We start from the raw sequence: 224518 nt of genomic DNA, 5'->3' as shown, positions 1-224518 counted from the left end.
ACCGCCGAAAGCGAGCCAGTCGAACCGCCGACAAAGGACCGAAGCGGCGTCCACCTCGTCAACGCCTCCGACCCCGCCGCCCCGGAAGTGGCGAGTCGTCTGAATATCTCCGGGCGACTGCTCTTGGCCAACGATAGCCTCGTCGTCTTCGAGGACGACCGACTCCTCGGCTACGACGTGGCCGACCGCGAGAACCCCGAGCGGACGTGGTCGAAGTCCCTCTCGGACCGCGTGGTCACCGCGCGACTCCACGCCGGCACCGTCTATCTCGTCACCGTCGACGGCGTCGACCGCCGAAGTCCCTGTCCGATTCGGCCGATGGACGACGTGGTGGTGCCCTGTACCTCGATTCACCATCCGACCGAACCGGCGCCGACCGACGCCACCTACACCGTGACGACGCTCGACCCGACCGACGGCGAGGCCGACGACAGCGCCTCCTTCGTCGGGTCGGGCGGCGACAGCGTCGTCTACGTCTCCGCCGATTCCGTGTACGTCACCTACCCGAAGCCGCTCAATCGGGCGGATATGGTCGCGGAGTTCCTCGTGACGAACCAGTCCGACCGCCTCGACGACGACACCGTCGAGCGAGTCGAGGAGATTCGCGGTTACGAATTGAGCCAGCGGTCGAAGCGATTCGAGATACAGCGGGCCATCGATGCGTGGCTGGCCGGGTTGAACGACTCCGAGCGCCGCGAGGCCGAGCAGGCCCTGCAGGAGGACCTGCAAGCGTGGGCCGCCGACAACAAACGCCGATTCCAGCGAACCGGCATCGTCGCCTTCGATGTCGAGGGCGCCGACACCGATACGCCGAGCGTCGAAGCGGGCGCGACCGGGTCGATTCCCGGCCGGCCGCTGAACCAGTTTTCGCTCGACGAACGCGACGGCGAGTTCCGCATCGCCACGACAGTCGATGGCGCCTTCGGCACCGACAGCGAGAACGACCTCTACGTCCTCGACGAGGACCTCGACGTGACCGGATCGGTACAGGGGATGGGCATCACCGAGCGCATCTACTCGGTCCGCTATACCGACGACGAGGCTTACGTCGTCACGTTCCGACGAATCGACCCCTTCCACGTCGTCGACCTCTCTGATTCCGAGAACCCCACCGTCGAAGGCGAGTTGAAACTCCCCGGCTTCTCGTCGTACCTCCATCCCATCTCCGAGGACCGCATCCTCGGTATCGGCGAAGAAGACGGGAGGGTGAAACTCGTCGTCTTCGACGTATCCGAGCCCTCCAACCCCACCGTCGAGACCGACCGTATCCTCGAACAGCGGTGGTCGGCGGTCGGCGAGAGCCACCACGCCTTCCTCATGGACCGCCGCCACGGTGTGTTCTTCCTGCCCGCCGGGGACACCGGCTACGTGTTCAACTACACCGACGGGCTAAGCGTCGAGACGACCGTCGACACCGACGGCAGCGCACGGCGGGCCGCTTACGTCGGCGATCACCTCTACGTCTTCGGCGAGTCGTCGCTGACCGTCGTCGACGAGCGCTCGTGGGAGCAGACGGCGACGATATCGCTCGCCGAGTGAGAGCGGCGGTTTATCCCAACCCGTCGTCTCGATTGGAGAGATGCTCAAAGTCGTCGTCGGACTCGTACGGACGCAGGGACTCGACCACGAGGCCTTCTGCGACCATTGGCTGACCGAACACGTCCCGCTGGCCGAGGCGATACCCGGACTGGAGCGATACACCACCTCGTTACCGCGAGCCCCCGAGGAAAGCCGTTACGACGGCTTCGCGGGGTTGTACTTCGCCGACGAGGCGGCGCTGGAAACCGCCCTCGCCTCCGAGGCCGTCGAGCGGACGGGCGCCGACCTTCCGAACTTCGCCGACACCGAGGCGGGGTTTCAGACCATCGTCGAGGAGACGGTTCACGTCGAATAGAGCGTTTTCGAGCGCTCGGTTCGGCACAAGACGTAACTGCGATACCGGCAAATCGAACCGCATGGTGTTCGACGACAGAGCGGCGAAGACGCCGCCACCCGAGGACGTAATCGAGGCGCTGGACGACGACCAGTGTCTCGAGTTGCTGTACGCTCTCGACGAACCGCTGAGCGTGAAGGCCCTCTCAGAGGCGGCCGACGTGCCGCTGTCGACGACGTATCGGAAAATCAGTAAACTCGAAGGTGCCTCACTGGTCGAAGAGCGGACGGAAATCCGGGCCGGCGGCCACCACCGCACCACGTACGCCCTCGATGTCGACCGCGTCGTCCTCGATTTGGTCGGCGGGCCGCCGCTGGGTATCGATATCGTCCGGCCACCCGAACCCGAAGGCAAGCTCGTCGAGATGTGGTCGGAGGTGCGGAGCGAAACGTGACCGACTACGTCACATTCGTCGTCGCGCTGAAGGCCGTCACGCTCGTTCTCGGCGGACTCATAACGTACTTCGCGGCGAACGCCTACCGCCGGACCGGCTCTCGACCCATCGGTTTTCTCGCTGTCGGCTTCGGCTTCGTCACGCTCGGGTCGCTTCTGGCCGGCGCCGCCCACCAAGCGTTCGGGCTGCCGGTCAATGCGGTGTTGCTCATCGAGAGCGCGCTCGTCGCCATCGGCTTCGGCGTCATCACCTACTCGTTGTACGAGTGATCAAGCCGTCGCGGTCGGCGGCGTCTTCGGTCCGCGGAGGTAGCCGATCGGAGCGGCGACCGCCCCGACGACGACCCCGACGAGTATCGAGAGGACGACGCCGACGCTGAGCAGGAACGCCCCGACGAGGAACGTCGCGAGAAAGGCGACGCCGAAGGCGCCGAAGGCGGCGGCGATACGCCGGTTGCCCGCCTCCTCGGAGCCGAGACCGAGGGCGACGACGGCGCCGGCGACCGCACCGGCGACGAGGCCGGCGGGGATGCCGACGAACAGCGAGAACTCCATGCTCTGGCCGGCGAGTTCGGTGACGGCGACGCCGACGATGACGAAGGCGGCGACGGCAGCTGCGAGGGCGATGGTGAGTGTTTTGAGGTTCATGGGTGGGGTGTCGACTCGAAATCGGGTGTCGACGGTACGGAACGTGCGTTCTGAAAACGGTTAGTTAGGTGGTCTTTGAACGTGGTCCACGAGGGTTACCCGAGGACGTAGTCGAGCTTCGGGTACTTCTCGATGAGCGCCTGCCCGTCGATTTTGTACTGCTCGATGTAGGCGTCCAGTCCGAGGATGCGCCCTGCGCCGAAGGCCGCGACGGCCAGGAACACGAGCATGTACGCGAAGTCGCCGTTGATGACGCCGTGGGCGACGTCCCAGTTGGCGAGGTAGAACATCACCATCATGAGCGCGCCGAAGAACGCCGCGAGGCGAACGAAGGCGCCGACGATGAGTCCGAGACCGATCGCGAGTTGCCCGAACGGGACGGCCACGTCGATGACGGCGAGTGCGGTCGGGTTCGAGGCAATCCACGTGAAGAACCCGACGGCGGGGCCGCCGTTGGCGGGCACCGCACCCATCAGATAGCCGGCGGCGCTGAACGGTTCGGCCGCCAGCAACTTCGAGAGGCCCGCGTTCAGGAACGCGATACCCATCATGAGCCGCAGCGACAGCACGAACCACGCGCTGAGGCTGTGGGCTTTCCCGGTGACGGTGAAGTTACCGATTCTGCTCTGGAAGACGTTCGGTCCGGTTTGAGTGGTGTTGGTTGCCATTAGTGTTCTCCTCGTTTATGCAAACGCTAGGAAGCAGTATATAGCGCGTAGCTGATTCCCGGAACCGGAGAAACGGCCGTTTGAGGACGCAAGAGATCCGATTTCGTGATTTCGTCTCCCAGAGGATCACGACCCGCCGTCGACGGCGTCGACCAGTGAGACGGCCTCCGCGATGTTGCCACCGTTGTGGGCGGTCCGGCGGATGCGCTCGACGAGACGACCGTATAGGTACGTCCCGTCGTCACCGTCGTCGTAGAGGGTTCGGTCGAACTCGTCGAGTGCGTCGACGACCGCGGTCCGACGGTCGAGAGCTTCGACCGGCTGGCCGTCGAGGGCGGTCGTGACGACGGCGCGAGCATCGGCCGCGAGGGATTCGATTCCGTCGGCGATTTTCCCGTCCGGCGGGGCCGACTGACGGTCAGCGATTTCGGCGATGCTTTCGGCGTGGTCGGCGACCCGCTCCAGCTGTCTGGCGATGCGGAACTGCGTGAACGCGGTCAGTCGGTCGGTCTCCAGTTGGTCGATTTCGCGCACGTCGACGAGGACGCGGTAGAACTGGCGACTGACGAGCGCGAACAAGCGGTCGACGTCGTCGTCGCGCAACGCGACCCGACGGGCGAACTCGGCGTCGCCCGCCGTGACGGCCTCGACGGCGTCGCGATGCATCGGCAGCGCCAGCTGTCGGAGTTGGCTAATCGTCTGTTGGAGCGATATTTCAGCCGGGTCGAGCAGGCTCCGAACGACAAGCGACCGGGTCGTCTCCTCTGCGACCTCCATGCCGACCAACTCGGTGACGGTTCTGGTCGCGGCCCGCCGTTGTTCGGACGAGAACCCCGTTGCTGCTTCGATTTCGATGGTGTCGGCGCCGGCGGCGTAGGCCGCCTGAATCTGCCGGACGAGCGTCCGGGTGTCGACTGCGTCGGCGTCGACGACCGCCCGCCGGTCGGCCCCGGCGTGTTCGGTCGGCGCGACCACGAGTCGGTCCTCGAAGGGGTAGATGAACAGCCCAGTTCCCGGCGTGATGCCGCGTTCCTGGGCCCAGCCTTTCGGAATCGAGACGGTGAACGTCGACCCGCCGGCGAGTTGGACCTTGCGTTCGGCCGGCCCGCCGTCGGTGGCAGTTCGTTTCATGTTAGTAGATCAGCTCGTCGTCGTGTTCGACCATGTAGACGATGCGTGCACAGACGTTGACCGCGTGGTCGGCGACGCGTTCGAGGTCCCGAATCGTCAACAGCAACCGCGAGGTGTCTTCGAGTATCGCCGCCGACTCGTCGCCGTAGTTCGTCCGCAAGAGGTCCGCAACGACCGTCTCGCTGGCAGTCTCACACAGTCGGTCGATGTCGTCGTCACGCAACGCGACCTCCCGGGCCGCCCCGACGTCGTCGCGGTCGTAGGCGTCGATGGCGTCGGCCACCATCGCCCGTACCCGCTCGCCGATGTGCCGGATATCGACCTCGGGGTACCGCTCCCGTTCGGCGTCCAACGCGTAGCCCGCGAGATTGGTCGCCAGGTCACCGATGCGTTCGAGGTCGGTGAGTATCTTGAAGGAGGCGGCGATGAACCGGAGGTCGCTCGCGACCGGCTGTTGGAGCGCGAAGAGGTCGATACAGTCGGCCTCCAGTTCGAGGTACCGCTCGTTGATCTCGTCGTCGCCCTCGATAATCTCCCGGGCGAGTTCCTCGTCTTTCGTCTCCAAGGCGCTCAACGCGCCGTCGTAGCGGCCGAGGACTATTTCGCCCATCTCGACGACATCGGCCCGAAGCACCCGTAATTTGCGCTGGTAGTCGACTCGTGGCATGGTTATCCGAACTTGCCGGTGATGTAGTCCTCGACGCGGTCGTCGGCTGGATTCTCGAAGATGGTCTGGGTGTCGTCGAACTCGACCAACTCGCCGCCGGTGAGGAAGACGGCCGTCTTATCGGAGATGCGGGCGGCTTGCTGCATGTTGTGGGTGACGATGACGACAGTGTACTCGGCGGCCAAATCGTCGATGAGGTCCTCGATCTTCGAGGTAGCGACGGGGTCCAGCGCCGATGCCGGCTCGTCCATGAGGACGACCTCGGGGTCCGGTGCGATGGCCCGGGCGATACAGAGTCGCTGCTGTTGGCCCCCCGAGAGGTCCAGCCCCGAGGAGTCCAACTGGTCTTTCACCTCGTCCCACAGCGCCGCCTGTTTGAGGGATTTTTCGACGCGGGCATCGATGTCGCCATCGTAGCCCTGTATCTTCAGGCCGTAGGCGACGTTCTCCCGAATCGTCTTTGGGAAGGGATTCGGCGTCTGGAACACCATACCGATTTTCCGTCGTAAGGCGACGGGGTCGACGTCCTCGTCGTAGACGTTCTTGCCGTTTAGATTGACTTCCCCCTCGACGCGGGCGGCGTCGATGAGGTCGTTCATCCGGTTGAGACACCGGAGGTACGTCGACTTCCCGCACCCCGACGGTCCGATGAGCGCGGTCACTTGCTTCGACGGAATCTCCATGTCCACCGACTGCAGTGCCTGTTCGGAGCCGTAGAACACGTCGAGGTCTTCGACATCGAATACGGGCGGCCCCGAGGTCGGCCGGGATTTCGAGGACACCACGTCGCTCGACGTTTCGATGATCGCCTCACCGGATTCCTCCGATTCGTCTGTCGTTGAGTCTTGTGTTGACATTGTCAGTCGCTCCGCTGGTATCTGTTCCGCAGGACAATCGCGGTCCCGTTCATCAGCAACAGTACGGCCAGCAGCGTCACCACGCCGGCCGCGAGAACGCCGAACCGAAACTCCGGTTGAATCTCCGAAGACCACGAGAAGATCTGTCGCGGCATCGCACCGGTCTTCGAGAAGAACCCGTCCGGAGTCGTCCGGACGCTCGAGGCGATACCGATCATCAAAAGCGGTGCCGTCTCGCCGATAGCTCGTCCCAACGCGAGGATGGTCCCGGTGAAGATACCGGGCATCGCCTCGGGGAGAACGACGTTCCGTGTCGTTTGCCACCGGCTTGCCCCCATCCCATAGGAGGCCTGTCGCATCGAATCCGGAACTGCACGTATCGACTCCTGTGCGGAGATGATAACGATAGGCAGGATGAGCAGGCCGATCGTGAGCCCGCCGACGACAACGATACCGGATTCGAGCCCGATACCACGGATGAACAGCGCGAGCCCCAATAGCCCATAGACGACCGAGGGAACGCCGGCGAGGTTCCCGATGTTGACCTCGATGATACCGACGACCCGTCCGAGTAACCCGGAACTGGGTGCGTACTCCTCGAGGTACACTGCCGCGCCGACGCCGACCGGGAAGGCGGTTACCGCGATGGTGACGATGATGAGAACCGAGCCGACCAGCGCCGGGTAGATGCCGGCGTCGGTCGGAGTCCGCGAGGTGGCGCTCGTGAGAAAGCCCCAATCGAGCCACGGGTCCGGGCCGGCGAAGCCGAGCGTGGTCGTTGCGACGCTCCCGGCGAGGATGCCGGCGACGACGACCACCGGAAAGAGGAACCCGCTGTAACCCTCGCCGCGTCGGACGACCCTCTCGACGTAGACGCCCATCGGAACGACCGTCGCGGTGGTCAGCAACACGCCGGTTCGGGGGCTGAAGCCCGCCGCGATGGCCGCGAACGCTCCGATGGTCGCGACAACGAGGGCCATCAGTGGGAGTTCGCGAAGACCACGGCCGTCCTCGCGTTGACGAGCGAGGAACGCCCCGAAGACCAGCGAAACCGGCAGCGTAACCGTCGCGAGGAGGAGCATCCATCCCAGCGGAAACACGGGAATCAGAAATACGAGGTCACGAACGCTCGGCAGGAGCTGTGGTGTCGCGAACGCAATCGTGAACAGTTCCGTCCCACTGAGCGGCAGTGCGACCGTGTAATCGACCGAAAGTGCCGGAATTCCGAACACCGAAAGCGCCGGCGCAGCGAGCAACACGCCGAGCCGTTCCATCGCCGCCTCCGGTCGCAGACGGCGGTGTGCGAGGACCGCTCCAGCACCGACGAGCAACGCGACCAGCAGTGCCAGCCACTCCTGCGGCGAGATAATCTCGATGAACAGGATGACCAATCCACCCCCGACGAGCAGCCCGACGAGCGGAATTCCGAAGGCCGAACTCGCGACGGTTCCGCCGGCACGGTCGCGGGCGAGGTAGTACACCGAAAGCCCCAGAGTCGGGACGACGAGCGTCACGAAGAACACGAGATGCCAGCCAGGGTCCGCGGTGAACGGCCTGAACGCGTCGTTGGCGACGTACAGCAACAACAGCGAGACGACCGCGATGCCGAACACCGTCGCGGCGCCACAGACGAGTTGAAAGACGAAGCCGCGAACCTGACTCACGGTCTCAGTGTCCGCCTCACCGCCAACGGATGTCTGCTCACTCGCCATTGGCGCTCCTCCGTGTCATTGGTACTCCTCTCGGTACCGCGCGGCGATTCGGTTGCTGAGGTAGTTCATCATGAACGTGATAGCGAACAGCGTCAGTCCGAGCGCGAACATGCTCTTGTAGGTCGGCGAGGCGGCGCTCACGTCGCTGGTGACCGCCTGCACCATCGCCGAGGTCATCGTCTGGCCGGACTGTGAGACGGTCCCGACGGGGTCGACGTACGGCAGCCCGAGGAATCCCTCCTTTACGGGTGGGAGACGGGGGCGAAGCCCCATCGCCATCACGACGACCATCGTCTCGCCGATGGCCCGGGAGAGCGCGAGGATGAACGACGCGAAGATGCCGGACGCTGCCGCCGGGACGACGACGCCAGTCGAAACGTCGAACTTCGTCGCGCCGAGCCCGTAGCCGGCCTCTCGCAGCGAGTCGGGAACCGCACTCATCGCGTCTTCGGACAGCGACGAGACCATCGGGATGATGAGGATGCCGACCATCACCGACGCGCTCAGGATGTTGAACGTTCCCAGATCGAAACCGAGTCGACGCAGGAACGGTGTGAGATACACCAACGCGAGGTAGCCGTAGACGACCGTCGGGATGCCGGCCAGTATCTCCAGTCCCGGCTTGAGAATCGACCGTGCCCGCGTGCTCGCGTACTCGCTGAGATAAATCGCGGCGGCAACGCCGACCGGGATGGCGACGAGGGCCGCGATGACCGTCACCATGAGCGTCCCGAAGATGAGCGGAATCGCGCCGAACTGATTTCTCGAGGTAATCCACGTCGTCCCGGTGAAGAACTCCCACGGCGAAACGAGCGCGAAGAACCGCACCGCGTCAGCCGAGAGCGCGAGGATGATACTGGCGGTCACGACGACCGACACGGCCGCACACAGGAACAGCACGCGGCGATACAGGCGCTCTCTGGCGCTGCGGCTCTTTGCACCACCGGTTAACTGCAGCGGGTTCGATTCGTTGCTCATAAAAATACGGGTATCCAGCAGTTAGTTTCCGGACACGTCGTCGAGCGTGGAGATGTTCTCGTCCCGGAGATCCGCACTCGAGGGGACGTATCCGATCTCGGAGACGAGGTCGGTCTCGGCGTTCTCGAAGTAGAACTTCAGGAACTCGTAGACCTCCTCACGCTGGGTGGCCTCCTCGTTGGCGTAGATGAACAGCGGACGCGCCATCGGGTAGGAGCCGTCCTTGGCGTTCTCGAGGCTCGGCGGCGAGCAACCGTCTCCCTCCTCAGCCTCGACCTCGATGGCTTTCACCTGGTCGGAGTTGGAGCTGTAATAGGCGTACCCGAAGTAGCCCATACCGTACTGGTTGTCGTTGATACCTTGGACGATGAGGTTGTCCTCCTCGGTCGGTTCGTGCTGGGCGGTGTGGTTGATGTCCTCACCGATGACGTTCTCGTTGAACCAGTCGTAGGTCCCCGAGGTCGACGCCGGCCCGAACAGCTCGAACGGCTCGTCGGGCCAGTCGGAGTTGACCTCTGCCCACGTCTCTGCGCCGTCCTCGCGCCAAATTTGGGACATCTCGTCGAAGGTCATGCAGTCGACCCAGTCGGCCTCGTTGTTGACCGCCATCGTGAGGGCGTCACCGGCGATCCGGAACTCGACGGGTTCGACACCGTTGCCGGTGCAGTTCTCGATCTCCTCGTCTTTGATCGGGCGGGACGCGCCGTTGATGACCGAATCACCGGGACAGAAGTGGTTCTCGAAGCCGCCGCCGCTCCCGGTCGAGTCGACAGTGACGTTCACGTCCGGGTGCTCCTCCATGAACATCTCGGCCATCGCGTCCGTCACTGGGAACACCGTACTGCTGCCGGTGATGACGATGTCACCGGAGAGTGAGTCGCTGCCACTTCCGTTTCCGTTGCCAGTACTGCCACCGTTGCCGTTACCGTTACCGCCGCCGTTTCCGTTGCCGTTTCCACCGGAGCTCTCGGTACACCCGGCGAGAGCGAGGATGCCAGCTCCACCGGCTGCTTTGATTGCGCTACGTCGCGTGATGCGGTCGAAGTGGCTTGGTGCCATCACCTGAGCGTATCCGGAGGCGGTTGAAGTACTATGCTAATATCAATATAGTCTACGTAGAATATACATAGAGCGGGAAGTAAGGATATAGAATGCTCGATAGCAGTACGTACTGCTCTGTGCCGGTCCGATCCCCTCCCTATCGACGAGGTCAGATGGTCTCCAGCGAGACTCCAACACCATATTCACTCAATTACTACTCGATTTCACGAGCCGCCTCGAGTAGCAAATTTCGCCATCTCGACCGGAAATACCGATTTGAATCCGTTCCACCGCCACCGCAATCGAAACAGTTACTTGAGCATCTATTCAACTAATTGCCGATGGCACAAGCTACGGAACGACTCCAGCGATACCTCGAAGACGAACTCGGGGCGTGTCGCAGCGAGGACGTCGAGCGCCGCCTCGACGAACTCGGGGCGCTCGAACGCGCACTCGGCGAGTCCCGCGTCGAGGCGGAACTCGACGTACTCTCGGCGCTGGCAAGCGAGACGCGCTACACGCTCGTCCGCGTGCTCGTCGCCGCGGGCGAGGAACTCTGCGTCTGTGAACTGACGCCGCTCGTCGACGTGAGTGAGAGCGGTCTCAGCCACGCGCTGTCGAAGCTCGTCGATTCGGGCCTCGTCGAGGGGCGCAAGGAGGGCCGCTGGAAGAAGTACCGGGCGACCAACCGCGCCGTCGCGCTCGTCACCGTCCTCGAGGGCAGTGTCGATGAGTAACGCCCACGAGCACGGCCCGGACTGTGAGTGTGAGAGCTGTGGGGACCCCCGGTCGATGGACTTCCTCGATAAGTACCTCACCGTCTGGATTTTCGGCGCGATGGCCCTCGGCGTCGGGTTGGGCTTCTTCGCCCCCTCAGTCACCCAGCCCATTCAGGAGTTCTACCTCGTCGAAATCGGCCTCGTCCTGATGATGTACCCGCCGCTCGCGAAGGCCGACTACTCGAAGCTCCCGACGGTGTTCTCGAACTGGCGGGTGTTGAGCCTCAGTCTCGTCCAGAACTGGCTCATCGGCCCGACGCTGATGTTCGGGTTGGCCGTCTTCTTCTTCAGCGGCCTCGTTCCCGGCCTGCCGGCCCGCCCCGAGTACTTCCTCGGATTGGTCTTCATCGGGATGGCTCGCTGTATCGCGATGGTGCTCGTCTGGAACGAACTCGCCGAAGGCTCCACCGAGTACGTCACCGGACTCGTCGCGTTCAACAGCCTCTTTCAGATACTCACCTACGGCGTCTACGTCTGGTTCTTCGCGCTCGTGTTGCCGCCGCTGTTGGGCATGGAGACGCTCGTCGCCGGCATCACGACCTTCGACATCACCGTCGGTCAGGTGTTCTGGGCCATCGCCGTCTTCCTCGGCATCCCCTTCGCGGGCGGCTTCCTGACCCGCACGGTCGGCACCCGAGTCAAGGGCGAACAGTGGTACGACGAGTCGTTCGTCCCGAAAATCGACCCGCTCACGCTCGTCGCTTTGCTGTTCACCGTCGTCGTGATGTTCGCCACCCAGGGCGGCGCCATCGTCGACCAGCCGACCGACGTGCTGTTGCTCGCCGTCCCGCTGACCATCTACTTCGTCGTGATGTTCCTCGTCAGTTTCGGGATGGGACGGGGCATCGGCGCCGACTACTCGACGACGACCGCCATCGGCTTCACCGCCGCCTCGAACAACTTCGAGTTGGCCATCGCCGTCGCAGTCGCCGTCTTCGGCGTCGGCTCCGGCGTCGCCTTCGCCACCGTCGTCGGCCCGCTCATCGAGGTGCCCGTCCTCTTGGCGCTGGTCAACGTCGCGCTGTACTTCCAGCGCCGCTTCGACTGGAGCGGATTCGAAACCGGCAGTCTCGACGACTCGACGACCGAACCCACGACGAACGACGATTGACATGTCCACAAACACCGACACCGACCCGATTCGCATCGCCTTCATGTGCGTCCAGAACGCCGGCCGTTCGCAGATGTCGACCGCCTTCGCCGAGCGCGAACGGCAACGGCGCGGCCTCGAAGACAGCGTCGAAATCCTCACCGGCGGCACCGACCCCGCCGACGCCGTCCACGAGGAAGTCGTCGAGGTGATGGACGAACTGGGATTCGACCTCTCGGAGCGCAAGCCACGGGAAATCACCATCGAGGAACTGAACTCGTGTGAGTACGTCGCAACGATGGGCTGTTCGACACTCGACGTGGGCGACGTAGCGGCCGGCGTCGACGTACGCGACTGGGCGCTCGCCGACCCCGACGGAAAAGCCTCCGACGATGTCCGTGAGATTCGAGACGAAATCGAGCGGAACGTGGCCGCGCTGTTCGACGAAATCGAGTCGTCGGTCTGACCAGTCGAAGGGCGACTGTGACCCTCCCCTGAGATACGGACACACGGGGAGAGAATCGTAATACCCCGAATTCCCCGGTAGCAGCACTGAGAGAGCTTTTATCGTAATTATTTGGACGCTTCTGCTAGTGGATTTTTATCACTCCTCTTGTCAATCAGCGGTGATGACAGCGGGACAGAGCGGACAGCGGGAACGACACGAACCGACGACATCGACGCGGCGGGCGGTCCTGGAGGCCGCCGGCGCCGGGTCGGCGATGGGCGCACTGGCGACCCTGTTTTCGAGTAGCGCGGCGGCCGACGACGCCGACCCACGAGGGGCGACAGCGACCGACGACTGCTTCGATGTCGACCGGACGAGCGAAGCGGTGTATCCCCAATCGGTCGCGAGCGGCGGGCCGACGCCGAGCGGCGCCATCGTCTGGACGCGAATCGACCCCGCCGCCTACGAGGGCGACCACCCGGTCGGCCTGCAGGTGACGCCCGCACCGGACCGCGAAACCGAAAACGCCGAGGCCGACTTCTCGACGGCCGAGACGCGACACTTCCGGGTACCGGCCGCGGCGTTCGGCCCCGACTCCGATTACACGCTGAACGTCGATTTGGACGGCGAACTCGATTCGGACACCTTCTACTTCTACCGATTCGTCTACGACGGCGACGCCTCGCCGGTCGGCCGCCTACGAACACTGCCGGAACCCGAGGCCGACCCCGACCGACTGAAGCTCGCGTGTGCGTCGTGTAACAACTACCTCCACGGCTACTTCGGTGGGTTCGCACACATCGCCCGCGAGGACGCCGATTACCTGCTCCACCTCGGCGACTTCATCTACGAGTACGGCGGCGCGGGCAACCAACCCGACCGGGACATCCGGTTGCCCTCGGGCAACGACGTGGCCCACACCCTCGCGGACTTCCGGACCATCCACCGCACCTACCGCGCCGACGAGCACATGCAGGCGGCGCTGGCCCGCCACACCCTCGTGATGACCTGGGACGACCACGAAATCGTCAACAACCGCTGGTGGAACTACGAGACGGGCGCGCCGAACACCGCCTCCCACCCCTACGGCGACGACCCCGAGAAGATGCGGCAGTTGTACGTCGAGGGAATCGAGGCGCTGGCCGAGTACGTCCCGTTCCGCGTCGAGTACGACCGCGATGCCGATGACCTTCACGAACGATTCCGACTGTACCGCTCCCTCGAATTCGGCCAACTCGCGGAGCTGTTCATGACCGACGAGCGCCTGTATCGGTCGCCGCCCCCCGAAGACGAGTTCGGCCAACGCGACATCGCCGCGCCGCCGGCCCGCAACGTCGACGACCCCGACCGGACGATGCTCGGCGGCGACCAGCGGGAGTGGTTCCTCGACGGCGTCACCGGGTCGGAGGCGACGTGGAAGGTGTGGGGTAACTCCGTGCTGAACGCGGCGCTGAAGGCCACCAACGCCGGCGAGCAGGGGAGTTTCTTCGTGAACTACGACGCCTGGGACGGCTACGAACACGAGCGGCAACTCATCATGGGCGAGTTCCGGCGGGCCGCCCGCGGCCGCGACGGCGCGCTCAACCTCATCACGCTGACCGGCGACATGCACGCCTACGTCGCCGCCTACGCGAAGACCGACTACCGCGACACCGAGCGCCAACAGCCGCTTCCGGGCGCCGAGGCCGACCGCGTCGGCGTCGAGTTCATGTCACCCGGCGTCACCAGCGATAACCTCGGGACACAGACCCCGACGCCACCGGACCTCGAAGAGGACGCCGCCGAACTGCTCGTCGAATCCCAGAACCCCCACGTCGAGTGGTTCAACTGGTCGCGGTACGGCTACACCACCGTCGAGTTCACCGACGACGCGGCCGTCTACACCGCCTACGGCGTCGACCGGACCGTCGATGCCGCCGACGCGCCCAAGCGCCTCCTGCGAAGCTATCGCGTCCCCGAAGGCGAGGTCCGACTGGAGGAACTCCGTGGCGGACCGCTGCCGACGCTTCCGGAGACGCTGCCCGGACTCGCCGGCGACCGCCCGGGAGGTGTCGACCGATGAGCGAGGACCTCTCGCGACGCGGGGTCCTGAAGGGCGTCGCCGCCGCCTCGGCGACGCCGTTTCTGGTTTCCTCGGCCGCCGGGCAAGCCGAGGTTCCCGACGGGCCGGCGGGCGTCCACGTCGCCTACGGCCGCGACCCGGCGACGACGCTCCGCGTGGGATGGACGGGCGCGCCGGCGGCCGACGCCCGCCTCGAAATCGGCGAACCGGACGCCCCGACGACGACCGTCAGCGCCACCCCACAGCCGGTGCCGGGGAAGGAAGCGGTCGCCTACAGCGCGACCGTGACAGGGCTGGACCCGGCGACGACCTACGAGTACGCGGCCGCCCTCGACGACCGTCGCTCGGAGTCGTTCACCGTCTCGACGGCCGACCCCGAGTCGGGGTTTTCGGTCACCGCGGTCGGCGACCACGGCATCGCCGACCCGAACAACCCCTTCCAGCGGGCCAACACCGACGACCCCCAACGCGTGATGGCGACCGCCGCCGAACGCGACCCCGACGTGCAGTTGCTCCCGGGCGACGTGGCCTACGCCAACGGCAAGCCCTCGACGTGGGAGTTGTACTTCGAGACCTTCGAGTCCTTCTACGCGGAGACGCCGTTCATGACCGTCCCCGGCAACCACGAGGCCGAACCCGGGACGGGACTGCTCCAGTACGACCGCCGCCTCAACGACCTGATGCCCGTCGACGACACCCTCGCTCTCGACGACCTCCAGCACGAACAGCGGTGGTATCACTTCGACTACGACAACACCCGCTTCATCGGCCTCTCGACGACGACCGACGGCTGTGGCGACGTGGGCCGCGGCGAGGAGTTCGTCCCCATCTACGACCCTCGCTGTGAGTTCGGCGGCCTCACCTACGGTGACGTACAGGAGCGGTTCCTCGAAGCGACGCTTTCCGACGCCGCCCAACACGACGACCTGAAATGGACGGTCGTCTACTTCCACGGCCCGCTGTGGACCGACTCGCCGGACCACGCCCCCCGTGACATCCTCCGGGACCGCTGGGGTAAACTGTTCGACGAGTACGGCGTCGACCTCGTGTTGTGCGGCGACAACCACGTCTACGAGCGAACCAAGCCAATCGAGGCCCGCCCCGACCGCGACGACTACGGTCCCGATTCGGCGTGGAACTGGGAGTCACCCTACGGGACGACGTTCGTCACCAACGGCACCGGCGGCACCTCCCACTACGGCTTCGGCAACACCGCCCCGAGCGACTATCTCGCCCGGCGGAGCAACCGCCACTTCGGCGTCACCGAACTCGACATCGACGACGAACGCATCCGCGTCGAGTACGTCACCAGCGAGACCGACGACGACGGCGAGCAATTGGTCGCCGACGCCTTCGAGATACGGAAATCCGACGAAGCCACCGAATCGGGCGTCCCCAAACCCGAGCAAATCGACCGCTACGACGGACCGGTGACCGAGGCACTCGTCGTCGAGGGAACCCGCAGCGACGACGGGTCCGTGTTCACCGCCGGCCAACCGAACCAAATCGACCTCGCCCTCGAGGCGACCGAAGCGGTCCGCATCCGCGACCGCATCCCGGCCGCCTGGGACGCCATCGCCGGCGACGCCGAGCGAACCGAACCCGCCCCCGGCGAGACGAAGTGGGTGTACTTCGAGATGGGTGCGACTGAATCTGGGTCGGTCACTTACTTCGCGGAGGCGCCCGAGGGCATCGATTCCAGCGACCGCTACACCTTCGGGCCGTTCGAGGCGTACGACCCGAGCGCCGAGGAGTGGCTGACCGTCCCGGGGACGACCAGCGAGGCAACCGTCGTCGGCATCGACACTGGCGCGCTGTAAGCGACCGCCGGGAACTTTGTCGGTGGCGAGTCCACCGGTCGGTATGGTCTCCGAAGCGGCCGACATCGCACTGTTCGGCGCCTACCTCGTCCTCCTCGCCGGGGTGGCCGTCCAGTACTATCGCGGCGCGATTCCGCGACGCCGACTGACGATGCTCGTCGGCCTCTGCTGTACGTGGCTGGCCTACGGCCTACTTCAGTTGACCGACGACGGGCCGCTCCCCGCCGATGGACCGATGAACCTCGCCCTCAACGGCCTCTCGGTGGTCTTCCTGGTCGTCGGGCTCTATCTGCTGTATCGGTGGTACCGGACCCGTGACCCCGGCGAAGACGCTCCCGAACCCGGCGACTGACTCGGCGCCGAACCGCCCACAAGCCATTCTACATCGTCACCGCAAAGCGCATCCCGGAGGACCGTTTCGAGTGAGTACCTTCATACGGCGGTGCCATCAAGCCCCGATGATGAACGGGGCGGTGGCGTATCTGGCGCGGTCGGGGACACGTATCGAACTACTGTCGACGTTGGTGGAGGGGCCGGCGGATGCCCGTGAACTCCGCGAGGAACTCGACGCTTCGCGGACCACCGTCTCACGGACGCTCGACGAACTCATCGAACGGCAGTGGGTCGCCGAGGAGAACAACGGCGGGCCGTACCGCCTCACCGCACTCGGCGCCTACGTCGAACGTGAGTTCTCCGACCTCTTGGATTCGTTCGACCTCGGTGAGGACCTCACACCGCTTTTGGGACGGGTGACCACCGACGAGTTCGACCTCGACCCGGCAGCGCTGGCCGACGCCGACATCGTCGAGGCGACGGCCGAACAGCCGCTGGCGCCGGTCGAGCGCGCAATGGCCGCCCGGCGGGACTCCGATAGCATCCGTGAATTCGCGACGGTCGTGATGCAGGACAGCGCCGACATGGCACACGAACGAATCGAGAACGCGACCGGCAGCGACACCGTCGAGTTCGTCGTCGATGCCGAAGTCGTTGCCGCGATGCGCGATGACCCGTCGTACGAGGGCTACCTCGACACGGTGGCGAACGCCGACGGCGCGAACTACTACGTCCACGATGACCTCCCGTACATGCTCGCGCTGCTCGACGACCGAGTCCTCTTCGGCGTCGTCGACGAGCGCGGCACGCCGCTCGCGCTCATCGAAAGCGAGTCAGAGGCGGTGTACGAGTGGGCCGAGACGACCTTCGAGCAGTACCGCGAGGAGGCCGACCCGCTCGATGCCTGAACTGTGCACGCCGTGCACATCGTGCAGGGAGTAGCGTGAATACCCCTCGGACCGTCGAGACGAACGGTGGGGATGCACCCGATGCCAGCCGTCGGGGCGTATCCTGTGGGGGATTCAGCGGAACCGAAGGCCGAACTCGGATTCGAGCGTGTCGCGATACGTCTCGGGAGCGACCGCTCGCTCGCGTTTTTCGCCGTCGGTGACCTCGGTTAACGTCTCCGGCGTTAGCCGCTTGTAGCCGCCTTCGGTGCCGACGTTGACCGTCGGGTCGCCGGTGAACGTCGACTCCGGAGCGGTCGCGAGGTGCTCACACGTCGCCGCGAAGTACGACAGCTGTCGGGGGTCGGTCGTGAAGATGTAGCGGTCGCTCCAGGTCTCGTCTGGTCGACGAGTCTGCATCACGTAGTCGGCGTCGGGGCGGTCGCTTTCGACGGTTCGCCACGCGACGCCCGCGGAATCGGGGTCAGTGGGGTCCTCGAGCGGCACCGGCCAGCGCATCTTCGGTAAGCCGAGACCGACATCGACGACGTACGGCCGCTCGAAGGTGACGAGAAGTGCGTGGTGGTTCGCTGGCGGCCGGGGGTCGCCGTCGTCGTCGAGAACGCAGGCGGCGACACGGTCGACATCGAAGCCGAGTTCCTCGAGGAGCCACCCGAACAGCCCGTTCAACTCGAAGCAGAAGCCGCCGCGTTCGCGCTCGACGAGTTTCTCGTAGAGCGCCGGTAGCAGGAGAGTGACGCCCTCGCCACCGCAGTCGCCGTCGGGGGTGCCGGTTATCGACAGCGTCTCGAAGGGCACCGTCCGGACGTGGGCCGACTGGAGGCGTTCGACCGTCTCGAACGTCGGCGGCCACACTTCGGCGGGGTCGACGCCGAGGCGAGCGAGATAGCGGTCGGGGTCCATGTTGGGGTGTGAGGGCGAGTGCCACAAAAGCGCTCGCTGAAGCCGATTGCTGTAGCGGTCGTGATAGGTTCCGGGAACACACTTGAGGCCGGCGCTCGAATGCGACACATGGCAGTCGAAGACCTCCCCCCACTCGGCATCGGCACCTACGAGAACACCGACTACGAAGTGTGTGCGAACAGCGTCGAGACGGCGCTGAACGCGGGCTATCGGCACGTCGACACCGCCGAAGGCTACGACAACGAGGCCGCCGTCGGCGACGGTATCGCGACCTCCGGCGTCGACCGCGAGGACGTGTTCCTCGCGACGAAGGTGAGTCCCGACAACCTCGCATACGACGACGTACTCGACCACGCCCGGGCGAGCATCGACCGGTTGGGCGTCGAGACGCTGGATTTGCTGTACGTCCACTGGCCGATTCGCGCCTACGACAGCGAGGCGACGCTCGCCGCCTTCGACGAGCTGTACGACGACGGCCTCGTCCGCAACGTCGGCCTCTCGAACTTTACGCCCGAACTGCTCGAAGACGCCATCGAGACACTCGACGCGCCGCTTTTCGCTCACCAGGTCGAGTGTCACCCCTTGTTCCAGCAGGAGGAACTCCGCGCGATGGCCCGCGAACACGGCCACCACCTGGTCGCCTACACGCCGCTCGCGAAGGGCGACGTGACCGAGGTTTCCGAACTAATCGACATCGCCGAGAAACACGACGCCACGCCGGCACAGGTGGCGCTGTCGTGGCTACTGTCGAAGGAGAGCGTCTCGGCCATCCCGAAATCCGCCACGCCCGAGCACATCCGCGAGAACTTCGGGGCACTCGAAGTGACGCTAGACGAGGAGGACGTAGCGCGAATCGACGACATCGACCGCGAGAAGCGCTACGTCGACTTCGAGGAAGCGCCCTGGAACTGAGCAGTCAGCGTAACTTCGGACGCCTCTCAGCAGAATCGAGCGAAAAGACGGTATGCAACGCGGCGGCCGCCTCAGAAGTAGCGGTCGCCGATGTGGTCGGCGATACGGAGCGCGTTGGCCTGCCCGGAGTTCGTGGGGTTCGGACCGCCGACGCCGTTGGCCAGCGCCGAGTGGTCGGCGACGAACAGGCGGTCGACGTTCTTCGCCTCGCCGGCGAAGTCGAGCACCTTGCCGATTCGCATCGACGACTGCATGTGGAGCAACAACGGCGGCCACTCCGCACGGTGGACGTGAGAGGCACCGGCGTTGCGGTGGATGTTCGCCGCGATGCGAGCGAGTTCGTCGCGCCGTTCGTCGTCCTCCTCTCCCGGTTCGTAGCGGACCTTCGGCACCGGGCCGTGCTCGTCGGAGAAGGTGTCGTCCAGCGAGACGCCGTTCTCCTGTCGCGGCATGTCGTCGGTCAACACGAGGATGGCCTTCGTCTGTCGGTAGTTGGCCATCCGGCGTTTGAGCTCCTTGCCGACGATGTAGCCGCGGGTGTCCCACGGCTCGTCGGGGTCGACCGGCGTGTCGAAGGAGTAGCCCGCCTCGGTGAAGAGGTAGTCGGCGAAAGAGACCAGACCGGGCGACATCCCGATGTCCTCGAGGCCGCCGACGCCGGGCTTGTCGAAGCGGACCGCGGAGTTCTGCCCGATGTAGGGGTCCATGTGCTGGCGGTCGGGGTTGATGTCGGCGACGGTGTCGTCGTCGTAGACGCCGACGACCCAGTCGAACCAGTGGGTCGTCAGCCCCTTGCCGACCCAGCCGTCGTCCGGCAGGCCCGAGTTGAGCCACAGTCTCGGCGTCTCGATACAGCCACCCGCGAGGACGACCGTGTCGGCCTCGACGGTCTGTGTCGCACCGGACCACGTGTCACGGATTTCGACGCCGGTCGCCTCGAGGTTGCCGGCGCCTTCTGCGGTGTGAATGTCGGTGACGTAGGTGTTCGGTCGGATGGCGACGTTGCCCACGTCGGGGTTGTCGTTGGTGTCCAGCGCGCGCGGCACGTAGCCGATGTTGCTGGATTTGCGGGCCTTCTCGCGGACGGGCGCGTCGACGGGCGTCGAGGAGCCCTGGAAGTGGTCGCCGACGAGGGTGTCGCCGCGGAAGCCGTCGTCGTAGCTGAACGACCCCTCGTAGTTTCTATCGAGCGGCTGGCCGTTGGAGGTCTCCTTGCCGGGGACCTCGACGGCGTTGGGCTGGGGTCGCCAGCCGGTTTCGGTGACGTTGAGTCCGTCGAGAAGCGGGTACTCGCCGCTTTTTTCCTGGCTCGCACCCTCGATGAACACCTCTTCGCGGGCGGTCATCGGCGCCTGCTGGGTGCTCGTGATTTCCTCGTTGAGCCGGTAGTACGGCACCATGTCGGCGTAGCTGACCTCGTCGGGCCAGTGCGGCTGGTCGTCGAAGGCCGTCGGATAGCCGCGCGGGTGATTCGAGAAGTAGTGAATCGACGTGCCGCCGACACAGGAGACCTGCCAGATGAACGCGTTCTGGTGGAGGTTACGGAACCACGGCGCACGCGCGCTGTTGGAGGGGCCGACCCGGAGGTAGCCGTAGGTCGGGTCGTTGGCCTCCGCCTCGCGGTGGGTGAACTGCTCGTCGAGCAGTTTGCCGTCGAGGTCGTCGGGGTCGGTGCTGACCGTCCCGCCCGAGTCGACGTGCGGTTCGGGCCACTGCTCGTTTCCGTGGAAGGCACCTGCCTCCAGTAGCAACACGTCCACATTGTGGTCGCGTGCGAGTTTCCACGCCGCGACCGGACCGTCCGCGCCCGCACCGACGACGACGACATCTGGGTCATTCATAGCAGGTCACCTCCGGTGGCCTCCTCGGCCTCATCCGCGGCCTCGTCGGGGAGTTCCGGGTCTGCTGGCCCGGGCGTCTCGTTGGTCTCCCAGTCGTCGTCGAAGCCGCCGGGGACGGCGTGACGCCAGTCGGCGGCGTAGCCGTCCGAGGGACCGGGGTAGTCGGTCTGGTTCCGGCTCTGGACGTTGCTCGGGTCGACCTGCATCTCCCGTTCGCTGGGCGTGTTCGTTTTGGTGTCGCCGAGGCCGGACCACTCCGTGTAGTAGCCGAAGCCGTGGAGCCCGTTGCAGGCCATCACGACGAACTTCAGGATGCCGACCGCGGGGAGCATCGGCGAGAGGACGCCGTCGAGGCGGTCGATGACGGCACCGTCGACGATGGTCCACAGACAGCGGAGGCGGTCCTCCCGGGAGAGACGGACGAACGTCCCGCCGCCAGCGAACTCGGGGTTCGGCGACGGCGTGTCCTCGTTTTTCCCCTGTGCGAGGAACTCCGCGGCGACGATGTCGAAGACGAACGGGAAGAGGTTCGCATACGGGTAGTTCTGGACGACCTGGTGGGTTCCCTCGTTGGCACCCTCGACGAGGAGGTCGAACTCCGCGATGCCCTCGGCGTCTTCGGGAATCGGCGCGTCCGCGAAGTCGATCGCGAGTCGGTCCGCAGCGCCGAAGTCGAGTTCTTCGCCCAGCGCGTCGAGGTCACCGACATCGAGGAGTTCGCCGAGGTCACCGACCGCGTCGAGTCCCGCGAGGTCGGCCAACGCGCCGAGTTCCGACCCCGAGGAGACGGTGTCGAGGTCGAGTTGGAACAGTTCGGGAGCCATCAGGCCGTCGACGAGTTCGGTGACGGAATCGAGCGACGTGCCGCCACCGAGGTCGCCGGTTTCGGTCAGGCCGCCGAGGGCGTCACCGAGCGGATTGCTGCCGCCGAGGTCACCGAGCGGTCCGCCGCCGGACTGGGCGGTTTTGACGGGAGTCTGGAGCGTCTCCAGTCGGACCTCCTGGAAGTGATTGAAGTCCCAGATGAGGAACTTCTCGAGTTCCACGTCGAGCCCGCCGGGGACGTGCTCTCCACCGAGTTCGTCTTCGAGTTCGGGCGTCCGGGGGACGATTGCATCGACAATCGAGCGATACGTGTCCCGCGTGTGGGGGTCCGCTGGAATCTCTTGGCCCATCACGTCCTGTGCTTCCGCGATGCTTACACCGGACATCGAGACGGCCGCGAGGCCGCCGACGCCCTTCATAACGCCTCGCCGCGTCATCGGTGCGCTGGAGTCTTCTGTCATGATAGTATCTGCCAACCGCTACCCGATACAACCGGTCATAGCCGTTAACCCTACTGCGGGAAATATGGGGCTCTTTATCCCAAATACTCAAATTTCATATATTAATTAGCACGGAGCTCGAGCCGTTGTGAACAGTCCAAATGAATTCACTCTATTAGATGCTTTTAACCAATATTACTGCATCTTAGACTCGAATACAATTCCCGTTCTACACCCAAATTCGACCCAAATTTAACCCATTAGATAAGATTTCTTATCTATTTGATTCCAGTAAATTCAGTATTACAGTTATTTTCTGCCGCATCCAATTGTCCGGCAATACCGGACACATAAGTCGGGCGAGAACGAAACCGAACCGATGACGAGGTACCCAGTCGCGGCGGTCAAACTCTCACACGACATCGTCGAGACGCTGGTAGAGCGGGGACCGACCGGCGTGACGGCCGTCGCCGAGGCGCTGGACGTTCCGAAGAGCACCGCCCACGACCACCTTCGGACCCTCGAAGCGGTCGGCTACGTCGTCAACGAGTCCGGGACCTACCGGCTGGGCACGAAGTTCCTCCATCTGGGAGAAACTGCTCGAAACAGCCACGAACTGTTCGTCAACGGCCGCGAGGAGGCCCACGCGCTGTTCGAAGATACCGAGGGGAAGTACGTCCAGTTAGTCACCGAGGAGAACGACCGCTGTGGCGTGCTGTTGGCGGCCGGGTGGCGACAGGGCGGCCACACCACCGGGACGCCGGGGGCGTACCCGTCGGACCTGCATCTCCACACGAACGCCCCCGGAAAGGCGATACTGGCGTACAAGGACGCCGACACGGTCGAACGGCTCGTCTCCGAGACGGGGTTACCGCCCCGGACGCCGAACACGATAACCGACGAAGAGCGGTTGCTTGCGGAGTTGGAGACGATTCGAGACGACGGTTACGCCGTCGACGAGGGCGAGCTCATCGCGGGGATGACCGGCGTCGCCGCGCCCGTCGTGGCAGACGAGCGAGTCCGCGGCGCCATCGCGGTGTACGGCCCGAGCGGCGCCTTCGAGGCTACTCCCGGGTCGTCGGGACTGGCCGAAACCGTCCGGCAGTCGGCCCGGACCATCGAGGCGAACCTCATCTTCACGCCGGAGTGACTGACGTCCGGTAATGTCGGACGAAATGTCTCGTCGGCCCGGCAGTGACGCGACCGGTCGCCACGCGAAAACTAGATAGAATTCATACAGGTCACCGCACAAATACGAACCTCGCACGCGCGGCAGAAACGACTTGGATTTCGACGGAGAATCCGAGAGTAGTGAACTTCGCCAACCACGTCGACATCGCCGCGCGGAATACCCCAGAGGCGACGGCCGTCGCCGACCGCACCCGTTCGCGGACCTTCGAGGGGTTGGCCGAAGACGCCGACCGCATCGCCGGCGGCCTCGATGCACTCGACGTTGGCGTCGACGACCACGTCGCCATCCACATGCCCAACGGCGTCCCGTTCGTCGCCACCTACCTCGGCGTGATGAAACGCGGCGCCATCCCGCTACCGGTCAACACCCGCTTTACCGACGAGCAAATCCGCTACGTCCTCCGGGACAGCGGCGCGAGCGCCGTCGTGACCGAAGGGCGAATCGACATCGACGCGGCTGGCGCCCGAACGGTGGCGTATCTCGACCTCTTGGAGGACGGCGACCCCACCTGTGACGTCGAACCCCGCCGCTCCGATGCGTTGGCCGAACTGCTGTACACGAGCGGAACCACCGGCGCGCCGAAAGGCGTCTACCACACCCACGGCAACCTCGCGGCCAACGCCCGCGGGTTCATCCGATACAAGGAGTGGACCCGCAACGCCGTCGCCCTGACGGCCTGTCAGTGCTTCCACGTCACCGGCCTCAACGTCACGACGACGCCGTTTCTCGCGTTGGGCGCCGAGAACCACCTGCTCGCGGAGTGGGACGCCGAGACCGCTCTCACCGAAATCGAGCGCCACGAAATCACCTACACCTTCCTGATTCCGACGATGGTGATGGACCTCCTCGAGTACGACGCTGTCGAGGACTACGACGTATCTAGTCTGGAGATGATCGGCGTCGGCGGGTCACCGATGCCGAAACGGCGGATCCGGGAAATCGAGGAGACCTTCGGCTGCCGGCTACTGGAGGGGTACGGCATGACGGAGACGACGCCGCTCGCGACGTTCAATCGACCGGTCCCCGGCGGGAGCAAACCCGGGAGCATCGGGCGGCCGGCGACGGAAGTCGTCGACATCCGCATCGAGGACCCCGCGACCGGCGAGCCCGTCGAGCGTGGCGAGCGCGGGGAGTTGCTGTGGCGTGGCGATACGGTCACCCCTCGGTACAACAACCCCAAGATTACCGACGAGAAGTTCGTCGAGCGCGCTGCCCCACAGGGACAGCGGGGCGAAAGCGGTGAAACCGCCGAAGCGAGTGAGCGGTGGCTGAAATCCGGCGACATCGGCTGGATGGACGACGACGGCTTCCTCTTCGTCGTCGACCGACTGGAGGACATGTTCACGACGGGGTGTGGCGACATCTACCCCCGCGAAATCGAGGAGGTAATCTACGAGGTCGACCCCGTCGAGAAAGTGGCCATCATCGACACCCGCGACGAGGTCCGGGGGGCGACGGTGACGGCCATCGTGAAACCGCGGCGCGGCGAGTCGGTGTCGGAAGCCGACATCCGAGGGGCCTGTGAGGACGAACTGGAGAGCCACGAGGTGCCCGACCGCATCGAGTTCGTCGAGACGTTCCCGCGAACTGCGACCGGGAAACTCGACCGCATCACGTTGCGGGACCGCTTCGGCTGACTACTCGTCGTCGGTGACGTCCCGCCGGACGAACGTCACCGGACACGGCGCGTTCATCAACACGTGATGGGAGGTGCTTCCGAACACCGCCTTGCCGGTCGGCGAGCGCTTCCGTCCCCCGACGAACAGCATGTCCGTGTTCGTCTCGTTTGCGACCGAAATGATGCGGTCGGCCACCTCGCCGATTTCCCCGCGGATGCGGTGTTCGATGCCCGCCTCATCGAGCGCCAGCGACAGTCGGTCGATGCTCTCGAGTCGCGAGGCCAGTGTGTGCGCCGGCGGCGGGTCGTCGGGGTCGTACCCCGCCTCGGAGACCCCTTCGTCGTACGCCGACTGGGAGAACACGTGCAGGAGAACCACCGTTGCCCCCGTAGCGCCTGCGATATCACAGACGAGGCCCGCCATCTCCTCGATTCGAGCCCCATCGTCGGGGCCGACAGCTAAAGTGAGTACCTCCAGAGACATATCGACTCCTTAGACCGGCACCAATAAAACTCGGCCGGGTTCCGGAGACGTGACCGGGGGAGTTTTGCCACCGCCGCCTGAACGGGAGGTTGAACGAATGGCTGACGAGGACACCGACCCGGAGGAATCGGTTCGAGAGGCAGTCGAACGGTCCCGAAGCGGTGCGCCGGCGGTCGGGGCGGTCGTCCGCGACCGCTTCGAGACCCACGAGGTGTTCCAGCGAATCATCGTCGCCGCCGACGAGGAGATCGATACGGGTACCCGGGAGCTGTTCTTCAGCGCGCTGGCGGCCGGCTTTTCCATCACAATCACGTTCCTCGCACTGGCGTCGATGACTGCCAAAACCGATGGCGACCCGCTTTTGAGCGCCGTCCTGTATCCACTGGGGTTCGTCTACATCATCCTGGGTGGCTACCAACTGTACACCGAGAACACCCTCCCGCCCGTCGCGCTCGTCCTCGAACGGTTGGCTAGCATCCCGACACTGTTACGGACGTGGGGAGTCGTCCTCCTCGGGAACTTCGCTGGCGGCGCCTTCGGCGCGCTCGTGCTCGCCTACACCGGCGTGTTCTCCCCCGAGACCACGGCCGTCGCCATCGATATCTCCCAGAAAGGCATCGAGACGCCGTGGTGGGACCTGTTCTTCAAGGCCGGCTTCGCCGGCCTCGTCGTCGCCGGCGTCGTCTGGCTCGATTACGCCTCCCGAGACACCATCTCGAGACTCGTCCTCGTCTACATCGCCTTCCTCGTCATTCCGCTTGCGGACCTCTTCCACGTCGTCGTCTCCTTCACCGAGTTGATGTACCTCGTCTACCTCGGAGAGGCGGCCCTGCTATCCGGACTGTTCGGCTTCGTTCTGCCGGTGTTGCTCGGCAACACCATCGGTGGCGTGTTGCTCGTCACCGTCGTCAACTACTTCCAGACGACCGAACGCCGACTGGAGAGCGCCCGCGAGGACGGCGTCGAACGCCAGCTATCGATTTCGGAGTGGCTCGGCGGCGGGAGCGTCGGCCGAACGTACGTCCCCGCGGACCGCGACGACACACGACGCCGGCGACGCCGACGAGACGACGACGATTGACCCGACCGGCTACTCGAAAATCCCGACCGACTCCCGGTGGGAGTCGAGAATCGACGGCTCGATATCGACGACGAGGTTCCGCTCGGCGCGGTCGAGTTCCGCCCGAATGCCCCCATCCGGACGGACACAGAGCGACCGACCCGCGTAATCGGTGACGGGAGCGTCACCGATATCTCGACGGCCGGTTCGGCCCGCCCCGAGGACCCACCGAACGCCGTCGAGCGCCCGGGACCGAAGCAGCAACCGCCAGTTGTCGCTGTGGGTCGCCGGCCACGCTCCCGTGACGAGCAGCGCGTCGACGCGCTTGTCGGTCATCGCGGCGCTCTCCTCAACGAAGTTCAAATCGTAGCAGGTCAACAGCCCCGTCTTCCCCAGCGCCGTCTTGACGGTGACCCGCGAATCGCCGGGTTCCAGCATCTCCCGCTCGCCGCCCCAGAGGTGCTGTTTCCGGTAGACCGCGACGACGCCGTCGCCGTCGAGATACGCCGCAGCGTTGTACGCCCCGTCGGCGTCGGTCTCGACGAACCCGACGACCACACCGCAGTCGGCGTCGTCCGCACTCTCGACGAGGCGCTCGATTGCCTCGCCATCCCGCGGAATTGCCGCTTCGGTGATGCGGTCGTCCGCGACGAACCCCGTCAGCGCATGCTCGGGGAAACAGGCGATGTCGACACGCTCCGGGAGGCCGCTGAGGCGTGATTCGACGGTTTCGAGGTTCGACTCGACATCGAGGTCGTCGACGGCCATCTGACACGCCGCGACGGTCGGAGGCATGTTCGGTCGATGCGACCGCGACGGCATAAGCACCGGTGGCAGTTCAGCGCTTACCCGTCACACCGAGCGTGAGTTCGGCGAAAAAGAACCGTCGAGGGTCGTCAGCGGGAATAAAAACGAGGTAGGTTATGCGTCGGTGTCGTCGGCATCGTCAGTGTCCTCTGTGTCCTCAGCGTCGATATCGTCCGCGTCTTCTTCGGACTCGTCAGCGTTCTCCGCGTTTTCCGCACCGTTCTCAGCGTTGTCACCGCGCACCTCTGCCGAGTCATCCGCGTTGGCCGCCGTATCGTCGTCTTCGGCCTCGTCAGCGCCACCAGCGTCGTCAGGCGCCTCCTCGGAGGCGACATCGGAGACGGCAGCGCCGAGGTTGTCGATGTCACCCGACAGGAACTCGTTGATGGTGCTGTGGATATCACTCACGAACGACGGCACCTGTTCGGGCATATCTTCGGGCGGGCCCGCTTCGCCCGGCCGCTCTTCGCTCGCGTTCTCGGCGGGTGTGGCCGTCGCGTTCTCGGCGGGCTGTGCAGCGGCAGCACCCGCAGCCCCGACGAGCAGGAAGCTCGCCGCGAGGACTGCGAGTACGATGTGTTTGGTGCGCATTGCATCCTGGCCTTCCCGATGGAGGGATAAGTAGGGGTGAGTCAGTTCGAAGCAGTTCGAACCGTTTACGCCTGAGAAGCCTGTTTTTCGGCGATTTAAACAGTCTAAACGGAACGGCCGATATCGACACGGGACCACGAATCGACGGCGCTGTGGTCCCTCGTATAACGTCACTGGCCGTCGGCGTGCCGTCGGTACCGGGGCGCGAGGAGGAAGAGCGTCCCCCGTTTCGGCTACACCGAGAGACTATCCGGTCGTCAACCAAGACCGCATCGCGAGCGTGACGCTACTGTGCGTCCACCACAGCGACGCTCGCCAGATTGACGATGTCCTTGACTTCGTCGCCGCGCTGGAGGACGTGGACCGGTTTGTCCATGCCGACGAGCATCGGGCCGATGGCTTCGGCGCCGCCGAGTCGCTGAAGGAGTTTATACGCGATGTTGCCGGCTTCGAGGTTCGGGAAGACCAGCACGTTCGCCGGTTCCTCCAACTCCGAGAAGGCGTAATCGCCCGTCAACATCTCCTCGACGACCGCCGTGTCAGCCTGCATCTCACCGTCGACCGGGAAGTCCACGTCGGGGGCCGCCCGGAGCGCGTCGGCGGCCGCCCGGGGCTTGCGGGTCCCTTCGTTGTCGACCGTTCCGAAATCGGAGTACGACAACAGGGCGACCCGGGGGTCGACGTTGAATTGTCTCGCGAGGTCGGCGGTGTGGCGAGCGACTTCGGCGAGTACGTCAGCGTCGGGCGCCTGATTGACGGTGGCGTCGGCGACGAAGACGACGCGATTTTTGAACGTCAGCATGTACACCCCCGCCGCGTAGTCGGCGTCCTCGGCCGTTCCGACGACCTGCAGCGGTGGCCGGAGCGCCGTCGGGTAGTGGTTGGTCAATCCCGTCAGCATCGCGTCGGCATCGCCCATCTCCACCATCACGCTTGCGAGGTAGTCGCCGTCGTGGACCAACGCGTCGGCCTCCCGACGGGTGACGCCGTTGCGCTTCCGGAGGTCGTACAGGCGGTCGGCGTAGGGGTCGAGTTCGTCCGTCGTCGGGTCGACGATTTCGGGGTCGAAGTCGAGGCCGAGTTCCGCCGACAGCTCCCAGATGGTGCGCTTGTCGCCGACGAGGACCGGGTCGGCGATGTCCTGTTCGATGAGTTGGTAGGCTGCTCGAATCATCTTCGGATCGTCGCCCTCCGCGAGGACCAGCCGCTTCGGGTCGCTTTTGGCCTTGTTCAGCACCACGCGCATCATCTCGCGGGACTTCCCGAGTCGCGCTTCGAGCGTCTCCCGATACTCCCCGAGGTCAAGCGTTTCGCGGGCGACACCGGACTCAATCGCGGCGTTCGCGACGGCCCCGGAAACCTCGAAGAGGACGCGAGGGTCCAGCGGTTTGGGGATAATGTAGTCGGGACCGAACTGCAGTGGCTGGTCGCCGTAGGCTTTGACGACGGCGTCGGGAACGTCCTGCCGGGCCAACTCGGCGAGCGCCTCGGCGGCGGCGACTTTCATCGCCTCGTTGATTTCGGTCGCGCGAACGTCCAAAGCCCCGCGGAAGATGAAGGGGAATCCGAGGACATTGTTGACCTGATTGGGGTAATCTGAGCGCCCCGTCGCCATGATGACCGTGTCCTCGCGGGCGCTTTTCGCGTCCTCGTAGCTGATTTCCGGGTCCGGGTTCGCCATCGCGAAGATGATGGGGTCCGCCGCCATCGACCGAACCATCTCCTCACTGACGATGCCGCCGACGGAGAGGCCGACGAAGGCGTCCGCACCCGCCATCGCATCCGCGAGACTGCCCCCCGTTTCGCTCGCGAACTGTTTGACGTAGGAGTGAGGGTCGGCGGCGGCGACGCGTTCCTCGGTGATGATGCCGTCGATGTCGCACATGGTGATGTTGTCGGCGGCAACGCCCAGCGACTCGTAGAAGCGAGCGGTCGCGGTGGCCGCCGCGCCCGCGCCCGCGAAGACGACTTCGAGGTCGCCGAGCGATTTGTCGGCGATGTCGCAGGCATTCAGCAGCGCCGCACCCGAGATGATGGCCGTCCCGTGTTGGTCGTCGTGGAACACGGGAATCGACATCTCCTCGCGGAGGAACGATTCGATTTCGAAACACGCCGGCGCGGAGATGTCCTCGATGTTGATGCCGCCGAACGTCGGTTCCATCATCGCGACCGCCTCGGCGAACGCCGCCGGGTCGTCCTCGTCCAACTCGATGTCGAAGACATCGATGTCGGCGAAGCGCTTGAACAGCACGCCTTTCCCCTCCATCACCGGCTTCGAGGCCTGCGCACCGATGTCGCCCAATCCGAGGACTGCGGTGCCGTTCGAGACGACGCCGACCATGTTCCCCTTCGTCGTGTAGGTGTAGGCGGCTTCGGGGTCGTCGGCGATGGCACGACACGGCGCGGCGACGCCCGGCGAGTACGCAAGCGAGAGATCCCGCTGGGTGTTCGTCGGTTTCGTCGTCGATATCTCCAGTTTGCCGGGGGGGTCGGTGCGGTGGTATTCGAGTGCGTCCTCGTCCAGTCCCATACCGGCCCTCCGAGCGCGGAACATATGTGCACAACTATTGCCAGAAGCACACACGGAACGCACTACGAGTGGACGGCCGGTCGGAACTGCTCAGGCTTCCAGGAGAACGCCGCCATCGCCGTCGGACACCGCGAGGTCGTAGCCGAACGCCTCGATGACCGCTCGGTTCGTCTCGACGTGGTCGGTCACCTCGGGTGCCAGCACCTGGCCGCCACCCAAGGCGAGAAAGACCATCGACTGGTCGGCGAGGTGCTGGTCGACGACGGCGGGTCCCTCGTGGAACCGATGGAACGCCTCGACGGCCTCGGCGGCGACCTCCTCGGAGGGCTTGCCGGCCTCCCCGAGTGCCGAAAAGCCGGCGCGACTGTTCTCGTAGACGGCGACGAGAAGTACCGACGACCCGGTCGAATCGGCTTCGACGGACACGGCCTCCGTCCCGACCGAGGCGTCGGCATCGAGTTCCTCGGCGACGGCAGCGGCCTGCCGTTCGGCCACCTCGGCGTCGGCAAACTCCTCGGTGGCCGTCGAGTACACCTCGAGGCGCCGGAGCGCGCCGCGGTCGGTCAGCGACAGTGGCGACAGCGACGAGGGTCGCAACGTCAGCGTCGCTCGGCCGCCGCCGGCCGGATAGAATCCACGGGAATCGACTGTGACCTCCGCATCGAGGCCGACCTCGGCCAGAAGCGGGAGTTTGACACGCTTGAGATACGACACGAGCGGTGCCCACTTCGTGTCGGTGCCGCCCGTGACCGTCACCGTCGCCGGGTCGTCGAGGGCGACGGCCAGCGGCAACAGCGTATCGAACACTAACGCGACGCTGCCGGCGGTGCCGACGTCGACCGACACGTCGGCGGCGGCCACCGCCTCGGGCCGGAAGACGAGCGTCTCGGACTCCCGTTCGGCGCCCTCGACTGTCGCCGAACACAGCGCCGCCGTCGCCTCGACGGCCGCGAGGTGCTGTGGTCGCAGTCCCGGCGTCGGGCGGTCGCCACGAACGTTCTCGATTCGAACCGCCGTCCCTGACAGCGCCGACAGCGACAGCGCCGTCCGGACGATTTGTCCCCCGCCCGCCGAGCCGTCGATTTCGAGCATGGGCGACGCTACCGCCCCGACGACGACAAACGTTCCGACTCCCCGCCGAATCAGCCCTCAGCGGGCCGATTCCCACGAGCCGGGAAACAGGTTCGCTTTTTATGCGAATTCGGAGCCTACATGGAGGTATGAGCCAGTTACCAACTCGACGGTCGGCGGACGAACCGCCCGTGCAACCGGAACGCGTGATGCCGTTCATCGCGGTCGTGCTGGGTATCCTCGTCGTCGGACTCGTTGGCGTGGGGCTGCTGACGCTGTGGCCGGTCATCACCGGTGCCTTGCCCGTCTCCGCCACCGCGATGGTCGCCAGCACGCTCCTCTTCGGGGCGTTGCTCCTCGTCGTCGCGGCGGCGACCCGGCGGTTCACCCCGCGCCGAACGCGATAGCTGACCAATCGATTTCTCTTGGAAAAATACGACGTGTAGCGCCTACGCCGTCCGCCGTGCCGACCAGTACAGCACGCCGGCGGTCGCGAGGAACACCACGGTCGAGAGGTCGTAGGCGACGCTCGGAACGGTACTCGCCAGCGGCGACCCGATGCCACCCAGTGCGGCGGCCAGCGCGGCCCCGAACGGCCACAGACAGCCGACGCAGGTGGCGACCCCGAGGACGCCGGCGAGCGCCGAGCGAGCCCCCGCGAGGACGACGGTGTACACCAACACGGCAAGTGCGGCGTAGCCGACTACCTCGAACGGAATGAGCGAGATGTCGACGACGGTGTTGGTGTACATGAACGCCGGGCCCCAACCGGGGGAGAGCCACGCGATGCGCGCGGGCATGTCCATCCCGCCCAGTCCGACGAGCCCGCCGGCGACCGACAGGACGGCGAAGTAGCCGACCGCGACCGCCCCGGCAGCGACGCGTCGACGCTGTGACGCCGCGACGGTCGGCCGACGCAACACCACCCACGCGCCGACGTTTATCCACACGAACGGGTACAGCGTGTACCGGGGAGCGAGGATGCTCGTCCCCGTCATCCGGAGGTAGACGAACACCGCGAGCAGTTCGAGCGCCAACAGCGTCCCGACTGCGCGGACCGCCGTCGACCGACCCACCGGGAGCGTCGACCGGTCGAGGCGTCGAGTCGACGTCGCCACGTTAGGCCCCCTCCGTTCCGCTCAGCAGCGCTCCCTCGGCGTGGAGGTTCCACAACGCCACCGCGAGCAGGACGACGACGACGAGCGCCGTCGCGAGGCCGACGTACGCAACCGGGGACAGCGAGATGCCCATGAACCCCGCGACCGTCCGCAACTCGACGATGAGCGGCGTCAGGAACGCCAGGATGACGAGCAGGCCGACCCGTGAGATTTTCTTGCTCACGGTATCACCCCTAACAGCCACGCCGGATACGTGCCCGTTCCGGGGCCGAACAGGCCGCCGTCGGAGACGATGGCCGCTATCGGCAGCGAGTACGCCAACACGACCAACACGATGGCGATAGCCGTCCACAGCCAGAGGTTGTCGAGTACCTTCGGGGAGTCCTCCGGACCCGACAGTGGGTCGTCGAGGGAGAAATCGACCGGGCCCTCCATCGGCCCCTCGAACAGCGAGACGATGACGTTACCGAGGAACAACACCAGCGAGATGAACAGCAGCGTCCCGCCGATGGCGACCTGGAAGTCGAGTTCCGCGACGGTGCTGAAGCCCGCATCGAAGGCGAAGCCCTCGTACTGCGGTTCGGCAGTCCGACGCGGCATGCCGATGAGGCCCGCACGGTGCATCGCGTTCGACATCAGCGTCATCCCGACGAACCACAGGATGACCTGGAACAGCGCGATGGTGCGACTGTACACACGTCTCCGGGTCAACTGTGGGAGAATCCAGTAGGTTCCCGCCATGAACGTCAGGGCGACGGCCGTCCCGACGGTGAGGTGGAAGTGTCCCGGCACCCACAGGGAATTGTGGATGAGGTAGTTGATGTTCATGCCGGCGTTGACCATCCCGGAGAAGCCGCCGGCGGCGAACATCAGGCCGGCGAGTGCCATCCCGGTGAAGGCAGGGTCACGCCACGGCAGCGCGCCGAGCCAGGAGAGATACCCCTCCCCGCCGCGCTGGCGAGCGCCGTGTTCCATGCTCGCGACGACGGTGAAGGCGGTCAACAGACTCGGCAACAGCAGGAACATCGTGTTGGTCATCGCGATGAACTTGAACCCCTCTGCGATGCCGGGGTCGAGGTACTGGTGGTGGATGCCGACCGGCGTCGACAACAGCAGGAACAGCACGAACACGACGCGTGCCAGTGGGTCGCTGAACAGTCGACCGCCGGATATCGACGGCATGACCGTGTACCACAGCAGGTACGCCGGCATCAACCAGAAGTACACGACCGGGTGGCCGAAGTACCAGAACAGCGTCCGCGTCAGAAGCGGGTTCACCTGCTCGATGAGACCCAGCGACCACGGCAGCAGGAACGCGAGCACGGAGATGGCGACGCCGATGGTGGAGATGTACCACATCAGCATCGTCATCAACACCATGAACGTCTGCAGCGGGATTCGCTCGTCGGGGTTTTCGGCCCGCCAGTTCCACCACGAGCGGAACCAGTCGAGTCCCGCCATCCACGTGCCGATGATGAACACCGCAAGCCCAGCGTAGAACAGCGGATGGGCCTGCAGCGGCGCGTAGAACGTGAACAACACGTCGGCGCTAATCGGAATCGAGTCGACGAAGCCGCCGAGAATCGCGATGCCCGCAAGCGCCGTCCCGGCGACCATCGTCAGATACCAGGCCCACGTGAATCGGATGTCCTCGACTGGCCTGTCGAGGCTCCGCGTCACCGCCCACGTGAACAGGCCGACGAGGAAGAAGATGGTAAAGGAGATGGCGAGCAACACCCCGTGAAGCGTGAGGACGGTGTAGTAATCCGCCGATTCGAGGATTCGGAGGTAGTTCGTCCGGTGGAGTGCCTGGATCAGACCGCCCAGTCCGCCGATACCGAGGGCGATGAAGGCGCTCCACAGCGAAGCCCGAACGATACGGGCTTCCTTGGGGAAGCGGTCGAGGAACAGTTCCTCACCTTCGAGTTCGTTGCTCATTCGCTCTCACCTTCGTATTCGTCTTCGGGCACCACGTTGAGTTTGCCCTCCATGTCGTGGTGACCCGAACCGCAGTACTCGTTACACAGGATACCGTACTCCTTCGGTTCGTCGAACTCGACGGTTATCTCGGCGACCTGTCCGGGGACCACCATCGTGTTGACGTTCGTCCCGACGACTTGGAAGCCGTGAATCACGTCGATTGAGGTGATATGGAACGTCACCGTGCTGTTGGCGGGCACGACAATCGTGTCGGGCCGGAAGATGAACTGCTGGGCGATGACGTACACATCGTACTCGTTTTCGCCCACCTGCTCGACGCGTGGTTCGCCGAAGTCTTCGTCGTCGGTGACGGCGTTGGCGTCGATGGTGCCGCCGGTTTCGTCGACCATCGCGACTCCTGCGCCGGCCGCCCCGTAGGTCACCGTCGCGATGAACCCGACGATGAGTGCCAGTGCCCCGATGAGCCAGATTTTCTCGTAGGTGTGGATGTTCATCCTATCACCGTCGGCCCGTTGCCGAGGAATTCGATGAAGTACGTGAATATCCACATCCCCACGAGGATGAGGAAGTAAATCCCGATGAGGACGAGCGTCCCTATCGGGTCGAACTCCTCGTGTCCGAGTTCTTTCGTGTCGTTGTCTGCAGACATACGCATTGTCCGTGTTGCGCGAATCCACAAAACACTACCCCCGGAATCCTACTCATCGGGAACCCGTAGGTGGGTTTTTAACTACTCGCCGCCGTAACCACCGCTATGGAACTGACCCCACGACTCGGTGCCGTCGTCACGCTGTTGGCACTCATCCCGGCAGCGGTGTTCACCGTCTACATCGGCAACCCGCTCGTCGCCATCACGCTCGTGAACGTGGTTCTCATCTTCGCGAGCCTCTATCTCGCGTTCACGCCGGTCGAGAACCACGACCACGACCACGACCACGACCACGGCCACGCCGCCTGAGCGGGATGGTAGTCGAAAGCGCCGCCGGGCTCGACCTCGCCGTCTTCGGTGTCGTCGGGGTGCTCGCCGGCGCTCACTGTCTCGGGATGTGCGGGCCGCTAGTGACGCTGTACGCCGACCGAATCGACGCGACGGCGGCCGACGGCGGCCGCCGAGCGGGCCAACTCACACCCAGAGCCGTTCGACAACACGGTCTGTTCAACCTCGGCCGTGCGAGCAGTTACGCCCTCATCGGTGCCCTCGCCGGCCTGCTCGGGTCGGTGGCGTTCGGGTCGGTGGCCGCAATCGAGGGGGTCGGCGACGGCCTCCGCGGCGGTGTCGGCGTTTTCGTCGGACTACTCATCGTCAGCGTCGGCGTCTCGTATCTGCTCGGTGGCGCCGGCGGCCTCCACCGGTTCGTTCCGGACGGCGCGCCGCTGGGTCGACTCGTCGCCGCCGCGACCGACCGCGTCGACCGACTCGCCGCCGGCCCCGGAATCGTCGGCCTCGGCGCGCTCCACGGCCTGTTTCCGTGCCCCATCATCTACCCCGCCTACCTGTATGCGTTCGCGCTGGGCGACCCCGTTCGAGGCGGCCTCTCGCTGCTCGTCTTGGGCCTCGGGACGATTCCGACGCTGTTCCTCTACGGCACCGTCCTCGACGCCGTCAGCGCGACCCGACGCCGGTGGCTCCACCGCGCGCTCGGCGCCGCGTTCGTCGCGTTGGGGTACGTCCTGTTGGCCCACGGCCTGATGCTGTTCGGTATCCACCTCCCACACCCACCGCTGCCACACCGCTCTCTCACCAATGTCGTGTAAACTCTGTGACCTGCCGACGCCGGACCCGCCGATAACCGCCCCGGACACCGATGGCGAGTTCTGCTGTCGGGGGTGTCTGGAGGTCCAGCGGCGTCTCGGCGAGGACGCCGAAGCCGCCCTCGAAGCCAACGACGACGATCTCGGAACGGAACCGGTTCCGGAGGGCTGTGAGCAGGCGTTTCTCGCAGTCGACGGGATGCACTGCTCGACGTGTGAGGTGTTCGTCGAATCCCTCGGCAGCGACATCGACGGCGTCGACGCCGCCGAGGCGAGTTACGCCAGCGAGTTGCTCCGGGTCGTCTACGACCCCGACCGCGTCGACAGCGAGGCCCTCCCCGAGCGGCTCTCGGGATACGGCTACGAGGCGCGACTGCCCGAGGAGCAAACCGAAGACGACGGCAGCGACGTGGTTCGATTCCTCATCGGCGGCGGCTTCTTCGGCATGATGGCAATGCTATGGTACGTCCTCTTCCTGTATCCGACGTACTTCGGCTACCCGCCGCTGGTCGATCTGGGCGGGTTCGCCTTCGCCTACATCGCCGCCAACATCTGGGTGTTCATCTCGGTCGTGCTGTTCTACACCGGCTACCCGCTGTTGCGCGGCGCCTACGTCAGCCTCCGGGCCGGCCGTCCGAACACCGACCTCCTGGTGTCGCTTGCGGCCGTCGGCGCCTACGTCTACAGCACCCTCGCGTTGGCCCTCGGTCGTACCGAGTTGTACTTCGACGTGACCATCGCAATCGTCCTCGTGGTGACCGCCGGAACGCAGTACGAATCCCGCATCAAGCGCCGAGCCAGCGACCTCCTCTCGGAGCTGACGGAACTCCGCGTCGAGGAGGTGACCCGCCACCCGAGCGGCGAAGTCGTCGCCGTCTCGGCGGTCGAACCCGGCGACGACCTGCTCGTCAAACCCGGCGACCGGATTCCCGTCGACGGAACCGTCGCCGAGGGGTCGGCCGCGGTCGACGAGGCGCTCGTAACCGGCGAGTCCCTCCCGCGGAGCAAGGCGCCGGGCGACGACGTTCGGGGCGGGACCGTCGTCACCGACGCCCCGCTCGTGGTCCGGGCCGGCGAGGAGGTGACGAGCACGCTCGACCGACTCGTGGAGTTGCTGTGGCGGATTCAGAGTTCCCGGCCGGGCGCCCAGCGACTCGCCGACCGACTGGCGACGGTGTTCGTTCCGCTCGTGGTCATCCTCGCGATGGTGACGACCGGGTGGCTGCTAGCGACCGGCGCGGCCCCCGCCGAGGCGCTTCTGACCGGCCTGACCGTCCTCATCGTCTCCTGTCCGTGTGCGCTCGGGCTGGCGACGCCGCTAGCGGTGGCAAGCGGCACCCGCGCGGCGGCGGCCCGGAACGTCGTCGTCGCCACGCCCGCGCTGTTCGAGGCCGCACCGGAGGCCGACACCGTCGTCTTCGACAAAACCGGGACGCTGACCACGGGCGCGATGACGCTGCGGGAAGTGAGTGCAGTCGACACCGACCGCGACGCCCTGCTCGCCCGGGCGGCGGCCCTGGAGCACTTCTCGGCGCATCCGATTGCGACCGCCATCACCGACGCGGTCGAGGACCTCCCCGAGGCCGTCGACGTCGAAACCCACGAACGCGGCGTCTCGGGGACCGTCGACGGCACGACGACGCTCGTCGGCCACCCCTCGCTGTTCGCCGACCGCGAGTGGACTATCCCGGAGTCGGTCGCCGACCGCGCCGAAGCGGTGCGCTCGGAAGGGTCGGTCCCGGTCGTCGTCGGCTGGGAAGAACGCGCCCGGGGGGTCGTCGCCGTCGGCGACGAACCGCGCCCGGAGTGGTCCGCAGTCGCGGAGACCTTCGCCGACCGCGAGGTGGTCGTGTTGACCGGTGACGAGGGCGCCTCCGCGGACCGCCTCCGGGCGGACCCGAACGTCGACCGCGTGTTCTCGGGCGTCAAGCCGGCGGCGAAAGCCGAGACGGTCCGGCGGCTCCGGGCGGACGGCACCGTCGCGATGGTCGGCGACGGGAGCAACGACGCCCCCGCCCTCGCGGCCGCCGACGTGGGGATCGCTCTAGCCGGTGGGACGCAGTTGGCGACGGAGGCCGCCGACGCCGTCGTCGTCGACGACGACCTCCGGTCGGTGCCCGATACCTTCGACATCGCGGCGGCGACGAACCGCCGAATCAAGAGCAACCTCGCGTGGGCGTTCGGCTACAACGCCGTCGCGATTCCGCTGGCCGTCTTCGGGCTTTTGAACCCGCTTTTCGCCGCCGTCGCGATGGCTTCGAGCAGTCTGTTGGTCGTCGTCAACTCCTCGCGGTCGCTCGGGCCGTGACGGCGAACCTCGACATCGCGGGCTACTCTTCGTCGTCGGCTTCGCCGGCCCGAACCGTCAGTACCGGGGCGTCGGCGCTCCGGACGACCTTCTCGGCGACGCTGCCGAGGAGGAACCGGTCGACGCCACGCCGGCCGTGGGTGCCCATCACGACGAGGTCGATGTCGTAGTCGTCGACGTATTCGAGGATGCCACGATACGGGGAGCCGCCAGCGACGGTGCCCCGAATCGAGTCGACGCCCTCGGCTTTCGCCCGGGCACGGGCGTCGTCGATGGCGCGTTCGCCTTCGGCTTCGAGCGCATTGAGGAGTTCCGCCTGTCCGGCCTCCAACACCGGCAGGTTCTCCTCGACGACGTAGAGGACGTGGAGTTCCGCGTCGTATCTCACCGCGTGGTCGATGGCGTGGTCGAGTGCGGCGTTCGCTCCGTCGCTGCCGTCCGTCGGAAACAGTATTCGGTCGTACATGGTGTGTCGTGGGGAGGACGCGGTCGAACCGACCATATCAGTCTCCCCCTTACTGGAAGTTCGTCTTCCATCGACTAATACACCGGGTCGAATCCCGAACAGCGGGAACTCCGTGGGTGGGTCGGTTGGGCAGTCGAAGCGGGACAAGGGATTGGGGTCGAATCCCGAAAATCGAGATTCGACCCGAGTTATTTCAACCACCGGCGCGATTCGTCAGATATGTACGACCGAATACTGCTTCCGACGGACATGAGCACGGGGGTCGACCGTGCCATCGAGCACGCTATCGACGCCGCGGAGCGCTACGATGCGGAACTGCACGTCCTCTACGTCGTCGACGCCGACGCCTACAGTTCCTACCCCGGTGACGAGTACGTCCACGAGTTCGAGGGGTTAGAGAGCGCACTCGAACAGGCAGGCGAGGAGGCGGTCGAAGAGGTCGTTGCCGCCGCCGAGGAGGCGGGCGTCGAAACCCACGCGGTCGTCCGTCACGGCGTGCCGCACGAGGAAATCCTCGCGTACATGGACGACGCCGACATCGACCTGACCGTCATCGGGTCGAAGAACCGCTCCGGGGAGTACCGCCGACTGCTCGGCAGCGTTGCCGACCGCGTCGCCAACATGGCCGAGCGACCGGTCACCATCGTGAAGACGCCGGTCGAGGAGTGACCGACCTCACAGTAACGCCAGAAGCGTCAGCACCCACCCGATGCCGACGCCTGCCGTCGCGGCGGCCTCGGCGGCGCCGGGGTCGACCGGTGGGTTCCTGAACAGCGCGTCGTACAGCAGCACCGACGAGAGGAGGCTGCCGCCGGCGAGGCCGTGGGAAAGCGCAACGCTGGGATGGAGGCTCACGACGGCACCGGCGAGGAGCGCTATCGGGATACCGACGAGAACCCACTCGTAGCGGTCGAGCATCACGTGAAAATAGCGTGTGCGAGCGGAAAAGCGGCCCGCCGAATCCCACCCATTGAGAGCGGCTGACAGGGCGTCACGCCGGACCGAGATACCCCCACGACAGCAGGCGGTCGCCGTCGCCGTCTATCCAGCGCTCGCCGATGTCGTCGCGGTAGTAGAGGTTCGGGATGACGATGTCGTCGATGCGGCCGTAGGCCTGTTCGCGGGCGGCACCCATCGTCTCGCCCTTCCCGGTGACGACCAGCGGCATCCCGGACTCGCCGGCGGCGCGCCACTGGCCGTCGACGTTCTTCGCGTCTTCGATGTGGATTCCCTCGCGACTGTCGGTGTCGAAGACGACCGCCGCGTTCCGTGAGTTCTCGTCGTAGGTTTTCTCGTCGTCGAACGGGAACGGCGGCAGGACGACCCGGACGGCGACCTGATACCCCTGGTGGACCTGCAGGTTCGGGTCCTCGCCGCGTGCGAGGTCGTAGAAGAACTGTCCGGTGGGAGATTCGAAGGACTCCTCCTGTAACGTGATGGTGGGATAGCCGAACCGGGGGGTGAACTCCAGCGGGTAGACGCCGTTGTCGTTGACGATACAGTTGAGGTCGATGCTGCCGACGTACCCCTCCTCGGCGAGGAAGTCGGCGAGTTTCCCGAGCGTCCGCTCGAAGAGGTCGTTCGGGTCCGCCCAGAACATCGAGGTCCCCATCTCGCCGGTCGAGGGGCCGATGTTGCCCGGAAACAGTTTCTTGTGCTCGAAGTTGAAGTTGATTGGTTCGACGAACTCGTTGCCGTTGAAGAATCCACAGACTGCGACCTCGACGCCCTCGACGCGGCGCTGGAGTTGGAACCCCTTCATCCGGTGGCCCCACGCCTTCTCGTAGGCCCGAAGCACGTCGACGACGTCGCTGCCGTCGTCCTCGCGGCCGACGTACACCAGCCGTTTGACGTTCTGGACCTCCCCGAGCGGTTTGATGACGTAAGGCGCGGGATTTTCGTTGACGTAGTCGATGGCGGCGCCGAAATCCGAGAACTCCCGATGGTCGAGGGTGGTGACGTCGTGGTCTTCGAGTACCTCCATCGCGTAGCCGCGGTCTTCCTCCAACCGGTCGGTGTTCGGCGTCCCGCCGACGACGGCGTGGCCATCCTCCCGAAGGTCCTCGGCGAGTTTCCCCGTCCCAACCTCGGAGCCGACCCAGATGTCGTCGAAGACGATTACGTCTGCCCACTCGAGTTCCGCCTCCCAGTCGTCGGTCTTCGGGACGAACCCGTCGGCTATCTCCTTGTCACTCTCCGCCTCGATGTAGTACTTCACGTCGTGGCCCTCCCGTGAGACCTGCCACGCCACGTCCCCGATGAGGGCGGCGTCCAGCGAGACGAAGAGGAACCGTTTGCTGTCCATGGACTACCCGACGATGTCCACGAGGTAAAGCGTGGGGGCGACGCTGGGTCGTTGCTCCGGCAGTAGCGCTACCCTCCCGGAACAATTCCCCGTGGAGGCCGAGGGGACGACGGGCACCGTCACTCGGGAACCGCGTCCTCGAAGCCCCACTCCTCGGCGCGGGCTCTGGCTTCCGTCCGGGCGTTCTCTCGGAGTTTCTCGATGGCCGCCTCGTCGTCGAGGAACGCCTCGAGAGCGTCGCGGTCGTCCTCGTGGTCGGTTCCGGCGAGGCGTCGGGTCCGCTCTGCGAGGGCGGCGTCGCCGGCCAGGCGCTCGGCGGCCATCCCCGGTGGCACGCGAAGGTCGTCGTTCTCGTGGGCAGCCCGGAGGTCGTCGGCGTCGAGGCCGTACAGCTCTAATCGGTAGGGGCCGGCCCCGATGGCGGCCAAGGCGGGCGGGCCGCCGCGGTCCGAGCCGGCGTGGTAGGCGAGGTTGGGGACGCCGTCCTCGAAGGTGATGATGCCGCCGTCGTCGGCGTCGGCGAGGAGTGCCTCCCGTGGTTCGACCACCGCGTAGCCGTCGAGACGGCGGTCGAGGGCGTCTTCGAGGACGGCGGCGAGGTCGGTGACGACCCGCGAGCGGAGCAACTCGCCGTCCGGAATCATGGCGGGTCGGGAATGACTGCCGTCCGGAACCGGTCGGCGACGGCCCCGGAGTCACCGTCGGCGGGGTCAAGCGACGCCGCCGCCTCCCGGAAAGCCGCGGCGGCCGCCGAGTCGGGGGCGTGGGCTAACAGCGGTTCGCCGGCGGCGCGGGCCTCACCGGCGGCGTCGGTCTCGGGAACCGACGCCAACAGCGGCCCCTCGAAGTAGCGGTCGGCCTTCGCGGCCACGTCGCCGATGTCGCCTTCGACGCGATTGAACAGCGTGCCCGCGATGTCCGACCCGTAGGACAGCGCGTACTCCTGGACCTTCAGACCGTCCGAGATTGCGGGGATGGTCGGGTTGAGAACGACGACGACCCGGTCGGCCAGCACGATGGGCAGGACGGCGCTCTTCGAAGCCAGCGTCGCCGGCGAGTCCAGTAGCAGCACGTCGGTGTCGGCCGCGAGGTCGGCGACGGCGTCCCGGAGCCGTTCGGGGTCGGCCGCCTCGAAGGCCGCAAGCGAGGTGCCACACGGAACGACGGACATCCCGAAGCGCTCGTAGGTTGCGTCCTCGACCGGCGCGCCGCCCTCGACGAGTACGTCGTGAAGTGTCGTCTCCACGTCTGCGAGGCCGGCGTGAAACAGCAGGTTCGCCATCCCCGTGTCGGCGTCGACGACGGTCACGTCGTAGGAGTCGGCCAGCGCCATCCCGAGTGCGAGCGTGCTCGTCGTCTTGCCCGTGCCGCCTTTGCCCGATGCGACGGCGAACGCCTCGACCATTTGCGTTCGACTGCCTCGGTTTCGAATATAAGGGTTGGGATGACGGCGCGGCAGTACTTGCCGCAATCTTGACTAACAATCATTAACGTTTAAGACCATGTAGGATGTGGGTGGTAGTAGATGACCCGAGACGAGATCGAGCCCATCGTTCCCGTTATGCCCACCGAGGAAACCACGGACGCCATCGTCGCCGACGGCGGCCGCGAGAAGCGCTACGACGCCGGTGAGGTAGACGCACCCCTCGTCCCGGACCTCCGTTGACATCCTCCCCGCCCTGAAGGGCGAGGATTCCCGACCGCGTTTGGGATATTATGGTTTACGACGGACCTGTTCTTGAGGTGCGAACGCACCAGTTTCCTTGTCAAACAGGAACGTCGATGGCTGTGCCAACCAGCCGTTACTCCTATCACCGCCATCCGTGGCAGGACTCGGAGATACTTTCTGTCGAATATTCTCAGCGCCGTTCACGTCTGCATTCGCCACCGTCCCACACTCATCGCAGACGTACAGTCCGCGCTCCACGCGGTTCCCCTTGCGCTTCCGACCACAACACGAACACGCCTTCGACGTATCACGCTCAGATACCCGTTCAACCATGATGCCTTCCATCTCGGCTTTGTACGTGAGGAGGTTTGTGAATCGGTCGAACGCCCACGAGTGCAGGTCAAGGTTGCCGTGCCTGCCCCAGTTCTTTGACTCGCCGTTCTCCTCGTCCTCACGGATGCCGGAGAGGTTGCCAACCACGATGGTTCCAACTCTCTCATCAACACATCGTTGAACGATGTGTTTGGAGAGTGTGTGGAAGTAGTGGGTGCGGCGAGCCGACTTCTTCTGGTTCAACCGTGTGGCTTGCTCAGAGTCCGAATCGTCACAGCGAGCAATCCGCTTGCTGAAGTAGTAGTCGTCCTGCTTCAGACAGTTCAACGGGTAGAGTTCGCTGTGACCATCTTCGTAGGCGAGCGCGGCGAAGTTGTTGACTCCGAGGTCAACACCCATCGTCTTTTCACCGGGTGATTCAGCAACCTCGATTTCGACTTTGCAGACGAAGTGCAACTCCCACTCGTCACCAGTCCAGACCGCCCGAACCTGTTGAACACTCTCTACGGTTGAGAGGTCAACGTCAGGTCTGGTCTGATACTCACAGAGAATGAAATCCGACCAGTAGTCTTTGAGGTTCGGCCCTTCGCTGAGTCGGACTCTCTCGTACTTGCTATCGAGTTTAAAGCCAGCGGCTTTGAACGTGACCGTGCTTCGCGGGTGTTCGTCGCCGTGTTTGCGGTACTTTGGCGGGTTCGCTCTCGTATCTCCGTTGCGTCGTTTGCCGTACCAGCCGTTGAACGCCTCAGCGAGTTCTTGAAGGACTCGCTGACTTGACTGCGAATGCAGGTCATCATAGCGTTCGTGCGACTTCAGGTACGCGGTGAGTTCGTTGTGACCGGGGATATGGCCTATCTCAGACCACACGCGGTCGCAGACCCACCGTCCGACGTTCCAAAGTTTCGATGCCGAGAACCCGAGCGAATCAAGGTCATCCTGCACCCGTGACTGATTCCGTATGGAAGCAGTATAGGTGCGTGTGACAACCTTGTTCACCATACGTAACCTATGTCGATGAAGTTACATGAAGGTGTGGGCTCGAGCGTGGAATATCCGGCACTACCATCGAGAAGTGGTTGGTGCCGGAATTGTCGGATTCATCCCCGTTCTAAAGCACGGGGCTTTCTCCTTGATTCTCCGTAAGTTCCGCACGAATCGCTTCTCCTTTACTGCTCGTCGCCGAGCGGCGGTGCCGTCTCAGACCACGTCGCCGCGAACCGTGACGCCCTCCTGGGACGCCTGATAGGCCCGGAGTTCCTCGGCCGCCGCCTCGGCCTCCGACTCCTCGAGGCCGAGCATTTCTAGGGATGCCGACAGCGTCGGGAAGACGAACTCCCCCGCTTCCAACTTCCGGAACGCCTCCTCGCTGACCTGCCCACCCTCGTCGTCGTCGACCCACAGACACGCCGCCCGCGGGTCGAGCAGTTGGGTGTAGTCCTCTCGCGCGCGGGCGCCCTTGAGCCGCTGGGTGACGTTGCGCTCGAAGCCGGTGTTGCAGACCTCGAGGTGGACTGGTTCGTCCTCGAGTAGGTGTGCAGCCAGACACTTCTCGGGGGCGACGTGGCCGTTGGCGTTCGCCCGGACGTACTCGGGGTGTTCGTCGGCCCACGCCGCCGACACCGTCTTGCCGACGCCGGAGACGCCGAGGCGTTTTTCGAATTCTTCCTCCCGGTCGGGCGCGTCCTTGAACAACAAATCCTTCGTCAGATACACGTCGAGGCGCTCGACGGGGTCCACCCCCAACACGACATCGCCGAACACCCACACCTCCCGAACGGGGACGGGCATGGGGTCGGACCGGACCGTCTCGACGATGTCGCGCAGGCGGGCGACGGCGGCCTCGCGGCTGAGACTCATCGGTCGGCCGTAGGCCCCCTGCGCCGAAAACGGTTACTGGTCGTCGCGACGAACGTACAGCGTCTTCTCGACGGTGGCGTGGACCGTTCCGTCCTCGTCGACGAGGTCGACCTCGTAGGTCCGGTTGGTCGACTCCTCGGGGTCGAGTGCCCGGAGCGTTTCGAGTTCCGAATCCGGAATCATCATCTCCGCCGACAGCGTCGATTCGCCCGGTTTCTGGAAGTCGATTTCTGCCTCGGTGTCCCAGACGGTAAACTCCTCGCCGAGCGTCTGAATCAGCATCATCATGTAGATGGGGTCGACGGCGGCATAGAGACTCCCGCCGAAAATCGTGCCGACGTAGTTGCGCGTCCGCCACGACAGCGGCACCTCGACGTGGATTTCCTGCCAGTCGCGGCGGACGTACGTTACCCGGCCGCCGCCGAATCGGTAGGCGGGAAACAGGTTGAACTTCAGACGAGCCAACCGCGTCCGGAGGGATTCGGTCATACGCGGCGGTGACCCGCGCTCGACTAAGCCGGTTCGGTTGTCGCGCCGAGGCGAAACCGGTATCCCGCCGAACCGGCAAGCCACCAGTAATGGAGTGCGACAAGTGCGGCGAGGACGCGGTGATGCACGCCGCCTACTCGGGGCTACACATGTGTGAGGCCCACTTCCGGCGGTCGGTCGACTCACGCGTCCGCAAGCGGATTCGGGAGGACAATCTGCTGTCCGACGACGCCACGCCGGAGGACCCCGAAACGTGGCTCATCGGCCTCTCCGGTGGGAAGGACAGCGTCGTCCTCACCCACATCCTCCACGACACCTTCGCCGCCGACCCCCGCGTCGAGTTGGTCGCACTCACCATCCACGAGGGCATCGAGGGCTACCGCGACGCCTCACTCGACGCCTGTCTCGAACTCACCGAGGACCTCGACATCGAACACGAGGTCGTCTCCTACGCCGACGAATACGGTCTGGAGATGGACGACGTGGCCGCCGAGGACCCCCTGAACATGGCACCCTGTGCGTACTGTGGGGTGTTCCGTCGGGACGCCCTCTCCCAGTACGCCGAGGAGTACGGCGCCGACAAACTCCTGACCGGCCACAACCTCGACGACGAGGCCCAGACGGCGATGATGAACTGGCTCTCCGGCGACGTGGCCCAGATGGCCCAACACTTCGACGCCTCGCTGGGGAGCTTCGACGACCGGGAGGTCGACGACGACCCCTTCGTCCCTCGCGCCAAACCGCTGCGAGACATCCCCGAGAAGGAGGTCGCGCTGTACGCCCACCTCGCGGACCTCCCGAGTCACATGGCGGAGTGTCCCCACGCCAGCGAGGCCTACCGCGGGGAAATCCAGCAGTACCTCTACGACCTCGAAGCCGACCACCCCGGGACGCGACACTCCATCATGTCCGGCTACGAGGAACTGGCTCGGCTCGCAGCGGAGGCCTACCGCGGCGGCGACGACGAGCCACGCGGAGAGTGTGACCGCTGTGGCGCGCCGACGAACAACGCGGTCTGCCGGAAGTGCGAGTTGGTCGACGCTGTCGGCGGCGAGTTACCCAGCGACGACTGACCCGATGTCCCGTTCGACCGTTTCGAGACACCGTCAGCCGAGCGTCATACATCGTGTTTTACGCAGAAATAGTCAGATGAAATACTACGACAGTTGGCACTCGAATCGCCGTACTGCAGCGAAAAATAACGTTTAAAATTTCAGACTTATCGGATTACGTCAAGTCCGTTGTTCTTCTCGACTTCCGAGCGGCCGCCGTCGGTTTCGCCCATGCCGAAGCCGCTTGAGCTGCCGGTGTTGGCCGACTGCTCGGGCGGCGAGGAGGCGAACTCGCCTTCCTCGTCGACGCCTTCGATGGCCTGCCGGGAGGCGTCGGCCTGTTTCTGGGTCGTCGGGCCGAGAATCTGGGCCGACTGGACGCCCGTCATGATGGCCATGACGCGGACCTTGCCTTTGTACTCGTCCTGAATGCGCGCGCCCCAGATGACGTTCGCGTTGGCCTCGAGACGTTCAGTGATGTTCTGGGCGATGCCCTCGGCCTCTTTCAGCGTGAGGTCGGGGCCACCAGTGATGTGGACCAGTCCGCCGGTCGCACCACGGTAGTCCACGTCCAGCAGTGGGTGATTCATCGCGTCGTTGACCACCTCCTTCGTCTTGTTCTTGTCCTGTGTCTCGCCGACCAACATGACCGCGACGCCGCCCTGACCCATTATCGAGGTCATGTCGGCGTAGTCGAGGTTGATGAGCGACGGCTGGGTGATGGTCTCGCTGATGCCCTTCACCGTCTCGGCGATAATCTGGTCCATCACCGAGAACGCCTTGCCGATCGGGAGATTGGGAACGTAGTCGAGCAGGCGGTTGTTGTCGAGGACGATGATGGAGTCCGCTTCGTTGCGGAGTTTCTCTAGGCCTTCCTCGGCTTTCACCGTCCGGGCTCGCTCGACGTTGAACGGCGTCGAGACCATGCCCACGACGATTGCGCCCTGCTCTTTGGCGATTTTCGAGACGACCGGCGCCGCACCGGTACCCGTCCCGCCACCCATGCCGGCGGTCACGAACACGAGGTCCGCCTCGCCGAGGACTTCCTTGATGGTGCCCTGGGCCATCTCCGTGGCGCGTTCGCCCATCGATGGGTCGCCACCGGCACCGAGCCCGTTGGTCAGGGACTTGCCGACGAGAATCTTCGTGTCGGCCTCAATCATCTGCAGGTGCTGTTTGTCCGTGTTGATGGCGATGGTGTCGGCGCCGTCGACGCCGATGTTGTACAGTCGGTTGACGGTGTTGTTACCGGCACCACCGGCACCGACGATGACGATGCGCGGGTCGCCGAACTCGTCGCCGTCCCCGTCCAGGTCGGCGTCCATGTCCCGCGACTCCTTCTCGGCGTTCTCCAACGCGGAGTTGACGATGTCCTGCATCGTCTACACCTTCGCCCACGGGCGGTTGCTGTCCCGGGGCTCGCCGTCTTGTTCGTTCAACATCTCCCGCACGGCCGAGCGAATCGCCTCGCTCCGGTTGGGGTACTCCCCCGTATCGACCATGCGTTCGACCTCTTCGATCTGCTGCTTCGGAATCCGTAGTGTCACACGCTCCATTGTTGTATTCCCCTTAGTCTGTGGGTAAGACGACATTGCACACGCGACCGTTACCGCGTTTACACCGGGAATCCGCACCGTAGCGGCCATCTGCGTACGTTGGCCGGCCCGGTGTAAGACGTGCCGTCTTACGCAGATGTATGCACAGAAGCAGATTACTTAAAGGTTAGGGTGGGCGTAAGACAGATTCGTAAGAAAGGCGTTTACAGCCAGCTATTGCCAGTATTCGGCGTTTACGTGTCGCCGAGAACGTCCGCTGCGGTGGTCCGTCGGCCACAGCTGGGACAGAACGCCCAGTCCGAGCGGACCTCGTCCCCGCACTCACAGAACACTCTGTGAGACGCCTTCTCCCCACAATTCGGACAGTACACGTCGGATTGCGTGAGCTCTTCCCCGCACTGTTTACACGCGTCGTGCGCCGCGTCGGACGCGTTTTCGGACTCCGCCTCGTCTGTCTTACGGGCCTCCCCCGCCTCGTGTGACACACCCGCAGAATCGCCATCAAGCGTGATGTTTACGTTCACGTCTTGGGGTTCTCGTGGCGTAAACGACCGGTCGAGTCGGTCGGCGATGAGGGCGTCGACGCGCTCCGCGATGAGGGCGTCGAGTGATTCCTCCGCGATAGAGTCGGTAGAGTCAGCGTTTACGCCGCCCGTAGCCGTGTTTACGGACGTTTCGCCTTCGTCGAGATACGCCCGGAGCGCCTCCCGCATGACCTCGCTCTTCGAAGCGTCGTACGCTTCGAGCTGACGAACGAGGTCGTCGTCCGCCCGGAACGTAATCTTGCTCATTGCTCGTCCGACGATTGTGTGTGACGGTATTTCAATCTTCCCGCGATGTCAGACACGCGTCCGTCCGGCGGCAGACGACGCCGGATGATAACCGTTAAGTCCGACAGGGCACTCGCTTCGAGTACGCCCGCCCTTAGCTCAGACTGGTAGAGCAGTCGACTGTAGATCGACTTGTCCCCCGTTCAAATCGGGGAGGGCGGACTAGGTTTTCAGTCGAATCGTGGCAGAGGGAGCGTCTGCCACCCCTCACGATTAGCGTCGGTGAGCGAGTCGTTTCCGATTTCGTCAGACAGCCTTCGAAACTGGAACACGACCCGCCAGAGACCGCGGACGTAGCGCGACAGTCCTATCCTGCGGGAAACTGGCGCGATTTTTAATATCTTGTAGAGATATGTTGTACTCATGGTGGGCGTGAGGTTCGACAACGGGGAGAGGGTGATAGAGCGGTGGGACGAGGCGTTCAAAGCCGTTTCGGCGGAGCCGCGGAGACAGTTGCTAGTCTCGTTGCTGGACGCCGAACCGACCGATTCGGTTCCGTTGCCCGAAGCGGCGATAAATCCGAACGTTCCCGTCGAACCCGAACGGCTCCGAACCGAGTTGTTTCACGCCCATTTGCCCATGTTAGCGAGGTTGGAGTTCGTCGAATGGGAGAGAGACCCCTTGCGGGCGTCTCGCGGACCGCGCTTCGAAGAGGTCGCCGTCGTCTTCGAAAGCCTACACGCTATGTCTGACCAGGTACCCGATTCGCTGGTAATCGGATGTCAGCGACTCGAAGCCGAGCGGCAGGACGTTCACTCCGACGGCTGAGCCGAGTTACGTCTCTCAATCGGTGATTACTCGGTGCCGTCGCGACGGTGGAGCCCCCGGAGCGGATGCGAGCGGCCCCAGCAGCTGTTTCCGCTTGATTGACAGATACCGTGTGCTAAACTATCGAAGGAGATTTGCGACGTGCACGGTACCACCGTGCTAATGAGTGTACTCGGTGAAATCGTCGAGGCCATCGCAGAGGCCAAAGGCGTCGATTCTGCAGAACTCGAGATTCAACTACAGGAGTACGTCGACACGGACGCAATCCGGTCGTTAGTTGCTCACCCAAGCGACTCGTGGAGCCTACAGTTCGAAACGCCGAACCATATCGTACGCGTTACTGGCCATAACGTCGTAATCGTAGACGGCTCGGAGAGACGACGACTCGCTTGAGGCACGTCTCGAAGGACGACGGGCGGAGTTTCTGAGCGGCTGTATCCCGTCGACCGTCGGCTTTCGCGCCGCGAGGCCACGAGCGCTTCAGTCGCCGCGTGGCAGAACGCCTACGGTCGGCCGCCGCGACTCACGAGTATGTCCGACAGCCACTCCATCCCCGTCGACGGCGAGTCCGTCGCCGCCGAACACCACCCTGCCGACGGCGACCGTTGGCTCGTCTTCTGTCACGGCTTTCTGAGCGACAAAAGCGGCAGCTACGAAGCCCGCTGTGAGCGCGCAGTCGAGGAGGGCTACGACGCGGTCCGGTTCGACTTCCGGGGGAGCGGCGACTCCGACCGGCCGTTCGTCGAGTCGACGTTGAGTACGCGACTGGCCGACCTTCGAGCGGTCGTCGACTACTTCGACCCCCCGTCGTACGCGCTGTTCGGCTCCAGTTTCGGCGGGAAGGTCGCACTCCACGCTGCGACCGACGACCGCGTCGAGGCCGTCGCCACGCGGGCGCCCGTGACGTACAACCGCGCGTTCGACGACTACCGCGCCGCCGTCGCCGAATCGGGCGAACTCCGTATCGACGACGACCACGCTATCGACGGCCGGTTCTTCGATGACTTCGAGCAGTACCCCTTCACCGACGCGTCCGACGCTATCGACGTGCCCGTGGCAATGTTTCACGGCGCGTCGGACACCTCGGTCCCGATAGCGGACACCTTCGAGGCGGCGGCGACGCTCAACACCGACGTGATGGTCTCGAAGTTCGACGGGGAGGGCCACCGCTTTTCGGCGGCGGCCGAACGGCGGCTGTTGGACCGGCTGTTCGCGTGGCTCTCCGAGCGATAGTCCTGTTCACGAACGTGCACAAAACCATCGCTGGCGGCCGGTTTGAAACGTCGTAGGTTATTATATGCAGGCCGTTGGAACCGTCGTGTGAGGTCACTACCGGAAGCCACGTCGGGGAACGTGGGACGCCGTACCGCTCGGTCTCGGGAGGAACCAGATATGCCACTGCTCACGCGCGTCAGGCGGCTGTTCGGAACGTCACACGTCATCCACGAGTGTCGACGCTGTGGAACGAAACTCGACGGCGAGTTCGACACCTGTTCGAACTGCGACTCCGACGACATCGCCCGCTACGACATCGGGTGAGAGGCGACCGTTCGAGCGTCGGAGCCACCACAAGACATATTCTGGCGGTCGAACACCAAAGCGACGATGCCCGCCCTCCATCGGTTGTGGGCACGCCGCCAGCGACAGCCACGGTTCCTCGCCGCGTCGCTGGCCGTGCTCGCCGTCCTGCTCGCGTATCCGGCGATACAGTGGTGGCTCCAGTCGGTCGGTATCGCCGGCGAGTTCCGCTTCTACGACCTCGGCGCCTACCGCAGCGCCGTCAGCGCGTGGCACGCCGGAGACCCCATGTACGTCCCGAACGACGACGGCGGCTACCACGGCAGTTACCTCTACCCGCCAGTGTACGTCCTGCTGTTCGCGCCGCTGTCGGAACTCCCGTTCCGACAGGCCGGCGTCGTCTGGAACGCCCTCTCGGTGGCGCTGCTGTGGGGTGGCTTGCAGGCCGTCGTCGCCGCCTACGGCCTCCGGGTGGCGTGGTACGAACGCGGCCTGCTCCTGTGGGTCATCCTCGGCTTTCACCCCGTCATCCTCTCGATGCGGCTCGCGCAGGTGTCGGTGTTCCTCGCCGGGGTCCTGTCGGTGGCGCTGGCGGCAGTCGTCTACGCCGACCGCGCCGGCGGGAACCAACGGTTCCAGTATCTCGCCGGCGCCGCGACGGCGGTCGCCGGTACGGTGAAACTCGTCTATGCCCCCACCGGCGCACACCTCCTCGCGAATCGCCGTCGGTTCGCCGCTGCCGTCCTCACGGGGTTGGCGCTGTTGGCCGTCTCGCTCGGCGTCTTCGGCGTCGAGACACACCGTGCGTACCTCGACGTGCTCGCGTGGGGGAAGGACTGGGGCGGTGGCCGCCCGCCGAGCCTGTGGCTGCCGGCGTACTTCCGGCCGCTGTACGTCCTCGGTGGGACGCTCTCACTTTTGGTCAAATTCGGGCTGTCGGCGGTCGTCGCCGCGCTCGCGTGGCTGGCGGCCGGCGAGGGAGTCGACGACACGGTGTTCGGCCTCGGCCTCGCCGCGACGCCGCTTCTCGCACCACGACTCTACACACAGGACCTCACGCTCGTGTTGCCGGCCGCAGCCGTCCTCCTGGCGACCGAACTCCGAGGTGACGGCGGCCACCCGACCGTGCCGGTCCTCGCGGTGGGGTTGGCCGCCACCCACGCCTACGGACTCTATCTTTTCGTCGAGGTGCTTCCCGACAGACTGCCCTTCGGAGCGGCCCTGCTCGACGCCGCTCCGGTGTTACAACCCGGACTCTGGGCGACGGTGCTGCTCGCCGGCTTGGCCGGGTGGCGAGTCGCCGAAGCGGCCGATTTCGGTCGGCTGAGCAACGGTTTGGGATCGGGGCAGTCACACGGCTGAGTCGCCCAATACGCTTAACATCGGCGCTGTCGCACAGTACGGGTGTGACGTCGGGGATTCGCGTCCTTCACGTGGACGACGACGACGCCTTCCGCGATTTGACACAGCGATATCTCGAACGGGAGGGGATAGATGTCGTCGCTGCCGAGGGAGCCACCGCCGCACTCGACCGGCTCGACGAATCGGTCGACTGCGTCGTCTCCGACTACGACATGCCGAAGACCAACGGGTTGGAGTTGCTCGAATCGGTTCGCGAGCGCGACCCCGACCTCCCGTACATCCTCTTTACCGGGAAGGGAAGCGAGGAGATCGCCAGCGACGCCATCAGCGCGGGTGTCACGGATTACCTCCAGAAGGAAGCCAGCGCCGAGCAGTTCACCGTCCTGTCGAACCGCATCGAACACGCCGTCGCCGAGCGCCGGACCGAAGTCGCACTCGAAGAGAGCGAGCGGATGCTGTCGACGCTCGTCTCGAACCTCCCCGGCATCGTGTATCGCTGCCGCAACGAACCGGAGTGGCCGATGGAGTACATGAGTGGCAACGTCGCCGAGTTGACCGGCTACGACCCCGAGTCGTTCCTCGAAAGGGACCTGAAGTGGGCGGACATTCTCAGGGACGACGAGGAACGACTCTGGAACACCGTCCAAGCCGCCCTCGACGACCGCGAACCCTTCGAGACGACGTACCGCATCGCCGACGCCGACGGGGAGACGCGGTGGATGTGGGAGCAGGGTCGCGGCGTCTTCGAGGACGGCGAGTTGGTCGCCCTGGAGGGGTTCATCACCGACGTGACCGAGCGGAAACGCCACGAGCGGGAACTCGCCAAATACGAGCGGTTGGTCGACGCGATGGGCGACCCGGTGTACACAACCGACGCCGACGGCTACGTCACGACGTTCAACGAGCGGGCGACGGCACTGACCGGCTACGACCCCGACGACATCGTCGGCGAGCACGTCGAGATGCTGCTCACGCCCGAGGACATCGAACGCGGACGGGCCGTCGTCCGCGAGTTACTCGCCTCCGAAGAGTCGGACACCGCGACCTACGACATCACGATTCGTGCGGCCGACGGCGAGCACCTCGAGTTGGAGAACCACGTCGCCCTGCTCACGGACGGCGACGAGTTCCGCGGCACCGTCGGCGTTCTCCGGAGCAGCGAGGACCGAACCGACAACCGACTCCGCAGACTCCACGAATCCGCCCGAGAGTTGATGAGTGAGGGCGACTGCGACCGCATCGCGTCGTTGACCACCGACGCGGCGAAGGAGATACTCGGCCAACCGATTACGACGGTCCGTCTCGAAGACGACGGCGCGCTCCTGGTGGCGTCGACGACGGCGGAAGCAAAACGGCTACTCCCCGAACGACCGCGGGACGTCTCCAGGGGCACCCCCGCCGGAGCGGCGTTCCGCGAGGGGGAACCGCGCGTCGAGAGCGACCTCTCGGAGCGCGACGACTTCGACCGCGGCAACGTCCGCTCGGCGGCGTACTTCCCGCTCGGCGACCACGGCGTGTTGATAATCGGCGCCACTCAATCCGACGCCTTCGATGCACACGACATCCAGTTGGCGACGATACTCGCCGCCAACGCCGAGGCCGCACTGGACCGCGCCGCAAAGGAGGAGGCGCTCCGGCGGGAGCGCGACGACCTCCAGGCGCTGTTCGAGAACATCCCCGACCCGACGGTCGAGACGGTCATTCGCGGCGGCGAGGCGGTCGTCGAGCGAGCGAACCCGGCCTTCGAGGACGTGTTCGGCTACGACGAGGCCGCGGTGACCGGCGAGAACCTCGATGCGTTCATCGTCCCCCCGGAATCCAGAGACGAAGCCATCCAGTACAACGAGCGAATACGCGAAGGCGAGGGGTTCCACGGCGAGGTCCGCCGACTCACCGACGACGGCCTCCGGGATTTCATCCTCCACGTGGTCCCACACGATGTCAGCGGCGAGTCGACGCGTGGCTACGCCATCTACACCGACATCACCGAACAGAAGCAACGCGAGCGGGAACTCGCCCGGCAGAACGAACGCCTCGACCAGTTCGCCAGCGTCGTCTCCCACGACCTCCGGAACCCCCTGTCGGTCGCCCGCGGCCGCCTCGACCTCGCGCGGATGACCGGCGAGGAGGAACACTTCGAGGCGTTGGAGCGCGCCCACGACCGAATGGAGGAACTCATCGAAGGGTTGCTCGCGCTGGCACGACAGGGGGAGTTGACCGGCGACCCCATCGCCGTGGAGTTGGGAAGCGCCGCCGAGACGGCGTGGGAGACCACGGACACGGACGACCTCACGCTCGAATTCGACGGAACCGCGACCCTCGAGGCCGACCCCGAGCGACTCCGACAACTGCTCGAGAACCTCTTTCGGAACGCGGTAGAACACGGCGAGGATGCCTCGACGCTCACAGTCGGCCCCCTGCCCGATGGCTTCTACGTCGAAGACGACGGCGTCGGCATCCCGGACGGCGAGCGTGAGGCGGTGCTCGAATCCGGCTACTCCACCGCCGGCGGTACCGGCTTCGGCCTCGCAATCGTCGACACCATCGCCGAGGCCCACGGCTGGGAGGTGTCGGTCACCGAAAGCGATTCCGGCGGTGCCCGCTTCGAGTTCCGTGGCGCCGTAGGGGAGTAATCAGTCCTCCTCGCCCGCCCGCCAGCGGCCGCCGTTGACCCGATAGCCATCGAACTCGCCGCTCTCGATTTCCGCCTGAATTTCCGCACACGTATCGTCGTCGACCGCCGCGAGGTGACACAGCGGATGCCCCGGCAGTGCGACCGGGTTCTCGAGGACGCCGACGAGCAGGCCGGTGAACGGCGCCGAGACGGCGTGTTCCTCCTCGCCGAAGTGGTCCGTGATGGTACAGATGGTATCGCCGGCCCGGACCAAGGGGTAGGGGCCCCACTGCATGTCGACGAGGCCGCCGGTGTCCGCCCGGAGCCACGACTTTTCGGTGTCGTCGCCGATGACCCGTCGCCACCCCGGATGCAACACCGGGCGTCCGGGCAGCATGTCGTACTCCGCGAGCACCGACTCGACGCCCGCCAGCGCCTTCTCGATGAGCGTCGGTTGAAACCGGTGGGCCTTCCCCATCTCGACGGCGACCGTCGGCGTTCCCGAGGCCGTCGCGACGGCCCGAAGCGACCCGCTATCGCCCGTCCCCGAGAGGACGAGGTTCGCGCCGAAGGCCCTCGTCAACCGCTCGACGGCCGGGTCCGAGACGTTCGCGCGGGCGTGATACATCGTCGTCCGATTGCGGGTCGAGGTGTGGAAGTCCAGACAGAGGTCACACGGTCGGACGAACCGCTCGAACACCTCGTGGGCCATCCGTGAGGCCGTGTTCCCCTGCTCTTGGCCCGGAAACGAGCGGTTGAGGTCCTGGTCGTAAATCGGGATGTAGCGCTGTTGGGCCTGATACCCCGGCACGTTGACGACGTGGACGACGACGAGCGTTCCGTGGATGTCGGCCGGCGAGTATCGCTTGGCAGCCTGTTGACACACCTTCACGCCGTTGAGTTCGTCGCCGTGAATCGCCGCGGTCAGACAGAGTCGCGGCCCCGGTTCGGACCCGTTGATGACCGTGACCGGCACCTCGACGGGGTCGCCGAGGTACGTCTCGCTGATTTCGTATCGGAAGTGTCGCTTCTCGCCGGGAGATACCTTCCCGTCGTACCGAAAGGGCCGGGACGACTCGGGGACGTCGATGGCCGTCGCGTCGGTCATGGGAGTGCCACACACGCGGCAACCAAGGTAGTTTCGTGGAACTCGCTGACCGACCCACCGCTCGAACGAACCCTTTTGCCCGAGAGCGACCCAGACTGAGCCATGAGCACGCGACTCCCGCAATCGGAGTTCGACGACCGCCTCGCAGCCGTCAGGGAACGTATCGACGATTCCGATGCCGACGCCGGCGTCTGGTTCGGCGCGACTTCGATAGAGTACCTCACCGGCTTCGCCCACATCCAGACGGAGCGCCCCGTCGTGTTGGCGGTGACAGACGACGCCGTCGCGCTGACCGTCCCCCGACTGGAGGTCGAACGCGCCGAGTCCGTCGACTCAATCGACCGCGTCGACTCGTACTTCGACTACCCCGGCGGCAATCCCATCGAGACGGCCGCCGGAACCCTGTCGGAGCTCGGCGTCGAGTCGGTCGCCGCCGACGGCGACGGCGCCCCCGGTGTGATGGGGTATCAGGGACCGCTGTTGAGCGAGTTCCTCGCCGTCGACACCCAGGACTGGGTGAGTCGGATGCGGTGGGCGAAAAGCGACGCCGAAATCGAATTGATACGGGAGTCCGCGAAGTGGGCGAACCTCGGCCACCGGTATCTCGCCGACTACACCGAAGTCGGCGCCCACCCGACGACGGTCAGCCAGCGGGCCTCAACGGACGCCTCCCGGGCGATGCTCGATACGCTTGGAGACCGCTACGTCGAACGCGCCCGCGGTGACGGCCCCGTCCACGCCGGCTACATCTCCGCCGAGGAGACCGCCCTCCCGCACGGCCACACGCCGAATCAGCGACTCCGCGAGGGCGACGTACTGATTACGGGTGCGACCGCCAACGTCGACGGCTACTTCTCGGAGCTCGAGCGGACGATGTTCGTCGGCGAACCCAGCGACCGACAGCGCGAGTACTTCGAGGTGATGCTCGAAGCCCAGACGATAGCCATCGAATCGCTCGGCCCCGGCGTCGCGCTGGAGTACGTCGACAGCGAGGTCACGGCCTATTTCGAAGAGCAAGGGGTCGCCGACCTCGCACAGCACCACGTCGGCCACAACATCGGGTTGGGCGCCCACGAACCACCCTACATCGACCGGGGATGGGGCGACCACTGCGAGGCCGACCACACGAGCTACGACGCCGCCGATGCGGCGATGGAGCCGGGCCACGTCTACACCATCGAACCCGGAATCTACACCGACACGGAGGGGTACCGCCACTCCGACACCATCGCCATCACCGACGACGGCATCGAGTGGCTCACTTATTACCCACGGGACCTAGAGGCGAACGTGATTCGGTGACGGCCGACGCGCCACCGATAGCGTTTTCGCGACCGCGGGAGAGGCCACGATTCCATGTCCGAGACGACTGAAACGGTCGCCGTCGAGGCCTGTCTCGCCGGCGGCCGATACCTCCGGAATGCGTTCGCGACCGGCGACACCGACGCGACGTATCTCGCATACGACGTGAAGTCCAGCGCCGATACCGAATCCGAACGCCGGATGCTCGCCGTCCTCGAGGAATCGGTCCCCGAGCATCGCATCGACGCCGAGGAATCGGGCACCCACGCCGGCGACGACGACCGCCGCTGGATAGTCGACCCCCTCGACGGGACGAACAACTTCGAGGCCGGCCTGCCGACGTTCGCGACGGCGGCGACGTACCTCGTCGACGACGAACCGGAGGTTGCGGTGAGTTACGCACCGGTCCCGGACGACCTCTACGTCGCGGTTCGTGGCGACGGAATGCGGTACAAGGGTCGGCCGGTGAACACCGCCGAAACCGCAGCGAGCGATGATGGCCCCCCTGCATCGGCGGCGACCGTGATGTCCGTCATCGGCCACGACGTAAAACGCGACCCCGAGACCGCGGCCGTCTCCGAGCGCATCAACCGCGACATCGAGACTCGCTGTAAGCGCCGACTCGAGAGCTGGAGCCCCGCCCTCCACTGGGGCCTCCTCGCCCGCGGCCGCATCGACGGCGCGGTGTCCTACCGACCCGACGCCGAAGAGCAGCGCCTCGGCGAGTTGTTCGTCCGCGAGGCTGGACTGGAGACTGCCTCGGGAGCGGAGTGGTTCGTCGCCGCCCGAACCGACTCACTTCGGGAGGAACTCCTCGCTGTCGTCGAGACGGCCGGCGTCGAGTAGACCGACCGGCGGGCGGACCCAACGCTTGAAGTCGTCTCCCACGATAACACCGGCCAGTGACAGTCTCTTTCGACCTCTTCGGGACGCTCGTCGACTGCGACACGCCCGCCGACCCAGCGGCGGCCGTCGCCACAGAACTCCGCGAACGCGGCGTTTCAGTGCCCGAGGACTTCGGCGACGCCTACCGAGAGGTCCACATCGACGCCCCCGACGGCGCGGAGGTCCCGCTGCCGGCACACGTCTCGGCGGCGCTTTCCTCCCGCGGCGTCGACGCGCCGAACAACGCCGCCAGGCGGTCGGTCGTCGCCGCCTTCGACCCCGACGTGACGCGACGCGATGGCGCTCGCGAGGCCATCGCCGCCGCCCGCGAGTTCGGCCCGGTCGGCGTCTGCTCGAACTGCAGCGTCCCGGAGTTGGCCCGTCGGACCCTGATTCGCGCCGACCTCCACGAGGCCTTCGACGCCGTCGTCACGAGCGTCGGCTGTGGCTGGCGAAAGCCCGACGGGCGGGCCTTCGAGACGGTCGCCCGCCGCCTCGATACGTCGGTCGAAGACCTCGTCCACGTCGGCGACGACCCCGCAACCGACGGCGGCATCGAGGAGTTGGGGGGCCGGTTCGTGAACGTCGGCGAGGTGCCGCTGTCGGCGCTCGAATCGCGACTGGAGGCCGGACCGTGATGGACGTTCTCCCCGGTGTCACCGTCGCCGTCCTGCTGGCGGCGGGGCTGGACTGGACGCTCCGGGAACCGCCGGCGAAGTACCACCCGGTGACGCTGTTCGGCCGCCTCGTCGATGCGGTCGACGGCGAGTACCGCCGGCCGAAATTCGCCGGAACCGCCGTCGCTGTCGGCCTCCCGCTGGCCGCCGCCGCGGCCGTCTATGCGGCTATATGGGCGACGACCCTGCTTTCGGGCATCGTCACGGCCGTTTTCGCCGGTCTCGTCCTGTGGTCGACGTCGAGTCTCCGACTGCTCGTCGACGCCGCCGAGCAGGCCATCGAGGGAAGCGAGGCCGACCCCGAAGCCACCCGCGAGGCGCTGCTCGCGTTGGTCGGCCGGGACACCGCCGACCTCTCGCCGGAACTCCTCCGGAGTGCGGCCGTCGAAAGCGCCGCGGAGAACTTCTCCGACGGCTTTCTCGCGCCGATTCTGGCGTTCGCGCTGTTTGCGCTCGTCTCGCTGCCCGCCGCGGCGGCCGCCGCGACGTACGTCAAATGCGTCAACACGCTCGATTCGATGCTCGGCTACCCCGGTGCGTTCGGCTGGGCGAGCGCCCGCCTCGATGATTTCGTGATGTTCGTCCCCGCCCGCCTCAGCGCCGTCGTTCTCGGGCTTGCGGCGGGCGACCCCGACGCTCCGGGGCGGGCCCGTCGGTACGCCTCGGTTCCGGAGTCGCCGAACGCCGGGTGGCCGATGGGGTCGGTCGCCGCCGCCCACAACCTCCGGCTGGAGAAACCGGGAACGTACGTCCTCAACGAGGTGGCGAATTTCCCGACGGTCGCCGAGGGGCACGACGCCATCCGGACGGTCACGAGAGCCGGCATCGCAATCTACGTGGTCGTCGCGCTCTTCGGGGTGATACTGTGGCTCTGAGCGAACTCCCCGGCGCCGTCCGCGGCGGCCTCGCCTTCTGCACCCGACTCCCGCTTTCGAGCTCCGAACGCGACTGGCTGCGGTTCCAGGAGATTCCCGCGGCCTTCCCCGCGGTCGGCTACCTCGTCGGCCTGCTGCTGGCAATCCCGTTCGTCCTCCTCGATGGCCAGGCGGCCGCAGTCGCCGCCGTCTACCTCCTCTGGGTCTACCTCCTGACGGGCGTCAACCACCTCGACGGCGTCGCCGACCTCGGCGATGCTGCCGCGATACACGACGGTGACGACCGCCGGGACGCCTTAAAGGACACGACCACGGGCGTCGGCGCCGTCGGGGCGGTCGCCGTCGTCGTCGTCACTCTCGGACTCGGCGCCGTGAGCGTGGCGGGCCTGCCGGTCGGGGCCGTCTTTCTCGTCACGCTCGTCGTCGCCGCGGAGGTGAGCGCGAAACTCGCGATGGCGACCGTCGCCTGTCTCGGCACCGCCGCCCACGAGGGACTCGGCTCGCAGTTCACGCGCAACGCCGACCCCGCGCTGTTGCTCGGGCCGGCCGTCGTCTCGGTGCCCGCCGCGCTCTTCGGCGGCGTGCCGACCGTCCTCGCCGTCGCCGCCGGACCGCTCGTCGCCTACGGCCTCGTCGGCTGGGCCGAGGCCGCGTTGGGCGGCGTCAACGGCGACGTGTTCGGTGCGGCCAACGAGCTCGCTCGGGTCGCCGCGCTGCTCGTGGGGGTGATAGCATGGACGCAGTTCTGATGTGCGGCGGCCGCGGAACCCGCCTCGACCGCGGCGAGAAGCCCCTGTTCGAAATCGCCGGCGAACCGATGGTCGACCGCGTTCTCGACGCCGTCACGGAGAGCCGAATCGACACCGTCCACGCCGTCACCTCCCCGCACGTCCCCGAGACGACCGCCCACCTCGGCGGTCGTGTTCCCCTGATAGAGGCCCCCGGCGACGGGTACGTCGAGGACCTCGGCGCGGCGCTGGAGACCGTCGAAGGGCCGGTTCTCACCGTCGTCGCCGACCTCCCGCTTCTGGCCAGCGAGGTCGTCGACCGGACACTGGAGGCCCACGAATCCGACTCCCTGACAGTCTGCGTCCCGACCGCGTTGAAGGAAGCCCTCGGTGTCAGCGCCGAGACGACCCGCGCCCACGGCGGACGCGAGTGCTCGCCGACGGGACTGAACGTCGTCGGCGGCGATGCGGAGACCATCCGCGTCAGCTACGACGCCCGACTTGCGGTCAACGTCAACCACCCCGGCGACGCCGAACTCGCGGAGGTGCTGGCGCGTGGACCCTGACAGCGTCGACGGCGCCGAACGCGTCCCCCACGGCTCCAGCGACGACCCCGACGCCCTCGATTTGAGCGCGAACATCAACCCGCGCGTCCCCGACGGGACACGCGCCGTCTACGATGACGCATTCGAGTCGGCCCGCTCGTATCCCAACGACGACTACCCGGATTTCAGGGCCGCGGCCGCCGACTACGTCGGCTGTTCGCCCGAATCGGTCGTCCCGACCGCCGGCGGACTGGCGGCCATCCGCCTCGCCATCGGCGTCACCGTCTCCCCCGGCGAAGACGTACTCGTTCCGTACCCCTCCTTCGGCGAGTACGCCCGCGAGGTCGAGTTGGCCGGCGGCCGCCCCGAGTTCGTCGCCCACGACGAACTGCTCGACTGTGACCCCTCGGAGTACGCGATGGCAGTCGTCTGTACGCCGAACAACCCCACAGGCGACTGCTACGGGAAAGACGACCTCGCCAATTTCGCCGACCGCTGTGCGGCGGCCGGCACCGTCCTGTTGGCCGACGAGGCGTTTCTCGGCTTTACCGACCGCGACTCGCTGGCCGGCCGGGAGGGATGTGTCGTCGCCCGCTCGCTCACCAAACTGTTCGGCCTGCCCGGCCTCCGGGCGGGCTTTGCGGTCGTCGACGGGGAGTCGCTCGCTCGACTCGAAACGGCCCGGCCGGCGTGGTCGCTTGGCGGTCCCGCCGCCGCCGTCGGTGCTCACGCCATGCGCGATGAAGCGTTTGTCGCCGAGACCCGCCGCCGCGTCGAGCGCGAACGCGAATACCTCCGGGCGGGACTGATCGACCGCGGCTTCGACGTTCGGCACTCCGAGGCGCCGTTCGTCCTCGTCGAGGTCGGCGAGGACCCCACCGACCTGCTGGACGCCTGCCGAAACCGCGGCGTCGTCCTCCGCGACGCGACGACGTTCCGGGGCCTCGCCTCTCACGTCCGCATCGCCGTCCGGACCCGCGAGGCGACCGACCGCCTGCTATCGGTTCTCGATGAGGTGCGATAGCGTGTTCGAGTTCGACCGCACCGACGACCGACTCACGCTCCGTCGACCGGGAACCCGCTGGCTCTCGAACGGCTTCGACGGCGGGTATCACGACGCCGACGCCGCCCACAACCTCACCGTCGAGGAGGGGTTCGACCGCACCGACCTCGCGGCCTACGCTGCCGAGCGGCTCGGCGACCGACCCGACGGCCCCACGCTTCTGACCGGCGTCTCACAGCGCCACGCCCGCGGCGCCCGCCGCGGCCCCGTCGAAGCCGTCGTCACCGCCGGCGTCTCGAACCCCGCCGAACTCCCGATGGGACCGGAGGGCGTTCGACCCGAAACAGGGGGCGACTCCGAAGGGGCGTGGCGACCCGGCACCGTCAACGTCTTCGTCGGAACGACGCGGGCACTCGACGACGGCTCCCTCGCTGGGTTGCTCGCCACCACCGTCGAGGCGAAGGCCGCGACGCTCCTGGATGCCGTCGACGTTCCGGGGACCACGAGCGACGCCGTCGTCGTCGGGACCGACCCGACGGGCGACCCCTCGACGTTCGCCGGCAGCGCGACCGAAGTCGGGGCGGCCGCCCGCGCCTGCGTCCGCGAGGCCGTCCGGGCGAGTCTCGATTCCCGATACGACGACGAGGACCCACCCACCACCGCGGAAGCCCGCTACGGCGTCTCGACCGACGACCGGGCGAGCGTGTTCGACCTCGAGTGACGCGCCAGTGGACGCCGGGGACGGCCCCGGGTCACCGACGCCGTCTTGCCCGACGAACCACAATCCCGACCAATGCGCGAAATCGTCTTCACCGTGGTCCACGAGCCCGGGATGAACCCGGTCGCGGACCTCCTTGCCCAGTACCCGAGCGCCCGCATTCGCTCGCTCGCCTGTCACGTCACCGAATCGGCGCTGTGGCGGGTCGACCGCGCGACCGGTCCCGGGGCGGCACTGGACGAACTCGAGGACCTCGCCGGGGCGCGGTACTTCACCGACTGTCTCGTCCGGGACGGTTGTGACGGCGCCTGGGAGACGACGGTTCTGGACCGCTCGGAGAGTTCGCTCGTCCTGTACTCCTACTGGGAGCGGACGCCGAGTTGTGACTCCGTGCCGCATCTCGCTCGCGAGCACTTCGGCGACGGCGTCGTCTTGGACGAGACGTGGCGCGGACGCCGCCAGCGCTGGCGAGCGCTGGCACCCGACGGCCCCGTCGGCGCCTTCGTCGAGGACGTCCGAGCGGTCGCCGACGCCGACATCGAGTTCGAACGCGTCTCCGACCCCGACCCCGACCCTGACGCCGAGTTGCCCCCGAAGCAGGCGGACGCGCTGGCCGCCGCCGTCGACGCCGGCTACTACGAGACGCCCCGGGAGATTGAGACGTACGAACTCGCCGAACAGTTGGGTATTCCGGGGTCGACACTGTCGTATCGCCTCCGGCGGGCGGAGGCGTGGCTGGCAAAACGATACGTCGAGTAGCCCGAAGAGTTGGTACACACCAACCGAGACGCTATCCGGGGTGGATGCGTAGGACGAATTAATGAGTACGGAACGCGTCGAGCTGTCGGCCCCCGAGATGGACTGCTCGTCCTGTGCCGGGAAGGTGCACTCGGCACTGGAGGGCGTCGACGGCGTCGTCGAAATCGAGACCCGACCGACCGCCGGCGTAGTCGTCGTCGAGTACGACGGTGACGCCGTCGACGTCGGGGCGCTCGTCTCGAGCATCGAAGCGGCCGGCTACGAGGTGACCGACACCGAGGGACGACTGACCGAGGGCACCGCCGTCTGGCGGAGCGACCGCGCCTACGCGACCTACGCCGGCGCCGTGGCGCTCCTCCTCGGCGCAATCGTCAGCGTCGGCCCGGTTCCGGACCCGCTCGTCGTCGACGTCCTCCGGGAGACGACGCTGTCGGACGTGCTGTATATCGCCGCCGCGGCCGTCGCCGGGGTGCCGGTCGTCCGGGCGGGCTATCGCTCCCTGAAACTCAGGGAACTCGACATCGACCTGCTGATGGGCGTCGCCATCCTCGCGGCGCTCGGCGTCGGCTACTACGTCGAGGCGGCGACGCTGGCGGTGCTTTTCAGCCTCGCGGAACTGCTGGAAGCCCACGCGATGGACCGCACCCGGGAGTCGATGCGGGAGTTGCTGGCGCTGTCGCCCGACACGGCGACGGTGAAACGCGACGACGGCGAGGAGACGATTCCCGCCGCCAACGTCGAGGCAGGCGACGTGGTCGTCGTCCGCCCCGGCGAGCGTATCCCGGTCGACGGCGAAGTCGTCGCTGGGGAGTCGGCCGTCGACGAATCACCAATCACGGGCGAGTCCGTCCCCGCCGACAAGCGAGACGGCGACGAGGTGTACGCCGGGTCGGTCGTCGAGGGGGGCTACCTCGAAGTGCTCGCGACCGCAGCCGGCGACGAGACGACCCTCGCACGCGTCATCGACCTCGTCGAGGAAGCCGAATCCCGACAGACTGACGCCGAGCAGTTTGTCGACCGGTTCTCGGGGTACTACACGCCGGTCATCGTCGCCGGCGCGCTGGCGACCGTCTTCATCCCGCCGCTGTTTTTCGCCGGTGAGTGGGGAACGTGGTTCGTCCGCGGACTGACGCTGCTGGTCATCGCCTGCCCCTGTGCGTTCGTCATCTCGACGCCCGTGACCGTCGTTTCGGGACTGACGAGCGCCGCCCGCAACGGCGTCCTCGTGAAGGGCGGCGACCACCTCGAACGGATGGGCGAGGTCGACACGGTCGCCTTCGACAAGACGGGGACACTGACGACCGGCGAACTCTCGGTGACCGACGTGGTGCCGGCGGCCGACAGGGACGCAGAGGAGGTGCTTCGAATCGCCGCCGCCCTCGAACGGTACAGCGAACACCCCATCGGCGAGGCCATCGTCGACCGCGCCGAAGACGACGGCGTCGAGATGCCGGACGCCACCGGCTTCGAGAACCTCACCGGCCGCGGGGTCCGCGGCGACATCGAAACCACCTACTACGTCGGCAAGCCCGCGCTGTTCGAGGAGTTGGGCCACGACCTCGGCCACGCCCACGTCCGGACCGACGGCGGCGCTTCGGTCGCCGAACGGGCCGACCCCGACTGCGACCGCCCGGGCTGTGTCGACCTCCGTGGGGACACCATCGCCGACCTCCAGTCCGACGGTAAGACGGTCGTCATCGTCGGGACTGCCGAGGAACTGCTCGGCGTCGTCGCCGTCGCGGACACGATTCGACCGGAAGCCGAGGGCGTCGTCACGGCGCTGGAGACCGCCGGCGTCCGGACGGTCATGCTCACCGGCGACAACGAGCGGACCGCCCGCGCCGTCGGCGAGTCGGTCGGCATCGACGAGGTCCACGCCGACCTGCTGCCGGAGGAGAAACTCGACCGCATTGAGCGGTTAACCGAGACCGACACCGTCGCGATGGTCGGCGACGGCGTCAACGACGCCCCCGCGCTCGCTCGCGCCGACGTGGGCATCGCGATGGGCGCCGCCGGCACCGACACCGCCCTCGAAACCGCCGACATCGCGCTGATGGCCGACGACCTCGACGGCGTCCCCTACTGTCTCCGATTAGCTCGGCAGGCCAACGGCGTCATCAAGCAGAACATCGCCGCCAGCCTCGCGGTGAAGGCCGTCCTCGCCGCCGGCGCACCGCTCGGCTACGTCACCGTCATCGTCGCCGTCGTCGTCGGCGACATGGGGATGAGCCTCGCGGTGACGGGCAACGCCCTCCGACTCGGCCGCGTCGAACCAGAGGAGTGACACGGGAACCGAAGCGACGGCGACCGTGGCACCGAGTACTAACGACGACCAGCCACGCCGGCGTCGAGAAACGAAGCGAGTGAGCGACCGCCCAACCCAGGTGTTACGTAATCTTTAACAGAATACACCCGCTGCTTTAATATATGACCGTCGTAAGCGTCTCGATGCCGGAGTCGTTGCTGGACTGCCTCGACGAGTTCGCCGACGAGCACGGCTACACCGGCCGCAGCGAAGTCGTTCGTGAAGCGTCGCGGAACCTCCTGGGCGAGTTCGAAGACCAGAAACTGGAGGGGCGTGACCTGATGGGCGTCGTCACCGTTGTCTTCGACCACGAGACCTCCAGCGCCGAACAGCGGATGATGGAGATTCGCCACGAACACGAACACACCGTGGTCTCGAACGTCCACAACCACGTCGGCGACCACTACTGTATGGAACTGTTCGTTCTCGAAGGCGAACTCGAGGAGATATCGACGTTCGTCGGGAAGATTCGCGCGACCAACGACGTGCTGTCGGTCGACTACTCCGTCATCCCCGTCGACGACTTCGAGATGGCGCTGACGGAGTAACTCCGGAACGCCTCTGAACCATCCGACGACGACAGGACCTTGTGCGGCCGAGACAACACTCGGCTATGACCGACCGGAACACGCCCGGGAAGGGACGGACCCCGGAGGCCCGCGACATCGAACCCGCCGCACCCGAAGAGTTCGGCCTCACGCAGGTGTGGTGGGGCGGCGGCAAGGGAAAGACCACCGCGACGCTGGGGATGGCGTTTCGCGCCGCCGGCCACGGCTTCCGCGTCCACGTCCTCCAGTTCATGAAGGGCGGCGCCGACAGCGTCGAGGACGTCCGTGGGGAGTACAACGCGATAGCCGCCATGCCCGGCCTCACCTACGAGAATTTGGGCCACTACGGCTGGCACGCGATGAACGACGGCACCGAAGAACGCGACCACGCGGCCGAGGCCCAAGCCGGATTCGAGCGCGCCCAGGAACTCCTCGACGGTGCGAGGTCCGCCGACCTCACGACGCCGTTTTCACCCGACTCAGAGCCCGACGAGGGGGTCCACATGCTCATCCTCGACGAACTGCTGTACGCCGCCGACCGCGGCCTCGTCGACCCCGAATCGGTCGTCGAGTTCGTCGAGACCAAACCCGACCGACTGGAGTTGGTGCTGTCGGGAAGCCACGAGCGACCCGAGTACCTCCTCGATTCGGCCGATCTCGTGACGAACGTCCGCAAGGAGAAACACCCCATCGACGCCGGCCAGCGGGCCCGAAAGGGCACCGAATACTGACCCCAGCGAAGCACCAAAACCGCAAGAGGGCGCGACAGACAGCCGTCAGACAGGCGACCGACGGGAGCACAAAGCCCATTAGGGGGCCACCCCCATCGACGCCTGGAGGATGGGTGGGCGCACGCTCCTTCCCCTTTGCGCTCTCCCCTTTCGTCACGCACCGAGCGACCGCCACGTCACTCCAGCAGGTCGGTGTCGTACTTGACGTAATTGCCGAGCCAGCCGCCGACGGCGCCCAATCCGACGGTGTAGATGGCTGCGACGACGAGACCGAACACCACGACGAACAGTAATAAGACGGTCCCGCCGACGGCACCGCTGCCAGCGCCGCCCGGACCGGCGGCGAAAATCCCGAACGCGCCGAAGACGACGACGGCGAAGACGAAGAACAGCGCCAGCGGAATCGCCGCGACGACCCCCGAGTACGCGCCGACCCGGAGCCCGTCGTTTCGGGAGCCGCCCTGCAGATAACCCGCTACCGCCCCGCCCAACACCGGCGACAGCGGGATGAACGAGAGGACTATCGAGGCGACGCCGCCGATTATCGCGTTGATGAGGGTGTCTCCTTCGGCCATACTCGTCACTCCGCGACGCGAGCGAATAAAAATGCCCCCGCGATGCGGGGAAAAGAGTCGAACCCGAGGTCAGTCGGCCGCGTTCGGACCGAGCGTCACTCCTCGTCTTCTCGCACGTCGACGACCAACACGGGGACGTGCGTCGAGCGCAACGTTCGCTCGGTGACACTTCCGAGCAGCGCGCGCTTGACGCCCGAGCGGCCGTGTGAGCCCATCACCACGAGGTCGATGTCGTGGTCCTCGGCGTACTCGGCGACCACGCCGTGGGGTTGGCCACCCGCGATGTGTTCGACCGCTTTGAGGCCGTGTGCGCGGGCGCGGTCGGCGACGTAGCCGGTCGCTTCCTCGGCTTTGGCCTTCACCTCCTCCATCTCGTCGAACTGCCCCTGCTGGAGTCGGTCGACCTGTTCGGCGCCGAGACTCAGGCTCATCGAGTCCACGTCGACGACGTACAGCGCGTGCACTTCGGCGCCGTACTTCTCGGCGATGTCGAGGGCGTGCTCGACAGCGTTTTCGGCCGTTTCGCTACCGTCCGTCGGAACGAGTATTTTCTCGTACATTGTTCAGTCGTCCGCGGGGGTCTCGCCCCCGTCGGTGCTGACGACGTCTTCTGCGGTCTGTTGCTGTCGCATCGGTTCGGGACTGTGACACTGCCGGACCAACCGCTTGGTCTCCAGCGGCGGTTCCGGCGTCGCAAGCGAGACGGCGATGGTCACGAGGAACACCACCGGCGTGCCGATGAGCGCCGCCCCGATGGGCGGGACGTACTGTGCGTAAATCGGCACGATGGCGCCACTCTCACCGGCGATAGCCGCCAGCGAGTCGATGTAGTTCGGCAGCACGCTGTTGATAATCGAGGTAATCCAGATGAGCAGGCCGAGAGTCATGCCGGCCAGCGCACCCTGCCGGTTGGTGTTCTCCCACCACAATCCGAGGAAGAACATCGGGAACAGCACGATGCCCGCAAGCGAGAACGCGTAGGCGACCAACTCGCCGATGAGCGCCGGCGGGTTGAACGCGGTGACGGTCACTAGCGCGCCGATGGCGACGATGGTCGCACGGCCGATGAGGACCTGCTGACGCTGGGTTGCGTCGGGGTTGATGAGTTCCGTGTAGATGTCGTGGGCGACGGCCGACGATGCCGTGATGAACAGGCCCGCCGTCGTCGCGATCGCCGCGGCCATCCCGCCGGCGGCGACCAGTCCGACGAACCACGCCGGCAGGTCCGCGAACTGTGCGGCGAGGACGACGATGACGTCACCTTCCGCACCGGTCATGGCGGCATCGCCGCTGAACACCGCTTCGGGGGAGATGCCGTTGACCTGCGCGAAGAGGTCGACCCCGAAGGCCGCCATCGCGGGGGCGGCCCAGTACAGCAGACAGATGAAGAACAGCCCCGAGACGGTCGACCAGCGGGCGGTCCGCTCGTTTTCGACCGTGTAGAACCGCACGAGCACGTGCGGGAGGCCACAAGTGCCGACGATAAGCGAGAACGCCGTCGCCACCCACAGGTAGTAGGAGTTGCCCCCGATGAACGGCTCGGAGAACTGCCGGCCCAGTTCGCTGAACAGCGCGCCGTATTCGACCTGCGGCAGTATCGTCGAGTACCCCTGTGAGAAGCCGACGACGTAGACGCCCGCGAGGAACGCCACGATGAGGATGACGTACTGGACGGCCATGTTCTTCGTCGCGCCCAGCATACCCGACAGCGCGAGATAGCCGACGGTAATCGTCATCATCACGACGATCATCGGGATGATGTCGAGGCCGAAGACGTACTGGCCGACCAGCCCCATCCCGCGGGCCTGTCCGACCGAGTAGACGTAGGCGATGAGCAGCGTCGTGAACGCGCCCAGGGCGCGTGCCGTCGAGGAGTTGAACCGGTCACCGACGAAGTCGGGTGCGGTGTACTTCCCGAAGCGGCGCATCTGTGCCGCCAGGAAGATGAGCAGGATGAAGTATCCCGTCGTCCAGCCGACGATGAACGCCAGCCCGTAGAAGCCCGAGAGGGCGACCAAGCCGGCCAATCCGAGATACGACGCGGCCGACATCCAGTTGGCACCGATGGCCATCCCGTTTTCGATGTTCCCGATTCCACGGCCGGCGACCCACATGCCCTCGGTGTCGGCCACCTTGAAGATGTAGCCGATGACGAGGAACGACGACATCATCAGGAAGACGATGATGGCGGGCAGCAGTTTGAACGAGATGTCGAGCGCCTCCGCCTGAAGCGGGAACATTACTCCTCAACACCTCCGTCGGCGGCGGTCGCTTCGCCGCTGGGTTCACTTTCGACCGTTCCGTGCTCGATGCCGTACTTCTCGTCGAGTCGGTCCCGCGAGCGGGCGTACACCGCCGCCAACACGAGGGCGCCGGTCGGCCCGCCGAGGGCGACGAGGAAGTAGTGCAGCGGGAACCCCAACACGGTGAGGGAAGTCATCGTCTCGGGGGCGAGTCGCGTCGCCGTCACCGGCCCCCACACGATGAGCGTCCAGGCGATGAACGTCCCCCAGACGAGTTTCAGATGGTCCCGCATGAACGGCGTACTCGGCTTCAGCAGGTTCACTTCCCTGTCGAGGTAGTCCGTCTCCCGATGCTTCTGTGCGTTCGTTACCGTACCACCGTCGGTCTCCACCGCAGAGCCGTCAGTGTGTGTGTCGTTTTCTGTCATAGTCTCCTGTCTGTTGTGTCGTGTCGCGTTCGTGCCGAAAACGGATGGTTGGTTAATCGCCGCTGACTTTCCGTTCGATGTCCTCGACGATCTCGGGGTTCCGAAGCGTGCTCGTGTTGCCCAGCTCCTCACCGTTCGCGATGTCCTCCAGTAGCCGCCGCATGATTTTCCCGGACCGAGTCTTCGGCAACTCGGGGGTGAAGATGACCTGTTCGGGCCGGGCGATGGGACCGATGGCGTCCTCGACACCCTCGATGATGCGGTCGGACATCTCCTCGCTCTCCTCGTAGCCATCTTCGAGGATGACGTAGGCGTAGACGGCCTCGCCTTTCAGGTCGTGGTCACCGCCGACGACGGCGGCTTCCGCGACGCCCTCCACGCCGACGATGGCGGATTCGACCTCCATCGTCCCCAGCCGGTGGCCGGAGACGTTGATGACGTCGTCGACGCGGCCGAGAATGGTGATGTAGCCGTCGTCGTCGATCTTCGCGCCGTCCTCCGGGAAGTACACCCACTCGTCTTCGCCTTCGTCCGAATACTCCTGCCAGTACTCCTCGAGGAACCGCTCGTCGTTCTTATAGAGAGTCCGAAGCATGCCGGGCCAGGGCTTGTTGACCGTCACGTAGCCGGCCTCCCCGGGCTCGACTTCGGCGCCCTCGGTGTCGACGACCTGTGCGTCGATACCCGGCAGCGGCGGCCCCGCCGTCCCCGGCTTCATCGTCCCGATTCCGGGTAACGTCGTAATCATCATCCCGCCGGTTTCGGTCTGCCACCACGTGTCCACGACCGGACAGGACTCATCGCCGATGTGCTTGTAGTACCACTTCCAAGCCTTCGGGTTGATTGGCTCTCCGACCGTCCCGAGCAGACGAAGCGACGAAAGGTCGTGCTGTTCGGGGTACTCGCTGCCCCACTTCATGAACGCTCGAATCGCCGTCGGCGCCGTGTACAGTTGGTTGACACCGTAGGATTCGACGATATCCCACATCCGGTCTTTGTCGGGGTAATCCGGCGTCCCCTCGTACATGACGCTGGTCGTCCCCAGCGCCAGCGGCCCGTAGACGATGTAGGAGTGGCCCGTAATCCAGCCGATGTCCGCCGAACACCAGTAGGTGTCCTCCGGCTTCACGTCGAGGACCGCATGCGAAGTCCACGAGACGTAGGAGAGATACCCACCCGTGGTGTGTTTGACGCCTTTCGGCTGTCCGGTCGTCCCCGACGTGTACATGAGGAACAGCATGTCCTCGGCGTCACGGGTGACCGGCTCGACTGCGGCGCCTTCGTGGTCGGCGACCAGTTCGTCGTAGTCGATTTGGTCGGCGCCGAGTTCGTGTTCGAGTTCGTCGCCGAGGCGGTCGACGACCACGGTCGTCGTCTCGTGGTCGACGCCACCCAGCCCTTCGTTGGCTTTCGAGAGGTGGTCGAGTCCGTCGCCACGGCGATAGTAGCCGTCACAGGTGACCAGATACTCCGACTCCGCCGAGTTCATCCGCGTGGCGAGGGCATCGGCCGAGAAGCCGGCGAAGACGACCGAGTGCGGTGCGCCGATGCGGGCACACGCCAACATCGCCACCGGCAACTCCGGAATCATCGGCATGTACATCGTCACCACGTCGTCCTCCTCGACACCGAGGTCGCGGAGTGCGGCCGCGAACTCGTTTACTTCGCGGTGGAGTTCCTCGTAGGTGTACGCGCGTGTCTCGCCCAACTCGCCTTCCCACTGGATGGCGAGTTCGTCGCCGCGGGAGTCGAGATGCCGGTCGAGACAGTTCGCCGATGCGTTGAGCTCGCCGCCGGTGAACCACTCGTAAAACGGCTCGTCGTCGTCGACCAGTACCTCGTCGTACTCCGTCTCCCAATCGAGTAAGTCGGCGGCGCGCTCCCAGCACGCCGGCCAGTCGTCCTCGAACTCCTCGTAGATGGCGGGGTCCGAGACGTTGGCCTGCTCGACGAACGATTCCGGTGGCTCGAACACCTCCTGTTCGGCGAGCCGTGCCTCCAGTTGTGAATCCTCCGAGTCTGACATTCCATCCGGTGAAATACTACCGGTACTAATAAGCGGGGATTCTAAGCATGACAACCCGCGTTGCACGCGAGACCGCGAAAACGGTCCGAATTAGGTTTTTACGATACATTTCTTACCTTGAATAAACACCCATTCGGGAGTTCGCCAGAGGAATCTGACCATCACGGGCAGTCAGAATAGGCGGTGGACGACAGCGATTTAAAATACTTAGCCGAGCGTCGGCGCTTCGGCACCGCGTCCGAGCGGTTACTCCTGTCCGACCATCCGGGACTCGTCGTCCCAGTACTCCGAGCGGAGTTCGTATTTCTGGACCTTGCCGGTCGCCGTCTCCGGGAAATCGTCGACGAACTCGACGCTCGTCGGGGCCTTGTACCCCGCCAGCCGCTCCTTGACGAAGTCGATGACGCCTTCCTCGCTGAGGTCAGCGTCCGGCTGTTCGACGACGAACGCCTTCGGCGTCTCGCCCCACTTCTCGCTCGGGACGGGGATGACCGCGGCCTTCAGGATTCCCTCGTGGGCGTAGAGGGCGTCCTCGACCTCTATCGAGGAGATGTTCTCGCCGCCGGAGATGATGATATCCTTCTTGCGGTCCTGGATGGAGACCATACCGTCCTCGTCGATAGTCGCGAGGTCGCCGGTGTGGAAGTAGCCCTCGATCCGCTCGTTGAACGCCTCGCGGGTAATCTCGGGTTTGTTGAGGTAGCGGTCCATGACCTGATTGCCCTGGACGACGATTTCGCCTATTGACATCCCGTCTCGGGGCACGTCGTTGCCGTCCTCGTCGACGACCCGCACGTCGGTACAGAGCGTCTCCGAGCCCTGCTTTACTTTCAGGTCCCGACCCCGTTCGGCCAGCCGTCGTGGCGAGTTACTGGTCGTGATGATGGGTGCCGTCTCGGTGAGCCCGTAGATATGGATGATGCGCCAGCCGAACTCGTCCTCGACGGTCTCGATGGTCGCGGTCGCCGGGGCGCTGCCAGCGGTCGCGATGCGGACGTCGCGGTCGCCGGTCGTCACCACGTCGTTCGTCTCGAAGTACTGGATGAGGTTGTTCAGCACCGTCGGCGCGCCGCAGAGGAAGCTGACGTCGTACTCGCGGACGCGCTCGAAGGTGTCCTCGGCGTCGAAGGTCCGCTGGCAGACGTGGGTTGCGCCGGTACCGGTGATCGCGTAGGTGTGTCCCCAGCCGTTGCAGTGGAACATCGGCAGCGTCCACAGGTAGGTGTCGTCGTCGCGAATCTCCATGTGCTGGTTGAGCACCAGCGCGTGCCAGTGTTCGGTGCGGTGGGTCCGGACGACGCCCTTCGGTTCGCCGGTCGTCCCCGAGGTGTAGTTGATGCTGGCGTCGTCGTCCTCCGCGATATCGGGCCGCTCGGGCGCCGCGGGGGAGCTGTCGGCCAGGATAGCCTCGTAGTCGTCCCAGTCACCCTCGATTCGGTCACTCTCGTAGCCGATGAAGTGCTCGGCGGGGACCGACTCGCGGATCTGCTCGACGTTTTCCGCGTAGTCGTAATCGGCGATAACCACGTCCGCATCGCAGTCGCGGAGGATGTACTCGAGTTCACCGGAGGTGAGACGGTAGTTCATCGGGACGAACACCGCGCCGAGTTTGTTCGTCGCATAGAGCGTCTCGATGAAGTAGTGGGTGTTCGGCGCCAACAGTGCGACCTTGTCGCCCTTGGCGATTCCACGCTCGGCGAGGACGTTCGCCAGCCGATTCACGCGGTCGTCGAGTTCAGCGTAGGTGTATTCCGTGCCGTCGTGGGCGACGACGCCAGTCACGTCGTCGTAGAGGTCGACCGCCCGATCCAGGAAGTCGAGCGTGAGCATTTCGCGCTTCATGTGCGTTCTGGATGTGAACAGTCGTCATACTTGAACGTACACCATAATTAGGATAAAATTCGAGGCTCGTCCGCGAGGGGGATGGCGCCCGACCCCGTCGCGCCGCCGGTCAGGCCCCTTCCACGGGGTCGCCTCGACGGGGCCGCGATGCCGTCGACGGTCCGGCCCCACAGCGACGCCGGGACCATTTTGTGCTGACCCGCCGTCGGTCCGAGTATGGCACAACCTGACAACGTACGCGATGATGCCGTCGTCGCGGTCGATACCGACGGCTACGTCGGCCGAATCACGCTCGACCGCCCGGCGTCGATGAACACGTTCAGCACCGAACTCGCCGCCGACCTCGACGCCGCGCTCCGCGCCCACGACGGCGACGACGGCGTGCGCGCGATCGTAATCGACGGCGCCGGGGACGCCTTCTCCGCCGGCATCGATCTCACCGAACACGCGGAGTACGACGACAGCGACGCCTACGAGGAGTGGGTCGCGGGGATGGAGGAACCGTTCGTGACGATCGCAGGGATGGAGACTCCGGTAATCGCTGCTGCCCACGGACACGCCGCCGCGAACGGCCTGGGCCTCGTTGCCGCCTGCGACCTGGCCGTCGCCGCCGAAGGGACGATGTTCGGCGCGACTGCGCCGAAGGTCGGCCTCTTCTGTATGGGTCCAGCCGTCCCGCTCATGGGCGCAGTCGTCCGGAAGCGGTGTCTCGAGTTGCTGTTGACCGGCGAGTTGATCGACGCCGACACCGCCCGCGAATGGGGGCTGATAAACGAGGTCGCGCCGGCCGGCGAGCACGTCGAGGCAGCCATGGAGTACGCCGAAACGATCGCTTCGAAGAGCCCGACCGCGATACAGCACGGCAAGCAGGCCTACTACGAGATGGCGGGGATGGGCTACACCGACGCCTTGGAGTACTCGAACGAACAGTTCGCAGGGCTGTGTACGACCGCCGACGCCGAGGCGGGCATCGAGGCGTTCCTCAAGGGGGAGCCGCTGGACGCCGACGAGTGGCCCGACGCCTGAGGAACAGCTAGACGCCGCCGCTCGCACCGAGGCCTCACACCGAAACCGCATGGCTGCGACGAGACGGGTGAGACAACCGAAAACCGCCGTCAGAACGGATTTATGTCGATACGACGTGGGGTTTAGGTATGCGGGCGCTCCTCGTCGCTCTGCTGGTCGTCCTCGCCGGCTGTAGCGGGCTACCGGTGGGCCAACCGGCGGAGTCCACCGAGACGGTGACGCCGGTACCGGAGCGCTCTTTGGCCCCGTCGTACCCGCCCGGCGTGACCGACAGGGGCGTCGAGGCGCCCGACGCGACGGCGTCGGCCCACGTCGACCGCCTAGCGGAGACTTCCTACACCCTGACCTCCAATCGGACGGTCCGGACCAACGGGACGCTGGACTCGTTCTTCTCCGTCCGGGTCGACCTCGACGACGAGCGTAACTACCACGCGAAAGCGCGGACCGACGGACCGGACGGCCCGGAGTTCCTCGGGCGGCCGCCCGCCACGGCGGAGTTCTGGTCCGGTGAGGAGACACACATCCGGAAGCTCACCCGCGACGGGGAGACCACCTACGACGAAATCGAATCCGGCCCGGGTCGCGTCTCGACGTGGCGCTACTGGACCAGGACGGCTCCCTTCGGCGACCGCCAGGGCAGCGTGTTCCGTACGGTCCGGGACGTGGTGGGGTCGTTCACCTGGCGGGTCGATTCCGAAGGGACCGGCGACATGACGCAGTACCGGCTGGAGGCAGACGAGTACGCGTCGACGGCGTTCGCCCCCTCGGAAGTGACCGCCGTCCGGAACGCGTCGGCGTCGGCGACAGTGTCGCAGTCGGGGCTCGTCCGGTCGATACACATGCGGTACGTCGGCACCATCGACGGTGAGACGGTCGTCGTCGAGCGGACCATCCGGTGGGAGAACGTCGGGAACACCTCGGTCGAACGCCCGCCGTGGTACGACCGCGCGCTGGAGTAGGGGTCTTCGAAACGCTCCGGGGAAAGCGACCGAAAAACGAGTGGGCCGAGCGACGCTAGTCGTCGGCGTAGACGTCCTCACAAGCCGCCTCGACCTTCGAGGGCGACTTGTAACCGCGGAGGAGGGTGAGGAGTTCGCCGTCGGCGAAGAGCAGCACCGACGGCGCGGCCTCGACGCCGAACGACCGGCAGAACTCCGGCGTCGCCTCGCCGTCGACGCCAGCGACCGCGACGTCGTCGGGGAGCGCCGAGAGCGTCTCGTCGAGTTCCTCTTTCATCTTCCGACACGGATCGCAGAACCGCTTCCAGACGATGACCGCGACGCGGTCGTGTTCCGAGAGGAACCCCTCGTAGGAGTCGTCGTCGAGTTCCACGACCGCGTCGGGAACGGGCGACGGCGGCACGAGGTCCGTTATCATCATCGCCATCTCGGTCCGCTCAGTGAGCGGGTACTCACCGTCGACGTGGGAGTTCAGCGCCAGGAGTGCGATGAACTGCTCGCGGGTGACGTCGAACGCCTCGATCCGCTCGGCCGCATCCTCGGGGCTGAACCCGAAGACATCCGCGACCGCCCGGTGGTACTCCGCTTCGTCGACGTCCGCGTAGGAGTCGTGGTAGATACCCCGGGTCGACTCGAACTCCATCGTGAGCGTGACGGTATCGTCCTCGTGGACGGCGACGACGCCCTCCGTTTCGAGGACTTCGAGCCGCTCCTCGGGGGAGAGCCCATCGCTACCGGCCCCTGACGTGTTCGTTCCGCTCATACGCCCAGGTACTCCTGTCTGACCTCGTCGTTGGCCCCGAGTTCCTCGGCGGTCCCCTGGTAGACGACGCTTCCCTGATCGAGCACGTAGCAGTAGTCGGCGAGTTTGATCGCCGCGGCCGCGTTCTGCTCGACGAGCAGGATCGTCTTGCCCTGGTCGGCGATTTCCTCGATGATATCGAGGACGTCCTGTACGATCTGTGGGGCGAGTCCCTCGGACGGTTCGTCCAACATGAGTAGATCAGTGTCCTGTTTGAGCGTTCGGGCGATGGCGAGCATCTGCTGTTCGCCGCCGCTGAGTGTGCCGGCTTTCTGCTCGCGGCGCTCGTCGAGGCGGGGGAACTGTTCGTAGACCGCCTCATCGGAGAGGCCGGTCTTGCCGGTCTCGACCGACCGGCCGATCCGGTTCAACAGGTTCCGGGAGATGTCCGGAACGTGGAGGTTCTCGGCGACGGTCAGATTCCCGAACATCCGCCGCTCCTCGGGCACGAGCGAGAGCCCGAGCGCCGAGATGTCTTCCGGCGACCAGCCGGTGATATCGGTGCCGTCGTAGCGGACAGTCCCGCTCCGTATCTCCGGCGGGGTCGTCCCCGTGATGCTCCGCAGCGTCGTGGTCTTGCCGGCGCCGTTCCGACCGAGCAGGGCGATGATCTGTCCCTCCTCGACCTCCATCGTCACGTCCCGGAGGATGTGGCTCTCGCCGTAGTAGGAGTTCACGTCCTCGAGTTCGAGCAGGCTCATATCTCGACACCTCCGAGGTAAGCCTCCTGGACGTCCGGTTGACCACGGATCTCGTCGGGCGTGCCGTCGGCGATCTTCGCGCCGCGGTTGAGTACCGCGATGCGATCGGAGACGCGGAAGATGATCTCCATGTCGTGTTCGATGAGGACGATCGTGACCCCGCGTTCCTCCTTGATTCGCTCGATGAGGTCGACGGTGGCGTCGGTCTCCTCGGGCGACATCCCGGCGGTCGGTTCGTCGAGAAAGAGCAGATCGGGATTGCTTGCCAGCGCCAGCGCCATCTCGAGGCGGCGCTTGTCACCGTACGGCAGCGACTCGGCCTTGATGTCACGTTGCTCGTACAGTCCCATGTCCTCGAGCGTCTGTCGGGCGCGCTCGGCGACGTCGTCGTAGCCGGTGAGGCGCTTGAGGAAGTTCAGGCTGAACGAGCCGTGTTCGGCGCCCAGAGAGGCGACAATCGCGTTCCGCTCGACGGTCAGGTCGGGGAAGATAGAGGCCGTCTGGAACGACCTGCTCAGGCCCCGCTGGACGATCTCGTGGGGTTCCTGGCCGGTAATGTCCTCACCGCGGTACCGTACCGTCCCCGCAGTGGGATTCAAAAGCCCCGTGATGAGGTTGACCGTCGTCGATTTTCCGGCGCCGTTCGGCCCGATGATGCTCAGGGATTCGCCCTCCTCGAGTTGGAGGTCGACCTCGTCGACCGCCGTGAGTTCACCGAAGTCTTTCGTGAGTCCTTCGATTTCCAGAAGCATCAGGAATCATCTCCCGAGAGCTGTTTTCGAATAGTCGAGCGGACGCCAGTGACGATTCCCCAGATGCCGGCAGGGAACAGCCAGACAACGGTCACGAAGAGTGTGCCGAGTACGAGCAGCCAGAAGGCTATCTCACCCGAGACGATGTTCTCGACGTACAGGAACGCGATCGTGCCGGCCACCGGACCGAAGACGGACCCGATCCCACCGAGGACCGTGATGATCACGATGTCGCCGCTCGTGATCCAGTACAGCGAGTCGACGGCGACGTACTGGGCGTGGATCGTGTGAAGCCCGCCGGCGACGCCGGCAAACGCCCCCGAAAGCACGAACGCGGTGAGTTTGTATCGCCAGACGTTCAGCCCGAGGAACCTGACGCGCTGTTCGTTCTCGTCGATCGCCTGAAAGATCGCTCCGTACGGCGACCTGACGATTCGGACGGCGACCGCGACGGCGAGCACGAAGAAGCCGGCGAACAGCACGTACGAGATGTCGTGGAAGAGCGTCCCGAGTATGCCCGCGAAGCCGGTCTCGAGATCGAGCGCCCCGAGCAACGGTTCGATGGTGACGCCGGTGAAGCCGTCCTCACCGCCGGTTATCCCACCCAGCGGACCGAGCGCGATGAAGTACATCATCTGCCCGAACGCGAGTGTCAGAATCGCGAAGTATATCCCGCCGCGGCGGAGCGAGAGGAACCCGAGGATCAACGCGAGGACGATCGCGGTGACCACCCCCACGAGCACCATGAGTAGCGGCTGTCCGGAGACGTTCGCACTGAACAGACCGGCCGCGTAGGCGCTGCCGCCCCAGAAGGCGGCGTGGCCGAACGACAGCAAGCCGGTGTAGCCCAGCAGGAGATCGAACCCGATGGCGAAGATCGCCCAGATGTAGATCAGTTCCACCAGCCCTAGGTACCCATTGTACACCGGCAGGTTAGTGAAGATTATCGGGAAGACGACGACGAACGCGATCGCCGCCCCGATCGAGAACGACTCACGCTCCCGGAGTGCGTCCCACCGGTCGAGAAGCCCGGTCGAATCCGTGCTCTCGGCCGGCGTTGCGGTTTCGGTCTGCTCGCTCATTGGTCCACCTCCACGACGCCCATCAGTCCCGCGGGACGAAGCAGGAGGACGACCGCAGCGAGGGCGTAAATCCCGACCGACGACCACGTCGGAGCGTTCATCTGTAATCCGACCTGAACGGCTCCGATCAGGAGGCCACCGACGACCGACCCGGGTATGCTACCCACGCCGCCGACGACGACGACGAGGAACGCCGGGACGAGGACGCCGACCCCGATCTCCGGGACGACGCTGAAAACGGGGCCGCCAATGACGCCCGCCGCGCCGGCCAGCCCCGATCCGACCCCGAAGATGACGAGGAACGGCCTGGTCGCGCGGATTCCGAGGAGGTTCACCATCTCGGCGTCCTCCGTGCCCGCCCGGACCGCGAGACCGACATCGGTGTACTCGATGTACAGATACACCGAGAGGACGAGAACGGCCGTGATCGCGATGATCGAGAGGCGCCAACTGGAGTACGTACCGAGCGGACCCAGGCTGATCGCTCCCGCAGCCCAGTCGGGCCGTGAGAACGTGATCGACCGACCGCCGACGAACGCTCTGATCAACTCCTGGACGATCAACAGGATCCCGAAGGTCACCAAGATCTGGTCGGTGTCCGGTCGGTCGTAGAACGGCCGAGCGATGAACCGCTCCATCAACAGCCCGAGTCCGAAGGCGATTATCGGGACGATGAGGAGGGCGGCCAGAAAGCCCAACTCGAAGCCGAAGCTCTCGAGCCCGAAGATTCCCGCGAGGTCCCCGGTGAACTGGAGTTCGAGCGCGATCGCGAGTCCGATGTAGACGCCGGCCAGATACATCGCCGCGTGGGCGAAGTTAACGAATTTCAGCGTGCCGAGCGTTATCGACAGCCCGATCGCGACCAGGATGTAAATCGATGAGACCGCGAGCGTCTGGATGAGGAAGCCGACGACTGATCCGGCTAGGCTCACGATAGCACCTCCATCGGTTGCGTGTTGGTGTACATATATTGGGTGAATGAGGAAGGTTGGTATGTCCGACTATACTACTCGTGGATTATTCATCGCCGTACTCGGGGAGCTCACACTCGGCGGCCGGACCGCTGTCGCAGTCGTAGCCGACGTCGTCCGGGTAGGACGACTGTTCGACGACCTCCCAGTATCGGCCGGCATCCGGGTCCTGTTCCTCCGCGGAGAGACCGCGGACCACCAGGATGTCACGCATCGTCTGGTGGTCGCACTCGCGCATGACCTCCTCGCCGATGCCGCCGTTGTCCCACTCGTAGCCTTCGAGTTCGCGGATGACCTCCGGCGGGTAGAACGTACCGGCGCGCTCGACGGCAGCCGCGTACAGCATCGTCGCCGAGTACGCCAGCCGAGCCGGGGAGCTCGGGGTCTTGTCGTACTCCTCCCTGAACGCCTCGGCGAACACCCGCGTGGCCTCGTTGTCGAGGTTCGCGTCCCAGCCGTCGGTCCCGAAGACGCCCTCGATGGAACCGCCGGCACCGGCCGCCATCGGAACGTTGTACAGCGGGACGACGATCTCCATGTCCTCGTCGATTCCCTGGTCGACGGCCTGCGAGACCGAGTTCGAACCGTCGAGACCGTAGTGGTTCAAGAAGAGCACGTCGGCGCCGGAGTCCCGCGCGTCTTGCAGGTACGTCGAGTAGTCGTCGGTCCCGAGCGGCGTCGGGACGGAGTCGACCTCGGTCCAGCCCGCCTCCTCGAAGAACTGCCGCATCGACGCTTGCTGGGTCTGCCCCCACGTGTAGTCGGCGTACAGCTGGTAGAACTCCAGGTCGTCGCCGAACTCCTCCGTGACGATCGGCGCGAGCGCCTGCCCGGTCATGTAGGCGTTGAACATCTCCCGGAAGCTGTACCGGACGCAGTCCTTGCCGGTCGTGTCGTTGGAGTGCGTCAGACAACACATGAACTGGACGTTCTCCTGTTGGGCGAGTTCCTGTTGGGCGATCGCCGTCGCACTCGAGGAGCCGCCGCTGAACATGATGACGTCGTCCCGACTGATCATCCGCGAGCCGGACTCGCGGGCGGTGTCGGCGTCCGTCGCCGTGTCGCCGGTCACGTAGTCGATCTCGTAGCCGTTGACCCCGTCGCCGGAGAGGTCGTCCCACAGGTCGACCCACCCGCCACCGTTGTTGAGGTGGTCCGCCGCGAGTTCGTACGCGCGAAGTTCGTCGGCGCCCTCCTCCTGATAGGGCCCGGTCTGAGGGACGTTGAACCCGAGCGTGGCGGTGTCGCCCTCGATCGGATAGTTGCCGAGTGAGGGGTACTCCGAATCCCCGTTACCGTTGCCGTTGCCGTCGCCGTTGCCGCTTTCGAGACAGCCCGCGAGTCCCGCGATGCCGGCCGCGCCGGCTCCTTTGAGTACTGTTCTACGGTCGAGTCGAGTTTCTTTGCTAGACATTTTCGTGGTCGTTGTTACCAAGTTACTTGTTCGTGTCGATACCTGCAAACCTCCGAAACCGGTTCGGAGGTGCGTGAACTGGACGGACGGTCGTCTTCGAGCACGGTTCAGTCCCCCCGGACCTTCTTCTCGATGTCCTCGACGACCTCGGGGTTCCGAAGCGTGCTCGTGTTCCCCAGTTCCTCACCGTTCGCGATTTCAACCAGCAGCCGCCGCATGATTTTCCCGGACCGAGTCTTCGGCAACTCGGGGGTGAAGATGACCTGTTCGGGCCGGGCGATGGGTCCGATGGCGTCCTCGACGCCTTCGATAATCCGCTGCTCCATCTCCTCGCCCTCCTCGTAGCCGTCCTCAAGGATGACGTAGGCGTACACCGCCTCGCCTTTCATCTCGTGGTCGCCACCGACCGCGGCGGCCTCCGCGACGCCCTCGACGCCGACAACCGCTGACTCGATCTCCATCGTCCCCAGTCGGTGCCCGGAGACGTTGATGACGTCGTCGACGCGCCCGAGAATGGTGATGTAGCCGTCGTCGTCGATCTTCGCGCCGTCCTCCGGGAAGTACACCCACTCGTCTTCGCCTTCGTCCGAATACTCCTGCCAGTACTCCTCGAGGAACCGTTCATCGTTTTTGTACAGCGTCCGCAGCATGCCGGGCCACGGCTTGTTGACCGTCACGTAGCCGGCCTCGCCGGGCTCGACCTCGGTGCCCTCGGCGTCGACGACCTGTGCGTCGATGCCGGGCAGCGGCGGCCCCGCCGTCCCCGGCTTCATCGTCCCGATTCCGGGTAACGTCGTGATCATCATCCCGCCGGTTTCGGTCTGCCACCACGTGTCCACGACCGGACAGGACTCATCGCCGATGTGCTTGTAGTACCACTTCCAGGCCTTCGGGTTGATGGGTTCCCCAACCGTCCCCAACAGCCGCAAACTGGAGAGGTCGTGCTGGTCGGGGTACTCGCTGCCCCACTTCATGAACGCGCGGATGGCCGTCGGCGCCGTGTACAGTTGGTTGACACCGTAGGATTCGACGATATCCCACATCCGATCTTTGTCGGGGTAATCCGGCGTCCCCTCGTACATGACGCTGGTCGTCCCCAGCGCCAGCGGCCCGTAGACGATGTAGGAGTGGCCCGTAATCCAGCCGATGTCGGCTGCACACCAGTAGGTGTCCTCCGGTTTTACGTCGAGGACTGCCTGACTCGTCCACGAGACGTAGGAGAGATACCCACCAGTGGTGTGTTTGACCCCCTTCGGCTGGCCGGTCGTCCCCGACGTGTACATGAGGAACAGCATGTCCTCGGCGTCGCGAGTGACCGGCGCGACCTCGGCGCCGGCGTGGTCGGCGACCAGTTCGTCGTAATCGACCTGATCGTCGTCGAGGTCGTGGTCGAGGTCGTCACCGAGACGGTCGACGACCACCGTCGTGGTGTCGTGGTCGACGCCACCCAGCCCTTCGTTGGCTTTCGAGAGGTGGTCGAGTCCGTCGCCGCGGCGATAGTAGCCGTCACACGTCACCAGATACTCCGACTCCGCGGAGTTCATCCGCGTGGCGAGGGCGTCCGCCGAGAACCCGGCGAACACCACCGAGTGCGGTGCGCCGATGCGAGCACACGCCAGCATCGCCACCGGCAACTCCGGAATCATCGGCATGTACATCGTCACCACGTCGTCCTCCTCGACACCGAGGTCGCGGAGTGCGGCCGCGAACTCGTTTACTTCGCGGTGGAGTTCCTCGTAGGTGTACGCGCGTGTCTCGCCCAACTCACCTTCCCACTGGATAGCGAGCTCGTCGCCGCGGGAATCGAGATGGCGGTCCAAGCAGTTGTACGACGCGTTCAGTTCGCCGCCGGTGAACCACTCGTAAAACGGCTCGTCGTCGTCGACCAGTACCTCGTCGTACTCCGTCTCCCAATCGAGTAAGTCGGCGGCGCGCTCCCAGCACGCCGGCCAGTTCTCCTCGAACTCCTCGTAGATCGAGGGATCCGAGACGTTGGCCTGCTCGACGAAGGAATCCGGTGGCTCGAAGGCCTCCTGTTCGGCAAGCCGTGCCTCCAGTTGTGTTTCCTCGGGTTCGGACATTCCGTCCGGTGAAATATCTCCGGTACTAATAAGCGGGGAATCTAAGCATGCTAAATGGCGGCACTATACACGGTGTGATTCGGCGCGCAGACGCCCCGAGAACACCCATTCTTCCAACCCGAATCATCAATAATAATAGATATTGATTATCTCGTTGTCACGACGGGCGAGGGTCGCCCCGAGATGAACGGTTCAACCGGAGCGTGGGACCTCGGCGCCGATGTGGTCGCGGGTGTGCTCGAAGAACGACGACAGCAGTTTCCGCTCCGCCTTCCGGAGGTGATTGTGCAGCGTCGGCGAGGAGACGCCCATCGAGTCGGCGACCTCCTCGGCGGTCGACCCCCTTGGCCAGTCGAAATAGCCCGCGAAGTACGCCGCCCGCAGGGCTGCCCGCTGTTTGTCGGTGAGTTTCTCCGCCAGCGAGTCTTGGAACTCCGCGACGGTCTCGACGGGTTGGTCGACGGCCTGTTTCGCCCGGAGGTCCGTCTCGGGGAACTCGGCTTGTAACCCCTCGACGACGCTTCGAACGTCGGTCTCGCGGGCGATTTCGGCACTGAGTGTCGCCTCGCCCGACTCGACGACCGCGGAGCGAATCGTCGCGCCGCGTTCGGTGAGCGTGAGTGCGGGGGAGTTCCCCTCGACGGTGAACTCCAAAAGCGAGCGGTCGTCGTACTCGCGGATGTAGCGGGCGTCGACGACGCCGTCGGCGGCCATCGCGGCGTCGAGGAACGGGTCCGGCGGCGCGTCCGTCAGCGTCACGTAGAACAGCAGTGCGGTCTCGGAGACGGGGACGACGGCCTCGAGCGTACACGCACAGTCGTGTTCGCGGGTCGCCGAGACGAGGAAGGCACCGTCGTCGGTGCAGCCGAACTCCAACTCGACGACCGTATCGGCCAGGAGTAGCGTCCGGCGCTCGATGGCCGTCACGGCGTGGCCGATGCGGTCGCCGAGGTCGTCGAGAAGCGTCCGCTCGCGGTCGCCGAACGCCGTCGGCCGGTCGGTGAAGACGACCAGCACGCCGTAGGTCGTCTCCCCATAGGCCAGCGGGACGATTCCGGCCGAGCGAACGTCCGCGAGGGCGCTCCGGTCGAACGGTCCGAGTACGTCGTCCGGGAACTCCCCGCCGACGACGCGGGGCGTCTCGCCGTCCATCGCCTCCTCGATGGCGGCGGTTTCGACGGTGACGGCCCCGCCCTCCCCCGAGAGGCCGGCCCACTCGGTTGGACGAATCCGTGGGTCACCGGGGTCGGTCGCGCCCGCCCACGCCCCGACGTAGGCGTCGCTGTCGGCCAGCGATTCGCAGACGGCGGCCTCGATTTCCTCCCGCGTCGAGGCGTCGATGAGTTCCCGGCCGGCGGCGTTGATGTCGGCGACGAGGGCTTCGAGGCCCTCCAGCGTCTCACACCGGCGCGCGAGCGCGCGCTCCCGACGGATACGTTCGGTGATGTCCGTCGAGACGCCGACGACGAACGACACCTCGCCGTCCTCATCCGTGACGGGCGCGATGGTCTGTCGGACGTGGACCCGTTCGCCGCTCTTCCGGCGGGTTGTCAACTGTCCGCGCCACAGCTGGCCGTCCAGCACCGTCTCGCGTAACTCCGCGTAGAAGGCGTCGGCGTTCTCACCCGAACTGAGCAGTTCGTCGGCGGTGCGGCCGAGGGCCTCCCCCTGGGTGTACCCGGTCAGTTCCTCGAAGGCGGCGTTGGCGTACTCGATCTCCCCGGTCACCGAGGCGAGACACATCGGCTGGCCGGCGGTTTCGATCGCTCGCTGGAACGCTCCGGCGGCCAACCTCCGATCGGCCTCGGCCGACCGAATAACGACGGAGAATCCCGACAGGCCACCGTTCTCCCGCCGCACACAGACGAGCGTCGGGAGTCGCCGCCCAGTGTCGTCGCCGCAGTCGAACCAACACTCCGCGACCGCGACGTCGTCCCGCCCCGCATCGGAGAGGAGTTCCCTCGGGCGCCCGCGCTCGCGGGCCGCCTCGGTGAACAGCGTCGCGAAGGAATCGCCGGCGACGGCCGCTGCGGGACGGTCAAGCAGGGTGTCGACGGCGCCGGAACACTCCACGACTCGGCCGTCAGCGTCGAGTTCGAGTGCGGCCGCACCGACAGCGTTCCGGAACGGTGACGCCGCCTCGGACGGCGACCGGTCGCCATCGGAGAACGCCGCCGCGACCGCCGTGTCGCCGACCGAATCGACGTAGGAGTCCAGCGCCGCCAGTCCCTCCCACCCGCCGACCGACTGGACGACCCGAGGGTCGACGCCCTCCTCGGTGAGCAGTCGCCGGGCGAAGTACCGCCGGAGGTCGCCGCTGGAGACATCCGCTAGGTGGTCGTCGCCGGTGCGGTCGGCGGCGGCTTCGGACACCTCGGCGACGAGCATCTGGACCCGCCGCGGCGAGAGGTCGACGAGCGGTTCGTCGGGGTCGGTGCCCGTCGTCGCGGCGTACTCGTCGATGGCGCCAGCGACATCTTCGGGGAGGTAGGCTCGTCGGTCGGGATCGCCGTCGGCCTCTCGAACCGACAGGAAGTGATGGACCCGTCCGTCGAAGCGCCGGCGGTCGACATCGGCCGGCCGAATCCGAACCACCTCGGCGGGGCGGACGCCGACCTCGGCGACCAACCGAACTACCAGTCGCTTTCTGGCCGTCGTCGCGGCGCCCCGAAGTCGCCGGTAGTCCTCGCGGGTCAGTTCCACCGCCATTTCGCGAGACTGAAGAGCTCCGAAATATTAGTTTTTTCGGACATCAAGCGGAACGCGAAACGGACCTGTCTCAACCGTCACCCGCTCTCTAAGAGCTGTATACTACAGTTCTATCGAAGACATCACGAAATCAGCCTATTTCGGAATCAAAATGATAGACGAAACGTCAGTCCTCCGGTTCGAGGTACGACCGCGTCTCGCCCGCGAGACGGGCGCGGAGTTCACCGACGATTTCGGGGTTCCGGAGCGCGCTGATGTCGCCCAACTCCGCGCCGGTGGCGATGTCCTCCAGCAGTCGGCGCATGATTTTTCCCGACCGTGTCTTCGGGAGTTCCGGCGTGAACACGATGTGGTCGGGAACCGCCACCTCGCCGATGTCGGCCTCGATACCCGAGACGACAGCCGACCGCAGGGCGGCGTCGCCGGTGTGGCCCTGTTCGGTGCTGACGTAGGCGAGGACCTCTCCGGCCGCGCCGACGATGGCGGCCTCCGCGACGCCCTCGCACCCGACGATGGCCGACTCCAGTTCCATCGTCCCGATGCGGTGGTCGCCGACGCTGATGACGTCGTCGACGCGACCCAACAGCGTGATGTAGCCGTCCTCGTCGATCTTCGCGCCGTCGCCGGCGGAGTAGGTCCACTCCTCAGCGTCGGGGGTGGAGTACTCCTGCCAGTACTCCTCGACGAAGCGGTCGTCGTCGCCGGCCAGTCCGCGCAACATTCCGGGCCACGGTTTCTCGACGACGAGATACCCCGCCTCACCGGGAGCGACCGCCTCGCCGTCGTGACCGACGACTTCGGCGTCGATGCCGGGCAGCGGCGGCCCCGCCGTCCCCGGCTTCATCGTCGAGACGCCGGGCAGGGTCGTCACCATCATCCCGCCAGTTTCGGCCTGCCACCAGGTGTCCACGACCGGACAGGACTCGTCGCCGATGTGTTTGTAGTACCACTTCCAGGCCCGCGGGTTGATTGGCTCTCCGACCGTCCCCAGCAGGCGGAGCGACGAGAGGTCGTGCGATTCGGGGTGTTCCGGACCCCACTTCATGAACGCTCGAACCGCCGTCGGCGCAGTGTAGAAGGTGTCGACGTCGTAGCGTTCGACCACCTCCCAGATGCGGTCCTTCTCCGGGTAGTCCGGCGTTCCCTCGTACATCATCGTCGTCGCGCCGAGCCCGAGCGGCCCGTAGACGATGTAGGAGTGCCCCGTAATCCAGCCGATGTCCGCCGAACACCAGTGGGTGTCGTCGGGTTCGAGGTCCAACACCGCATGCGAGGTCCACGCGACGTGGGAGAGATACCCCCCTGTGGTGTGTCGGACGGCCTTCGGTTCGCCCGTCGTTCCCGAGGTGTACATCACGAAGAGGTCGTCCTCGCTGTCGCGGACGACCGGGTCGACCTCGGCGTTCAGATGCCGTTCGGTCAGCTCGTCGTAGTCGTGTTGGCTCTCCCCCAGCGAGTGGGGCAGGCCGCCCCCGAGGCGGTCGACGATGACCGTCTCCACGTCGTGGTCCAGCCGACGGACCGCGCGGTCCGCCTTCCCCTTGTGGTTCAGGGCGTCACCGCGGCGGTAGTAGCCGTCGCAAGTGACCAGATACCCCGAATCGGCGTTGTCCATCCGGGTGGCCAGCGCGTCGGGCGAGAACCCGGCGAAGACGACGGAGTGTGGCGCACCGAGACGCGCACACGCCAACATCGCCACGGGCAGTTCGGGTATCATCGGCAGGTACAGCGTCACCACGTCGTCTTCGCCGACGCCCAACTCCCGCAGCGCTGCGGCGAAGGCCTCGGTCTCGCGCTTGAGGTCGCCGTAGGTGTAGGTCTCCGTCTCCCCGCGTTTGCCCACCCACCGGATGGCGGCGCGGTTCTTCCGGCCGGCCTCGACGTGGCGGTCGACGCAGTTGTAGGCGGCGTTGAGTTTCCCGTCGACGAACCAGCGGTACCGCGGCGCATCGCCCTCGTCCAACACCGCGTCCCAGCGGCGGTCCCACTCGAGTAAGTCGGCGGCACGCTCCCAACACGCCGGCCAGTTCTCTTCGAATTCCTCGTAAATCGCGGGGTCGGAGACGTTCGCCTGCTCGACGAACGCCTCTGGCGGCTCGAACGTCTCCCGGCTTTCGAGCCACGCTTCCAGTTCCACGTCGACCCCGTCGTTCATCGGTCGTGTGTCCGGGAGACGTTCTGATAAACGTTCCTCCTCTGTGGGGTTTCGATAGCCGCGCCAGCCGCCGACGCGAAAACGGTTTGCCCACGCCACCACCAACGTGAGTCGTGAGTTCCGCCCGCACCGTTCTCGTCGCCGGCACCGCCAGCCACGTCGGCAAGTCGACCGTCGCCGCCGGCCTCTGTCGACTGCTCTGTGACCGCGGCGTCGATGTCGCCCCGTTCAAGGCCCAGAACATGTCGAACAACGCGCGGGCGGTCCCGAAATCGACGGGGAGTGGCTTCGGCGAAATCGGCGTCTCACAGTACGTCCAGGCGCGGGCCGCCCGAACGCCGGCGACGACCGACCACAACCCCGTCCTGCTGAAGCCACGCGGCGGCGGCGAGTCACAGCTCGTCGTGGATGGCGAGGCGGTCGGCCATTTCCCAGCGGGCGAATACTACGAACGCCACTGGGAGACGGCACGGGAGGCCGCCGAAGCGGCCCACGCCCGCCTCGCCGCCGACCACGAAGTCGTCGTCGCCGAAGGCGCCGGCTCCATCGCCGAAATCAACCTCCATCACCGCGATTTGGCGAACCTCGAAACCGCCCGGTTCACCGGTGCCGACGTGCTGCTCGTCGCCGACATCGAACGGGGCGGCGTCTTCGCGTCGCTCGTCGGTACGCTCGAACTGCTGCCCGACGATGTCTGCGACCACGTCGCGGGCGCGGTCATCACGAAGTTCCGCGGCGACCGCTCGATTCTCGAACCCGGACTGAAATCCTTCGAAGAACGCACCGGCGTCCCCGTGGTCGGCGTCCTCCCCTACGACGACCCCGGCCTGCCCGAGGAGGACAGCCTCGCGCTCCCCGCAGACGGCGAGACGGCCGTCGTCGGCGATGACGACGCGCCCGACGACCGGACGGTCACCGTCGCCGTCCCCCGGCTGCCGCGGGCCTCGAACGTCACCGACGTGGAACCGCTGGCGAGGGTCCGCGGCGTCCGCGTCCGATTCCAGCCACTCGACGCTCCCCTCGACGCCGACAGCGTCGTCCTCACCGGCACGAAGAACACCGCCGACGACGCCGTCGCCGCCCGCGAGGCCGGCCTCTACGAGGAACTCCGGTCCTTCGAGGGGCCAGTCGTCGGACTGTGCGGCGGCTATCAACTGCTCGGCGAACGCCTCCTCGACGCCGACGTGGAGTCCACCGGCGAGATGGCGACCATCGAGTGTGCCGACCTGCTGCCCGTCGAGACGCGCTTTTCGCCCGAGAAAACCGTCGAAGCGGTCGAACGCCACCTCGACGGTTGTGGACCGCTGGCCGGCGTCTCCGGCACTGTCTCCGGCTACGAGATACACATGGGCGACAGCCGCCTCACCGCCGACGCTGACCGCCCCTTCGACGGCGACGGTGCCGCCCGAGGCGACGTTCTCGGAACCTACCTCCACGGACTCTTCGAGAACCGCCTCGCCCGCGAGGCATTCCTCAACCGCGTGTACGCGGCGGCGGGGCGAACTCGACCCGAAACAGAGGGCGAACGGGAGTCGCCGTACGACCGCGCCGCCGAACTGGTCGCCGAGTTGAACCTCGACCCGCTCGGCCTCTGAGCTGGGCGGCGCAAAGGACCGCAGTGAGGTGGAGCCGAGCGAGAACCACAGCGAGTCCCCGGCTCGAGAATGGGAGGGCTTTCGGCATCCGTCGTCACCGCGGCCGGCGACTTCCTACGTTGTTTGTCACTAGCGAGTCAAAAACAATCCCTTGTTTGTCAATTCCTAACCGGACTGCCTTCTCTGTGGGGTGTGATGTTCCGTCTCGCGATACCGTGTATCTCGTAGCCCTCTTCCCATTCCAGCCATTAGAGTGCGTAATGAGATACATAGTATTGAGAGGGTGGTGCTACTGACCTCGGTTTCCACATACCTGACACGTTTGCCCCGGCCGACGCTCCCGGCACACTATCGCGACCCGAGTTTGTTTCTGCTGCTCGCCGTCCTGTTTGGCGGTGGGTTCGTCGCTATCAAGACCGGCCTTCGCGAACTCCCGCCGGTCCTGTTCGCCAGCCTCCGCTTCGACATAGCTGCCGTCGTGCTGTTGGCCTACGTCGTGCTCACGCTGCCCGAGGAATCGTGGCTCCCGCACACGCTCGAGGACATCATCGGTATCGGAGTCGCAGGGCTGTTTCTGGTCGTCCTGAACAACGGCCTGCTGTTTCTGGGGCAGGGAACCACCACGCCCGCGATGGCATCGGTCATGTACGGCCTGAGCCCGGTGCTTGCGCCCGTGTTCGCCTGGTGGTTGCTCGGCGATCGGATTTCCCCAGTCGGCGCGCTCGGTATCGGAATCGCACTAAGCGGCGTCGTCGTTATCGTTCAACCGTCGCCGTCGGCTGTCACGGATGCGAGTTCGGTTGGCCAACTCCTCGTCTTGGGCGCTGCAGTAGCGATCGCGCTCGGAAGCGTCCTGCTCCAGCGACTCTCCCTCCAGATGAAGACCGTCCCCCTGACGGCGTGGGCGATGGCTGTTGGCGCGGTCACACTCCACGCGGTCAGCCTCGCGGCCGGAGAGTCACCAGCCAGCGTCGGTGGCATCGGGCCGTCGACGGTTGCGAGTCTCCTCCTGATCGCGATTCCGGGGACTGCGGTCGCGTACGCGATTCAGTTTGTCCTTCTCGAACGGGTTGGCCCGGTTCGGACGAATCTGGTGTCGTACGTGGTCCCCGTCTTCGCAGCGCTAATTGGATGGCTGTTACTCGGTGCGACGGTGTCGCGCTGGACGGCCATCGGCTTTCTCGTCGTCGTTGCGGGCTTCGCAGTGGTCGAGCGGACTGCCCTTCGTCGCGAGATACGACGCCTCCAGCCGCAGGAGCACGAATCGAAATCGACACCGTCCTCAGCACCCCCCTGTGACGACTGACGGCTGGTACTGACCGCAACTGAATCGAAACGTATCAGCTGCTGAGCGTTTCGACGGAGACGGCGCAATCGCTTTCACCGGCGACGAACACGACCCGGTATGGACTGGCGGCTCATCAAAGAGGAGATGCTCCCCGGGGCGAAGGCGATGGCCTACGACGAGGTCGCCGCCGAAACCGTCGCCTCGGGCGGCCCCGCGACCGTCCGGCTGTATCGGTGGCTCCCGAGTACGCTGTCGCTCGGGTATGCGACCGACCCCGACGCAATCGACTGGGAGTTCTGCGAGGAGTGGAACATCGACGTGACGCGCCGACCGACCGGCGGCGGCGCAATCTATCACGACACCGCCGGCGACGTGGCCTACTCCATCATCGCCCCCGCCGACGCCTTCCCCAGCGACGTGACCGAGTGTTATCGGGAGTTCCTCGAACCCATCGTCGACGCCTTCCACGAAATTGGCGTCGACGTGTCCTTCGCCGACGAGGAGCGCGAGGCGCTGTACGACCCCGCCTGCTACCTCCGGGCGCTCGACCCCGCCCACGACCTCGTCGGTCCCGACGGCCGGAAAATCGCCGGCAACGCCCAGTACCGCACCCGCGATGCGGTCGTCCAACACGGGTCGCTGACCTTCGACGTGAACACCGAACGCCACCTCGAGTGCTTCGCCGACCCGCCCGTGACCGCCGAGACCTTCGAGGAACGGGTCTGTGGCATCGAGGAGTTCATCGGCTACGACGACACCGTCGAAACCGGCCTCGGCGCCTTCGGCGGCTACGACCTCCATCGCTCGCAGTTCGTCGCCGCCGTCGAGGAGTCCCTCGCCGAGTGGGCCGACGCCGAGGAAGACGGGTGGACCGACGCCGAACGAGAACGCGTCTCGACCGTCGCCGCCGAAAAGTACGCCGCCGACGCGTGGGTTCGCGACCGAACCGACCCCCTGGAGTAGTCCGACGCGAACAACCCTCCACCGACCGCGACCGCCGATTCCGAAGCCCCTATTTTCCCGCTTCTCGGAGTACGCGTATGGTTAGAGTCGGCGCACACACCTCCATCGCGGGGGGCGTCTACAACGCGGTCGAGGAACAACTCGAATACGAAGGCAACTGCGGGCAGATTTTCACCCACTCCCCGCAGGTGTGGCAGGACCCCAATATCGGAGACGAGGAGGCCGAGCGGTTCCGCGACCTCACCCAAAACAACGGCGTCGCACCGTGGATGATTCACACCTCCTATCTCGTCAACCTCTGTACGCCGAAGGAGGACCTCCGCGAGAAGTCCCTGGACTCGATGCAGAAGGAGTGTGACGCCGCCGCGAAACTCGACGTTCCCTACGTCAACGTCCACTTGGGCGCCCACACCGGCGCCGGGGTCGATGGAGGACTGGACAACGCCGCCTCCGTCCTCGACGAACTCGACGTGCCCGACGACGTGACGATTCTCATCGAATCCGACGCCGGCAGCGGGACGAAACTCGGCGGCACCTTCGAGGAACTCGCCGGCGTCTTAGACCGCAGCGACCAGGACCTCGACATCTGTCTGGACACCGCGCACATGTTCGCGGCGGGGTATGACCTCTCGACGCCCGAAGGCGTCGCCGAAACCTTCGACGAGTTCGACGCACAGGTCGGCCTCGAACACCTGGAGTACGTCCACCTCAACGACTCGAAACACGAGTGCGGCACGAACAAGGACGAACACGCCCACATCGGCGAGGGACTCATCGGCGAGGAAGGCATGCGCGCGTTCGTCAACCACGAGGCCGTCGAAGACGTGCCGTTCGTCCTGGAGACCCCGACCGAGAACGGCAAGTCCTTCGCGTGGAACATCCAGCGCGTTCGGGAACTGCGCGAGGCGTAGCGCGGACCGACCACGTTTTAATCGACCATCCACTTTGAGCCACCAATGCGGCAGTTCTCCGCCGAGTACCTGCGCGAGACGCGGCGAGGGATGTGGGCAAAGAGCCGGGAAGCACTCGAACCGCTGGAACTCGGTTCCCGTGAGCGAATCCTCGATGTCGGCTGTGGCGAGGGCGCGCTGACCCGCGTCCTCCGCGAGGAGTCCGACGCCGAGGTCGTCGGCTGTGACCGCGACGCCGACCTGCTGGCCGAACTCGAAGGGCCGACGGTCCGAGGCGACGCCTACCGCCTGCCCTTCCCCGACGACGCCTTCGACCTCGTCGTCTGTCAGGCGCTGCTCATCAACCTTCCCGACCCCGAACGGGCGCTTCGGGAGTTCGCCCGCGTCGCCGACCAGCGTGTAGCGGCCATCGAACCCGACAACGGCGCCGTCTCGGTCGTCTCGACGGTCGACGCCGAAGGCGAGTTGGCACGGCAGGCACGACGGCGGTACCTCAGCGGGGTCGACACCGACGTGGCGTTGGGCGCCGACACCGCCGACCTCTTCGAATCGGTCGGCCTTTCGGGGATTACGACGAGGCGATACGACCAGACGCTCGTGGTCGAGCCACCGTACAGCGACCGCGACGTGCGCGAAGTCGGCCGGAAGGCCAGCGGCGCCGGTCTCCGGGAACGTCGGGAGACGATGGCCGGCACCGACGCCGAACTCGACGCGCTCAGAGCCGAATGGCGCGAGATGGGCCGGGAGGCCGTCCGGCAGGTCCAAAACGAGGAGTACCGACGCCGTGAAACCGTCCCGTTCTACGTCGTCGTCGGGACGGTGTGAGTCGCCGGCGGGTCAGCGGCCGGCGAACTCCGCGAGTCGACCGTCGAGGGCAGCGAGGTCGACGGCCGGAGCCGATACGTCCGCCGACGCTTCGGTGAGCCCGGTACCGGTGGCGACGACGGCCACGTCGTCGTCGTCCGTGATGACGCCGTCGGCGACCAACTGCTTCGCTCCGGCGAGGGCGACCGCCCCGGCGGTCTCGACGCTCACGCCGGCTTCGGTCGCCAGCTCCCGCTGGGCGCTCCGGATGGCGTCGTCGTCGACGGCGATTGCGGCGCCGCCGGTATCACGAACGGCACGCAACGCCCGCGTCCCGCTGGGCGGGTCGGCGTTGGCGATGGAGTAGGCGATGGTCTCGCCGCCCTCGACGGCCGACACCGTCTCCGCGCCCGCGGCGAAGGCCTCGGCGATGGGCGCACAGGCAGCGGCTTGGACGAGATACAGCGCCGGCAAGGCATCGATTGCGCCCGCGCCCCGGAGTTCTCGGAGGGCCTTCCAGACGCCGCTCGCGTGACCGCCGCTGCTGACCGGCAGGACGATTCCGTCGGGCGTCGACGGCGCAAATGCCTCACACAGCTCCAGCGCAGTCGTCTTCTGGCCCTCCACCCGGAGCGGCGAATCGGAGTTGACGAAGCGGATTCCGTACTCAACGCCGAGTTCCAGCGACCGCTCGTACAGTCGGCCGTAGTCGCCGCGAACCCGGAGTATCGTCGGGTCGAACTGACCGATGACACCGAGGCGTTCCGGTGGGATGTCGTCGGGGACGAGGACGACACAGGGCCGGTCGAAGGCGGCAGCGAAGGCGGCGGTGCTCATCGCCATGTTGCCGTGGGAGACCGTCCCGATAGCTGTGGTCTCGCCATCGCCGCCGACCAGCCCGGCCTCCATCGCCGCCAGCGCGAGGGCACTGCCGCGGTCCTTGAAACTCCCCGTCGGCTGTTGGCCCTCGAGTTTCAGGTGGACCGACGCGCCGACGAACGAATCGAGAGCGTCGTCGCGGAGTAGCGGCGTCCCGCCCGCGGCCGCGGCGAGACTCGGAGGGTTCGGAAGCGGGGCCGGCAATAGCGGTTCGTAGCGCCACAGCCCCGGCGCGTCGACGGTGTCGTCCCAGTCGAACGCGTCGGTCGATGTGTCGAGCCACAACGGTTCGCCGCAGTCACACCGGCCGCTGCCGTCGCTACCCCGAGGGCCACAGTCGTAACAGACGTATCGAAGCGGCATCGACTCCCGACGCCTCAGAGGTCGTCTTCGTGGCGCAGGGAGTTGCGGTTGACCTCCGACACCGAATCTCGGCCGGCCAGCCCCATCGTCAGGTCGAAGTCGGCGATGAGGTTCTCGAGGACGTGGTGGACGCCCGCCTGGCCGCCGAGCGCCAGTCCGTAGATGAACGGCCGGCCGATGAGACAGGCGTCGGCGCCGAGCGCCAGCGCCTTGTACATGTCCGACCCGCGGCGGATGCCCGAGTCGAAGGTGATGGTGGCCTCGTCGCCGACCTCGTCGACGATGTCCGGCAGCGCCTCGATGGCGGTGATAGAGCCGTCGACCTGTCGACCGCCGTGAGTGGAGACGCCGACGCCGTCGGCGCCGTGTTCGACCGCCAGTCGGGCGTCCTCCGGATGGAGGACGCCCTTGATGAGCACCGGCAGGTCGGTGTTCTCGAAGACGAATTCGAGGTCGTCCCACGTCAGCGAGGAGTCGCCGAAGATGTCGAGGAAGTGGTCGACGGCGGCCTGTGGGTCCTCCTCCGGCGGGTCGTCGAGTTGGCTGCGGAACTCGGGGTCCGAGAAGTAGTTCGCGACGCCCTCGCCGTCGAGGAAGGGGTAATAACCGCGCTCGATGAGGCGTTCGCGCCAGCCAAGCGTCGGCGCGTCGACGGTGACCACGATGGCGTCGTAGCCGGCGTCCTCGGCGCGGTTGAGGAACGAGCGGGCGATGTCCTCGTCCGAGGACCAGTAGAACTGGAACCACTTCGGCGTGTCACCCAACTCCTCGGAGACATCTTCCATCGACGTCGAGGACAACGACGAGAGGATGAATGGGACGTTCAGTTCGTCACAAGCCGCCGCCGTCGCGAGTTCGGCGTCGTCGTGGACGAGCGACTGGACGCCGAGCGGCGTCACCATCGCCGGATAGTCGATTTCCTGACCCAGCACTTCGGTCGTCAAATCCCGGTCGGCGACGCCCTGCAACATTCGCGGAACGATGCGCCACTCCGAGAAATCCTGCTCCTTGCGGAACGTCTCCTCGGCGCCGGCGCCGCCGTGGATGTACGCACGCGCGGTGTCGTCCATCGCCTCGTGGGCGGTCTCGCGTAAATCCTCGTAGCGGACGGGGAACTCAGATGATTTCCCCTCGTGCATTCCCTCGCGGTACACGCGGTTGACTTTCCGATTGCCGAACTGCTCGGTCATAGTAGGGCGGTTATCCCCCACCTGCAAAGAGTTGTGGGAGTCGGCGAAGCCGGTCAGTTCGGCTGACAGAATCAGGGCAGCGTCTTCCGGTCGAGTCGCTCGACGGTCCGGTCTGCGACCGTCTTGAGGTTCACCGCGTCCTCGCGGTTATACGAGACGAGCGTCTCCAGAGAGCCGTCGACGCCGCGTTCGTGTTCCCGCCACAGCCGAACCGCGTCCTTCCCGGAGATGTCGGGGCGGTCACGCTCGACACCGACCTCTGGTTCGATGGCCTTCAGCCCGCCCGATAGCCCCACGCGCTTGCAGGGGTACATCAAATCGAGATGCGGGATGTCGATAGAGAGGTCGAATGACTCCTCGAGGAACGGCACGTCGAAGCGCGCGCCGTTGAACGTGACGAGCAGTGGCGAGTCGAGCAGTGCCTGAAGGTTCTTCCGAGTGAGGTCGTCGCCGGAGACGAGCGTCTCGGTGTCACCACCCTGATGGAAACTGACACAGGTCACCTCGTTTCGGGAGTGGTCCAGTCCAGTCGTCTCGATGTCGAAGAAACACGCCTCATTGCGGAAGTCCTCGTACAGTCGCCACCGCTCGCTGGAGGGCAACTGCTGGGCGAAAAAGTCCGAATCACCAGAATCGAGGCGCGGACGGGCGGTGTCGATGAACGATTCGATGCGGTCGGCAGTCGTCGACCCACACAGCGAGGGGTCGAACTCCGACCAGGTCCGGGCGCCGCGCTCCCAGAGGTTTCGCTCGGTCGTCTCTCCCACCCCGTCGACGGCGATGTATGTATTCTCCAGTCGCACGGCAGTCTCTCCGTCGTCAGGGTTCCTAAATCGCTCGCTCGTACTCCAACTCGCGTGCGACCGACTCGGCGACCGACTCGCCACACTCCCGGGCGACGACGTGGAGTGCGAGGTCGAACCCCGAGGTGATGCCGCCGGCCGTGAGTACGTCGCCGTCGTCGACGACGCGGTCCTCGACGACATCGGCGCCCATCTCCCGGAGGTCCTCGAGTGCAGTGTGGTGTGTCGTCGCCGGACGACCGTCCAGCAGGCCGGCCTTCGCGAGCAGCAGCGCCCCGGTACAGACCGACGCGACGGCCGTCCTCTCGGCGTGAAACCGGGCGAGAACGTCGGGAATTTCGCCGCGGTCGTACTCGACGCGGACGCCGGGACCGTCGTCGTTCCAGCCGCCGCCGGGAACGACGACGAAGTCCGCCTCGGAACCTTCGAGCGCCCCGTGCGGTTCGATTCGCATGCCGCTACGGGCGACGACGCGGTCGGTCGGGGTCAGCGTCACCAACTCGGCCGACATATCACAGCCGTATCGCCCTGCCAGCTGGAACACCTCGTAGGGACCGACCGCGTCGAGTTCGTCGAACCCCTCGAACAACAGCAGTTTGACGTTCATACGTCGATTCTGAAGCGTGGAGACATGAGCGTACGGGTGAGCCGTAAATTTAGAATAAACCATATAGCGCTATAGCAAATCATTCGGTGGCGGTTAAGCAGCAGGCGAAAACGCAGCACTCACTCGGCGCAGTTCGTTGTCGGAGCCAAGAGTAGAAATCGGCAGGTGTAGCCCATCTTCCGAACATCGAGACGTGAGGAATTCGGGTGGGGAATCGTTCAATCCCCAAGCCGGAGGGAGACGGAGGTATCAGGTCGGAAGTGACGCTACAGCACCCTGCGACATCGGTCCCTGTGCAATGGTAGGCAACCGTCCGCAACAACGAAGGCCGTGTTCGAGAGCTTCGGCCGGATGAACAGCCGGCGATGGTATCGAACTATTGATTGAATTACAGTATGAGAGACTGGCCGGTGACCAACAGATGGCCCGTACTCGCGGCTGGAAACGCAGATTGGAGTATCGTGATTGATACACCGTCGATTGGGTACCCTGACGAGGAAATACCGAGTCGAATTGGTCGAGACTCTATGTTGGAGGTTCCGTCAATGGGACCCTGTCAATCAACTGGTCGTCTCCGCGGGCGTGCGCGCGAAGAGGTTCACGGGTCACCGGCGCAGTTCTGTGGAACGGCGCAGAGGGTTCGAAACGGCTACGGAGCCGCTGCTCACCGAGACCGGGAACGACGTGTTGGGGCCGTTCCGATGGGCCGAGCGTTCCCAGACAGGTTTCTATATCGCGATAATTGGTTTATTGCATTCGTCGGCCGCACGCGAGGCGCTTTTGGGTGTCCGGCCGCTACAGGAAGCGAGATGGTCCAGAACGTCGCTGCGCAGATGGCCGAGTTGGAGCCCGAGGACTTCCACCTGCTGTCGGGGCTCGAACACGGGATGCGCTTTTCGCGGTGGGTCGCAGTCGAGAAGCTCCCCGAGTTCTCACGGCTCGACGAGGAGGAGGTCACCTACCGCGTCGACCGCTGTATGGACCGGGGGCTGGTCGAGCGAAAGACCATCCAGTACACCGGTTACCGACTCACGTTCGAGGGGTACGACGCGCTGGCACTACGAACGTTTTCGGAGCGAGACACCATCGACGGCGTCGGCGCCCCCCTCGGCGTCGGCAAGGAAAGCGACGTGTACGAGGCACGGTCGTTCCAGCCGTTGGCGCTGAAGTACCACCGCGAGGGGTACACGAACTTCCGGGAGGTCCAGAAAGAGCGGGAGTACACCGCCGACAACGAACACCGGTCGTGGCTCTACACCGCGCGCAAGGCCGCAGAGCGAGAGTACGAAGCCCTAGAAACGCTGTATCCGGAGGTTCGCGTCCCCCGACCGGTCGACCAGAACCGCCACGCCATCGTCATGGAGAAACTCGGCGGCGTCGAACTCTCGCGTGCGAAACTCGACTCCGGCCAGGTCGTCGGCGTCATCGATTTGATTTGCGAGGAGATGGCGGCGGCCTACGGCGCCGGCTACGTCCACGCCGACATGAGCGAGTACAACGTCTTCGTCTCCAGTGAGGGCGTGACGATTTTCGATTGGCCCCAAGCGGTCCCGACCGAACACGAGAACAGCGAGGAACTCCTGGGACGGGACGTAGAGAACCTGCTGGGGTACTTCGAGCGGAAATACCCCAACGAGACGCCCGATGTCGACCGGGCGGCGCTGGCAGCGGCGATCGTCGCAGACAGTTTCGAGACCGTGCGCGAATTCGCCTGAATTCGAAGGTCTAAGCCGTTTTGAGCGGTGTCGTGTGTTCAGTAGTGTCCAGCCCACCGGCACAGATATAAACCACTATTTGCGATATCAAATCCGAAATTCCACAGAGGTTTCAACCGGCATCCCGAGTACAGAAACGATTCACGTCGAACGGAACGAGCGTCCGAAGCGGCATCGGTGAGCTGTCCGGTGGGGCGGCATCGGCCGACTGCTGCGCAAGGCGGTTTCGAAGCCCTTAACCACGCCGCTGTTGAAATTCGGCCAACTCGCTGGACGACGGGCACCAGCGGGCACCTGTCTACGCAGGTCGGGATGTGATTCCCCCCGCGGGTGGCCGCGGCGGGAATTGAACCACGCAACGCCCGTGGTGAACACATATGGCACGAAGCTTCTACTCCCACATTCGGGAGGCGTGGAAAACGCCGAAGGAAGGAAAGCTCGCGGAACTACAGTGGCAGCGCCAACAGGACTGGCGCGACCAGGGCGCAATCGAACGCGTCGAACGACCGACCCGCCTCGACCGAGCCCGCTCGCTCGGCTACAAGGCCAAACAGGGCGTCGTCGTCGCCCGGGTGTCGGTCCGGAAGGGCAGCGCCCGCAAACAGCGGTTCAAGGCCGGCCGTCGCTCGAAGCGACAGGGTGTCAACAAGATTACCCGCCGGAAGAACCTCCAGCGCATCGCCGAGGAGCGCTCGAGTCGACGCTACCGCAACCTGCGTGTGCTGAACTCCTACTGGGTCGGTGAGGATGGCTCCCAGAAGTGGTTCGAAGTCATCCTGCTGGACCCCGAACACGGCGCGATTCAGAACGACGACGACCTGAACTGGATCTGTGACGACAGCCACAAAGGTCGGGCCTACCGAGGCCGCACCTCCGCCGGCCAGCGCGGTCGCGGCCAGCAGAACCGTGGGACGGGTGCCGAGAAGGTGCGTCCGAGCATCCGCGCCAACGACAAACGCGGCAAGTAACGACCCCAGTTTCGCCCCGTTCTTTCGACCGCTCTCACCCGTCGAGCGGCGCCTCCGAGGACAGGCTCTCGGCGCCACTGGACGATAGCCGCCACACACCTCAACCCAGAGTATCCTTCGGAGGGCGAAGCACGGCTGGTGAGGTTTTATCATTCCAGCCGGTCGATGTCAATCCATGGCACTGAAGCAACTGACGGGCAACACGGAGGTCGAAAAACAGTGAGCGGCGCGACGTTCGAGCTATACGAGGACGAAGCGGGCCAGTACCGCTGGCGGCTCGTTCACGACAACGGGAACATCATCGCCGATTCCGGCGAGGGCTACGCCAGCCCACAGAAAGCCAAACAGGGCATCGAGAGCGTCAAACAGAACGCACCGGACGCGGACATCGAGCGGAAGTGAACCGATGAGCAAGGCACCCTCCGAACTCGACGGGACCGCCCAGAAACCACAGTAATCCGAATGGTCAGCGTCGACACGCTCGTCGTCTTCGGGCTGATAGCGGTGGCACTCGCCTTCTTCGTCACCGAAACGCTCCCGACCGACATCACCGCCATCGGCGTCCTCGTTTCCTTGGTCGTCCTCGAACCGTACACCGGCGTCGACACGGCCGCCGCACTACAGGGGTTCGCCAGCCCCGCGACGATTACCATCGTCGCGATGTACGTCCTCAGCGCCGGGGTCGAAAAGACGGGGCTCGTCGACCGCCTCGGTCTCGCGTTGGGACGGCTCACCCACGGAGACGAACGACAGTTGCTCGGTGCGACCATCGGCACGACCGGCCTCACCGCCGGGTTCATCAACAACACGCCGGTGGTCGCGGTGTTCATCCCGATGATATCGGGACTGGCCGAGCGGGCGGGGGTCTCGCCGTCGAAGTTGCTGTTGCCGCTGTCGTACGCCGCCATGCTGGGCGGGACGCTGACGCTCGTCGGAACCGCGACGAACCTGCTGGCGAGCGACGTGGCCAGACAGCGCCTCGGCGAGCCGCTTTCGATGTTCGAGTTCACGCCCGTCGGCATCATCGTCTTCCTCGTCGGCGCGGCGTATCTGCTGACCGTCGGCTACCGCCTGACCCCAGCACGGATACCCATCAGCGGCGACCTCACGGAAACGTACGACCTCGAAGACCACCTCTCGCGGCTCCGAGTGCGGTCGGCGTCCCCGCTGGTCGGCCGACCGGTCACCGAGGCATTCGCCGACGCCGAGGCCGACGTGACCGTCGTCCAGTTGATTCGGGACGACGAAACCGCTGGCGACGGCCGGACCATCGAACCCGACGACGAACTCGTCGTCCGGGGGACGCTGCAGGCGACCAACGCCGTCGCCGAGCGCCTCGAACTCCGGCAACTCCACCGCGAGTCGGTGACCGACGCGGACCTCTCGGCACCGACCGAAGCGATTATCGCCGAACTGGTCGTCCCCGCCGAGGCCCGCGCTCGGGGGAAGTCCCTCGCGGAGCTCCGGTTGGGCGACCGCTACGCCGCGACGGTGCTGGCGGTTCGTCGCGGAAGCGAGACGTTCCGGTCGGGACTCGACGAGGTGACGCTGTCGGCCGGCGACACCCTCTTCGTCCGGACGACCGAGGCGGGACTCGAACACCTCGAAGACGCAGAGGGACTGCTGGCGACCGACGTCGACGACGCCGAACCGGGGACGAAACAGCTGAAAACCCCGTCGCTGTCCGCGAAGACGCCCATCGTCGTGGCGACGCTGGCTGCCGTCGTCGCCGTCGCCGCCCTCGGCTACTACCCCATCGTCATCACGGCACTGGCCGGCATCGTCGCGTTGGTCGCGACGGGGTGTCTCCGGCCTTCGGAGGCCTACGACGCCGTCTCCTGGAACGTCGTCTTCCTGTTGGCGGGCGTCATCCCGCTGGGGGCGGCGCTGCGGAACACCGGCGGCGACGCACTCGTCGCAAGCGCCATCGTCGAGAGCGCGACGCTATTGCCGCTCTTCGCCGTCGTGGTCGTCGTCTACCTGCTGACGGGGCTGTTGGCGAACCTCATCACGCCAGTCGCGAGCGTCGTTCTGCTGTTGCCCGTCGCCGTCGACGCCGCCGCCCGCATCGGCGCGAGTCGCTACGCCTTCCTGCTTGCGACGATGTTCGCCGCCTCGACGGCCTTCATGACCCCCGTCGGCTACCAGACGAACCTGATGGTGTACGGTCCCGGTGGCTACCGCTTCACCGACTTCGTCCGCGTCGGCGCGCCGCTGCAGTTGTTGCTGTCGGTCGTCACCGCCGCCGCCATCGCGGTCGTCTTCGGCCTCCGGCCGGCCTGACACGACCGGACCCGACGATTCAAATCGGATGCCGCGGCCACGGCGCCCATGGGCCACCGAACGCTCGTCGCCTACGACCGCGACGGCTACGACCTCCACGAGGCACACTGGGGTGCCGACCCCGAGCGAATCACCCCGGAGACACCCTTCGGCGGGCCGCCGGACGACGACTGGGCGCAGGCCGCCGCGACGGACCTCATCGACCCCGGGCGAATCGAAGGCGGGGAGTTGACCGAGCGCCGCCGGACCGCCGTCGACTCCGACCCCATCGCGACGGGACTGTCCTTTGCGGACGTGTGTGACCGCATCGACCCGGTCGAACACGAGGCGCTGTACGTCGTATCGAGCGATTTCTCGGTTCGAACCTACCTCGTCTTCGCGCTCCGACGGCCGGACGACGAGGGGTGTCGGACGAGCGCCGCCCTCGTCGGCTACGACGGCGAGAGCGACGCCACCTATCTCCGCGGATGGCTCGCCGGGGCCCGCGCCGCCCGGGATACGGACGGCACCGTCGTGGGCGCGCTCCGGTGGCTCGACCCCGAGCGCGGGACGGTGGTGTATCTCGACGACGAGCGCGGCGTTTAAGCGCCAGAGGGCGCTACCTCGTGGCGTGAGAGACGACGAGGCCGTCGAAGCGACCCACCCGATCGACGGCGTTCGAACCCGCCTGAATCCGACGGCGGCGGAGGCCGCCGAACTCGCCAGCGACGGCGTCGACCACGGTGCGCTCGTCACGCTGTTCGGACGCTGTACCGTCGATTACGAGGGCCGTGCCGCCTCGGAGTTGGGGTTGGGCGACCGTCACGTCATGCTGAAACCCGACGGCGCCGCGTTGGTCCACACGGACGAGGGCCAACAGCCCGTCAACTGGCAACCGCCGGGCTGTGCGCACAGTTGTCGAACTGACGACGGCGACCTTGTCGTCGAGAGCCACCGCAGTTCGCCCGAGGAGTCGCTGGTCGTCCGCTTTTCGTCGGTCGCCCACGCCGCCGCCTTCGCCGTCTCCGACCCGGAATCCCTCGACGTGGTCGGCACCGAGGCAGACCTCAAAGAGCGAATTCTCGCCTCGCCGGAACTGGTCGAGTCGGGGTTCAGACCGCTGGTGACCGAACGCGAGACGCCGGCCGGCGCCGTCGACGTCTACGGCGAGGACCGCGACGGTCGAACCGTCGTCTTGGAGTTGAAACGGCGGCGTGTCGGCCCCGACGCGGTGGGACAACTCTCCCGCTACGTCGAGGCGCTGCAGCGGGACCTCCACGCCGACGCCGACATACGGGGGATTCTCGTCGCCCCCTCCGTCACCGAACGCGCCGAGGCGCTGCTCGCTGAGGAGGGGTTGGAGTTCGTCTCGCTGACACCGCAGGGCGAATAACACAGTGTGAATCACTCAACTCGCTTCTGCAACCGAGACAGCAGGTTGAGCGCCTCCAGCGGCGTCGTATCCGCGAGGTCGACCGCCCGGAGTTCCGCCAGCAGTTCTTCGGGGAGTTCGCCGCCGTCGGTCGAGGCATCCGCGGTGGAAGGCGTTCGACCCGAAATAAGGGTGTCTTCCTGGCCGACGACGGCGTTCGTTTCCTCGGCTAACAGCGCCGCGGCCCGCTCGACGACGGGGTCGGGAACGCCCGCAGTTTCGGCGACTTCGACGCCGTAGGATGCCGTCGCCGCACCCGCACGGAGGTCGTGTTCGAAGGCGACGCCGTCGGGCGTCCGGTCGGCCGAGAAGTGGTAGTTGCGCGCCCGCGGGAGGTCGGCGGCAACCCCGGTCAGTTCGTGGTGATGCGTCGCGAACAGGGTGTAAGCGCCCACCTCGTCGTGGAGGTACTCGGTTGCCGCCTGGGCGATGGCGTAGCCGTCGGTCGTCGAGGTGCCGCGGCCGACCTCGTCTAGAACGACCAGCGAATCCTCGTCGGCCTCTTCGAGGATGGCCGCCAATTCCGTCATCTCGACCATGAACGTCGAGCGGCCGCCGGCGATGTCGTCGGAGGCGCCGACGCGAGTGAACACCCGGTCGACTATCGGCACCTCGGCGCTGCGGGCGGGGACGAAACTGCCGACCTGTGCCAACACCGACAGTAGCGCCACCTGCCGCATGTAGGTCGATTTACCGGACATGTTCGGCCCGGTGATGACTGCCATCGGGCGCTCTCGGGGCAGTTCGGTCGGATTGGGGACGAACGCCTCCTCGGTCCGCTCGACGACGGGGTGGCGACCGCCCTCGATGAAGACGCCGTCGGCGCCGACCGTCGGCCGCGCGTAGTCGTACTGGGCGGCGACGGTCGACAGCGAACACAGCGCGTCGAGTTCCGCGACGGCGCTGGCAGTCTCCTGTATCCGTTCGGTCGCCTCCGCCACTTCGCTTCGAACCTCCCGGAAGAGGTCGTACTCTCGTTCGTCGGCGCGGGCCTCGGCGTGGACGATTTCGTCCTCCCGCTGTTTCAACTCGGGCGTGACGAACCGCTCGGAGTTCTTCAGCGTCTGTCGGCGCTGGTAGTCCTCCGGCACCCTATCGAGGTTCGGGTTCGTCACCTCGATGTAGTAGCCGTGGACGGAGTTGTGACCGACGCTGAGCGAGTCGATGCCCGTCCGCTCGCGCTCGTCGGCTTCGAGGTCGTCTATCCACGCCTTTCCCTCGCGTTCGGTCGCCCGGAGGTCGTCCAGCGTCTCGTCGTACCCCTCGTGGATGACGCCACCCTCGGTGATTTCGATGGGTGGCGACTCCGCGATGGCGCGGTCGATGAGGGTCCGAACGTCGGGGCAGTCGTCGAGACGCGCCTCGATGTCGGCGAGTTTCGCGCTGTCGGCGGTCGCCTCGGCGATGCACTCTTCGAGGTCGGGCACCTCCGACAGCGTCGCCTCCAGCGCCCGCAAATCGCGGGCGTCCGCCCGACCCCGAGAGACACGGGCGACCAGCCGTTCGAGGTCGTAGGTCTTGGCGAGTAACTCGCTTGCGCGTTCGCGCTCGCCGACACGGGCGAGAAGCGCCTCGACCGCGTCGAGGCGGTCGTCGATGCGCGCTTCGTCCAACAGCGGTCGGCGGAGCCAATCGCGGAGTTTTCGGCCGCCCAGCGCGCTCGCCGTCTCGTCGAGGGTCTCCACCAGTGCCGCCCCCTCTAGTCCGTGGACGTGCCTCGGTTCGAACACCTCCAGTGAGCGCAACGCGACGGCGTCCAACAGCATGTACTCACGGGGGTCGTAGCGCGTGAGGTGGTTGATGTAGTCCAGTTCTTCGAGGTCGCCGTCGGTACTCACGCCGCGGGCGTACTCGGCGTAGGCCAACAGCGCACCGCAGGCCCGAACTTCCGCCTCGGAGGCCAGCGAGGTCGACCCGAAGTACGACTCGACTTTTCCGCGGGCGGTCGCGAGGTCGAACGCCGAGCGCTCGTAGGGCGTCACCATACACCCCGAGTCGAAGGGGTCGGTCGGCGCCTCGGGGCCGACGACGGCCTCGGCGGGGTCGAACCGCTCGAGTTCGTCCTCGACGGCCTCGAGACGGTCGAGCTGCGTCGCGAAGAAATCGCCCGTCGACACGTCGAGTAGGGCGAGGCCGTACCCCTCGGTCAGGCAGGCGACGAAGTTGTTGTCGGCGTCGGCGAGCAGTTCGGTTTCCGTCAGCGTCCCGGGCGTCACCACCCGGGTCACGGCGCGGTCGACCAGTCCCGAGGTCTCCTCGGGTTCCTGTACCTGGTCGGCGACGGCGACGCGGTAGCCGGCCTCCAGCAGCGTCTCGATGTAGGACTCCGCCGAATCGATGGGGATTCCCGCCATCGGATACGTGCCCGTCGAGTCCTCGCGTTGAGTGAGCGTGATTTCGAGGATGCGGGCGGTCGCCTCGGCGGCTTCACAGAACGTCTCGTAGAAGTCCCCGACCTGAAACAGCACGAGCGCGTCGTCGTAGCGCTCACACAACTCCAGGTACTGCGACAGCATCGGCGTCAACTCCTCGGCCTTCTCGGCCATCGCGGGCGGCGGCCCCAGCGCCTCGTCCATATCTCGGGGTATCCCTCCGAACGCAAATACTCAACGGAGACCCGACAGCCACGAGTTATTTACCGCCGCCACGGAACGACCACGCATGGCCGACGACGACGACCAGCGACCGCTCATCGACCCAAAACTGTTCGCCCCCAGCGAGTTCATCGGCGAGGACATGGACCACAACGTCGACGTGACGGGCAACACCACCATCGACGTCGAACACGACATCGACCTCGACCTCCCCGTCCGACGCATCGAGTTGGGCGTCGTCGCCTTCGCCGTTCTGGTCGTCGGTCTCGGCACGCAGACGGCGGTCGGCCCGACGGTGCAGGTGGCCGGTGCCCTCGGTGTCGTGTTGGTCGTCGACTTCCTCCTCCGACTGCTCGGGCGGTAACCCGCAGGCGCCCCGAAAGTAGCTTTTATCCCCGAACCGCCACACAACCACGGTATGGACGCCCGCCGAGAGGTTTGGCGCATCTACCGAGAGTCCATCGGCATTCTCGGCGTCAGCCTCCTCGGCGGCCTCTTCGCCGGATTAGTGTTGGGTAGCGACGCGATGCGAGCCGGGTTCGCCGACTTTCCGGGGTTGCTGTTGCTGTTGCCCGCGTTTCTCGCCACCCGCGGCAACGTCTACGGCGCCTTCGGTGCCCGCATCTCCTCGGGGCTCCACCAGGGGCTCATCGACCCCGAATTCGAGTTCGACGAGCGCCTAGTGAACGCCGTCGCCGCATCCTTCGTCAACGGCATCGGCGTCTCGGTGCTCATCGGCTTCCTCTCGTGGGGGATTCTCCGGGCGCTAGGCCGGGAATCCGCTCGCCTCGCGGAGTTGGTCGGCATCACCTTCCTCGCCGGCGTGCTCACCTCGGTCGTTCTCGTCTTCGGTCTGCTTGTTTTGGTCTTCGGGAGTTACGAATCCGGCTACGACCCCGACAACCTCATCGGCCCCATCGTGACGATGCTCGGTGACGTCTTCGGCGTCGTGTTCCTCTACGTCGCCATCGTCGTCGTTGAGGTGGTGCTGTGAGCGACGACCTCGGGACGTGGCGGTTCCGAACCATCGTCGCCACGATGTTTCCGATTTTAATCGCGCTGTCGGTACTGGAGATGGGGTCGGGATACGTACTGGAATCGCTGGAGGCGACGTATCTCGACAACCCGACGCTGCTGATTCTCGTCCCCGTGATGATAGGGATGGGTGGCAACCTCGGCGCGATTCTCTCCTCGCGGCTCTCGACCCGACTCCACCTCGGGACCCTGGAGTTCTCCGCGCGCGACGAGCAGTTGTGGACGAGCATCGCCGCCATCATGTTGTTGGCGGCGACGGTGTTCAGCGCCCTCGGCGTCGCGGCGTGGGGACTCGGCCGACTCGTCGCCGAGCCGATGGCGCTGGCCGACCTGCTCGTCATCTCGGTCGGGAGCGGGATGCTGTTGGCCGTCCTGGCGGTCATCCTCTCGGTCGCCGCGACGTACGTGTCCTACCAGCAGGGACTGGACCCCGACGACACGACGATTCCGGTCGTCACGAACGTCTGTGACATCCTCGGCGTGGTCGTCCTCTCGGCGGTCGCCATCGCGGTGCTGTAGGCCCCTCGGAAGCCGCCACCCTGTTCAGGCGAACCGAAAGAGGCAACATCCGGCCGTCGAAAGAACCGGCAATTCAGTCTGCAAGAGCCGTACCCGAACGCAGTATCTCAACCGATTATGGACTCACTCCTCTCCGGTAGCCCGTCACGCGCCGTCTACGTCGTCGCCTTCGGCCTCGCCGCGGTTGCGTGTTTCGTCAGTCTCCGCCGAGCGAGGCGCATCGACGACGCCGACACCAGACGAGGACTCGAGTGGGTCCTCCTGTTGAGCGGCGGGTGGGCGGCCGCACACGTCGTCTACCTGCTTGCGCCTTCGACACGCCTCAGCCTCGCGGCGTATCTCGTCGGTCTCACGGTCGGCTTCGCTGCCGTCGGCGCGTGGCTGTACTTCTGTTCGGCCTACACCGGTCGGAGCCTCCACGAGGACGCGACCTACAGGCGGGCCGCCATCGCCGTCTTCGTCTTCGTCGTCGGCCTGAAACTCACGAACCCGATTCACGGGCTCTACTTCACCGCCACGCCGACGCCGACGCCGTTTCCCCATCTGGCCGTCGAACACTCGGTTCTGCACTGGGTATCGATGGGGCTGGCCTACGCGCTCAGCGCCGTCGGCTTCTTCATGCTGTTCGAGTTGTTCACACAGGTCGGTCACGACACGCGGCCGCTGGCGGTGCTCGTGGGGCTTACCGGGTTGCCGCTCGTCTTCGATATCGTCGGCACCGCCAGCCCGCGGTTCATCGATATGACGTACGAACCGATTGGCGTCGCCCTGTTCGCGGTCGGGACGCTGTTTCTGTTCTTCGAGCGGTTCCAGACCGTCCGGTTGGCCGGCAACGTGGACAGCCCGGTCGTCTTCCTCGACGAGGACGACGAGATACGCGACAGCAACGCCCCGGCGCATCAGCTGTTCCCGAATCTCGACGACGCGGTCGGCGAACCGCTGGAGGAGGCGCTCCCCGCCGTCGCCGACCGGTTGGCCTCCGGCGAGACCCTCCTCGAGTTGTCACGCGACGGCGAGTCGCGGTACTACATGGTCGCCACGAACCCCTTCACGTTCGGCAACACCCGCGTCGGCAGGGTGCTGTTGTTCACCGACGTGACCCAGACGGAACGGTACCGTCGGGAAATCGAACGGCAGAACGAACGCCTCGGTCGGTTCGCGAGCGTCGTCTCCCACGACCTCCGGAACCCGCTGTCCGTCGCCTATGGGCGCGTCGAGTTGGAGCAGGAAGCGCGAGCCACAGAAAGCGAGAACCTGACGGCGGCCGCCGACGCCCTCGACCGAATGGGACGGCTCATCGAGGACGTGTTGACGCTGGCGCGGGCCGGCGACGACATCGACGACCGCCAGCCCGTATCGCTGTCGTCGATAGCCGAGCGAGCGTGGGAGACTGTCGACGACGACGGCGAACTCCGAATCGAGAGCGACGCGACATGCGAGGCCGACCCCGACCGGCTGCAACAGGCGCTGGAGAACCTCTTTCGGAACAGTGTGGAACACGCCGGTCCGGACGTGGTCGTCACCGTTGGTAGTCTCGACGACGGGACGGGGTTTTACGTCGAAGACGACGGCCCCGGAATTGCCCCGGACCTCCGCGAGCAGGCCTTCGAGTGGGGCGTCTCCGGGAAAGGTGGGTCCGGCCTCGGACTCGCCATCGTCGAAACCATCGTCGAGGGCCACGGCTGGGAGATAACGGTCAAGGAGTCCGCCGATGGCGGCGCTCGATTCGAAGTGACGGGAGTTCGCTCCTGACCGCCCTCAGGCCGCCAGTTCCTCGAACTCACCCGACGACGTTCGCGTCCCTTTCGCGATGATGACGTCGCCGGCTCGGAGCGTCGCGTCGGCGTCGGGAGCGAGCATCCAGTCCTCCCCGCGCCGGATGGCGAGGACGTTCATCCCGAGTTCCGCCGCTGGAACGCCGTCTGCGACGCGTTCGCCGTCGAGGTCGCTGCCCTCGCCGACGACGACGCGGGTGAGTATCTCGTCGGATTCCTGGACTGCGAGTTCGACGACGGGGTGGACCGACAGCCCACGGAGGACGCCCCCGCTGATGTCGAGGGCGGCGTCGCTGATGACCTCGGTCGAGACGCCGAGGTGGATGAGGCCGCGCAAGGCGACGGGGTCGTCGGCGTCGGCGGCCGCCCGCAACAGCCACGCCTCGAACCGCGAGCGAAGGGCGTCGACCTCGACTTCGAGGTTGCGGACTTCGGCCGCGAGGTCCTCGTTGTCGAAGAGGATGCTGCCGTAGGCGAGGTCGACGGCCAACTCCGAGAGGTTCTTCATCAGGACGATGGAGTCGACGGCGCGTTCGAGGTCGTCGACCTCGGATTCGGGCGGTTCGGGAGCGTCGTAGTCCTCGCCCGTTACTGCTTCGTACACCTCGCCGACGGTTCGTTCCGGCCCGCGCAGGATGAGGCGGTCCTCGGCCGTGATGGTCGTCTCCGGGCCGGGATTGAGTATCCAGTCGTCGCCGCGGTGGATGGCGATGACGCGGACGCCCGTCTCGCTTTCGAGGTTGATGTCCAAGAGCGTCCGGTCGGCGTACGGGGAGTCCGTGACGACGGTGCCGCGGACGAGCGTCTCGATGGCCTCCGGCAGCGCCGCCCGCATCGCCTCGGGCAGGCCGATGTCTTCGAGGACGATTTTGGCGATATCGCCGGCGGCGTCGCTGATTCGGTCGGCGCCCGCGGCGAGGCCGAGAACCGGTGCCAGCGCCTCGACTTCGTCGGGATTGCGGGCCGCCATCAGGAGGCTCATCCGGACGCGCAGCTGCAGTACGTCCATCTTCTCTTCGAGGGCCAGCACCTCGCGGGCGATGTCCTCGCTGCCGTGCAACACCGCCGAGTACGCGAGGTCGATGAGGAGTTCCGAGGTGTCCTTCATCTCGACCAACAGCTCCTTGACGCTGACCGGCTCGTACGCGACGGTCTTCGGCGGCGACCCCTCGAAACCTGCCATACGGCGCAATACGGACGGGGCGACAAAAGGGTTGTTGCGCCGTCAGCGCGTTTTTATCCGTCGAGCACGAACGGACGGTGATGAGTGGGCCAACGAACCTCGAGGTGGACCTCCACGTCCACAGCGAGGCCTCATACGACGGCCACGAGCCGGTGGAGCTGATACTGGAACACGCCGCCGACATCGACCTCGACGCCGTGGTCATCACCGACCACGACGTCATCGATGCCTCGCTCGAAGCGGCCGAGCGCGCCCGCGAGTACGGGCTCGTCGGCATTCCCGGCGCCGAAATATCGACGGCCCACGGCCACCTGCTGGGCATCGGCATCGAGGAACTCCCCGAACGTGGCCGGCCGATGGGCGAAACTATCGAGGAGGTCCGCGAGTTGGGCGGCGTCGCAGTCGTTCCACACCCCTTCCAGCGAACCCGCCACGGCATCCGTAAACGCCGACTGAAACGGCTCGACCCCGACGCGATCGAGACGTTCAACGCGTGGCTGTTCACCGGCTACCGAAACCGCCGTGCGCGGCGGTACGCCCGTCGCTACGGCTACCCGTCGGTCGGCGGCAGCGACGCCCACTCGCTTCTGACCGTCGGGCGCGCCTACACCGAAATCCGCGTCGACCAGCCCGTCGCAGACATCGAGAGCGACGACGTGGTCGCGGCCATTCGGTCGGGCGACACCGCCATCCAGGGACAACGAGCGTCGCTGAAACGCTCTACCGGCCACTACGCCAAGGCGGCCGGACGGAAAACCGCGTGGGGCGCCAAGACGGCGGCCAAGAAGAGTTCCAACGGCGCACAGTGGGCTGTGACGACTGCGGTGCCCTTCCTGTGAGGGGCTGAGGAACGCTTTTGGTCGGCCGCCGAGAGGGGCGTGGTATGGATTCACTCGCGGCCCTCGGACCGCTGCTCGTGGTCGTCGGGGCGGCGGGGTACGTCGCCGGTATCGCCTCTCCCTATCCGGGCCGGTCGTTCGCGCTGACGGCGCTGATGGTCGGAATTACGTTGCTGGTGGTCAGACCACCCTCGGCGGCGGGAGGGAGACAGTGACCGTCAGCGCCGTCGTCTACAGCGAGACAGGTATCGAGGAGTACGACGACCTCGCGGCGGCGAAAGCCGCCGAGGGGACGACGTGGGTGCGAGTTCACGAAGCCGACGACGACGAAATCGCGGCCGTCGCCGACGCCTTCGACATCCACCGGCTCGCCATCGACGACGTGGTCAACGAGGTGCGGCCGAAAACCGAGGAGTTCTCGGCGTACACGTTTGTCCTCGTCAAAACCGCGGAGTTGACCCGTGGGGAGACGACGTTCGAAGAGGAGGTCAGCGAGGACCCCGTCGGGGTGTTCTTCGGTACCGACTGGGTTCTCACGCTGGCGCCGCGTACGGACGACCCCATCGGCCGGGTGTGGAACGCGGTCAGCCGGGGGGACGAACGACTCCTCCAGCGTGGCCCCGACTTCACCGCCTACCGGATTATCGACGTCGTCGTCGACGAGTACTTCACACTCCTGGACCGCATCGGGGACGGCATCGAGGCCATCGAGGAGGAGGTGCTCACGACGACGGATATTGAGGTGTTAGAGGCTATCAACACCGTTCGGCGGGACCTGCTGTCGTTTCGGAAACTGGCGTGGCCGACCCGGGAGGCGCTGTCGGTGCTGGCCCGCGGCGACCCCGACTACGTCGGCGAGGCGACCGAGAAGTACTTCCGGGACGTGTACGACCACCTCGTCCACGTCGTCGACCTCGTCGAGACCTACCGTGACCTCGTCTCCGGCGCCCGCGACATCTACCTCAACACCCTCTCACAGTCCAGCAACGAGGTGATGAAGGTGCTGACGGTCATCGCAACCGTCTTCCTCCCGCTGACGTTCATCGCCGGCGTCTACGGGATGAACTTCAGTGGCGGCCCCTACAACATGCCGGAGTTGGGCTGGACGTTCGGCTATCCCGCGGTGATGCTCGGGATGGCGCTGGTCGGCCTCGTGATGGTGTGGGCGTTCCGCGAGCGCGGCTACGTCTAAGTCCGCGGCGAACGAATTCCCCCTAATTTTTCAGGAGAGTTCGTGCGTCAAACCGCAACACGGAGGTCGAATTATAACGTCGCTTTTTTATATTCATGTCCCCCACCGTCGGCAACTCCAGTGACCCGCTCGTTGTCCCAAGATTCAGTCGTCAAGAGGTTTCTGAAGTATCAGCACGTCCTCGTGTTCATCGCGCCGGTGTTGTTCGTCGCCTTCGTCTACGCGGCGGCGCCGACCGAGGCCGCGAACCCCGGAGCCGACTACTGGCTCGAGTACTGGTGGCTGTTCCCCTTCTTCCTTCTGGGTGCTACCATCGTCAACACCGTCGGCATCAGCGGTGCGGCGCTGTTCGTGCCGTTTCTCATCTTCATCTTCCCGGTGTTGGCCCACCCGCTGGATGCCGAAACAATCGTCAAGGTTGGCCTCATTAGCGAGTCGTTCGGCCTCTCCAGTTCCGCCCTAGCGTTCATTTCTTATGGGCTGGTCGACCGCCGACTCGCCGCCTCACTCGTCGCCGGCGCGCTGCCGTTCGTTATCGGCGGTGCCTTCCTGTCGTTTTTCATTCCCGAAGCGCTGTTCCAGTTCCTTCTGGCGGTGCTTCTGATACTGTCGTCGTACATCCTGTTCAAGGCAGATGTCGGCCACGAAGAGCCGGGTGCTGATGCCGAACCGCAGGCCGCAACCGACGGCGGCACCACCGGCACGCTCCCGAACGACGCGGCGAAACTCGGCCCCGCTGGCGTCACCACCAGCGACGAGGGCCACGTCACCCGCGTCGACCGCGACGGCAACGACTACCGCTACGACCGCGGCGGCTACCTCGAACGGTTCGGCGTCTACGGCTTCGGCGGCGTCTTTCAGGGGCTGGCCGGCTTCGGTATCGGCGAAATCGGCATCGTCTCGATGCTCCGGTCGTCGATTCCGGTCCGCGTCGCAATCGGCACCAACCACATCGTCGTCGCGACGACGGCAATCATCGCGTCGCTGACGCACGTCTTCGGCGGTGGGTTGGTCGGCGGCCACAGCATGAACCTCGCGTTGACACCGTGGAACATGGTCGTCTTTACCGTTCCGGCGACGGTGCTCGGCGGCCAAATCGCCCCCTACGTCGCCGCCGCCCTCGATACGGACACGCTGAAGCACTTCGTCGCGTTCATCTTCGCGGTCATCGCGACCGCGCTGTTCGTCCTCGTCGGGCAGGCAGTGCTGTAGGCCGCGGCCGCTCCCGCCGCGAGGCCCGGGCTTTTGTCCGTGGAACGTCCAGTACTCCCATGAGCGAAACCCAGCCTACGGAAGCCGTCACGGTGTACGCCGACTACGTCTGTCCGTTCTGCTATCTCGGCTACGCCTCCTTCGACCAGTACCGCGAGGAACGCGAGGAACCACTCGAAACCGACTGGCACCCCTTCGATTTGCGCGCCAGCAAGCGCCGCCCCGATGGGACCATCGACCACTCCGTCGACGACGGAAAGGACGATTCGTACTTCGAGGAAGCCAAAAAGAACGTCCGCCGACTCGCCGACCGATACGACGCCGAGATGACGCAGGAACTCGTCAAGGACGTCGACTCCTACGACGCCCAGCGAGTCGGGTTCCGTGCCCGCGAGGACCACCCCGAGGCCTTCGAGGCGTTCCACCGCGGCGTCTTCGATGCGCTGTGGGAGGATGGCCGCGACATCGGCGATGGCGATGTGCTCGAAGACGTCGCTACCGAGGCGGGGCTACCAGAGAGGTACGTCGAATCGGTCCTCGACGACGAATCGAGCGAGGCAGAACTGGAGTCGGCCTTCGAAGCCGCCCAACAGCGCGGCATCACGGGTGTTCCGACGTTCGTCTACGATAATCACGCCGCTCGCGGTGCGGTGCCGCCGGAGCAACTGAAGCGACTCGTCGAAGGCGTCTAACTGACGTATTTCTCGCGCGTCTCGGTCAGCACCTCGCGTGCGTGCCCGGAGGGGTCGGCCATCTCGGGGTCGTAGATGGCGACGACCTCGCCGCCGGCGAGGACGAACGTCAATCGGTCCGTATAGCCCTCGGAAGTGTCGAGTCCGAACGCCTCGGCGACCGCGCCGTCGGTGTCGGCGAGCAACTCGAAGTCGATGCCCTCCTCGTCGGCGAAGTCGGCGTGGGTATCGACATCGTCCATCGAGACGCCGTAGACGGTGATGCCGGAGTCGCGGAACTCCGGGAGGGCGTCCTGAAAGTCGTTGGCCTCGATGGTACAGCCGCCGGTGAAGTCCTTCGGGTAAAAGTACACCACCGTCGGCTCCTCGAAGTCGGGAGAGACCGACTCGCCGTGTTGGTTCGGTGCGCTGACTGCCGGTGCCGAATCGCCGGGTTCGAGCATAGCGGCCGTTCGAGAGCCGTCGGTAAACGCGTTCGGGTCGCGGACGCGACATCTCGTCCCGCCAGGGAAGAAACCATGAACCCGGTTCAAGTTCTCTCGTATAACTCTCCACACATAGACGGCGTAACACATTGGTCGAACAGTACGCGTGGGACGGTATGGTAGACGACGAACGAACGAGCATCCACCGACGGACGCTTCTACGGGCGGCGGCAGCGGGGGCCGGTGTGGGGCTGACTGGCGCCGGCACCGTGGTAGGGACGGACGGGGCGACGAACGACGCGCTACGGCGGGCGGACACACAAGCAGCACGGGGGCCGCGGTACGTCCTCGATTATCAGGACGAGTTCAGCGAGACCCTCCGACGGAACATCGAGACGTTCCCCGGAATCGAGCAGTGTGTCTACCCGAACGCCGACCGCGAAATCTACGGCCCGACGGACGTGAACGCCCAGACGGCAAACGGCGGATTGGCCGTGGCGTTCAACGACCGCGGGACGATGACGGTGTGTAAGTGGCCCAACCCGTCGTACTACGACCACGTGAAGTACTTCACGGAGGACCGAAGCGCCGACCACTACGGCGCGGCCCCAAACGAGGGTGCGTTTCTCGGCCTCGCGGTCGAGACAGCAGAGGGAACGGAGACGGCGTGGCTTCGGGAGTGGGAGACGACCCAACACCACCCCGAGGGACTGACCGACGTGGTGGTGACCGAACACCGTTCGGACCGCTTCGGACTGACCGTCACCGTCGAGGACGTCGTCGACGCTGACGAGGACGTGTTGGTCAGGGACGTGACCGTCGAACGGGACGACGATTCGCCGGTCGAGAAAGCACGCCTCCTCGCCTTCGAGAACCTCTCGTTGAACGTCTCGAAACTCCCCTTCCTGCCGGTGACCGACGCGTGTCTGGAGGAGGGTAATGCGGATTTCGCCACCTACGACCGCGCTGTTGACGCCATCGTCCACGCCAGGCAGGGTGTCGACGTCTCGACGGGCGAGCAAGCAAGCGTCGCCGTCGGCATGGGCTTTCGGGAACCGAGCACCGACCACCAGGTCGGTGGCGACGCCTTCGAGTCCGCCTCGACGCCCGACGAGGTCGCCCTCGATGCCGGGAGCGCGGTATTCGAGGGGCTGGAGGAGGTGCCCGAAAGCGGCCCGCTGACCGGCGCCGTCGGTGGCCTCCGGGAGGCGACGTACGGGAACGCCCTTGCTCGCGACGCCTATCTCGATGCCAGCGAGTCCGTCGAGTTGGCCGGCAACGACAGTTACCTCGGACAGACGACGGGCGTCCTCTCCCGGGTTCTGTCCTTCGAGGGCGATACGGCGACTGCGACGGTGTACTTCGCCGCCGGGTCCAACGCCGCCGCCGTCGGCGAACGCCTCGGGTCGGCGCGAGAGCGAGACCCGGCCGCGATTCGAGCCGAGAAGCGGGCGTGGCTCGAAGGAGTCCTGTCGAACGCGCCGATGCCCGACACCGACGACGAGGATATCCTCGCGCTGTGTCGGCGTGCGCTGGTGACGCTGGCGACGACGTACGACCCCGACTCGGGCACCATCGTCGCTTCCATCGCCACGCAGTCGCCCTACGGCGAGGACTGGCCTCGCGACGGAGCGTACTTCAATCACCTGCTGGAGGCCATCGGCCGCCACGATTGGGTCGAGAAGCACAACCGCTTCTACGTCGAGAATCAACAATCCGTCGAGAACCCGCAACTACCCGACCTCGTGCCGCCGGGCAACTGGGCGATGAACTACTACGCCGACGGCGTCCCCGGCGGGCCGATACCGTACGAAATCGACGAGACGGGTTACGGCATCTGGACGCTGTGGGACCACTACGACGCCACCGGCAACGAGGCGTATCTCCGGGAGGTGTATCCGGCCATCAAGCGGGCAGCCGACTACCTCGTCGACTGTGCGGACCCCGAAACCGGCCTCCACTGTCCGGCCTGGGAGGACGACCGGCCGATGCCACAACAGACCGCCGTCGGCGCTCTCACCGTCTGGCTGGGCCTCGACAGCGCGCGGAAGGCCGCCGACGCGCTCGGTCGAGGCGAGGACCGGACCCGGTGGACGGTCCGCCGGAACGAACTCGCCGAGGGCATCGAGACGGAGTGTTACGACGAGGCCACCGGCTACGGCGCGAAAGCCGGGTTCACCTTCGCCGAGACGGTGTGGCCCGTCGGCTACCGGCCCGAGGTCGGGTCGGGAGACGGAACGCTCGACCATCCACGTATCGAGAACACCCTCGACCGGGAATGGGCGGAACTGGAGACCACCTTCGCCGAGCCCGAAGCGGGCGAACGCGACGGGGGGCTCTACGAGTCGAAGGGGCTGCTCGCTCTGGCGAAGGCTCGACGCCAAGAGGGGCCGGGGAGCATAGACGACGTTCGGGATGGGCTCCGGTGGGTCGCGACCGAACACGCCACCGAGGGGACACACGTCCTCGGGGAGGTGTGGATGGCCGAGGAGAACGACGACGGCGAACGGGAAATCGTCTCCGCCGTCTCACAGCCCCACGTCTGGGAGCAGAGCCTGTTCTACCTGGCGGCACTGGAGGCCTGGCCGCCGGAGGGACTCGAGTTCGACGCCGATTCGCTGGGCGGCGTCATCGAGGCACTTCGGGAGCGAAACGCCCCAAGTCAGTCGTAGCGGACACCCGTCAGTTCCTCGGAAACCGACCACAGCCGTTCAGCGGTGTCCTCGTCGTAGGAACGCTTACTGGAGCGTTGGGTCTCGGGCGCGCCGCGCATGTTCTTGAAGCCGCCGGGGCCGACGTAGTCGCTGCCCTCGATGTCCTCGGCGGTGGCGGCGTACAGCATCGGCAGGGCACCCGCTTCGGCCGGCTGGGCGATGATGCGGTTTGCGACTGTCATCGCTGCGAGTTTGAGACGGGACCCCTCCTGCTCGGGGCCGCGACGCTGGAGGTTCGTCGCCGCGTAGCCGGGGTGACAGCCGACGCTCGTCAGTTCGTCGTAGCGGCGGTCGAGTTCGTAGGCGAAAAGCAGGTTCGCGAGTTTGCTCTGGGCGTAGGCGCCCCACTTGTCGTAGTCGTCGGTGCCGTGGAGGTTCTCGAAGTCGATTTTCCCGTTCGCGTGGATGCCGCTGGACTGGGTGACGACCCGTGGGTCGGGCGCCTCCCGGAGGGAGTCGAGCAACAGGCCGGTCAGTGCGAAGTGGCCGAGGTGGTTGACCCCGAACTGCGTCTCGAAGCCGTCGGCCGTTTCGCTGCGCGGAATCGCCATCACGCCGGCGTTGTTACACAAGACATCGATGTGACCGAGGTCGGCGGCGGTGTCGGCGAATGCCCGAACCGAATCGAGGTCCGCGAGGTCGAGTTCCTCGACGGTCAGCGACGCGCCGGGGACCTCCTCGCGTGCGTCCGCAGCCGATTCGACGTTCCGGCAGGCCATCACCACGTGAGCACCCTTTCGGGCGAAGGCGCGGGTGGCTTCGAGGCCGAGGCCGCTGTTGGCTCCCGTTACGACGACAGTTCGACCGGACAACTCCGGCATATCCTCGCGCGTCCAGTTCGACATACTGGTCGAACCGGCGGGAGCGGCATACGTGTTCGGTCATCGTTCAACGAGAACTCGGTTGAATATTTATACAACCGTACATCGGCGGCAGAACGCAAATCTGTGGGGAGAAGCCAAGGCATCCCATGCGACCGAACCGTACACGAGTGCTGCTTTTGACCGCGGTGTTGTGTCTCGCAGCCGTCGCCTTCGTCGGCGTCGGCGCCGCCGCGGAAGACCCGACCGAGGGAACGACAATCGATGTCGACATCGCCGTCGACGCCGGCAGCGAGGGCGGCGACGGGAGCGTCGTCTGTACCGGTGCGGTGACCGACCACGACTGCGACAAGGGCGGCGAACTCGACGCCGGCCCGACGAGCGTCGAGTACGACGGCTTCAACGACGACAGCCTCGAGGAGCGGTCCTCCGCCTTCGGCGACACCTTCGTCGTGACTGCCGGCAACGAGTCGGCGACAGTCGGCTTCACCTGTGAACTCGGCCTCGAACCGTCCGCGGAGAACCCCTGTCCGCTCGAGGCCTCCCAAGGTGACACCACCAAGGACGGCGACGAGCCGAGCGATGACGAGGAATCCCACCCAAGCGAGAACGGCGAAGGTGACGGAAACGCACCCGAACACGCAAACGGCCCCTCGTAGGCGCCGACCCGACTCACCGAACTGAACCGCCGCAGGGTATAGGCCCCCTCGAATCGAAGCCGCAACGAATGGCTGCCATTCGGACGCGCGAGTTGTCGAAACGATACGGCGACGTGGTGGCGCTTGATTCGCTGTCGCTGACCGTCGAGGACGGCGAGTGCTACGGGTTTCTCGGCCCCAACGGCGCCGGCAAATCGACGACCATCAACATCCTGACGGGCCAACTCGTCCCCGATAGCGGCGAGGCCCGCGTCGCGGGCGTCGACCCCGTCGAGACGCCAGTCGAAGCGCGGCGACACGTCGGCATCCTCCCCGAGAGCGGCCGGCCGCCGTCTTTTCTGACGGTGCGTGAGTACTTCGAGTTCGCTGCGGCCACTCGCGATATCGAGGAGGCGACGCTGACCGAACGGGTCGACCGCTGGGCGGAGCGACTGGAGTTCGCCCACAAACTCGACACGCTGTGTACCGACCTCTCGCAGGGCGAACGACAGAAGGTACTCATCACGCAGGCGTTCCTCCACGAACCGCGGGTCGTCTTCATCGACGAACCGCTGACGAACTTAGACCCCATCATGCAGGAGCGGGTCAAGCGCTTCTTCGAGACCTACCGCGACGCCGGCAACACGCTGTTTCTGTCGACGCACTTCGTCGAGACGGCCGCCGAGGTGTGTACGCAGGTTGGCATCCTGAACCGCGGTCGCCTGCTCGAGGAACTCCGACCCGGCGGGATGGACGGCGACGCGCTGCTCGACCAGTTCTTCGCGTCGGTCGAAGACGACGTACAGGAGGCGGAACTCCAACGCACGCCATGACGCTATCGACCACCTATCTGCTCCGGGTGATGGCACTGGAGGAGTGGCGACTCCACGGCCGCATGTTCGGCGGGAAGCGCTTCGCGATGTTTCCCGTCTTCGTCGCCGCGGTCGCCGCCGGCACAGCCGCGTTTTTCGCCCTCGCCAACGCCGACACGGGTCTGCTCATCGCCGGACTCCATCTGGTCGTCGCCACGCTCGGTCTGCAGGTCGGCACCGTCGGATTGGTCGGCCGGGACGCTCTCGAGGACCTGCTGGGAGAGACGACGCTGTTGCTGTTCTCGGCGCGCACTCTGCCCGTCGAACCGAAGAAACTGCTCGTCGCCTTCCTCGTGAAGGACGTGGCCTACTACGCAGTTCTCTTCCTGCTGCCGCTGACCGTCGGGTTGGTGCCGCTGGTCGTGATGGCCGACGTACCTGCCGCTCGCCTGCCGCTGTTGTTCATCACGAGCGTCGGCATGTTCGCCCTCGGCGTAGCCGCGAGTTTCGCACTCGTCGGCGTCCACACGCGCTCGCGGACGGCCTCCATCGCCGCGGTCGTCGCCGTCGTCGCCGCGCTCCTCCTCGATGGGTCTCGCGTGCTCGCGCTGACCCCGTACGGCCTGCTGGCCGACATCCGACCGCTGACCGTCGCCGGCAGTCTCCTGGTTCCGGTCGCCTTGGGCATCCTCGGCATCGTCGCCTTCCGGTTCGACCGCCGAACCCCCTCCCGAACAGCCGCGAACCGCTTCGGGTGGCTCCACCGGAAACTGGGGGCCGCGGACGAACAGGGCCTGCTGGCGAAGTCGCTTCTCGACGTGGTTCGGTCCTCGGGCGGCCTCTGGAAGGTCGTCTTCTCGCAGGGACTGGTGTTCGCCGTCCTTGCGGTTCTCTTGGCCTTCCTGCCGGACGTGGTTCCGGTCCGACCCGAACCGGGACTCACCATCGCCGCCGTCCTCGCGCTGGGTTCGTTTACCACCTACAACTGGCTCTGTCAGTTCGACGATACGGCGTTTTACCTGCGGCATCCCGTCTCGCTGTCGGCGGTATTCCGGGCGAAACTGCTCGGCTTCTGTCTGCTCGCGTTGCCCTCGGGGTTGGCTTTCCTCGGGTTGGGTGCGGTCGTCTTCGGCACCGGGACGATGGCCGTCGGCATCGCCGTCTTCGCGCCGCTGTGTCTGTACGTCTTCGGCGTGACGGCGTACGTCGCCGGTCTCGAACCGACCGAGCTGCTGTTCGACACGCCCGTCTTCGCCGCGTTCACGCTCTCGATGATGGTCGTCCTCATTCCGCTGGTGGTCGCCGCCATCGCATTCACGCTGTATCCGACCGGCCTCGCGTTGGGCAGCGTCGGCTACGCGTCGCTGTCCGGAATCGCGGGCCTCGGCCTGTATCGGCGGGCCGGAACGAGGTGGGAAGGGCGTGCGCTGGACGGAACGGACTGACCTACAGCCTGTATCGGCGGCCCGGGAGCAGTGAACGAGTAAGTGATAAAAATTTAATATATTGAGTTGAGTTACATTATCTATGGAGGGCACAAAAGAACAGGATTCGGCGGTCCTCTTCGAGCGTATCATTGCCGCAGTAATCGACCTTCTGGTGATGGTTCCTCTGGTGGCGACGGTTGCAGCAATTTTGGGCGTCGGAACCCAATCCGAGGCTGTCTTCGTATCTATAATCCTTGTGGGATATTTTTCGTACTACATCGTTCCGGAGTGGCTGTACGGTCGGACGCTGGGAAAGCAACTACTCGGAATAATCGTCCTTCGTTCGGATGGTCGAGTCCCGTCACTCGAACAGGCCGTGCTGCGTAACCTGTTGCGAATCATCGACGGAGCGGGGGGATACCTGTTTGGACTGCTCGTAATCCTGTTCACAAACAAGAATCAACGGGTCGGCGACCTCCTCTCGGGAACGGTCGTCGTTTCAAGGAGGTGATTACAGTTCGTAGAGGTCGCCGAACTTCGATTCCGCGTATTCGAGGAAGTAGTCGGCGGTGAACGGTTCGCCGGTGGCCTCCTCGACGAGGTCGTCGGTGGTGTAGCGCTGGCCGTGGCTGTGGACGTTGTCGGTGAGCCACTCGTGGAGCGCCTCGAATTCGCCGGAGCGGACCTGCGAGTCGAGGTCGCCGATGTCGGAGGCCGCGGCGTCGTACAGTTGTGCCGCCAGCACGCTCCCCAACGAGTAGGTCGGGAAGTAGCCGAAGGAGCCGTGACTCCAGTGGATATCCTGTAGGCAGCCCTCGCCGTCGGCGTCGGGGCGGACGCCGAGGTACTCCTCCATCTTGTCGTTCCAGACGGCGGGAACCTCTTCGACGTCGAGGTCACCGGCCAGCAGGTCGCGTTCGATTTCGAACCGCAAGATGATGTGGAGGTGGTAGGTGAGTTCGTCGGCCTCGACGCGGATGAGGTTGTCCTCGTACACCTGGTTTGCGGCCTCGTAGGCCTGTCGCGCGGTGAGGTCGGTGCCGTACTGGTCGTTGAACTGCGGGACGAACAGTTCCCAGAACGGTTCGGTGCGGCCGACGTGGTTCTCCCAGAGTCGCGATTGGGACTCGTGGACGGTCAGCCCGCGGTGTTCGCCGAGCGGCGAGCCGTAGGCGTCCTGTCGGAGGCCCTGCGTGTAGGTGGCGTGGCCGAACTCGTGGATGGTCGAGCCGAGCGAATCCAGCGGGTCGGACTCGTCGAAACGCGTCGTCACGCGGGCGTCGAACTGCGTCCCCGAGGAGAAGGGATGCGGTGCGGTGTCGATGCGGCCGTGTTCGAAGTCGTAGCCGAGCGTCTCGAGAGCCTCGCGGGCGAGGTCCATCTGCTCGTCTTCGGGGAAAGTGCCGTCGACGCTGTAGAGGTCGACCTCCGAGTCGCGAATCTCGTCGATGAGGGGGACGAGGCGCTCACGGAGGTTCTCGAGGACTCGTTCGGCGGTGTCGAGGTCGATGTACGGTTCGTAGTCCGCGAACAGCACCTCGTAGGGGTCGGCGTCGGGGTCGATGTGTTCGGCGTACTCGCGTTTGAGCTCCAGGAGGCGCTCGACGGTCGGCGCGAAGGTGTCCCAGTCGTCGTTGGCCTTCGCTTCCTGCCAGACGGGGTGGGCGTCGCTCGTCGCCTCGCTGATTTCGGTGACGAGGTCGGTCGGGACGCGTGCCTTCCGCTCGTGTTGTCGTCGAATCTCCCGAACGACGGCGGCCTCCTCGGCGGGGAGGTCGGCGTCTTCGAGGGTGTCGAGGTTTTCGGCCACGTCGTCGTCTACGAGGATATCGTGGGCGACCGCCGATATCGCGCCGCGCTGCTTCGAGCGGGCGGGTGTCCCGCCCTCCGGCATCATTACTTCCTGGTCCCAACTCAGCACCATGTTCGCGTCGCCGAGATACGTCGCTCGCTGGTAGTCGGCCAGCAGGTCGTCGTAGGCCTCGGGGACGCTCGATTGGTCCGTCGCCATGGCAAATACTGCGACCCCCGAAGCCAAGAAGCCACGGATACCGGACGAGGCGGTCAGTCGGTCACTCGCCGTCCCTTCGGCGCCACAGCACGTACAGGAGGATGAGGACGCCTTCGATACGCGCCGCCGTGTACACCCACGGCCGGAGTTCCACGTCGTCGTCTTCGGTCGCGAGGTTCATCCAGAAGTCGACGAGCGGTTTCGGGAACGCTACTTCGAGCAGCCCGAGGAACGCGAGGAGCAGTCTGAGTGCCATGCATACAGATACGACACACGCCGAAAAGAGCCTATCGCGAGTTCTCAGGCGGCGGGAGCCATCACTCGAGCGGCGTCTCCGCGACGCGCCGGTACACGTCGGCACACCGCTCGACGACCGCCAGCGAGACGCTCTCGTCGGCAGTGTGGGCCTCGCCGGGTTCGGCCGCCCCACAGACGACGCAGGTGGTACCCGCCTCGGCGAGCCAGCCGGCGTCGGTGGCGTGGGGTTTGACCACCTGCTCGGGCGACTCCGATTGGGCGGCGTCGGCGGCATCGAGAACCGCCAGGGCGAAGTCGGCATCGTCGCAGGCCATCGGCGGGAGGTCCTGCTCGACGGCCCAGGAGACGCCGTCGATTGATTCCACGTCCCCGAGCGCAGCGCGCTCGCCGGGAACGGTTCGCTCGTCGACGGTGACGGTACAGCGCTCGGGGACGACGTTCCACGCGCTGCCGCCGTCGATTTCGGTGACGACGACGCTGCCCTCCAGACGGTGGCCCAACACATCCGTTCCGGGTGCGTCGAGGGTCCGGACCACATCGACGGCGTCGGTAGCGCGGTAGATGGCGTTCTCGCCGGATTCGGGTTCGCTGGCGTGGGCGGCGGTCCCCGCCGCGGTAATCGTCGACCCGCGACGACCCTTGTGGGCGACGGCCACGTCCGTAACTCCGGCAGCGGAGTAGCCGGTCGACCCCTCGCCGACGACGGCGTAGTCGGGCGCGAACCCCTCCTCGATGGCCGCCCGACAGCCGACGCCGCCCTGTTCCTCCCCGACGAAGGACGCGAAGACTAGTTCGCCTACGGGGTCGGCCTCCGCGAAGGCGACCATCGCAGCCGCGAGACTCCCCTTCATGTCGGCGCTGCCGCGGCCGTAGAGCCGGCCGTCGCGTTCCTCGACGACGTACTCTCCGTCGACGAGTTGGCTCTCGTCCGGCGGCACCACGTCGTGGTGGCCGACGAGCGCGAGCGACGGCCCCGAACCGACGTTTCGTCTGGCGATGACGTTCCCGGAACCGTCGCGTTCGACTGCCGCGTCGGTGTGGTCACGGAGCCACGCCGTGAGGACATCACCAACCGCGGATTCGTCTTCGTGACTCGACGTCTCGACGAGTCGCCGGGTCAGTTCCGTGGCGTCCATACCCCTCCCGACGAGCGGCGACGGCTTGAGTTTCGGGGAGGCCCAATTGTAACATAGAACTTCTGATAGTTTTGGTTAATAGTAATAAAAAATATAGGATTGACAAAATTGATAACATTACTCTTTTTCTACCCTAGCCCAATATTTTCGTTCGTGTTTTGTCCGAAGTTCAAGTATAATATTCAGTCGAGCGCTAATTTTTATTGAAAAATAAATTTGCCAGCCTATAGTTTGAAGTGCTATTTATCACGCTTTCGTACGCTAAAACACCGCTCTATTTCGGATTATGACTATACGAAAAACTGAGAATAGTAGGTAGTATAATACTTGCATACATATAAATTTCCATATGTATTTGGTATCGGATCAGGATTCAGTTCGCCCGCGAGTGTCGGTGTCGCCCGCGAGATACGAGTCCCGGTCGGCCTCGTAATGGCTCGCCGCGTGGCTGATGTCCGATCGGATCGCGTCGATTCGGTCGCCGAGAGCAGCAATAAAGGAGAGGATCGGGAACGTCGACTCGAGCCCCTGATACAGGTATAGAGGGACGGCGGCGATACTCTCCGACAGCGCGGCCGTGGTTCGGTGTTGACGGAGGTCGTTCTGTCTGCTCTCGGCGGCGGCGTCGCACCGGTCGACTAGCGTATCGATTCGGGCGCGATGGGCGTCGAGCGAGCCGAAGGATTCGGCCCGAAACTCCACGTCCGCCATTGTGTCCAGTTCCTCGGCGATGGGCTGGAGGCACTCGGCGGCCACCTCGATGGATTCACGCTCGGCATCGATGATGTCGAGGAGTGTCACCCGACGCGACCGCGAGTCCACCGCGAGCGCGAGGAGCGTTCGCTTCGTCTGTACGTCGAGGGGGCCGCCGCGTTCGAGTATCGTCGCGATAGTCGACCCGAACTCCTCGGTTACGTCCGCCGCGAAGTCGTTGCCGTACTCCTCCTCGTAGTGTGGCACGTCCATCACCGTCGAGCGGTACGCCTCTCTGACGGACGCGAGCCCACCTCCCGAGGACCGTTCAGTCAACGCCGATGGCCCCGACGACGACGCCACGCGACCCGTCGGAACGTCCTGGAGTCGGTCGATGAACGCATCGAACGCCGACAGTTCGGCGGCGGTCTGTCGGCGTTCGATGCGGAGCCACCGCTGCATCGCCTCGAACGGCGCTTCCGGAGTGGTCGTGCGGTCCATCATGAGGGACTATCGAGTGTGTCGTGGAGTGGTCTCCTCGTCCGTCGTCGGTTCGACCCCGCGGCGTGTGACTACGACACCCTCCGTTGGCGGGACAGCCGATTCCACCCTGACCCGGAGGGCTTGGTATTGTGTTACATGATGAAATGGCCCGTATTTCACTATAAATCTTTCCCGCGGCGTCCACGGTGGTCGGCTACCGAATGCTCCGGCCGGGGTAAACCTATAATTGCTTCGAGGGAGAACCCGATAGCGATGCGCTCGACACCGCATGAAACGATAGACAGGACGCGAACGGGTCGGACCCACCCCGGCGGGGTCGAGCAACGGACACGACAATCCGAACCCAGATAATGGCTTCTCAGCACACGCATTCGGACCCCTCGACTCGGAGTTCGGCCTACGACTATCAGTCCGACGACGTCGAACGCCCCGAACTGGCGGCGACGCTGTCGTCGCTCGTCGACGGCGAGGTTCGCCTCGACGACTACACGCGGACGCTGTACGCCACCGACGCCAGCGCCTACGAGGTGCGGCCGGTCGGCGTCGTCTACCCCACCTCGACCGACGACGTGGCGGCGGTCGTCGCCTACTGCGACCGAAACGACATCGCGGTGTTGCCACGCGGCGGCGGCACCAGCCTCGCAGGCCAGAGCGTCAACGACGCCGTCGTCCTCGACTGTAGCAAACACATGGACGCGCTGCTCGATGTCGATGCCGACAGCCGACGCGTGACGGCACAGCCCGGCATCACGCTCGGAAAGCTCAACGAGGCGCTGGAATCCGAGAACCTGAAGTTCGCCCCCGACCCAGCGTGGGGCGACAAGTCCGTCCTCGGCGGCGCCATCGGCAACAACTCGACGGGCGCACACTCCCTTGTCTACGGGAAGACCGACGCCTACATCGAGTCGGTCGAGGCGGTGTTGGCCGACGGCACCGTGACCCGCTTCGGCGACGTGACCGTCGGCGAACTGCGCGACGCCGCCGACGCCGACAGCGAAGACCTCCGGCCGCGAATCTACGCCGGCGTCCTCGCCGTCCTCGACGACCACGCCGAGGAAGTCGACAGCCGCTATCCGGAACTGAAGCGCAACGTCTCGGGGTACAACTTCGACCGACTCGTCGAGGAAGCCCGAGACGGCGACAGCGAAATCACCGACGACGCGACCGTCAACCTCGCACGCTTGCTCGCCGGCAGCGAGGGCACCCTCGCAATCGTCACCGAGGCGACCGTCTCGCTGGAGTCGATTCCGAACACGAAGGCCGTCGCCCTGCTCACCTACGACGGCCTCCTCGATGCGCTGGCCGACGTCGAACCCATCCTCGAACACGACCCCGCCGCCGTCGAAGTGATGGACGACGTGTTGCTCGGATTGGCACGGGACACCGCCGAGTTCGCCGACGTGGTCGGGATGCTTCCGGAGGGCACCGATTCGGTGTTGCTCGTGGAGTTCTACGCCGACGACGACGCCGAGGGGCGACGACAGGTCGCGGACCTGCTGGCAGACCGAGTACCCGGCGCCGACAGCGAGGCCGACCCCACCGACGAGGGCGTTCGGACAGACGCCGACCACCGCGCCGCCGCGGCGATGGAGGCCCACGACGCCGACACTCGCGCGAAGTTCTGGAAGATGCGGAAGTCCGGCTTGCCGATTTTACTCGGCCGGACGACGGACGAGAAACACATCGCCTACATCGAGGACACCGCCGTCCCGGCGCGAAACCTCCCGGAGTACGTCGCCGACGTACAGGAGATTCTCGACGACTACGACACCTACGCCAGTTACTACGCCCACGCCGGCCCCGGCGTGTTGCACATCCGGCCGCTCGTGAACACCAAGAGCGTCGAGGGGCTGGAGGCCTTCGAGGCCATCGCCGAGCGGGTGACCGATTTGGTCGTCAAATACGGCGGGAGCGTCTCGGGGGAACACGGCGACGGCCGCGCCCGAACCCAGTGGAACCGGAAACTGTACGGCGAGGAACTGTGGTCCGCGTTCCGTGAGCTCAAGACCGCCTACGACCCCAACTGGACGCTGAACCCGGGCAACGTCTGTGGCGACCACGACCTGACCGAGAACCTCCGGTTCGACCCCGACTACGGGTTCGAATCCGGCTTCAGCCCCGAGTTGAACTGGGACAACGACAACGGTTTTCAGGGGATGGTCGAACTGTGTCACGGCTGTGGCGGCTGTCGCGGCGAGCAATCGACCACCGGAGGCGTGATGTGTCCCACCTACCGCGCAGCCCACGAGGAGATACAGTCGACCCGCGGCCGGGCGAACATGCTCCGGCAGGCGATGAGCGGCGGCCTTCCCGAAGAAGAGCTGTTCTCCGATGAGTTCACCGAGGAGGTGCTCGACCTCTGTATCGGCTGTAAGGGGTGTGCCCGCGATTGCCCCAGCGAGGTCGACATGGCGAAGCTCCGCACCGAAGTCCTCCACGAGAAACACCAGCGCGACGGCACGAGCCTCCGCGACCGCGTCTTCGCCAACATCGACCGGCTGTCGGCGCTCGGGAGTCGCTTCGCGCCACTGGCCAACGCCGCCGCCTCGCTTCCCGGGGCCGGTTTCCTCACCGAGAAGACCCTCGGCATCGCGAGCGAACGGGACGTGCCGACCTTTGCGAATGAGTCCCTCGTCGAGTGGTTCGAAGCCCGCGGCGGTGCCACGGTCTCCGAGGCCGACGCCGACCGCCGTGCAGTCGTCTTCCCCGACACCTACACGAACTACAACGACCCCTCCGTGGGGAAGGCCGCAATCGAGGTGCTGGAGGCTGCCGGCGTCCACGTCACCGTCCCCGACGGCCTGCCGGGAAGCGGCCGGCCGCCGCTGTCGAAGGGGTTCGTCGAGAAGGCCCGCGAGGACGCCCGAGCGAACGTCGAAACGCTCGCGCCGATGGTCGAAGATGGGTGGGACGTGGTGGTCGTCGAACCGTCCGACGCCGTCATGTTCCAGTCGGATTACCTCGATTTGCTGTCGGGCGAGGACGTCGAGCGAATCGCGGCCAACGCCTACGGCGTCTGTGAGTACCTCGACCGGTTCCGGTTGGACGAACGCCTCGCGTTCGACACCGAGGCGGCAGAACCACTCTCCTATCACGGCCACTGCCACCAGAAGGCGACGAAGAAGGACCACCACGCCGTCGGCGTGCTTCGGCGGGCCGGCTACGCCGTCAACCCCATTGACTCGACGTGCTGTGGGATGGCCGGGTCGTTCGGCTACGAGGCCGAACACTACTCGATGAGTCAGGCCATCGCGGACCTCCTCCGCGACCAACTCGAATCGAGCGACGGCGAATCGGTCGTCGCGCCGGGCACCTCCTGTCGGACCCAACTCGACGAGGAATCGCCCACCCACCCCGTCGAGAAACTCGCCGACGCGCTCGCCTGAGTCGGCGCTGGGTTTATTATCCGAACCGGCGAGTACTGTTCGATGGAACTGAAGCGATACTTCGACGACTTCGAAATCGGAGACTCGAGCCGCTCGAACGGCGGCCGAACGGTAACCGAGACGGACATCTTCCGGGCGGTCGGCTACGGCGCCGGCGAACGGATGCACGTCGACCGCGAACACGTCGAAACGACAGAGTTCGACGACCTGCTCGTCCAGAACACGGTACTCATCGTCATCTCCAGTGCGCTGTGGGGCGACGTACCGGGGTGGGACTACGAGACGCCGGTGGCCTACGGCCGCGACGGGATGCGATTCGTCAACCCCGCCTACCCGGGCGATACGCTCCACCTGGAGGTCGAAGTCGTCGACAAGCGAATACGGGAGAAGGACCGCGAGGCGGGGCGGCGTCGGGGACTCATCACCATCAACGAGGAACTGCGGAATCAGGACGGCGACCTCGTGATGGTCAACGACCACCACTCGCTGGTGCCGTTCTCGCCGGATTTCGACCCCGAGTGACCGCCCGAAGGTTCATTTCCCGAGGCGTCGTTCGTGCGGTATGGCAGTCACGCTCACACGCAGAGACGACTACGACCACGCGGCGACGCTCCGCATCGACGGCGGCGAACTGAACCTCTTCGGAACCGACACCATCGCGGCGATTCGGGAGACGGTCGAGGACGTTCCCTCAGACGTGTCGGTGCTGGTGATTCGGGGCACGGACGACGGCGGCGAGGGAGGACTGACCGCCGGCATCCCGCTCGACGAGGTGAAGGACCTCTCGACGACCGAGGCCCGGCGAGTCATGACGGACCTCCACGGGATGATGGACGCCGTGCGGAACCTCGACGCCGTCACGGTGTGTTGCTGTGGCGAGTACGCCCTCGGCGCCGGACTGGAGTTGGCGATGTCGTGTGACTTCCGACTGGCAACCGAGGAGGCGAGTCTTGGACTACCGGAAATCGACATCGGCCTCGTCACCGGGATTCAGGGCGGCCTCCTCGTTCGACTCGTCGGCCTCCAGAAGGCGAAGGAACTCGTCTACACCGGCGAGGTGATATCGGGAACCGAGGCCGAAGACATCGGACTGGTCAACGACGCCGTCGCGCCCGGGGAGTACGAGGCGCGAATCGACGCCCTTGTGGGTCGTCTCGCCGAAAAGAGCCCGCTCGTCGTCCAGATGCAGACGCGGGTGTTCCGTGGATTGCGCTCCAACGGCGTCGAGTCGGGGGTCGACACCAGCCTCGAAACCATCGCCGCGTGTTTCGACACCTACGACCAGACGGAAGCCATGGCGGCGTTTCTCGAATCCCGCGACCCGTCTTTCGAGGGGCGATAGACGTCAGAACTCCCGGGTCATCTCCATCCGGTTGACGCTGGTGTAGTAGGGGCCGCCGAGGCGGCCGACGGTGTCGAGGTGGTCCATCTCGACTTTGCCGTCTTCGAGCACCTCGTCGGCGATGTGGAACGTCTCGACTTCGCCGAAGAACACCCCGCGGTCGTGGATGTCCAGCGACTCGATGGCCGTACACTCCATGCTGATGAGGGCGTCGGCGACCCGCGGGGGCGTGACGTGGGTCGACTCCGCGCGGTCGAGTTCCGCGAAGTCGAACTCGCTTTCCTCCGGCGGCAACTCCGCCGACGTCCGGTCCATGCGCTCGGCGAGGTCCTCGGTCACCACGTTGACGACGAACTCGCCGTTGACGGCGACGTTTCGGGCCGTGTCCTTCTGTTCGCCGTCCTCGTGTACCTTCGAACTGAACATCACGGTCGGGTAGTCGGAACTGATGTAGTTGTAGCAACTGAACGGCGCGAGGTTGTCGACGCCGTCGCTGCTCGTCGTGGAAATCCAGCCGATTGGGCGGGGCGTGACGGCGGATTTGACGATACGGCTGCTCACTCGCGTGTCGATGTCGCGGACTGGAAACTCCTGCATTACTACCGATGCATCCCGCACGAACACATAAATATGTTGATAACGAGGATAGTTACGGAACTGTTCGAGCGGTATAATTAACCGGGTCGGCGACCAGTAACGTCGTATGGTCAGTTCCGAAACGCTCCGTCGCGGCGCCCGGGTGGCGGTCATCCTCGCCGGCTTCGTCGCCGGCTTCCTGCTCATGGCCGGCCTCTACGGATTCGTCTTCCCGGAGCGACTCGTCGAGCGAGGGCTGGGGTCGGTTTCGACGGCGTATCTCGTCAGCGCGGTGTTGCTCGTAACCGGCGCTGCCGGCATGTACCTCCAGCGGTACGTCACCCGGCGGTTCATCGACGGAGCGTAGTCGTGCCTACGAGACGCCGGTGTCGTCGCGGTAGTGTGGGTAGTCCATCTGCTCGGCGATGTGGTCACGCGTGCCGGCGTCGGTGAGCAGTTCCGCGAAGTACAGTCCCACGTCGAGCGCCGAACTCACGCCGCCGCCGGTTATCACGTCGCCGTCGCGGACGACGCGCCGTTCGGTTACCGCAGCGCGTTCGGCGAGCGCCTCGTAGGCGCTCGGGTGAGTCGTTGCCCGACGACCGTCGAGGAGGCCAGCGGCAGCCAACAGCAGCGAGCCCGTACACACCGAGAGTTTGTACCGGCAGTCTGCGGCGGTTCGGAGCCACGACACGACCGGGTGGCCGTCGTCGGGGAGCGCCGTGCCGATGCCGCCGGGGACGACGACGGCGTCGTAGCCGTCGAGCGGTTCGTCGGTCACAGTCGTCTCGAAGGTGAGCCCACCCGTCGCCGTCACCGTCGGCGAGAGGCCACAGACCTCCCACTCGATGTCCTCCCGAAAGCCCATCGTCCCGACCCGCGTGATGGGGTCGTAGGCACCGACGAAGTCGAGCGCCGTGAGGCCGTCGTAGACGACGAACGCGATTCGCACCGTCATCGCACCTGAAACGGCGGGAACAAATCGAGGAGCAGCCCCGGTCGGTCAGTATCACCGGCCGCGACGGCGCTCGGGTTGGCGAACGACTCCGCTTCGAGGAACGACGCGAGCGACTCGCGTGCGTCGTGGACGGCGTGGATGTTCGGGTGACACAGCAGCAACGCCGCGTCATCGGCCGCCTCCGCCATCCGGTCAGTGACCGCCGGCCCGTCGTGGCCCCGCTCGAACAACTGGAGATCGTAGGGCGATTCGGGCTGGAGGAACGTAATCGAGGTGTCGACGCCGGACGGTTCGGCGCCGACTATCCACTCGATGCCGTGTTCTTCGGCGGCTTGGACGGTCCCGGAACTGCATCGCATGAACGGGATGTGAAAGCCGGTCGGCCGGGCGCCGAGGTCCGCCTCGAAGCACTCGATGATGGCCGTCAGTTCCTCGTCGACCGTCTCGTAGGGCGTCTCCATGTAGGAGGTGTGTCGGTAGCCGTGGACGACGGCCTCGGCGCCCGACTCGAGGAGTCGACCGACGCCGTCACGGACGGCCTCGTCTTCGAGGTGTATCGCCGGCACGGAGACGCCGGTGGAGACGTCGGCGTCTCCCAGGGCGTCGACGAGCCAGTCGATGCCGTCCTCGAAGGCGTCGTAGGCGATGTGTTCGATGCGCGTCTCGAGGCTCGTCTCGGGGTCGAGGTTCCGGACGAACTTGAGATACGGGCTCAGCGACCGTCGCTTCTGGTCGTGGGCAGTCGTCGAGTCTGCGAAGTGGTCTGTCATGGTCGGGTGTTTTTTGTCGTCTTATTCGGGGCGTAGTTCCGAGAAGTCGACGCCAGCGAAGTCGACATCGAGATCGTCGGCGAACGCCTCAGCGTACTCGATGTAGCGGCGGGCGGTCTCGATGTTGGCGATGTCTATCATGTCGCCCTCGTAACGGACGGCGCTTTTGCCCTCGTTTTCCGCCTCCAGTAGCGCCTCCATCGCGCCGACCCAGTACTCGACGGTGTCGGCGTCGGGCAGGAAGATTTCGTTGGCGTGTTCGACGTGGGAGGGATGGATGACGAGGTAACCGGTGTAGCCCATCTCCCGGGAGAACTGCATGTCCTTCCGGAGCCCCTCGATGTCGCCGACGTCGACGTACGTGCCGGCGAGCGGGAACTCGATTTCGGCGGCGCGGGCGTCCATCAGCGCCTGTTCGCGGAGGTGCAGCGTCTCCAGTCCCTCCCGTCCGGGGCCGGTCCACTCGAAGCCGAGCGCGCGGTTCGTGTCGGTGCCTTTCACGGCGCCACAGCCGATGGTGCCGACGCGGTCGGCGGCCGTACAGAGTTCGTACACCTGCCGCATCGCTTGGGCGGTTTCGACGCTGACGGTCAACTCGATGCCGCCGACCTCCAGCCCCTCCCGGCGCTCGATGTGGGTCAACACGGTGTCGAGCCGTTCGATGTCGTTCGGCTCTCTGACCTTCGGGACGGTTATCGCCTCCAGTTCCTCACAGGCGATGGCCTCGAAATCGTGTTCGGCGAAGCCCTCGCTTGCGTTGGGGTGGGCGTTGACGCGGACGTGGACGCGTTGGCCCTCGGCGTGGAGTTTCGGGAGGTGTTCGGCGACGATGTCGCGGGCGGCCTCCTTCTCTTCGGGCGGGACCGAGTCCTCCAAATCGAGGATGATGACGTCGGCGTCGTTCTCGTGGGCGCTCTCGACCCAACCCTCACGATTCCCGGGGATGAACAGCACTGAGCGAGCGGGTTCCATGTATCGAACTCGTCGGAGGAGTCCTTATACCTTGTCCCGAATCACAGGTCGGCGACGCGCGGGATTACCTCCTCTCCGAGCAGTTCGATTGCGTCGACGGCGCGTTCGTGGTCCATTCCGGGCCACTGGACGCGGGCGACGAGGTGGTCGACGCCGAGCGTCTCGTTGAGTTCCTCCAGTTCGGCGACCACCTCGTCGGGCGTGCCGATGAGATAGCGGCCCTCGCTGACCCGGTCGAAGCGCTCCCGTCTGCTCAAATCCTCGCCGTCGTCGTCGATGACGCCCCACTCCGACAGCGAGTCGAACTTGTCGAGGATGTACGGCGCGGCGGTGTCGATGGCTTTTTCGGTCGTCTCGGCGACGTACACGTCGCGTCGAATCGGCCGACAGGACGGCTCCTCGGTGAGTTCGCGCTCGTAGAGCCCGACGGCCTTCTTCAGTTTCGAGACGGGCGAGACGGGGTCGATGAGCCACGCGTCGCCGAGGGCGGCGGCGCGTCGGACGGCCGAGGGTGCCGACCCGCCGAGCCATATCGGCGGCCCCGACTCCTGTACCGGCCGGGGACGGAGCGTCACGTCCTCGAAGGCGTAGTGCTCGCCGTCGTAGGAGACGTCGTCTTCGGACCACAGCGCCCGGAGGATCTCGACGCCTTCGGTGACGCGGCCAGCGCGTTCGGCCTTGTCGACGCCGACGGTGTCGAACTCGGCGTCGCGGTAGCCTGCGGCGGCACCGAAGACGACGTTGCCGCCCGAGATCACGTCGAGCGTGGCGACGCGCTCGGCGACCAACGCGGGGTTGTGCAGCGGCAACAGACAGACGCTCGTCCCGACGCGGACGTCGCCGTCGAACTCCGCAGCGAGGCGGGCCAGCGTCTGGAAGTTGTCGAAGTAGATGTCGTCGGTGAAGTGGTGTTCGCCGACGAACAGCCCCTCGAAGCTGTTTCCGTCGGCGATTCGAGCCTGTTCGAGCAACTCCGCGAGACACCGCTCGGGGTCGCGGTCACCCGGATGTTGGGTCAGCCCCATCAGGCTGACGTCCACGGTCAGGCACCTCCGAAGATGGTTTCGGGGTTGTCCCGCGCCATCTGCTCGATGTCGGCACGCGGGATGCCGGCGGATTCGAGGTCGGCGTGGAACGCCGCCAGCGCGTCCGGCGGCGACATCCGACCGGGTTGGCCGTAGTCCGTCGACAGCAAGTTGTGTTCGGGGCCGGTCGCTTCGATGCCGGCGACGATTCCTTCGAACATCGCGCCGTCGGCGAATGCCTCGTGGGCCGCCTCGGGGGCATCAGGGAGGAACAACTCGCGGACGGTCTCGTCGGTCACGATGGAGCAGCGTTCGAAGTACACCCCATCGCGGGCCAGTCGCGCCTGCCGTTCGGGCGTGAGGCCGACGCCGTCGCGGGCGGCGTGGAACTCCGGATGCGTCACGATGACCTCGCCGTCGACCTCCGTGACTGCGTCGACGACGGCCTCGACTTCCTCGACGCCGATGTGACCCGTCCCGACGACCATCCCGTCGTTTATCGTCTCGGTAAGCACCGACCAGACGCCGTCTTTCAGTTCGTCGTTCCCGTTCAGCAGGTCGATGGTTTTCGGTTCGCCCTGTTCGAGCATGTTCCGTTTGGCGGTCATCGTCGGGAGTTCGACGCGACTGGCACCCATCTTCGCGGCGGCGACGACGGCGTCGATGTTGATGCCCCCGACCGAGCGGTTCAGGACGACCGTCGAAGCGAGTCGGATATCGGAGTCACAGGCCTGCTCGACGAGCGTCGCGGCCATCGTCGTCGGGGCATGGTGGTTCTTGAGAACTAACCCACCCATGCCGGCATCGGCGGCGCGTCGGGCGAGTTCCACGATGTCGTGCTTTCTGTCGGTTACGTCCGGTCCTGCGTGGACGTGTGTGTCCCACGCGCCGGCGACGGGGTGCTGAGTTACCATCTGTTGTCCTCGGGGTATGTGTATATTTGCCACGAGTATTAAGCCCTCTGGGACAGGTCAGTTCCGTTTCACGACGGGCACGCGGCGCTCAACTTATTTATGCACAGCACGCGACGAACGCGTATGAACCAACGTGCGACCGTCCCTGGGGGTCGATATCCGTGAACATCGCGGTCATCGGCGCCGGCGCCCTCGGCTGTCTGTTCGGCGGCCGCCTCACCGAGAGCGGTCACGACGTCCACCTCCTGCACTACCGACAGTCGTACGTCGACCGGTTGAACGAGGACGGCTTGACGATCGAAAGCGAGGACGGCGAGACGACCGACATCGCCGTCGCAGCGACGACCGACGCGAGCGAAGTCGGCCCCGTCGACCTCGTTATCGTCTTCGTCAAATCCCACCAGACCGAGGCGGCGCTTGCCGAACACGCCGCCTGCATCGGCCCCGAAACTGACCTGCTGTCGCTACAGAACGGTCTCAGACACTACGACCGACTGCTCGATGTTGTCGGAACGGACCGCGCCTTCGCGGGCGTGACGTATCAGGGCGCCGTCGCCGAGAAGCCGGGATACGTTCGCGTGACGTCAAGTGGCCCCTCGACGTTCGGCGGGACGAACGACGCGGGCGCCCGTCGAATCGGAGAGGCCCTCGAAGACGGGGGCTTCCCCGTCGAGGTGGTCGAGGACCCGCGAGCGTACATCTGGGCCAAACAGCTGATGAGCCTCCCCATCAAGCCACTGGCGGCGTTGACACACCTCTCGAACGGCGAACTCATCGCGACGCCGGAGACGCGCAAATTGATGGAGCAAATCGTCGCCGAGGCCGAGGCCGTCGCCGAGCGCCGCGGCATCGACATCCCGATGGACGACCCGATGGAAGAGGTCGTCACCACTTGCGAGGAGTCACACTCCCACTACTCCAGTATGCTGCAAGACGTCCGGGCCGAACGGAAGACCGAAATAGACGACGTGAACGGTGCTATCGTCGACATCGCCCACGAGGAGGGTATCGACGTACCGGTGAACGAACTCGCGACGAACCTCGTTCGAGCCCTAGAGAAGAGCTACCTCGACTGATTCACGTCCCGCTTTCGTCGACGTAGTAGGAGGCGCGGCCGACGGCGACGGTGGTCCACTCGCCGGGGTCGCGCTCGGAGTCGATATCGCACTCGATGACGACGAGCGAGCGCCCGTGACGCCGGACGCGGGCTTCCGCCCGCAGGTCGCCGGTCGCCGGTCGGAGATACGAGAGGTTCATCTCCGTCGTGGCGTAGAGCGCCGTCTCGGGGTCTTCGAGCACCGTCCGGAGCGCGGTGCCGGCGGCGTTGTCCAGCAGCGTCGCGAGGACGCCTCCGTGGAGCGTATCGCCGTTGGGATTCGTGAGTTCCGCGCGGTGGGGCAGACCGAGTACGGCGCGGCCCTCCGATTCGGACTCGATGAAGACGCCGAGCCACGACAGCAGGCCGGTCTCGGCGACGACTCGCTCGGAGGCCGTCTCGGGTGCGTTCGTCATGGCTTACTTCGGGTCCTCGGAGTGCGGTGGAACGCCCCGGACGGTCAGGATCTCCCCGTCGATGAACGACGCCGCCGGACTGGCGAGGAACTCGACGACGTCGGCGATTTCGGCCGTCGTTCCGGTCTTTCGGTCTACCTCCGAGCGGTCGATGTCGGCGGGGTCGGTGTCGCCGGCGGTGACCGCACCGGGCGTGGCGATAAAGCCCGGCGCGACGCAGTTGACGCGGACGCCCTCCGAGGCCCACTCGCTCGCCAGTGACTTCGTGAGGTTGTTGACGCCGGCTTTCGCGGCACCGTAGTGGGTTTCGTGAGGGGCGGCCTCCTGGCTCCGGACGCTGGAGATGTTGACGACCGACCCGCCGCCGTCCTGGAGCGCCTCGCGGGCGGCGTGGGTGCAGTTGAACACGCCGTGGAGGTTGATGTCGACGATGGTCTTCCAGCCGTTCTCGCTGAGGTCGTTGAAATCGCATTTGAAGACGGCGCCTGCGTTGTTCACGAGGACATCGAGGCCGCCGAACTCCTCGACGGTGGTCTCGACCATCGCCTCGACGGAGTCGCGGTCGCGAACGTCACACTCGATTGGGAGAACCCTCCCCGGACTGTCGCCGTCGTTGATTTCCTCGGCGACGGGGTCGACGTTGTCCTGTTCGCGGGAGCAGATGGTCGTGTCGACGCCTTGGGCGGCGAACCCCTCGGCGATTCGTCGGCCGATACCGCTCGACGCACCGGTGACGATAGCACTCGAGCCATCGACGGTGAACTTGTTGTCAGACATGCTGAAGCGTGGATAGATTCGGTGTGTGCTTAACTGTAGGGGTCAGAACGCGACGTTCTCCTGTCCCTTCAAGTCGAGGAACGACCGGACTTCGTCGGGGGAGGCAATTTCGCGGCCGGTTACCTCTTTGGTCAAATCGACCATCTTTTCGACCTGCTGGGCGTTGCTCTCCGCGAGTTCGCCCTTCCGGATGTAGAGGCTGTCTTCGAGGCCGACGCGGGCGTGTCCACCCATGCTGACCGCCGTGGTGCCGAGGGCCATCTGCATGCGGCCGGCGCCGATGACCGAAAACGAGAACTCGTCCCCGAACAGTTTCTCGGCGGTGTCGACCAGGTGCAGCAGGTGGTCGTGGTCGGCGCTGATGCCGCCGTGAATCCCCATCACGAACTGGATGTGGATGGGCGTCTCGAGGATGCCGCGGTCGACGAAGTGCTTGGCGTTGTAGAGGTGCCCCACGTCGTAACACTCCAGTTCCGGCTTCGTGCCGTGTGATTCGAACATCGGCAGAATCGTTTCGAGGGATTCGAAGGAGTTCGGGAAGATGAGGTCCCGAGTCCCCTCGAGATACTCCGTCTCCCATTCGTATTTGAACTCCTCGAAGGCGTCGAGGATGGGGTAGAGCCCGAAGTTTATCGACCCCATGTTACAGGAGGCCATCTCGGGTTCCAGTTCGGGGACGACGGCGGTTCGCTCCTCGACGGTCATCGTCGGCGCGCCGCCGGTCGTCGGCTGGACGACGGCGTCACAGCGGTCCTTGACGCGCTCGGCCACCTCACGGAACAGCTCGAGGTCCGAGGTCGGTTCGCCGTTTTCGGGGTCCCGGACGTGAAGGTGGACGATGCTGGCGCCCGCCTCGGCGGCCCCGACCGCCTCCTCGACGATTTCGTCTGGGGTTATCGGCAGGTGTGGCGACATGGTCGGCACGTGGATGGCACCCGTCACTGCACACGTTACTATCGCTTTATCGAGCTTCCTCATGAGGTAGAGTGACACACATGGCCGAATAAGCGTTCCGGTCAGGAGAACTTCGAGGAGATGTGAACGCCCAACACACTTATTCAGTATTAATGAACGGATATCGTCCGTTCGAGGCCCACGGAATCGACGGTCCGTGCGCATTTCGATAACAATATTATGTTTGTTATGTTGGTGGGCATAACAAACATAGTGTTGTTATTCGAGAGGCCCGGTTCGGGGCGCACGGGTGCGGACAGTACAGGCAAATATCACGTCGGTCGTTCACCGATGGTGAACTTTATTTGCTTCGGGACGAAAGGGGGGACATGGCAAAACACCGCACACGCGGAAACGAGGTCGGGGCGGTCAGGAAGACGCTTCGCATCCTCGAGTTGCTGAAGGACTTCGAGGGCGCCCGGGTGACCCAGCTCGCGAACGAACTCGACTGGCCGAAGAGCACCGTCCACAGCCACCTCGAAACCCTCGAAAACGCCGGCTACATCGTCAAGGAGGACGAAACGTACCAGCTCGGCTTCCGGTTTCTCGACCTCGGCGAGCACGTCAAGTACCGCAACGAGGTGTACGGGATGGTCGAACCCCGCATCGAGGCCCTCGCCAAGAGCACCGGCGAGCGCGTCCAGTTCGTCATCAGTGAACACGGCGACTGCGTCTACGTCCGCATCGCCGAGGGCGAACACGCCGTCAGCACCGGTAGCAGGCTCGGACGCCGCCGACACATGCTTCACGCCACGGCCGCCGGGAAGTCCATTCTGGCGTTCACCGACCGCGAAGAAGTCGAGCGAATCATCGACGAAAAGGGGCTCCCGGAGCTGGCAGAGAACACTATCACCGACGAGGACGCCCTCTTCGAGGAGTTGGCGGAGGTCAGAGAACGAGGCTACGCGTTCAACTATGAGGAACACATCGAGGGACTGCGTGCTGCGGCGGCTCCCGTACGGGAACCGGACGGCACCGTCGTCGGCGCGATAAGCGTCTCCGGGCCCGCCCACCGGATGCACGGCGAACAGTTCACCAAGGAGTTACCCGAGAACATCCTCGGCGTCTGCAACGAAATCGAACTCGATATCGTCTACCAGTAGCCGAACGCCCGGGGCAACCCACCCCGAATCGGAGTCCCGTCCCGCTGGGCTTTGGTACCCAAACACTTACATCGGATTTCCGCCTACACTCTCCCGGTAGCAGACGCATGGAGCTAGAATTCTCTAACGCAACGAAGATGCTTCGCCGGGAGGTTCGGCGGTTCGTCGACGAGGAGTTCCGACCGATCCTCAACGACCTGCCGGACGAAATCGAGCGATACCACGACCTCGACCCCGAGAATCCCGAACTCACGGACAACGTTCGTCCTCACCCCATCAAGATTCCCGAGGAGGACCGGAAGCGCCTCCGTGAGAAGGCCAAGGAATCCGGCTTCTGGGCGATGGGCGTCCCCGAGGAGTACGGCGGTGGCGGCCTCAGCCTCGTCGAGCGGTGTGTCGTCCTCGAAGAGCTGTCGAAACACCGGATGGGATTGTATCAGGCCGGCCTCGGCGTCATCGAACTCGGGCCGGGACTGACCGTCGGTGAGCCGGCGGCGTACCTCGAAAACGCAGACGAGTACCAAATCGAGGAGTTCTTCCAGCCGTGTATCGACGGCGAGAAACAGAGCTGTTTCGGCCTCACCGAACCCGCCGCCGGGTCCGACCCCCGCGGCATGGAGACGCGCGCCGAGAAGGACGGCGACGAGTGGGTCATCAACGGCACGAAACACTACATCTCGTGGGCGGGCGACTCCGACTTCATCATCCTCTTTGCCCGTACCGAGCCGAAAGACGACGACATCAACGACCACGGCATCACGTCGTTCCTCGTCCCCTCCGACAGCGACGGCGTCTCGATGCGGTCGATGCCGGTCATCCGGCCGGAGTACCCCTTCGAGGTGCGGCTCAACGACGTGCGCGTGCCCGACGAGAACGTCCTCGGCGAGGTCGGCGGCGGCCTCGGCATCGCAAAACAGTGTCTCGGGGAGTCACGCGTGCTGTACGCCGCGAACTCGCTTGGCCCCATCGACCAGTCCATCCGGATGGGCATCGACTGGGCCAACGACCGCGTCGTCGGCGAGGAGAAACTCGCCGACAAGCAGGCCATCCAGTGGAAAATCGCGAAGTCCGCCGTCGATTACCAGGCCGCAAAGTACTCCGTGTACCACGCCGCCCAGCGCTTCGACGACGGCGAGGACATCCGGCATGCGGCCTCCATCACGAAGTACCAGACGACGGAGACGCTGTGGACGGTCCTGGACCGGATGGTCCAGATTCACGGCGGCGCCGGCGTCGACGGCGACCTCCCACTCGAGCGGTGGCTCCGGGAGTCCCGTGTGCGCCGCATCGGTGAAGGTCCCTCCGAGGTCCAACTGAAGACCATCGCCCGGAACCTGCTGAAGGGGTACGAAGATCCCGACCCGCTCCCGCTGAACTGACCGCTCGCCCCCTATTTTAGGCCGCTTCGTCCCCGCCCTCGACGCCGAAGAACGCCGCGATACCAGCCAACAGCGTCACGGGCCCGAGCGTCGCCAGCGGGAGGCCGTACCCGCCCGTCGCGTCGATTGCCACGCCGACGATGGGCGGTGAGACGACCGCGCCGATCATGATGGCCGCAACACCGATGGCCGTTCCCGTGCCCGCTTCGTCGCCGTCCATAACCTCACTCGCCATCGTGAGGTACACGCCGTTGTACCCCAGCGAGACGGCACCGACACAGAGCAACACGACCAGCGCCAGCGAGAACTCCGTCTCCGGCGAGAGAACCAACAGCGGGAGATAAAACACGAAGCCGACGATGCCGATACCGGCGAGGACGAGGTGTTTGTTCCCCACGAAATAGGAGTCAGTCAGGAATCCGAAGCCGATTCGCGACCCCATCCCCATCAGTTGCATCCCCGTGTACACCAGCCCCGCGATAGCCGGCGCGAGAAGCAGGCTCTCGGTGAGATACAGGACGATGTAGGCCATCAGCGTGAACTGCGTCGCACCGAACAGCACGCCGCTGACCAAGAACGGGAAGACGTCCCGGGTCGCCGCGAGCCGGAGTATTCGTCGATGCTGGTCGAGAACGCGCGTCGCCGACGGCACACGTCGCCCGGACGGTTCCGTCTTCGGCGAGTACAGATAGATGGCTCCGAGCATCAGTATCGTCGTCACCGCGACGACCCGGACGGCGGTTCGCCACCCGAACACGGACGCGATTGCGGGCAGGAACGCTGCACCCGCGGCGCCACCGAGCATCACGCCGGTCTGTTTGATGCTGATGCCGATGGTACGCTGGTCGGTCGGGAACCAATCGAATATGCCCTTGTTGGTCCCCGAGGGAACGGTTCCGTACCCCAATCCGACGACGTAGGCACCCCCCGCGACCGTCCAGAACGTCGGGAGGACGCTCAACAGCAGTGAAATCGAACCGATGAGCGCCAGTCCCACGCCGAGGGCGAACCGTTCACCGGCGTAGTCGGTGACGATGCCACCGGTGGTGACCGACGAGAAGTAACCGGCGTACAGAAGCGTCACGAGGAGGCCGATTTCGGTCGTCGTGACGCCGAAGTCGCTCTTGACGAACGGCGTCAGGACGGTGAGCGTGAGGAAGGTGAGGCTGCCGACGACTTGGATGGCGAACATTATCCACAGCGTCTGCCAACGGGGTTTCATCGAGTACTGAGAGAAGGCGAGCGTGAGGAGAAATAAATTCCCCTTCGCGTGGGGAGTGCTAACGAAGAATTATATGGCCGTACCGCAATTATCGGACGATGGCAGACAGAGTGCTCATCGACCGAGACGACAGCATCGCGACCGTGACCGTCAACCGACCGGAGAAGCGCAACGCGATGGACATCCCGACCCGGAAGGCGCTGTACGAGGCCTTCGAAGAGGTCGGCGAAGACGACGAGGTGCGTGCAATCGTGCTTCGGGGCGCCGGCGACGGCTCGTTCATCGCCGGCGGCGACATCGACTCCTTCGCCGAGTTCGACCACATGGACGGCATGGAGTACGCCGAGAAGTACGCCCAGGGGCTGTACAACTACGTCGCCGACCTCCACAAGCCGACCATCGCGGCGGTCGACGGCTACGCCCTCGGCGGCGGCACCGAAATCGCGCTGGCTTGCGACATCCGACTGGCGACCGAGGACGCGAAGTTCGGCCTCCCGGAGGTCGGTATCGGCGTCATCCCCGCCGGCGGCGGCACCCAGCGACTCGTCCAGGTCGTCGGAGCGGGCATCGCCAGCGAACTCATCCTCACCGGCCGCATCATCGACGCCGACTACGCGAAGGAAATCGGCCTCGCGAACCACGTCTACACCGACGAGGAGTTCGACGACGAAGTCCGCGCGATGGCCGAGGACCTCGCCTCGAAGGCGCCGGTCGCCCAGCGCCTCGCCAAGGAGTCCATCCGGCGCAGCCTCGACATCGACGCGGGACTGGAGTACGAGCGTCTCGCCGGGGCGTTCCTGTTCGGCACCGACGACCAGAAGGAGGGAGCGAACGCCTTCCTCGAAGACAGAGAACCGGAGTACAAAAACCGATAAGCTGCGTTACTCGCCGATACTGAGACAGACGTTCTTCGTGGTGGTGAACTGGTCGAGTGCCTCCAGTCCCTTCTCGCGGCCGAAGCCGCTGTCGCGGTGGCCGCCGAAGGGCGTCTCGACGCCGCCGGCGAACCACTCGTTGACGTACACCTGCCCGGCGACGACGTCACGGGCGAAGCGGTGGGCACGTTCGAGGTCGTTCGTGAAGATGCCCGCCGACAGCCCGTAGTCGCTGTCGTTGGCGATTTCGAGTGCTTCTTCCTCCGTCGAGAACGGAATCACCGCGAGCACCGGCCCGAAAATCTCCTCGCGCGCGATGCGGAGGTCGTTGTTCGCGCCGTCGAAAATCGTCGGGCCGACGAAGTAGCCGGTCGTCTCGTCGGCGTCGTCGGGCACGCCGTCGACGACCGGTTCGCCGAGTTCCTGTTTGCCGACTTCGACGTAGCTGCGGACCTTCTCGTACTGCTCTTCGGAGACCAACGCGCCCACGTCGGGGTCCTCCAGACCCGGACCCATAGTCAGGTCCTCGACGGCGTCGACGAGTCGGTCGAGGAACTCCTCGTGGATGTCCTCGTGGACGAGCAGGCGGTCGCCGGCCGAACACACCTGTCCAGCGTTCCGGGTGAAAATCGAGATCAGCGTCCCCTCGATGGCGTCGTCGAGGTCGGCGTCGGGGAAGACGACGTTGGGGTTCTTCCCACCGGCCTCGATGTGGACGTGTTTCAGTTGGCGCGCGGCGGTCGCGGCGACTTCTTTGCCGGTCGGGACCGACCCGGTGAAGGCGATTGCGTTGACTCCGGCGTGGGTCGTCAGTGCGGCGCCGGCGTCGGCGCCGTAGCCGGGGACGACGTTGATGGTGCCGTCGGGGACGCCCGCCTCGTCGAGCAGTTTCCCGAGTTCGACGGAGGTCAGCGGCGTCTGCTCGGCGGATTTCACGACGACGGCGTTGCCGGCGGCCAACGACGGTGCGACGCTCCGGGCGAACAGCGACACCGGGAAGTTCCACGGGACGATGTGGCCGGTGACGCCGAGCGGCTCTCGGATGGTGAAGTCGACGTACTCCCGGCCGAGCGGAATCGTCTCGCCCTGAATCTTGTCGGTCGCGCCGGCGTAGTACTCGAAGTAGCGTGCGCCGACCTCGATTTCGGTGCGGGCCTGCGAGATGGGTTTGCCGTTCTCCCGCGTCAGCAACTCCGCGAGTGAGTCCTTGTTCTCCCGAATCAGCGCTGCCGCCCGATTGAGGACGCGCCCGCGCTCCGGCGGCGACATCCCGAGCCACTCGGTCGTCGACGCCTCGGCGGCGGTGACAGCGCGGTCGATGTCGTCGGCGCCGCCGGCGGCGACTTCGGCGAAGGCCTCCTCGGTCGCGGAGTCGATTATCGGTATCGTCTCGCCAGAAGCAGCCGGAACGGATTCGCCGTCGATGAACAACTCGAACTGCTGGACGGTGCTCGTGCTATGACCAGTCATGTGCTACCGGTTGCCCGGCAGGAGAATCAACCTTTCGCACCGTCAGAGATACCGGCCGCCCGCGATCTCGATGACCTTTCCGGAATCGTAGGAGTTCGAGACGAGGAACCGAATCGCGTCGGCGACCTCCGAGGGGTCGGCGATGCGGTTCTGGGGGAACAGTTCGGCGGCCTCCTCGCGGCGCTGTTTCGAGAGCAGGGGCGTGTCGGTCACAGACGGCGCCACCGCGTTCGTCAGGATACCGTCCGCGGTGTAGGCCTTCGCCAGCGAGCGCGTGAAGCCGGCGACGGCTGCCTTCGTCGCGCCGTAGACGGGGTCGGAGGGGCTGCCGTGGAGGCCGGCCGTCGAGGCGACGTTGACGATGCGGCCGTAGCCACGGTCAGTCATCCCCTCGACGACCTCCTGGGCGCAGTACATGACACCGTTGACGTTCACCCTGACCATCCGGTCGATGCTCTCGGCGCTGCGGGATTCGAACCCCGACTCCGGCGGCGCGGCCGCGTTGTTGATGAGGGTGTCGACGCCGCCGAACACCGAGCGCGCTTCCGCGAAGAGGTCGGCGACCGACTCGCGGTCGCTCACGTCGGCCTGGACCGCGATTGCCTCGCTGCCTGCGTCGGTGGCCGCCTCGACGGCCGCCTCGGCACCGGCCTCGTCGCTGAAATAGTGGACGACCACGTCGTGGTCCTCGGCGAGTTCTTCGACGGTTGCGCGTCCGATACCGCCGCTCCCACCGGTGACTACTGCTGTGTGAGCCATACGCACACGTAGAGAGTCAGGTACAATAACTCACCGGTCGCTGCGGGAGTAGCTATCAAAAAACGGGTTGCTACGCGTCGAACAGTCGCGGACTCAGCCTTCGAACTCGTCGAGGGTGGTGAGATTCTCGTCCCACATGTCGTTGTCCTTGTAGTACTGTTCGGCGCCGGGGTGGACGGGGACGCCGTCCGGCTGGAGCCACTCCGTCGCGAAGTCGGGACCGTGTCGCGAGAGAACCGCGCTGGCGTCGCGGACGGGTTGGACGTTCTCCATGAGGACCTTCGTGTACTCGTAGACGAGGTCATCGGAGATATCCGCGGGGATGGCCGTCGTGTACCCCAGCGGCAGGGCCGTGTAGGGGTCGTGGGTGATTTCCTGATTCCACGTGTCGCCCGGCACTTCGGCGACGGAGACGGGCACGTCAGCACTGGAGGCATCGTCGGCGGAGATGCCCCATTCGAGGACGTCGACGTCGACTTGGGCGTCGAGTTGCTGAATCCAGCCGATGAGGGTCTCCTGGTTCGCGGTGTAACAGGTACAGACGTCGATTCGGCCGTCGTTCATCGCGTCGGCTTGGTCGCCGAGCCCCATCGTACTCACGTCGAAGTACTCCCGGGAGTCATCGACGCCGAGGATACTCAGACCGTCGTTGGCCGCGTCCCACGCACTGGTCCCACGCGGGCCGAAGGAAATGCTGGTCCCTTCCGGGAGGTCCGCGACCTGAGTGACGCCCTCGAGGTCGGAGGCCTCCTGCCGCTTGACGAGGAAGATGTCCAGCGTCATGTAGGAGAACGTCTGACAGATGGTCTTCTCGATCGGCGGGTCGGCGTACGGGCCGGCGTCGCGGTTGGCACGCCACAGCAGGTTGTGCGTCGACTGGGCGATGTCGATCTCACCCTGATCGATGAGACGGTTGTTGGCCGTGGTACCACCCGTCGTCTGGGCGCTCATCTCGATGAGGTCGGAGTTCTCGTTCATCACCGAGGAGAACGCGACACCGGAGGCGTGGGTCGCCGTCTCCTCACCGCTGGTACCGATGGTCCAAGACACCGACTCGCTGCCGCCGCCGTTGCCGTCGCCATTGCCGTCGCCGTTTCCACCACCATTGCCGTTACCGTTGCCATTTCCGTTCCCGTTGCCGTTGCCGCCGCCGTTGCCCGAACAGCCGGCGAGGCCGAGCATCCCCGCGGTTGCTCCGGCACCGACTGTTTTAATGACTGACCGCCGGTCGAATTTGTTGCTATCTACCATGCTCATCGATACATAGAGACAGTATTATATAAAGACTGGGGTACCCCGGCGAGTTGTGTGGCGTTTTTACAGCGTCGAGTTGAGCGCGCCCCCGTCGATGGGGATGGCTGCCCCCGTGAGGTAACTGGAGTACCCCGAGGAGAGAAACGCGACCACGTCGCCGAGTTCTCGGGCCTCCCCCATCCGGTCGAGCGGCACGTCCGATAGGTCGACGCCGGCCTCCCCCGCGTCGTGGCGTCGGGGCGTGTAGTACAGCCCCGGCAGGACGGAGTTCACTCGAACCTCGGGCGCCAGTTCCTCCGAAAGCACCTTCGCCAACCCCTGGACGCACATCCGGACCGAACTCGACAGGACGTTCGCTCCCGAGGCCTCCTTCGTGACCATCGAGGTGATGTTGACGATGGTGCCCTCCGCTTCGATGAGGTGCGGCATCGCCTCCCGAACCGCCCGGACGACGCTCATCACGAGCATGTCGTAGGCGTAGTACCAGTCGTCGTCCTCGGTTTCGGCGAAGGCGTACCGCGTCGGGCCGCCAGCGCTAGTGACGAGATGGTCGAGGCGGCCGAACTCCTCGACGGTTGTCTCGACCAGCCGAGCGATGTCGTCGGCGTCGGTCATATCGCCCGCACAGCCGACGACTCGTCCCGTTGCCGTCTCCCGTAGTTCCTCGACGGCCGACTCGAGGCGCTCCTCGTCGCGGCCGTTGATGACCACGTCGACGCCCGACTCCGCAAGGGAGGCCGCCGACGCCTTCCCGAGACCGCTGCTCGATGCGATGACTAACGCTGCATTGCCGTCCAGGTTCAATTGCATACAGCCGTTGTACCCGGGGTGTCGTCATAAGTCTTCGCGGCACGGTACCACGGAACGACATACGGCGTGGTCTCGCCTTCTGAGCCATCCATCCCGAAGCGCAAATAACCTCGTCCGGACTTGAACCCGATAAAATCGCCCGACGACGGCATTTGTGTTCTCCGTCTGAGAGTTCCCGACAAATATATCACCCGTTCCAGTTACTCATTAACACACGCCATGGAAACTTCCCGACCAGCCTGGCTAAACACAGAGGAACCGTTGCTAACAGCCAAGTACATATTTTTAGTTCTCCTCGGGATAGCCGGAGTCATCTATCACCTGTGGTTCGCCGAGAGTTACGGCATCGAGATGCAACTGCATCTGGTCATCCACCTCGGGTTCATGATGGTCGCTATCGTCGCGGTGTCGTTCGACCCGCAGGTCACTCGGGAGGACGGCTGGCTCAAGGTACTCGATAACTACCTCATCTTGCCGGTCGAACTCGTCGGGTCCGCCGGGATCGCCATCTATCTGTGGATGAACTACGAGCGGCTGGCGATCTTCTCCATCGGGGTATACTCCAACGTTGATTTCTACGTCGGCATCCTGCTTCTGCTCCTCATCATCGACCAGTCACGCCGGGCCTTCGGGAACATTCTACCTGCGGTCGGTGTCGTCGGTATCATCTATGCGCTCGCGGGGCCGTACTTCCCGTCGATACTCCGCCACGGCGGCATCGGGTTCCGTCGGCTCGTCACCTCACAGACCGTCGAGTTCGCGGGCGTCTACGACACCCTCGTACAGGTCGCCGCGACCTACATCGTGATTTTCATCATTTTCGCGGCGTTCCTCGAAGCCTACGGCGCGATGGACTACTTCGTCAGAATCGGGGCGAAGGTCGGGAGTTACGTCAAATCCGGCATCACCCAGACGGCGGTCGTCACGAGCGTCGCCATGGGGTCGGTCAACGGGAGTGCGGCCGCAAACGCCGCGACGACGGGCGCGTTCACGATTCCGCTGATGAAGGACCAGGGCATCAGCAACGAAACCGCCGCGGCCATCGAATCCGTCTCTTCCAGCGGCGGACAGATTATGCCGCCCATCATGGGCGCGGCGGCGTTCGTCATGGCGGAAATCACGGGGACGAGTTACCTCCACATCATCACCATCGGGCTGTTGCCGGCGCTGCTGTTCTACGGCACCATCGCCGTGGCAGTCCACATGATTACGCTGAAGGAAGGCGCCGGGCTGACCAACCTCGAAGACGTCGGGAGCGGCAGTGAGGAAGACGAGCCCGAAGACGAAGACAGGACCATCGAGGACATTTCGATGGGGACGGCGAGCGCGCCGAGCGACGTGTCGGTGCTCGCGGAAGCGAGTCAGGCGTCGTTCCTCAGTTCGCTCATTAAAGGGATGTACCTCTGGATACCGGTGTCCATCCTCGTGTACACGCTAGTCGTTCTCCAGTACGACCCGGTGTACGCCGGGTTCTTCTCGACGCTTGCGATATTCCCCGTCGCGCTCGCACAGGGACTGTACTTCGAGGACGACAAGAAGAACGCAGTCAGGAACTTCGTCGAGAACACCATCGAGGGGTGCCGACTGGGCATCAGCAACGCGGCGCCGATTACGATGGCCGTCGCGGTCATCGCCATCTTCGTCGGCGTGTTGAATCAGACGGGCTTTACCCAGACGCTCGCCCAGAGCCTGATTTCGCTGTCGGGCGGCGAGTTGGCCCTGCTGTTGTTCTTCGCGATGTTCGCAGCCATCCTCTTCGGGCTCGGGATGCCGACCGTCGCGGCGTACATCGTCGCCGTGTTGCTCATCGCACCCGCGCTGGTGAACCTCGGTATCCGCCTGGAGACGGCGCACTTCTTCGTGTTCTACTTCGCCATCCTCTCGGCGATTACGCCGCCGGTCGCCATCGCCTGTATCATCACCGCCGAAATATCGAAGGGGAACTTCTGGCGCGTCGCCGGGAAGTCGCTCATTCTCGGGATGCCGCTGTTCTTGCTCCCGTACGTGTTCGTCATCAACGACGCCATCATGTACTGGTCGTTCCCCGAGACGGCGATGCTGTTCCCGGTGCTGTTCCTCGGGATGGTGTGTCTGTCCATCGCGAGCATCAACTACCTCAACGGCGACCTCAGTTGGCCATTCAGAATCGGCATCGGATTGGTCGGCGCCGGCATCCTGTTTGCCCCCCTGATTCCGGTCGCCGACCAACTCATTCGCGCAGCGCTCATCGTCGTCGCTGTCGGGATGTTCTTCCAGCGAGGCACCTTCGACGGCGTCCGACGATACGTCACGAAAGTGCTGCAGTAGCTCGGTACTCGGGTTTCCGTTTTCGAATCGCTCCGAGAACAGTCGTCAGTCCCGCGTTACTTCGGGCCGTTAATCGTCGTGACCGGACAGTCGGCTTCGAGGATGACGTCCTGAACGACGCTACCGAAGACGGCTTTCCCGACGGGACTGCGCCGACGGCCGCCGAGGACGATCTGGTCTGCGTCCAGTTCTCGGGTCGCCCGGACGAGTTCTTCGGCGGGGTCGCCGCTTCGCTGTTGGGCTTCGGCGGCGATGCCCTCCGACTCGAAGAACGACAGTGCGCTCTCTGCGCTCTCGGGCATGTCGGCGTACTCCTCGATGTTGATTTTCCCGCCTTCGTCGCTTTGAATCTCCTTTGCGACGTTGATGACGACCACTTCGATCTCCTCGCTCGCACAGGGGTAGTTCGCGACGGCCTCCGCCTGGGCCATCACGCGCTCTTCGTGACCATCAGTCGCCAGTATCACTGTGAACATACCTCAACGGAGTGAGGCCAGCGATATAAAAGTATACCCGCGGTCAGCGTTCGGGAATCGCCTTCGTCACCGATTCAGTGTCGCCGAAACTCGGGTGGAACAGTGAGTGTCGTCCCGCGCCGCCGGTGACGGTCACGAGGACGTTCTCGGGGTTGGCCGCGAGACCGACTTTCTGGTACTCCCGGAGTCCCTGGGAGTGGGTCGGCCAGCCGCCGCCGGCCTCGTCGAACATCCCCTGGTCGCGGAGCTCCGACATCGGGATCCGGGCGTGGTCGTGGATGAACCGCTTGACGTCGTCTTTCGACCAGCCGTCGCGGGCGATAGTCGCCGCGTGCTCCGGCGACAACACGAGGTGCGGTTCGCCCCGCTCGTTGAGGTACGCGAGGTTCGTTCCGACCGTCGCCATCGTGTGGGCCGCCGTCGTGAGGACGCCGGCAGCGCTGTCGGCGACGTGGTCGTTGATGTTGTGCGGTGACTCCGAGGCGACGACGGTGACGGCGCTTTCGTCTTCGTCGAAGCCGCGTTCGACGTGCAGCGGCTCCCACGGACTCTCGGCTTCGTTCTCGGCGACACACAGGCCGAACTTGTGTGGGCCACCGTGGGTCGCCTTGTCACCCTGTCCGGGGACGGCGCCGCCGATGTTCATGTAGACGAAGGTGAGCGCCCGCCCGATGGTCGCGTTGGGTTTCGACCCCTGGCCGTAGGCGTTCGCGCCGCCGTTGATGTCGAGTTCCTCGACTATCGGCCCGTTGACGATGACGGCGGGCCAACAGGGGTGGGTGGTCGCCAGGGCACCGTAGAGGTTGAACTCGGGTTCCAGCGTCGCCTCCAGCGCCGCCAGCACCACCGGGAAGTACGACGCCTCACAGCCGGCCATCACCGCGTTGGCAGCCGCCTTCTGCACCGAGACACTCCGGTAGGCAGGCGGGACCTCCCCGACAGTCTCGGATGGGTCGCGGTCAACCGAATCGAGAAACGCCTCGACTCGCTTGCGGGTGGGTTGGACGATAGGGAGTCCGTCGGGTGAATCTATCTCGGACATTCAGGCCAGTTCGCTCGATGCCGCGTCGGTGTATTTGCCCTTGTACAGGTCCAGCAGCTCCCCTGCGTCGTTGGTCAGCGCCTCGGTGACCGCCGTGAGGATGTCGTCGGTGACGCGGTCACTCGCGACCGCTTCCGGGGAGAGGTCAGCGATCGGGTGTTCGATTTCGACGATTGGCAGGCCGGGAACGCCCTGATTTTCGGCTTCGTACTGACACAGGGTGGTGAACTCCTCGGTGCAGAAGACGACGGTCGGGACGCCGGCCTCCTCGAGTTGGAAGGCGTCGTGCATCGTCCACGACGAACAGGAGCCACAGTCGCCGTAGGCGATGAGGACCGCGTCGTATTCCCGCAACTCCTCGTAGACGGCTTCGTCGGCCGCACTCGTCGCCACGTCCTTGTAGACGACCTCGGACACTTCGGCAGCGTGGTCGGCTTCGAGTCGCTCGCCGACCTCTCGCAGGAAGTGGTCGGCGTTCTTCTTCGTGTTCGAGAACAGCCCGATTCGGGCGTCGCCGACGGTCGACAGTCGGTCGGCCAGTACGGTGCCTTTCGCCTCGACTTCGTCGGCAAAGGGGTTGAGAATCTCTTCGTCTTGGTCTGTCATCCGTTACCTATCTCCATTCACGGGCAATAAAATTTGCCTAGCACGGGGGGCAGGGGCTATCGAATCCGGCAGGTCACGGACCGACTGTCGCCGAACGAGGACAGGAAAAGCGAGTGTCGCCCCGCGCCGCCGGCGACGAAGACGACGGGGGCCTCCGGCGAACGACAGATGGGGACGCCGGCGTCGTCGTCGAGTTCCGATGCCGGGACGTGCCGCGGTCGGCTTCCGTCGCGGGTGTCGTACATTCCCTGGTCGCGGAGTTCCTCGTGTGGAACCCGTGCGTGGTCGTAGACGAACCGCTTGACGTCGTCTTTCGAGTAGCCGTCACGAGCGATAGTCGCCGCGTGCTCCGGCGACAGCGCGAGACACGGTTCGGCCCGCTCGGAGAGATACGTCGTGTTCGCCCCGAGGACGGCCATGCTGTTTGCGGCCGTCGTGAGGACGCCAGCAGCGCTGTCGGCGACGTGGTCGTTGATGTTGTGCGGCGCCTCGGTCGTCAACACCGTGACGGTGCTATCGTCTTCCTCGAAGCCACGCTCGACGCCCAACGGTTCCCACGGACTCTCGGCTTCGTTCTCGGCGACACACAATCCGAACTTGTGTGGCCCGCCGTGGGTCGCCTTATCGGTCGGCCCCGGCGTCGCGCCGGCGACGTTCATGTAGACGAAGGTGAGCGCCCGCCCGATGGTCGCGTTTGCTTTCGACCCCTGACCGAAGGCGTTGGCACCGCCGTTGATGTCGAGTTCCTCGACTATCGGTCCGTTGACGACGACCATCGGCCAGTGTGGCTCCGTCGTCGCGAGCGTCCCGTAGAGATTGAATTCGGGCTCCAGCGACGCTTCGAGGGCGGCCAACACCACCGGGAAGGACGACGCCTCACAGCCGGCCATCACCGCGTTCGCCGCGAGGGTCTCCATCGTCGCCGACCGCTCGCTCAACGGGAAGGGACCGAGGCGGTCCTCGCCTGCGACATCGGCGGCTTCGAGGAACCGCTCGACGCGCTCGCGCGTGGGGTCGACGACCGGTAGCCCGTCCGGAGAAGGAACGGTAGCCATACACACACCGTGCACCCGACGGCCCATACCTGTTCCGCCACTCCCTCGGCGAGCGAAGCCACGGCAAAAGCTTAATAGATTCACTACCCCCTTCGAAGGTATGAGCGACCAGTTACTGGACGGCATCGACGTAGTCGACCTCGGGCAGATATACAACGGCCCCTACTGCTCTCTGTTGCTTTCCTATATGGGTGCGGACGTCACGAAGATCGAACCGCCACACGGCGAACCGCTTCGGGCCCGCGTCGACGACGGCGAGGCCCCGGAGTTCGTGATGCTCAACTCCAACAAGGAGGGAATGACACTCAACCTCAAGACCGAGGAGGGAAAGGAAATCTTCGAGGAGTTGATCGAGGACGCCGACATCCTCGTCGAGAACTTCTCGGTCGGAGCGATGGAGCGCCTCGGCCTCGGCTACGAGGAACTCTCGGAGATAAACCCGGAACTCATCTACGCCCACAGCAGCGGCTTCGGCGAGGAGGGCCCCTACAACGAGTACCCCGCGATGGACCTCACGATTCAGGCCATCAGCGGCGTGATGGACGTGACGGGCTTTCCGGACGGGCCGCCGACGAAAGCCGGCATCGCCGTCGGCGACTTCATGGGCGGCATCCACCTGCTTGCTGGCATCCTCGGCGCGCTGTACGAACGGGAGTTGACCGGCGAGGGCCAGTTCGTCGAGGTGAGCATGCACGATTCGGTGTTCCCGACGCTGATGTCGCCGATGGCGGCGCACTTCAACGACGACGACGTGCCGCCGCGGACCGGCAACCGCCACAGCGGGCTCGCCCAAAGCCCCTACAACGTCTACGAGACCGCCGACGGCTACATCGCCATCTTCGGCGTCACCGACCAGCACTGGCACTCGCTTCTGGAGGTCATCGGCCGGGAGGATTTGAAGGACGACCCTCGATTCGAGAGCAACGTCAAACGGTCGAACCACCTCGACGAAGTCGACGAACTGGTCGAGCAGTGGACCATCGAGCGCAAGCGCGACGACATCGAGGAAATCCTGCTCGACGCCGGCGTCCCCTGCGGCCCGGTCAAGGAACTCGACGAGGTCGCCGACGACCCCCACCTCAAGGAGCGACAGATGATAAACGAAATCGACCACCCCGACTACGGCGAGATATCGGTGCCCGGCATCCCGATTCGGTTCTCGGGGTCGGAGCTCCCCGACATCGAACCGTCGCCGACGAAGGGGCGAGACACCCGGAAGGTGATGTGTGAGCGCCTCGGCTACTCCGAGGCGGAGTACGAGGAACTGAAAGAGAAGGGCGTCTTCTAGAACTCGTGGTCGTCGCCCTGGAGGTCGGCGACCGTCGCCCCGGTTTCGATTTTTCGCTCGACGAGTAGCTCCTCGCGGAGCGTCGCCTCGGCGGTTTCGGCGACCTCGGCGGCCTGTTCGGCGGGGACGACGACGACGCCCGTCGCGTCGGCGACGATGAGGTCGTCGGGGTTCACCGTCACGCCGTCGATATCCAGCGGTTCGCCGACTGCCTCGACGGTGAGGCGACGCTGGCCGGATTTCGGCGTCGGCTGGCGGGCGAACACCGGGAACGACCCCTCACGAATCTCCGGGATGTCGCGGTAGCCACCGTCGATGACCATGCCGGCGACGCCGGCGTTCTCGGCCAGTCGGGAGGCGTTGCCACCCCAACAGGAGATGTCGGGGCCGACGCCGTCGATGACGAGGACGCGGTCCTCGCGGAGTTCGTTCAACATCGCGTAGGGAAAGTTCGTCCGCTCGCCGGGGTCGTCGACCAACTCGAAGCGCATCGTGTGGGCGCGGCCGACCGTCGTCTGGTCGGGCGCCGCCGGCGGCAGGCCGGTGATGACGCCGTCGATGTCGTGTTTGTCCAAAGCGTCGGAGACGATGCTGGTGTCGAACATGCTGTACACGTCCGTGATACTCGATGCCATGTACTCGTCTGTTGCGTGCGGCGGCTTATAGGTATCCCTCGTCGCGTGGCCGTTCCGACCGATGACGGAACGGTGAAAACACCTATCATCGCTCGACCGGAACGGACGGTATGGCAGACCAACCCACAGAGTACGAACAGTTCATCGACGGCGAGTACACGGCCTCCGAGAGCGACGAGCGCATCGAGGTGTCGTTTCCCTACGACGGGTCGGTGTGGGCGACGGTTCCGGACGGCACCGACGCCGACATCGACCGGGCGGTCACCTCGGCGCGGTCGGCCTTCGAATCCGACGAGTGGCGAGGGTTGTTGCCGAGCGAGCGGGCGTCGATACTCCACGACATCGCCGACACCATCGACGACCACGCCGAGGAACTCGCGGAACTTGAGACCCGACAGAACGGTAAACTGATTCGGGAGATGAGTTCCCAGATGGGCGGCCTCGGCGAGTGGTTCCGCTACTACGCCAGCCAGTGTCGAACCCACGAGGGGCGGACGATTCCCGTCGAGAGCAAAGGCGGGGAGATGTTCACCTACGTCCGCGAGGAGCCACGCGGCGTCGTCGGCGCGATAACGCCGTGGAACTCCCCGCTGCTGTTGACCGTGTTCAAACTCGCGCCGGCGCTCGCCGCCGGCTGTACCTTCGTCCACAAGCCGAGTTCCTACACGCCGGTGAGCGCGCTGCGGTTCGCGGAGTTGCTCCACGAGGAGGCCGGCCTGCCGGCGGGCGTCTACAACGTCGTCACCGGCGGCGGGTCGACGGCCGGCGAGGCGCTCATCACCCACGACGACGTGGACAAACTCGCCTTCACCGGCTCCACCGGCGTCGGCCGACACATCGGCAAGGCCGCCGGCGAGGCGCTGATTCCCGCCTCACTGGAGTTGGGCGGGAAGAGCCCCAACGTCGTCTTCCCGAGCGCGGACCTCGACAACGCCATCAACGGCGTCATCAAGGGCATCTTCGCGGCGACGGGCCAGACCTGTCTCGCCGGCTCGCGCGTGTTCGTCCACGAGGACGTTCACGACGAGTTCGTCGACCGCTTCACGAGTCGGGCCGAAGCCATCGAGTTGGGCGATCCGCTGGACCCGGAAACGGAGATGGGACCGGTCGCCTTCCGCGACCAGTGGGAGACCGACGTGTCCTACATCGAGACCGGCGTCGAAGAGGGTGCGACGCTGGCCTTCGGCGGCGAGCAGCCCGATGACTTGCCGGGTGAGTGCTTCCTCCAGCCGACGATTCTGACCGACGTGGACAACGAGATGACCGTCGCTCGCGAGGAGATCTTCGGCCCCGTCGCCAGCGTCATCACCTTCTCCGAGGAGGCGGAGGTCATCGAACTCGCAAACGACACCGACTTCGGACTGGCGGCCGGCGTCTGGACCGAGGACATGCGGCAGGCCCGCCGCTTTGCCAACCGAGTCGAGGCCGGCACGGTCTGGATAAACGAGTACCGGACGCTGTCGTACAACGCACCCTTCGGCGGCTACAAGGACAGCGGTCTCGGTCGGGAGAACGGCAAAGAGGGCATCGAGGAGTACCGCCGGACGAAGACCGTCTGGGTCGACGAATCCGGCTCCGTCGACGACCCGTTCAAACTCGGCTAACCGACCGAAACGATAACGGGGACACGTCACTTCGGGGGAGGTATGGTAGAATCCGGCCCGGAAGCCACCGGCAGTAGCTACGTCCTCGACGCCGTTTCGGCGGAGGGCGTCGACTCGGTGTTCGGCATCATCGGCGAGGGTAACGCCCACCTCATCGACAGCCTCAACGAGAGCGACCTCACGTTCAAGCAGGCCCGCCACGAGCAGGCCGCCGTCTCGATGGCCGACGGCCACGCCCGAACCCGTCACGGCGTCGCGGTGTGTACGCTCACGCACGGCCCCGGCCTCACGAACGGCGCGACGGGCATCGCCGCCGCCGACCGCGACAACGTGCCCATCGTCGTCCTCGTGGGCGACACCGGTATCGCCGGCCGGGAGACCTCCCTGCAGTATCTCGACCACCCCGCGTTCTCGAAGCCGATTTCGACGTATCAGACGCGCATCGAGACCGCCGAGACGATTCCTGAAGTGCTCTCGCGAGCGTTCGACCGCGCGCGAACCCGAAGCGGGCCCGTCATCGTCGAGGTGCCGACCGACGTACAGGAAGCGCCCGCCCCCGAAACCGAGTACACGCCGGTGCCCCGGCCACGCCAGCGTATCGCGCCCGACGAGAACCGACTGGACGAGGCCGTCGACCTGCTCGCCGACGCCGACCACCCCGTCGTGTTGGCCGGTGGCGGCGCGATGCGCTCGAACGCCGGCGACGCGCTGGCGGAGTTCGCCGAGAAAATCGGCGCGCCAATCGCGACGACGTACTTCGGCCGCGGCGTCCTGTCGGAGTCTCACCCCTTCGTGTCGGGCATCTCGGGGACGTTCATGTCGCCGGCCAACGACGAACTGCTGTGGGACGCCGACGTGGCGGTCATCGTCGGCGCACGACTCTCCGGGAAGACGACCCGCTACGGCGAGTTGTACGCCGACGCCGACGTGATTCAAATCGACATCGACGAGGAGTCGATAGCCACACACCAAATCCCGACCGTCGGCATGGTTGCCGACGCTCGCCGTGCCGTCGAGGCGCTGACCGACCGAATCGAGGCGAACCCCGACCGCGCGGCAGCGGTCGAGGAGACCATCGCCGAGGCGCCGTTCCCGTGGGCCGACGGCTTCGAGCAGCGACCCGACGAAATCGACCCCGGCGAGTTCACCGTCGAACTCTCGAAACGCGTCCCCGACGACGCCATCGTAACCGTCGATTCGGGCAACAACACCGGATTCCCCGCGGTCTTCCACGACATCGGCGAGGACGGAACGATGCTCGTCAACGGCAACTTCGGGACGATGGGCTACTCCCTGCCGGCCGCTCTGGGCGCACAGGCGACCGCCCCCGAGAAGACGGTCGTCTGTTACACCGGCGACGGCGCGCTGCTGCAAGTGATACAGGAGATAGAGACCGGTGTCCGACTCGGTCTGCCGGTCATCGTCGCGATACTCAACGACCGGAGTTACGGCATCATCCGACACCGCCAGAACATGATTTACGAGCGGGAGACCGCGAGTACGTACGACAGCGCCGACTTCGTGAAAGTCGCCGAAGGGTTCGGCGCCGAGGGTGCGGTCGTTCGCTCGCCGGAGGACCTCGACGTCGTCGAGGAGTTCCTCGACTCCGACCCCGAGGTGCCGCTCGTCCTCGACGCACGGACGATTCCCGAGGTCTCCCGGCCGGGATTCCCGCCGTACTGACCCGCACGTTTATTTACGGTTCGACGGAAACACACACCGACAACCGTGACGGAACACGCGACGACCGCGACGCGGCACGCGGCGACGGAGACGCACACGACAACCCATGGCTGAACAAGACACCCAACGACGACTGGTACAGGGCTGGGAAGGGCGCTACTACGAGGACTTCTCGGTCGGCGACATCTACAAGCACCCCTACGGACGGACGGTCACCGAGACCGACGACGTGTGGTTCACGAACGTGACGATGAACACCAATCCGATGCACTTCAACGAGGCCTACGCCGCCGAGACGGAGTTCGGCGAACGCCTCGTCAACGGCACGTTCGTCATCGCCTTGGCGGTCGGCATGAGCGTCATCGACGTGAGCGCGAACGCCACCGCCAACCTCGGATACGACGAGGTGCGCCACCACGGCCCCGTCTTCCACGGCGACACCATCTTCGTCGAAAGCGAAGTGACGGAGAAACGCGAGAGCAGTTCGCGGGACCACGTCGGTATCGTCACGACCGAACTCCGAGCGTACAATCAGGACGACGAGTTGGTGTTGTCCTTGGAGCGAACGCCGATGGTGCTAAAACGCGAACACGCCCAACCGACGGCAGCCCAACCGACCGGCTGGCCCGAGGGCATCGGCACCCAACCGGAGGACCTAGAATGAGCGACCGCGTCACCGAGCGCTACGCGGGCGAGTTGCCGATGGCCGAGGCCGACGACGCGGTCGACCTCGTTTCCGACGACGCGGTCGTCCTCGTCAGCGGGTTCGGGAGCGTCGGCTACCCGAAAGCCCTGCCGCTGGCGCTGGCCGACTCGGGGCGTGACCTCGAACTCACGGTCGTCAGCGGCGGCAGCGTCGGCGAGGAAATCGACACCGCCCTCGTCGAGGCCGACGCCATCGCCCGGCGGTACCCGTATCAGTCGACGCCGGAGGCCCGCGAGAAGGTCAACAGCAACGAAATCGCCTTCAGCGACCGCAACGTCTCCTCGCTGGGCGACGAGGTGCAGTACGGAGGGTTGGTCGACCCCGACGTGGCCATCGTCGAAGCCGTCGCCGTCGGCGAGGACTGGCTGATTCCCTCCACATCCATCGGTCAGACCCCCGCCTTCGTCGATGCCGCCGACGAACTCATCGTCGAGGTCAACCACAATCAACCGCTCGAACTGCAGGCAGTCCACGACGTGTACCGCCCCGACGCGCCGCCGGACCGCGAGCCGATTCCGCTGTCCGAGCCGGACGGCCGCATCGGCGACGCGAAGGTCCGTTTCGACCCCGGGAAACTCCTCGCCGTCGTCGAGACCGACCGACCCGATTCGACGTACACGTTCCGTGACCCGACCGACGACGACAAGGCCATCGCCCGGAACTTCGGGTCCTTCCTCGCCGAGGAGATGGAGCGAACGCCCGTCTTCGAGGATGAACTGTACCTCCAGTTCGGCGTCGGCAGCCTCGGGAACGCGTTGATGGGCGAACTCATCGACCTCGATTTCGCCGGCCGGGACGTGATTTACTTCGGCGAGGTGATTCAGGACGGCCTGCTGGACATGCTCGATGCGGGCCGACTGGAGTGTGCCAGCGCGACGACGCTCGCGCTCACCGACGAGGGCCAACAGCGACTGTTTGAGGACGTTTCGGGCTACGCCGAAGACATCGTGTTGCGGCCAACCGACGTGTCCAACGACGCTCGCCTCATCAACCAGTTCGGCGTCGTCGGCGTCAACAGCGCCATCGAGGTCGACATCTACGGTCACGCCAACTCCACGCACGTCCGCGGGTCGAAGGCCATCAACGGCGTCGGCGGGTCGGGCGACTTCAACCGCAACTCCCTCGTGTCGGTGTGTGCGCTCCCCTCGACGCTGAAGGGCGGCGAGATATCACGCATCGTTCCGATGGCCTTCCACGTCGACCACACGGAACACGACCTCGACGTCGTCGTCACCGAACAGGGCGTCGCCGACCTCCGGGGCACCTCGCCGGTCGAACGCGCCGAGGAAATCATCGAGAACTGCGCCCACCCCTCGTTCGAGCCGGCGCTGTGGGAGTACTTCGAGGCCGCAAAAGAGCAGGGCGGTCACATCCCCCACGACCTCCAGCGGGCGGTCGAGTGGCCGGACGGGTTCGACGTTCAGTAACTCCGCACTTTCGGTTCGTACGTCTGAATGTCGCCGTCCAACAGCACGTCGCTGAAGTACAACTCGGGAGAGCCGTCGTTCCAGGCAATCAGCGTGTGTTTGAGCCACGCCTCGTCGTCGCGTGCCTGGTGTTCCTGCCGCCAGTGGGCGCCGCGGAACTCCTCGCGGACGAGCGCGCCGAGGGTGATGGTTTCGGCCACATCGATGAGGTTGCGCGTCTCGATGGTGTGGATGAGGTCGGTGTTGAACGTCCGCGAGGGGTCGGCGACAGCGACGTTCCGGTAGCGCTCTCGGCACTCCCGAATCGTCTCCAGCGTCTCGAGAAGCCCCTCGCGGTTCCGGAAGACGTTGACGTGTTCCTCCATCGCGTCCTGTAGGTCCGCCCGGATTTCGGCGTGGTTGGTGCCGTCGCGTTCGAGTAACCCCTCGACGCGAGTGCGAGCGGTCGAGACGGCGCGTTCGATGACCGCTTCGGGGGTTGCGGCAGCGTCGGTGCTGCCGTCGGTCGCGACGCTCGCACCGTCCGGTTGGCCGAGCGAGACCGCGGCGTCGACGGTGCCGGTTTCCGTCCGGGCGCCGACGCCAGTGGGAATCTCCGCCGGCCGGCGGTCACCCGAGGCGGCGTGGCGGCCCGCTCGCGCGCCGAAGACGATGAGTTCGGGGAGGGCGTTGCCGCCGAGACGGTTCGAACCGTGGACGGAGACGCAGGCGCACTCGCCGGCGGCGTAGAGGCCGCCGATACACGTCTGGCCGTTCTCGTCGGTTTCGATGCCGCCCATCGCGAAGTGCTGGCCGGGCTTGACCGGCATCGGTTCTTCGACGGGGTCGACGCCCTCGAAATCCTTCGCGAGGTGGACGATGTTCTCGAGGCGGTCGTTGATGCGCTCCTCGCCGAGGTGGCGCATATCGAGGTGGACGTACTCGTCGTCGATACCGCGACCGCCCTGTACTTCGAGGAGTTCCGCCCGCGAAACCACGTCGCGAGAGGCGAGTTCGCCGGCGTTGCTCGCGTAGCCGTACTCGAACATGAACCGCTCGCCCTCGCTGTTGTAGAGGATGCCGCCCTCCCCGCGGACGCCCTCGGAGATGAGCACCCCCGTCGAGGGGAGCGTCGTCGGGTGGAACTGGATGAACTCCATGTCCTCCAGCGGCACGCCGGCGCGGTAGGCCATCGCCGGGCCGTCGCCGGTGTTGGCGACGGCGTTCGTCGTGTGGTTGTACACCTGCCCGAGGCCGCCCGTCGCGAGGACGACGCCGTTTCGGGCGTGAAACCCTTCGATGTCGCCGGATTTGATGTCGTAGGCGACGACGCCGTGACACGCCCGGTCCTCGGAGTCGGCCTCGCCACTGACGGCCAACTCCAGGACGTACCGTTCCTCGTACACTTCGATGCCGCGTTTGACGACCTGCTCGTACATCGTGTGCAGGAGGTGATGGCCCGTCTCGGCGCCGGCGTAGGTCGTCCGCGGCGCGGAGTGGCCGGCGAGATACCGCTGGGCGATGCCGCCGTCGTCGTCCCGCGAGAAGGTCATCCCCCAGTGTTCGAGTTGGATGACTTCCTCGGGAGTGTCGCGAGCCAGCGTCTCGATAGCGGGAGCATCGCCGAGGTAGTCCGACCCCTTCATCGTGTCGTAGGCGTGCAGTTCGTCGGAGTCGTCGTCGTGTAGCGAGACGTTGATGCCGCCCTCCGCCGCGCCGGTGTGGGACCGAACCGGATGCAACTTCGAGACGATGGCGACGTCCGCGCCGGCCTCGTGGGCCGCGATGGCCGCACGGAGACCGGCGCCGCCGCCGCCGACGACCACTACGTCGTGGGAAATCATGTGTGGTTCCTTGGCAACCACACGACTTTAACGTACGGTCCTGCGGCGAGTAGGGGAGACACCGACCGCGATAGTAATCTCCTTATGTCGTCTCGTGGAGTTGGAAGTAGAGTTACCAGCCCATGCAGCACAAAGAGTACGACGTGGTCGTGGTCGGCTGTGGTATCGCCGGTCTCGCCGCCGGCCTCCGTCTCGCCGAGGAGGACACCGACGTGGCGATACTGGAGAAGGCACCGGAAGAACACCGCGGCGGCCACACGCAGTTCACCGAATCGTTCCGCATCCCGACGGCCGACATCGACCTCGACGTCGAGTTCAACGTCCCCGACTACACGGCCTCGGACTTCTACTCCGACATCATGAAGGTCACCAACTACCGCGCCGACGAGGACCTCGCGAAGACGGTGACCCGGGAGGCCGCCGAGACCTTCGAGTGGCTGACCCACAAGGGGCTCGAATGGGAGTATCAGGCGCCACACTCCGGGTACACCGCCGGGCGCGTCTGGCTCCACGGCGCCGACATGGTGACGGAACTGATAGACATCCTCGAATCGGAGGGTGCCGACATCTACTATCGTGCGGAAGCACAGGACCTCGTCCGGGACGACGACGGCACCGTCACCGGCGTCGAAGGGTTCCTCGAGGGCTCCCGCGTCCGCTTCGAGGGCGACGCCGTCGTCCTCGCGGCGGGCGATTACGGCTCCAGCAAGGAGAAACGGACCAGATATTACGGCCCCGGCTACGGTAACATGAAGGTCCGCGGCAGCCGGTACAACACCGGCGAGGCCATCGAGGCCGCGATGGACGTCGGCGCCAAATCCGACGGCGAGTGGGGCGACGCCCACATGGCGCTCATCGACGCCGGGTCGCCGGACGTGGAGGGTGGCATCACCCGCATCGACGGCTACCAGTACGGCCTCATCGTCAACCACGACGGCGAGCGCTTCGTCGACGAGGGCGAGGACGCCCGCGCTCACACCTACGCGAAGTTCGGCCGCCGCATCTTCGAACAGCCCTACCACGAGGCGTTCATCATCGTCGACTCGAAAGTCGTCGACGACGTGGCGCACATGGGTCCCTCGCGGTCGATGACCGCCGACTCCATCGAGGCGCTCGCGAACCGCCTCGGCATCGAGGACGTCGACCGCGCCGTCGAGACCGTCGAGGCGTACAACGAGGCCTGCGAGGACGACGCCTTCGAGCGCTACGAAGCGAACAGCCTCGACGGCAACGAGGCGACCGACGTGACCCCGCCGAAGTCCAATTGGGCGCTCCCGCTGGACGACCCGCCGTACACCGGCTACCCCGTCACCGGCGGGATGACCTTCGCCTTCGGCGGCGTCGGCATCACGCCGGAAGCGGAGGTGCTCGACACGACGGATACGGTCATTCCGGGACTGTTCGCCGCGGGCAACTCCACCGGCGGCCTCTTCTACAACAACTACCCCGGCGGAACGGGGCTGACGAACGCCGCGGTGTTCGGGAAAATCGCCGGCGAGAACGCGGCCGAGTTCGTCAGCGAGTAGGCCCCGCCACCCTACGGATACCTCTTTGTACGACCGCCACTCACGGAGTCGTATGCGAGGGATGAACATGGACGACGAGGAGTTGGAGGCGTTTCTCGACGACCAGCGAACGCTGTATCTGGCGACGGGTTCCGAAAACGGCTGGCCCCACGTCGCGCCGGTGGGCTTCGCTCGACTGGACGACGGCCACTTCTACGTGCTCACCCACCCGAGCCAGCGCAAGAGCAAGAACGTCTTCCACGACAACCGGGTGGGACTCACGCTGGACGACGGCGAGAGCTACACCTCGCTTCGGGGCGTCTTCGTCCACGGCTACGCGACGGTCGTCACCGACGCCGAGAAACGCTCGAAACTGGAAGACGCGTGGGTCGAGCGGTTCTACGACGGCGAGATTCCCGACGTGGTCAAGAAGGTGTACGCCAAACGCGACGGCTGGATTTGGTTCGACATCGAACCGGTCCACACCGTCACGTGGGACAACCGGAAACTCGACGCCTCGCGGTTGGCCGACGAGGACGCGCCGGATGGAATGCCGTTCAGGTACGGCCTGCCCGACGATATGGGCGCGGCGGCACCCGACGACGACTGAGCGGTATCTTCCTCACTGTTCGTGAGACCACTCGCCGAGGGTCTCGACGAGTCGTGCGGCCCGAATTGCGGTCCGGTCTTCGAACTGCGGGGCGAGCAGTTGGGCGCTCACCGGCAGGCCCTCCCGTTCGGCGAAGGGGACCGACACCGCCGGAATCCCCGCGAGGCTGAACTGCTTGGCGATGGTGTATTTGAAGCCGCCCTCGGAGTTCCGCAGTTGGTCGGGTTTCGGCGGCAGCGTCCGCAGCGTCGGCGTGAGAAGCACGTCGAATCGCTCGAATCGCTCGGCGAGAGCCCGCTTGAACGCGACGACCTGCTGTTGGGCGAGCGCGTAGGCCCGACCATCGGTCGCGGCGTCCAGATAGGCCCCCGGGAGCAGCCGTTCGGCGACGTGGTCGGTGAACAGCGAGCCGTCGATGCGGCCGGCCATCTCCGGAAGGGTCGGCACGCCGCCGCGCTGGGCGAAGGCCTGCCGGAGCAGCCACGCGAACTCCGCCCCGGAGATGACCGAGTACGCCTCCTCGATGTCCTCCATATCGAGGTCGACCGACCCGACGAATACCTCGGGTTCGTCGTCGAGGTCGGCCGCGAAGTCGTCGATAGCCTCGACGACGGCCTCGGAGACGCCGTGCGGAGCGAGGTCGAGGACGCCGATTCGGAGCGCATCGAACTCCTCGATGTCGCGGTCCAGCGGCGGCAGTTCGACGGCGCTGGTCGTCGGGTCCCGAACGTCGGGGCCGCGAATCGCTTCGAGGACGCGGGCGGCGGTTTCCACGTCGCGGGCCAGCGGACCGATGGTGTCGGCTGAGGGGACGTTCTCGACGAAGCCGTACCGGGAGACGAGTCCGTGGGTCGGCTTGATGCCGACGACGCCACAGCAGGCCGCCGGCGACCGGACGCTACCGCCCGTATCCGAACCAAGGGCGGCATCGGCCAACCCCGAAGCGACGGCGACACCACAGCCGCTGGAGGTGCCGCCCGGAATCCGCTCGGCATCGATGGGGTTCCGGACCCGTCCGCGTTCGCTCCACAGGCCGCCGGGACCGAAGGCGAAGGCGTCCATGTTGGCCTTCCCGAGAACACTGCCGCCGGCGTCGAGCAAGCGGTCGACGACCGTCGCGTCGGCCGCCGAGACTGTCTCGAAGGATTGCGAGCCACAGGTCATTCGCAGTCCCTCGGCGGCGATGTTGTCCTTCAGGACGAACGACAGTCCCGACAGCGGGCCGTCCTCGCGTCGCCGCCGCGGTTCGTCGTAGATGTCGAGGAGCGCGTTGTACTCGTCGTCGGCCCAGTGGCCCCGTGGTTCGACCGCCCGCGAGCGGTCCCACCGGTCCGTGTACGACGCCAACTCCTCGGCGTAGCGAAGCGTCGCGGCTTTCGTCTCCTCGTCGGCCGAGAGACCGAACTCGTCGATGAGCGTCTCGAGGCGTTGCTCGGCGTCCATGCGGTAGCAACCGACGCAGAGGGCGATAAACCCTCGGACGCGCGAAGAAGTACCGGCAACATGCTCCCCCTCAGGAGTTATAATCACCCGACTCCGGAAACGTGTAGGACGGAGTCATCAGCCGTGGGAGACACAGCAACGGTCGAAGAGAGAGTGCGTGCCGTCTGGAACGACGGCCGGAGTCGGACGCTCGTCGCCATCGCCGGCGGGTGGTTCCTCTCGATGGGCGTCCGTCTCACCTACCCCGTGTTGTTGCCGAACCTTCGGGAGGCCTACGGCCTGAGCCTCACGGCCGCGGGGTTCCTGTTGAGCCTGCTGTGGATGGCCTACGCCGTCGGACAGCTGCCGGGCGGCATCCTCGCCGACAAGTTCGGCGAACGGCGCATCCTCGTCATCAGTACGGTCATCTCGGCGGTCACCATCGCCTTCGTCGCGGCGGCCACCTCGGCGCCGATACTGTTCGGCGCGACGACGCTGTTCGGCCTCGGGACGGCGCTGTACGGCGTCTCGCGGTTCACTGCCCTCTCAGAGATATACCCCGACAAGGACGGCTCGGCCATCGGAGTGACGATGGCCGCCGGCGAGGCTGGCAACGTCGTCATGCCGGCTATCGCGGGCGTCGTCGCCGCCGCCATCGCGTGGCAACTCGGCTTCGGCATCGCCGTCCCCCTGTTCGCGCTCGTGGGTGTCAGTCTCTGGCTGTTCGTTCCCGAGCGGGCGGCCGACGACGAAAGCGCCATCGACAGCATCTCCGTCGACGCCGCACGCTACATCTTCGAGGAAATTTCGCGGCCGGCGATTCTGTTGGTCGGCCTCCTGCAAATCCTCGGATACAGCATCTGGCAGGCGTTCACCGGCTTCTATCCGACGTATCTCATAGAGGTCAAGGAGTTCTCACCGTCGACCGCTGCGGGACTGTTCGCGCTGTTCTTCGCGACCGGCATCCTCGTCCAGCCGCTGTCGGGCAACGCCTACGACCGCATCGGCCTCAACCGCATCCTCCCGGTGCTCATGGGGCTGACCGCCGTCGGCATGGTCGCCGTGTCGTTCGTCCAGTCGTTCTGGGCCGTCGTCGCTGCAACCGCGGTGTTGAGCAGCCTGCTCGGGCAGGCGACGGTGACGCTATCGTACATCACGGCGGCGCTGCCGCGGGACATGCGCGGGACGGGACTGGGCGCGATTCGAACCGTCTACATGGGACTGGGCGCGGCGAGTCCACTCCTGTTCGGCGCCTTCGCCGACCGCGGGTTCTTCGACGAGGGGTTCCTCGTGTTGGCCGTCGTCGCGGCGGCGGTCTCGCTTCTCAGCCTCCGTATCCCGGACCGATAGCCCGCCGGGGGAGCAACACCTATGCGTCCGGCGGCCGCCTCTGGAGGTATGCGAGCAGTTCGATACCACGAAGCGGGCGACCCGTCGGTACTTCGACTCGAAGACATCGACCGACCGAGGCCGAACGACGACGAACTGCTGGTCGCCGTCCGGGCGGCCAGCATCAACCCGACCGACGCCAAACGGCGGAAGTGGGGGCCGAAACACCTCCCGAAGACGACGGGGTCGGACTTCGCGGGCGTCGTCGAAGCGGTCGGCGACGACGTGACCGCCTTCGAAGTCGGCGACCGCGTGTGCGGTACGGGCCTCCACACCGACCGCTTCCAGCAGGGCTCCTTCGCCGAGTACGTCGTGGTTCCGACCGACATCGTCGCGACGCTGCCCGAAGCGGTGTCGTTCGAAGCCGGCGCCGCAGCCGCACTCGCCGGCGTGACGGCGTGGCGAGCGCTCGTCGACCACGCCGGGTTGGAGCCGGCCGAGACCTGCTTCGTCCACGGCGGGACCGGCGGCGTCGGCCACCTCGCGGTGCAGTTGTCGGCGGCGCTCGGCGCCGACACGATGACGACGGTCGGCTCCGAAGACGCCGAACGCGCCGCCAGGGAGTTCGGCGCCGACACCGTCCTCAGATACGACGACCCCGACCTCCGGGGAGCGGTCGACCGGCCGACAGACGTCGTTCTCGACCACCGAATCGGCGAGTACCTCGGCTTCGACATCGACATCGCCGCCTTCGGCGGCCGCATCGTCCAGTACGCCGGCGAGGACGGCCCCTTCGAGGGAACGCGCGAAGGCCGCGGGAAGAACCTCTCGCTGCACATGATGAACATGTCGAACCTCGCCTCGCGGCCCGACACGCCGCGGATTGCCGAGCCGCTGTCGTCGGTGTTGAAGCTCGTTGCCCGTGACGACCTCGACCCCCGAATCCACCACCGCTACGAACTCGACGAGGCCGCCGAGATGCACCGCGCGATTCTGGAGGACAGTTTCGTCGGTAAACTGGTCGTGACGGTCTGACGCTACTCGACGGTCTTGACCGCGCTGTAGGCCGCCTCGAAAGCCGCCCGTTCCTCGTCAGCGAGGTCCCACTCGACGATTTCGCCGACGCCCTCGGCATCGAGTTCGACCGGCACGCTCAACGAGACGTCTTCGAAACCGTACTCGCCATCCAGCGGCGTCGAGAGACACGCCGGCGCCTCGGCGCGGCCATCTTCGAGTCGGCGGACGATAGCCGCGACGCCGCGAGCGGTGACCCACCGCGAGGAGTCCCTGGCGCCGCGGAGTTTCAGTACGTCGTAGGGCACGTCGCGGACGTACTCGACGATGGCCTCGCGTTCGGCTTCCGAGAAGTCGACGGAGTCGCCGCCGACGGTCGCCCGCGAGAACAGGGGGACGACGTGTTCGCCGTGTTCGCCGACGATTGGACAGTACACCTCTCGCGGCGGAGCGTCGGTTCGGCGGGCGATTTCGTCGGCGATGCGAGCCGTCTCCGACAGCGAGTAGCCGAGGAAGTGTCGCCGGGGCCACCCCGTCCGACGGTACAGGCGGTGGGTGATGCGGTCGACGGGGTTGGAGACGACGACGACGGGCGTCGGGGCGGCCTCACCGAGCCACCCCGCAATTTCGTCGGCGATTTCGAGGTTCCGTTCGAGGAACGTCAGTCGGCCGCCGCGGGCATCGCCGCCCTCGCCTCGCGGCGCGCTGGCGGTGACGACCACGCAGTCGGCCGCCTCGACGAGCGACGGCGACGCCGCGGCGGCGCGGACGGTGCCGGGTCCCTCGGGGCCGAAGTCGGGGCGGCCGAGGCCGTGGGCGACGTGACGCGTCGAGTGGCGAACGTCGATAGCGTGGCCCTCCGCAGTGTCGGCGTCGGAATCGACGAGCGTGACGGTCGTTTCGGGGTCCTGTACGGACAGCGTGTAGGCGACGGTGGACCCGACGGTCCCTCCGCCACCGACGACGAGGACGTCCATACCAATACCGGGTGAGACATCCACTTGAAGCTACGTGCCGCGTTAGCGTTCGTCCGGCAGTTCGATGACGCCGTCTTCGAGGAGCGAATCGATGTCGGCGTCGTCGTAGCCGAACTCGCTCAGCACGTCGCGACTGTGTTCGCCGAGACGGGGCGCGTCGAGACGCTGTTCGGTTTCGATTCGGTCGCCGGACAGCGGCGTCTTGACCGTCCGGAGTCGCTTTCGCTCGCCCCCGTGGTCGCCCTCGAAGTCGACGAGCATGCCGGTTTCTCTGAGGTGGTCGTCCTCCAGCAACTCGGAGGGCTCGTTGACGGGGGCGGCCGGAATACCCGCGTCCAGCAACGCGTCGACGAGGTCCTCGCGGTTCCAGTCGGCGAGTTCCTCGGCGGCCGCCTCGGTGAGTTCCGATTTGTGGTCCAGTCGGGAGGCGGGCGTCTCGAAACGCTCGTCGGCCAGCAGGTCCGGTCGGTCGACAGCCTCACAGAACGCCGGCCAGTGGCGGTCGGTGGTGACGCCGACGAAGACCCAGCGGTCCGATTCGTCGGTCTCGAAGACGTCGTACAGCGAGAAGGCGGGGTGTGAGGAGCCGAGCGGCGGGTGGTCGTGACCGGTCATGTCGGCGTACGTCGCCCAGTAGCCCATCCACTGGGCGGCGGACTCGAACAGGGTGGCGTCGACGAACTGGCCCTCGCCCGTTCGCTCCCGTTCCCGAAGGGCGGTGAGAACGCCGATGACGCCGTACAGTGCCGACCCGATGTCGGCGATGGAGGTGCCGACGCGGACCGGGCCGTCGCCGGGCCGGCCGGTCATGGCGGCGAGGCCGGACATCGCTTCGGCGACCATGTCCATCCCGGGGCGGTCGCCGTAGGGGCCGGGCTGGAACCCCTTGATGGAGAGGTAGACGAGGCCAGCGTTCAGTTCGCTGAGGTCGTCGTAGCCGATTCCGAGACGGTCTGCGACGCCCGGGCCGAGGTTCTCGATGACCACGTCGGCCGCCTCGGCGAGGTCGTGGTAGGCCGTCCGGCCGCGATCGCTCTGTAAATCGAGCGCAATCGAGCGTTTGTTCCGGTTGAACGCGTTGACGACGGCTTCGCCGCTTTCGCCCGCGTTGCGCATGATGTCGCCGGAGCCGGGGCGTTCGACTTTCACCACGTCGGCGCCCAAATCGGCGAGCAGCAGGCTGGCGAACGGCGCGGAGACGATGTTCCCCAACTCGACGACCGAAATATCGGAGAGCGGTAACGCTTCTCGTTGCGTCATTACCCCGAAAGTGGACCGCACTCGGGCTTAGTTCTACTGGAGGCCGCGCTACGTCTCGGCGTCTATCGCGGCCCGAACGTCGGCGACGAGGGTCTCGAAGTCGGGATTGTCGCCGTCGCGGACCCACCGGTAGACGACCGTGCCGGACTCGTCGACGACGAACACGCTCCGCTCGGCGAGTTCCATCCCGTGGCCGCTCTCGAGGGCCACGTCGTAGCTGTCGACGAGTTCGTGGTCCCAGTCCGACAGCATCGGAAAGCCGAGGTCGTGTTCTCGAATCCAGACGTTCTGTGCGAACGGTAAATCGACGCTGATGCCGTACACCGTCGCATCGAGCGCCGCGAAGTCGTCGTAGTAGTCCCGGAAGGTGCACATCTCTTCGGTACAGCCGCTCGTGAACGCCGCGGGGTAGAACGCCAACACGACGGGGCCGTTTTCGAGCGCCTCCGAGAGCGACAGCGGTTCGATATCGTCGTACGCCGCCCCGCCGGCTTTCGGGGCCGTGAACTGGGGTGCCTGCTCGCCGACAGTGACCATACGCCGTCGTTCGGGTGGGTCGTGATAAGTATTGGCGTAGACTGCCGTCGTCGGGGGCTTCTTTAGGTGTGGGCGTCTCGGTTCGGTATGGCTCGCGTGCCACTACTCGAACAGGCGGAGTTGCCGGACGACTATCAGTACCTCCTCAGCGAGGACGCGATGGGAGAGATCAACCTCCTCTGTGCGATGGCGAACAACCCCGACGTGCTCCAGTCGTACATGCGCTACGGGACGACGCTGTGGCAGGACGGCGGCCTCGACGGCGACGACCTCGAACGGTGTATCCTCTCGGTCGCCCGCGCCCTCGACGCCGAATACGAGTGGAACCAACACGTCCCTATCGCGCGGAACCTCGGCGTTCCCGACGAGGACATCGAGGCGATTGCCGCCGAGGACTTCGAGCACTTCGACGACCGCCGGGAGGCGCTCATCCGGTACGTTCGGGCCGTCGCCGAAGGCGACGTCGACGACGCGACTCACGCCCAACTGGCCGAACACGTCGACGACGCGACTATCGTCGGGGCGACACAGCTCGCGACGCACTACCTCGCGACGGCGCGGTTCCTCGATGCGCTCGACGTTCCGTTGGAGGGCGAGTTCGTCGGCTGGACGCCGAACGAAGAGTAGACTACGGAATCCGGACGGAGTGCTGTAACGTGCCGATACCTTCGATTTCTATTTCGACCTCGTCGCCGTCAGCCAAGGGTCCCACGCCCTTCGGCGTCCCCGTCGAAACCACGTCGCCGGCTTCGAGGGTGATGTAGGCCGTAATCTCGGCGATGAGTTCCGGCACGGAGAAGATGAGTTCCGACAGCGACCCGTCCTGTTTCCGCTCGCCGTTGACCCGCGTTCGGACGAAGGCGTCGTCGGGGACTGCGTCCGGACTCACGACGACCGGACCGAGGGGGGCGGCGCCGTCGAACCCCTTCCCGCGGACGTAGTTCTGTTCGACGTGTTGGTCGTCGCGATTCGAGAGGTCGTTCATGCAGGTGTACCCCTCGACGACGTCCATCGCCTCGCTCTCGTCGACGTTCCGGCACTGTTGGCCGATGACGACGGCGAGTTCGGCCTCGTACTCGATTCGGTCCTTGTCGGTCGGCAGCGTGACCGTAGCGCCGTGGCTCGACACCGTGTTCGGTGGTTTGAAGAACATCCGCGGACGGTCGGGGGGTTCCTTGCCGAGTTCCTCGGCGTGGCCCGCGTAGTTGAGGCCGACACAGACGATTTTCGACGGCTCCGAGGGCGCCAGCACGTCCACTTCGTCGGACGTGTAGCGCTCGCCGCCGAATCGAATCTCGTCTGCGTCGGTCCACGTCCCGCGGCGTACGGCACCGGCTGGGTCCCGGAATCTGACATACCGCATACCCAACCGACTGTGTTGATTGTAACCAAGGTTGAGGTACCGGCAATCGACACCAAGGCGGGCGGACAAAAGTAACAAATAAAGTATATTTAAGAGATATACCATCCATCATAGTATTTGAGCTGTGAAAGATAATTTCTAAATTCAACTAATAACCATAAAATTATCTTTATTTTAGACCACTGTAGCCATTTTGTATATTTTAAACAGAATTTCTGCAGAATATTTATATACTAAAAGTCCGCAGGTTCCAAAAGTAAATATATTTGTTATATCTATTTTTCCAATATTTATCGAATCGCCCAATCGATAGGCGTTGTTTCTAAGCACAACGCTATTGCTGGTCGCGGGGCGAGCCTCCGAACGTGAAAACCGACCTCTCAGTGGTGGGTGCTGTCCTCGGCCACCTCCCGGAGCCACTCCTTGCAGAATCGGGTGAAATCGACGAGGTCGACGGATTGGTCGGCGTCGTAACTGACGACGATGCCGGTGTGTTCGTGGCCGACGTGGAGGACGACGGCCTCCTCGAAGACGTGGACCGTCGACTGTAACGCACCGACCTCCCGGAGTTGGTCGTGATACAGTTCCGGTTCGCTCGTCCGCATGTCCGTGACGACGTTGGCGGCGACGACGCGTGCCTCGTCGGCGTCGGCGTACCGCTGGCGGATGTCGCGGCGGAACCGAACGATGCCGTAGTCGACGCTCGCGCCGAGGGAGTACCAGAACGCCAGGCGGAGTTCCTTCCCGAACGTTTCCCGACACCGCCGTTTCAGGTCGCGTTGCGTTGCGTCGTCCATGCCCATCCACGCCCTCTGTTGGGGGAGGCGATTGTAAGTGCTTCGTCCGTTTCAGCGGCCATCACCGCGTTTATACGCCTCGGTCACGGAGTTCCGGCATGGATATTCTGCCGGACACGAGCGCGGTCATCGACGGCCGCGTGTCGGAGCGCGTCGACGGCGGCTTCGACGGCACCGTCTACATCGCGGAGGCTGTCGTCGGCGAGTTGGAGGCTCAGGCCAACGACGGCCGCGACAGCGGCTGGGAGGGACTCGAAGAGCTCCAGCGACTCGCGGACCTCGCCGACGAGGGGACGATTACCGTCGAGTACGTCGGTCGCCGCCCCGACGCCGTCGAGAAACGCGAAGCCGGCGAGGGCGAAATCGACGCCCTCATTCGCGATTTGGCGGCCGAACACGACGCGACGCTGCTGACCAGCGACGTGGTCCAAAGCGAGGTCGCGAAGGCGAAAGGGCTGGCCGTCGAGTACGTCGAACCGCGCGAGCGGGACGTCGACACCCTCGCTATCGAGCAGTTCCTCGACGAGAAGACCATGTCGGTCCACCTGAAGACCGGCGTTCGGCCGATGGCGAAACGCGGCTCCATCGGTGAGATGGTGTACGAGAAAATCGGCGACGAGGTGTTGGACGAGGCGACGATGCGGGAGTACGCCGCCGACGTCATCGAGTCCGCACGCGCCTCCTCGGAGGGGTTCATCGAGCTGTCCCATCCGGGGATGGACATCGTCCAGTTTCGGGATATGCGCATCGCGGTGGCCCAACCGCCCTTCTCCGACGCCATCGAGGTGACGGCGGTCCGACCCATCGTCAAGACCGACCTCGACGACTACGACAAGGCCGACGACCTCCGAGAGCGGTTCACCGAACGCCAGCGTGGCGTACTCATCTCCGGGGCACCGGGCGCCGGGAAGTCGACGTTCGCCCAGGCCGTCGCGGAGTTCCTCAACGACTCCGGCTTCGCTGTCAAGACGATGGAGAAACCGCGGGACCTGCAGGTCGGCCCGGAAATCACCCAGTACACCGAGTTGGGCGGGTCGATGGCCAACACAGCCGACTCGCTTTTGATGGTCCGGCCGGACTACACCATCTACGACGAGGTCCGAAAAACGTCGGACTTCGAGACGTTCGCCGACATGCGACTCGCGGGCGTCGGCATGATAGGCGTCGTCCACGCGACGCGGGCCATCGACGCCCTCCAGCGGCTGGTCGGCCGCGTCGAGTTGGGGATGATTCCGCAGGTCGTCGACACCGTCGTCTACATCGAGGCCGGGCAGGTCCACACCGTCTACGACGTGAAGACCGAGGTGAAGGTCCCCCACGGCCTCGTCGAGGAGGACCTCGCCCGACCCGTCATCGTCATCGAGGACTGGGAGACGGGCGAACCCGCCTACGAGATTTATACGTTCAACCGACAGGTCGTCACCGTGCCCCTCGACGGTGCAGGGGAGGGAGAGGCCGAATCCGGTATCGAGCGTGTCGCCAAACAGGAAATCGAACGCGAGATTCGGTCGGTCGCCCGCGGCCACGTCGAAGTCGAGGTAACGGGCTCGAGCGGGGCTATCGTCTGGGTCGAAGACGACGACATCTCGTACGTCATCGGCAAGGGTGGCGGTCGTATCTCTCAAATCGAGGACCGCCTCGGCATCGACATCGACGTGCGCACCTTCGAGGACAAACCCGGCGGGAAGTCCGTCAGCGCGGGCGGCGGAGGCGGGTCCGGCCACGCCGGCGAGGTCGTCACCCCCGAAGTGACCAACCGTCACGTCGTCATCCCGCTCGGTGCCCACCAGGGCGAGACCGTCGAAATCCGTGCCGACGGCGAGTATCTCTTCACCGCGACGGTCTCCCGGGGCGGTGAGATTCAGGTCTCTCGCGGGTCGGCCATCGCCGAGGAACTGGAGGAGGCCATCGACCGCGGCAACCGAATCACGGTCGTCCCGCAGTAACGGCCGGCGCCGGCGCCAGTCGTCCCCTCCTGGGACAGGTTTAAGCCCGAACCCCGCCCCTCTCGGCGCATGCACGAGGTGTTCGAGAACACGGTTCGATTCGAGGAGACCGACGCACAGGGCATCGTCTTCTACGGCAACTACGTCACGTTTCAGGACGAGACGGTGACGGCGTACCTCTCGGCGGTGGGGTACCCCTACGAGGAACTCGAGGCGGCCGACTGGGACGTCCACGTCGTCCACGTCGACCTCGATTACCGCAAGCCAGCGGAGTTCGCCGACACCCTCCAGAACGCGATTCGGGTCGACGCCATCACGGAATCGAGCATCGAATTCGACTACGAGTGTCGCCGCGACGGCGAAGTGCTGGCAGAGGGAAGCGTCGTCCACGTCGCCGTCGACGAGTCGGGCGCGCCGACGCGGGTTCCCGAGGCGTTCCGCGATGCCGTCGTCGCCTTCCAGGACGACCCGCCGGACCCGGTGTAGGCGGCACCTTCTTTTCGCTCGGCACGAAGGAACTGGTATGCCAGGGGCCCCCGACATCGTCGACCGATTGGCGGAGAACCTGATGAGCCTCGGCGTCTACGTCGAACGGGGCGCCCGCGAGGACGACACCGTCCACGTCGAGTACGAGACGGCCGCCGACGGCCTCGTACAGAACGACATCGGCAACGTCTGTGTCGAGGTGGTCGACGCCCACGGCGAGGGGTGGGAGCCGCGGAACTGTCACTTCTGGGCCTTCGACACCGACGGCGGCTTCCACGGCGAGTGGGAACTCCGTGCGGGGTGGCTCCGAGCGCTCGACAACGACAACATCTCCGAGACCGACTTCTCGACGCTCGTCCTCTCGACGCGAGAGCCAGCCGACGACCCGCCGGCGACGGTGCCGGCGTGGGACGCCGACGCCGAGTCCGCGCGGTGACCGAGCGCCTTCGCCGCCGATTGCTCGACGCCCACCGCCCGACACTCGAGACGGTGTTCGACTGCGCCGACGCGGTTGCAGCGTCGTTCGACGGCGGCGCGACGACGGACCGCCAGCGCGTCGTCCCGCCGTTCCGAACCGTTCTGCGGGAGGCCGACGCACTGGAGGCGCTCGTCGGCGCGTGGGCGGAGAGTCTCTCACACGCCGGCTACGACCTGCCGGCCCGACCGGTCGCCGAACCCCCCTACGTCGTCGTCACGTCGGTCGGCGTCGTCCTGCGAGCGACCATCTCGGAGGGCCGCCTCGTCGCGACGCTCCGGACGTTCGATGTCGACCCCTACGAACGGGCGGGCACACTCCCGGAGGCCCTGACCGTCGAACACCGCGGCCTGTAGTCAGGCCGTCTCAGTGCTGGTGGCGAGCAGTAACGAGGGGTAGTCGGCCGTGATGGCGTCGACACCTGCCTCGGCGAACCGCTGGGCGTCGTGCCACGTCTCCGCGGTCCAGCCGGCGACTTCGAGGCCTGCGTCGTGACCTGCTCCCACGAGGTCGAAGGCGGGCGGCGAACCGCGAAACTCGCCGACGAGGGCGTCGCTACCCGCGTGAATCCCATCACAGCCGTGTTCGACGGCGAACCCCAGGGTCGTCTCGGCGTTGGCGGCGACACAGATGGGCGCCGTCTCGTGGTCGTACTCGGACGCGACGGCGACGGCGGCCTCACAGAAGGAGGCCAACCGCACGTCGAGGTCGGTGTCCGTCTCGGCAATCGAGTCGACGACGCGCTCGACGAACGGGACCCAGTGTTCTCGGGCGGCCTCTAGCTCCGTCGGCGTGAGGTGTGCGCCGGGCCGGACGTTCGGCGTACCGGGGTTCTTCAACTCGACAGTCAGGGAAGTGCCGTCGGGAAGCGCCGCGAGTACGTCTTCGAAGGGCGGGACGGTCCACCCGCTGTCGAGGACTTCGGCGCTCGTGACCGTCTCGGTGGGCGTCTCCCAGACGACGCCCTCGGCGTCGGTCAGTCCCGGCGACCCGTCGTTCCGCTGGCCGAGGCGGGTGTCGTGGAAGACGACGGGGTCGCCGTCGGCGGTGGCGTGGAGGTCGATTTCGACGCCGTCACAGCGCGGGTGTGTCGCCGCCGCGAGGGCGGCACCGACGGTGTTCTCCGGAAACGCCCCGCCGAACCCCCGGTGGGCGATGACGCGCGGGTCGGGTGACATATCCGGTAGTCACCCGCCGTCGTCAAGAAGGTACGCCGACGACGAACGGTCGTCCGTTAGCGAGGGTTTATGTTGAGTGCTACCATCGTACGAGTATGCGCTTCGAGAACGATACGGTGTTCATCACTGGCGCCGGTTCGGGAATCGGTCGGGCGACCGCGGTTTCGGTCGCCGAAGAGGGCGGGTTCGTCGTGGCGACGGACATCAACGAGGACGGCGGCAAGCAGACCGTCGATGCCGTCGAGGAGGCGGGTGGCGAGGCCGTCTTCCACGAACTCGACGTGACCGACGCCGAGGAGTTCGAGGCGGTCGTCGACACGGCGGTCGAGGAGTACGGACTGGACGCGCTGGTCAACAACGCCGGCGTCGGCCACCCACCGGCGTACACCGAGGACGTCACCGACACGATGTTCGACTACGTGATGGACGTGAACCTACGCGGCGTCTGGTACGGCTGTCAGGCGGCGCTGCCGCACTTCAAGGAACAGGAAGCGGGCGCCATCGTCAACGTCGGCTCCCTCGCCTCCTTCCTCGGCCTGCCGAAGCAGGCCGTCTACTCGCTGACGAAGGGCGCGGTTCTGAACCTGACCCGCGCGGTCGCCGCCGAGGCGGGGTCGAAGGGCGTCCGCGCCAACGCCGTCTGTCCGGGCTTCATCGAGACGCCGCTGGGTAACCAGTACTTCGACTCGAAGGACGACCCCGAGGCGGCAAAACAGCAGGCCGCCCAGCAGTACCCCCTGAAACGGCTTGGGGAACCCGAAGAGGTCGCCGACGCCATCTCCTTCCTGCTGTCCGACGAGGCCTCCTTCGTCACGGGTCACGGACTCGTCGTCGACGGCGGCTTCTCGGTGAGTTAATCACCGGATTCGAGCGTATTATTGGCCCTACACCCGTAGCGACGAGCATGAAATTCAGCCTTCCGGTTAGTCTCGGCGTACTGCTCGCGGTCATCGTCGTCGGCGTCGCCGGCCTCGTCGGTGGCGGCATGATGCCGCTTCGGACGACGCTCATGATGGTCGCGCCGTCGATGGTCGTCTTCGGCCTGCTGGCGTTCGGGTTGGGTGTCAAACACGGCGAGTTCCGCACCGCTTAGGCCACCGCTTCCTCGAACTCCTCGCCGAAGGCGAGAAAGAGAGCGAGGCCGGCGAGGCCGACCGCGGTTGCGGTCGCGAAGGCAGCTTCCGGCGAGAACGCGTAGATAGCGCCGCCGATGGCCGCAGAGGGAACGACGAGGACGTTTCTGAGGAGGTAGTACGTCCCCGTCACGCGGCCGCCGCTGCCGGCCTCGGCCGGTCCGACGACGAGCGCCTTGTGCGCCGGCAGCCCCGCAAATCGCAGCCCCGAGAACGCGAACAGCGCCGCGAGAACGGCGGCGTTCGGCGGCGCGTAGATGAGCAAGACGGGAAAGACGGCGTAGACTGCGAAGCCCAATGCGACGACGGGTTTGAGGCCGACCCGCCGGGAGAGCCGCGAGACGGGCACCATCACCAGCAATGCGACGGCCATCTCGACTGCCAACAGGACGCCGAAGTAGGCGTCGGGCGACAGGCGGCCGACGGCAGGGAGCGTGGCGCCGACTTCGAGGAACTCCGTGACGACGATGACGAAGAACACGTACACCATCCCGTTGGCGAAGCGGACGAGGGTGTCGCCGACCAACAGCGGTCGGAGTTCCTCGGGCATCGACCGGAGGTCCTCGAGGACCGTCGAGACGCCGCCGAAGGACTTCCCCAGCGTGTCATCGGAGGCGTCATAGAGGACGTACTGGAGGAGCGTCGCGGCCAGTCCGAACGCCGCCGCGACCGCAAGGATGACGCGAAAGCCGGTCTCGAAGGCGAAGACTGTGAGGACGCCCGCCGCCAGAAGCGGGCCGAGCAGGAACGCCAGCCGTCGGAACGTCTCGGTGCTGGCAAACCCCGTCGCCAACTGGTCGGGGGCGACGGCCTGCTTGACGATGGCGAACGTCGCGCCCAAGCCGAGTGATTTCCACGCCTGCGCGAAGACGAGCCCGAGGAAGATGCCGACCGGGAGCACTGCGGGCTCAAGCCAGCCGACGACGATTCGGTAGCCGGCGAGGTCGACGGTCGTCCCGACCGCCGGAACGGTGAGCGTGCCGAAGGAGTCGGCGAACAGCCACACGAGAAAGCCGGCCGTCGAGGCCAGTCCGAACAGCGTCAACGCGAATCGAGAGCCGATGCGGTCCGAGAGCGCCCCGCCCGGATACGGGTACACCGCCGAGACGAGATTGCCGAACGTGCCGAACAGGCCGATTGCGACCGCACCCGCCCCGAGGACGGACATGTATCGCGGGACGTACCGACTCGTCATCTGAAAGCCGAGGCTGAACGCGAACATCGCAACGGAGAGGACGAGCACGTCGCCTTCGAGCGCGAAGAACTGCCTGAGAAGCGACCGCAAGCCGCCGTCGGCGTCGTCCATACCGACCTATTGAATCCAGACGAAATGGCTCTGTTGAAATCCTCAACAGGTGATAGATTGAGAGTAAACGCGAAGTACACTACCGCTCTACCGCGGTAACCCCGCTAGTGTTCTTATCCCCGAATAGAGCCACTGAAATCCCGAGGCCAGCGGCCGAGAGTGTCGTTTCGTGATACCGATGAGCGGCTGGTAATCGTACGACGGCGAGTATCCCCGCACAACTCAGTACAGTCAGCATGAGCGGTTGACTGAGAGCCACGACGAGTCGGAAGTTAACACATATATCCGAAACCGTGTATTCCTACGTTATATGCAATTCTGTGAGGAGTGTGGTTCGCTGATGCACACGGAGGGCGACACGTGGGTGTGTCGCTCCTGTGAGAACGAGGAGCCGCGGGACTCGCAAGCAGAAGCAGCGATGACGACCCAGGATGGACAACGTGACGACGGGGCACCCGCCGTAGCCGACGGAACCCAAGGCTCCACCGAGACGATGCAGGAGCCCTGTCCGGCCGAGAACTGCGACAGCGACCGGGCCTACTACGAGATGATGCCGAAGCCGGGCGGCTCCTACGAGGTTCGGCTGTTCACCTGCGTCGAGTGCGGCCACAAGTGGCGCGAGTAGTGTCTAACAGGCAGAGTTTCAACAGAGCCGATAAAATGAAACGGCCGGTCAGCGCCGGCGGAACAGCACGCCCAACGCGAGCAGGGCGGCGATACCGACGCCGATTCCGAAGCCCGGACCGGCGCCCTCAGTGGCCGTCGGCGTCGCCGTCGCGGCCCCCGGCGTCTCTGTCGCGTCGGGGTCGACCCCTTCGACGATTGCCGGGGCAGACTCGACGCTGCCGTTCGTCGCGACGAGTTCCTGTTCGCCCGCCGAGTCGACGGTCACGACGAGTTCGCCGTTAGCGTCCGTTTCGCCGACGGTCTCGTTGTTCCGTTGGAGGGTCGCTCCCTCGACGGGTTCGCCGTAGGCGTTGAGGACGCTGACGCGGGTCGTCTCGCCAACGACGACGCGGGTGTTCTGCGGTTCGACGGTGAGCGTCGGGACCCGCTGGGTCGTCATCTCGATTTCGCGGGCGCCTTCGGTCACCCGGAGGGAGCGCGAAGAGGAGACGTAGCCCTCCTTGCTCACCGTCACGTTGTATCGTGTGTTGACGGGCACCGACAGCGAGGCGGTGCCGCCGGAACTGCGGACGCTCGCCTCGAAGTTCTCGGCGGCGACCGAGACCCGAACGTCGTCGAGTTCCTGTGGCTCTTCGAAGTGGTCGTCGACGACGCTCACCTCGAAGTTGACGCTGCCACGCTCTAGGGTGAACGACACTGGCGTGTCGACGCCGACGTCCTCGGTACTCGTCTCGCGGTAGTAGCCGGGCTTGACGACGGCGATTCTGTACTCGCCCTGTTCGATGGTGTCCGTCGAGAACGTCCCGTCCTCGTCGGTCCACCCCTCCGCGGCGGTTTGGCCGTCGCGTCGGAACTCGACGCGTGTGTCCTGAAGCGCCTGGTCGCTGGCGTCGGTCACCGTCACTGTCGCGTTGCCCTTCTCGGAGACTCGAAGCGTCACGTCGCGCTCGGTCGCCTCCTCGATGACGAGCGGGTGGTTCCGGACGTACTCTTCGTGTTCTACGTCGAGTTCGACGGTCTCGTCCTCGGGAACGTCGACGAACGCTCGCCCGTTGCTCGCCGTCGTCGCGGTCCGTTCACCGCCCTCCCAACTCGCGGTGATGGTCGCACCGCCGATGGAGGCGTCGGCCTGGTCGACGACCGACACGGTCAGGGTCACCTGCGACTCCGATTGAGCGGCCGCCCCGCCGACCGCACCGGCGAGGAGCCATCCCACCATCGAGAGTGCGATGAGAACACGTAACGTATTTCGCATACAGTTACAACAACAGGTCGGCACTTAGTTTCGCCGGCTAAAGTGCTAACGAACTAAGAGGTTACAGCCGGCGGGCGGCGAGGAGTGCCGACCCCAGCGCCGCAAGAGCCGCGAGCGCGCCGAAGCCGGCGCCGTCACCGGTGGTTTCCTCGGTCGCGGTGTCGCTTCCGTCGGCGCTGTCGGTTTCGGTTGCAGCGTCCGATTCAGTCGCCGTGGATGTGTCCTCCTGGGCGCTCTGCATCGACACCGCGCGTTCCGAGAAGTGGTCGATACCGATGGCGACGTTCGCCGTCGCTTCGGCGCTCGACGACTGAGAGACGTAGTAGCGCGGTTCGTCGCCTTCCATCGCGGACTGCTCGACTTCGCTGTAGGAGTCGGCCTGTGCGGCCGCCTCGCCGTCGACGAACACCTCGATGTCCTCGGCGTTGTCGAAGGCGGACTCCGAGACGCTCGTCAACACGACCTTCCCTTGGCTCTGGGTGCGCTCGACGGTCATGTTGACCTCCTCGCGGCTCTGGCTTTCGACCTCGATGGCGGTGTCCTGGCCGTACTCGACGACGCTGGCGGTGGCCGCGCCGGCCTCTTCGCCCGTCTCCGCCGACTCCTGGAGGTACACCTCGGCGGTGGCGGTGCCGTTCTGAATCATCCGTTCCTGCTCGTCGTCGTCCTCGGAGCGCTCACCATCGCCGTCGTACTGTCGGTAGACGAGTTGACTTCCCTCCTCGACTTCGGCCGTGACGTTGCCCTCCTCGTTGACGACGACTTCGCCGTCACCGACGACGATGAACGCCCCCTGGTTGCCGTCGTCTTTCGTCACGACGACTCGTTCGTCGCTCTCGGATTCGGCCTCCGCGTCGTTCGAGAGGTTCGCCTGCACCATCTGGGCGCTGTCGTTGGCCTGTACCTGGAAGATACCGCGGGCGTTGTCGTGGGCCTGCATCGCCGCGCCGCTCTCGAAGCCGAGGCGGACGCTGGCGTCGGCCTCGGTTCGGGTCTCGACGGCCGAACCGACAATCGAAGTCGCGGCCGAGAGCCCCACGTCGAGGCCGAGACCGGCCTGACTTCGCGCCTCCTCCGAGGACTGGACGCTCACGTTCTCGACGATAACCGCATCGCCGACCGCGTAGTTCGAGACGGCGCTGCCGGTCGTGTTGAACTGGACGTGGCTTCCGGCGTACGCTTCACCTTCCGCGTCGGTGGACTGTGCCGCTGCGGGCGCAGCAGCCGCCCCCACGAGGGAGACGACTAAAAGCGCCGACAGCAACACTGCTCTGTGTCGCATATCGGGCGGAAATCACCGCGTAAAAATAAACTTCTTGGCCGAACGATACGTTTCGACGCCGCGTTACAGTCGGCGGGTCGCTAGCAGGGCCGCACCGAGGGCGGCCACGGCCGCGAAGACGCCGAAGCCGGCACCGTCGCCGCCGGTCATCCCGCCGTCGTCGCCGCTTCCGCCGTCGCTCTGCATCGACACGTCACGCTCGGAGAAGTGGTTGACACCGATTGCGACGTCGGTCGCACGGAACGCCTCGGCGCTCGAGGACTGAGAGACGTAGTACGCCGAGTTGTCGCCGCCCTGTGCGGCCTGTTCGACTTCGCTGTAAGAGTCGGCCTGTGCGGCGGCCTCACCGTCGACGAGGACTTCGACGTCCTCGGCGCTGGAGAAGGCCTCGTCGGAGACCGTCGCGAGGACGACCTTCCCCTCGCTCTGGGAGCGCTCGGCGGTCATGTTGATGGTGTTCTCGCTTCGGCTGGTCACCTCGACGGTGGTGGCCTGACCGTACTCGACGACGCTCGCGGCGGCCTCTTCACCCTCGTCGGAACCGTCCTCTGCGCTGTCCTCGCCGTCGTCGGCACTGTCCTGGCCGCTCTCGGCGGCGGACTCGACGAACACCTCGGCGGTCGCAGTGCCGTTCTGAATCATCCGCTCTTGTTGTTCGTCGTCGTCAGAGCGTTCGCCGTCGTCGTACTGTCGGTAGACGAGTTGGCTCCCTTCTTCGACTTCGGCGGTGACGTTGCCCTCTTCGTTGACGACGACCTCACCGTCGCCGACGACGATGAACGTCCCCTGACTGCCGTCCTCCTTGGTCACGACGACCCGTTCGTCGCTCTCGGATTCGGCCTCCGCGTCGCTGCTGAGGTTGGCGTGGACCATCTGAGCGCCATCGTTGGCGCGCACCTGGAAGATACCCCGGGAGTTGTCGTGGGCCTGCATCTCCGCACCGCTCTCGACGCTGACCGTCGCGCTCAGACTCGTCTGGGAGGCGAGTTGGAGTCCCGCACCGCTGAACTCCGTCGCCGTCGACAGTCCGGCGTCGGCACCGAGACCGGCCTGACTACGCGCCTCCTCCGAGGACTGGACGCTCACGTTCTCGACGATAATCGCGTCGTTGACCGCATAGCCGGCCACTGCGCTGTTCTGCGTCTGGAACTCGACGTGGCTCCCGCTGTAGGCCTCGCCTTCCTGAGTCGCTGCTGCGGGCGCGGCGGCCGCCCCCACGAGGGAGACGACCAACAGCGCCGACAGTAGTGTTGCTCTGAATTTCATTTGCAACTGGTGGAGAGTTCATGGGCCGACATAAATTTCGTGGCCGCTTGTGGGTCATATTACCACGGGCGCTGCGGGCCGAACGCGGCGGATACCGGGCGTGAGCCGCAACCATTAAAGTGTCTGACTGACTAGTCAGTCAATAATGGTTGAAGAGACGCGTGACCGAATCATGGAGGCGACCTATCGAGCCCTCTGTGAACACGGGTACGCCTCGCTGACGATGCAGGACATCGCCGACGAGTGCGACTGCAGCAAGTCGCTGTTGCACTATCACTTCGACACGAAGGAGGACCTGCTGGTCGCGCTTCTGGCACACCTCATCGAGAAGTTCGAAGAGCGCGTCTCGCCGTCCGACGAGGACTCCCGCGAGCAACTCGTCGATCTGGTCGAGCTGTTCTGCTTCGGCGACGACCGCACCCGGGCCGACCACCGGGCGTTCCACACCGCGCTGTTGGAGCTCCGAGCGCAGGCGCCGCACAACGACGCCTTCCGGGCGCAGTTGGCCGAAAACGACGCACAGGTACACGCGACCGTGACCGCGGTCATCGAGCGTGGCATCGAGAACGGTACGTTCCGCGAGGTCGACGCCCGTCGGACCGCCGCCCACGTGCTCGCGGCGATTCAGGGCGCACGGATTCGGTGGGTCACGCTGGGCGACGACGACGCCATCGAGGCCGTCCACGATTCGCTCGTCGAGGACCTCGTCGACGGCTGGCTGGTGGTCGAGTGAGAGACCGGTCAGTCAACGTCACCGACGGCGAGCTGTTCAAGCCGCTCGTCGTCCTCTCGGCCCCCATCGTCGCCGCACAGGTCCTGCAGGTCGGCTACAACCTCGCCGACACCTTCTGGGTCGGCCAGTTGGGCGCCGACGCCGTCGCCGCGCTGTCGTACGCGTGGGCCATCGTCTTCCTGATGGTGAGCGTCGGTGGCGGCCTCACCGTCGCCGGGACCGTCCTCGTCTCCCAACACAAGGGCTCGGGCGACTTCCGGCAGTCACACCACGTCGCCGGACAGACCGTCTCGTTCGTCTCCGTCGTCGCAATAGTTTTCGCCGCCGCCGGCTACCTCTCGGCGCCGTATCTGCTCGCCGTCGTCGGTGCGACCCCCGGCACCGCCGCTCACACCTACGCCACCGACTACACCAGAGTCGTCTTCCTCGGCGTCATCTTCATGTTCTGGTTCTTCATCTTCGACGCGCTCATGCGCGGGTGGGGCGACACGAGGACGCCGCTGTACCTCATGGCCGGTAGCGTCGCGCTCAACGTCGCCTTGGACCCGTTTCTCGTCTTGGGGTTCGTCGACAACCCGATGTTCGCGTGGACGGGAACCGAGTCCCTCCAGACGACGCTGTTCGCGCTGACCGGCTTCGAGGGCTACGGCGTCAAGGGCGCGGCTATCGCCACCGTCGTCGCCCGCTTCTTCCCGGCGGTAATCGGGCTGTACCTGCTTTTGTTCGGCGACGTGGGACTCTCGCCGGAGCTTTCGGACTTCCTGCTCCGACGGGAGACCGTTCGCAAAATCCTCGACGTGGGAGCTCCCATCGGCGCCGAACAGGGGCTCCGCTCGGGCGGCATCGCCGCGATGACGGCTATCATCGCCCTCGCCGGCGACGACGCCGTCGCCGCCTACGGCATCGTCAACCGCCTCGCGTCGCTGCTGTTCCTGCCGGCACTCGGCTTCGCCCGTGGCACCGAAACCGTCGTCGGCCAGAACCTCGGCGCCGGCCACACCGACCGGGCGAAACGGGCCGTCTTCCTCGCGAGTGCGACCGTCGCCGGGGCCTTTTTCGTCCTCGTCGCGGCCGCATACCCCTTCGCCGAAGCGATAACCGGCGTCTTCCTCCCACCCGGCGACGCCGCCGCGGGAACCGTCATCGAGTACGGCGCCGCCTACATCCGCATCGCCGGCCCCGCCTACGTCTTCCTCGGCGTGTTTCAGGTCGTGTTGGGCGGATTCCGGGGATCGGGATCGACCCGAGCGGCGATGTTGCTCTCCGTCCAGGAGTTGTGGCTGTTCCGCATCCCGCTTTCCTTCGTCTTCCTGACCGTGCTCGGGTGGGGCGTCGTCGGTGTCTGGTACGCCGTCGCCATCTCCTTCGTGGCCTCGGCGCTGACCACCGGCGCGTGGTTCCTCCGCGGGACCTGGACTGACAGCGTCGTCGACCCCGACGACGTGGAGGCCCCCGGCGGGCTGGAAGTCGCCGACGACTGACGATTAGGTTCGTTCGAGCGTCTCCGCGACGGCCTCGACTTCGTCACTAGAGAACGTCGGCAGCGCCTCGGGCGTCGTCCTGACGAGCGCGTCGGCGGCGATACCCCGTCGCAATGCAGCCTTGACTCCGCCGTCGAGACCGGCGAGGAAGGCGCCGGCGAAGGCGTCGACGGCGCCGGTCGCGTCGACCGAATCGACCTCGGGCCGCTCGAAGCCGTGAACCGTCGAGTCGTGCCACACTGCGGCGTCGGATGTCCGACACAACGCCACCGTCTCGAGGTCGTGGGACGACGCCAGCGCGTGGGTCACTTTCGAGGGTTCGCCGCCCCGGTCGAACACCGCCTCGACGGCGTCTGCAGTGCCGACCAGCACGTCGACGGCGGGCAACAGTCCCTCCAGGGTCTCCCGTGCGGAGTCGAGGTCGCGCCACCCTCGAGTGTCCAAAACGCCGAGTGCTGTCCTCGCGCCCGCGTCGCTTGCGGTCTTGAGGAACTTCGCGGTCGCACCGGCCAGCCCCGTCGACGCCCGCGGCGTCGCGGCGGTGACGTAGGCGGTGTCGGCGGCCTCCACGCGGTCGGTCGGAATCGAATCCATCGTCAGCCCCTCGACGACCGCGTTCCCGATGTCGTCGATGCGGGCGTCCGGACGCGGCGTGCGGCCGCGCTCGAAGAACGTCAGCCCCTGTCGACCCGTGGCGCTGTCGGCGACGACTTCGACGCCGTGGCCACGGAGTTCGCCCTCGACGCGAGCACCGAGCGGTCCCGACGGAAGTCGCGAGAGCCACACCGGTTCCGCTCCGACTCGGCCCGCCGCCGCCGCGGCGTTGCACTCCGGCCCGGTGACGCCCACGTCGAGCGTTTGGGCCGTTTCGAGCCGTTCGCTCCCCGGCGGCGCGAGTTCCAACGCGGCCGCACCCAGCGTGACGAGTTCCATGGTCGGGCCACACGGCCCGAATACAAATCAGTCCCGGCGGCCGCCGTGGCCCGGGTAGTCCCGCTCGAAGCGGTTCTCGATCTCCTCGCGCGGGAGTTCGATGATCGTCGGCCGGCCGTGCGGGCACGCGTAGGGGTTCTCACAGTCGTCGAGGGCCGCCAGCAACTCCGCGACCGTCCCCTCCCGGAGCGAGGTGTTGCCCTTGATGGAAGGGTGACACGCCAAATCGCCCAGCAGGTCGTCGACGACGGCCTCGACGGTTCCCGCCGGATCGCCCTCGACGAACTCGCCCAGCAAATCGCGGGCCAGTTCGGCCGCCTCGCCGCCGAGTTCCTCCGCGAGGAGTGCGGGCACTGTCGTCACCGTGACGGTTCGGTCACCGCCCTGGACCCGAAAGCCGAGGCGCGCGAGCGCCTCGCTGTGGTCGTCGAGAAGCGCCGCCTCACGGGCGGTGACTTCCAACTCGACTGGGTCGGCGAGCGTCTGGGTCGTCACGTCGCCGGCGAAGCGCTCGCGCAGGCGCTCGTAGTTCACCCGCTCGTCGGCGGCGTGTTGGTCGACCAACAGCAGGCCGTCGGCGCTTTCACAGACGAGGTAGGTGTCGTCGAACTGCCCGAGCACCGACAGCGACGGGAGTCGGTCGAACGTCTCGGGGGCTCCCCGCGTCTCCTCGCCGTCGAACGTCCGCTGTGTGGGTCTGTCGCGGAACCGGCGGCCGGCGGTAGCTGTGGTCCTCTCGTCGCTCGCCGAGGCCGCGGTCGACGCCTCGCTATCTGTCGAATCGGTTCCGGTCAACGCGGGGGTCGGCCGACTGTCGTTGTCGTCGTCCACATCGCCTCCACGCGAAGCGGGGGTGGGTGTGGAACCACCCCCCGTTTCCGGTCGAGCGCGGTGCCCCGAATCGGTCAACTCGGTATCGACGGTCTCGCCGTCGCCATCGTCGCCCGCCGAAATCTCCGTCTGCTCGGGCGCTGAACGGCCCCGCGGCGCCGACGACCGGAGCAACCCCTCGTCCAACAGCGCCGCCTCGACTGCCTCACGGACCTGCCGGCGGACACCCTCGCTGTCGGCGAACAACACCTCGAGTTTCCGCGGGTGGACGTTCACGTCGACGCCGCCCGGCGGCACGTCGATGTCGACGACTGCGAAGGGATAGCGGTCCGGCGCCAACTGCGTTCCGTAGGCGTCGACGACGGCCTCACGGACGGTGCTGGCGGTGACGTACCGGCCGTTGACGAGCGTGGTCATGTACTCCCGGCCCGCGCGGTTGGTCTCGGGATGGCTGATTAGTCCGTCGACGCCGGCCAGCGGGCCGCCGTCGTCGTGGTCGGCCTCGATTGGCACCATCGAGGCGGCGACTTCCCGGCCGTACACCGCCATCACCGCGCTCCGTCGGTCGCCGTCGCCGGCCGTCGAGAACGACTCCCGACCGTCGTGTTCGAGCGTCACCGACACCGCGGGGTTTGCCAGCCCGTAGCCCGCAACGACCGACTGGACGTGGTCGAACTCCGTGGCGTCGGTCTTGAGGTACTTCCGTCGGGCCGGAACGTTGCCGAAGAGGTCGGTCACCTCGACGGTGGTCCCCTCGGGACAGCCGACGGGGCCGCACTCCCGAACCTCGCCGCCGGAGACGACGAGTTCGGTTCCCTGCGACCCACCGCGTGGTTTCGTCCGGATACACAGCCGAGCGACGGAGCCGATGGCGTGGAGCGCCTCCCCCCGGAATCCGAGCGTGCCGATGGAATCGAGGTCGGAAATGTCCCGGAGTTTGCTCGTCGTGTGCTCGCGGACGGCCTTCCGGGCCTCGGCTTCCGACATCCCGACGCCGTCGTCGGTGACGACGATGCGCTCTTTGCCGCCCGACTCGACGCTGACGGTCACTCGCGAGGCGTCGGCGTCGAGGGCGTTTTCGAGGAGTTCCTTGACGACCGAGGCGGGGCGTTCGACCACCTCGCCGGCGGCGATTCTGTCGCGCGTGTCGTCGTCGAGTTCGCGAATGTCGGGGCTCATCGAACAGGGTCGTCGGCACCTTCGTCCGCTGCGGCATAAATATCCGTGTCCGCGCTCCGCGCACGGGCCGGGAACGCTTTTCACGACGGTCGCCGATGACCGACTGTATGATAGTGATGCACGCGGAGCTACCCATCGCACCGGATAGCCGCGAGGACGCCCTCGAACTCGTCGAAGAACTCGCCGTCGAATCCCGCGCCGAGGACGGCGTCATCGACTATCGAGTCACGACCGACATCGAATCGCCCAACACCGTCCGCGTCATCGAGCAGTACGAGGACGGCGACGCAGTCGACGCCCACATGGGCAGCGACCACTTCGAGTCGTTCCAGGCCGAAATCGCCGCCCACCTCGCCGGCGAACCCGAACTGTACCGCTTCGACGTGGACTCGAAGACGCAGTTGATGTAGGTCAGACGAGGCCCCCGAGCAACCACTCCCGTGGCGGTTCCTCGAAGGGCCACTGCCCGCACTGGGATTTCGTCAGGTCCCCACCCATCCGTGCCTCGAACGCCCGCTGTTTCTCGCCGAAACGGTAGTGACACATCTCGGGTTGCTGTTTCTCCCAGTAGATGGTCTGCATGGACGGCGCGCCCTCCGGAATCGGTGGCAGCGTCTCGTATTTCGGCCCGTCCAACTCGGATTGAGTCTCTTCGAGGTCGTCCTTGAGCGGCGTCACCGGTGCGGCGGCCCAGTAGCCGCCCGCGAGGGCCAACACGACGACGACGGCGACGACTCGCCACCGTTGGGACGGCAACTCGGCGTGAGCCACGATGATACCGATACCGACCGAGAGGAAGGTGAAGAGCAGTATCAACTCGATTGCCCCCTGCATCTCGAGGAAGATTTGTCCGGTGTAGCCGATGCCGCCCAAAACGATCCACCAGTACCGTCGGCGGTCAGCCATGAATCCGCGGAGCCACCCATAAGCACCGACGGCGACGAAGACGACGCCGCCGATACCGATCTCGACGACGACGGCGAGAAGCCGGCCGGGAATGGTGTACCCCTCGACGCCGTACACCGGCGCGAGGACGGTCTCGACGAACAGCGGAATAGCCAGTCCGGCGGCGACGAACGGGCCGACGACGACGACGGCGACCGCGAGACCGCCGGCGACCGTCCGGCCGCTCGCTCGCCACCCGCCGCGCTGGAAGCTCATCGCGACGACCAGTATCGCGAGTCCCCCACCCAACTGCCAGAAACCGGCGCTGACCGCCGCTGCGGCGCCGCTTGCGGCGGGGCGGTCCTCGACGGCGAGCAGCAGCGCCGCGGCGCCGAAACAGAACGCGAAGTACTTCGGCCGGATGCCGGACGCGGGGAAGGCGTACACCGTCGGCACGACGAACATCGTCAATCCGGCGACGACGGCGGCGAAGCCGTCGTCGGTGAGGCGGTGTGTGAGTACGCCGACCACGACCACGCCGGACCAGACGGCGATGACGGCAACGAACACGCTTAGGACGTGCAAGACGGCCATATTCCCGCCCGAGAGGAGGGCCAGCACCGTCGTCACCGCGTAGATGAGCGGCGGCTTGAGGTCCCAGAAGTCGACGTACGGCGTCGCGCCCTGCGTGATGTACCAGCCGGCGTGTTGGAACAGCGCCGAGTCGCGGTTCACCGCGAAGGGGTCGGCGGCGAACTTGACGACCGTCGCGACGACGAGGACGACGGCCGCCGTAATCGCGAGACAGCGGAGCCAATTCTCGTCGATGCTGTCGTGGAGTGCTCGAAGTCGTTCGGTCGGTTCCGGTTCGGTCATCAGTCGTTCAATCGCTGTTGCCACTCCTGCACTCGGGCCATCAGTTCTACTGGCGGCACCTCGTTTACGTCGGTGTCGCGTAGCTCTTCAAGCACCGATTCGGTCCCCGGTGGGAGTTGGGGCTCGTCGCCGCCGTCCGACGTGGCCTCCCCTCTGAAGTCGCCGCTGCCCAAATCGAAGACGGCCTGAACAGGTTCGCCAGCGTCACCACCGCCTTTCGCCTCGATTGCCCGCTCCGAACGCAGGCGGTCCAGTACGTCTCCCGCCCGGTCGACGACGGGGTCGGGGACGCCGGCGAGGCCGGCGACGTGGACGCCGTAGGAGCGGTCGGTCGGCCCCTCCTCGATGGTCCGCAGGAAGGTTACGTCGCCGTCGCGTTCGGCCGCCGCGACGTGGACGTTCTCGACGCGCGGCAGTTCCTCGGCCAGCGTCGTGAGTTCGTGATAGTGGGTGGCGAACAGCGTGAACGCCCCGACTTCGTTGTGGAGGTACTCGGTGGCCGCCCACGCGATGGAGATACCGTCGTAGGTGGCGGTGCCGCGGCCCACCTCGTCGAGGATGACCAGCGAGTCTTCGGTCGCCGAGTGGAGGATGTTCGACAGCTCCTGCATCTCGACCATGAACGTCGAACGCCCCTGTGCGAGTTCGTCGGAGGCGCCGACGCGGGTGTAGATGCCGTCGACGAGCCCGACCGTCGCGCCGTCAGCGGGGACGAACGACCCCACCTGTGCGAGCAGCGTGATGAGCGCGGCCTGTCGCATGTACGTCGATTTGCCCGACATGTTCGGTCCGGTCACGAGCAGGAAGCGACGGTCGCGGTCGAGATACAGGTCGTTGGGGACGAACTCCACGTCGGTTTCGACGACCGGATGGCGGCCCGCCTCCACGGAGAGGACGCCCTCGTCGGTCAACTCGGGGCGAGTCCATCCCCGTTTGGCGGCGTGGGTCGCAAGCGAGCAGAAGGCGTCGAGTTCTGCGAGCGTCCGGCCCACTCGCTGGAGCAGGTCGGCCTCGCTCGCCACCGACTCCCGGAGTCGGCAGAACGCCTCGTACTCGCGGTCGCCGCGTTCCTCTTCGAGGCGGAGGATTTCGCGTTCCTTCTCGCGGAGTTCCTCGAAGACGTACCGCTCGGCGTTCTTCAGCGTCTTGATGCCTTCATAGTGTTCGGGGACCGAATCGGTCTCGCTCTTTCCGACCTGGACGTAGTAGCCGTCGGTCTTGTTGCGGCCGACGGTGAGATGCGTGAGGCCGTGACGCTGTTTTTCCCGGTCCGCCAGCGTCTCGAAGAACTCGACGGCCGCCTCGTGGCGTTCGACCAGGTCGTCGAGGTCCTCGTCGTAGCCGCGTTCGATGAGGCCGCCCTCGTGGAGCGTCTTCGGCGGGTCGTCGGCCAGCGCGTCGAGTTCCTGTCGGAGGTCGGCGACGGCCTCGCGGTCGATGTCCGCAAAGAGGTCGCCGACCGGCGAGTCGGCCAGTCGTGTCGACTCCTCGATGGAGGAGGCGAGGTCGGGAAGGAGTTCGAGCGTCGCCCGCGCCCGAAGGAGCGCGTCGGCACCGGCGCTTCCCGAAATCGCTCGCGAGGCGACCCGTTCGAGGTCGTAGGCGCCGGCGAGCGTCTCGCGCAGCCCCTCCCGAACGAGGGCGTCGTCGGCCAGCGCCGCCACCGCCGACTGCCGACGGCGGAGTTCACCCTGTCGTCGTAGCGGCCGGGTGAGCCACTCCCGAAGCAGGCGGCCGCCGGAACTCGTCTCGGTGTGGTCGAGGGTCTCGAACAGCGTCCGGCCGTTGCCGGTCATCGTCTCGGTGAGTTCGAGGTTGCGCTGGGTCGTCGCGTCGACGGCAACGTGGTCGTCGGGCGCGTACGACTGCAGTCGGGTGACCGACGCCAAAGCGCCGACGCCGGTCTCTGCGACGTAATCGATTGCGGCACCGGCGGCGGTCGTCGCGGCCTCGCTGTCGAGGCCGACCGACTCGACGGCCTCGCCGAACTGCTCGCCGAGGGTGTGTCTCGCACGGCCAGGGGCGAAGGCCTCGGTGTCGTGGAGCGTCAGGCGGGCGTCGCTGCGTTCTCGAAGCCGACTCAGGAAATCGTCGTCGTTGCGCACGTCGGGACCGGGGAGTATCTCGACGGGGGCGAACCGGTACAGTTCCGTGAGCGCCCGACTCGCGGCGTCGGGGCCGGAGACCGCCGTCGCCCGGAACGCACCGGTCGTGATGTCACAGAAGGCGAGGCCGTACTCGTCGCCGGTCGAGACGACCGTAGCGAGATACTGGGCGTCGCCGTCGTCGGTCTCCAGTAGCGTCCCCGGCGTGACCACCCGCGATATCTCGCGGACGATGTCGTCGTCGACCTCGCGTTGGTCGGCGACGGCGACGCGATACCCCCGTTCGACGAGCGCCTTCAGATACGGCGTGAGGTCGTCGACGGGGACGCCGGCCATCGCGTAGTTCTCGCCGCCGGCGGAGCGCTCGGAGACCTTCAAATCGAGTTCATCGCCGACCAGTCGGGCGTCGTCGCCGAAGAACTCGTAGAAATCCCCCATCTGCATCGCGAGCACGTCGGCCTCGCTTTCCTCCTTGAGGGCGAAGAACTCGCCGACGATGCCGGAAGCCATATTGGAAGGGTGACGGCCGGCCGCTAAAACGTGACGGGTCCCGTCCGTCAGGCCGTCGCCGCGGTGGACTCCTCTCCGGCGGCCTGCCTGCGGTTCTTGCCGGCGAGTGCGACGAGCATCACGCCACCGATGGCACGGAGCGCGATGTCGAACGTCGTCGTGGCCAGCGTCGCCTCGATTCCGGCGAGTGCGGCGACACTTTCGGCGGGCATGAGCACCATCCCGGGAACCGAAAGCAGCAGCGCCGCGACGCCGAAGCCGACGCGTTCGAATCTGCCCACGTCGGTCCGGTAGTAGCCGATGATGGCGGCACCGAGAGCGTAGACGCCCGCGAACATCCCGACGACCGGAATCAGCACGTCCGGGATGACGAACCCGAGATCGGCGAAGTCGGCGAAGGACATCACCGCCCACTCGCCGCCGGTGTCACCGCCCCGAATCAGCAGGATGCCGGGCGCGAAGACGAACGCGAACGGGACGAGAATCTTGTTCAAAGACAGCATGAACGCCATTCGGCCGGTCTCGAAGGCGTCGGATTTGGCGACGCCTGCGGCCGCGTAGGCGGCGACGGCGACCGGCGGCGTCACGTCCGCCATCAGGCCGAGATACAGGACGAACAGGTGTGCCGCGAGCAGCGCGACGCCGAACTCCTGCATGGTCGGCCCGAGCAGCACGACGATGATGATGTACATGACCGTCGTCGGCATGCCCATCCCGACGATGATGGCCGCGACGCCGGTCAGAACCAGGAGGATGACGAACGACCCGCCGCTGACGCCGAGGATGAGCGCCCGGAGGCTCCCGCCGAGTCCGGTGAGGTTGATGATGCCGGGGATGACGCCGGCGGCGGCGACGGCGACGACGACGACGGTCGCCGTTCGTGCGCCGTTGTCGAGCGATTTGAGGATGAACGTGGCGAACGACCCCGCACGCGATGTCGCCATCTCGCTGCCGAATCGCTCGTCTATGGCCGCCGTCGTCTCGGTGACGGTGTCGTCCAACTCCAGGAGCGGCGCCTCCGACCGCGGCCGGGCCAACAGCGTGAGCACGCTGAGACCGATGGCGATGACCGCCAGTTGTGGCAAGGCGGCGCGGACGGCGGCGGCGGGGCCGAGTCCCGCCCCAGCGTCCCCGAGCAGGAGACCGATAATCGTCGTCCCCGCGAAGAACTGCGAGAGGACGCTCGCGACGAACAGAGCGAAGATGCCACCGATCAGAACCGGCCCGGCGTCCCGGTTGTAGGCCGCCACCACCGAGATGAGCGCGACCGTCGCGACGATAGTGAACCAACCGGCCCGACCGATGGAGAGGCGAGCGATGACGATGTAGTACAGCAACAGGCCGAGCGGGACCAGATAGAACCAGCCGCGTCGCATGTGTGGGCCGATGTCCAACAGCTCCGACCGGGGGAGCCCCCCGATGCCGTGTTTGCCGGCTTCGAGGTCGACCATAATCCACATCCCGAAGAAGAAGGCGATGGCCGGCAGCGTCGCCGCGATGATGACCTCACGGAACGGGACGCCGATGAACTCGACGATGAGGAACGCGGCCGCGCCCATCACTGGCGGGAGAATCTGCCCGCCGGAGGACACCGACGATTCGACGGCACCGGAGAACTCCGGGGAGTACCCGGAGCGTTTCATCAGCGGAATGGTGAGTGCGCCGGTCGTGACGGTGTTCGCGACGGAGGACCCCGAAATCATCCCCATGAAGCCCGAGGAGACGACGCTGGCTTTCGCCGGGCCGCCCTGTTTGGTGCCGGTCATCGAATACGCGAGGTCGATGAACCACTTGCCGGCGCCGGACATCTCGAGGAACGCACCGAAGAGGATGAAGATGTAGATGAACCGGACGCTGACGCTGACCGGGACGCCGAGGATGCCCTCGACTGTGTACCAGAGGTTCTGGACGACCTGGTCCCAGCGGAGTTCGCTGGTCGCGAGCAGGCCGACCCCCGGCGCGTCGCGGGGAATGAGGTAGCCGAAGCGGCCGTAGATGATGAACAGGCTCACGAGCGACATCAGCATGACCCCCAGCGCCCGTCGGGTGGCCTCCAACACCAGCAGAATCGCGAGGACGCCCATCAGGTACCCGAAGGGCCACGTCGAAAGCGGACCGACGGCGAGCGGTTCGAGCCAGGGGTACAACTCGCCCAACGGCGCGCCGCCGCGGAGGCCGAACACCCGGATGACGTCGATTACCTCCGAGTACCGCGTCAGGTAGTACAGCGTCGGTAACAGCGAGAGGAAGATGAGGCCGACGTCGACCGGCGTGATGCGGTCGTGCTCGGGGTCGAGGAATAGCCAACTGACCGCACCGCTGATGCCCTCGAGTACACGGGTAATCGGGTTGTCTCCGAGTCGGTCCCGAACGAACGGCGTGATTCGCCCGAGACGGCGCGACACCGCGCCGGTACCGTCCGAAATCGGATACAGGAGGAACGCGAGAATGAGCGCGAAGTTGACGTGGATGGCCCGCAGTTGCAGTTGCTGCAACGAGATGAGACGGACGGTGCCGATGCCGGGAATCGTCGCCTCGAAGGTGAACCCGCGGGCGGCTATCCACAACTGGAACAGCGAGAACGTGATGCCGACGGCCGCGACGGCGACGAGTGCCGCCCCCCGGAGGGAACGCTTCCGTTCGATTTCTTCGAGGACCTGGTCGGCGTCCTCGGCTGCCGCCTCGTCGGTCGTGGTTTCGTGGTCGTCATCTACCATTGTGGGATTCTGAGCCGTGTTTCGACGCTGATTTCGACGGTGCCGCCGTCGGCGATGTCGACGAGGTCGTATCGTCGGTCCCCGACGACGAGGTCGTGGTCGGCCACGTAGCCGGTCGTGATACGAAGTGGGTCGTAGTGCCGTTCCGGTGGGTAATAGACGTATCTATCGTTTATCTCGGTGACGGAGACGGTCGACGGAAGCCCAGCACCGTAGGAGCTGAACTCCATCCGTGTCATCGTCAGTCGGTCACCGTCGACGGCGTACACGTCGCTGACGAGCGTCTTCTCGACGCTGTGGGTGTATTCGACGGTGACTTCGGTTCCGTTGTCGACGGGCGTGACGAGGAGGTCGTCACCGTCCTCGCTGACGACGAGGACGGATTGGGTCGCCGCCCCCGTTGCGGCGACGCCACCGACGCAGACGACCGCGATGGCGACGAGGGCCGCCAACCACACCCGGCGGGACACGTTAGCCGAAGTAGGCGGCTGCACCCTCGTGCAGTTCGATGGACATCCCGTCCTGTGCGCTGTCGACGCTGATGAAGTCCGTCTTGATGGTGAGGTCGTCGAGGTTGTCGAAGATGGCTGCGGTGACGTTCTCGACGATTTCGGCGTCGTACTCCGCGCGGGTGGCGATCATCGCCTGCACCGAGACGGTGTCGACGTCCTCGTCGATACCCTCGTAGGTGCCGGCGGGGACGGTGTCGTCGGCGAACCACGAGGCGGCGTCCTTGATGGTCTGTCGCTCGTCGTCGGACAGCGTGAGTAGTTCCATATCCGCCGTCGTCGCGAGCTCCTCGATGGCACCGACCGGCCACCCGCCGACGACGAACGCCGCGTCGATGTCGCCGTCCTGAATCTGGTTGGACGCCTGCGTGAAGTCGGTGTTCTGTTCCTCGAAGTCGTCGGGCGTCAGACCCGCCGCGGATTCGAGAATCTGCAGCGCGTTGACCTGCGTCCCCGAACCGAGGTCGCCGGTGTTGATGCGCATGCCCTCCATATCGGAGAGGGATTCGATTCCGGCATCGGGTCGGAGGACGATGTGAATCGTCTCCGGGTACAGGGTCGCAACGCCCTGGAGGTTCTCGATAGCGTTACCGTCGAACGCGTCGATACCGGTACCGTTCTTCGCGAAGTACGCGATGTCGTTCTGGATGAGCGCGAAGTCCGCGTCGCCGCTGCTGAGACTACCGACGTTCTCGACGGAGGCACCGGTCGCCGAAACCTCCATGTTGTAGTCAGTGTTGTTCTCGACGACGGTCTCGAACTCACCGGACAGCGGGAAGTACGTCCCACCGGTGCCGCCGGCGTGCCATCGGATGGTTTCGCCACCACCGTTGCCGTTGCCGTTGCCGTTCCCGTTGCCGTTTCCATTACCGTTCCCGTTGCCATTGCCGTTGCCATTGCCGTTGCCGGTACAGCCGGCAATTCCGGCGACACCGATGGCGCCGAGGGCACCGAGGAGGTTACGTCGGTTGATTCTGTCGTTCGTGAGTTCGTCGCGCATACCTCTACATATAATCACGTTCAGTAATAAACGCTTCCAACATCTTTTGCGATTTTCGTATATTTGTTAGTGCATTGAAGTTCTTTGCATAGACATACGTGTGATTTGCTATCGAACGGGTTACCCCTGGGATTGAAAAACGGTCGGGAAGTCTCGACAGCGACCAGCCTACGTCCCCTCGTCGGGGCCTCTGGCGACGGCATCCCGTAGGTCGACGACGCGTTCGGCGACCGTCGAGGCGTCGCGACCGACGAGTTTCGTCATCGGCTCTTTGCCCACGGCACCGCGGTCGACGACGGCGACCGGTGGATCGCTCCGACCGCCGAACGTGTCTCGGGCCGCCCAGTCCATCGTTCCGGCGGCGTCGTCGGGTTCGGCGGCGCGGTCGTACTCGGCCACGTCCCACTCGAGGGCCTCGGTTGCGGCCTCGATGTCGTCGCCGAACCGGCAGTTGATCGCGAACCGCAACTCGGGGAAGAACTCCCGGCCGCCGAGTAGGAACCGTGCGACGTGGCTGGAAGCGCCGAAGCGGACGCCCCGGTTCGGTTCGACGCCGTCGAGCGTCTTCGTGATGCGGCCCTCGACGGCCGCGGTCTCGCGTTCGTCTTCGGCGTACGGCGTCGCCCCGACGACGTTCATGCCCACCTCGGGCACCAGCGGCCGGACGTTCTCGGCGACGAGCCACGAGACGGCGTCGTGGACGGTTTCGGCGGTTGCCTCTCTGGCCGCCTCGTTGCGGAGCGCGGCGAGATGATGGACCACACCCGGGCCTTCGCCCGCGTCGTGGTGATACCGGATGGCCCGCTGGAGGAACGCGACGCTCCGACCGACCGCGTCGACGAGGGGTTCGCCGTGGGCGAGTCGCGTGGCGATGGCCGACGACAGGGTACAGCCGGAGCCGTGGGTCGCCTCGGTGTCGATTCGGGAGTGACGAGCCGTCTCGATAGTTTCGGGCGTGACGAGCACGTCGAGGACTTCCTCGCCGGGGACGTGTCCGCCTTTCAAGAGGGCGGTGTCGGCACCCGTCGTCAGCAGGCGCTGGCCCGCCAGTCGAGCGCCGGCCTCGTCTTCGGGCCGCACGCCCGTCAACACCGCCGCCTCGTCGGCGTTCGGCGTCACGAGCGTCGCCTCGGCGATGAGGTCGTCGTAGGCCGCTTCGGCCGCCTCGGTGAGCAGGCGGTCCCCGGAGGCCGCGACCATCACCGGGTCGACAACCAGCGGACACTCGAAGTCGGCGGCGTAGTCGGTGACCGTCTCGACGAGTTCGGCCGTCGCCAACATTCCCGTCTTGACGGCGCGAACGTCGAAATCCGACAGCACCGCGTCGAGTTGCGCCGTCAGTTCCTCGGTCGGGAGGATGTGCGTGGATTCGACGCCGAGGGTGTTCTGAGCGGTGACGGCAGTAACCGCCGAGGTGCCGAACCCACCCATGGCCTCGATGGTTTTCAGGTCGGCCTGGACGCCCGCGCCGCCGCCGGAGTCACTGCCCGCAATCGTGAGAACGACCGGCTTCTCGGTGGGGCTAGCCCTGCGCGTATCGGTCATGAACGTGTGTTATCACCAGAGAATACTAATCGGTGGTGGTCGGCGGCGGCCCGGTCAGACGTCGTCCGGCGTCTCGGCGTCGTCCTCGACGGCCCGCTTCATCGATTCCCGCCGGGACTTGGCGTCCCGACCCGTGCACTCGAGGAGGAAATCGTTCTTGGCGTTGTTGGCGTCGCCCGCAGCGTCGACGTCGCCGGTCTCCATCAGGTCCTCGAGGTCGCGCTCGACGAAGTCGACGGCGAGTTTGTCCTTCTTGCCGGAGTACGAGACCGCGCCGGCGACGACGCGCTCGAAGACGGGGTTTTTCGGCTCTTCGACGACGTGGAGGTCGCTTCCTTTGAACTCCTCGGTGGCCGAAATCGGGCCGAAGTACTCCTCGATGGTGGCTTCGAGGTCCGGTACGCGCTCTTCGAGATACTCGCCGCGACGCATCTTGTACTCTTCCATGGGCCGAGTATTGACGCGCTGTGGTTTACCGTTTTCGAGGTACTTCACTCGCCCTCGACGTGCAACCACGACCCGCACTCCGGACAGGGGTCGCCGTCGCGGTAGGCGGATTCGGCATCGACCTGGAACCCACACTCCGCACAGACGAGGACGCCCTCGGGGACCGTGATGCCCGACAGCTCCTCCACGGGTTCAGTGTCTTCCTCGTCGTCGGCGTCGACCGCGTCGGCGTCGACGACCGAATCGCTCTCGGGGTCCCACGGCTCGTCGTCGGGGTCGTCCGGCCACTGGCCGGGCGCCCGCTCCGGTTCGCCGTCGTCGGTGAGAATCTCGGCGTCCTCCTCTTCGGGGTCACGGGGCTCGAACTCGCTCTCCTCGTCGGGCGTGTCCGGCGTGTCCTCGGTCGAAGACCACCCGTCCGAGTCGTCGGGGGCGGCCTCGGCGTCTTCGTCGTCGGCCGCGCCGCTCCGCTCGACGACGCCGTCGAAGGCCCCCGTCCCCTCTTCCGCGCCCGTCTCGGGAGCGTCCTCTGTCGGCGTCGAGTCAGCGGTGGAGGGCGTCGGTTCCTCCTCTAACCCCACGTCTTCGGGGTCGACGACGGCGGTCACCTCGGTGCTCTCGGAGACGACCCGTTCGGCCCCACAGCGCGTACACCGTTCGAGTTCACGGACGACGGTCACGACCTCGCTGCCCTGTTCTTCCCGCTCCCGCTCGACGTCGGCGGGCTCGAAGGCGTGGCCGAGTAGCGAACACTTCAGTCCCATTGGGAAGGTGTGGCCGTGTAGAGGGTATAAAACTTGAGACACGGACCCCGAGGTTCCGGAGTGCCACACCCGGCGTGTGCCGGCGAACGGTTAAGACCACCCCGGGCGAACGTTCGTGTATGCAGGCGAAGCGGGAGTATCGGGACCGCGACGATACCGAAGTCGCGGTCCTCGATGCGCTCGTCGACCGGACCGAGGAGGGAATGACGGTTTTCGAGTTGCGGTCGGGGGTCGGCACCGACATCGACGCCATCGAGGACGCCCTCGCCGAGCTCAAAGAGGAGGGCCTCATAACCGTCGAGAACGACGACGAGCGGATGCGCATCTACCCCGACGAGCGCGTCGTTCCTGACCCGAACGGAACCGAAAGCGACAGCAGTCCCTCGCTGTTCCGTCGCATTCGCGAAAAACTCGGACTGTGAGTCCGCCGGCCGCGATGCGTCGCTGTTTTACCGCCGCGTCGCCTTCTTCCCGGCAATGACAGTCGTCGCGGACATACACGAAGCCCACGGCGCGACGTTCACCGAACGCGGCGGCCGCCGGGTCGTCGACCACTACGGCCGCCCCGAGCGCGTCCACCGCGCCGTCCGGAACGTCGTCGGCGTCATCGAGATGGGCTACGGCGTCGTCGAGGTGACCGGCGACGACCGAATCGAGTTCGTCGACAACGCCGTCTCCAATCGCGTCCCGAGCGAAGACGGCCAGGGCGTCTACGCGCTGTTGCTCGACGCACAGGGCGGCATCGAGTCGGACCTCTACGTCTTCAACGCCGGCCCCCGACTGCTGTGTTTCGTCCCGCCACAGCGCGCCGAAGCCCTCGCCGAGGAGTGGGCCGAAAAGACGTTCATCCAAGACGTCGACGTGCGGGTCGCCACCGACGACTTCGGCGTCTTCGGCGTCCACGGCCCGAACGCGACCGAGAAAATCGCCTCCGTGCTGACGGGGCCGGCGTCGCCGGACGAACCCCTCTCCTTCGTCCGCGGGTCGGTCGGCGACTGGGGCGTCACCGTCGTCCGTACCGACGACCTCACCGGCGAAGAGGGCTACGAGGTCATCTGTGCGGCCGACGACGCGAACGACGTCTTCGACGCCCTCGTCAACCACGGCCTCAACGCCGCGCCGTTCGGCTACCGGACGCTGGATTACCTCACGCTCGAGGCCGGCACGCCGACCTTCGAGGCCGAACTCGAAGGGACGGTTCCGAACGTCCTCGGCCTCCGGAACGCCATCGACTTCGAGAAGGGCTGTTACGTCGGCCAGGAGGTCGTCTCGAAGATAGCCAATCAGGGTCGTCCGTCGCGGCGACTCGTCGGACTCGAGCCCGAAGCGGTGCCGCCGAGCGGGTCGGCGGTCTTCGCCGGCGACAGCCACGTCGGTGAGGTCACCCGCGGCGACCACAGCCCCGCACTCGACGTGCCCATCGCCTTGGCACTCGTCGACTTCGACCTCGACGCCGAGGACCTCACCGTCCGCGTCGACGGCGAGGACGTACCCGCCGACCGCGTCGAGTTGCCGTTCGTCGAGGGGTCGGCACGCTCACGGCGGCTTCCCGAGTACGTCTGAAACCGGAGAAAATCGAACCGCCTACTCCTCGCTGTCGTCGGTCGGGGCGTAGTAGTACTCGCCGGCTTTCTTCTGTTCGCGGTCCTTCTGTGAACCGGGTTTGTTGATGCGCGGTCGGCCGGTGCGTTCGTCGCGCCGGAAGGTCACGTCGAGGTTCGCGAGGAACGTGTTCATCCCCTCGCGCATCCCCATCGGTTGACCGGCGTGGCCGTGGTCGGCGGGCGTCCCCTCGAACACCTGCAGGCGGTCTGAGAGGAGGTCAATCATATAGATGTCGTGGTCGATGACCATCGCCGTGGCGCCGTGGTTTTCGGTGTAGCGGCGGATGGCTCGCGTCGCAAGCACCCGCTGTTCGACGTCGAGGTGCGCGGAGGGTTCGTCGAGCAGGTAGAGGTCGGCCTCCTTGGAGAGACACGCAGCGATGGCGACGCGCTGACGCTCGCCACCGGAGAGGTCCGTGAGACTTTGCTCGAAGATGCGCTCTAACTGCAGCGGTTGGGCGATTTCGGTGTTCCAGTACGACGAGCCGAAGTCGTCGGTGATAGAGCGGAGGAACGAATCCACCCGCATCGGCTGGTCGATTTCGACGTACTGTGGCTTATACGAGATGTCGAGGCGAGCATCGAACTCGCCTTCGTCGGGGTCGAGGCGCCCCGCGAGGATCTTCGCGAACGTCGACTTCCCGATGCCGTTGGGGCCGACGATGCCGAGGACCTCGTTTTGCCGTATCTCACCGGCGTCGATGTCCAGGGAGAACTCGCCGTCGCCGTAGGATTTCCGCATCGCAGGGTACTCGACGAGAGTGTCGCCATAGGTCTCGGTTCGGGGAGCGTGTTCCTCGAACTCGATGGACTCCGGACGGATGCGCATGTTCTCGTTTTCGAGGTACCCCTCCAGATACTGGTTGATGCCGCCCTTCGTCGATTTCGGCGGCGTGATGACGCCGAATGCGCCCGGTTCACCGTAGGCGACGTGGAGGGCGTCGGCGAGCAAATCCAGCACGGCGAGGTCGTGTTCGACGACGAGCATCGAGCGGTCGTCCTCGGAGAGTTCCTGAATCAGTCGCGCTGCCGTCACGCGCTGGCCGATGTCGAGATACGGCGTAATCTCGTCGAGGAAGTAGAAGTCGGCGTCTCGCACCAGCGTCGCGGCGAGTGCGACCCGCTGGAGTTCGCCGCCGGAGAGGGTGTCGATGGGCTGGTCGACGACCGGTTCGATGCCGAGCCGTTCGACCAGTTCGTCGGCGACGCCGCGTTCGTCAACGCCCGCCAGCAGTTCGCTGGTCTTCCCGTCGAAGGTGTCGGGAATCTTGTCGACGTACTGCGGTTTGCGGGCGACGGTTACCTCACCCTCCTGGAGGTCTTCGAGGTACTCCTGCAGTTCGGTACCGCGGTAGGCCTCTAACACGTCGTCCCAGTCGGGTTCGTCCTCGAAGTCTCCGAGGTTGGGCGTGATTTCGGCGGCGAGGACGTGGACTGCGGTCGTCTTCCCGATGCCGTTCGGCCCGAGGATACCGGTGACACGGCCTTCCTGTGGGGCGGGCAGTCCGTACAGCGAGAAGGCGTTCTCGCCGTATCTATGGGTGGGGTCTTCGTCGAGTTCCTGCGGGAGGTTGATGATTTCCAGCGCGTCGAAGGGGCACTTCTCGACGCAGATGCCGCAAGTCTCGCCCAGACACAGTTCCTCGGATATCGAGACCTGGTCGGGGCCGCCGGCGTACAGTCCTTCCTCGCCGTGGCGCTCCTCGCGGGTGACGATACACTCCTCGCCGGTGCGGTTCGGCGGACAGAAGTTCGCACACTCGTAGTTACATCGATCGGGCTGACACCGGTCGAGGTCGACGACGGCGATGCTGTCGTCGCTCATTACAGGTTCGTCCCCGTTTGGAGGAGAATTGCCCAGCAAACGAACCACAGCGAGAAGGTCATGAACGCCACGTACAGGTAGTCCTTCACGCCGAATTCGTCGACGTCGAGGTCCATCCCCGCCATCTCGAGGACGCGAAGGAGCGGGAACTGCACGATGACGGCGCCCGCGAGGACGTACACGCCGAGGGGGTCGTCGGCCCCGCTCGCAACGGTCGCCGAGACGAGCGCGGCGGCGACGCCGGCGAGACACGCCAGTGCCGTGACGGTGACACCACGGACGTGTGCGACCCTGCGTTCGGCCGTATCGGTTGCCATACACCCACGTCAGCCACCCGTAGCCAAAAGCGGTTCGCTCCGGACCTATCGGAGCCGTCAGTTGGAGGACTCATTGGGCAAATGACAAACGAGAGTTTCACGGCCACTCCGGTCCGTTTTCGGCGGTTGCGAGTTCGATACCCGACCAGTTTGGGTCAATGTTTATACCGCTGGCTCGCCTCTTTTGCGGTACAAATGGCTGATTCTGACGGCGAAGACCTAGAAGACCTCCCGCCAAGCGCGAAACTCGTCTACAAGGTCCTCGAGTACAACGGACCGATGACCCAGAAAGGCATCGTCGAGGAATCGATGTTGTCCGCCCGAACCGTTCGCTACGCCCTCGAACGCCTCGAAGACATCGAAATCGTCTCCGAGGACGTGTACTTCGCGGACGCGAGACAGAACCTCTATGAGATTCAGGCGCCGGTCGAGGCGGCCGCCGACGGCGGTACCGACACCGCCAGCTGCGACGACTGAACGGACGTTTTCGTGTCGCTTCGCGGTCCTGAGAGACGGCTAGCGAATCAGAGCACGAGCCGCTGACAGCTCCCACAGAGGTTCTCCTCTTTGACGTCGACCTCGCGGACGGTCGGGGAGAAGCTCATCACACAGCGGGAGTTGTCACAGTGTTCGAGTCCGAGCGTGTGGCCGATTTCGTGGACGACCTCCTTGCGGACGCGGTCGGAGAAGATGTCGCCAGCCGATTTGTTCGAGAAACCGCCGTCCGAGGAGGTCTGCAGCCGGTACGTCGAGATTACCGAGCCGTTTCCGGAGAGGTACGCGAGGCCGAAGACGTAGTTGCGGCGCCGGTAGTAGAGGTCCTTCGGCGTGATGGCGATGTTCTTCTCGCCGGAGCCGATTCGGCCCGCGAGCTCGATGAACTCCTCGGCTCGGTACTGTTCACGACCGGGGTCGAACGCGCCGTCGGGGATGGGTTGACTGTCGTGAATCGTCACCTCGCAGTCGTAGACGGACCGCAGTCCGCTGGAGGCCTCCCGCTTGACCGCGGCAGGGACATCACCGACCGGCACGATGTCGACGTGCATGGGAAAAGGTTAGATACGGCTGTTCATAAACATCCCGACGTGCACACCGACTCGAAGGCGACGCTCGTCGACCGCCTCGCCGGGTTCGACCGTCTCGTCGAGGTCGGCGTCGGGAACCGAACCGACGTCGCGGCCGGCCTCGCCGAACGCGGACGGACCGTCACCGCGACGGACATCCACGAGCGGCCGACTCCCTCGGACGTGCGGTTCGTCCGCGACGACGTGACCGACCCCGACGTGGCGCTGTACCGGGACGCCGAGGCGGTGTACGCGCTGAACTGCCCGCCCGAACTCCAGCGGCCGCTCGCCGAGGCGGCCGCCGCAGCGGGGGCGGCGTGTTTCTTCACGACACTCGGGGGCGACCCCGCCGTCGTCGACGCGACGACGGAGACACTCGAAGACGAGACTCTGTTCCGAGTAAACCCATGAACGTCGACGCAATCATCCTCGACATCGACGGCGTGTTGGTCGACGTGGCCGACTCCTATCGCCGTGCAATCGTCGAATCCATCGCACACGTCTACGACGACACCATCGAGAAAGCCGACATTCAGGCGTTCAAGAACGCCGGCGGCTTCAACAACGACTGGGAATTGACGTACGCCGCCGCGCTGTACGTCCTCGCCACCCGCGAGAAACCGTATCTGAGCATCGAGACGTACACCGGTCTCATCGCCGCCTCCGGCGGCGGGTTGGACGCCGCCCGGACGGCCATCGCAGACGAACTCGAACCGGCCGCACGCGAGCAGGTACTCGCCGACTGGGACCGACAGCGGCTCCGAGAGGTGTTCCAGCAACTGTATCTCGGCTCGGAGCTGTACCGGCAACTGGAGGGCGATGACCCCGACCTCGACACCGAGGGGTTCATCCACGACGAACCGGTGTTGCTCGACGCTTCGACACGCGAGGCGCTGGAAGCGTGGGACGTGGGCGTCCTTACCGGCCGTCCGAGCGCCGAAGCCGACATCGCACTCGACCGCGTCGGCCTCGAAGTGGCCGATGACCACCGATTCACGATGGACGACTGGGACGCCGGAAAGCCCGACCCCGAGGCGCTCGTGACGCTGGCCGAGCGCTTCGACGCCCGGCGAATCGCCTTCGTCGGCGACACCCTCGACGACATCCGCACGGCGACGAACGCCGCCGACACCGACTCGACACGGGAGTATCACGGCATCGGTGTTCTCACAGGGGGCCTCACTGGCGAGGAAGGCCGCCGACGCTACGAGAGCGCCGGCGCGAGCGCGGTCCTCGACAGCGTCAACGACCTCCCAGACCTGCTCGAATGAGCGCCGAGCGACTCCTCGCGTGGAGCGCGGCAGTCGCCGCCACAGCCGTCTTCTCGTTGGCGTTCCTCACCGACCTGACAGTCGGAGGACGACTACCGCTCGTAGCGCTCAGCATCCTCGTAGCAGTGCCGCTTGCGGTCGTCTTCGTCGGCTGGCTCTCGGCAGTTCGCGGCGGCGAACGCGGCTGGAGCTAGAAGAACAGCCCGGGGTCGTCGTGGGAAAACGTCACGCGTGTCTCGTCGGACAGCGGACGGACGTGGGTGTACATCACGCCCTCCTCGGTTGCTTGTTCGGCGAGTTCGGTCTCTTCTCGGGCGGGGAGAAACGCCGGCACGACGACGGCGATTTCCTCGGCCGTCGCTTCGGTCGCGACGATGAAGAACCGGACGCCGCCCTCTTCCGCGCGGTAGACCTGGGAGGTGTCGAAGGTCGCCGACTCGACGAGCGCTTCCAGCGCCTCGAACTCGTCACCGGGGGCGAGTACGTCCAGTCCGAACGGGTCGCCGGTGACCGGCGTCACGTCGCCGGGATGGACGACGAGCGTCTCCCAGCCGTCGTCGCGGTACTCGGCGGCGATGGCGTCGGCGTCCTCCAGCAGTTCCTGCCAGCGGTCGGTGACTGCCGACGGTGGCCCGTCTGCGTTCATACCGGTCCCGTGTCGGCCGGCGGCAAAAGCCCGACGGTCACAGTCCATCTGCTCGGATTGGGCAACCGTCGCCGGTCACACAACGCTTACCCTACAGTCGGCCGACTACCGTGTATGCGAATCGCGCTCCTCGGCGGCACCGGCGACATCGGACAGGGACTCGTCCTTCGGTGGAGTTACGACACCGACCACGAACTGCTCGTCGGTTCCCGTGACCCCGAGAAGGCGCGCACGAAGGCCGAAGAGTACGAGACGGAACTCGACAGTCGCGGCGTCGACACCGACATCAAGGGCTTCGAGAACGCGATGGCCGCCGACCGCGCCGACGTGGTGGTACTCGCCGTCCCAGCGTATCACCTCGTCGACACCGTCGAAGCCATCGCCGACCGACTGGACGACGAGACGATTCTCGTCACGCCCGCCGTCGGGATGAAACGCGACGACGAAGGGTTCCACTACAACCGTCCAGGAGCGGGCAGCGTCGCCGCGCTCGTCGAGGAGGCAAAACCCGACGACGTACCGCTCGTCGGCGCGTTTCACAACCTCCCTGCGGGTGGCCTCTCGAATCTCGACCGCGAGTTCGAGTGGGACACGCTCGTCTTCGGTGACGATGACGACGCCAAAGACATGGTCGTCGACCTCGCCGCCGAGATAGAGGGGCTCCGCCCACTCGATGTCGGTGGCCTCGCCAACGCCGCCGAGGTCGAGGCGGTGACGCCGCTACTCATCAACGTCGCACGGGAGAACGACGGACTGCACGACCTCGGCGTGAGGTTCCAGTAGCTACGCCAGCGACGAGAGTTCGACGGCGCTGTCGGACTGAATCCACGCGTTGTGGTTTTTCCGGTCGTAGATGACTACCGCTCCGCCTTCGAGTTCGAAGTCCACACACCGGTCGCGGGTAGTCGGGAGGCTGTCGCCGTCGGAACTGTTTTCGATTGGCGCTGGCATTGTCGTTCGCGGGCGATATCGCCCTACGGATGTACATTGGTCGCCAGTAGTGTTAAGTGTTACCGAGTGTCATACACGTGGCAGACAGAACAAGTCATGAAGTGGGCGGCCGCCATGTAAATCAGTATGAGCGAGCCAGTCCCCGTCAATGCGGGCGAACACACCGCCGAAGAGCTGTTGAGGCGCCTCCGTGATGGCGACCGTCTCGTCGTCAAAACCGAGATTCTCGGGAGTCCGGAGGAGTTGACGCTGCGGTACGACGGCACGACCTACTACTGTGACACGCCCACGACGCTGCACAAACACGACGACGCAGCCGAGATGGAGGAGTGCATGCGACACTACGGCTACGTCAAAGACGACGAGTAGCACATTCGGCAGTCGGCTGCTTCGGAGCCGCTCGCTTCGCTCGGCGTCCCGCAACCCACCCCCTTTTTGCGACTCCACGACGCATTCCCGTCAATGGCAGACCTCACGCTCCCGTCGAACCCCGAGGCGCCCGAGGTGGCGACCGACGGCGTCTGGCTCCACTGTATCGAATGCGGCCACGACCACGCCCCCTTCGACGACATCATCTACACCTGCGAGGAGTGTGGCAGCTTGCTGGAAGCCCGCTACGACAACTATCCCACCTTCGACGACTTCGAGGGGCGTGGCGTCTGGCGCTACAACGCCGCCCTTCCGTTCGAGGAGGGCGTCACCCTGCCGGAAGGCGCGACGCCGCTGCACGAGGCGCCACGCCTCGAAGCCGACCTCGGCGTCCGCAACCTCCGGGTGAAACACGAGGGGATGAACCCTACCGGGTCGTTCAAGGACCGCGGAATGACCGTCGGCGTCCGCGTCGCACAGGAACTCGACGTTGGGCGACTGGCGTGTGCCTCCACCGGCAACACCTCCGCCGCGCTTGCGGCCTACGGCGCACGCGCCGACCTCGAGACGCTCGTCCTGCTCCCCGCCGGCAAGGTCGCCGCCGGGAAAATCGCACAGGCGAGTCTCCACGGCGCCCGGATTCTGGAGGTCGACGGCAACTTCGATTCCTGTCTCGACATCGTCCAGGACCTCGCCGACCGCGGTGAGGCGTACCTGCTGAACTCGCTGAACCCGTTCCGACTGGAGGGTCAGAAGACCATCGGCCTCGAAATCCTCGAGGAGTTCCGCGACGACGAAGGGCGGTTCCCCGACCGAATCGTCCTGCCGGTCGGCAACGCGGGCAACACCGCCGCGCTGTACAAGTGCTTCCGTGAGTTGGTCGCCTCGGGTGACCTCGCGCCCGGCGACGTGCCGAAACTCACCGGCGTCCAGGCGGAGGGCGCCGCGCCGATGGTCGAGGCCATCGAATCGGGCGCCGAGGAGACCCGCCGCTGGGAGGACGTCGAAACCATCGCGACAGCCATCCGCATCGGAAACCCCGTCAACGCGCCGAAGGCGTTGCCCGGCATCCGCGAAACCGGCGGCACCGCCGTCGCCGTCTCCGACGAGGAGATTACGACCGCCCAGCGTGACCTCGCAGGCGAGGGCATCGGCGTCGAACCCGCCTCCGCGGCGTCGGTCGCCGGCCTGCGGAAACTGCGGGAATCCGGCGAAGTCGGGTCGGGCGAGGACGTGGTGTGTCTGACGACCGGCCACCTGCTGAAGGACCCCGACGCCGCGGCGGCGGCGGGCAGCGACCCCGAACCCGTCCCGAACAGCACGGACGCGGTGCTCGCACACCTCGCCGGCGAGCGGACGGGAGACGGCGGACGCGGACTGCTCGGCCGGCTTCGCGGCCTGTTCTAGGCGGTCGCGGCTTTCGTTTCGGCCTCGTCGTCGAGAACCAGCGTCTCGGTCGATTCGCCTTCCGAGACCTCGATTTCGTGGGTGTCGAACGCCGTCGCGAGCGTCAGCGTCGCCTCGCTGTCGCTGTCGACCTGAAGCGTGAGTTCGGTGTCGGTGTCGAGCCCCGCTTCCTCGACCCACAGCGTGGCCTCGGCGACCCCCTCCAGCGTGACCTCGAGGGCGTTTTCGGGGCCGCGCCGTTGGTCGATGTCGGGCTGTTCCCACTGGAGACCGCGGCTGAGGTGGCGCTGGGGCGTCTGTCCGATGCGTCGGAACCGCCGGAGGTTGGGCTCGCCGTAGCCGTCGGCCAAGGAGGTTGCGTCGACGAGACCGGCGTCCTCGCCGTCCTGCGTGACGATATCCGAAACCCAGTAGGCGCCGTCGTGGACGAGTCCGACCTCTGGGTGGTCGAGTTCCGGCACCTGTCGGTAGGTGACCCGCCGGGGATTGCGGATGACCTTCCCGCGGGCGATGAACTCCGGTGCCCGGTCCCACTGGTCGCAGATACCGAGAGAGAGGTGCGTCGCGACCGGGAACACGTCGAACTGATAGCGGTAGCCGTGTCGCCGCAGTTTACGGGCGTAGTTCTCCGGGGAGAGCACCGGAACGAGTGGGTCGCCGACTGTGTTCCAGATGAGCATCGGTACGTGCCGGAGGTTGTCGGTGATTTCGAGAGCGCTCTCGGGGTCTTGGGCGAAGAGGTTGAGCACGTCGCCGCCGCCCTCGCCGCCGAAGAGGTCGTTCGTGAGTTTCGACGGCGCCTTCAGCAGGCCGCCGGTGAGCCCCTCGATGGGGTCCTCGCTGGGCGGCCCGACGACCGAAAAGCCCCGTCCGAACAGGTCCGGACACTGTGCGGCGAGCATACACGTCCCGAACCCGCCCATCGAGTACCCCGAGATGGTGACGCGACTGCGGTCGATGTCGACCCGGGTTTCGAGGTCGCGCCACGCCTCGAAGATGTCGAGTTCCGCCTCGCGTTTGTACCAGCGACCGGGACCGCGGGCCTGCGGCATCAACACGACGGCGCCGTGGGCCTCCGCCAATCCCTTGACGAGGTTCGGCATGTACACCGCATACTGGGTGTAGGCGCCGCCCAGCGAGTGCAACAGCAACACCATCGGCGCCGGCTCTTCGAGGTTCTCGGGGACGTACACGTTGTACGGCTGGATGCGGCCCTCCAGTACGTCGTGGTCGGGGTCGACGCCCTCTCCGAGGTAGTACCGCGAGGGATACAGAAGCGAGTGAAAGCCGGCTTCGAACGACGCGTCGTCGGTCGTCCCCTCGCGGAGCCGCTGGAAGTCGATATCCGCGTAGAACCGCGATATGTCGCGGTTGGCGAGCGCCAGCGACTGGGCGTGTTCCCGCCAGTTGCCCTCCCCGAGGACTCGCGCAGAGCGGTCCCAGACGAGGTCCAGGAGGTTGTGGCCGATGCCGGTCACGTCGAGTACGTCGAAGAGGCCGCGACCGATATCGATGGGGCCGACGTGTCGGTCGTACGGTTCCTCGAAGCGGAAGCCGACGTTGAACACCGGCGGTACGTCCTGTGACTTGCTCTTCAGGCCGCCGGGCGTCTCCTCGTCCGGACTGACCGCGACTTGCCTGAATCCGCCCTCCTCGGCGTTCCAGAGGCCGGTGACACAGTAGTGTCGCCACGTCTCGTCTGCGGGGTCGAGCGGCACCTCCACCTCGATTTGGTTCCGGCGCACGTCGACGAAAACTCGGTCGTCTTCGAGCGGTTCGCCGTCCAACTCTGCGCCCGTCCCCCACGTCACGAGCACGTGGTCGACCGGCGCACCCAACTCACCCAATCCGTGACCCCAGTCGGTTCGACCGTCACTGCCTCCTGTATCGATGCCGATGGCGACGGCCGCCGCGTCCGGCTCCAGCATCGTGTTCAGCGTGATGCGGTAGGCGACTCCCTCCGCCGTCGGCCGCGCTCGGAACTCCAGCAGGTCCGCGCCGTTGTAGCTGTAGCGTTCGCCGTCGTTGGGGTAGTGGAGGTCCCCGGTCGGCTGTGAGAGAATGCCGCCGAGGGAGTCGGCATTCGCCGGCGACCCGGCGGTAAAGCGACGCGTATCGGCGCCGTGGTCGTCGTAGACGTAGTCCTGATACAGGTACTCACCATCGCGGTAGGCGTCGTGGCCGGAGACGAGAAGCGGGTCGGCGTCCCACCCCTCGCCGTTCTCCAACTGCGGCGGCGTGGGGTTGGGGCCGTACAGGGCGTCGGGACCGGGCCGAGGCGGAGAGGAGGGAGACCCCTCGGCCCGGTCGCCGTTACGGCGTTCCTGAGACATATCCCGTCCCTTCGACGGCAATGCGGAAATGTGTTAGCCCTATTAGCACTTGCTGATTTAAGTGAATCGTGGGGGTTTGTGCCCCGAGAGACGGCCGACGCGACCGCCGTTCAGGCGAGTGGGCCGACCTCGACCGTCGACGTGCCGGCCTCGATTTCGACGTCGTGGGTACCGAAGGACCCCCGGAGCGTCAGCGTCGCATCGACATCGGCGTCAACCTCGACAGTGAGTTTGGTTTCGGGGTCCAACCCCGCGGCTTCGACCCACAGCGTCACCGACTCGATGCTTTCGAGCGTGACTTCGAGCGTGTTCTCGGGGCCACGAACGTCGTCGGCGTCCCCCCACTCGATTCCAGTGGCGGTGTACGGCATCGGTCTCGTTCCCGAGGACGTGAACCGCTCGGGTTTCGGGTCGCCGTAGCCGTCGGCCAGGGAGGTCGCGTCGACGAGACCGCTGCCATGGCCCTCCCGAACGTCGATGTCGGTGACCCAGTAGGCGCTGTCGTGGACGATGTCGAGTTCGGGGTAGTCGAACTCGGGGACGCGCCGATAGGTGACTCGCGGCGGGTGTTTCGGCACCTCGGTCGAGGCGAGATACGACGGCCCGCGGTCCCAGCTATCCTGAATTGCGAGCGCGAAGTGGTCGACGCTCGGGAACACGTCGATTTGGTGACGGTAGCCGTGTTCGCGGAGTTCCCGCGCGTAGTTGGTCGGCCCGAGGAGGGGAACGAGGGGGTCGGTGCCGCCGTGCCACAACAGCATCGGGACGTGTCTGAGGTTCTCGGTGAGACGGAGCGCGTTCTCCGGTTTCTCGGTGAAAATCGAGAACAGTTCGCCGCCGTCCTCACCCCCGAACAGCCCGGTCATCAGCAGCGACGGCGTCGCAATCATGTTGTTCGTCGGCGCTTGCAGCGGGTCCTCGGCCGGTGGACCGACGACGGCGAAACAGCGGCCAAAGGAGTCGGGGTTCTTCGTCGCCATGATGATGGCGCCGAACCCGCCCATCGAGTAGCCCGTCACGGAGACGCGACTGCGGTCGATGTCGAAACGGGATTCGAGGTTCCGCCACGCCTCGAAAACGTCGAGTTCGGCCTTCTTTTTGTACCAGATACCCGGCCCCCGAGTTTGCGGCATGAACACGACACCGCCGGTCTCCTCGGCGAGGTTTTCGACCAGCGTCGGCATGTACGCCGGATACTGGGTGTAGCAGTTGCCGAGTGAGTGTAGCATCGTCACCATCGGCGCCGGCTCCTCAAGGCCCTCGGGCACGTAGACGCCGTACGGCTGGATGCGGCCCTCCAGCACGTTGGCGTAGGGGTCGACCCCGTCGCCGAACTCGTAGGCGGAGGGGTACAGGTAGGTGATAAAGCCCGAGTCGGGGACGCGGCGATCGGTCTCCTCGGCGCGGAGCGTCTCGAAGTCGATGTCGGCGTGGTACTGTGAGATGTCGCGGTTGGCGAGTGCGGTCGCCTGTCCGTGTTCGCGCCAGTTGCCGATGCCGATGGAGCGCGGAACCGCCTCCGCCTCGCTGAACGGCGACAGGCGCTCGGCGACGCCGACCAACTCCGAGACGCTGAGCGGGTCGTCCAGCGGATTGAACAGTCCAAGCGGGTCCTCGATATCGAACAGTTTCGGGGCGTCACCGAGCAACCCGAGCAACTGCAATGGTTCGTCGAGTCGCTGGAGTACCTCCATCGGCGCGTTGGCGACGATCATCGCCAACCGCGGGAGGAGTTCCTCGATGTCGATGTTCCGTCGGAGGGGTTCCTCGAACCGGAAGCCGACGTTGAAGACAGGTGGGACATCCATGCCGCGCTTGCCGCCGCCCGGTACCTCGCGGTCGGCGTCGACCGAAATCCCCTGAAACCGGCCGTCTTCGGCGTTCCAGAGGCCGGTGACACAGTAGTGTCGCCACGTCTCCTCGTCGGGGTCGAGCGGCACTTCCACCTCGATTTGGTTCCGGCGGACATCGACGGAGACGCGGTCGTCTTCGAGCCGTTCGCCGTCCAACTCTGCGCCCGTTCCCCAGACGACGAGTCGGTGGTCGACCGGCGCCCCCAACTCACCCAGCCCATAGCCCCAGTCGGTGTCCCCATCGTCGCTCTCGCCGGCACTCGTGTCGATGCCGATGGCAACGGCCGCCGCATCCGACTCTAACATCGTGTTCAGCGTGATTCGGTAGGCGACCCCCTCCACCGTCGGCCGCACTCGGAACTCCAGTAAGTCCGCCCCGTTGAACGCGTAGGTGTCCGGAGCCGTCGGATACCGGAGGTCACCGGTGGGCCGACAGTAGAACCCGCCGAGCGTCTCGCCATCGGGCGGTTGCTCCAGCACCGACCGGGTGTCGGCGCCGTGGTCGTCGTAGACGTAGTCCTGATACAGATACTCCCCCTCGACGTAGGCCTCACAGCCGGAGACGAGAAGCGGGTCGGCTGCCCACCCCTCGCCGTTCTCCAACTGCGGCGGCGTGGGTCGGTCGGCGTGGAGCGCCGGCGGGCCGATATCCGGCAACCCCGACGACTCCGAACCACCGCCGTCGGCCATCTCATCTGACATATCGGGAAGTGACGTTCCGGGGCGAAAGGCGTTCCCCCGGTCATCAGCACCCTTTTTTAACGGCGGGTAGAGCCGCTGTAACACCCGTGTTTCCGAATCACACGGTTTATCGTGATGCGGAACGGACCGCACACGTCCCAGAAAGGGCATTTATGACGCCTGTCTGACGTAGGTTTTTGGTAGTTGATGACACACGTTCGCTATGGCATCCGCCTCATCCGAGCCGCTCCCGACGGTCGGGACGGACCACGAGCGAGTGACGGAACTGGAAGCGAAACTGCGACGCAGCGAACGGCGACGGGAGGCCGCCGAGGAGTGGGCCGAGTTCCTCGAAGCCGAACTCGAAGCGCGCGACAAGCGACTCGAGGAGGTCATCGACCGCTACGAGCGGCTGCTGGAGGAGGCGAAAGCCGAGGGAGAACAGGAAACCGACGAGGGGCTGTGGGCGAAACTGACCGGCTGGTTTTGACTCGACGCGGCTGCGAACCGCCTTCTATCCGTCCGATTAGCCGTTCAGGCTGATGTACTTCGTCTCGATGATGCGCTCGTCGGCTTCGAGTTTTTCGCGAGCCTCGTCGGGTACCTCTTGGTCGACGTTGTAGACGGTGAGCGCCTCGCCCCCGTGGACTTCGCGGGCGTTGAACATCCCCGCGATGTTGACGCCGAACTCGCCCATCACCGAGCCGATGTGGCCGATGACCCCGGGTTCGTCGGTGTTGCGGGCGACCATCATCTTCCCGCCAGGGATGGCGTCGACGCGGTAGCCGTCGATGCGGACGATACGCGGGTCGTCGCCGGCGAACAGCGTCCCGCAGACGGCGATTTCGGTCTCCCCGTCGCTGACGGTGACCGTCACGAGGCTCTGGAAGTCCTCGGCCTGCCGACGTTTGCTCTCGGTCACGTCGATGCCACGCTCTTCGGCGATGCGCGGGGCGTTGACGGCGTTGACCTGCCACTCCAGCGGCTTGAACACGCCCTTCAGCGCGGAGGCAGTGACGATTTCGATGTCCTCCTCGGCGATGTCGCCCTCGTAGCTGACTTCGACCGATTCGACGCGGCTGTCGAGCAGTTGAACGGCGATTTTGCCGGCGGTCTCGGCGAGGTGGATGTACGGTTCGACCCGCGGGAAGGCGGATTCGTCCATCGACGGCGCGTTCAGCGCGTTCATCACCGGTTCCTCGTTGAACGCGGCGACGACCTGTTCGGCGGTGGAGACGGCGACGTTCTCCTGGGCGGCCTCCGTGGAGGCGCCGAGGTGCGGCGTCACGATGACGTCCTCGACGTCGAGCAGCGGGCTGTCTTCTGGAAGCGGCTCTTCGGCGAAAACGTCCAGCGCCGCGCCGGCGAGAACGCCGTCCTCGACGGCGTCGGCGAGAGCGTCCTCGTCGATGATGCCGCCGCGGGCGCAGTTGACGACGTAGCCGCCCTCCATCTCGGCGAGTTCCGCCTCGCCAATCATGTCCTCGGTCTCCGGCGTCAGCGGCGTGTGGATGGTGAGCACGTCGGCGGTGTCGAGTACCTCGTCGAGTTCCGCGAGGTCGGCGCCCAACTGCTCGGCGCGTTCCTCGGAGATGTAGGGGTCGAACGCGACGAGGTCCATCCCCAGCGAGTCGAGTTTCTTCGCGACCTCCTGGCCGACCCGGCCCAGTCCGACGATGCCGAGGGTCTTGCCGTTGAGTTCGGTGCCGAGGAAGGCGCCTTTCGCCCACTCGCCGTCCTTCAGACGGACGTGGGCCTGCGGAATCGACCGCGCCGTTGCGAACGTCATCGCGACGGTGTGTTCGGCGGCCGCCCGGACGTTGCCCTCCGGGGCGTTGGCGACGATGACGCCGTGGTCGGTCGCGGCGTCGATGTCGATGTTGTCGACGCCGATGCCGGCCCGGCCGACGATGACGAGGTCGGGCGCGGCCTCCAGCACCTCGCGGGTGACCTCCGTCCCCGAGCGGACGATGAGCGCGTTGGCGTCGGCGACCGCCTCGAGCAGTTCCTCGCCCTCCGATTCGTAGTCCGTGACGACCTCGTGGCCGGCGTCGCGTATCACGTCGAGACCGGCATCCGCGATGGGGTCCGTAACGAGTACCTTCATGGGCGTACGGTCCCGGCCGTGAGGGATAACGCTTTCTTCATCGCCGCGTGCTGCCGGGGCCGAAACCGCATTTGTATACACGAATGTGCCCATATTTATAGCTCCGAGACGGCGAATACACAATTTAGTGCCGTTAGTCGGCGACGATAATCAACGGCCGTCAACGACCGGCGGTGAGTATTTATCGGCTCCGCTGTCACGTCGGGTGAATCGTGTCCCCGCTGTCGTCTCTGTCCCCGCATGAAGCCGAATAGCCTCGCCCGAGCGGTCGTCTACGAGCACCGACGGAAAGTCGTCGCCGTCACGCTCGCGGTCGTGTTCGTCTTGGGCCTCGGTCTCCCGGGAGTCGTCCTCGACACCACCCTCGAGGAGTTCCGCGGCGGCACCGCCGAACACGCCGCCGACGGCTACATCACCGACAACATGAGCGGACAGGCCGCGAACTCAACGGGGTCGTTCGTCGTCATCGCCGACGACGAGAACGTCCTCACGAGAGAGCGGTACCTCCAGCAGTTGCGCGTCCAGCAGGAACTCAGAGACGACCCCGTCGTCGGGCCGACACTCGTCGAGAACCAACAGCCACTGGGCGTCTCGAACGTCGTCGCCATCGTCGCCATCCGCAGGGAGGAGGGCGTCGACGCACAGGAGATTACCGTCGAACCGCGGCCGCCGCTTTCCGAACAAATCGAGGCCATCGAGGGGCTCTCGGAGTTCGAGTTGGAGCTGTACACCTCCTACGCCGTCGGCATCGTAATGGACGACGTCGAGCACACCTGGCCGGAGGGGGGCTCCTTCGCCACCGTGCCGACGAGCTACGAGGGCAACGGCAAGACCGCTGACTCGACCGCCATCGTCGTCTCCCACCACGAGGACGTGCCCGCGGAGGAACTCGCCCGCGCCCAGACGCAGATGGCCGACATCGTCGACAGCGAAGTCGAGGGCGACGCGATGGTGCTCGGACAGGGCGTCATCGACGACGAACTCCGACGGTCCTCGTTCGACAGCCTCGCCGTCGTCGGGCCGCTGGCCTTCCTGTTCGTCCTCGTCGTGTTGGTCGTCGCCTACAGAGACCTCTACGACGTTGCCTTAGGGCTGTTCGGCGTGGCGTTGGTACTCGTCTGGACGTTCGGCTTCATGGGATGGGCAGACATCACGTTCAACCAACTGTTCGTCGCCGTCCCCGTGCTGTTGATGGGGCTGTCCATCGACTACGCGATTCACGTCTTCATGCGTGCTCGCGAGGAGCGGCCGCCCGACCCGGCCGATGGCGACGACGTGGGTGGGTTCCAGTTCGGCGGCGAAGCCCGGTCGCCGTCGGCGCGGAAGGCGATGGCGACCGCTCTCGGCGGCGTCGGCGCGGCGCTTGCGCTCGTCACCGTCACGACCGCGACGGGTTTCCTGTCGAACCTCGTCAGCGGCGTCGCGCCGGTGAGACAGTTCGGCCTCGTCAGCGCGGTCGGTATCGTCGGCGCGTTCGTCGTCTTCGGCCTCCTCATTCCGATTCTCAAGGTCGAATTGGACGAACGCCTCGAAGCCCGCGGCGCCGACAGGCGGGCTCCAGCCGTCGGCACCGAAGGCGGTAGACTCACCGCGTTGCTCGCGGTGCCGCTCGTCGCCGCCCGGCGCTCGCCGAAGGGCGTCCTCGCTGCCGCGTTGGTCGTCACACTCGTCGCCGGCGGCGGCGCCGCCACCGTCGACACCACCTTCGAACAGGAGGACCTCCTCGTCGAGGAGACGCCCGAGTGGATGGACGGCCTCGGCCCGCTCGCACCGGGGAACTACACCGCCCAGGAGAACATCGAGTTCGTCGACCGGGAGACGTACATCTACAGCGGGACGACGACCCAGATTCTCGTCAGGGGTGACGTGACAGCCGACGACACCCTCGACCGCGTGCAGGCGGCCTCCGACACCGCAAACCGGAGCGACTCGGTGCTCATCCTGCCGGACGACACGAACGCCACCCGGAGTCCGATACGAGTGATGGCCGACCTCGCCGACGACGACGCGGCGTTCAACGAGACGTTCACCGCCGCCGACACCGACGGCGACGGCGTCCCCGACCGGAACCTCGAGTCGGTGTACGACGCCTTCTACGAGGCGTCGCCCGACGGTGCGGGGACGTGGGTCCACCGCGAGGACGGCGAGTACGTCGCGTTGCGCATCGTCGTCCCCGTCGACGGCACCCAGAGCGAACCCGCCATCGCCGAGGACATTCGACCCGCCGCGGACCCCGTCGACGGCGACGGACTCTCCGCCATCGCCACCGGCCAGCCAATCATGAATCAGGCCGTCGCCGAGAACCTGCTGTCGACGGTCGTCGATAGCCTCCTCGTCACGCTCGTCGTCGTGTTGGGCGTGTTGATGGCCGTCTACAGGCGGCTGGAGGGGTACGCCACGCTGGGCGCCGTCACGCTTGCCCCGGTCGCCCTCGCCGTCGCGTGGATTACCGGGTCGATGGCGGCGCTCGGCATCCCGTTCAACGTGATGACCGCGCTCATCACCAGTTTCACCATCGGACTGGGCATCGACTACTCCATCCACGTCTCCGAGCGGTACGTCTACGAGTTGAACCGCGACATCGGCACCGAGGCGGCCCTGGAAAACGCCGTCTTCGGCACCGGCGGCGCGCTGTTGGGGTCGACGGCCTCGACGGCCGGCGGTATCGCCATCCTCGGGTTGGCGCTGCTCGTCCCGCTGCAGCAGTTCGGCATCATCACCGCACTCACCATCGTCTACGCCTTCCTCGGCAGCGTCGTCGTGCTGCCGAGTCTGCTGGTGCTGTGGACGGAGTGGGCCGACGCCGACCCCGCAGCGGTGTAACGGCGAGTTCGCGGGAACCGACGGTTTCGTGACCCCTCCCGACCCAGAGGGAGTATGCTCATCGCGTTCGACTTCGACGGGACCCTCTCGGATTCGGAGATGACGGTACTGCTCGGCGAGGAGGCCGGCGTCGCCGACGAGATAGACGAGATAACCGAGCGGGCGATGAACGACGAGCTCTCCTACGCCGAGAGTCTCTACGCCCGCGCCGAATTGCTCGACGGCCTCCCCGAGGAGCAAGTCGAGGCGGCGTTCGACCGCGTACAGTTGCGCCCGGGCGCGGCCGAGGTCATCGACGCCCTCTCGGAGGCCGGCCACCACGTCGCCATCCTCACCGGCGGCTTCGACGACGGCGTCGCGGCCGCACTCGAACGCGAAGGCGTCTCCGTCGACACCATCGTCGCTAACTCACTCCCGATTCGGAACGGGAAACTCACCGGCGAGGCCGAAGGCCCGCTCATCGAGGGGACGAAGGACGACGCACTCGAAGACCTCGCAGGCGAGGTCGGCGTCGAGATGGACGACACCGTCGCCATCGGCGACGGCGCCAACGACCTCCCGATGCTGGAAGTGGCCGGACTGGCTATCGGCTACGAGCCGAAGCCCGCGGTCGGCCCCCACTGCGACGTAATCGTCGAGTCGATGACGGACCTACTGGAGTTGCTGGAAGCCAAAGCGGTCTTGTGATCGATCGACACCGCGGCGTCAGACGGTCGTCATCCGTGCGTCTGCTGTGTGTTTTTGCGCGTTTCGGTCGTACGTCGAGACGACATGGGAGCGAAAGCCGCGGCCCTCTGGCCGGTCACGTCGCTGAGCAGTTGGGTAGACGACCACCCGTTGAGCGCCGTCGGAGCGTTGGTCGCCCTCGGGGCGCTGGTGGTACTGTTGGCGTCGGTCGGCGTCACGGTCGACACCGCGACGGCGTCGCTGGCCTACGACGGCGTCACGGTCGGCCGCGTGATCGAGACCGTCCTCGCCCAACCCGCCTACGCCATCGCCGTCGTCGGCGGCGTCGCGGTGTTCCTCTTCTACGACGGGTGAATTTCGTCTCTACCGGGTCGCTTCCTCGATTGCGGCGTCGAGGTCGGCGATGATGCGGTCGGTGTCTTCGAGACCGACCGACAGGCGAACGAGGTCGTCGGTGACGCCGCTGGCTTGCTTTTCCTCGTCGGTGAGTTGCTGGTGGGTGGTCGACCCCGGGTGGATGATGAGCGTCTTCGCGTCGCCGACGTTCGCCAACAGGCTGGCGAGGTCCGTCGATTCGACCGTCTTCTTCGCCGCCTCGTAGCCGGCTTCGAGGCCGAAGGTAATCATGCCGCCGTAGCCGCCGTCGAGGTACTCGCTTGCCTCCGCGTGGGTCTCGTGGGAGTCGAGTCCGGGGTAAGTGACCCACGACACCTCGGGGTGGTCCTCGAGGAACTCCGCGACGGCCATCGCGTTCTCGCAGTGTCGCTCCATCCGCATCGGCAGCGTTTCGAGTCCCTGGACGGTCGTCCAGGCGTCGAAGGGTGCCTGTTGGTTGCCCAAGTCGCGCAGACCACGGGTCCGGGCGGCGTAGGCGAAGGCGGCGTCGCCGAAGGTCTCCGCGAAGTTGATGCCGTGGTAGGCGGGGTTCGGCTGGGCGATTTCGGGGAACCGCTCGGCGTGGTCGGCCCACGGGAACGACCCGCCGTCGACGAGAATCCCGCCGATGGTCGTCCCCGACCCGTGGAGCCACTTGGTCGTGGAGTTCCAGACGAGGTCGGCGCCGTGTTCCAGCGGCCGACACAGCGCCGGCGTCGCGAAGGTGTTGTCCACGAACAGCGGCACACCGTTGTCGTGGGCGATGTCGGCCAACCGTTCGAAGTCGGGTGTCACGAGCGCCGGGTTGCCGATGGTCTCACAGTGGACGAAAGCGGTGTCCTCGTCGATGGCGTCGGCGTAGGCCTCGTAATCGAGCGTGTCGACGAATCGCGTCTCGACGCCGCGGCGCTCGACGGTGTGGGTGAGGTAGGTGTAGGTGCCGCCGTACAGCGACGACGCGGAGACGATGTTGTCGCCCGCCGACGCGAGGATGAACGTCGCGAGGTCGAACGACGCCATGCCCGAGGACGTGGCGACGGCGGCGACCCCGCCCTCAAGCGTCGCGATGCGCTCTTCGAGCACCGCGTTCGTCGGGTTCATGATGCGGGAGTAGATGTTGCCCGCCTCCTGGAGCGCGAAGAGGTCGGCGGCGTGTTCGGCGTCCTCGAACTCGTAGGAGGTCGTCTGGTAAATCGGTGGGGCGCGGGCGCCCGTCGTCGGGTCGGCTTCCTGTCCGGCGTGGAGGGAATCCGTGTACAGGTCGTCTCGGTCGAACATACCGACACCGGGAGGTGAGCACAAATAAAGACCGACCTTCCTCG

Annotated in this window: 217 protein-coding genes, 1 tRNA gene and 2 pseudogenes (1 of these 220 only partly in view); 110 read left to right on the top strand and 110 right to left on the bottom strand. The window is 65.8% G+C overall.

Going from position 1 to position 224518, the window contains the following annotated elements:
* From HWX69_RS05190 to HWX69_RS05175, 4 genes are all read left to right on the top strand, one after another.
* On the top strand, positions 1-1539 hold the 3' portion of the coding sequence (locus tag HWX69_RS05190) for a beta-propeller domain-containing protein (protein WP_178916030.1). It extends 474 nt beyond the left edge of the window; 1539 of the gene's 2013 nt are visible here — the last part of the coding sequence; its start codon lies off the left edge, out of view; it ends in the stop codon at positions 1537-1539.
* Between the two features lie 40 nt (positions 1540-1579).
* On the top strand, positions 1580-1894 hold the full coding sequence (locus tag HWX69_RS05185; protein WP_178916029.1) for an EthD family reductase: 315 nt from the start codon (positions 1580-1582) through the stop codon (positions 1892-1894).
* A gap of 61 nt (positions 1895-1955) precedes the next feature.
* A complete protein-coding gene (locus HWX69_RS05180; RefSeq protein ID WP_178916028.1) occupies positions 1956-2327 on the top strand; it encodes a winged helix-turn-helix domain-containing protein in 372 nt (123 codons plus the stop codon).
* Positions 2324-2596, top strand: a complete 273-nt coding sequence (locus HWX69_RS05175) for a DUF7521 family protein (protein ID WP_178916027.1) — start codon at positions 2324-2326, stop codon at positions 2594-2596. Before HWX69_RS05180 ends, HWX69_RS05175 begins: the two co-directional genes overlap by 4 nt.
* On the opposite strand, the gene HWX69_RS05170 is transcribed toward HWX69_RS05175, so the two are convergent.
* From HWX69_RS05170 to HWX69_RS05135, 8 genes are all read right to left on the bottom strand, one after another.
* Positions 2597-2974, bottom strand: a complete 378-nt coding sequence (locus HWX69_RS05170) for a hypothetical protein (RefSeq protein ID WP_178916026.1) — start codon at positions 2972-2974, stop codon at positions 2597-2599.
* Between the two features lie 95 nt (positions 2975-3069).
* Positions 3070-3642, bottom strand: coding sequence for a DoxX family protein (locus tag HWX69_RS05165; RefSeq protein WP_178916025.1), 573 nt, complete (start codon positions 3640-3642; stop codon positions 3070-3072).
* Between the two features lie 126 nt (positions 3643-3768).
* Positions 3769-4773 carry a phosphate signaling complex PhoU family protein gene (locus HWX69_RS05160; protein WP_178916024.1) on the bottom strand — a complete coding sequence of 335 codons (1005 nt, stop codon included), beginning with the start codon at positions 4771-4773 and terminating at the stop codon, positions 3769-3771.
* A 1-nt stretch (position 4774) separates the two neighbouring features.
* On the bottom strand, positions 4775-5440 hold the full coding sequence (gene phoU / locus HWX69_RS05155; RefSeq protein ID WP_178916023.1) for a phosphate signaling complex protein PhoU: 666 nt from the start codon (positions 5438-5440) through the stop codon (positions 4775-4777).
* A 2-nt stretch (positions 5441-5442) separates the two neighbouring features.
* The gene (pstB, locus tag HWX69_RS05150; protein ID WP_178916022.1) at positions 5443-6297 is read right to left on the bottom strand and encodes a phosphate ABC transporter ATP-binding protein PstB; all 855 of its coding nucleotides are present in this window, start codon (positions 6295-6297) and stop codon (positions 5443-5445) included.
* 2 nt (positions 6298-6299) lie between these two features.
* Positions 6300-8009, bottom strand: a complete 1710-nt coding sequence (gene pstA / locus HWX69_RS05145; protein ID WP_178916021.1) for a phosphate ABC transporter permease PstA — start codon at positions 8007-8009, stop codon at positions 6300-6302.
* Between the two features lie 15 nt (positions 8010-8024).
* Entirely contained in the window at positions 8025-8987 is a 963-nt protein-coding gene (pstC, locus tag HWX69_RS05140; RefSeq protein ID WP_178916020.1) for a phosphate ABC transporter permease subunit PstC, read from the bottom strand.
* Between the two features lie 21 nt (positions 8988-9008).
* Positions 9009-10046, bottom strand: coding sequence for a PstS family phosphate ABC transporter substrate-binding protein (locus HWX69_RS05135; RefSeq protein ID WP_178916019.1), 1038 nt, complete (start codon positions 10044-10046; stop codon positions 9009-9011).
* 323 nt (positions 10047-10369) lie between these two features.
* On the opposite strand from HWX69_RS05135, the gene HWX69_RS05130 reads away from it, so the two are divergent.
* From HWX69_RS05130 to HWX69_RS05100, 7 genes are all read left to right on the top strand, one after another.
* Positions 10370-10765, top strand: a complete 396-nt coding sequence (locus HWX69_RS05130) for an ArsR/SmtB family transcription factor (RefSeq protein ID WP_178916018.1) — start codon at positions 10370-10372, stop codon at positions 10763-10765.
* The gene (gene arsB / locus HWX69_RS05125; RefSeq protein WP_178916017.1) at positions 10758-11918 is read left to right on the top strand and encodes an ACR3 family arsenite efflux transporter; all 1161 of its coding nucleotides are present in this window, start codon (positions 10758-10760) and stop codon (positions 11916-11918) included. Before HWX69_RS05130 ends, arsB begins: the two co-directional genes overlap by 8 nt.
* A gap of 1 nt (position 11919) precedes the next feature.
* A complete protein-coding gene (locus tag HWX69_RS05120) occupies positions 11920-12363 on the top strand; it encodes a low molecular weight phosphatase family protein (protein WP_178916016.1) in 444 nt (147 codons plus the stop codon).
* Between the two features lie 163 nt (positions 12364-12526).
* Positions 12527-14407 (top strand): alkaline phosphatase D family protein, encoded by a 1881-nt coding sequence (locus HWX69_RS05115; RefSeq protein ID WP_178916015.1) that lies wholly within the window; start codon positions 12527-12529, stop codon positions 14405-14407.
* Complete coding sequence (locus tag HWX69_RS05110; protein ID WP_178916014.1) at positions 14404-16227, top strand: metallophosphoesterase; 1824 nt, start codon at positions 14404-14406, stop codon at positions 16225-16227. The genes HWX69_RS05115 and HWX69_RS05110 overlap by 4 nt, the downstream gene beginning before the upstream one ends.
* A gap of 43 nt (positions 16228-16270) precedes the next feature.
* Positions 16271-16579: a hypothetical protein gene (locus HWX69_RS05105; RefSeq protein WP_178916013.1), complete on the top strand. Its 309-nt coding sequence runs from the start codon at positions 16271-16273 to the stop codon at positions 16577-16579.
* 109 nt (positions 16580-16688) lie between these two features.
* Complete coding sequence (locus HWX69_RS05100) at positions 16689-17468, top strand: helix-turn-helix transcriptional regulator (RefSeq protein ID WP_178916012.1); 780 nt, start codon at positions 16689-16691, stop codon at positions 17466-17468.
* Between the two features lie 114 nt (positions 17469-17582).
* Here HWX69_RS05100 and HWX69_RS05095 read toward each other — a convergent pair whose 3' ends face one another.
* The gene (locus HWX69_RS05095; RefSeq protein WP_178916011.1) at positions 17583-18371 is read right to left on the bottom strand and encodes an arylamine N-acetyltransferase family protein; all 789 of its coding nucleotides are present in this window, start codon (positions 18369-18371) and stop codon (positions 17583-17585) included.
* A 108-nt stretch (positions 18372-18479) separates the two neighbouring features.
* Between HWX69_RS05095 and HWX69_RS05090 the strand changes: the two genes are divergently transcribed.
* Entirely contained in the window at positions 18480-19283 is an 804-nt protein-coding gene (locus HWX69_RS05090) for an aldo/keto reductase (protein ID WP_178916010.1), read from the top strand.
* Between the two features lie 71 nt (positions 19284-19354).
* Here HWX69_RS05090 and HWX69_RS05085 read toward each other — a convergent pair whose 3' ends face one another.
* Both HWX69_RS05085 and HWX69_RS05080 read right to left on the bottom strand, forming a co-directional pair.
* Complete coding sequence (locus HWX69_RS05085) at positions 19355-21124, bottom strand: GMC family oxidoreductase N-terminal domain-containing protein (RefSeq protein ID WP_178916009.1); 1770 nt, start codon at positions 21122-21124, stop codon at positions 19355-19357.
* A complete protein-coding gene (locus HWX69_RS05080) occupies positions 21121-22410 on the bottom strand; it encodes a hypothetical protein (RefSeq protein WP_178916008.1) in 1290 nt (429 codons plus the stop codon). The genes HWX69_RS05085 and HWX69_RS05080 overlap by 4 nt, the downstream gene beginning before the upstream one ends.
* A 358-nt stretch (positions 22411-22768) precedes the next feature.
* Here HWX69_RS05080 and HWX69_RS05075 point away from each other — a divergent pair, with 358 nt between their 5' ends.
* Positions 22769-23539, top strand: a complete 771-nt coding sequence (locus HWX69_RS05075; protein WP_178916007.1) for an IclR family transcriptional regulator — start codon at positions 22769-22771, stop codon at positions 23537-23539.
* A 161-nt stretch (positions 23540-23700) separates the two neighbouring features.
* A complete protein-coding gene (locus HWX69_RS05070; protein WP_178916006.1) occupies positions 23701-25218 on the top strand; it encodes an AMP-binding protein in 1518 nt (505 codons plus the stop codon).
* On the opposite strand, the gene HWX69_RS05065 is transcribed toward HWX69_RS05070, so the two are convergent.
* Positions 25219-25683: a universal stress protein gene (locus tag HWX69_RS05065; RefSeq protein ID WP_178916005.1), complete on the bottom strand. Its 465-nt coding sequence runs from the start codon at positions 25681-25683 to the stop codon at positions 25219-25221. It abuts the gene before it with no gap.
* Positions 25684-25780: 97 nt separating this feature from the next.
* On the opposite strand from HWX69_RS05065, the pseudogene HWX69_RS05060 reads away from it, so the two are divergent.
* Positions 25781-26710: pseudogene (locus tag HWX69_RS05060) on the top strand (formate/nitrite transporter family protein); the annotation flags it as partial.
* A gap of 63 nt (positions 26711-26773) precedes the next feature.
* On the opposite strand, the gene HWX69_RS05055 reads toward HWX69_RS05060, so the two are convergent.
* From HWX69_RS05055 to rtcA, 4 genes are all read right to left on the bottom strand, one after another.
* A complete protein-coding gene (locus tag HWX69_RS05055; RefSeq protein WP_178916003.1) occupies positions 26774-27538 on the bottom strand; it encodes a carbon-nitrogen hydrolase family protein in 765 nt (254 codons plus the stop codon).
* A 126-nt stretch (positions 27539-27664) separates the two neighbouring features.
* Positions 27665-28141, bottom strand: a complete 477-nt coding sequence (locus HWX69_RS05050; RefSeq protein WP_178916002.1) for a hypothetical protein — start codon at positions 28139-28141, stop codon at positions 27665-27667.
* Between the two features lie 286 nt (positions 28142-28427).
* The gene (locus HWX69_RS05045) at positions 28428-30671 is read right to left on the bottom strand and encodes an NADP-dependent malic enzyme (protein ID WP_178916001.1); all 2244 of its coding nucleotides are present in this window, start codon (positions 30669-30671) and stop codon (positions 28428-28430) included.
* Positions 30672-30761: 90 nt separating this feature from the next.
* On the bottom strand, positions 30762-31763 hold the full coding sequence (gene rtcA / locus HWX69_RS05040) for an RNA 3'-terminal phosphate cyclase (protein ID WP_178916000.1): 1002 nt from the start codon (positions 31761-31763) through the stop codon (positions 30762-30764).
* Positions 31764-31891: 128 nt separating this feature from the next.
* Between rtcA and HWX69_RS05035 the strand changes: the two genes are divergently transcribed.
* Positions 31892-32149, top strand: coding sequence for a hypothetical protein (locus HWX69_RS05035; protein ID WP_178915999.1), 258 nt, complete (start codon positions 31892-31894; stop codon positions 32147-32149).
* Between the two features lie 42 nt (positions 32150-32191).
* On the opposite strand, the gene HWX69_RS05030 is transcribed toward HWX69_RS05035, so the two are convergent.
* The 5 genes and pseudogenes from HWX69_RS05030 to HWX69_RS05010 all read right to left on the bottom strand — a co-directional run bounded on the left by HWX69_RS05030 (position 32192) and on the right by HWX69_RS05010 (position 35450).
* Positions 32192-32860, bottom strand: coding sequence for a DUF7546 family protein (locus HWX69_RS05030; RefSeq protein WP_178915998.1), 669 nt, complete (start codon positions 32858-32860; stop codon positions 32192-32194).
* A gap of 1 nt (position 32861) precedes the next feature.
* Positions 32862-33083 carry a CbaC protein gene (locus HWX69_RS05025; protein ID WP_178915997.1) on the bottom strand — a complete coding sequence of 74 codons (222 nt, stop codon included), beginning with the start codon at positions 33081-33083 and terminating at the stop codon, positions 32862-32864.
* Positions 33080-34798: a b(o/a)3-type cytochrome-c oxidase subunit 1 gene (locus HWX69_RS05020; RefSeq protein WP_178915996.1), complete on the bottom strand. Its 1719-nt coding sequence runs from the start codon at positions 34796-34798 to the stop codon at positions 33080-33082. The genes HWX69_RS05025 and HWX69_RS05020 overlap by 4 nt, the downstream gene beginning before the upstream one ends.
* Positions 34799-34809: 11 nt before the next feature.
* Positions 34810-35295 (bottom strand): annotated as a pseudogene (locus tag HWX69_RS05015) (cytochrome c oxidase subunit II); the annotation flags it as partial.
* Entirely contained in the window at positions 35292-35450 is a 159-nt protein-coding gene (locus tag HWX69_RS05010) for a hypothetical protein (protein ID WP_178915994.1), read from the bottom strand. The gene HWX69_RS05010 and the pseudogene HWX69_RS05015, both read right to left, overlap by 4 nt.
* A gap of 105 nt (positions 35451-35555) precedes the next feature.
* Here HWX69_RS05010 and HWX69_RS05005 point away from each other — a divergent pair, with 105 nt between their 5' ends.
* Genes HWX69_RS05005 through HWX69_RS04995 form a run of 3 tightly spaced genes read left to right on the top strand, consistent with a single transcriptional unit; the run spans position 35556 to position 38861 of the window.
* Positions 35556-35759 carry a hypothetical protein gene (locus HWX69_RS05005; protein WP_178915993.1) on the top strand — a complete coding sequence of 68 codons (204 nt, stop codon included), beginning with the start codon at positions 35556-35558 and terminating at the stop codon, positions 35757-35759.
* 5 nt (positions 35760-35764) lie between these two features.
* Entirely contained in the window at positions 35765-36556 is a 792-nt protein-coding gene (locus HWX69_RS05000) for a sulfite exporter TauE/SafE family protein (RefSeq protein WP_178915992.1), read from the top strand.
* Positions 36546-38861 carry a heavy metal translocating P-type ATPase gene (locus HWX69_RS04995; protein ID WP_178915991.1) on the top strand — a complete coding sequence of 772 codons (2316 nt, stop codon included), beginning with the start codon at positions 36546-36548 and terminating at the stop codon, positions 38859-38861. The genes HWX69_RS05000 and HWX69_RS04995 overlap by 11 nt, the downstream gene beginning before the upstream one ends.
* A gap of 22 nt (positions 38862-38883) precedes the next feature.
* Here HWX69_RS04995 and HWX69_RS04990 read toward each other — a convergent pair whose 3' ends face one another.
* On the bottom strand, positions 38884-39327 hold the full coding sequence (locus HWX69_RS04990) for a universal stress protein (protein WP_178915990.1): 444 nt from the start codon (positions 39325-39327) through the stop codon (positions 38884-38886).
* Positions 39328-39546: 219 nt separating this feature from the next.
* Here HWX69_RS04990 and HWX69_RS04985 point away from each other — a divergent pair, with 219 nt between their 5' ends.
* Positions 39547-39996 (top strand): universal stress protein, encoded by a 450-nt coding sequence (locus HWX69_RS04985; protein WP_178915989.1) that lies wholly within the window; start codon positions 39547-39549, stop codon positions 39994-39996.
* 6 nt (positions 39997-40002) lie between these two features.
* Here the strand turns inward: HWX69_RS04985 and HWX69_RS04980 are convergent, their stop codons facing one another.
* The 4 genes from HWX69_RS04980 to HWX69_RS04965 form a co-directional block, all read right to left on the bottom strand.
* Positions 40003-40245, bottom strand: coding sequence for a hypothetical protein (locus HWX69_RS04980; protein WP_178915988.1), 243 nt, complete (start codon positions 40243-40245; stop codon positions 40003-40005).
* Positions 40246-40318: 73 nt separating this feature from the next.
* Positions 40319-41632 carry a phosphoribosylamine--glycine ligase gene (locus HWX69_RS04975; RefSeq protein WP_178915987.1) on the bottom strand — a complete coding sequence of 438 codons (1314 nt, stop codon included), beginning with the start codon at positions 41630-41632 and terminating at the stop codon, positions 40319-40321.
* Between the two features lie 119 nt (positions 41633-41751).
* On the bottom strand, positions 41752-42276 hold the full coding sequence (locus HWX69_RS04970; protein WP_178915986.1) for a hypothetical protein: 525 nt from the start codon (positions 42274-42276) through the stop codon (positions 41752-41754).
* Positions 42273-43037: a nucleotide-binding protein gene (locus HWX69_RS04965; protein ID WP_178915985.1), complete on the bottom strand. Its 765-nt coding sequence runs from the start codon at positions 43035-43037 to the stop codon at positions 42273-42275. Before HWX69_RS04965 ends, HWX69_RS04970 begins: the two co-directional genes overlap by 4 nt.
* Before the next feature lie 120 nt (positions 43038-43157).
* Between HWX69_RS04965 and HWX69_RS04960 the strand changes: the two genes are divergently transcribed.
* Positions 43158-43298: a hypothetical protein gene (locus HWX69_RS04960; protein WP_178915984.1), complete on the top strand. Its 141-nt coding sequence runs from the start codon at positions 43158-43160 to the stop codon at positions 43296-43298.
* A gap of 48 nt (positions 43299-43346) precedes the next feature.
* On the opposite strand, the gene HWX69_RS04955 is transcribed toward HWX69_RS04960, so the two are convergent.
* The 3 genes from HWX69_RS04955 to HWX69_RS04945 all read right to left on the bottom strand — a co-directional run bounded on the left by HWX69_RS04955 (position 43347) and on the right by HWX69_RS04945 (position 45980).
* Positions 43347-44633 carry an RNA-guided endonuclease InsQ/TnpB family protein gene (locus HWX69_RS04955; protein WP_178915983.1) on the bottom strand — a complete coding sequence of 429 codons (1287 nt, stop codon included), beginning with the start codon at positions 44631-44633 and terminating at the stop codon, positions 43347-43349.
* 198 nt (positions 44634-44831) lie between these two features.
* Positions 44832-45491, bottom strand: a complete 660-nt coding sequence (locus HWX69_RS04950) for a DUF7095 family protein (protein WP_178915982.1) — start codon at positions 45489-45491, stop codon at positions 44832-44834.
* Positions 45492-45524: 33 nt separating this feature from the next.
* The gene (locus HWX69_RS04945) at positions 45525-45980 is read right to left on the bottom strand and encodes a DUF4442 domain-containing protein (protein WP_178915981.1); all 456 of its coding nucleotides are present in this window, start codon (positions 45978-45980) and stop codon (positions 45525-45527) included.
* 89 nt (positions 45981-46069) lie between these two features.
* Here HWX69_RS04945 and ncsA point away from each other — a divergent pair, with 89 nt between their 5' ends.
* Complete coding sequence (gene ncsA, locus HWX69_RS04940; RefSeq protein WP_178915980.1) at positions 46070-47053, top strand: tRNA 2-thiolation protein NcsA; 984 nt, start codon at positions 46070-46072, stop codon at positions 47051-47053.
* A 146-nt stretch (positions 47054-47199) separates the two neighbouring features.
* On the opposite strand, the gene ftsZ is transcribed toward ncsA, so the two are convergent.
* The 3 genes from ftsZ to HWX69_RS04925 form a co-directional block, all read right to left on the bottom strand.
* Positions 47200-48411: a cell division protein FtsZ gene (ftsZ, locus tag HWX69_RS04935; RefSeq protein WP_178915979.1), complete on the bottom strand. Its 1212-nt coding sequence runs from the start codon at positions 48409-48411 to the stop codon at positions 47200-47202.
* Positions 48412-48414: 3 nt separating this feature from the next.
* Positions 48415-48588 carry a ribbon-helix-helix domain-containing protein gene (locus HWX69_RS04930; RefSeq protein WP_156710226.1) on the bottom strand — a complete coding sequence of 58 codons (174 nt, stop codon included), beginning with the start codon at positions 48586-48588 and terminating at the stop codon, positions 48415-48417.
* A 233-nt stretch (positions 48589-48821) separates the two neighbouring features.
* The gene (locus HWX69_RS04925; RefSeq protein ID WP_178915978.1) at positions 48822-49379 is read right to left on the bottom strand and encodes a double zinc ribbon domain-containing protein; all 558 of its coding nucleotides are present in this window, start codon (positions 49377-49379) and stop codon (positions 48822-48824) included.
* Between the two features lie 127 nt (positions 49380-49506).
* Here HWX69_RS04925 and HWX69_RS04920 point away from each other — a divergent pair.
* From HWX69_RS04920 to HWX69_RS04890, 7 genes are all read left to right on the top strand, one after another.
* A tRNA-Tyr gene (locus HWX69_RS04920) sits at positions 49507-49580 on the top strand.
* Between the two features lie 201 nt (positions 49581-49781).
* Positions 49782-50186, top strand: a complete 405-nt coding sequence (locus HWX69_RS04915; protein ID WP_178915977.1) for a hypothetical protein — start codon at positions 49782-49784, stop codon at positions 50184-50186.
* Between the two features lie 162 nt (positions 50187-50348).
* Positions 50349-50579 carry a HalOD1 output domain-containing protein gene (locus HWX69_RS04910; RefSeq protein ID WP_218644670.1) on the top strand — a complete coding sequence of 77 codons (231 nt, stop codon included), beginning with the start codon at positions 50349-50351 and terminating at the stop codon, positions 50577-50579.
* A 138-nt stretch (positions 50580-50717) separates the two neighbouring features.
* A complete protein-coding gene (locus HWX69_RS04905; protein WP_178915976.1) occupies positions 50718-51419 on the top strand; it encodes an alpha/beta hydrolase family protein in 702 nt (233 codons plus the stop codon).
* Between the two features lie 159 nt (positions 51420-51578).
* The gene (locus HWX69_RS04900) at positions 51579-51725 is read left to right on the top strand and encodes a hypothetical protein (RefSeq protein ID WP_178915975.1); all 147 of its coding nucleotides are present in this window, start codon (positions 51579-51581) and stop codon (positions 51723-51725) included.
* A gap of 66 nt (positions 51726-51791) precedes the next feature.
* Entirely contained in the window at positions 51792-53066 is a 1275-nt protein-coding gene (locus HWX69_RS04895) for a glycosyltransferase family 87 protein (protein WP_178915974.1), read from the top strand.
* Between the two features lie 44 nt (positions 53067-53110).
* Positions 53111-55699: a PAS domain S-box protein gene (locus HWX69_RS04890; RefSeq protein ID WP_178915973.1), complete on the top strand. Its 2589-nt coding sequence runs from the start codon at positions 53111-53113 to the stop codon at positions 55697-55699.
* On the opposite strand, the gene HWX69_RS04885 is transcribed toward HWX69_RS04890, so the two are convergent.
* Entirely contained in the window at positions 55700-56788 is a 1089-nt protein-coding gene (locus tag HWX69_RS04885; protein ID WP_178915972.1) for a succinylglutamate desuccinylase/aspartoacylase family protein, read from the bottom strand.
* A gap of 102 nt (positions 56789-56890) precedes the next feature.
* On the opposite strand from HWX69_RS04885, the gene HWX69_RS04880 reads away from it, so the two are divergent.
* The 12 genes from HWX69_RS04880 (at position 56891) to HWX69_RS04825 (ending at position 67864) form a co-directional block, all read left to right on the top strand.
* Positions 56891-58090, top strand: a complete 1200-nt coding sequence (locus HWX69_RS04880) for a M24 family metallopeptidase (protein WP_178915971.1) — start codon at positions 56891-56893, stop codon at positions 58088-58090.
* A 54-nt stretch (positions 58091-58144) separates the two neighbouring features.
* Positions 58145-58936 carry an inositol monophosphatase family protein gene (locus HWX69_RS04875; protein WP_178915970.1) on the top strand — a complete coding sequence of 264 codons (792 nt, stop codon included), beginning with the start codon at positions 58145-58147 and terminating at the stop codon, positions 58934-58936.
* A gap of 56 nt (positions 58937-58992) precedes the next feature.
* Positions 58993-59613 carry an HAD family hydrolase gene (locus HWX69_RS04870; RefSeq protein ID WP_178915969.1) on the top strand — a complete coding sequence of 207 codons (621 nt, stop codon included), beginning with the start codon at positions 58993-58995 and terminating at the stop codon, positions 59611-59613.
* Complete coding sequence (locus tag HWX69_RS04865) at positions 59613-60527, top strand: CobD/CbiB family cobalamin biosynthesis protein (RefSeq protein ID WP_178915968.1); 915 nt, start codon at positions 59613-59615, stop codon at positions 60525-60527. Before HWX69_RS04870 ends, HWX69_RS04865 begins: the two co-directional genes overlap by 1 nt.
* On the top strand, positions 60518-61276 hold the full coding sequence (gene cobS / locus HWX69_RS04860; RefSeq protein WP_178915967.1) for an adenosylcobinamide-GDP ribazoletransferase: 759 nt from the start codon (positions 60518-60520) through the stop codon (positions 61274-61276). The genes HWX69_RS04865 and cobS overlap by 10 nt, the downstream gene beginning before the upstream one ends.
* Positions 61261-61821, top strand: coding sequence for an NTP transferase domain-containing protein (locus HWX69_RS04855; RefSeq protein ID WP_348642978.1), 561 nt, complete (start codon positions 61261-61263; stop codon positions 61819-61821). Before cobS ends, HWX69_RS04855 begins: the two co-directional genes overlap by 16 nt.
* Positions 61811-62824 carry a threonine-phosphate decarboxylase CobD gene (gene cobD, locus HWX69_RS04850; protein ID WP_178915966.1) on the top strand — a complete coding sequence of 338 codons (1014 nt, stop codon included), beginning with the start codon at positions 61811-61813 and terminating at the stop codon, positions 62822-62824. Before HWX69_RS04855 ends, cobD begins: the two co-directional genes overlap by 11 nt.
* A 1-nt stretch (position 62825) precedes the next feature.
* Positions 62826-63524 (top strand): adenosylcobinamide amidohydrolase, encoded by a 699-nt coding sequence (locus tag HWX69_RS04845; protein WP_348642977.1) that lies wholly within the window; start codon positions 62826-62828, stop codon positions 63522-63524.
* A gap of 72 nt (positions 63525-63596) precedes the next feature.
* Positions 63597-64280 (top strand): helix-turn-helix domain-containing protein, encoded by a 684-nt coding sequence (locus HWX69_RS04840; RefSeq protein ID WP_178915964.1) that lies wholly within the window; start codon positions 63597-63599, stop codon positions 64278-64280.
* Positions 64281-64341: 61 nt separating this feature from the next.
* Positions 64342-66564, top strand: coding sequence for a heavy metal translocating P-type ATPase (locus tag HWX69_RS04835; protein WP_246286413.1), 2223 nt, complete (start codon positions 64342-64344; stop codon positions 66562-66564).
* A 143-nt stretch (positions 66565-66707) separates the two neighbouring features.
* Positions 66708-67133, top strand: coding sequence for a nickel-responsive transcriptional regulator NikR (nikR, locus tag HWX69_RS04830; protein ID WP_178915963.1), 426 nt, complete (start codon positions 66708-66710; stop codon positions 67131-67133).
* Between the two features lie 65 nt (positions 67134-67198).
* Positions 67199-67864 carry a cob(I)yrinic acid a,c-diamide adenosyltransferase gene (locus HWX69_RS04825; RefSeq protein WP_178915962.1) on the top strand — a complete coding sequence of 222 codons (666 nt, stop codon included), beginning with the start codon at positions 67199-67201 and terminating at the stop codon, positions 67862-67864.
* 176 nt (positions 67865-68040) lie between these two features.
* On the opposite strand, the gene HWX69_RS04820 is transcribed toward HWX69_RS04825, so the two are convergent.
* From HWX69_RS04820 to HWX69_RS04795, 6 genes are all read right to left on the bottom strand, one after another.
* Positions 68041-68439: a DUF5518 domain-containing protein gene (locus tag HWX69_RS04820; RefSeq protein ID WP_178915961.1), complete on the bottom strand. Its 399-nt coding sequence runs from the start codon at positions 68437-68439 to the stop codon at positions 68041-68043.
* A gap of 95 nt (positions 68440-68534) precedes the next feature.
* Complete coding sequence (locus HWX69_RS04815) at positions 68535-68999, bottom strand: universal stress protein (RefSeq protein ID WP_178915960.1); 465 nt, start codon at positions 68997-68999, stop codon at positions 68535-68537.
* Positions 69000-69002: 3 nt separating this feature from the next.
* On the bottom strand, positions 69003-70679 hold the full coding sequence (locus tag HWX69_RS04810; RefSeq protein ID WP_178915959.1) for a sodium:solute symporter family transporter: 1677 nt from the start codon (positions 70677-70679) through the stop codon (positions 69003-69005).
* Positions 70679-71110 carry a DUF4212 domain-containing protein gene (locus HWX69_RS04805; protein WP_178915958.1) on the bottom strand — a complete coding sequence of 144 codons (432 nt, stop codon included), beginning with the start codon at positions 71108-71110 and terminating at the stop codon, positions 70679-70681. The genes HWX69_RS04810 and HWX69_RS04805 overlap by 1 nt, the downstream gene beginning before the upstream one ends.
* Positions 71111-71162: 52 nt before the next feature.
* Positions 71163-73136 (bottom strand): acetate--CoA ligase, encoded by a 1974-nt coding sequence (gene acs / locus HWX69_RS04800; protein ID WP_178915957.1) that lies wholly within the window; start codon positions 73134-73136, stop codon positions 71163-71165.
* Positions 73137-73382: 246 nt separating this feature from the next.
* Positions 73383-74978, bottom strand: a complete 1596-nt coding sequence (locus tag HWX69_RS04795; protein WP_178915956.1) for a class I adenylate-forming enzyme family protein — start codon at positions 74976-74978, stop codon at positions 73383-73385.
* A 216-nt stretch (positions 74979-75194) separates the two neighbouring features.
* On the opposite strand from HWX69_RS04795, the gene HWX69_RS04790 reads away from it, so the two are divergent.
* Positions 75195-76004, top strand: a complete 810-nt coding sequence (locus HWX69_RS04790; protein ID WP_178915955.1) for an enoyl-CoA hydratase/isomerase family protein — start codon at positions 75195-75197, stop codon at positions 76002-76004.
* Between the two features lie 128 nt (positions 76005-76132).
* Entirely contained in the window at positions 76133-76963 is an 831-nt protein-coding gene (locus HWX69_RS04785; protein WP_178915954.1) for a DUF7537 family lipoprotein, read from the top strand.
* A gap of 55 nt (positions 76964-77018) precedes the next feature.
* Here HWX69_RS04785 and HWX69_RS04780 read toward each other — a convergent pair whose 3' ends face one another.
* The 9 genes from HWX69_RS04780 to acs (HWX69_RS04740) all read right to left on the bottom strand — a co-directional run bounded on the left by HWX69_RS04780 (position 77019) and on the right by acs (HWX69_RS04740) (position 89630).
* Positions 77019-77726: a thioredoxin family protein gene (locus tag HWX69_RS04780; RefSeq protein WP_178915953.1), complete on the bottom strand. Its 708-nt coding sequence runs from the start codon at positions 77724-77726 to the stop codon at positions 77019-77021.
* Complete coding sequence (locus tag HWX69_RS04775; protein ID WP_178915952.1) at positions 77723-78466, bottom strand: ABC transporter ATP-binding protein; 744 nt, start codon at positions 78464-78466, stop codon at positions 77723-77725. Before HWX69_RS04775 ends, HWX69_RS04780 begins: the two co-directional genes overlap by 4 nt.
* Complete coding sequence (locus tag HWX69_RS04770; protein ID WP_178916610.1) at positions 78463-79221, bottom strand: ATP-binding cassette domain-containing protein; 759 nt, start codon at positions 79219-79221, stop codon at positions 78463-78465. The genes HWX69_RS04775 and HWX69_RS04770 overlap by 4 nt, the downstream gene beginning before the upstream one ends.
* Positions 79218-80300 (bottom strand): branched-chain amino acid ABC transporter permease, encoded by a 1083-nt coding sequence (locus HWX69_RS04765; RefSeq protein WP_178915951.1) that lies wholly within the window; start codon positions 80298-80300, stop codon positions 79218-79220. The genes HWX69_RS04770 and HWX69_RS04765 overlap by 4 nt, the downstream gene beginning before the upstream one ends.
* The gene (locus tag HWX69_RS04760; protein WP_178915950.1) at positions 80297-81232 is read right to left on the bottom strand and encodes an ABC transporter permease subunit; all 936 of its coding nucleotides are present in this window, start codon (positions 81230-81232) and stop codon (positions 80297-80299) included. Before HWX69_RS04760 ends, HWX69_RS04765 begins: the two co-directional genes overlap by 4 nt.
* Before the next feature lie 85 nt (positions 81233-81317).
* A complete protein-coding gene (locus tag HWX69_RS04755; protein WP_178915949.1) occupies positions 81318-82685 on the bottom strand; it encodes a substrate-binding protein in 1368 nt (455 codons plus the stop codon).
* A 107-nt stretch (positions 82686-82792) separates the two neighbouring features.
* Entirely contained in the window at positions 82793-84766 is a 1974-nt protein-coding gene (acs, locus tag HWX69_RS04750) for an acetate--CoA ligase (RefSeq protein ID WP_178915948.1), read from the bottom strand.
* Between the two features lie 192 nt (positions 84767-84958).
* Positions 84959-87475 (bottom strand): bacterio-opsin activator domain-containing protein, encoded by a 2517-nt coding sequence (locus HWX69_RS04745; protein ID WP_178915947.1) that lies wholly within the window; start codon positions 87473-87475, stop codon positions 84959-84961.
* Positions 87476-87641: 166 nt separating this feature from the next.
* Positions 87642-89630, bottom strand: a complete 1989-nt coding sequence (acs, locus tag HWX69_RS04740; protein WP_178915946.1) for an acetate--CoA ligase — start codon at positions 89628-89630, stop codon at positions 87642-87644.
* A 113-nt stretch (positions 89631-89743) separates the two neighbouring features.
* On the opposite strand from acs (HWX69_RS04740), the gene HWX69_RS04735 reads away from it, so the two are divergent.
* From HWX69_RS04735 to HWX69_RS04715, 5 genes are all read left to right on the top strand, one after another.
* A complete protein-coding gene (locus HWX69_RS04735) occupies positions 89744-91225 on the top strand; it encodes a cobyric acid synthase (RefSeq protein WP_178915945.1) in 1482 nt (493 codons plus the stop codon).
* A gap of 364 nt (positions 91226-91589) precedes the next feature.
* Positions 91590-92531 (top strand): DMT family transporter, encoded by a 942-nt coding sequence (locus tag HWX69_RS04730; protein ID WP_246286411.1) that lies wholly within the window; start codon positions 91590-91592, stop codon positions 92529-92531.
* A 99-nt stretch (positions 92532-92630) separates the two neighbouring features.
* Entirely contained in the window at positions 92631-93476 is an 846-nt protein-coding gene (locus tag HWX69_RS04725) for a lipoate--protein ligase family protein (RefSeq protein WP_178915944.1), read from the top strand.
* Positions 93477-93553: 77 nt separating this feature from the next.
* Entirely contained in the window at positions 93554-94387 is an 834-nt protein-coding gene (locus HWX69_RS04720) for a deoxyribonuclease IV (RefSeq protein ID WP_178915943.1), read from the top strand.
* A 45-nt stretch (positions 94388-94432) separates the two neighbouring features.
* The gene (locus HWX69_RS04715; RefSeq protein WP_178915942.1) at positions 94433-95212 is read left to right on the top strand and encodes a class I SAM-dependent methyltransferase; all 780 of its coding nucleotides are present in this window, start codon (positions 94433-94435) and stop codon (positions 95210-95212) included.
* A gap of 12 nt (positions 95213-95224) precedes the next feature.
* Here HWX69_RS04715 and HWX69_RS04710 read toward each other — a convergent pair whose 3' ends face one another.
* The 4 genes from HWX69_RS04710 to HWX69_RS04695 form a co-directional block, all read right to left on the bottom strand.
* A complete protein-coding gene (locus tag HWX69_RS04710; protein ID WP_178915941.1) occupies positions 95225-96433 on the bottom strand; it encodes a threonine synthase in 1209 nt (402 codons plus the stop codon).
* Between the two features lie 14 nt (positions 96434-96447).
* On the bottom strand, positions 96448-97623 hold the full coding sequence (locus HWX69_RS04705; protein ID WP_178915940.1) for a lactate 2-monooxygenase: 1176 nt from the start codon (positions 97621-97623) through the stop codon (positions 96448-96450).
* Between the two features lie 71 nt (positions 97624-97694).
* A complete protein-coding gene (locus HWX69_RS04700) occupies positions 97695-98426 on the bottom strand; it encodes a ribonuclease H-like domain-containing protein (RefSeq protein ID WP_178915939.1) in 732 nt (243 codons plus the stop codon).
* A gap of 25 nt (positions 98427-98451) precedes the next feature.
* Positions 98452-99033, bottom strand: a complete 582-nt coding sequence (locus tag HWX69_RS04695; RefSeq protein ID WP_178915938.1) for a DJ-1/PfpI family protein — start codon at positions 99031-99033, stop codon at positions 98452-98454.
* Positions 99034-99842: 809 nt separating this feature from the next.
* Here HWX69_RS04695 and HWX69_RS04690 point away from each other — a divergent pair.
* The 6 genes from HWX69_RS04690 to nucS all read left to right on the top strand — a co-directional run bounded on the left by HWX69_RS04690 (position 99843) and on the right by nucS (position 105371).
* Positions 99843-100748, top strand: a complete 906-nt coding sequence (locus HWX69_RS04690; protein WP_178915937.1) for a serine/threonine-protein kinase RIO2 — start codon at positions 99843-99845, stop codon at positions 100746-100748.
* Positions 100749-101125: 377 nt separating this feature from the next.
* Positions 101126-101716 (top strand): 50S ribosomal protein L15e, encoded by a 591-nt coding sequence (locus HWX69_RS04685; RefSeq protein ID WP_156708930.1) that lies wholly within the window; start codon positions 101126-101128, stop codon positions 101714-101716.
* A 219-nt stretch (positions 101717-101935) separates the two neighbouring features.
* Positions 101936-102118: an HVO_2922 family protein gene (locus HWX69_RS04680; RefSeq protein ID WP_178915936.1), complete on the top strand. Its 183-nt coding sequence runs from the start codon at positions 101936-101938 to the stop codon at positions 102116-102118.
* Positions 102119-102178: 60 nt separating this feature from the next.
* The gene (locus HWX69_RS04675; RefSeq protein ID WP_178915935.1) at positions 102179-103999 is read left to right on the top strand and encodes an SLC13 family permease; all 1821 of its coding nucleotides are present in this window, start codon (positions 102179-102181) and stop codon (positions 103997-103999) included.
* Positions 104000-104047: 48 nt separating this feature from the next.
* Entirely contained in the window at positions 104048-104584 is a 537-nt protein-coding gene (locus tag HWX69_RS04670; RefSeq protein ID WP_178915934.1) for a DUF6735 family protein, read from the top strand.
* 61 nt (positions 104585-104645) lie between these two features.
* On the top strand, positions 104646-105371 hold the full coding sequence (nucS, locus tag HWX69_RS04665) for an endonuclease NucS (RefSeq protein ID WP_178916608.1): 726 nt from the start codon (positions 104646-104648) through the stop codon (positions 105369-105371).
* An 11-nt stretch (positions 105372-105382) separates the two neighbouring features.
* Here the strand turns inward: nucS and mutS (HWX69_RS04660) are convergent, their stop codons facing one another.
* Positions 105383-107986, bottom strand: a complete 2604-nt coding sequence (gene mutS / locus HWX69_RS04660; RefSeq protein ID WP_178915933.1) for a DNA mismatch repair protein MutS — start codon at positions 107984-107986, stop codon at positions 105383-105385.
* Positions 107987-108071: 85 nt separating this feature from the next.
* Between mutS (HWX69_RS04660) and HWX69_RS04655 the strand changes: the two genes are divergently transcribed.
* The 4 genes from HWX69_RS04655 to HWX69_RS04640 all read left to right on the top strand — a co-directional run bounded on the left by HWX69_RS04655 (position 108072) and on the right by HWX69_RS04640 (position 111310).
* On the top strand, positions 108072-108368 hold the full coding sequence (locus tag HWX69_RS04655; RefSeq protein ID WP_178915932.1) for a hypothetical protein: 297 nt from the start codon (positions 108072-108074) through the stop codon (positions 108366-108368).
* 54 nt (positions 108369-108422) lie between these two features.
* Positions 108423-108998: a magnesium transporter gene (locus tag HWX69_RS04650; protein WP_178915931.1), complete on the top strand. Its 576-nt coding sequence runs from the start codon at positions 108423-108425 to the stop codon at positions 108996-108998.
* 44 nt (positions 108999-109042) lie between these two features.
* Positions 109043-109558, top strand: a complete 516-nt coding sequence (locus HWX69_RS04645) for a magnesium transporter (protein WP_178916607.1) — start codon at positions 109043-109045, stop codon at positions 109556-109558.
* 117 nt (positions 109559-109675) lie between these two features.
* Positions 109676-111310, top strand: coding sequence for a sensor histidine kinase (locus tag HWX69_RS04640; RefSeq protein WP_178915930.1), 1635 nt, complete (start codon positions 109676-109678; stop codon positions 111308-111310).
* A gap of 6 nt (positions 111311-111316) precedes the next feature.
* Here the strand turns inward: HWX69_RS04640 and HWX69_RS04635 are convergent, their stop codons facing one another.
* Positions 111317-112516: a potassium channel family protein gene (locus HWX69_RS04635; protein WP_178915929.1), complete on the bottom strand. Its 1200-nt coding sequence runs from the start codon at positions 112514-112516 to the stop codon at positions 111317-111319.
* Between the two features lie 80 nt (positions 112517-112596).
* On the opposite strand from HWX69_RS04635, the gene HWX69_RS04630 reads away from it, so the two are divergent.
* From HWX69_RS04630 to HWX69_RS04610, 5 genes are all read left to right on the top strand, one after another.
* The gene (locus tag HWX69_RS04630; protein WP_178915928.1) at positions 112597-113355 is read left to right on the top strand and encodes a CehA/McbA family metallohydrolase; all 759 of its coding nucleotides are present in this window, start codon (positions 112597-112599) and stop codon (positions 113353-113355) included.
* Between the two features lie 44 nt (positions 113356-113399).
* Positions 113400-113570 carry a hypothetical protein gene (locus HWX69_RS04625; RefSeq protein ID WP_178915927.1) on the top strand — a complete coding sequence of 57 codons (171 nt, stop codon included), beginning with the start codon at positions 113400-113402 and terminating at the stop codon, positions 113568-113570.
* Positions 113567-114547 carry a magnesium/cobalt transporter CorA gene (gene corA, locus HWX69_RS04620; RefSeq protein WP_178915926.1) on the top strand — a complete coding sequence of 327 codons (981 nt, stop codon included), beginning with the start codon at positions 113567-113569 and terminating at the stop codon, positions 114545-114547. Before HWX69_RS04625 ends, corA begins: the two co-directional genes overlap by 4 nt.
* A gap of 120 nt (positions 114548-114667) precedes the next feature.
* A complete protein-coding gene (locus HWX69_RS04615) occupies positions 114668-115759 on the top strand; it encodes a TSUP family transporter (RefSeq protein ID WP_178915925.1) in 1092 nt (363 codons plus the stop codon).
* 59 nt (positions 115760-115818) lie between these two features.
* Positions 115819-116451: a DsbA family oxidoreductase gene (locus HWX69_RS04610; protein ID WP_178915924.1), complete on the top strand. Its 633-nt coding sequence runs from the start codon at positions 115819-115821 to the stop codon at positions 116449-116451.
* Here HWX69_RS04610 and HWX69_RS04605 read toward each other — a convergent pair.
* The gene (locus HWX69_RS04605) at positions 116448-116894 is read right to left on the bottom strand and encodes a peroxiredoxin (RefSeq protein ID WP_178915923.1); all 447 of its coding nucleotides are present in this window, start codon (positions 116892-116894) and stop codon (positions 116448-116450) included. The two genes, HWX69_RS04610 and HWX69_RS04605, sit on opposite strands and share 4 nt — an antisense overlap.
* Before the next feature lie 158 nt (positions 116895-117052).
* Here HWX69_RS04605 and HWX69_RS04600 point away from each other — a divergent pair, with 158 nt between their 5' ends.
* On the top strand, positions 117053-119548 hold the full coding sequence (locus HWX69_RS04600; RefSeq protein WP_178915922.1) for a glycoside hydrolase family 15 protein: 2496 nt from the start codon (positions 117053-117055) through the stop codon (positions 119546-119548).
* Here HWX69_RS04600 and HWX69_RS04595 read toward each other — a convergent pair.
* On the bottom strand, positions 119539-120435 hold the full coding sequence (locus HWX69_RS04595; RefSeq protein WP_178915921.1) for an oxidoreductase: 897 nt from the start codon (positions 120433-120435) through the stop codon (positions 119539-119541). The two genes, HWX69_RS04600 and HWX69_RS04595, sit on opposite strands and share 10 nt — an antisense overlap.
* A gap of 125 nt (positions 120436-120560) precedes the next feature.
* Between HWX69_RS04595 and HWX69_RS04590 the strand changes: the two genes are divergently transcribed.
* The 4 genes from HWX69_RS04590 to HWX69_RS04575 all read left to right on the top strand — a co-directional run bounded on the left by HWX69_RS04590 (position 120561) and on the right by HWX69_RS04575 (position 123799).
* Positions 120561-121070: a hypothetical protein gene (locus tag HWX69_RS04590; RefSeq protein ID WP_178915920.1), complete on the top strand. Its 510-nt coding sequence runs from the start codon at positions 120561-120563 to the stop codon at positions 121068-121070.
* Between the two features lie 68 nt (positions 121071-121138).
* Positions 121139-121882, top strand: a complete 744-nt coding sequence (locus tag HWX69_RS04585) for an ABC transporter ATP-binding protein (protein ID WP_178915919.1) — start codon at positions 121139-121141, stop codon at positions 121880-121882.
* Positions 121879-123306: a hypothetical protein gene (locus tag HWX69_RS04580; protein ID WP_178915918.1), complete on the top strand. Its 1428-nt coding sequence runs from the start codon at positions 121879-121881 to the stop codon at positions 123304-123306. Before HWX69_RS04585 ends, HWX69_RS04580 begins: the two co-directional genes overlap by 4 nt.
* Positions 123307-123388: 82 nt before the next feature.
* Positions 123389-123799 (top strand): RDD family protein, encoded by a 411-nt coding sequence (locus HWX69_RS04575; protein ID WP_178915917.1) that lies wholly within the window; start codon positions 123389-123391, stop codon positions 123797-123799.
* Here HWX69_RS04575 and HWX69_RS04570 read toward each other — a convergent pair whose 3' ends face one another.
* The 4 genes from HWX69_RS04570 to HWX69_RS04555 form a co-directional block, all read right to left on the bottom strand.
* Positions 123800-125299 (bottom strand): carboxypeptidase M32, encoded by a 1500-nt coding sequence (locus HWX69_RS04570; RefSeq protein ID WP_178915916.1) that lies wholly within the window; start codon positions 125297-125299, stop codon positions 123800-123802.
* 61 nt (positions 125300-125360) lie between these two features.
* Positions 125361-125555, bottom strand: a complete 195-nt coding sequence (locus HWX69_RS04565; RefSeq protein WP_178915915.1) for a hypothetical protein — start codon at positions 125553-125555, stop codon at positions 125361-125363.
* A 61-nt stretch (positions 125556-125616) separates the two neighbouring features.
* Positions 125617-126693 carry a M20 family metallopeptidase gene (locus HWX69_RS04560; protein ID WP_178915914.1) on the bottom strand — a complete coding sequence of 359 codons (1077 nt, stop codon included), beginning with the start codon at positions 126691-126693 and terminating at the stop codon, positions 125617-125619.
* A gap of 366 nt (positions 126694-127059) precedes the next feature.
* Entirely contained in the window at positions 127060-127890 is an 831-nt protein-coding gene (locus HWX69_RS04555; RefSeq protein ID WP_178915913.1) for a DUF7260 family protein, read from the bottom strand.
* A 350-nt stretch (positions 127891-128240) separates the two neighbouring features.
* On the opposite strand from HWX69_RS04555, the gene HWX69_RS04550 reads away from it, so the two are divergent.
* Genes HWX69_RS04550 through HWX69_RS04540 form a run of 3 tightly spaced genes read left to right on the top strand, consistent with a single transcriptional unit; the run spans position 128241 to position 132618 of the window.
* Positions 128241-131276, top strand: coding sequence for an FAD-binding and (Fe-S)-binding domain-containing protein (locus tag HWX69_RS04550; protein ID WP_178915912.1), 3036 nt, complete (start codon positions 128241-128243; stop codon positions 131274-131276).
* 42 nt (positions 131277-131318) lie between these two features.
* On the top strand, positions 131319-131798 hold the full coding sequence (locus HWX69_RS04545) for a MaoC/PaaZ C-terminal domain-containing protein (RefSeq protein WP_178915911.1): 480 nt from the start codon (positions 131319-131321) through the stop codon (positions 131796-131798).
* A 40-nt stretch (positions 131799-131838) separates the two neighbouring features.
* Positions 131839-132618 (top strand): enoyl-CoA hydratase/isomerase family protein, encoded by a 780-nt coding sequence (locus tag HWX69_RS04540; protein WP_178915910.1) that lies wholly within the window; start codon positions 131839-131841, stop codon positions 132616-132618.
* A gap of 3 nt (positions 132619-132621) precedes the next feature.
* On the opposite strand, the gene HWX69_RS04535 is transcribed toward HWX69_RS04540, so the two are convergent.
* Positions 132622-133215, bottom strand: coding sequence for a flavin reductase family protein (locus HWX69_RS04535; RefSeq protein WP_178915909.1), 594 nt, complete (start codon positions 133213-133215; stop codon positions 132622-132624).
* 106 nt (positions 133216-133321) lie between these two features.
* Between HWX69_RS04535 and HWX69_RS04530 the strand changes: the two genes are divergently transcribed.
* Positions 133322-133561: a hypothetical protein gene (locus HWX69_RS04530; protein WP_178915908.1), complete on the top strand. Its 240-nt coding sequence runs from the start codon at positions 133322-133324 to the stop codon at positions 133559-133561.
* Positions 133562-133567: 6 nt separating this feature from the next.
* On the opposite strand, the gene HWX69_RS04525 is transcribed toward HWX69_RS04530, so the two are convergent.
* From HWX69_RS04525 to HWX69_RS04505, 5 genes are read right to left on the bottom strand one after another with little or no spacing between them, the layout of a single operon-like run.
* Positions 133568-134152 (bottom strand): DJ-1/PfpI family protein, encoded by a 585-nt coding sequence (locus tag HWX69_RS04525; protein WP_218644666.1) that lies wholly within the window; start codon positions 134150-134152, stop codon positions 133568-133570.
* Positions 134149-134922, bottom strand: a complete 774-nt coding sequence (locus tag HWX69_RS04520; protein WP_178915907.1) for a polysaccharide deacetylase family protein — start codon at positions 134920-134922, stop codon at positions 134149-134151. The genes HWX69_RS04525 and HWX69_RS04520 overlap by 4 nt, the downstream gene beginning before the upstream one ends.
* Before the next feature lie 21 nt (positions 134923-134943).
* Positions 134944-135894: an HpcH/HpaI aldolase/citrate lyase family protein gene (locus HWX69_RS04515; RefSeq protein ID WP_178915906.1), complete on the bottom strand. Its 951-nt coding sequence runs from the start codon at positions 135892-135894 to the stop codon at positions 134944-134946.
* Between the two features lie 41 nt (positions 135895-135935).
* The gene (locus HWX69_RS04510) at positions 135936-136934 is read right to left on the bottom strand and encodes an LLM class flavin-dependent oxidoreductase (RefSeq protein WP_348642976.1); all 999 of its coding nucleotides are present in this window, start codon (positions 136932-136934) and stop codon (positions 135936-135938) included.
* A gap of 2 nt (positions 136935-136936) precedes the next feature.
* The gene (locus HWX69_RS04505) at positions 136937-137833 is read right to left on the bottom strand and encodes a DUF6282 family protein (RefSeq protein WP_178915905.1); all 897 of its coding nucleotides are present in this window, start codon (positions 137831-137833) and stop codon (positions 136937-136939) included.
* 161 nt (positions 137834-137994) lie between these two features.
* Between HWX69_RS04505 and HWX69_RS04500 the strand changes: the two genes are divergently transcribed.
* A complete protein-coding gene (locus HWX69_RS04500; protein WP_178915904.1) occupies positions 137995-138909 on the top strand; it encodes a 2-dehydropantoate 2-reductase in 915 nt (304 codons plus the stop codon).
* Between the two features lies 1 nt (position 138910).
* Here the strand turns inward: HWX69_RS04500 and HWX69_RS04495 are convergent, their stop codons facing one another.
* From HWX69_RS04495 to kce, 3 genes are read right to left on the bottom strand one after another with little or no spacing between them, the layout of a single operon-like run.
* The gene (locus tag HWX69_RS04495) at positions 138911-139345 is read right to left on the bottom strand and encodes a PaaI family thioesterase (RefSeq protein WP_178915903.1); all 435 of its coding nucleotides are present in this window, start codon (positions 139343-139345) and stop codon (positions 138911-138913) included.
* Between the two features lie 3 nt (positions 139346-139348).
* Positions 139349-140122, bottom strand: a complete 774-nt coding sequence (locus HWX69_RS04490; RefSeq protein ID WP_178915902.1) for an SDR family oxidoreductase — start codon at positions 140120-140122, stop codon at positions 139349-139351.
* Positions 140123-140164: 42 nt separating this feature from the next.
* Positions 140165-141100, bottom strand: a complete 936-nt coding sequence (gene kce, locus HWX69_RS04485) for a 3,5-dioxohexanoate:acetyl-CoA acetone transferase (protein WP_178915901.1) — start codon at positions 141098-141100, stop codon at positions 140165-140167.
* 305 nt (positions 141101-141405) lie between these two features.
* Here kce and HWX69_RS04480 point away from each other — a divergent pair, with 305 nt between their 5' ends.
* Both HWX69_RS04480 and HWX69_RS04475 read left to right on the top strand, forming a co-directional pair.
* Positions 141406-142179, top strand: a complete 774-nt coding sequence (locus HWX69_RS04480; protein ID WP_178915900.1) for an IclR family transcriptional regulator — start codon at positions 141406-141408, stop codon at positions 142177-142179.
* Between the two features lie 107 nt (positions 142180-142286).
* Positions 142287-143558 (top strand): acyl-CoA dehydrogenase family protein, encoded by a 1272-nt coding sequence (locus HWX69_RS04475; RefSeq protein WP_231753948.1) that lies wholly within the window; start codon positions 142287-142289, stop codon positions 143556-143558.
* Between the two features lie 16 nt (positions 143559-143574).
* On the opposite strand, the gene HWX69_RS04470 is transcribed toward HWX69_RS04475, so the two are convergent.
* Positions 143575-144780: an MFS transporter gene (locus HWX69_RS04470; protein ID WP_178915899.1), complete on the bottom strand. Its 1206-nt coding sequence runs from the start codon at positions 144778-144780 to the stop codon at positions 143575-143577.
* A 98-nt stretch (positions 144781-144878) separates the two neighbouring features.
* On the opposite strand from HWX69_RS04470, the gene HWX69_RS04465 reads away from it, so the two are divergent.
* Positions 144879-145655, top strand: a complete 777-nt coding sequence (locus HWX69_RS04465) for an enoyl-CoA hydratase/isomerase family protein (protein ID WP_178915898.1) — start codon at positions 144879-144881, stop codon at positions 145653-145655.
* A gap of 6 nt (positions 145656-145661) precedes the next feature.
* On the opposite strand, the gene HWX69_RS04460 is transcribed toward HWX69_RS04465, so the two are convergent.
* From HWX69_RS04460 to HWX69_RS04445, 4 genes are all read right to left on the bottom strand, one after another.
* Positions 145662-147125 carry an aldehyde dehydrogenase family protein gene (locus tag HWX69_RS04460; protein ID WP_178915897.1) on the bottom strand — a complete coding sequence of 488 codons (1464 nt, stop codon included), beginning with the start codon at positions 147123-147125 and terminating at the stop codon, positions 145662-145664.
* Positions 147126-147167: 42 nt separating this feature from the next.
* Positions 147168-147884, bottom strand: a complete 717-nt coding sequence (locus tag HWX69_RS04455; RefSeq protein ID WP_178915896.1) for an SDR family NAD(P)-dependent oxidoreductase — start codon at positions 147882-147884, stop codon at positions 147168-147170.
* A gap of 93 nt (positions 147885-147977) precedes the next feature.
* Positions 147978-149135: a TAXI family TRAP transporter solute-binding subunit gene (locus HWX69_RS04450; protein WP_178915895.1), complete on the bottom strand. Its 1158-nt coding sequence runs from the start codon at positions 149133-149135 to the stop codon at positions 147978-147980.
* 66 nt (positions 149136-149201) lie between these two features.
* Positions 149202-149948 carry an SDR family oxidoreductase gene (locus tag HWX69_RS04445; RefSeq protein WP_178915894.1) on the bottom strand — a complete coding sequence of 249 codons (747 nt, stop codon included), beginning with the start codon at positions 149946-149948 and terminating at the stop codon, positions 149202-149204.
* A gap of 219 nt (positions 149949-150167) precedes the next feature.
* Between HWX69_RS04445 and HWX69_RS04440 the strand changes: the two genes are divergently transcribed.
* A complete protein-coding gene (locus HWX69_RS04440) occupies positions 150168-152255 on the top strand; it encodes a TRAP transporter permease (RefSeq protein WP_178915893.1) in 2088 nt (695 codons plus the stop codon).
* A 56-nt stretch (positions 152256-152311) separates the two neighbouring features.
* On the opposite strand, the gene HWX69_RS04435 is transcribed toward HWX69_RS04440, so the two are convergent.
* Genes HWX69_RS04435 through HWX69_RS04420 form a run of 4 tightly spaced genes read right to left on the bottom strand, consistent with a single transcriptional unit; the run spans position 152312 to position 155434 of the window.
* Entirely contained in the window at positions 152312-152731 is a 420-nt protein-coding gene (locus HWX69_RS04435) for a universal stress protein (protein WP_178915892.1), read from the bottom strand.
* A 43-nt stretch (positions 152732-152774) separates the two neighbouring features.
* Positions 152775-153773, bottom strand: a complete 999-nt coding sequence (locus tag HWX69_RS04430) for a hypothetical protein (RefSeq protein WP_178915891.1) — start codon at positions 153771-153773, stop codon at positions 152775-152777.
* A complete protein-coding gene (locus HWX69_RS04425; RefSeq protein ID WP_178915890.1) occupies positions 153774-154379 on the bottom strand; it encodes a UGSC family (seleno)protein in 606 nt (201 codons plus the stop codon). It lies immediately after the preceding gene.
* Between the two features lie 56 nt (positions 154380-154435).
* Positions 154436-155434 carry a hypothetical protein gene (locus tag HWX69_RS04420; protein WP_246286409.1) on the bottom strand — a complete coding sequence of 333 codons (999 nt, stop codon included), beginning with the start codon at positions 155432-155434 and terminating at the stop codon, positions 154436-154438.
* Between the two features lie 100 nt (positions 155435-155534).
* On the opposite strand from HWX69_RS04420, the gene HWX69_RS04415 reads away from it, so the two are divergent.
* Positions 155535-156722 carry a CaiB/BaiF CoA transferase family protein gene (locus HWX69_RS04415; protein WP_178915889.1) on the top strand — a complete coding sequence of 396 codons (1188 nt, stop codon included), beginning with the start codon at positions 155535-155537 and terminating at the stop codon, positions 156720-156722.
* Here HWX69_RS04415 and HWX69_RS04410 read toward each other — a convergent pair.
* A complete protein-coding gene (locus HWX69_RS04410) occupies positions 156719-157357 on the bottom strand; it encodes an RraA family protein (protein WP_178915888.1) in 639 nt (212 codons plus the stop codon). The two genes, HWX69_RS04415 and HWX69_RS04410, sit on opposite strands and share 4 nt — an antisense overlap.
* 110 nt (positions 157358-157467) lie before the next feature.
* Between HWX69_RS04410 and HWX69_RS04405 the strand changes: the two genes are divergently transcribed.
* From HWX69_RS04405 to HWX69_RS04390, 4 genes are all read left to right on the top strand, one after another.
* Positions 157468-158961: an aldehyde dehydrogenase gene (locus HWX69_RS04405; protein ID WP_178915887.1), complete on the top strand. Its 1494-nt coding sequence runs from the start codon at positions 157468-157470 to the stop codon at positions 158959-158961.
* Positions 158962-159003: 42 nt separating this feature from the next.
* Complete coding sequence (locus HWX69_RS04400) at positions 159004-160644, top strand: thiamine pyrophosphate-binding protein (RefSeq protein ID WP_178915886.1); 1641 nt, start codon at positions 159004-159006, stop codon at positions 160642-160644.
* Positions 160645-160750: 106 nt separating this feature from the next.
* Positions 160751-161308 carry a MaoC family dehydratase gene (locus tag HWX69_RS04395; protein WP_178915885.1) on the top strand — a complete coding sequence of 186 codons (558 nt, stop codon included), beginning with the start codon at positions 160751-160753 and terminating at the stop codon, positions 161306-161308.
* A complete protein-coding gene (locus HWX69_RS04390) occupies positions 161305-162777 on the top strand; it encodes an acetyl-CoA hydrolase/transferase C-terminal domain-containing protein (RefSeq protein WP_178915884.1) in 1473 nt (490 codons plus the stop codon). Before HWX69_RS04395 ends, HWX69_RS04390 begins: the two co-directional genes overlap by 4 nt.
* Here HWX69_RS04390 and HWX69_RS04385 read toward each other — a convergent pair.
* Positions 162771-164600, bottom strand: coding sequence for an FAD-binding protein (locus HWX69_RS04385; RefSeq protein WP_178915883.1), 1830 nt, complete (start codon positions 164598-164600; stop codon positions 162771-162773). The two genes, HWX69_RS04390 and HWX69_RS04385, sit on opposite strands and share 7 nt — an antisense overlap.
* A gap of 122 nt (positions 164601-164722) precedes the next feature.
* Between HWX69_RS04385 and tcuA the strand changes: the two genes are divergently transcribed.
* Both tcuA and HWX69_RS04375 read left to right on the top strand, forming a co-directional pair.
* A complete protein-coding gene (gene tcuA, locus HWX69_RS04380; RefSeq protein ID WP_178915882.1) occupies positions 164723-166126 on the top strand; it encodes an FAD-dependent tricarballylate dehydrogenase TcuA in 1404 nt (467 codons plus the stop codon).
* 52 nt (positions 166127-166178) lie between these two features.
* Positions 166179-166715 carry a pyridoxamine 5'-phosphate oxidase family protein gene (locus HWX69_RS04375; RefSeq protein WP_246286407.1) on the top strand — a complete coding sequence of 179 codons (537 nt, stop codon included), beginning with the start codon at positions 166179-166181 and terminating at the stop codon, positions 166713-166715.
* A 12-nt stretch (positions 166716-166727) separates the two neighbouring features.
* Here the strand turns inward: HWX69_RS04375 and HWX69_RS04370 are convergent, their stop codons facing one another.
* Positions 166728-168158, bottom strand: a complete 1431-nt coding sequence (locus tag HWX69_RS04370; protein WP_178915881.1) for an amidase — start codon at positions 168156-168158, stop codon at positions 166728-166730.
* A gap of 123 nt (positions 168159-168281) precedes the next feature.
* On the opposite strand from HWX69_RS04370, the gene HWX69_RS04365 reads away from it, so the two are divergent.
* Positions 168282-169487, top strand: coding sequence for an MFS transporter (locus tag HWX69_RS04365; protein WP_348642975.1), 1206 nt, complete (start codon positions 168282-168284; stop codon positions 169485-169487).
* Positions 169488-169535: 48 nt separating this feature from the next.
* Positions 169536-170501, top strand: coding sequence for an NADPH:quinone reductase (locus tag HWX69_RS04360; RefSeq protein WP_178915880.1), 966 nt, complete (start codon positions 169536-169538; stop codon positions 170499-170501).
* 2 nt (positions 170502-170503) lie between these two features.
* Here HWX69_RS04360 and HWX69_RS04355 read toward each other — a convergent pair whose 3' ends face one another.
* From HWX69_RS04355 to HWX69_RS04345, 3 genes are read right to left on the bottom strand one after another with little or no spacing between them, the layout of a single operon-like run.
* Entirely contained in the window at positions 170504-171457 is a 954-nt protein-coding gene (locus tag HWX69_RS04355) for a malate dehydrogenase (RefSeq protein ID WP_178915879.1), read from the bottom strand.
* Positions 171458-171499: 42 nt separating this feature from the next.
* Positions 171500-172717, bottom strand: a complete 1218-nt coding sequence (locus HWX69_RS04350; RefSeq protein WP_178915878.1) for a CaiB/BaiF CoA transferase family protein — start codon at positions 172715-172717, stop codon at positions 171500-171502.
* Between the two features lie 48 nt (positions 172718-172765).
* Positions 172766-173254 (bottom strand): redoxin domain-containing protein, encoded by a 489-nt coding sequence (locus HWX69_RS04345; protein WP_178915877.1) that lies wholly within the window; start codon positions 173252-173254, stop codon positions 172766-172768.
* Between the two features lie 87 nt (positions 173255-173341).
* Between HWX69_RS04345 and HWX69_RS04340 the strand changes: the two genes are divergently transcribed.
* Positions 173342-173881: a carboxymuconolactone decarboxylase family protein gene (locus tag HWX69_RS04340; protein ID WP_178915876.1), complete on the top strand. Its 540-nt coding sequence runs from the start codon at positions 173342-173344 to the stop codon at positions 173879-173881.
* Between the two features lies 1 nt (position 173882).
* Here the strand turns inward: HWX69_RS04340 and HWX69_RS04335 are convergent, their stop codons facing one another.
* Positions 173883-174617 (bottom strand): fumarylacetoacetate hydrolase family protein, encoded by a 735-nt coding sequence (locus tag HWX69_RS04335; protein WP_178915875.1) that lies wholly within the window; start codon positions 174615-174617, stop codon positions 173883-173885.
* 380 nt (positions 174618-174997) lie between these two features.
* Positions 174998-175414, bottom strand: coding sequence for a hypothetical protein (locus tag HWX69_RS04330; protein ID WP_178915874.1), 417 nt, complete (start codon positions 175412-175414; stop codon positions 174998-175000).
* A gap of 98 nt (positions 175415-175512) precedes the next feature.
* Between HWX69_RS04330 and HWX69_RS04325 the strand changes: the two genes are divergently transcribed.
* The 4 genes from HWX69_RS04325 to HWX69_RS04310 all read left to right on the top strand — a co-directional run bounded on the left by HWX69_RS04325 (position 175513) and on the right by HWX69_RS04310 (position 178677).
* Positions 175513-177360, top strand: coding sequence for a PINc/VapC family ATPase (locus HWX69_RS04325; protein ID WP_178915873.1), 1848 nt, complete (start codon positions 175513-175515; stop codon positions 177358-177360).
* Positions 177361-177429: 69 nt separating this feature from the next.
* Positions 177430-177846 carry an acyl-CoA thioesterase gene (locus HWX69_RS04320; protein ID WP_178915872.1) on the top strand — a complete coding sequence of 139 codons (417 nt, stop codon included), beginning with the start codon at positions 177430-177432 and terminating at the stop codon, positions 177844-177846.
* Between the two features lie 37 nt (positions 177847-177883).
* On the top strand, positions 177884-178282 hold the full coding sequence (locus tag HWX69_RS04315) for a hypothetical protein (protein WP_178915871.1): 399 nt from the start codon (positions 177884-177886) through the stop codon (positions 178280-178282).
* Complete coding sequence (locus HWX69_RS04310) at positions 178279-178677, top strand: hypothetical protein (protein ID WP_178915870.1); 399 nt, start codon at positions 178279-178281, stop codon at positions 178675-178677. The genes HWX69_RS04315 and HWX69_RS04310 overlap by 4 nt, the downstream gene beginning before the upstream one ends.
* Here the strand turns inward: HWX69_RS04310 and HWX69_RS04305 are convergent, their stop codons facing one another.
* Positions 178678-179499 (bottom strand): glycerophosphodiester phosphodiesterase, encoded by an 822-nt coding sequence (locus HWX69_RS04305; RefSeq protein WP_178915869.1) that lies wholly within the window; start codon positions 179497-179499, stop codon positions 178678-178680.
* 95 nt (positions 179500-179594) lie between these two features.
* Here HWX69_RS04305 and HWX69_RS04300 point away from each other — a divergent pair, with 95 nt between their 5' ends.
* Positions 179595-180356, top strand: a complete 762-nt coding sequence (locus tag HWX69_RS04300) for an SDR family NAD(P)-dependent oxidoreductase (RefSeq protein WP_178915868.1) — start codon at positions 179595-179597, stop codon at positions 180354-180356.
* A gap of 47 nt (positions 180357-180403) precedes the next feature.
* A complete protein-coding gene (locus tag HWX69_RS04295; protein WP_178915867.1) occupies positions 180404-180592 on the top strand; it encodes a DUF7333 family protein in 189 nt (62 codons plus the stop codon).
* Here the strand turns inward: HWX69_RS04295 and HWX69_RS04290 are convergent.
* Entirely contained in the window at positions 180589-181938 is a 1350-nt protein-coding gene (locus HWX69_RS04290) for an MFS transporter (RefSeq protein ID WP_178915866.1), read from the bottom strand. The two genes, HWX69_RS04295 and HWX69_RS04290, sit on opposite strands and share 4 nt — an antisense overlap.
* 310 nt (positions 181939-182248) lie before the next feature.
* Here HWX69_RS04290 and HWX69_RS04285 point away from each other — a divergent pair, with 310 nt between their 5' ends.
* Entirely contained in the window at positions 182249-182563 is a 315-nt protein-coding gene (locus HWX69_RS04285; RefSeq protein WP_178915865.1) for an RPA12/RPB9/RPC11 RNA polymerase family protein, read from the top strand.
* 48 nt (positions 182564-182611) lie between these two features.
* Here HWX69_RS04285 and HWX69_RS04280 read toward each other — a convergent pair whose 3' ends face one another.
* From HWX69_RS04280 to HWX69_RS04270, 3 genes are all read right to left on the bottom strand, one after another.
* Positions 182612-183820, bottom strand: coding sequence for a carboxypeptidase regulatory-like domain-containing protein (locus HWX69_RS04280; protein ID WP_178916601.1), 1209 nt, complete (start codon positions 183818-183820; stop codon positions 182612-182614).
* Positions 183821-183881: 61 nt separating this feature from the next.
* Positions 183882-185102, bottom strand: a complete 1221-nt coding sequence (locus HWX69_RS04275; RefSeq protein ID WP_178915864.1) for a hypothetical protein — start codon at positions 185100-185102, stop codon at positions 183882-183884.
* Between the two features lie 63 nt (positions 185103-185165).
* Positions 185166-186368 carry a prolipoprotein diacylglyceryl transferase gene (locus tag HWX69_RS04270; RefSeq protein ID WP_178915863.1) on the bottom strand — a complete coding sequence of 401 codons (1203 nt, stop codon included), beginning with the start codon at positions 186366-186368 and terminating at the stop codon, positions 185166-185168.
* A 145-nt stretch (positions 186369-186513) separates the two neighbouring features.
* Here HWX69_RS04270 and HWX69_RS04265 point away from each other — a divergent pair, with 145 nt between their 5' ends.
* Together HWX69_RS04265 and HWX69_RS04260 are read left to right on the top strand one after the other, a co-directional pair.
* Entirely contained in the window at positions 186514-187101 is a 588-nt protein-coding gene (locus HWX69_RS04265; RefSeq protein ID WP_178915862.1) for a TetR/AcrR family transcriptional regulator, read from the top strand.
* Positions 187098-188582 (top strand): MATE family efflux transporter, encoded by a 1485-nt coding sequence (locus HWX69_RS04260; protein WP_178915861.1) that lies wholly within the window; start codon positions 187098-187100, stop codon positions 188580-188582. Before HWX69_RS04265 ends, HWX69_RS04260 begins: the two co-directional genes overlap by 4 nt.
* 3 nt (positions 188583-188585) lie before the next feature.
* Here the strand turns inward: HWX69_RS04260 and HWX69_RS04255 are convergent, their stop codons facing one another.
* Positions 188586-189515: a PfkB family carbohydrate kinase gene (locus tag HWX69_RS04255; protein ID WP_178915860.1), complete on the bottom strand. Its 930-nt coding sequence runs from the start codon at positions 189513-189515 to the stop codon at positions 188586-188588.
* 27 nt (positions 189516-189542) lie between these two features.
* Positions 189543-191525 carry a DNA mismatch repair endonuclease MutL gene (gene mutL, locus HWX69_RS04250; protein WP_178915859.1) on the bottom strand — a complete coding sequence of 661 codons (1983 nt, stop codon included), beginning with the start codon at positions 191523-191525 and terminating at the stop codon, positions 189543-189545.
* 107 nt (positions 191526-191632) lie between these two features.
* Between mutL and HWX69_RS04245 the strand changes: the two genes are divergently transcribed.
* On the top strand, positions 191633-191935 hold the full coding sequence (locus HWX69_RS04245; protein ID WP_178915858.1) for a putative quinol monooxygenase: 303 nt from the start codon (positions 191633-191635) through the stop codon (positions 191933-191935).
* Between the two features lies 1 nt (position 191936).
* Here HWX69_RS04245 and HWX69_RS04240 read toward each other — a convergent pair whose 3' ends face one another.
* The 8 genes from HWX69_RS04240 to HWX69_RS04205 form a co-directional block, all read right to left on the bottom strand.
* Complete coding sequence (locus tag HWX69_RS04240) at positions 191937-193286, bottom strand: DolP-mannose mannosyltransferase (protein ID WP_178915857.1); 1350 nt, start codon at positions 193284-193286, stop codon at positions 191937-191939.
* A complete protein-coding gene (gene mutS / locus HWX69_RS04235) occupies positions 193286-195901 on the bottom strand; it encodes a DNA mismatch repair protein MutS (protein WP_178915856.1) in 2616 nt (871 codons plus the stop codon). Before mutS (HWX69_RS04235) ends, HWX69_RS04240 begins: the two co-directional genes overlap by 1 nt.
* 47 nt (positions 195902-195948) lie before the next feature.
* Positions 195949-198618, bottom strand: coding sequence for a TRAP transporter permease (locus HWX69_RS04230; RefSeq protein ID WP_178915855.1), 2670 nt, complete (start codon positions 198616-198618; stop codon positions 195949-195951).
* Positions 198612-199088: a DUF1850 domain-containing protein gene (locus HWX69_RS04225; protein WP_218644664.1), complete on the bottom strand. Its 477-nt coding sequence runs from the start codon at positions 199086-199088 to the stop codon at positions 198612-198614. Before HWX69_RS04225 ends, HWX69_RS04230 begins: the two co-directional genes overlap by 7 nt.
* Before the next feature lies 1 nt (position 199089).
* Entirely contained in the window at positions 199090-200127 is a 1038-nt protein-coding gene (locus tag HWX69_RS04220; protein ID WP_178915854.1) for a TAXI family TRAP transporter solute-binding subunit, read from the bottom strand.
* A 168-nt stretch (positions 200128-200295) separates the two neighbouring features.
* Positions 200296-201672 carry a bifunctional hydroxymethylpyrimidine kinase/phosphomethylpyrimidine kinase gene (gene thiD / locus HWX69_RS04215; protein ID WP_178915853.1) on the bottom strand — a complete coding sequence of 459 codons (1377 nt, stop codon included), beginning with the start codon at positions 201670-201672 and terminating at the stop codon, positions 200296-200298.
* Between the two features lie 54 nt (positions 201673-201726).
* Entirely contained in the window at positions 201727-202119 is a 393-nt protein-coding gene (locus HWX69_RS04210) for a DUF5611 family protein (RefSeq protein WP_178915852.1), read from the bottom strand.
* Positions 202120-202163: 44 nt separating this feature from the next.
* Complete coding sequence (locus tag HWX69_RS04205) at positions 202164-202883, bottom strand: DUF7093 family protein (protein WP_178915851.1); 720 nt, start codon at positions 202881-202883, stop codon at positions 202164-202166.
* Between the two features lie 119 nt (positions 202884-203002).
* Between HWX69_RS04205 and HWX69_RS04200 the strand changes: the two genes are divergently transcribed.
* On the top strand, positions 203003-203305 hold the full coding sequence (locus tag HWX69_RS04200) for a DUF6432 family protein (RefSeq protein ID WP_178915850.1): 303 nt from the start codon (positions 203003-203005) through the stop codon (positions 203303-203305).
* 55 nt (positions 203306-203360) lie between these two features.
* Positions 203361-204446 (top strand): CAF17-like 4Fe-4S cluster assembly/insertion protein YgfZ, encoded by a 1086-nt coding sequence (gene ygfZ / locus HWX69_RS04195; RefSeq protein ID WP_178915849.1) that lies wholly within the window; start codon positions 203361-203363, stop codon positions 204444-204446.
* Positions 204447-204467: 21 nt separating this feature from the next.
* On the opposite strand, the gene HWX69_RS04190 is transcribed toward ygfZ, so the two are convergent.
* Positions 204468-206312, bottom strand: a complete 1845-nt coding sequence (locus tag HWX69_RS04190; protein WP_178915848.1) for a ribosome biogenesis/translation initiation ATPase RLI — start codon at positions 206310-206312, stop codon at positions 204468-204470.
* Positions 206312-206629, bottom strand: coding sequence for an EMC6-like membrane protein (locus HWX69_RS04185; protein ID WP_178915847.1), 318 nt, complete (start codon positions 206627-206629; stop codon positions 206312-206314). The genes HWX69_RS04190 and HWX69_RS04185 overlap by 1 nt, the downstream gene beginning before the upstream one ends.
* A 195-nt stretch (positions 206630-206824) precedes the next feature.
* Between HWX69_RS04185 and HWX69_RS04180 the strand changes: the two genes are divergently transcribed.
* Entirely contained in the window at positions 206825-207106 is a 282-nt protein-coding gene (locus HWX69_RS04180) for a winged helix-turn-helix domain-containing protein (RefSeq protein ID WP_178915846.1), read from the top strand.
* 47 nt (positions 207107-207153) lie between these two features.
* Here HWX69_RS04180 and HWX69_RS04175 read toward each other — a convergent pair whose 3' ends face one another.
* Complete coding sequence (locus HWX69_RS04175; protein ID WP_178915845.1) at positions 207154-207675, bottom strand: archaemetzincin family Zn-dependent metalloprotease; 522 nt, start codon at positions 207673-207675, stop codon at positions 207154-207156.
* Positions 207676-207714: 39 nt separating this feature from the next.
* On the opposite strand from HWX69_RS04175, the gene HWX69_RS18120 reads away from it, so the two are divergent.
* From HWX69_RS18120 to HWX69_RS04160, 3 genes are read left to right on the top strand one after another with little or no spacing between them, the layout of a single operon-like run.
* The gene (locus HWX69_RS18120; RefSeq protein WP_178915844.1) at positions 207715-208104 is read left to right on the top strand and encodes a UPF0146 family protein; all 390 of its coding nucleotides are present in this window, start codon (positions 207715-207717) and stop codon (positions 208102-208104) included.
* Positions 208101-208964, top strand: coding sequence for a TIGR01548 family HAD-type hydrolase (locus HWX69_RS04165; RefSeq protein ID WP_178915843.1), 864 nt, complete (start codon positions 208101-208103; stop codon positions 208962-208964). The genes HWX69_RS18120 and HWX69_RS04165 overlap by 4 nt, the downstream gene beginning before the upstream one ends.
* Complete coding sequence (locus HWX69_RS04160; RefSeq protein ID WP_178915842.1) at positions 208961-209158, top strand: hypothetical protein; 198 nt, start codon at positions 208961-208963, stop codon at positions 209156-209158. The genes HWX69_RS04165 and HWX69_RS04160 overlap by 4 nt, the downstream gene beginning before the upstream one ends.
* Here the strand turns inward: HWX69_RS04160 and HWX69_RS04155 are convergent.
* A complete protein-coding gene (locus HWX69_RS04155; protein ID WP_178915841.1) occupies positions 209155-209610 on the bottom strand; it encodes a DUF7529 family protein in 456 nt (151 codons plus the stop codon). The genes HWX69_RS04160 and HWX69_RS04155 overlap by 4 nt on opposite strands.
* Before the next feature lie 114 nt (positions 209611-209724).
* Here HWX69_RS04155 and npdG point away from each other — a divergent pair, with 114 nt between their 5' ends.
* On the top strand, positions 209725-210393 hold the full coding sequence (gene npdG, locus HWX69_RS04150; RefSeq protein ID WP_178915840.1) for an NADPH-dependent F420 reductase: 669 nt from the start codon (positions 209725-209727) through the stop codon (positions 210391-210393).
* Here the strand turns inward: npdG and HWX69_RS04145 are convergent, their stop codons facing one another.
* On the bottom strand, positions 210394-210561 hold the full coding sequence (locus tag HWX69_RS04145) for a DUF7331 family protein (protein ID WP_178915839.1): 168 nt from the start codon (positions 210559-210561) through the stop codon (positions 210394-210396). It lies immediately after the preceding gene.
* Positions 210562-210687: 126 nt separating this feature from the next.
* Here HWX69_RS04145 and HWX69_RS04140 point away from each other — a divergent pair, with 126 nt between their 5' ends.
* Together HWX69_RS04140 and thrC are read left to right on the top strand one after the other, a co-directional pair.
* A complete protein-coding gene (locus HWX69_RS04140; RefSeq protein ID WP_156709548.1) occupies positions 210688-210930 on the top strand; it encodes a hypothetical protein in 243 nt (80 codons plus the stop codon).
* A gap of 93 nt (positions 210931-211023) precedes the next feature.
* Positions 211024-212337, top strand: coding sequence for a threonine synthase (gene thrC / locus HWX69_RS04135; protein ID WP_178915838.1), 1314 nt, complete (start codon positions 211024-211026; stop codon positions 212335-212337).
* On the opposite strand, the gene HWX69_RS04130 is transcribed toward thrC, so the two are convergent.
* The gene (locus HWX69_RS04130; RefSeq protein ID WP_178915837.1) at positions 212334-214670 is read right to left on the bottom strand and encodes an alpha/beta hydrolase; all 2337 of its coding nucleotides are present in this window, start codon (positions 214668-214670) and stop codon (positions 212334-212336) included. The genes thrC and HWX69_RS04130 overlap by 4 nt on opposite strands.
* A gap of 110 nt (positions 214671-214780) precedes the next feature.
* Entirely contained in the window at positions 214781-217225 is a 2445-nt protein-coding gene (locus HWX69_RS04125; RefSeq protein ID WP_178915836.1) for a prolyl oligopeptidase family serine peptidase, read from the bottom strand.
* 202 nt (positions 217226-217427) lie between these two features.
* On the opposite strand from HWX69_RS04125, the gene HWX69_RS04120 reads away from it, so the two are divergent.
* Positions 217428-217694 (top strand): hypothetical protein, encoded by a 267-nt coding sequence (locus HWX69_RS04120; protein ID WP_178915835.1) that lies wholly within the window; start codon positions 217428-217430, stop codon positions 217692-217694.
* Between the two features lie 36 nt (positions 217695-217730).
* On the opposite strand, the gene serA is transcribed toward HWX69_RS04120, so the two are convergent.
* The gene (serA, locus tag HWX69_RS04115) at positions 217731-219311 is read right to left on the bottom strand and encodes a phosphoglycerate dehydrogenase (RefSeq protein ID WP_178915834.1); all 1581 of its coding nucleotides are present in this window, start codon (positions 219309-219311) and stop codon (positions 217731-217733) included.
* 240 nt (positions 219312-219551) lie between these two features.
* Between serA and HWX69_RS04110 the strand changes: the two genes are divergently transcribed.
* From HWX69_RS04110 to HWX69_RS04100, 3 genes are all read left to right on the top strand, one after another.
* Positions 219552-222134 (top strand): efflux RND transporter permease subunit, encoded by a 2583-nt coding sequence (locus HWX69_RS04110; RefSeq protein ID WP_178915833.1) that lies wholly within the window; start codon positions 219552-219554, stop codon positions 222132-222134.
* A gap of 54 nt (positions 222135-222188) precedes the next feature.
* Positions 222189-222821 carry a phosphoserine phosphatase SerB gene (serB, locus tag HWX69_RS04105; RefSeq protein ID WP_178915832.1) on the top strand — a complete coding sequence of 211 codons (633 nt, stop codon included), beginning with the start codon at positions 222189-222191 and terminating at the stop codon, positions 222819-222821.
* Positions 222822-222905: 84 nt separating this feature from the next.
* A complete protein-coding gene (locus HWX69_RS04100; protein ID WP_178915831.1) occupies positions 222906-223175 on the top strand; it encodes a hypothetical protein in 270 nt (89 codons plus the stop codon).
* 9 nt (positions 223176-223184) lie between these two features.
* Here HWX69_RS04100 and HWX69_RS04095 read toward each other — a convergent pair whose 3' ends face one another.
* Entirely contained in the window at positions 223185-224474 is a 1290-nt protein-coding gene (locus HWX69_RS04095; protein ID WP_178915830.1) for an O-acetylhomoserine aminocarboxypropyltransferase/cysteine synthase family protein, read from the bottom strand.
* Positions 224475-224518: the final 44 nt, after the last annotated feature.

Origin of the sequence: Natronomonas gomsonensis (genome assembly GCF_013391635.1) — an archaeon.
Classification (GTDB): domain Archaea; phylum Halobacteriota; class Halobacteria; order Halobacteriales; family Haloarculaceae; genus Natronomonas; species Natronomonas gomsonensis_A.
Note: the sequence above shows the minus strand (reverse complement) of the source record. Positions and strands in the feature narration are given on the sequence as shown.

What these genes read in the sequence shown, in the direction of transcription:
- HWX69_RS04685 (WP_156708930.1), top strand. Translation starts at nt 101,126, where the DNA reads ATGGCACGAAGCTTCTACTCCCACATTCGGGAGGCGTGGAAAACGCCG.
- HWX69_RS04335 (WP_178915875.1), bottom strand. Translation starts at nt 174,617, where the DNA reads ATGCGGTATGTCAGATTCCGGGACCCAGCCGGTGCCGTACGCCGCGGG.
- HWX69_RS04630 (WP_178915928.1), top strand. Translation starts at nt 112,597, where the DNA reads ATGAGTGGGCCAACGAACCTCGAGGTGGACCTCCACGTCCACAGCGAG.
- HWX69_RS05020 (WP_178915996.1), bottom strand. Translation starts at nt 34,798, where the DNA reads ATGAGCAACGAACTCGAAGGTGAGGAACTGTTCCTCGACCGCTTCCCC.
- HWX69_RS04885 (WP_178915972.1), bottom strand. Translation starts at nt 56,788, where the DNA reads ATGACCGACGCGACGGCCATCGACGTCCCCGAGTCGTCCCGGCCCTTT.
- HWX69_RS04320 (WP_178915872.1), top strand. Translation starts at nt 177,430, where the DNA reads ATGCACGAGGTGTTCGAGAACACGGTTCGATTCGAGGAGACCGACGCA.
- HWX69_RS04440 (WP_178915893.1), top strand. Translation starts at nt 150,168, where the DNA reads ATGGAAACTTCCCGACCAGCCTGGCTAAACACAGAGGAACCGTTGCTA.
- HWX69_RS05080 (WP_178916008.1), bottom strand. Translation starts at nt 22,410, where the DNA reads ATGACAGAAGACTCCAGCGCACCGATGACGCGGCGAGGCGTTATGAAG.
- HWX69_RS04880 (WP_178915971.1), top strand. Translation starts at nt 56,891, where the DNA reads ATGAGCACGCGACTCCCGCAATCGGAGTTCGACGACCGCCTCGCAGCC.
- HWX69_RS04780 (WP_178915953.1), bottom strand. Translation starts at nt 77,726, where the DNA reads ATGAGCGGAACGAACACGTCAGGGGCCGGTAGCGATGGGCTCTCCCCC.
- HWX69_RS04315 (WP_178915871.1), top strand. Translation starts at nt 177,884, where the DNA reads ATGCCAGGGGCCCCCGACATCGTCGACCGATTGGCGGAGAACCTGATG.
- HWX69_RS04415 (WP_178915889.1), top strand. Translation starts at nt 155,535, where the DNA reads ATGAGCGACCAGTTACTGGACGGCATCGACGTAGTCGACCTCGGGCAG.
- HWX69_RS04855 (WP_348642978.1), top strand. Translation starts at nt 61,261, where the DNA reads ATGGACGCAGTTCTGATGTGCGGCGGCCGCGGAACCCGCCTCGACCGC.
- HWX69_RS04955 (WP_178915983.1), bottom strand. Translation starts at nt 44,633, where the DNA reads ATGGTGAACAAGGTTGTCACACGCACCTATACTGCTTCCATACGGAAT.
- HWX69_RS05160 (WP_178916024.1), bottom strand. Translation starts at nt 4,773, where the DNA reads ATGAAACGAACTGCCACCGACGGCGGGCCGGCCGAACGCAAGGTCCAA.
- HWX69_RS04300 (WP_178915868.1), top strand. Translation starts at nt 179,595, where the DNA reads ATGCGCTTCGAGAACGATACGGTGTTCATCACTGGCGCCGGTTCGGGA.
- HWX69_RS04650 (WP_178915931.1), top strand. Translation starts at nt 108,423, where the DNA reads ATGGACGCCCGCCGAGAGGTTTGGCGCATCTACCGAGAGTCCATCGGC.
- HWX69_RS04625 (WP_178915927.1), top strand. Translation starts at nt 113,400, where the DNA reads ATGGATTCACTCGCGGCCCTCGGACCGCTGCTCGTGGTCGTCGGGGCG.
- HWX69_RS05135 (WP_178916019.1), bottom strand. Translation starts at nt 10,046, where the DNA reads ATGGCACCAAGCCACTTCGACCGCATCACGCGACGTAGCGCAATCAAA.
- HWX69_RS05065 (WP_178916005.1), bottom strand. Translation starts at nt 25,683, where the DNA reads ATGTCTCTGGAGGTACTCACTTTAGCTGTCGGCCCCGACGATGGGGCT.
- ftsZ (WP_178915979.1), bottom strand. Translation starts at nt 48,411, where the DNA reads ATGCAGGACATCGTCAACTCCGCGTTGGAGAACGCCGAGAAGGAGTCG.
- HWX69_RS04470 (WP_178915899.1), bottom strand. Translation starts at nt 144,780, where the DNA reads ATGAAACCCCGTTGGCAGACGCTGTGGATAATGTTCGCCATCCAAGTC.
- HWX69_RS04640 (WP_178915930.1), top strand. Translation starts at nt 109,676, where the DNA reads ATGGACTCACTCCTCTCCGGTAGCCCGTCACGCGCCGTCTACGTCGTC.
- HWX69_RS04505 (WP_178915905.1), bottom strand. Translation starts at nt 137,833, where the DNA reads ATGGTAACTCAGCACCCCGTCGCCGGCGCGTGGGACACACACGTCCAC.
- mutS (WP_178915856.1), bottom strand. Translation starts at nt 195,901, where the DNA reads ATGGCTTCCGGCATCGTCGGCGAGTTCTTCGCCCTCAAGGAGGAAAGC.
- HWX69_RS05075 (WP_178916007.1), top strand. Translation starts at nt 22,769, where the DNA reads ATGACGAGGTACCCAGTCGCGGCGGTCAAACTCTCACACGACATCGTC.
- pstA (WP_178916021.1), bottom strand. Translation starts at nt 8,009, where the DNA reads ATGGCGAGTGAGCAGACATCCGTTGGCGGTGAGGCGGACACTGAGACC.
- HWX69_RS04220 (WP_178915854.1), bottom strand. Translation starts at nt 200,127, where the DNA reads ATGCGCGACGAACTCACGAACGACAGAATCAACCGACGTAACCTCCTC.
- HWX69_RS04865 (WP_178915968.1), top strand. Translation starts at nt 59,613, where the DNA reads ATGGACGTTCTCCCCGGTGTCACCGTCGCCGTCCTGCTGGCGGCGGGG.
- HWX69_RS04095 (WP_178915830.1), bottom strand. Translation starts at nt 224,474, where the DNA reads ATGTTCGACCGAGACGACCTGTACACGGATTCCCTCCACGCCGGACAG.
- HWX69_RS04690 (WP_178915937.1), top strand. Translation starts at nt 99,843, where the DNA reads ATGGTCCAGAACGTCGCTGCGCAGATGGCCGAGTTGGAGCCCGAGGAC.
- HWX69_RS05045 (WP_178916001.1), bottom strand. Translation starts at nt 30,671, where the DNA reads ATGGGACTGGACGAGGACGCACTCGAATACCACCGCACCGACCCCCCC.
- HWX69_RS04695 (WP_178915938.1), bottom strand. Translation starts at nt 99,033, where the DNA reads ATGAACGTCAAACTGCTGTTGTTCGAGGGGTTCGACGAACTCGACGCG.
- HWX69_RS04140 (WP_156709548.1), top strand. Translation starts at nt 210,688, where the DNA reads ATGAGCGAGCCAGTCCCCGTCAATGCGGGCGAACACACCGCCGAAGAG.
- tcuA (WP_178915882.1), top strand. Translation starts at nt 164,723, where the DNA reads ATGCAGCACAAAGAGTACGACGTGGTCGTGGTCGGCTGTGGTATCGCC.
- rtcA (WP_178916000.1), bottom strand. Translation starts at nt 31,763, where the DNA reads ATGCTCGAAATCGACGGCTCGGCGGGCGGGGGACAAATCGTCCGGACG.
- HWX69_RS04590 (WP_178915920.1), top strand. Translation starts at nt 120,561, where the DNA reads ATGCGACCGAACCGTACACGAGTGCTGCTTTTGACCGCGGTGTTGTGT.
- HWX69_RS04715 (WP_178915942.1), top strand. Translation starts at nt 94,433, where the DNA reads ATGCGGCAGTTCTCCGCCGAGTACCTGCGCGAGACGCGGCGAGGGATG.
- HWX69_RS04175 (WP_178915845.1), bottom strand. Translation starts at nt 207,675, where the DNA reads ATGCACGTCGACATCGTGCCGGTCGGTGATGTCCCTGCCGCGGTCAAG.
- HWX69_RS04480 (WP_178915900.1), top strand. Translation starts at nt 141,406, where the DNA reads ATGGCAAAACACCGCACACGCGGAAACGAGGTCGGGGCGGTCAGGAAG.
- HWX69_RS04570 (WP_178915916.1), bottom strand. Translation starts at nt 125,299, where the DNA reads ATGGCGACGGACCAATCGAGCGTCCCCGAGGCCTACGACGACCTGCTG.
- HWX69_RS05180 (WP_178916028.1), top strand. Translation starts at nt 1,956, where the DNA reads ATGGTGTTCGACGACAGAGCGGCGAAGACGCCGCCACCCGAGGACGTA.
- HWX69_RS05130 (WP_178916018.1), top strand. Translation starts at nt 10,370, where the DNA reads ATGGCACAAGCTACGGAACGACTCCAGCGATACCTCGAAGACGAACTC.
- phoU (WP_178916023.1), bottom strand. Translation starts at nt 5,440, where the DNA reads ATGCCACGAGTCGACTACCAGCGCAAATTACGGGTGCTTCGGGCCGAT.
- HWX69_RS04395 (WP_178915885.1), top strand. Translation starts at nt 160,751, where the DNA reads ATGGCTGAACAAGACACCCAACGACGACTGGTACAGGGCTGGGAAGGG.
- HWX69_RS04785 (WP_178915954.1), top strand. Translation starts at nt 76,133, where the DNA reads ATGCGGGCGCTCCTCGTCGCTCTGCTGGTCGTCCTCGCCGGCTGTAGC.
- HWX69_RS04100 (WP_178915831.1), top strand. Translation starts at nt 222,906, where the DNA reads ATGGGAGCGAAAGCCGCGGCCCTCTGGCCGGTCACGTCGCTGAGCAGT.
- HWX69_RS04645 (WP_178916607.1), top strand. Translation starts at nt 109,043, where the DNA reads ATGTTTCCGATTTTAATCGCGCTGTCGGTACTGGAGATGGGGTCGGGA.
- HWX69_RS04165 (WP_178915843.1), top strand. Translation starts at nt 208,101, where the DNA reads ATGAACGTCGACGCAATCATCCTCGACATCGACGGCGTGTTGGTCGAC.
- HWX69_RS04720 (WP_178915943.1), top strand. Translation starts at nt 93,554, where the DNA reads ATGGTTAGAGTCGGCGCACACACCTCCATCGCGGGGGGCGTCTACAAC.
- HWX69_RS04795 (WP_178915956.1), bottom strand. Translation starts at nt 74,978, where the DNA reads ATGAAGCGCGAAATGCTCACGCTCGACTTCCTGGATCGGGCGGTCGAC.
- HWX69_RS04575 (WP_178915917.1), top strand. Translation starts at nt 123,389, where the DNA reads ATGGAGGGCACAAAAGAACAGGATTCGGCGGTCCTCTTCGAGCGTATC.
- HWX69_RS04185 (WP_178915847.1), bottom strand. Translation starts at nt 206,629, where the DNA reads ATGGCAACCGATACGGCCGAACGCAGGGTCGCACACGTCCGTGGTGTC.
- HWX69_RS04230 (WP_178915855.1), bottom strand. Translation starts at nt 198,618, where the DNA reads ATGGTAGATGACGACCACGAAACCACGACCGACGAGGCGGCAGCCGAG.
- HWX69_RS04370 (WP_178915881.1), bottom strand. Translation starts at nt 168,158, where the DNA reads ATGGACGCCGAGCAACGCCTCGAGACGCTCATCGACGAGTTCGGTCTC.
- HWX69_RS04345 (WP_178915877.1), bottom strand. Translation starts at nt 173,254, where the DNA reads ATGGTCACTGTCGGCGAGCAGGCACCCCAGTTCACGGCCCCGAAAGCC.
- HWX69_RS04835 (WP_246286413.1), top strand. Translation starts at nt 64,342, where the DNA reads ATGAGTACGGAACGCGTCGAGCTGTCGGCCCCCGAGATGGACTGCTCG.
- HWX69_RS04450 (WP_178915895.1), bottom strand. Translation starts at nt 149,135, where the DNA reads ATGGTAGATAGCAACAAATTCGACCGGCGGTCAGTCATTAAAACAGTC.
- HWX69_RS04840 (WP_178915964.1), top strand. Translation starts at nt 63,597, where the DNA reads ATGCGCGAAATCGTCTTCACCGTGGTCCACGAGCCCGGGATGAACCCG.
- HWX69_RS05000 (WP_178915992.1), top strand. Translation starts at nt 35,765, where the DNA reads ATGGTAGTCGAAAGCGCCGCCGGGCTCGACCTCGCCGTCTTCGGTGTC.
- HWX69_RS04430 (WP_178915891.1), bottom strand. Translation starts at nt 153,773, where the DNA reads ATGTCCGAGATAGATTCACCCGACGGACTCCCTATCGTCCAACCCACC.
- HWX69_RS04900 (WP_178915975.1), top strand. Translation starts at nt 51,579, where the DNA reads ATGCCACTGCTCACGCGCGTCAGGCGGCTGTTCGGAACGTCACACGTC.
- HWX69_RS04245 (WP_178915858.1), top strand. Translation starts at nt 191,633, where the DNA reads ATGATAGTGATGCACGCGGAGCTACCCATCGCACCGGATAGCCGCGAG.
- HWX69_RS04765 (WP_178915951.1), bottom strand. Translation starts at nt 80,300, where the DNA reads ATGAGCGAGCAGACCGAAACCGCAACGCCGGCCGAGAGCACGGATTCG.
- npdG (WP_178915840.1), top strand. Translation starts at nt 209,725, where the DNA reads ATGCGAATCGCGCTCCTCGGCGGCACCGGCGACATCGGACAGGGACTC.
- HWX69_RS04790 (WP_178915955.1), top strand. Translation starts at nt 75,195, where the DNA reads ATGGCACAACCTGACAACGTACGCGATGATGCCGTCGTCGCGGTCGAT.
- HWX69_RS04110 (WP_178915833.1), top strand. Translation starts at nt 219,552, where the DNA reads ATGAAGCCGAATAGCCTCGCCCGAGCGGTCGTCTACGAGCACCGACGG.
- ygfZ (WP_178915849.1), top strand. Translation starts at nt 203,361, where the DNA reads ATGACAGTCGTCGCGGACATACACGAAGCCCACGGCGCGACGTTCACC.
- thrC (WP_178915838.1), top strand. Translation starts at nt 211,024, where the DNA reads ATGGCAGACCTCACGCTCCCGTCGAACCCCGAGGCGCCCGAGGTGGCG.
- HWX69_RS04180 (WP_178915846.1), top strand. Translation starts at nt 206,825, where the DNA reads ATGGCTGATTCTGACGGCGAAGACCTAGAAGACCTCCCGCCAAGCGCG.
- pstC (WP_178916020.1), bottom strand. Translation starts at nt 8,987, where the DNA reads ATGAGCAACGAATCGAACCCGCTGCAGTTAACCGGTGGTGCAAAGAGC.
- HWX69_RS04810 (WP_178915959.1), bottom strand. Translation starts at nt 70,679, where the DNA reads ATGTTCCCGCTTCAGGCGGAGGCGCTCGACATCTCGTTCAAACTGCTG.
- HWX69_RS04420 (WP_246286409.1), bottom strand. Translation starts at nt 155,434, where the DNA reads ATGGCTACCGTTCCTTCTCCGGACGGGCTACCGGTCGTCGACCCCACG.
- HWX69_RS04825 (WP_178915962.1), top strand. Translation starts at nt 67,199, where the DNA reads ATGACCGACCGGAACACGCCCGGGAAGGGACGGACCCCGGAGGCCCGC.
- HWX69_RS04305 (WP_178915869.1), bottom strand. Translation starts at nt 179,499, where the DNA reads ATGTCACCCGACCCGCGCGTCATCGCCCACCGGGGGTTCGGCGGGGCG.
- HWX69_RS04465 (WP_178915898.1), top strand. Translation starts at nt 144,879, where the DNA reads ATGGCAGACAGAGTGCTCATCGACCGAGACGACAGCATCGCGACCGTG.
- HWX69_RS04325 (WP_178915873.1), top strand. Translation starts at nt 175,513, where the DNA reads ATGGATATTCTGCCGGACACGAGCGCGGTCATCGACGGCCGCGTGTCG.
- HWX69_RS04375 (WP_246286407.1), top strand. Translation starts at nt 166,179, where the DNA reads ATGCGAGGGATGAACATGGACGACGAGGAGTTGGAGGCGTTTCTCGAC.
- HWX69_RS04755 (WP_178915949.1), bottom strand. Translation starts at nt 82,685, where the DNA reads ATGTCTAGCAAAGAAACTCGACTCGACCGTAGAACAGTACTCAAAGGA.
- acs (WP_178915948.1), bottom strand. Translation starts at nt 84,766, where the DNA reads ATGTCCGAACCCGAGGAAACACAACTGGAGGCACGGCTTGCCGAACAG.
- HWX69_RS04540 (WP_178915910.1), top strand. Translation starts at nt 131,839, where the DNA reads ATGGCAGTCACGCTCACACGCAGAGACGACTACGACCACGCGGCGACG.
- HWX69_RS04490 (WP_178915902.1), bottom strand. Translation starts at nt 140,122, where the DNA reads ATGTCTGACAACAAGTTCACCGTCGATGGCTCGAGTGCTATCGTCACC.
- HWX69_RS04975 (WP_178915987.1), bottom strand. Translation starts at nt 41,632, where the DNA reads ATGGACAGCAAACGGTTCCTCTTCGTCTCGCTGGACGCCGCCCTCATC.
- HWX69_RS04775 (WP_178915952.1), bottom strand. Translation starts at nt 78,466, where the DNA reads ATGAGCCTGCTCGAACTCGAGGACGTGAACTCCTACTACGGCGAGAGC.
- HWX69_RS04710 (WP_178915941.1), bottom strand. Translation starts at nt 96,433, where the DNA reads ATGCCGCTTCGATACGTCTGTTACGACTGTGGCCCTCGGGGTAGCGAC.
- HWX69_RS04910 (WP_218644670.1), top strand. Translation starts at nt 50,349, where the DNA reads ATGAGTGTACTCGGTGAAATCGTCGAGGCCATCGCAGAGGCCAAAGGC.
- HWX69_RS04270 (WP_178915863.1), bottom strand. Translation starts at nt 186,368, where the DNA reads ATGAAATTCAGAGCAACACTACTGTCGGCGCTGTTGGTCGTCTCCCTC.
- HWX69_RS04405 (WP_178915887.1), top strand. Translation starts at nt 157,468, where the DNA reads ATGGCAGACCAACCCACAGAGTACGAACAGTTCATCGACGGCGAGTAC.
- HWX69_RS04520 (WP_178915907.1), bottom strand. Translation starts at nt 134,922, where the DNA reads ATGACAGACCACTTCGCAGACTCGACGACTGCCCACGACCAGAAGCGA.
- HWX69_RS04905 (WP_178915976.1), top strand. Translation starts at nt 50,718, where the DNA reads ATGTCCGACAGCCACTCCATCCCCGTCGACGGCGAGTCCGTCGCCGCC.
- HWX69_RS04560 (WP_178915914.1), bottom strand. Translation starts at nt 126,693, where the DNA reads ATGGACGCCACGGAACTGACCCGGCGACTCGTCGAGACGTCGAGTCAC.
- HWX69_RS05055 (WP_178916003.1), bottom strand. Translation starts at nt 27,538, where the DNA reads ATGCCTCCGACCGTCGCGGCGTGTCAGATGGCCGTCGACGACCTCGAT.
- HWX69_RS04535 (WP_178915909.1), bottom strand. Translation starts at nt 133,215, where the DNA reads ATGCAGGAGTTTCCAGTCCGCGACATCGACACGCGAGTGAGCAGCCGT.
- HWX69_RS04970 (WP_178915986.1), bottom strand. Translation starts at nt 42,276, where the DNA reads ATGATTCCGGACGGCGAGTTGCTCCGCTCGCGGGTCGTCACCGACCTC.
- HWX69_RS04280 (WP_178916601.1), bottom strand. Translation starts at nt 183,820, where the DNA reads ATGCGAAATACGTTACGTGTTCTCATCGCACTCTCGATGGTGGGATGG.
- HWX69_RS04265 (WP_178915862.1), top strand. Translation starts at nt 186,514, where the DNA reads ATGGTTGAAGAGACGCGTGACCGAATCATGGAGGCGACCTATCGAGCC.
- HWX69_RS04555 (WP_178915913.1), bottom strand. Translation starts at nt 127,890, where the DNA reads ATGATGGACCGCACGACCACTCCGGAAGCGCCGTTCGAGGCGATGCAG.
- kce (WP_178915901.1), bottom strand. Translation starts at nt 141,100, where the DNA reads ATGAGGAAGCTCGATAAAGCGATAGTAACGTGTGCAGTGACGGGTGCC.
- arsB (WP_178916017.1), top strand. Translation starts at nt 10,758, where the DNA reads ATGAGTAACGCCCACGAGCACGGCCCGGACTGTGAGTGTGAGAGCTGT.
- HWX69_RS05005 (WP_178915993.1), top strand. Translation starts at nt 35,556, where the DNA reads ATGGAACTGACCCCACGACTCGGTGCCGTCGTCACGCTGTTGGCACTC.
- HWX69_RS04330 (WP_178915874.1), bottom strand. Translation starts at nt 175,414, where the DNA reads ATGGACGACGCAACGCAACGCGACCTGAAACGGCGGTGTCGGGAAACG.
- HWX69_RS04805 (WP_178915958.1), bottom strand. Translation starts at nt 71,110, where the DNA reads ATGACAGAAAACGACACACACACTGACGGCTCTGCGGTGGAGACCGAC.
- HWX69_RS05120 (WP_178916016.1), top strand. Translation starts at nt 11,920, where the DNA reads ATGTCCACAAACACCGACACCGACCCGATTCGCATCGCCTTCATGTGC.
- HWX69_RS05105 (WP_178916013.1), top strand. Translation starts at nt 16,271, where the DNA reads ATGGTCTCCGAAGCGGCCGACATCGCACTGTTCGGCGCCTACCTCGTC.
- HWX69_RS04675 (WP_178915935.1), top strand. Translation starts at nt 102,179, where the DNA reads ATGGTCAGCGTCGACACGCTCGTCGTCTTCGGGCTGATAGCGGTGGCA.
- ncsA (WP_178915980.1), top strand. Translation starts at nt 46,070, where the DNA reads ATGGAGTGCGACAAGTGCGGCGAGGACGCGGTGATGCACGCCGCCTAC.
- HWX69_RS04350 (WP_178915878.1), bottom strand. Translation starts at nt 172,717, where the DNA reads ATGACGCAACGAGAAGCGTTACCGCTCTCCGATATTTCGGTCGTCGAG.
- HWX69_RS04565 (WP_178915915.1), bottom strand. Translation starts at nt 125,555, where the DNA reads ATGGCACTCAGACTGCTCCTCGCGTTCCTCGGGCTGCTCGAAGTAGCG.
- nikR (WP_178915963.1), top strand. Translation starts at nt 66,708, where the DNA reads ATGACCGTCGTAAGCGTCTCGATGCCGGAGTCGTTGCTGGACTGCCTC.
- serB (WP_178915832.1), top strand. Translation starts at nt 222,189, where the DNA reads ATGCTCATCGCGTTCGACTTCGACGGGACCCTCTCGGATTCGGAGATG.
- acs (WP_178915946.1), bottom strand. Translation starts at nt 89,630, where the DNA reads ATGAACGACGGGGTCGACGTGGAACTGGAAGCGTGGCTCGAAAGCCGG.
- HWX69_RS04340 (WP_178915876.1), top strand. Translation starts at nt 173,342, where the DNA reads ATGGCTCGCGTGCCACTACTCGAACAGGCGGAGTTGCCGGACGACTAT.
- pstB (WP_178916022.1), bottom strand. Translation starts at nt 6,297, where the DNA reads ATGTCAACACAAGACTCAACGACAGACGAATCGGAGGAATCCGGTGAG.
- HWX69_RS04815 (WP_178915960.1), bottom strand. Translation starts at nt 68,999, where the DNA reads ATGTACGAGAAAATACTCGTTCCGACGGACGGTAGCGAAACGGCCGAA.
- HWX69_RS04985 (WP_178915989.1), top strand. Translation starts at nt 39,547, where the DNA reads ATGTACGACCGAATACTGCTTCCGACGGACATGAGCACGGGGGTCGAC.
- HWX69_RS04600 (WP_178915922.1), top strand. Translation starts at nt 117,053, where the DNA reads ATGGTAGACGACGAACGAACGAGCATCCACCGACGGACGCTTCTACGG.
- HWX69_RS04545 (WP_178915911.1), top strand. Translation starts at nt 131,319, where the DNA reads ATGGAACTGAAGCGATACTTCGACGACTTCGAAATCGGAGACTCGAGC.
- HWX69_RS05115 (WP_178916015.1), top strand. Translation starts at nt 12,527, where the DNA reads ATGACAGCGGGACAGAGCGGACAGCGGGAACGACACGAACCGACGACA.
- HWX69_RS04400 (WP_178915886.1), top strand. Translation starts at nt 159,004, where the DNA reads ATGGTAGAATCCGGCCCGGAAGCCACCGGCAGTAGCTACGTCCTCGAC.
- HWX69_RS04275 (WP_178915864.1), bottom strand. Translation starts at nt 185,102, where the DNA reads ATGCGACACAGAGCAGTGTTGCTGTCGGCGCTTTTAGTCGTCTCCCTC.
- HWX69_RS04445 (WP_178915894.1), bottom strand. Translation starts at nt 149,948, where the DNA reads ATGCAATTGAACCTGGACGGCAATGCAGCGTTAGTCATCGCATCGAGC.
- serA (WP_178915834.1), bottom strand. Translation starts at nt 219,311, where the DNA reads ATGAAGGTACTCGTTACGGACCCCATCGCGGATGCCGGTCTCGACGTG.
- HWX69_RS05035 (WP_178915999.1), top strand. Translation starts at nt 31,892, where the DNA reads ATGAGCCAGTTACCAACTCGACGGTCGGCGGACGAACCGCCCGTGCAA.
- HWX69_RS05185 (WP_178916029.1), top strand. Translation starts at nt 1,580, where the DNA reads ATGCTCAAAGTCGTCGTCGGACTCGTACGGACGCAGGGACTCGACCAC.
- HWX69_RS05110 (WP_178916014.1), top strand. Translation starts at nt 14,404, where the DNA reads ATGAGCGAGGACCTCTCGCGACGCGGGGTCCTGAAGGGCGTCGCCGCC.
- HWX69_RS04945 (WP_178915981.1), bottom strand. Translation starts at nt 45,980, where the DNA reads ATGACCGAATCCCTCCGGACGCGGTTGGCTCGTCTGAAGTTCAACCTG.
- HWX69_RS04240 (WP_178915857.1), bottom strand. Translation starts at nt 193,286, where the DNA reads ATGACCGAACCGGAACCGACCGAACGACTTCGAGCACTCCACGACAGC.
- HWX69_RS04385 (WP_178915883.1), bottom strand. Translation starts at nt 164,600, where the DNA reads ATGATTTCCCACGACGTAGTGGTCGTCGGCGGCGGCGGCGCCGGTCTC.
- HWX69_RS04595 (WP_178915921.1), bottom strand. Translation starts at nt 120,435, where the DNA reads ATGTCGAACTGGACGCGCGAGGATATGCCGGAGTTGTCCGGTCGAACT.
- HWX69_RS04390 (WP_178915884.1), top strand. Translation starts at nt 161,305, where the DNA reads ATGAGCGACCGCGTCACCGAGCGCTACGCGGGCGAGTTGCCGATGGCC.
- HWX69_RS05170 (WP_178916026.1), bottom strand. Translation starts at nt 2,974, where the DNA reads ATGAACCTCAAAACACTCACCATCGCCCTCGCAGCTGCCGTCGCCGCC.
- thiD (WP_178915853.1), bottom strand. Translation starts at nt 201,672, where the DNA reads ATGACCGATACGCGCAGGGCTAGCCCCACCGAGAAGCCGGTCGTTCTC.
- HWX69_RS04965 (WP_178915985.1), bottom strand. Translation starts at nt 43,037, where the DNA reads ATGGTCGAGGCGTTCGCCGTCGCATCGGGCAAAGGCGGCACGGGCAAG.
- HWX69_RS04925 (WP_178915978.1), bottom strand. Translation starts at nt 49,379, where the DNA reads ATGAGCAAGATTACGTTCCGGGCGGACGACGACCTCGTTCGTCAGCTC.
- HWX69_RS04295 (WP_178915867.1), top strand. Translation starts at nt 180,404, where the DNA reads ATGAAATTCAGCCTTCCGGTTAGTCTCGGCGTACTGCTCGCGGTCATC.
- HWX69_RS04585 (WP_178915919.1), top strand. Translation starts at nt 121,139, where the DNA reads ATGGCTGCCATTCGGACGCGCGAGTTGTCGAAACGATACGGCGACGTG.
- HWX69_RS04120 (WP_178915835.1), top strand. Translation starts at nt 217,428, where the DNA reads ATGGCATCCGCCTCATCCGAGCCGCTCCCGACGGTCGGGACGGACCAC.
- HWX69_RS04950 (WP_178915982.1), bottom strand. Translation starts at nt 45,491, where the DNA reads ATGAGTCTCAGCCGCGAGGCCGCCGTCGCCCGCCTGCGCGACATCGTC.
- HWX69_RS04895 (WP_178915974.1), top strand. Translation starts at nt 51,792, where the DNA reads ATGCCCGCCCTCCATCGGTTGTGGGCACGCCGCCAGCGACAGCCACGG.
- HWX69_RS04610 (WP_178915924.1), top strand. Translation starts at nt 115,819, where the DNA reads ATGAGCGAAACCCAGCCTACGGAAGCCGTCACGGTGTACGCCGACTAC.
- HWX69_RS04875 (WP_178915970.1), top strand. Translation starts at nt 58,145, where the DNA reads ATGTCCGAGACGACTGAAACGGTCGCCGTCGAGGCCTGTCTCGCCGGC.
- mutS (WP_178915933.1), bottom strand. Translation starts at nt 107,986, where the DNA reads ATGGACGAGGCGCTGGGGCCGCCGCCCGCGATGGCCGAGAAGGCCGAG.
- HWX69_RS04160 (WP_178915842.1), top strand. Translation starts at nt 208,961, where the DNA reads ATGAGCGCCGAGCGACTCCTCGCGTGGAGCGCGGCAGTCGCCGCCACA.
- HWX69_RS05090 (WP_178916010.1), top strand. Translation starts at nt 18,480, where the DNA reads ATGGCAGTCGAAGACCTCCCCCCACTCGGCATCGGCACCTACGAGAAC.
- HWX69_RS04435 (WP_178915892.1), bottom strand. Translation starts at nt 152,731, where the DNA reads ATGTTCACAGTGATACTGGCGACTGATGGTCACGAAGAGCGCGTGATG.
- HWX69_RS04915 (WP_178915977.1), top strand. Translation starts at nt 49,782, where the DNA reads ATGGTGGGCGTGAGGTTCGACAACGGGGAGAGGGTGATAGAGCGGTGG.
- HWX69_RS04515 (WP_178915906.1), bottom strand. Translation starts at nt 135,894, where the DNA reads ATGGAACCCGCTCGCTCAGTGCTGTTCATCCCCGGGAATCGTGAGGGT.
- HWX69_RS04820 (WP_178915961.1), bottom strand. Translation starts at nt 68,439, where the DNA reads ATGGCCGAAGGAGACACCCTCATCAACGCGATAATCGGCGGCGTCGCC.
- HWX69_RS04550 (WP_178915912.1), top strand. Translation starts at nt 128,241, where the DNA reads ATGGCTTCTCAGCACACGCATTCGGACCCCTCGACTCGGAGTTCGGCC.
- HWX69_RS04455 (WP_178915896.1), bottom strand. Translation starts at nt 147,884, where the DNA reads ATGGCTCACACAGCAGTAGTCACCGGTGGGAGCGGCGGTATCGGACGC.
- HWX69_RS04360 (WP_178915880.1), top strand. Translation starts at nt 169,536, where the DNA reads ATGCGAGCAGTTCGATACCACGAAGCGGGCGACCCGTCGGTACTTCGA.
- HWX69_RS04960 (WP_178915984.1), top strand. Translation starts at nt 43,158, where the DNA reads ATGACCCGAGACGAGATCGAGCCCATCGTTCCCGTTATGCCCACCGAG.
- HWX69_RS04130 (WP_178915837.1), bottom strand. Translation starts at nt 214,670, where the DNA reads ATGTCTCAGGAACGCCGTAACGGCGACCGGGCCGAGGGGTCTCCCTCC.
- HWX69_RS04980 (WP_178915988.1), bottom strand. Translation starts at nt 40,245, where the DNA reads ATGCTCGACCGCTACGAGTGGGTTCTCGTCGGTATCCCGATAGCGCTC.
- HWX69_RS04725 (WP_178915944.1), top strand. Translation starts at nt 92,631, where the DNA reads ATGGACTGGCGGCTCATCAAAGAGGAGATGCTCCCCGGGGCGAAGGCG.
- HWX69_RS05095 (WP_178916011.1), bottom strand. Translation starts at nt 18,371, where the DNA reads ATGGACCCCGACCGCTATCTCGCTCGCCTCGGCGTCGACCCCGCCGAA.
- HWX69_RS04635 (WP_178915929.1), bottom strand. Translation starts at nt 112,516, where the DNA reads ATGGCAGGTTTCGAGGGGTCGCCGCCGAAGACCGTCGCGTACGAGCCG.
- HWX69_RS04155 (WP_178915841.1), bottom strand. Translation starts at nt 209,610, where the DNA reads ATGAACGCAGACGGGCCACCGTCGGCAGTCACCGACCGCTGGCAGGAA.
- HWX69_RS04475 (WP_231753948.1), top strand. Translation starts at nt 142,287, where the DNA reads ATGGAGCTAGAATTCTCTAACGCAACGAAGATGCTTCGCCGGGAGGTT.
- HWX69_RS04990 (WP_178915990.1), bottom strand. Translation starts at nt 39,327, where the DNA reads ATGTACGACCGAATACTGTTTCCGACGGACGGCAGCGACGGAGCGAAC.
- HWX69_RS04125 (WP_178915836.1), bottom strand. Translation starts at nt 217,225, where the DNA reads ATGTCAGATGAGATGGCCGACGGCGGTGGTTCGGAGTCGTCGGGGTTG.
- HWX69_RS04580 (WP_178915918.1), top strand. Translation starts at nt 121,879, where the DNA reads ATGACGCTATCGACCACCTATCTGCTCCGGGTGATGGCACTGGAGGAG.
- HWX69_RS04200 (WP_178915850.1), top strand. Translation starts at nt 203,003, where the DNA reads ATGCAGGCGAAGCGGGAGTATCGGGACCGCGACGATACCGAAGTCGCG.
- HWX69_RS04995 (WP_178915991.1), top strand. Translation starts at nt 36,546, where the DNA reads ATGTCGTGTAAACTCTGTGACCTGCCGACGCCGGACCCGCCGATAACC.
- HWX69_RS04425 (WP_178915890.1), bottom strand. Translation starts at nt 154,379, where the DNA reads ATGACAGACCAAGACGAAGAGATTCTCAACCCCTTTGCCGACGAAGTC.
- HWX69_RS04745 (WP_178915947.1), bottom strand. Translation starts at nt 87,475, where the DNA reads ATGGCGGTGGAACTGACCCGCGAGGACTACCGGCGACTTCGGGGCGCC.
- mutL (WP_178915859.1), bottom strand. Translation starts at nt 191,525, where the DNA reads ATGAGCCCCGACATTCGCGAACTCGACGACGACACGCGCGACAGAATC.
- HWX69_RS04355 (WP_178915879.1), bottom strand. Translation starts at nt 171,457, where the DNA reads ATGGACGTCCTCGTCGTCGGTGGCGGAGGGACCGTCGGGTCCACCGTC.
- HWX69_RS04205 (WP_178915851.1), bottom strand. Translation starts at nt 202,883, where the DNA reads ATGGGACTGAAGTGTTCGCTACTCGGCCACGCCTTCGAGCCCGCCGAC.
- HWX69_RS05165 (WP_178916025.1), bottom strand. Translation starts at nt 3,642, where the DNA reads ATGGCAACCAACACCACTCAAACCGGACCGAACGTCTTCCAGAGCAGA.
- HWX69_RS04285 (WP_178915865.1), top strand. Translation starts at nt 182,249, where the DNA reads ATGCAATTCTGTGAGGAGTGTGGTTCGCTGATGCACACGGAGGGCGAC.
- HWX69_RS04530 (WP_178915908.1), top strand. Translation starts at nt 133,322, where the DNA reads ATGGTCAGTTCCGAAACGCTCCGTCGCGGCGCCCGGGTGGCGGTCATC.
- HWX69_RS04670 (WP_178915934.1), top strand. Translation starts at nt 104,048, where the DNA reads ATGGGCCACCGAACGCTCGTCGCCTACGACCGCGACGGCTACGACCTC.
- HWX69_RS04655 (WP_178915932.1), top strand. Translation starts at nt 108,072, where the DNA reads ATGGCCGACGACGACGACCAGCGACCGCTCATCGACCCAAAACTGTTC.
- HWX69_RS05010 (WP_178915994.1), bottom strand. Translation starts at nt 35,450, where the DNA reads ATGTCTGCAGACAACGACACGAAAGAACTCGGACACGAGGAGTTCGAC.
- HWX69_RS04460 (WP_178915897.1), bottom strand. Translation starts at nt 147,125, where the DNA reads ATGACTGGTCATAGCACGAGCACCGTCCAGCAGTTCGAGTTGTTCATC.
- HWX69_RS04705 (WP_178915940.1), bottom strand. Translation starts at nt 97,623, where the DNA reads ATGACCGAGCAGTTCGGCAATCGGAAAGTCAACCGCGTGTACCGCGAG.
- HWX69_RS04495 (WP_178915903.1), bottom strand. Translation starts at nt 139,345, where the DNA reads ATGACGAACGCACCCGAGACGGCCTCCGAGCGAGTCGTCGCCGAGACC.
- HWX69_RS04525 (WP_218644666.1), bottom strand. Translation starts at nt 134,152, where the DNA reads ATGACGGTGCGAATCGCGTTCGTCGTCTACGACGGCCTCACGGCGCTC.
- HWX69_RS04410 (WP_178915888.1), bottom strand. Translation starts at nt 157,357, where the DNA reads ATGGCATCGAGTATCACGGACGTGTACAGCATGTTCGACACCAGCATC.
- acs (WP_178915957.1), bottom strand. Translation starts at nt 73,136, where the DNA reads ATGTCAGACTCGGAGGATTCACAACTGGAGGCACGGCTCGCCGAACAG.
- HWX69_RS05100 (WP_178916012.1), top strand. Translation starts at nt 16,689, where the DNA reads ATGAACGGGGCGGTGGCGTATCTGGCGCGGTCGGGGACACGTATCGAA.
- HWX69_RS04145 (WP_178915839.1), bottom strand. Translation starts at nt 210,561, where the DNA reads ATGCCAGCGCCAATCGAAAACAGTTCCGACGGCGACAGCCTCCCGACT.
- HWX69_RS05085 (WP_178916009.1), bottom strand. Translation starts at nt 21,124, where the DNA reads ATGAATGACCCAGATGTCGTCGTCGTCGGTGCGGGCGCGGACGGTCCG.
- HWX69_RS04210 (WP_178915852.1), bottom strand. Translation starts at nt 202,119, where the DNA reads ATGGAAGAGTACAAGATGCGTCGCGGCGAGTATCTCGAAGAGCGCGTA.
- HWX69_RS04605 (WP_178915923.1), bottom strand. Translation starts at nt 116,894, where the DNA reads ATGCTCGAACCCGGCGATTCGGCACCGGCAGTCAGCGCACCGAACCAA.
- HWX69_RS04255 (WP_178915860.1), bottom strand. Translation starts at nt 189,515, where the DNA reads ATGGAACTCGTCACGCTGGGTGCGGCCGCGTTGGAACTCGCGCCGCCG.
- HWX69_RS05050 (WP_178916002.1), bottom strand. Translation starts at nt 28,141, where the DNA reads ATGCGCACCAAACACATCGTACTCGCAGTCCTCGCGGCGAGCTTCCTG.
- HWX69_RS04930 (WP_156710226.1), bottom strand. Translation starts at nt 48,588, where the DNA reads ATGGAGCGTGTGACACTACGGATTCCGAAGCAGCAGATCGAAGAGGTC.
- HWX69_RS04190 (WP_178915848.1), bottom strand. Translation starts at nt 206,312, where the DNA reads ATGAGCGACGACAGCATCGCCGTCGTCGACCTCGACCGGTGTCAGCCC.
- HWX69_RS04290 (WP_178915866.1), bottom strand. Translation starts at nt 181,938, where the DNA reads ATGGACGACGCCGACGGCGGCTTGCGGTCGCTTCTCAGGCAGTTCTTC.